119 protein-coding genes and 7 pseudogenes (1 of these 126 running past the window's edge) are annotated in these 230,686 nt (G+C 71.9%); 64 read left to right on the top strand and 62 right to left on the bottom strand.

Annotated features, from left to right (window positions below; translation table 11 throughout):
- The 4 genes from BLV72_RS35745 to BLV72_RS35730 form a co-directional block, all read right to left on the bottom strand.
- Positions 1-884, bottom strand: partial view of an ADP-ribosylglycohydrolase family protein gene (locus tag BLV72_RS35745; protein ID WP_093467584.1) — the 5' portion only. It extends 124 nt beyond the left edge of the window; only the first 884 of its 1,008 coding nucleotides appear in the window; it begins with the start codon at positions 882-884; its stop codon lies beyond the left edge, outside the window.
- A 73-nt stretch (positions 885-957) separates the two neighbouring features.
- A complete protein-coding gene (locus tag BLV72_RS35740) occupies positions 958-1,674 on the bottom strand; it encodes a GntR family transcriptional regulator (RefSeq protein ID WP_093467582.1) in 717 nt (238 codons plus the stop codon).
- Positions 1,675-1,792: 118 nt separating this feature from the next.
- The gene (locus BLV72_RS35735) at positions 1,793-2,356 is read right to left on the bottom strand and encodes a CGNR zinc finger domain-containing protein (RefSeq protein WP_093467580.1); all 564 of its coding nucleotides are present in this window, start codon (positions 2,354-2,356) and stop codon (positions 1,793-1,795) included.
- An 89-nt stretch (positions 2,357-2,445) separates the two neighbouring features.
- A complete protein-coding gene (locus BLV72_RS35730; RefSeq protein ID WP_093467579.1) occupies positions 2,446-3,180 on the bottom strand; it encodes an alpha/beta fold hydrolase in 735 nt (244 codons plus the stop codon).
- Between the two features lie 63 nt (positions 3,181-3,243).
- Here BLV72_RS35730 and BLV72_RS35725 point away from each other — a divergent pair, with 63 nt between their 5' ends.
- Complete coding sequence (locus tag BLV72_RS35725; protein ID WP_093467577.1) at positions 3,244-4,317, top strand: helix-turn-helix transcriptional regulator; 1,074 nt, start codon at positions 3,244-3,246, stop codon at positions 4,315-4,317.
- A 58-nt stretch (positions 4,318-4,375) separates the two neighbouring features.
- On the opposite strand, the gene BLV72_RS35720 is transcribed toward BLV72_RS35725, so the two are convergent.
- The 3 genes from BLV72_RS35720 to BLV72_RS35710 all read right to left on the bottom strand — a co-directional run bounded on the left by BLV72_RS35720 (position 4,376) and on the right by BLV72_RS35710 (position 6,592).
- A complete protein-coding gene (locus tag BLV72_RS35720; protein ID WP_244321173.1) occupies positions 4,376-5,395 on the bottom strand; it encodes a D-cysteine desulfhydrase family protein in 1,020 nt (339 codons plus the stop codon).
- 102 nt (positions 5,396-5,497) lie between these two features.
- Positions 5,498-6,196, bottom strand: a complete 699-nt coding sequence (locus tag BLV72_RS35715) for an SDR family oxidoreductase (protein WP_093467574.1) — start codon at positions 6,194-6,196, stop codon at positions 5,498-5,500.
- Between the two features lie 60 nt (positions 6,197-6,256).
- On the bottom strand, positions 6,257-6,592 hold the full coding sequence (locus BLV72_RS35710) for a winged helix-turn-helix transcriptional regulator (protein WP_244321172.1): 336 nt from the start codon (positions 6,590-6,592) through the stop codon (positions 6,257-6,259).
- A gap of 317 nt (positions 6,593-6,909) precedes the next feature.
- On the opposite strand from BLV72_RS35710, the gene BLV72_RS48260 reads away from it, so the two are divergent.
- Positions 6,910-7,086: a hypothetical protein gene (locus BLV72_RS48260; RefSeq protein WP_167746450.1), complete on the top strand. Its 177-nt coding sequence runs from the start codon at positions 6,910-6,912 to the stop codon at positions 7,084-7,086.
- A gap of 176 nt (positions 7,087-7,262) precedes the next feature.
- Here the strand turns inward: BLV72_RS48260 and BLV72_RS35705 are convergent, their stop codons facing one another.
- Positions 7,263-7,802 (bottom strand): winged helix-turn-helix transcriptional regulator, encoded by a 540-nt coding sequence (locus BLV72_RS35705; protein WP_093467573.1) that lies wholly within the window; start codon positions 7,800-7,802, stop codon positions 7,263-7,265.
- A 98-nt stretch (positions 7,803-7,900) separates the two neighbouring features.
- On the opposite strand from BLV72_RS35705, the gene BLV72_RS35700 reads away from it, so the two are divergent.
- Together BLV72_RS35700 and BLV72_RS35695 are read left to right on the top strand one after the other, a co-directional pair.
- On the top strand, positions 7,901-8,683 hold the full coding sequence (locus BLV72_RS35700; protein WP_093467571.1) for an SDR family oxidoreductase: 783 nt from the start codon (positions 7,901-7,903) through the stop codon (positions 8,681-8,683).
- 62 nt (positions 8,684-8,745) lie between these two features.
- Positions 8,746-9,102, top strand: a complete 357-nt coding sequence (locus BLV72_RS35695; protein WP_093467570.1) for a nuclear transport factor 2 family protein — start codon at positions 8,746-8,748, stop codon at positions 9,100-9,102.
- 45 nt (positions 9,103-9,147) lie between these two features.
- Here the strand turns inward: BLV72_RS35695 and BLV72_RS35690 are convergent, their stop codons facing one another.
- Positions 9,148-10,170, bottom strand: coding sequence for a 2-hydroxyacid dehydrogenase (locus BLV72_RS35690; RefSeq protein ID WP_244321171.1), 1,023 nt, complete (start codon positions 10,168-10,170; stop codon positions 9,148-9,150).
- A 350-nt stretch (positions 10,171-10,520) separates the two neighbouring features.
- Here BLV72_RS35690 and BLV72_RS35685 point away from each other — a divergent pair, with 350 nt between their 5' ends.
- From BLV72_RS35685 to BLV72_RS35660, 6 genes are all read left to right on the top strand, one after another.
- Entirely contained in the window at positions 10,521-12,011 is a 1,491-nt protein-coding gene (locus tag BLV72_RS35685) for an ABC transporter substrate-binding protein (RefSeq protein WP_244321170.1), read from the top strand.
- A gap of 183 nt (positions 12,012-12,194) precedes the next feature.
- Entirely contained in the window at positions 12,195-12,941 is a 747-nt protein-coding gene (locus BLV72_RS35680; RefSeq protein ID WP_244321169.1) for an ABC transporter permease, read from the top strand.
- 14 nt (positions 12,942-12,955) lie between these two features.
- Positions 12,956-13,924 (top strand): ABC transporter permease, encoded by a 969-nt coding sequence (locus tag BLV72_RS35675; protein ID WP_093467567.1) that lies wholly within the window; start codon positions 12,956-12,958, stop codon positions 13,922-13,924.
- Positions 13,921-14,934: an ABC transporter ATP-binding protein gene (locus BLV72_RS35670; RefSeq protein WP_093467565.1), complete on the top strand. Its 1,014-nt coding sequence runs from the start codon at positions 13,921-13,923 to the stop codon at positions 14,932-14,934. Before BLV72_RS35675 ends, BLV72_RS35670 begins: the two co-directional genes overlap by 4 nt.
- On the top strand, positions 14,927-15,991 hold the full coding sequence (locus BLV72_RS35665) for an ABC transporter ATP-binding protein (protein WP_093467564.1): 1,065 nt from the start codon (positions 14,927-14,929) through the stop codon (positions 15,989-15,991). Before BLV72_RS35670 ends, BLV72_RS35665 begins: the two co-directional genes overlap by 8 nt.
- A complete protein-coding gene (locus BLV72_RS35660; protein WP_093467562.1) occupies positions 15,988-16,704 on the top strand; it encodes a sulfite exporter TauE/SafE family protein in 717 nt (238 codons plus the stop codon). Before BLV72_RS35665 ends, BLV72_RS35660 begins: the two co-directional genes overlap by 4 nt.
- A 41-nt stretch (positions 16,705-16,745) precedes the next feature.
- Here the strand turns inward: BLV72_RS35660 and BLV72_RS35655 are convergent, their stop codons facing one another.
- The 3 genes from BLV72_RS35655 to BLV72_RS35645 all read right to left on the bottom strand — a co-directional run bounded on the left by BLV72_RS35655 (position 16,746) and on the right by BLV72_RS35645 (position 18,995).
- On the bottom strand, positions 16,746-17,066 hold the full coding sequence (locus BLV72_RS35655; RefSeq protein ID WP_093467561.1) for a hypothetical protein: 321 nt from the start codon (positions 17,064-17,066) through the stop codon (positions 16,746-16,748).
- Between the two features lie 54 nt (positions 17,067-17,120).
- Entirely contained in the window at positions 17,121-17,816 is a 696-nt protein-coding gene (locus BLV72_RS35650) for a DJ-1/PfpI family protein (protein ID WP_093467559.1), read from the bottom strand.
- Positions 17,817-17,963: 147 nt separating this feature from the next.
- On the bottom strand, positions 17,964-18,995 hold the full coding sequence (locus tag BLV72_RS35645; RefSeq protein ID WP_093467558.1) for a LacI family DNA-binding transcriptional regulator: 1,032 nt from the start codon (positions 18,993-18,995) through the stop codon (positions 17,964-17,966).
- Positions 18,996-19,105: 110 nt separating this feature from the next.
- Here BLV72_RS35645 and BLV72_RS35640 point away from each other — a divergent pair, with 110 nt between their 5' ends.
- The 4 genes from BLV72_RS35640 to BLV72_RS35625 all read left to right on the top strand — a co-directional run bounded on the left by BLV72_RS35640 (position 19,106) and on the right by BLV72_RS35625 (position 23,200).
- Complete coding sequence (locus tag BLV72_RS35640; protein WP_093467556.1) at positions 19,106-20,284, top strand: phytanoyl-CoA dioxygenase family protein; 1,179 nt, start codon at positions 19,106-19,108, stop codon at positions 20,282-20,284.
- A gap of 16 nt (positions 20,285-20,300) precedes the next feature.
- Positions 20,301-21,077, top strand: coding sequence for an SDR family oxidoreductase (locus BLV72_RS35635; RefSeq protein ID WP_093467555.1), 777 nt, complete (start codon positions 20,301-20,303; stop codon positions 21,075-21,077).
- A 99-nt stretch (positions 21,078-21,176) separates the two neighbouring features.
- Complete coding sequence (locus tag BLV72_RS35630) at positions 21,177-22,181, top strand: Gfo/Idh/MocA family protein (protein ID WP_093467553.1); 1,005 nt, start codon at positions 21,177-21,179, stop codon at positions 22,179-22,181.
- Positions 22,178-23,200 (top strand): Gfo/Idh/MocA family protein, encoded by a 1,023-nt coding sequence (locus tag BLV72_RS35625; RefSeq protein ID WP_093467552.1) that lies wholly within the window; start codon positions 22,178-22,180, stop codon positions 23,198-23,200. The genes BLV72_RS35630 and BLV72_RS35625 overlap by 4 nt, the downstream gene beginning before the upstream one ends.
- Before the next feature lie 66 nt (positions 23,201-23,266).
- Here BLV72_RS35625 and BLV72_RS35620 read toward each other — a convergent pair whose 3' ends face one another.
- Positions 23,267-23,878, bottom strand: coding sequence for a TetR/AcrR family transcriptional regulator (locus BLV72_RS35620; RefSeq protein WP_093467551.1), 612 nt, complete (start codon positions 23,876-23,878; stop codon positions 23,267-23,269).
- A 230-nt stretch (positions 23,879-24,108) separates the two neighbouring features.
- Here BLV72_RS35620 and BLV72_RS35615 point away from each other — a divergent pair, with 230 nt between their 5' ends.
- From BLV72_RS35615 to BLV72_RS35595, 5 genes and pseudogenes are all read left to right on the top strand, one after another.
- On the top strand, positions 24,109-24,666 hold the full coding sequence (locus tag BLV72_RS35615) for a 2Fe-2S iron-sulfur cluster-binding protein (protein ID WP_093470740.1): 558 nt from the start codon (positions 24,109-24,111) through the stop codon (positions 24,664-24,666).
- Positions 24,663-25,655 carry an FAD binding domain-containing protein gene (locus tag BLV72_RS35610; protein ID WP_093467549.1) on the top strand — a complete coding sequence of 331 codons (993 nt, stop codon included), beginning with the start codon at positions 24,663-24,665 and terminating at the stop codon, positions 25,653-25,655. Before BLV72_RS35615 ends, BLV72_RS35610 begins: the two co-directional genes overlap by 4 nt.
- A pseudogene (locus BLV72_RS35605) lies at positions 25,652-27,801 on the top strand (xanthine dehydrogenase family protein molybdopterin-binding subunit). The gene BLV72_RS35610 and the pseudogene BLV72_RS35605 overlap by 4 nt, the downstream one beginning before the upstream one ends.
- 195 nt (positions 27,802-27,996) lie before the next feature.
- Positions 27,997-28,530 (top strand): ferritin-like domain-containing protein, encoded by a 534-nt coding sequence (locus BLV72_RS35600; RefSeq protein ID WP_093467548.1) that lies wholly within the window; start codon positions 27,997-27,999, stop codon positions 28,528-28,530.
- Between the two features lie 20 nt (positions 28,531-28,550).
- Positions 28,551-29,255 carry a pentapeptide repeat-containing protein gene (locus tag BLV72_RS35595; protein WP_093467546.1) on the top strand — a complete coding sequence of 235 codons (705 nt, stop codon included), beginning with the start codon at positions 28,551-28,553 and terminating at the stop codon, positions 29,253-29,255.
- Here BLV72_RS35595 and BLV72_RS35590 read toward each other — a convergent pair.
- On the bottom strand, positions 29,213-29,557 hold the full coding sequence (locus tag BLV72_RS35590) for a hypothetical protein (RefSeq protein ID WP_093467545.1): 345 nt from the start codon (positions 29,555-29,557) through the stop codon (positions 29,213-29,215). The two genes, BLV72_RS35595 and BLV72_RS35590, sit on opposite strands and share 43 nt — an antisense overlap.
- Before the next feature lie 204 nt (positions 29,558-29,761).
- Here BLV72_RS35590 and BLV72_RS35585 point away from each other — a divergent pair, with 204 nt between their 5' ends.
- Entirely contained in the window at positions 29,762-30,628 is an 867-nt protein-coding gene (locus BLV72_RS35585) for an AraC family transcriptional regulator (RefSeq protein WP_093467543.1), read from the top strand.
- Between the two features lie 42 nt (positions 30,629-30,670).
- Here the strand turns inward: BLV72_RS35585 and BLV72_RS35580 are convergent, their stop codons facing one another.
- Entirely contained in the window at positions 30,671-32,104 is a 1,434-nt protein-coding gene (locus BLV72_RS35580) for an APC family permease (protein ID WP_093467542.1), read from the bottom strand.
- A pseudogene (locus BLV72_RS51620) lies at positions 32,098-32,902 on the bottom strand (carbon-nitrogen hydrolase family protein). The gene BLV72_RS35580 and the pseudogene BLV72_RS51620 overlap by 7 nt, the downstream one beginning before the upstream one ends.
- A 163-nt stretch (positions 32,903-33,065) precedes the next feature.
- On the opposite strand from BLV72_RS51620, the gene BLV72_RS35570 reads away from it, so the two are divergent.
- Positions 33,066-33,827, top strand: coding sequence for a FadR/GntR family transcriptional regulator (locus BLV72_RS35570; protein ID WP_093467540.1), 762 nt, complete (start codon positions 33,066-33,068; stop codon positions 33,825-33,827).
- A 57-nt stretch (positions 33,828-33,884) separates the two neighbouring features.
- On the opposite strand, the gene BLV72_RS35565 is transcribed toward BLV72_RS35570, so the two are convergent.
- Positions 33,885-35,426 carry a CoA transferase gene (locus BLV72_RS35565; RefSeq protein WP_093467539.1) on the bottom strand — a complete coding sequence of 514 codons (1,542 nt, stop codon included), beginning with the start codon at positions 35,424-35,426 and terminating at the stop codon, positions 33,885-33,887.
- Between the two features lie 246 nt (positions 35,427-35,672).
- Here BLV72_RS35565 and BLV72_RS35560 point away from each other — a divergent pair, with 246 nt between their 5' ends.
- Positions 35,673-36,302, top strand: a complete 630-nt coding sequence (locus tag BLV72_RS35560) for a TetR/AcrR family transcriptional regulator (protein WP_208905830.1) — start codon at positions 35,673-35,675, stop codon at positions 36,300-36,302.
- Positions 36,303-36,308: 6 nt separating this feature from the next.
- Here the strand turns inward: BLV72_RS35560 and BLV72_RS35555 are convergent, their stop codons facing one another.
- Together BLV72_RS35555 and BLV72_RS35550 are read right to left on the bottom strand one after the other, a co-directional pair.
- Positions 36,309-36,818 carry a DinB family protein gene (locus BLV72_RS35555; protein WP_093467537.1) on the bottom strand — a complete coding sequence of 170 codons (510 nt, stop codon included), beginning with the start codon at positions 36,816-36,818 and terminating at the stop codon, positions 36,309-36,311.
- 31 nt (positions 36,819-36,849) lie between these two features.
- Positions 36,850-37,539, bottom strand: a complete 690-nt coding sequence (locus BLV72_RS35550) for a class I SAM-dependent methyltransferase (protein ID WP_093467536.1) — start codon at positions 37,537-37,539, stop codon at positions 36,850-36,852.
- A gap of 145 nt (positions 37,540-37,684) precedes the next feature.
- Here BLV72_RS35550 and BLV72_RS35545 point away from each other — a divergent pair, with 145 nt between their 5' ends.
- From BLV72_RS35545 to BLV72_RS35530, 4 genes are all read left to right on the top strand, one after another.
- A complete protein-coding gene (locus BLV72_RS35545; RefSeq protein WP_093470738.1) occupies positions 37,685-38,272 on the top strand; it encodes a helix-turn-helix domain-containing protein in 588 nt (195 codons plus the stop codon).
- 291 nt (positions 38,273-38,563) lie between these two features.
- On the top strand, positions 38,564-39,844 hold the full coding sequence (locus tag BLV72_RS35540) for a YeeE/YedE family protein (protein WP_093467534.1): 1,281 nt from the start codon (positions 38,564-38,566) through the stop codon (positions 39,842-39,844).
- Positions 39,845-39,995: 151 nt separating this feature from the next.
- Entirely contained in the window at positions 39,996-41,426 is a 1,431-nt protein-coding gene (locus BLV72_RS35535) for a DUF3616 domain-containing protein (protein WP_093467533.1), read from the top strand.
- A gap of 229 nt (positions 41,427-41,655) precedes the next feature.
- Complete coding sequence (locus tag BLV72_RS35530) at positions 41,656-42,063, top strand: RidA family protein (protein WP_093467532.1); 408 nt, start codon at positions 41,656-41,658, stop codon at positions 42,061-42,063.
- Positions 42,064-42,127: 64 nt separating this feature from the next.
- On the opposite strand, the gene BLV72_RS35525 is transcribed toward BLV72_RS35530, so the two are convergent.
- The 16 genes and pseudogenes from BLV72_RS35525 to BLV72_RS35450 form a co-directional block, all read right to left on the bottom strand.
- Entirely contained in the window at positions 42,128-42,508 is a 381-nt protein-coding gene (locus BLV72_RS35525; protein ID WP_059145617.1) for a winged helix-turn-helix transcriptional regulator, read from the bottom strand.
- 82 nt (positions 42,509-42,590) lie between these two features.
- Positions 42,591-43,475 (bottom strand): alpha/beta fold hydrolase, encoded by an 885-nt coding sequence (locus BLV72_RS35520; protein WP_093467530.1) that lies wholly within the window; start codon positions 43,473-43,475, stop codon positions 42,591-42,593.
- A 105-nt stretch (positions 43,476-43,580) separates the two neighbouring features.
- Positions 43,581-44,189, bottom strand: coding sequence for a TetR/AcrR family transcriptional regulator (locus tag BLV72_RS35515; RefSeq protein ID WP_093467529.1), 609 nt, complete (start codon positions 44,187-44,189; stop codon positions 43,581-43,583).
- Between the two features lie 155 nt (positions 44,190-44,344).
- Positions 44,345-45,394 (bottom strand): ACP S-malonyltransferase, encoded by a 1,050-nt coding sequence (locus BLV72_RS35510; protein WP_093467527.1) that lies wholly within the window; start codon positions 45,392-45,394, stop codon positions 44,345-44,347.
- Positions 45,391-46,827, bottom strand: a complete 1,437-nt coding sequence (locus tag BLV72_RS35505) for a class I adenylate-forming enzyme family protein (RefSeq protein WP_093467526.1) — start codon at positions 46,825-46,827, stop codon at positions 45,391-45,393. The genes BLV72_RS35510 and BLV72_RS35505 overlap by 4 nt, the downstream gene beginning before the upstream one ends.
- A gap of 122 nt (positions 46,828-46,949) precedes the next feature.
- Positions 46,950-53,861: an SDR family NAD(P)-dependent oxidoreductase gene (locus BLV72_RS35500; RefSeq protein ID WP_425288458.1), complete on the bottom strand. Its 6,912-nt coding sequence runs from the start codon at positions 53,859-53,861 to the stop codon at positions 46,950-46,952.
- 139 nt (positions 53,862-54,000) lie between these two features.
- Positions 54,001-61,728: pseudogene (locus tag BLV72_RS48255) on the bottom strand (SDR family NAD(P)-dependent oxidoreductase); the annotation flags it as partial.
- A gap of 50 nt (positions 61,729-61,778) precedes the next feature.
- A complete protein-coding gene (locus BLV72_RS35490) occupies positions 61,779-72,149 on the bottom strand; it encodes a type I polyketide synthase (protein WP_093467521.1) in 10,371 nt (3,456 codons plus the stop codon).
- 57 nt (positions 72,150-72,206) lie between these two features.
- A pseudogene (locus tag BLV72_RS51190) lies at positions 72,207-81,823 on the bottom strand (type I polyketide synthase).
- A gap of 45 nt (positions 81,824-81,868) precedes the next feature.
- Positions 81,869-106,693 carry a type I polyketide synthase gene (locus tag BLV72_RS35480; RefSeq protein ID WP_093467520.1) on the bottom strand — a complete coding sequence of 8,275 codons (24,825 nt, stop codon included), beginning with the start codon at positions 106,691-106,693 and terminating at the stop codon, positions 81,869-81,871.
- A gap of 76 nt (positions 106,694-106,769) precedes the next feature.
- On the bottom strand, positions 106,770-121,013 hold the full coding sequence (locus BLV72_RS35475; protein ID WP_093467518.1) for a type I polyketide synthase: 14,244 nt from the start codon (positions 121,011-121,013) through the stop codon (positions 106,770-106,772).
- Positions 121,014-121,038: 25 nt separating this feature from the next.
- Entirely contained in the window at positions 121,039-131,169 is a 10,131-nt protein-coding gene (locus tag BLV72_RS35470) for a type I polyketide synthase (RefSeq protein ID WP_093467517.1), read from the bottom strand.
- Between the two features lie 82 nt (positions 131,170-131,251).
- A complete protein-coding gene (locus tag BLV72_RS35465; protein ID WP_425288549.1) occupies positions 131,252-141,625 on the bottom strand; it encodes a type I polyketide synthase in 10,374 nt (3,457 codons plus the stop codon).
- 91 nt (positions 141,626-141,716) lie between these two features.
- Entirely contained in the window at positions 141,717-153,560 is an 11,844-nt protein-coding gene (locus tag BLV72_RS35460; protein ID WP_093467514.1) for a type I polyketide synthase, read from the bottom strand.
- A gap of 256 nt (positions 153,561-153,816) precedes the next feature.
- Positions 153,817-154,023 carry a ferredoxin gene (locus BLV72_RS35455; RefSeq protein WP_093467512.1) on the bottom strand — a complete coding sequence of 69 codons (207 nt, stop codon included), beginning with the start codon at positions 154,021-154,023 and terminating at the stop codon, positions 153,817-153,819.
- A 79-nt stretch (positions 154,024-154,102) separates the two neighbouring features.
- Positions 154,103-155,197 carry a cytochrome P450 gene (locus tag BLV72_RS35450; RefSeq protein ID WP_244321167.1) on the bottom strand — a complete coding sequence of 365 codons (1,095 nt, stop codon included), beginning with the start codon at positions 155,195-155,197 and terminating at the stop codon, positions 154,103-154,105.
- A 472-nt stretch (positions 155,198-155,669) separates the two neighbouring features.
- On the opposite strand from BLV72_RS35450, the gene BLV72_RS50425 reads away from it, so the two are divergent.
- From BLV72_RS50425 to BLV72_RS35435, 4 genes are all read left to right on the top strand, one after another.
- Positions 155,670-155,933: a hypothetical protein gene (locus BLV72_RS50425; RefSeq protein ID WP_244321166.1), complete on the top strand. Its 264-nt coding sequence runs from the start codon at positions 155,670-155,672 to the stop codon at positions 155,931-155,933.
- Between the two features lie 335 nt (positions 155,934-156,268).
- Positions 156,269-156,727, top strand: a complete 459-nt coding sequence (locus BLV72_RS50420; protein WP_244321165.1) for a cytochrome P450 — start codon at positions 156,269-156,271, stop codon at positions 156,725-156,727.
- An 80-nt stretch (positions 156,728-156,807) separates the two neighbouring features.
- Entirely contained in the window at positions 156,808-157,479 is a 672-nt protein-coding gene (locus tag BLV72_RS35440) for a TetR/AcrR family transcriptional regulator (RefSeq protein WP_093467509.1), read from the top strand.
- 269 nt (positions 157,480-157,748) lie between these two features.
- Complete coding sequence (locus tag BLV72_RS35435; protein ID WP_425288454.1) at positions 157,749-158,516, top strand: hypothetical protein; 768 nt, start codon at positions 157,749-157,751, stop codon at positions 158,514-158,516.
- 33 nt (positions 158,517-158,549) lie between these two features.
- On the opposite strand, the gene BLV72_RS35430 is transcribed toward BLV72_RS35435, so the two are convergent.
- Positions 158,550-160,412 carry an ABC transporter ATP-binding protein gene (locus tag BLV72_RS35430; protein WP_093467508.1) on the bottom strand — a complete coding sequence of 621 codons (1,863 nt, stop codon included), beginning with the start codon at positions 160,410-160,412 and terminating at the stop codon, positions 158,550-158,552.
- Between the two features lie 135 nt (positions 160,413-160,547).
- On the opposite strand from BLV72_RS35430, the gene BLV72_RS35425 reads away from it, so the two are divergent.
- Positions 160,548-160,988 (top strand): MarR family winged helix-turn-helix transcriptional regulator, encoded by a 441-nt coding sequence (locus tag BLV72_RS35425; RefSeq protein WP_093467506.1) that lies wholly within the window; start codon positions 160,548-160,550, stop codon positions 160,986-160,988.
- 130 nt (positions 160,989-161,118) lie between these two features.
- On the opposite strand, the gene BLV72_RS35420 is transcribed toward BLV72_RS35425, so the two are convergent.
- Entirely contained in the window at positions 161,119-161,859 is a 741-nt protein-coding gene (locus BLV72_RS35420) for a L,D-transpeptidase family protein (RefSeq protein ID WP_093467505.1), read from the bottom strand.
- 154 nt (positions 161,860-162,013) lie between these two features.
- On the opposite strand from BLV72_RS35420, the gene BLV72_RS35415 reads away from it, so the two are divergent.
- Positions 162,014-163,918, top strand: a complete 1,905-nt coding sequence (locus BLV72_RS35415; RefSeq protein ID WP_093467503.1) for an ABC transporter transmembrane domain-containing protein — start codon at positions 162,014-162,016, stop codon at positions 163,916-163,918.
- A complete protein-coding gene (locus tag BLV72_RS35410; RefSeq protein ID WP_093467502.1) occupies positions 163,915-165,696 on the top strand; it encodes an ABC transporter ATP-binding protein in 1,782 nt (593 codons plus the stop codon). Before BLV72_RS35415 ends, BLV72_RS35410 begins: the two co-directional genes overlap by 4 nt.
- Before the next feature lie 47 nt (positions 165,697-165,743).
- Here the strand turns inward: BLV72_RS35410 and BLV72_RS35405 are convergent, their stop codons facing one another.
- The gene (locus BLV72_RS35405) at positions 165,744-166,535 is read right to left on the bottom strand and encodes a metal-dependent hydrolase (protein WP_093467500.1); all 792 of its coding nucleotides are present in this window, start codon (positions 166,533-166,535) and stop codon (positions 165,744-165,746) included.
- Positions 166,536-166,671: 136 nt separating this feature from the next.
- On the opposite strand from BLV72_RS35405, the gene BLV72_RS35400 reads away from it, so the two are divergent.
- The gene (locus tag BLV72_RS35400) at positions 166,672-169,200 is read left to right on the top strand and encodes a DEAD/DEAH box helicase (RefSeq protein ID WP_093467499.1); all 2,529 of its coding nucleotides are present in this window, start codon (positions 166,672-166,674) and stop codon (positions 169,198-169,200) included.
- 61 nt (positions 169,201-169,261) lie between these two features.
- Complete coding sequence (locus BLV72_RS35395; protein ID WP_093467497.1) at positions 169,262-170,176, top strand: acyl-CoA thioesterase; 915 nt, start codon at positions 169,262-169,264, stop codon at positions 170,174-170,176.
- Between the two features lie 30 nt (positions 170,177-170,206).
- Here the strand turns inward: BLV72_RS35395 and BLV72_RS35390 are convergent, their stop codons facing one another.
- Both BLV72_RS35390 and BLV72_RS35385 read right to left on the bottom strand, forming a co-directional pair.
- Positions 170,207-171,187 carry a DUF6397 family protein gene (locus BLV72_RS35390; protein ID WP_093467496.1) on the bottom strand — a complete coding sequence of 327 codons (981 nt, stop codon included), beginning with the start codon at positions 171,185-171,187 and terminating at the stop codon, positions 170,207-170,209.
- A 99-nt stretch (positions 171,188-171,286) separates the two neighbouring features.
- Positions 171,287-171,691: a roadblock/LC7 domain-containing protein gene (locus BLV72_RS35385; protein ID WP_014057270.1), complete on the bottom strand. Its 405-nt coding sequence runs from the start codon at positions 171,689-171,691 to the stop codon at positions 171,287-171,289.
- 119 nt (positions 171,692-171,810) lie between these two features.
- On the opposite strand from BLV72_RS35385, the gene BLV72_RS35380 reads away from it, so the two are divergent.
- Positions 171,811-172,239, top strand: a complete 429-nt coding sequence (locus tag BLV72_RS35380) for a PPOX class F420-dependent oxidoreductase (protein WP_093467494.1) — start codon at positions 171,811-171,813, stop codon at positions 172,237-172,239.
- A gap of 53 nt (positions 172,240-172,292) precedes the next feature.
- Here the strand turns inward: BLV72_RS35380 and BLV72_RS35375 are convergent, their stop codons facing one another.
- A complete protein-coding gene (locus BLV72_RS35375; RefSeq protein ID WP_093467493.1) occupies positions 172,293-173,486 on the bottom strand; it encodes a zinc-dependent alcohol dehydrogenase in 1,194 nt (397 codons plus the stop codon).
- Positions 173,455-173,973, bottom strand: coding sequence for a roadblock/LC7 domain-containing protein (locus BLV72_RS35370; RefSeq protein ID WP_093467491.1), 519 nt, complete (start codon positions 173,971-173,973; stop codon positions 173,455-173,457). Before BLV72_RS35370 ends, BLV72_RS35375 begins: the two co-directional genes overlap by 32 nt.
- Positions 173,974-174,214: 241 nt before the next feature.
- Between BLV72_RS35370 and BLV72_RS35365 the strand changes: the two genes are divergently transcribed.
- Positions 174,215-174,835, top strand: a complete 621-nt coding sequence (locus BLV72_RS35365) for a class I SAM-dependent methyltransferase (protein ID WP_208905828.1) — start codon at positions 174,215-174,217, stop codon at positions 174,833-174,835.
- 55 nt (positions 174,836-174,890) lie between these two features.
- Here BLV72_RS35365 and BLV72_RS35360 read toward each other — a convergent pair whose 3' ends face one another.
- Positions 174,891-175,658: an alpha/beta fold hydrolase gene (locus BLV72_RS35360; protein ID WP_093467490.1), complete on the bottom strand. Its 768-nt coding sequence runs from the start codon at positions 175,656-175,658 to the stop codon at positions 174,891-174,893.
- A gap of 113 nt (positions 175,659-175,771) precedes the next feature.
- Here BLV72_RS35360 and BLV72_RS35355 point away from each other — a divergent pair, with 113 nt between their 5' ends.
- Together BLV72_RS35355 and BLV72_RS35350 are read left to right on the top strand one after the other, a co-directional pair.
- Positions 175,772-176,308: a PadR family transcriptional regulator gene (locus tag BLV72_RS35355; RefSeq protein WP_093470736.1), complete on the top strand. Its 537-nt coding sequence runs from the start codon at positions 175,772-175,774 to the stop codon at positions 176,306-176,308.
- Positions 176,309-176,409: 101 nt separating this feature from the next.
- Positions 176,410-177,207, top strand: a complete 798-nt coding sequence (locus tag BLV72_RS35350) for a hypothetical protein (protein ID WP_093467488.1) — start codon at positions 176,410-176,412, stop codon at positions 177,205-177,207.
- 164 nt (positions 177,208-177,371) lie between these two features.
- On the opposite strand, the gene BLV72_RS35345 is transcribed toward BLV72_RS35350, so the two are convergent.
- On the bottom strand, positions 177,372-177,554 hold the full coding sequence (locus BLV72_RS35345) for a hypothetical protein (protein WP_014057263.1): 183 nt from the start codon (positions 177,552-177,554) through the stop codon (positions 177,372-177,374).
- Positions 177,555-177,696: 142 nt separating this feature from the next.
- On the opposite strand from BLV72_RS35345, the gene BLV72_RS35340 reads away from it, so the two are divergent.
- From BLV72_RS35340 to BLV72_RS35330, 3 genes are all read left to right on the top strand, one after another.
- Positions 177,697-180,636, top strand: coding sequence for a DEAD/DEAH box helicase (locus tag BLV72_RS35340; protein ID WP_093467487.1), 2,940 nt, complete (start codon positions 177,697-177,699; stop codon positions 180,634-180,636).
- Positions 180,633-181,907 carry an SWIM zinc finger family protein gene (locus tag BLV72_RS35335; RefSeq protein ID WP_093467485.1) on the top strand — a complete coding sequence of 425 codons (1,275 nt, stop codon included), beginning with the start codon at positions 180,633-180,635 and terminating at the stop codon, positions 181,905-181,907. The genes BLV72_RS35340 and BLV72_RS35335 overlap by 4 nt, the downstream gene beginning before the upstream one ends.
- A gap of 283 nt (positions 181,908-182,190) precedes the next feature.
- Positions 182,191-183,294 (top strand): pectinesterase family protein, encoded by a 1,104-nt coding sequence (locus BLV72_RS35330; protein ID WP_093467484.1) that lies wholly within the window; start codon positions 182,191-182,193, stop codon positions 183,292-183,294.
- A 54-nt stretch (positions 183,295-183,348) separates the two neighbouring features.
- On the opposite strand, the gene xylA is transcribed toward BLV72_RS35330, so the two are convergent.
- Positions 183,349-184,521, bottom strand: a complete 1,173-nt coding sequence (xylA, locus tag BLV72_RS35325) for a xylose isomerase (protein WP_093467482.1) — start codon at positions 184,519-184,521, stop codon at positions 183,349-183,351.
- 118 nt (positions 184,522-184,639) lie between these two features.
- Between xylA and xylB the strand changes: the two genes are divergently transcribed.
- Entirely contained in the window at positions 184,640-186,097 is a 1,458-nt protein-coding gene (xylB, locus tag BLV72_RS35320) for a xylulokinase (RefSeq protein WP_093467481.1), read from the top strand.
- A gap of 91 nt (positions 186,098-186,188) precedes the next feature.
- On the top strand, positions 186,189-187,454 hold the full coding sequence (locus BLV72_RS35315; RefSeq protein WP_093467479.1) for an ROK family transcriptional regulator: 1,266 nt from the start codon (positions 186,189-186,191) through the stop codon (positions 187,452-187,454).
- Here BLV72_RS35315 and BLV72_RS35310 read toward each other — a convergent pair.
- Positions 187,435-187,935 (bottom strand): GNAT family N-acetyltransferase, encoded by a 501-nt coding sequence (locus BLV72_RS35310; protein WP_093467478.1) that lies wholly within the window; start codon positions 187,933-187,935, stop codon positions 187,435-187,437. The genes BLV72_RS35315 and BLV72_RS35310 overlap by 20 nt on opposite strands.
- A gap of 53 nt (positions 187,936-187,988) precedes the next feature.
- Positions 187,989-188,906 carry a phosphatidylinositol-specific phospholipase C/glycerophosphodiester phosphodiesterase family protein gene (locus BLV72_RS35305; protein ID WP_093467476.1) on the bottom strand — a complete coding sequence of 306 codons (918 nt, stop codon included), beginning with the start codon at positions 188,904-188,906 and terminating at the stop codon, positions 187,989-187,991.
- A gap of 401 nt (positions 188,907-189,307) precedes the next feature.
- On the opposite strand from BLV72_RS35305, the gene BLV72_RS35300 reads away from it, so the two are divergent.
- Together BLV72_RS35300 and BLV72_RS35295 are read left to right on the top strand one after the other, a co-directional pair.
- The gene (locus tag BLV72_RS35300; protein ID WP_093467475.1) at positions 189,308-190,720 is read left to right on the top strand and encodes a family 2B encapsulin nanocompartment shell protein; all 1,413 of its coding nucleotides are present in this window, start codon (positions 189,308-189,310) and stop codon (positions 190,718-190,720) included.
- 71 nt (positions 190,721-190,791) lie between these two features.
- Positions 190,792-192,179, top strand: a pseudogene (locus tag BLV72_RS35295) (family 2B encapsulin nanocompartment shell protein).
- Between the two features lie 35 nt (positions 192,180-192,214).
- Here the strand turns inward: BLV72_RS35295 and BLV72_RS35290 are convergent.
- From BLV72_RS35290 to BLV72_RS35270, 5 genes are all read right to left on the bottom strand, one after another.
- Entirely contained in the window at positions 192,215-192,409 is a 195-nt protein-coding gene (locus BLV72_RS35290; RefSeq protein WP_020866016.1) for a hypothetical protein, read from the bottom strand.
- 161 nt (positions 192,410-192,570) lie between these two features.
- Positions 192,571-194,088 (bottom strand): GMC family oxidoreductase, encoded by a 1,518-nt coding sequence (locus BLV72_RS35285; protein ID WP_244321164.1) that lies wholly within the window; start codon positions 194,086-194,088, stop codon positions 192,571-192,573.
- Between the two features lie 126 nt (positions 194,089-194,214).
- Positions 194,215-195,354 (bottom strand): acyl-CoA dehydrogenase family protein, encoded by a 1,140-nt coding sequence (locus tag BLV72_RS35280; RefSeq protein ID WP_093467472.1) that lies wholly within the window; start codon positions 195,352-195,354, stop codon positions 194,215-194,217.
- The gene (locus tag BLV72_RS35275; protein WP_093467470.1) at positions 195,351-196,556 is read right to left on the bottom strand and encodes an acyl-CoA dehydrogenase family protein; all 1,206 of its coding nucleotides are present in this window, start codon (positions 196,554-196,556) and stop codon (positions 195,351-195,353) included. Before BLV72_RS35275 ends, BLV72_RS35280 begins: the two co-directional genes overlap by 4 nt.
- Positions 196,553-197,557 (bottom strand): NADPH:quinone oxidoreductase family protein, encoded by a 1,005-nt coding sequence (locus tag BLV72_RS35270; protein ID WP_208905827.1) that lies wholly within the window; start codon positions 197,555-197,557, stop codon positions 196,553-196,555. Before BLV72_RS35270 ends, BLV72_RS35275 begins: the two co-directional genes overlap by 4 nt.
- Before the next feature lie 251 nt (positions 197,558-197,808).
- On the opposite strand from BLV72_RS35270, the gene egtA reads away from it, so the two are divergent.
- The 5 genes from egtA to BLV72_RS35245 all read left to right on the top strand — a co-directional run bounded on the left by egtA (position 197,809) and on the right by BLV72_RS35245 (position 203,612).
- Positions 197,809-199,065 carry an ergothioneine biosynthesis glutamate--cysteine ligase EgtA gene (egtA, locus tag BLV72_RS35265; RefSeq protein ID WP_208905826.1) on the top strand — a complete coding sequence of 419 codons (1,257 nt, stop codon included), beginning with the start codon at positions 197,809-197,811 and terminating at the stop codon, positions 199,063-199,065.
- The gene (gene egtB, locus BLV72_RS35260) at positions 199,062-200,390 is read left to right on the top strand and encodes an ergothioneine biosynthesis protein EgtB (RefSeq protein WP_093467469.1); all 1,329 of its coding nucleotides are present in this window, start codon (positions 199,062-199,064) and stop codon (positions 200,388-200,390) included. The genes egtA and egtB overlap by 4 nt, the downstream gene beginning before the upstream one ends.
- Positions 200,390-201,145 (top strand): ergothioneine biosynthesis protein EgtC, encoded by a 756-nt coding sequence (gene egtC / locus BLV72_RS35255; protein ID WP_093467467.1) that lies wholly within the window; start codon positions 200,390-200,392, stop codon positions 201,143-201,145. Before egtB ends, egtC begins: the two co-directional genes overlap by 1 nt.
- Positions 201,142-202,107, top strand: coding sequence for an L-histidine N(alpha)-methyltransferase (egtD, locus tag BLV72_RS35250; protein WP_093467466.1), 966 nt, complete (start codon positions 201,142-201,144; stop codon positions 202,105-202,107). Before egtC ends, egtD begins: the two co-directional genes overlap by 4 nt.
- Before the next feature lie 266 nt (positions 202,108-202,373).
- Entirely contained in the window at positions 202,374-203,612 is a 1,239-nt protein-coding gene (locus BLV72_RS35245; RefSeq protein WP_093467464.1) for a transglycosylase family protein, read from the top strand.
- Here BLV72_RS35245 and BLV72_RS35240 read toward each other — a convergent pair.
- The gene (locus BLV72_RS35240; protein ID WP_093467463.1) at positions 203,602-205,224 is read right to left on the bottom strand and encodes a phytoene desaturase family protein; all 1,623 of its coding nucleotides are present in this window, start codon (positions 205,222-205,224) and stop codon (positions 203,602-203,604) included. The genes BLV72_RS35245 and BLV72_RS35240 overlap by 11 nt on opposite strands.
- 140 nt (positions 205,225-205,364) lie before the next feature.
- Between BLV72_RS35240 and BLV72_RS51615 the strand changes: the two genes are divergently transcribed.
- The 8 genes and pseudogenes from BLV72_RS51615 to BLV72_RS35210 all read left to right on the top strand — a co-directional run bounded on the left by BLV72_RS51615 (position 205,365) and on the right by BLV72_RS35210 (position 210,418).
- Positions 205,365-205,619 carry a hypothetical protein gene (locus tag BLV72_RS51615; protein WP_342030693.1) on the top strand — a complete coding sequence of 85 codons (255 nt, stop codon included), beginning with the start codon at positions 205,365-205,367 and terminating at the stop codon, positions 205,617-205,619.
- A gap of 77 nt (positions 205,620-205,696) precedes the next feature.
- Positions 205,697-205,999 (top strand): SGNH/GDSL hydrolase family protein, encoded by a 303-nt coding sequence (locus tag BLV72_RS35235; RefSeq protein ID WP_425288441.1) that lies wholly within the window; start codon positions 205,697-205,699, stop codon positions 205,997-205,999.
- Between the two features lie 68 nt (positions 206,000-206,067).
- Entirely contained in the window at positions 206,068-207,057 is a 990-nt protein-coding gene (locus BLV72_RS35230) for a patatin-like phospholipase family protein (RefSeq protein WP_093467461.1), read from the top strand.
- A 57-nt stretch (positions 207,058-207,114) separates the two neighbouring features.
- Positions 207,115-207,321, top strand: a pseudogene (locus BLV72_RS35225) (CoA-transferase); the annotation flags it as partial.
- The gene (locus BLV72_RS51185; protein ID WP_280143027.1) at positions 207,306-207,428 is read left to right on the top strand and encodes a hypothetical protein; all 123 of its coding nucleotides are present in this window, start codon (positions 207,306-207,308) and stop codon (positions 207,426-207,428) included. The pseudogene BLV72_RS35225 and the gene BLV72_RS51185, both read left to right, overlap by 16 nt.
- Positions 207,410-207,688 (top strand): annotated as a pseudogene (locus BLV72_RS35220) (nitronate monooxygenase); the annotation flags it as partial. The gene BLV72_RS51185 and the pseudogene BLV72_RS35220, both read left to right, overlap by 19 nt.
- A gap of 38 nt (positions 207,689-207,726) precedes the next feature.
- On the top strand, positions 207,727-209,229 hold the full coding sequence (locus tag BLV72_RS35215) for a glutamate synthase subunit beta (protein ID WP_093467460.1): 1,503 nt from the start codon (positions 207,727-207,729) through the stop codon (positions 209,227-209,229).
- A 190-nt stretch (positions 209,230-209,419) separates the two neighbouring features.
- The gene (locus BLV72_RS35210; protein ID WP_093467458.1) at positions 209,420-210,418 is read left to right on the top strand and encodes an MBL fold metallo-hydrolase; all 999 of its coding nucleotides are present in this window, start codon (positions 209,420-209,422) and stop codon (positions 210,416-210,418) included.
- A gap of 72 nt (positions 210,419-210,490) precedes the next feature.
- Here the strand turns inward: BLV72_RS35210 and BLV72_RS35205 are convergent, their stop codons facing one another.
- Entirely contained in the window at positions 210,491-213,148 is a 2,658-nt protein-coding gene (locus tag BLV72_RS35205) for a SpoIIE family protein phosphatase (protein WP_244321162.1), read from the bottom strand.
- 65 nt (positions 213,149-213,213) lie between these two features.
- Positions 213,214-214,614, bottom strand: coding sequence for a dihydrolipoyl dehydrogenase (lpdA, locus tag BLV72_RS35200; protein WP_093467457.1), 1,401 nt, complete (start codon positions 214,612-214,614; stop codon positions 213,214-213,216).
- A gap of 30 nt (positions 214,615-214,644) precedes the next feature.
- Here lpdA and BLV72_RS35195 point away from each other — a divergent pair, with 30 nt between their 5' ends.
- Positions 214,645-215,034 carry an RNA-binding S4 domain-containing protein gene (locus tag BLV72_RS35195; RefSeq protein ID WP_093467455.1) on the top strand — a complete coding sequence of 130 codons (390 nt, stop codon included), beginning with the start codon at positions 214,645-214,647 and terminating at the stop codon, positions 215,032-215,034.
- A gap of 26 nt (positions 215,035-215,060) precedes the next feature.
- Here the strand turns inward: BLV72_RS35195 and BLV72_RS35190 are convergent, their stop codons facing one another.
- The 3 genes from BLV72_RS35190 to BLV72_RS35180 form a co-directional block, all read right to left on the bottom strand.
- The gene (locus BLV72_RS35190) at positions 215,061-216,314 is read right to left on the bottom strand and encodes an NAD(P)/FAD-dependent oxidoreductase (RefSeq protein ID WP_093467454.1); all 1,254 of its coding nucleotides are present in this window, start codon (positions 216,312-216,314) and stop codon (positions 215,061-215,063) included.
- Positions 216,311-217,738: an NAD(P)/FAD-dependent oxidoreductase gene (locus BLV72_RS35185; RefSeq protein WP_093467452.1), complete on the bottom strand. Its 1,428-nt coding sequence runs from the start codon at positions 217,736-217,738 to the stop codon at positions 216,311-216,313. The genes BLV72_RS35190 and BLV72_RS35185 overlap by 4 nt, the downstream gene beginning before the upstream one ends.
- A 74-nt stretch (positions 217,739-217,812) precedes the next feature.
- Positions 217,813-219,309 carry an FGGY family carbohydrate kinase gene (locus BLV72_RS35180; RefSeq protein WP_093467451.1) on the bottom strand — a complete coding sequence of 499 codons (1,497 nt, stop codon included), beginning with the start codon at positions 219,307-219,309 and terminating at the stop codon, positions 217,813-217,815.
- 234 nt (positions 219,310-219,543) lie between these two features.
- Here BLV72_RS35180 and BLV72_RS35175 point away from each other — a divergent pair, with 234 nt between their 5' ends.
- Positions 219,544-220,551 carry a hypothetical protein gene (locus BLV72_RS35175; protein ID WP_093467449.1) on the top strand — a complete coding sequence of 336 codons (1,008 nt, stop codon included), beginning with the start codon at positions 219,544-219,546 and terminating at the stop codon, positions 220,549-220,551.
- A 116-nt stretch (positions 220,552-220,667) separates the two neighbouring features.
- Positions 220,668-222,188 (top strand): amino acid permease, encoded by a 1,521-nt coding sequence (locus BLV72_RS35170; protein WP_093467448.1) that lies wholly within the window; start codon positions 220,668-220,670, stop codon positions 222,186-222,188.
- A gap of 61 nt (positions 222,189-222,249) precedes the next feature.
- Here BLV72_RS35170 and BLV72_RS35165 read toward each other — a convergent pair whose 3' ends face one another.
- A complete protein-coding gene (locus tag BLV72_RS35165; RefSeq protein ID WP_093467446.1) occupies positions 222,250-223,503 on the bottom strand; it encodes an FAD-dependent oxidoreductase in 1,254 nt (417 codons plus the stop codon).
- A gap of 173 nt (positions 223,504-223,676) precedes the next feature.
- On the opposite strand from BLV72_RS35165, the gene BLV72_RS35160 reads away from it, so the two are divergent.
- A complete protein-coding gene (locus tag BLV72_RS35160) occupies positions 223,677-224,411 on the top strand; it encodes a peptidoglycan-binding domain-containing protein (RefSeq protein WP_244321161.1) in 735 nt (244 codons plus the stop codon).
- Between the two features lie 70 nt (positions 224,412-224,481).
- Here the strand turns inward: BLV72_RS35160 and BLV72_RS35155 are convergent, their stop codons facing one another.
- The 3 genes from BLV72_RS35155 to BLV72_RS35145 all read right to left on the bottom strand — a co-directional run bounded on the left by BLV72_RS35155 (position 224,482) and on the right by BLV72_RS35145 (position 228,795).
- The gene (locus BLV72_RS35155; RefSeq protein ID WP_093467445.1) at positions 224,482-225,861 is read right to left on the bottom strand and encodes a CAP domain-containing protein; all 1,380 of its coding nucleotides are present in this window, start codon (positions 225,859-225,861) and stop codon (positions 224,482-224,484) included.
- A gap of 112 nt (positions 225,862-225,973) precedes the next feature.
- Positions 225,974-227,446: an NAD-dependent succinate-semialdehyde dehydrogenase gene (locus BLV72_RS35150; protein ID WP_093467443.1), complete on the bottom strand. Its 1,473-nt coding sequence runs from the start codon at positions 227,444-227,446 to the stop codon at positions 225,974-225,976.
- An 89-nt stretch (positions 227,447-227,535) separates the two neighbouring features.
- Positions 227,536-228,795, bottom strand: coding sequence for an aspartate aminotransferase family protein (locus tag BLV72_RS35145; RefSeq protein ID WP_093467442.1), 1,260 nt, complete (start codon positions 228,793-228,795; stop codon positions 227,536-227,538).
- Between the two features lie 202 nt (positions 228,796-228,997).
- Between BLV72_RS35145 and BLV72_RS35140 the strand changes: the two genes are divergently transcribed.
- Complete coding sequence (locus BLV72_RS35140) at positions 228,998-230,683, top strand: PucR family transcriptional regulator (protein ID WP_093467440.1); 1,686 nt, start codon at positions 228,998-229,000, stop codon at positions 230,681-230,683.
- Positions 230,684-230,686 lie beyond the last annotated feature (3 nt).

Raw genomic sequence — 230,686 nt, 5'->3', positions numbered from 1 at the left:
CCGGCTATGGCGCCCGCGATGGCGCCGATGGTGTCGCAGTCACCGCCGAGGTTGGCCGCCAGCAGGCAGGCCCGCCACGGCTCGCCCTCGGCGAGGGACAGTACGGCGAAGGCGGCGGGGACCGACTCCTGGCTGGCGACGCTGGTGCCGACCAAGTCGCAGACGCGGTCCAGTGCCTGCCGCTCGGGCAGACCGCGGACCAGCTCCACGGCCCAGCCGATACGGGCGGCGATATCGGCGCCGGCGACCCAGTGGCCGCGCTCGGCCCCTGCCGCGGCCGCCGTGACCGCCGCGCCGAAGGCGTCCTCCAGATCGCCGCCGTCGATGCCACGGCTCACCGCCGCGGCCACGGCGGCGGCGGAGGCAACACCGATGGAGGTGTCATGGGTGACCTGGCACGCCTCCGCGACCCGGTCGAGGAAGGGCTCCAGCGGGGTGTCGGGGAAGGCGACGCCGACGGGGGTGATCCGCATCGCCGCGCCGTTGGTGGCACCGGCCTTGCCCGCCTCCTCCGGCGGCACACCGCGCGACACGGCCTCCAGGGCCGCCTTGGTGGAGGGGCCGAGCAGGTCGAAGGAGCCCTTGGCCTTCATGGCGCGCTCCCACTCCAGGAGCTCGTGCGCGAGCCGCAGCGGTTCGATCCGCCCGCCGGACCCGGTCAGCAGCCGGCCGACGATGACGGCCTGATCGGTGTCGTCGGTGACCGAACCGGCGGGCATTCCGGCGCTCACCGGGTTGTCTTCGGGGCCGGGCTCGAAACCGGTGACGGTGCCGAACCGGGCGACGATGGACGCCCGGGACATGATCTGGGTGGGCATGCCGAGGGCGTCGCCCATCGCCAGGCCGTAGAGGGCGCCGAGCGCGCGGTCGTGCTGGTGGTTCATGCGGGATTCCTGTCGGTGCGCGAAGGCGGTACGTCGGGGAGGGCGGGCGCCGCGTGGGGTCTCATCGGGGCTCTCATTGGGGCTGCTCGCCGAAGCCGAGGTGCAGTTGGAAGCGGGCGGGGTCCAGCAGGCTGGTCACCTGCTCGACGATCTGGCCATCGGCTCCGCGGCTGACCCGGCGGGTGTTGAGCCAGACCTCACCCTCCTGGCGGCGGAGCAGTCTCGCCTCGTCGGCGGCCAGTTGCCGTACGGAGGCCCACTCGTCCCCGTGGGTGGCGCGGATGCCGACCGCGGCGAGGGTCTTGGTCAGCGAGCCGTCGAGGAGCCCGCCGAGCGGAACGTCGGCCAGGGCCGGGGCCATCGGAACCCTGCTGCGCTCCAGCGCGACCGCGGTGCCCTCCGGCAGCACGCGCAACCGGTCCAGCGCCATGAACTCGACGCCCTCGATGCCCAGTTCCCCGGCCAGCCGGGCATCGCGCACCGCTTCGAGGCGGAGGACCTCGGTGGTGACCCGGGCGCCCTGGTCGGCCAGTGCCCTGGTCCAGCCCAGGCGGTTGTCCAGCAGGCCGCCGTCGAAGGTGACGAACGAGCCGACGCCCGCGTGGGTGGAGATCAGCCCTTGCTTGCTGAGCTCGTCCAGCGCCTGCCGAACGGTGGCCCTGCTGACCGCGAAGCGCCGGGTGAGCGCGTGTTCGCCGGGCAGCCTGCTGCCCGGCTCCAGGGCGCCGCTGTGAATCTCACGGGCCAGAACGCGGGCGATGCGCTGATGCTTGAGGACCTGTTTAGGCATGTCCGGTAGTTAGCCATACATGTCCAGTCCTGTCTAGAGTCGCAAGACATCCATTCTGTCGACGGTCGTCCGCCACGAGGCGGGCCGTGTGATCAGCGATGGGCAGGCGGGTTGCTCATCACCGCGCGGCAGGCTCCTGGGCCTGCCGCTTGCGGGCGCGGTACGCGGCCGCCTTGAGCTTGTTGCCACAGGGGTCCATGGCGCACCACTGCCGGCGCCCGCCTCGCGACCGGTCGATGTAGACACGGGTGCATTCGGGGTTGCCGCACTCCTTGAGCAGCGGCACATCCGGACCGCTGAGGAGCTCGACCGCATGCCGTGCCACCGTGGAGAGCGCTTCTTGCGATGTCGCGTCCGTCCGCCGCCCGCTCGCGGTGAGTTGCGGCGCCGCGGCAGGCTGGCGGGCCGTGTCATTCACCACGGCGAGTGCCTCGCTGTCGTAGGGCTCCCCCGCGACCCGGGCGGTGACCAGCTCGTAGACGGCCTCCCGTAGGGCCACCGCGCGCTCGACGTCGGCATGCTGACTGGCGGAGACGGTGTCGACGATTCCGGACTCCAGGTACCAGGCGTCCAGCCGGTCCGGTGACACGAACATCTCGAACCGCACCGAGCGGCGAGCGCGCAACGTCGCGGCGAAGTCGAGAGCGGGGTTCCCACACAGAAAGACATGCTCCAAATTCACGTCACCATCCTGACAGGTGATTTTGATCTTTCGCAAGCCTCGCCACGGGAGCCCGGCGTCGAGCCGCTCCAAGCGGTGAGTCGTGCCGGTCAGGCGGCGTCGTGCAGGATCGCCGCCAGCTCGCCGGGCCGGTCGAACATCGGCCAGTGCCAGCCGGGCAGCTCCCGATACGCCGAAGTCTCCGTCGCCATGTACCGGAAGGCCGGAACGGTGGCGATCCGCGCCCGGACCTGCTCCACCGAGAAGCCGCAGAGCACGTGCAGCCGCGGCAGCTTCTCCCACGCCTCGGTCAGCCGGACCGGCGTGGTGGCGGTGGCCCACGGCTGCGGCACCGACAGCCGCACCAGCCGTTCGAGCGTGCCGTCCGGCAGCCCGGACACCCCGGAGGCCAGCTGGTGCCACGGCGGTGGCGGCAGCTGCCGGCCGTGTCCCTCCTCGCGGACCAGCTCGGCGTTGCGCGTCCGCTCCTCCGGCGGGGCGAACTCCGCCTGGGACATCCCGTCCGGCAGCGGACCGCTGTCGATGAACACCATCCGCTTGATCCGGTCCGGCATCCGGTCCGCCACGTTCGGGACCACCACCGCACCGGCATAGCTGTGCCCGACCAGGACCACGTCGTGCAGGTCCTCGTAACGGATCAGGTTGAGCACATCGGTGATGTGCGTCTCCACATCGGTGTCGGGCCGGGCCAGGTGTGCCCGCTCGCCCATCCCGGTCAGGCTGAGCGGATGGACGTCGTGCCCACGGCCGCGCAGGTCGGCCGCCACGGGGCGCCAGGCCCAGGCCCCGAGCCAGAACCCGGGAAGAAGTACGTAGGTTGCCATGGCCCACACGCTAGGAGGGATACCGGACAGGAACCGCCCGGTATCCGCGCCATACTTCCGGACATGACCCGACCGACCGCCCGCGTGCTCGCCCTGCTGGAGATCCTGCAGGCCGGTGGCACCCGCACCGTCGCCGACCTGGCCGACCGGCTCGGTGTGGACGAGCGCACCGTACGGCGCTACATCGGCCACCTGATCGACCTGGACGTCCCGGTCCGTTCGGTACGCGGCCGCTACGGCGGCTACCGGCTCGCCCCCGGCTACCGGATGCCCCCGCTGATGCTCACCGACGAGGAGGCGCTGGCGGTGCTGCTCGGCCTGGTCGTCGGGCGCCGGGCCGGGCTGGTGACCACGTCCGTCGCGGCGGCGGAGAGCGCCGCCGCCAAGGTGCGCCGGGTGCTGCCCGAGGCGCTCGGCCGCCGGTTGGACGCGCTGCTGGCGACCGCCGACTTCACCGCCCCCGCCCGTCCCGTGGTCATCCCGGAGACGAGCGTGCTGCTGATGCTCGCGGAGGCCGCGCGGGACCGCCGGCCGGTCGCCGTCAGCTACACCGCGTGGAAGGGACGGCGCAGCGAACGCACCGTGCACCCGTACGGGATCGTCGCGCACTCCGGGCGCTGGTATGTGACGGGGGCGGACTCGGCCAGCGGCGAGGTACGCACGTTCCGGCTGGACCGAATCGAAACGGCGACGGTGCTGCCCGGGTCGTTCGAGGTGCCCGTGGGGTTCGATCCGGCCGCCCGGGTGCTGTCCGGGCTCGCCGGGGTGCCCTACCTGCACGAGGTGTCGCTGCGGGTCCAGGGCACGGCCGAGCAGGTCCGCCACCGGCTCCCGCCCGGGCTGGCCACGGTGCGGGAACTGCCCGCCGAGGAGACGGACCGTACATCCGGGGAGGGGGAAGGCGGCGGATGGGTGCGGGTCCAACTGCGCGCCGAGCGGCTGGAGTGGGTGCCCTCCGTGCTCGCCTGGCTGGATCTCCCGTTCGTGATCGAGTATCCGGACGCCCTGCGCGACCATGTGCGCGCCCTGGCCCACCGACTCGCCACCTGTGCCGACGTGGTCGCGGATGCCACGGAGGGTGCGGAGTCGGCCCGTTCGGCGGCCACTCCCCCGCCGCCACCCTCCGACGCGGAGTAGCACCGGCCCGCTTCAGCGGGGCACGGCCATCCAGGAGACCGGCCGGGGGCTGCGGCGCTCAGCCGCGGGGCCACCGTACGGCGGTGTCGGCCACGGCGGAACGCGCCCGCCGCAGCGTCTCGGTGTGCCCGAACAGACCGGGCAGACCGCCGGTGTGCAGGAAGACCGTGCGCTCCCCGGGGCGCACCTGGCCGTCGTGGACGGCCGCGATGAGACCGGCCAGGGCACGGCCGGTGTAGACGGGGTCGAGGACGATGCCTTCGGTGCGGGCCGCGGTGGTGATGGCGTCCATGACCGGTTCGGTGAGCGCGGAGTAGCCGGGACCGACCTGATCCAGGCGCAGCCGCAGGGACGTGGCCTCGGGCCGTCCGGCCAGCCCCTCGACCAGGTGGCCGACGGTGTGCCCGGGATCGGCGATGGCTCCGCAGTGCACGCCCAGCACCCGCTCGGCTCCGAGGGCGTGGACGAGACCGGCCATGGTGCCGCCCGATCCGACCGCCACGACCGCCGTGGCCAGGTCCGGGGCCTGTTGCAGGAGTTCCGTCCCGGCCTCTGCATAGCCCCTGGCGCCCAGCACACTGGATCCGCCGAACGGGATCACCGCGGGCCTGGCGCCTTCCTCGCGCAGCTCCCCGGCCACGTCCTCCACGGCCGCCGCGAGTTCGACCTCACTCACCTCCCCCGCCCATACGACGCGGGCGCCGAAGAGACCGTCGAGCACGATGTTGCCGGTCATTCCCTCGCTCGGCGCACCGGCGAGGACGAGGACCACGTCCATGCCCAGCCGTGCCCCGGCCGCGGCCGTCAGGCGGGCGTGGTTGCTCTGCGCGGCCCCGCTGGTCACGAGCGTGGTGGCGCCCTCGGCGCGGGCGGCCCCAGCCGTCCACTCCAGCTTGCGGACCTTGTTGCCCCCGCCGCCGAGCCCGATCAGATCGTCACGCTTGACCCACAGATCACCGGGCTCCAGCCCGATCGCACGGGCCAGCCGCGGCGCGGCCTCCAGCGGTGTGGGCCGACTCATCAGCTCGACGCGTGTGGTTTCCTGACCCGGCGTGGCTTCCTGACGCTCTTCTGACACGATCGCCGCCTTCGCTCGCTGCGCTGAGGGATATCTGGGTGGGAGAAACGGCCGTTGGACGGTCGCGGGACACGTGCGCCGACGCGCGGCCGGTGCGACACATCACCTACCGGGTTCGGCCTGAAGGGGTTGCGACAAGGCGGCCTTGGCCTGCCTGGTCTCGTCGTCGGCGAGAACCTCCCACCGGTCGTTCGCCAAGGCTTCCATGGTCTGTGCCGCCACATCGGCGGTAGTGATCTTAGGCGCGTCCACCCAGGAGCTGAGGTCCGTGTCCACGAAACCGGAATGGACCCCCACCACGAGCGTGCCCTGTTCCTGAAGTCCCTTGCGCAGCGCGTCCGTCAATGACCACTGCGCCGACTTGGAGGCCGCGTATCCGGGGAAGCCCGGCTGCCCGACCCAGGACGCCAGCGACAGCATGTTGACCAGCGCACCACCGCCGTTGCGGGCGAGGATCGGGGCGAACGCCCGGGAAACGGCCCAGGTGCCGAAGTAGTTGACCTCCATCGCCTGACGGGCGGCCGCGAAGTCGCCCTCCAGGAGCCCCGTGCCGGAGCCTCCGACGCCCGCGTTGTTGATCACGATGCTCACATCGTCCGCGACAGCAGCGGCCTCGGCGATCTGCTCCGGCTTGGTGACGTCCAGACGCAGCGGGGTGAGGCCCTGGTCAACCACGCCGGCCGGATCGCGGACACCGGCGTAGACCTTCGCCGCGCCGTGCTCGAGCAGCGCCCGGGCGAACGCACGGCCGATACCGCGATTGGCCCCCGTGACCAGGGCGACTGATCCTTTGATGTCCATCGTGTTCCCTCTTCCTCTGGCTATATAAAGAGAAGCTCGCTAGAAGCTCACCCGCGCGGCTCAGTCCTCTGACCCGCGATTGACCACAAAGGCCACGTCGGCACAGGGCACCTCACGGCCTTCCGCGTCGATGAACCCCACGCTCACGGCCTCGCCGGTGGAGCGTGTGCGCCGGAGAGACGAGGGGCCCGACGGGCGCGGGCGGTGGCGGTCGCCCCACTGCTGAAGCGCGGCCAGCACAAGGCGCAGTTCCTCCCCGGCCTGCGTCAGGTGGTAGCTCTGCCGATGCCTGCTGCCCGGCTCCTGATACGTCCGCGTCCGCAACACCCCGGCCTCGACGAGGAGCTTGAGCCGGGCGCTGAGCAGGTTCGGCGCGACACCGAGAGACGACTGCATCTCGGCGAATCGATGCCTGCCCCGAAGACTTCGCGCAGCACCAGCAGTGCCCAGCGCTCACCCAGAATCTGCAGGCTCCGCTCGATGGAACAGGCCGGCTCGTCATCGATGGGCCCTGAAATCTTCTTCCCGGACGACACCGCACACCTCCCGCCGGACATGACTCAATCCTCTGCTCATGAGCGTACAGCCTGGGTATAATTTAACTATCCAGATGCATCGGAATTGGAAGGAGAACAGGCCCTGTCACCTACTTGACCGGTGACGCATGCGGCTGCGACTATCGTTGGACCATCGAAACGACAAGGAACGATGCGATGTCGGATAAGCGGGAAGTGCCAGATGTCACGGAAGCGGCGCGCCGTGCCCGGTTCGGCAAGCTGCCGGAGCGGATCCGCCTGGAGGACACTGTGGAGGAGAGGGCGGCGATAGCGCCGGACCCCGCCAAGGACACGTACAACCCCGACGAGTGGCTCGTTCGCTACTGCCTGTGAGCCCAGTCGCTCGCACGAGGAAGGGTTCCCGTGCTGACAGCCAGAGTTTTGCGGGCGACCGCGGTGGCCGTGGTCATCGCGGCCACCGCGTTCGGTTGCTTCACCCAGGTCTTCTGATCCGCGTTTCGCTCCCCTCCGCCAGGTAGGGCCTCACCTCGGCGAGACGCCTGATCCGATCAGCCGGGCAGGTCCCCGTCGCGCGCCCCCCGGGCGTGCGCGGGACGCTGCCGTTCGAGTTCGACGTACCGGGCACGCATCGCGTCGCTGGCGGCCGGCCCCGCGGTGAACACGAAGGTCTCGCCGTCGTCGAGGCTTCGGCCGGTGCGCGCGTCCACCACAACGGGCTCCACCTCCTCACCGGTCCTGGCGTCGACCAGGATCATGGCGCGCTCCTCCGGCGCGAGGTGCTGATTGCCCCAGGCGGCCAGGGCGACGACCACGGGCCGCAGCGAACGGCCGCGTTCGGTCAGCACGTATTCATGGCGCACCGGGTTGGTCTGGTAGGGGCGCCGCTCCAGGAGGCCGTCCGCCACCAGGGCCTTCAGGCGCGTGGTGAGCATGCTGGTGGAGATGTTCAGGCTCTGCTGGAACTGATCGAAGCGCGTATAGCCGTCGAAGGCGTCGTGGAGGATCAGCAGCGTCCACCACTCCCCCACGTGCTGAACCGTGGTCGACAGCGGACACTCACGGTCCTCCAGCCTGATCCGGCTTGCCATCGCGACGCCCTCCCGAGTTACTGCTAAAGTGAAAGTTACTTGCTTCTATTTTAGCAGTCGCAAGGGATGCGCTCGCGTGCGTCCCGGAACGGACAGTCTTGCCCACCTTTTTCGATGACTCTCTCGCCGGCCGTCGCGCACTCGTCACCGGTGGCACCAAGGGCGCCGGAGCGGCGATCGCGGCCCGGTTGCGGACGGCCGGTGCGACCGTGCTGGTCACCGCCCGCTCCCAGCCCGAGGACGTCCCCGACGACGACTTCATCGGCGCGGACCTGACCACACCGGACGGCGCCGAACACGTCGTACGCGAGACGAATCGGCGCCTCGGCGGCATGGACATCCTGGTCCATACGCTCGGCGGCTCGGCCGCGCCCGCCGGCGGCTTCGAGGCGATGTCCGAGGAGATCTGGCAGCAGGAGCTCAACCACAACCTGCTCGCCGCCGTCCGCCTGGACCGCGCCCTGATCCCGGGCATGATCGAACGTGGCCGGGGTGCGGTGGTCCACGTCTCCTCGATCCAGCGCCGGATGCCACTGTGGAACGGCACGCTGGCCTACGCCTCCGCCAAGGCGGCTCTCAGCACCTACAGCAAGGGCCTGGCGAACCAAGTGGCACCGCTCGGTGTGCGGGTGAACACGGTCTCCCCCGGGTTCATCCAGACCAGTGCGGCGGACGCCCTCATCGACCGCATCGCCCAGAAGACCGGCGACCGGGAATCCGCTCTGGCATCACTCATGGATTCCCTCGGCGGCATCCCCCTCGGGCGCCCCAATCGCCCTGAAGAAGTCGCCGAACTCGTCGCCTTCCTCGTCTCCGACCGGGCCTCCGCCATCGTCGGCGCCGAACACGTCATCGACGGCGGCACAGTTCCCGCACTCTGAGCACCATTCCTTCCGGGAACGGCCCGGGAACCATCCCTCAGAAAACCATCAGCGAGGCAGCCATGACCGACGACACCACGCCCTTCGACCCCACCGATCTGCCCGACGTCGTCAAGCGGTATCTGACGGCACACAACGAGCACGACCTGCCCGCCGCCTCAGCCGCACTCACGCCGGACGCGACCGTCATCGACGACGGCCGCACCTACGAGGGGATCCCGGCCATCGAGCGGTGGCTGGACCGTGCCACCTCCGAGTACACCTACACCACCACGCTCATCGGGGCCGAGCACGACGGCCCGGACCGCTACACCGTCACCCAGCATCTCGAGGGTGACTTCCCCGGCGGCACCGTCGACCTTCACTATCGCTTCACCCTGGACCAGGGCCTGATCAGCCACCTCACCATCGCCCCCTGACACACCGCGCCGTGGCGGCACACGGTGCTTCAGCGGCCGTCCACGTCAGTCCGTCGGGCCACCGCCGCCGGGCGTGGCGGCCCGCACACCACCGGCGCGCACCACGTTGCGGAGGGGCTCCGCCTGGTCCAGGCGGTTGATGTTGGCCGCGATATCGGTGGCCCGGGCCGCGAACGTCTCCTCGGTGTGGCCCGAGTTGTGCGGTGTCATCACCACATGGGGCAGGGCGTGGAACGGCAGGCGGCTCGGCGCGTGCGGAGGCCCGGCCCACCACACGTCCAGGGCGGCGCCGGCGATGGTGCCGGCCGAGAGCGCCTCGTACAGCGCCTCCTCCTGGACGACCGGGCCACGGGCGACGTTGACGAGGAGGGACTGCGGGCCCATCGCGGCGAGTTCGCCCGGGCCGATCAGTCCGCGCGTCGCGGGGCTCAGCGGAACGGTGACCACGACGATGTCGGATTCCGCCAGCAGGTCCGGGAGCCGCTCCGGGCCACCCACCCAGTCGGGGCGCAGGCCCTCCGGCAGGGCGGCCGACGGATCGCGGCGCACCGCCCGCACACCGAGCCCGACCGCCTGGCACAGCCGGCCGATCTCCCTGCCCGTCTCGCCGAAGCCGATGACTCCGACACGGCGGCCCCGCAAGGTGTCCCCGAAGGGCAGCTCGGAGTCCACGGCGACGTTCCGCCACCGGCCGGCGCGCAGCTCCCGGTCGGCGGCGAGCACACGCCGGGACAGCATCAGCACGCACATCAGGACGTGTTCGGCGATCGACCTGCCGTGGTGGTGGGTGTTGGCCACGGTCACATCCGGCCCCAGCGCCTCCAGGGGGATGCCGTCGTAGCCCGCGCCGACGACATGGACGAGGCGGAGCCGGCCGGCTCGCCGCGCGTGGTCCTCGGTGAGCTGGGAGCCCACGTACACATCGACGGTGGCGATGGCTTCGGCGATCCGCGCCGGGTCCCAGTCGGAGGCGTCCAGCCACTCGTGCGGGCCCTCGATCCGCGCCCTCAGCCGCTCGGTGAACCTGCTCAGGATCCGGTGGTTGAGCATGATGCGCATACTGGCCATGACCGCCGTCCTCATATGTAGCCGCTGTCTTCATTTCTGCACAGCGCTGTTGAAGCTGTCAATGATTCCGCCGTCCCGACCACCACCCCTTCCACCTGGGCTTGTTGTCATATCCCTTGACGCCCCGGCGCCTCAGGTTTAGCTTCAGCGTCCACAAATACAGACCGGGTACGCAAGTGTAGACAGCCATGTCGACTGTCGTTCTCGGGCGGCAACCCGCCACCACCCTCGGAGATACGCCGACGATGAAGTCCTCCGTACCCTCCAGTCCGCCCCCGGAACGGGGCCGGGCCCATACAGTTCTCGCCCTTCTGGCCACGGGCACGATGCTGCTCACCAGCGCGTGCGCCGTGGCGAACAGTGACACGGCGGGTGATGCCGGCAGCGCGGACGGGCGCACCCTGCGGGTGGTCCTCACTCAGGAACCGCCGACGCTGGAACCCTGTGAGTCATCGCTGACCGCGACCGGTGTCGTCGTCCGCTCCAACATCACCGAACCGCTGGTGGAACGGGACCCCACCTCGGGCAAGCTGGAGCCGCTGCTGGCGACCGGCTGGCGGCAGACGAAGCCCACGACGTGGACCTTCGACATCCGCCCGGGGGTGACCTTCCAGAACGGCCAGCCGTTCACCGCGAAGGACGCCGCGTTCTCCATCGACCGCGCCGTCAACTCCGATCTCGCGTGCAATGTGGACGGCTATGTCTTCGGCGACGCGAAACTCGACGTACGCGCCGTCAGCCCCACCCGGCTGACCGTCACCACCGAGAAGACCGACCCCATCCTCCCGCTGCGGCTCAGCTTCGTGGAGATCGTGCCGCGCACCACCGACACCAAGGCCAAGGTGCGCATACCGATCGGGACCGGCCCCTACGCCGTCAAGTCGTGGCAGACCGGTGTCTCGATCTCCCTTGCCCGCAGCGCCGATTACTGGGGGAAGGCTCCGGCCTATCCCCGGGCCAGGTATGTCTGGCGGAGCGACGCGAGTGTCCGCGCGGCGATGATCGACAAGGGCGAGGCCGATATCGCGACGGCGCTGGACCACACCAGCGCCGACAAGGGCAACACCGTCGCCTACCCCAACAACGAGACGACCGCCCTGCGTCTGGACGGCCGTGAGGCGCCGCTCAACGACATCCGGGTGCGCAAGGCGATCGGCATGGCCGTCGACCGCAAGGGCATCATCGGCGCTCTTCTCGGCGGACTGGCCAAGCCCGCCGCGCAATTGGTCCCGCCCGGCGTGGTGGGCCACAACGACGACCTCGCCCCCGCCCCGTACCAGGAGGCCGCCGCCCGCGCGCTGGTGAAACAGGCGGCCGCCGACGGCGTCCCGGTACACCGGCGGATCACCCTCGTCGCACGCAACGGCATGTTCGCCGGAATCGCGGAAGTGACCGAGGCCCTGCAGTACGAGATGGCGCGGGTGGGGCTGAACGTGAGGATACGCATGGCGGACACCGCCACCCATCTTCAGTACCAGCTGCGTCCACTGCCCCGCGGTGTCGGGCCGGTGGCGCTGCTGATCATGCACGGCAACCAGGCCGGGGACGCGGCCTTCACCACGAGTCAGTACCTGCAGAGCGACGGCCCCCAGTCCACCTTCGGCACCAAGGACCTCGACCGGCGCATCGCCGCGGCGGACGCGCTCTCCGGCAAGGCCCGGCAGAAGGCGTTCGCCGATGTGCTCGCGTACCAGAACACGTCGGTTGTGCAGTACGCCTACCTGGCTCATATGCGCGGGCTGCTCGGACTGTCGCCGACGGTGCGGTACCGCCCGGACTCCGCCACCGGGGACGAGATGCGGCTCTCCGAAGTCAGTCCCGCGCCGGCGGGGAGGCACTGATATGACGTCCTTCCTGCGCAAGCGCATCGTCTCCAGCGCGATCCCGCTGGTGTTCGTGGTGCTGGGCGTGTTCTGCCTGGCCCGCCTGACCGGCAGCCCCGTCGACCTCTACCTCCCGCTCAGCGCCACCCCCAGCAGCGCGCGGAATTCTCCGCCGCCCACGGCTTCGACGACTCCATTCCGGTGCAGCTGTGGGACTACCTCAGCAATGCCGCACAGCTCGACTTCGGCACCTCGCTGCGCACCGGCGAGTCGGCCGGTGCGATGGTGCTCAAGGCGTTCCCCGTCACGCTCCAACTCGCCGGGATGACCATGCTCCTGGCGATCCTGGGGGCGTTGCTGGTCGGAAGCCTCGCCGCCTACCGGCCCAACTCGGTCATCGACCGGATCGCCGGTCTGCTGTCGATGACCGCGGCCAGCATCCCCGACTTCTGGTTCGCGATCATGGGTGTGCTGGTCTTCGGAGTGGGGCTGGGCTGGCTGCCGACCTCCGGCACCCTGGGCGGCCCCGAGATCTGGGTGCTGCCGATCGCCACCCTGCTGATCCGCCCCTTCGGCGTGCTGGTGCAGGTGGTGCGCGGCAGCATGGTCGGCGCGCTGTCCGCGCCCTATGTCAAGGTCGCGCGCAGTAAGGGAGCCGACCCCAAGCGCGTGGTGTTCGGGCACGCTCTGCGCAACTCCATCACGCCCGTGCTGACCGTCGCCGGGGATCTCACCGTCGGTCTCGTCAACGGGGCGGTGATCGTGGAAACGATCTTCGGCTGGCCCGGGATCGGCAAGCTCATGATCGACTCGATTCTGCAGCGCGACTTCGCGGTGTTGCAGGCCGCCGTTCTGATCACGGCGGTGACGATCTTCGCGCTGAACATCGTCATCGACGTCTGCCACGCCCTGATCGACCCCCGAGTGCGCCAGGCGGTGCCGGCGTGAGCGAAGGAGCCACCATGACCGAGCCCGCCGACCCCGCCGGCCGTCCCTCCGGCGAGGCCGCCCCGTCACCCACCCGACCGCCCCGCTGGTGGCTGCTGCTCGGCCGGGACCGGGGCGCGGCCGTCGCCGCCGTCGTCCTCGCCGCGGTGTTCCTGGTCGCGCTGTTCGGCCGGCTGTTCATCGGGGACCGAGCGGTGCGGCAGGACCTCCGCGCCTCGCTGCGGCCGCCCTCCCTCGACCACGGCTTCTACGGGCTGCTCGGCACCGATGTACTGGGACGCAGCGTGCTGGCCCGGCTGGTGGACGCCGCCGGGACGACGCTGTCCGTCGCGGTGCCCGCGGTGCTGTGCTCGCTGCTGATCGGCTCGGCACTGGGGCTGTGGGCCGGATACCACGGAGGGATGCGCGAGAACGTGGCGATGCGCGTCGCCGACGTGATCCTCAGCTTCCCGTCCCTGCTGATCGCGGTCGTCGTGCTGTACGTCTTCGCGCCCAGCGCGATGAACATCGTGCTGATCCTCGCCATCGCGCGGGTCCCGGTCTATCTGCGCACCGCCCGCGCGGAGTCGGCCGAGCTCAGGAGCCGGCTGTTCGTCGACGCGGCCCGGACCTTCGGCACCCCGAGCCGGAACATCATCTACCGGCACATCCTGCCGATCGCGCTGCCCACGCTGCTGACCGTGGCCACGCTCGACTTCTGCTTCGTCATGCTGACCGAGTCGTCCTTGAGTTTCCTCGGCATCGGCATCCAGCCCCCCGATGTGAGCTGGGGGCTGATGGTGGCCCAAGGGCGCCAGTACCTTCAGACGGCCTGGTGGATCGCCGTGCTGCCGGGCTTCGCGATCGTGCTCACCACGGTGTCGGCCACGGTGCTCGCCGCCTGGGTTCGCCTGGCCACCGACCCCGCCCAGCGCTGGCGGCTGACGCTGCCCCGGAAGCGGCGCGGCAACCGCGCCGCTGTTCCCTCGGAGATGATCGCGTGAAGCCCTCCACCCTGCCCGCACCCGCCGCGACCGGCGATCCCGCACTTGAGGTCGAGGGGCTCTGCGTCGATCTGCGGACCCCCTCCGGCACCCTCCGTGCCGTGAACGGCGTCGGCTTCAGCGTGCGCAAGGGGCGCACGCTGGCCCTGCTGGGCGAGTCCGGCTGCGGCAAGTCGATGACCGCGCTGTCCATCGTCGGGCTGCTCGACCCGACGGCCGAGGTGACGGGCGGATCCGTGCGGGTGTCCGGCACCGATGTGCTGCGGTTGGGCCAGGCGGGGCGCAGAAGGCTCGCCGGTCCCGTACTGTCGATCGTCTTCCAGGACGCGCTGACCGCGCTCAACCCCGTACAGCCGGTCGGCAGGCAACTCGCCGAGCCGTTCCGGATCCATCGCGGGCTGTCGCGGCGCGATGCCCGGGAGAAGGCGGTCGAGCTGATGACCCGCGTCGGAATCCCCGAGCCGCGGCTGCGGGCGCGTGCGTATCCGCATCAGTTCTCCGGCGGTATGCGCCAGCGGCTGCTGATCGCGATGGCCGTGGCGCTGGACCCCGATGTGCTGATCGCCGACGAGCCCACGACCGCGCTCGATGTGACCGTGCAGGCGCAGATCATGCGGCTGCTGCGGGATCTGCAGACCGAGCGGGACATGGCGCTCGTGCTGATCACCCACGATCTGGCAGTGGTCGCCCAGCGCGCGGACGATGTCGTGGTGATGTACGCGGGCCATGTGGTGGAGACCGGCCCGGTGGCGGAGGTCTTCTCCCGCCCCCGCCACCCGTACACCAAGGGATTGCTCGATTCGGTGCCCGAACACGCCGTCCGGGGCGGCCCGTTGCCCGCCGTGCCGGGGAGCCCGCCCGAGCTCAGTGCGGTCCCGTCCGGCTGTGTCTTCCAGGCCAGATGTCCGCTGGCCGAGGAGCGCTGCGCCCGGGAACGGCCTCGGCTGATGTCCGTCGGGGCCTCGCGTTCGGCCGCCTGCCACTTCTCCGAGGAGCTCGACCGTGCCTGAGACGCCCCTCACCGACACCACGGCCGCTGGCCCGCGGTCCGATGGCCAGGCCACTCCCCCGCCGCTGCTCGAAGTCCGCGGTGTGACCAAGTCGTTCGGCCATGGCCGTCGGCGCCTGACCGCGCTGGACGGAGTCGATGTGCGGGTCGAGCGCGGGGAGACCCTCGGACTGGTGGGCGAGTCCGGATGCGGCAAATCGACCCTGGCCAGAGTGGTGCTCGGTCTTGAGCGGCCGGACTCGGGGACGGTGCGCTTCAACGGCACCGATCCGTTCACCCTCAAGGGCAAGGAACTGCTGGCCTGGCGGCGCCGGGTGCAGATGGTGTTCCAGGACCCCTTCGCCTCGCTCAACGCCCGGATGTCCGCGGCCGATCTCATCGGCGAGCCGTGGCGCACCCACCGCGACATCGTGCCCACGGCACAGGCGCGGGAGCGACGGGTCCGTGAGCTGCTGTCGCTGGTCGGGCTGCGGGAGAGCGACGCCCACCGCTACCCGAACGAGTTCTCCGGCGGGCAGCGGCAGCGCATCGGCATCGCCCGCGCGCTGGCCCTCGACCCCGACCTCATCGTGTGCGACGAGCCCGTGTCCGCGCTGGACCTGTCGGTACAGGCCCAAGTGCTCAATGTCCTCTCCGAGCTGCGGGAACGGCTCGGTGTCTCCTACGTCTTCATCTCCCATGACCTGTCGGTGGTCCGGCATGTCTCCGACCGGGTGACGGTGATGTATCTGGGCAAGGTCATCGAACACGGCCCCACCGAGGAGGTCTTCGACCGCCCCCTGCATCCCTACACCGCCGCTCTGATGTCCGCCGCGCCCACACTCGACGTCTCCGGACAGGCCCAGGACGACGACGAGATCCAGCTCCGCGGGGAGATCCCCTCCCCGTACGACATCCCGTCGGGCTGCCGGTTCCGCACCCGCTGCTGGAAGAGCGAGGACCGGTGCGCCGAGCTCGCCCCTCCGGTCGTCACCCGCGACGCCACGGCGGACCCCGGGCGGGAGCCGCATGAGGGCCTGTGCCACTTCCCGCTGGGCACCGGGCCGACGGAAGCATGAGCCCGCCCGAGTTCACCCTGCTCTTCATCACGGTGGCGATCGGGGCGCTGCTCCAGGTCTCCATCGGCTTCGGGCTCGGCCTGCTGGCCGCCCCGGTGATCGCGATATTCGACCCCTCGCTCACCCCGGTGGTGGTCCTGCTGCTCGCCACCGGGGTCACGACCGCGGTCCTGGTGCTGGAGGGCGGCCACCTGGACCTGCGCGGCGCGGGGTGGGCGCTGGCCGGGCGGGTGCCGGGCGCGGTGGGCGGCGCGGCGCTGGTCGCCGTGCTGCCCGCCCGGCAACTCGCCCTCCTCGTCGCCGTGGTCGTCCTCGCGGGCGTCGCGGTGAGCCTGCGCGGCTTCGTGCCGGCGCCGCGACGGCGTTCGGTGCTGCTGGCCGGCCTGATGTCGGGGCTGATGGGCACGGCGACCTCCATCGGAGGGCCGCCGATGGCCATGGTCTGGCAGCGCCTGAGCGGGCCGCGGCTGCGCGCCACGATGAGCGGGTTCTTCCTGGCCGGTTCCGTGATGAGCCTGGCCATCCTGGCGGCGACCGGGGCGGTGCACACCTACAGCCTGTGGCACACCGCCCTGCTCGCCCCGGCCGCGGCGATCGGGGTGCTGCTCGCCCGCCCGCTGGCGAGCAGAATGGACATGCGGCGCACCAGGGGCGTCGCCATGGTGCTCGCGGTGGCGAGCGCGACCGTGCTGGTGATCCAGCAGTTCGTCTGAGCCGGGCCGCATGTCCGCTACTGCCCCGGACTCGGGGAGGCTCAGCCCTCCGCTGCCTCGGAGGCGGTCCGGCGCTCTCCGGTGACCTTGGAGGAGGGCAGCCGCCCGGCCTTGGAGGTACCGGTCATCGTCTCGCCGTCGACCGTCATCGTGAACGCGAGGTTCAGACGCATGGGCTTGGTGATGGCCTGACGCCAGGTGAGCTGGTCGCCCTCGAGCGCCACGTCGACCAGCGGGACCTCCTCCCCCGCGCCGCGGGCCGTACCGGTCAATGTGCCGTCCTCGTCGCGGAATTCGGCCACGGCCTTGATCCGGCCGATGGGGGTGGACATGGACAGATCCCAGATGCCTTCAACGGACATGGTGGTGTGCTTCCTTCACGTGGCTCGGAGCGGGTTGCGCTGGGGGCGGTGTGGTCACAGGGCGACGGGCGACGGCCCGTGGTGGCGCCAGGGGGTGCCGCGGCGCTCGTAGGCGAACAGCTCCTCGACGGCGTGGGCGATCCGCGGCCCCAGTTCGCGCTCCAGCAGATACAGGCCCAGATCGAGTCCGGAGGTGACACCGGCGCCGGTCACGAGGTCACCGTCGTCGACGACACGGGCCCTGACCGCGTTGACACCGGTGGCGTCCAGCATGTCCAGGCCCATGTGGTGGGTGGTGGCGTAGCGGCCCTCCAGCAGACCGGCCATGGCCAGGACGAGCGAGCCGCCGCACACCGTGGCGACGGTCGTCCCCGGACGGTCCATGGCCGCCTTCAGCAGCCCCGGCAGGCCGGTGTTCACGGCGCGGCCCAGAGTTACGGGAATGAATTCGTGCTCCCGCCACTCACCCGCGTCCGCGTCCGCGTCGAGATCGGGGACCTCGCCGGGTTCTCCGATCCGGCCGGCCGCACCGGGGACCACGACCAGGTCCGCCGTCGCGGGATCCAGGGCGGCCGTGGCGCGCAGCGGCACACCCCCGACCCCGCTCACCACCTCTCGCGGTCCCTCGGCGGACACCAACTCGGCGCGCAGCGCTCCCCCGGCAGCCATGCCACCGGCGACCAGCACTTCGTAGGGGGCGAGCACATCGAGGAGGTCGAAGCCGTCGAACAGAACGATCTGGGCGAGCATGAAATGATCCCTCACATGGGGTAATGGCCAGTCTGTCCGGCCCTGTTCCGACGCTATGCGTGGGCGAAGACGGCTCCCAGTGGCACGAGGGACATGGTTCAACGGGATATCGCCAAGCGGGGCCAAAGAGTGCCGATGGCGGGCGTCTCAGGCCACGTCGGGCGGCATGTTGTACGGCGTGACGACCTGGATGGGCGAGGGCAGGACGGTGCCGTCGTCGGGCAGGGCTCCGTGGGCCCGCATGATGATCTGGCAGGCGCGGCGCATGTCCTGGCGCAGGTCGTGGTGGAGCACCGCGGACAGCCGGCGCTCGCGCAGCAGCCGGGTGTTGTCGTGGTCGAGGTCGTGGGCGATGAACACCTCGTAGGCGCGGCCCAGTTCCCCGAAGGCGTGAATCGTGGCGGTGTTGCCGCCACCGATCGAGTAGACCGCCCGGATCTCCGGGTCCTGGCGCAGCGCCCGCAGGACCAGCTCCCGCTGGGTGGCGTCCAGACCGTCGCTGTCGGTGACCTCGACCAGCGTGCGCCCGGGATGGGCGTTGCGCAGGGCGCTGCGGAACCCCATCTCGCGTTCCTCCTCCCCGCGGAAGAAGCCACGGCTGATGGTGGTGAGCACATTGCCCGGGCGGTCGCCGAGCCACTGTCCTATGAGGTACGCGGCGGTGGCCCCGGCGGCACGGTTGTCGATGCCGACGTAGGACCGGCGCGCGCTGCCGGGCAGATCGGTCACCAGGGTCACGACCGGTATGCCCACGGCGGCCAGGCGGCCGACGGCGGCCGTGACCTCGGGGACGTCGGGCGCCTTCAGGACGATCCCCTGGGAGCCGCCGCGCGCGGCGACGCGGTCCAGGGTGGCGATCAGCTCCTCGACCGGACCGGTCTCGCGGAAGTGGAAGCGCGACCGCATGACCGCGGGGCGCAGCGCCGGCAGCTCCGCCTCCAGGGCGGCACGAACCGCCAGGGAGAAGCGCTCCGGCGCCTGCATCACGATGTCGATCATGAAGGTGCGGCCGCCGATGCGGACCTGGTCCCGCTGCCGGTCCAGGTCCTTGATCGCCTGGTGGACCTCCCGGGTGGTGCTCTCGCGCACGCCGCCCCGGTTGTTCAGCACCCGGTCCACGGTGGCCTCGCTCAGGCCCGCCTGCCGGGCGATCTCCCGGATCGGATACGGATGGGACATCGGCGCGCCTCCCTGAGGGGTTTTTGATGGACTGCTGAGGATTGCCCGATGCTCGGCTGATCACAACACTGACAGAAAGCCGCAGCCCACGGGAAGGATCGGAAAGCATCATGTCCCTCGTCGCTCCGAGGTCTCCTGCCTGGCTCAGTGAGGCCGACTGCACTCTCGACGCCTTCCGCGCCCTGGTCGAGCGGACCACCGACCCCGGCGACCACCCCGGCGCCGACGCCGTGGTGCGACACGTCCCCGTCTACGACGGCGACCGCCTGCGCGCCCGGGCCGCCACGGCGCCCGGCCGCCGGGAGGCGCAGGCGGAACTGGTGGACGCCCTGCTGGACGGCCCCGGCATCGTGGTGTTCAAAGGCGCCTTCCCCGACCCGTCGGTCCTCGACCGGGCCACCGAGGCGTTCACGACGCTGATCGAGGAGGAACGGGCGGCGGGCACCGCCCGCGGGGACCACTTCGCCAAGCCCGGCACCAACGACCGGGTCTGGAACGCGCTGGAGAAGCTGGCCCTGGGCGCACCGGAGGTCTTCGCCGACTACTACGCCAACGACCTCCTCGCCCTGGTGGCCACCGCCTGGCTGGGCCCCGGCTACCAGGTCACCTCACAGATCAACCAGGTCAACCCGGGCGGTGCGGCGCAGAGCGTGCACCGCGACTATCACCTCGGCTTCCTCTCCGAGGCGCGAGCCGCGGCCTATCCGGCCCATGTCCACCGGCTCTCCCCCGTGCTGACCCTGCAAGGCGCGGTCGCCCACTGCGCCATGCCCGTCGAGTCCGGCCCGACGCTGTACCTGCCGTACTCGCAACGGTACGAGCCCGGCTATCTGGCGTGGCGCCGCCCGGAGTTCATGGCCTACTTCGCCGAGCACCACGTCCAGTTGCCGCTGGAGGCGGGCGACGCGGTCTTCTTCAACCCCGCGCTCTTCCATGCTGCCGGGCACAATCGCTCCACGGACATCCGGCGGATGGCGAATCTGCTGCAGATCTCCTCCGCCTTCGGCCGCGCCATGGAGACCGTCGACCGTGCGGCGGTGGTCGACGCCGTCTTCCCCGTGCTGCGCCAGCGCAAGGCCGAAGGCGCCTCCGAGGACTGGCTGCACAACGTCGTCGCGGCCTGTGCCGAGGGCTACCCCTTCCCCACCAACCTCGACCTCGACCCGCCCGTCGGTGGCCTCGCCCCGGATTCCCAGGCCGACCTCGTCCGGCGCGCCCTGGAGCAGGACTGGACCCCGGACACCCTGCGCGCCCAGCTGCGGGCCGGCGCCGAGCGCCGCCAGAGCTGAAGGAGAGGGACCGCTCATGGGACTGCTGCAGGACAAGATCGTGATGGTCAACGGCGGCAGCCAGGGAGTCGGCGCCGGGATCGTCCGCGCCGCCGCCCGTGAAGGGGCCACGGTCGCCTTCACCGGACGCCGCCCCGACGTCGGCGAGCCGCTGGCCGGGGAACTCACCGCCCAGGGAGCCACCGTCTCCTTCGTCCGCGCCGACCTGGCCGATCCCGCGCAGGCACGGGGCAGCGTGGCGGGGGTGGTGGCGGCCCACGGCAGGATCGACTGCCTGGTCAACTCCGCCGGGCTCACCTCCCGCGGGACGCTGCTGGACACCACCCCCGAGCTCTTCGACGCGCATATCGCGATCAATCTGCGCGCCCCGTTCTTCGCCATGCAGGCAGCCGTCGCCGACATGGTGGCCAGAAAGGCGCCGGGCACCATCGTCAACATCATCTCCAACTGCGCACACGGCGGGTATCCGTTCCTGGCGCCGTACTCCGCCGCGAAGGCCGGGCTCGCGGGCCTGACCCGCAACGCCGCCCACGCGCACCGCTGGGACCGCGTCCGGATCAACGGCCTCAACATCGGCTGGACCGAGACCGAGGGCGAGGACGCGGTCCAGCGCGCCTTCCACGGCGCCGGCGACGACTGGCGCGAGGAGGCGGCCCGCGCCCAGCCGATGGGCAAGCTCGGCCAGGTCGACGAGATCGCCGATTTCGTCGTCCTCCTGCTCTCCGACCGCAGCGGCGTCGTCACCGGCTCGGTCATCGACTGGGACCAGATCGTCCTCGGCGGACTCGGCTGACCCGCCGCGCCGCACCGTCAAAGCCAGCACCGGCAAAAGCCGCGCTGACAAAGCCGCACCCACTCACAACCCGCACCGTCAGAAAGGGCACACCTCGCCATGCGTATCGGCATCATGGGCCTGGGCCGGATCGGCGCCTTCCACGCCGAGACCCTGTCCACGCTCGACGCGGTGGACTCCCTCGTGGTCACCGACCCGGTCGCCGCGGCCGCCACCACCGCCGCCGAGCGGTTCGGCGCCCGGGCGGTCGCCTCGCCGGAGGCCCTGCTCGCCGCCGGTGTGGACGGCGTCGTGATCGCCGCGGCGACCGACGCCCACCCCGAGCTCATCCTCGCCGCCGTAAGAGCGGGCGTACCGGTGTTCTGCGAGAAGCCGGTGGCGCGCGCGATCGAGGAGAGCCTCGACGTCCTCCGCACGGTGAAGGACAGCGGCGTGGAGGTCCACATCGGCTACAACCGGCGCTTCGACCCCGGGTATATGGCGGCGCGGAGGGCGGTGGTCAGCGGTGAGCTGGGGCCGCTGACCACCGTACGGTCCACCACCCTGGACCCCGAACCGCCCCCGGCCGCCTATGTGGCCGTCTCCGGCGGCATCTTCCGCGACTGCGCCGTGCACGACTTCGACACCGTCCGCTGGATCACCGGCCGCGAGGTCACCGAGGTCTACGCGACCGGCGCCAACCGCGGCGCCGACTACATCGCGGCCGCCGGAGACGTGGACACCGCCTCCTCCCTCCTCACCCTGGACGACGGCACCCTCGCCGTGGTCTCCAACACCCGCCACAATCCGCGCGGTTACGACGCCCGCCTGGAGCTCCACGGCATGACGGACAGCATCGCCGCGGGGCTGGAGGACAAGCTGCCGCTGCGCTCCGTCGAACCGGGCGCCACCTTTCCCGGCGGTACACCGCACCACTTCTTCATGGACCGCTTCGCCACCGCCTACCGGGCCGAGCTCACCGCCTTCACCGAAGTGGCGGCGGGGCTGCGGCCCTCCCCCTGCACCGTGGCCGACGCCGTCGAGGCCGGCTGGATCGCCGAGGCGTGCACGCTGTCCCTGCACGAGCACCGCCCCGTGAGCATGGAAGAGGTACGCAAGGCATGACGACAGCCGAACCGCTGCGCATCGGGATCCTGGGCGCCGCCCGGATTTCCGCGCTCTCCCTCGTCGGCCCCGCCCGTGCGGGTGGCCACCGCCTCGTCGCGGTGGCCACCCGCACCCGGAGCCGGGCCGATGCCTTCGCCGCCGAGCACGGTGTCGAGCGCGTCCTCGACTCCTACGCCGAGGTGATCGACGACCCCGAGGTTGAGGTCGTCTACAACCCGCTGGCCAACAGCCTGCACGGCCCGTGGAACCTCGCCGCCCTCGCCGCGGGCAAACACGTCCTGAGCGAGAAGCCCTCGGCGAGCAACACCGAGGAGGCCACCGAGGTGCGCGACGCCGCCGCCAAAGCGGGCACCGTCTTCATGGAGGGTTTCCACTACCTCTTCCACCCCGTCACCCGCCGCCTCCACGAACTGCTGGGCTCCGGGGAACTCGGGGAGCTGCGGCACGTCGAGACGATGGTCGCCATGCCCGCTCCGCCCGGGTCCGACCCCCGCTGGTCCCTCCCGCTGGCCGGGGGTGCCCTCATGGACCTGGGCTGCTACAGCCTGCACGCGCAGCGCACCCTCGCGCCCTGGGCCGGTGGTCCCCCGCATCTGGTCACCGCACGCGGCGGCGCGCGGCAGGGCGCACCGGATGTCGACGAGTGGCTGGACGCGGAACTGGCCTTCCCGAACGGCGCCACCGGATCCGCCCGCTGCCATATGGCGTACGGGGACGTGCGGATGAGCCTCCGGATCGTCGGCTCGCGGGGCGAGGCGACGGCCGTGAACTTCGTCCAGCCCCACCTGGACGACCGCGTCCTGGTGCGCACACCCGCGGCTGAGCGGACCGAGGAGCTGGGCAAGCGCTCGTCGTACACCTACCAGCTGGAGGCGTACGCCGCTCATCTGCGAAATGGCGCGCCGCTTCCGCTGGACGCGGAGGACGCGCTGACCACCATGTCCCTGATCGATGAGTGCTACCGTACCGCCGGGTTCCCGCCCCGGCCCCGCACCACGGCGCCCGCCTCGGGCTGAACCCGCGCGCACGGGGGCACGGTCGCCGGCGTACCCCCGCCGGTCGGCCTGTCCCCGGCCGCCGGCTCAGCTCTCCGTATCCGCCGTCGACCCCGGCCGGGCCGCCGCGGGCGCGCCCACGCGCAGTCCGTCCATGACCAGGTCCAGAAGCCGTCTGGCGCGCACCGGCCCCTGGTCATCGGGGCTGATCTGCCACAGACCGGAGATGGCGAGCAGGAAGTCGTCGGTGGTCACGTCCGGGCGGATCGTGCCGACCTCCTCGTTCGCCTTCAGCAGAAGCGCGACGGCCTCGGTCATCTGGCCGTGTCCCGGTTTCTTCTGGCCGCAGGTGGTGCTGAGGGCCTTGTGCAGCGCGTCGGCCAGACCGGCCTTGGCCATGGCGAACCGGGCGAGGTGCCCCATCCACTCCCGCAGCGCCTCATCCGGCGCGCGGGTACGGAGCAGCTCGGCCGCGATGTCCGCGACCTGCAGCATCTCGTGGCGGTAGATCTCCAGCACGAGGGCCTCGCGGCTGGGGAAGTTGCGGTACAGCGTCCCCTGCCCGACGCCCGCCTTCTTCGCGATGGTGCTCAGGGGGACATCGGCCGAACGGGTCAGCTCCGCCAGCGCCACTTCCAGGATGCGCTCGCGGTTGGCTTGCGCGTCCGAGCGCAGACGCGCGTCCTTCTCTACCCGCACTCGTCCTCCTTCCGGACACCGCCAAAGCGCCGACCTTGCCCACCGGACAGCTGTCCGCTAAGTTTCATGCACAGCGGACAAGTGTCCGCTTAGGTCCACCTTACCGGCTGAAACGGCCCGTGGGGATGGCCGGAACCGAGCGCCGACCGGCATTCTCACGCATTCCCACCCCCGGGACCTCTTCATTGGACGACTTCGACGCGCACGACATCCGCGAAAGAAGGCTGATCATGGCCCCATCGACGTCCAGCGTCATCACGCTGACCATCAACGGCGAGAAGTACACGCTGCCCGTCGACCACCGCACCACCCTGCTCGACGCCCTGCGTGAGCATCTCGATCTCACCGGGACCAAGAAGGGCTGCGACCAGGGCCAGTGCGGGGCCTGCACGGTACTGCTCGACGGCCGCCGGGCCGTCTCCTGCCTGCAGCTCGCGGTGGCAGCCGAGGGCCGCGACGTCACCACGATCGAGGGCGTGGCCGACGGCGACCGGCTGCATCCGGTGCAGCAGGCGTTCCTCGACCTCGACGGCTACCAGTGCGGCTACTGCACCCCGGGGCAGATCTGTTCCGCCCTCGCCGTGATCGAGGAACACGCGGCGGGCTGGCCGAGCGCCGTCACCGCCGACGTCCGCCCCGAAGCGGGGCCCCCACCACTGTCCGCCGATGAGATCCGGGAGCGGATGAGCGGCAACCTGTGCCGCTGCGGCGCCTATGTGTCGATCGTGCAGGCGGTCGCGCAGGCGGCCGAGGCGCAGGCGACCGGAACCGAGGAGGCCGTCGCATGAAGGAGTTCGGCTACCAGCGCGTCCTCGACGTCTCCGAGGCGATCGCCGTACTCGGCGCCGACCCCGACGCACGGTTCCTCGGCGGCGGCACCAATCTGGTCGATCTGATGAAGACCGGCATCGAGCGGCCGGGACGCCTCGTCGACGTCCGCGAACTGCCCCTGGACGGCATCGAGTCGACGCCGGACGGCGGTCTGCTCATCGGGGCCACCGTCACCAACAGCGATCTCGCCGCCCACCCCGAGGTACGGCGCCGCTACCCGGCCCTCGCCCAGGCCGTCCTGGCCGGTGCGTCCGGGCAGCTGCGCAACATGGCCACCGTCGGCGGGAACCTGCTCCAGCGCACCCGCTGCGGCTACTTCACCGATGTGGCGGGGCCCTGCAACAAGCGCCTCCCCGGCAGCGGCTGCCCGGCCATCGAGGGTGAGCACCACAACCACGCGATCCTCGGCGCCTCCGAGCACTGCGTGGCCACCCACCCCTCGGACATGGGGGTCGCGCTCGCCGCCTTCGACGCCGTCGTGCGGTACGAAACCGCCGACGGGCCGGGCGAGTTGCCGCTCGCGGACTTCTATCTGCCCGTGGGCGACACCCCGCACCTGGAGACGGCGCTGCCCTCCGGCGCGCTGATCACCGGCGTCACCCTGCCCCCGGCCCCGGTCGCCGCGCACTCCCGCTACCGCAAGGTGCGCGAGCGCGCGTCGTACGCCTTCGCGATCGGCTCGATCGCCGCCGCCCTCGACGTCCGGGACGGCGTCGTCCACGAGGTCCGCCTCGCCTTCGGAGCGGTCGCGTCCCGGCCGTGGCGGGCCCTGGAGGCCGAGCGGGCGCTGACCGGAGGCCCGGCGACCGCCGAGGCGTTCGCCGCCGCCGCGGACGCGGAGCTGGCCGCCGCCGAGGCACTGCCCCACAACGGATACAAGGTGCCGCTGATGCGCAACCTCGTCGTGGCCCTGCTGATCGAACTCGCCGAGGAGGCCGCCCGATGACGACGACGACCGGAACCACCACGACGACGGGGCCCTCGGCACCGCGCGCACCCGCGTCGAGGGCCGGGAAAAGGTCACCGGGGCGGCCCGCTACTCGGGCGACATCCCGCTGCCCGAACTCGCCCACGGCTGGTTGGTGTTGTCCACCATCGCCCGTGGCCGGATCCGCTCGGTCGAGGCCGACACCGTCCTCGCCATGCCCGGGGTCCTCGCGGTCCTCCACCATGAGAACGCCCCGCGCGTCAGCCTGGACTACATGGGCATGATCGGGCCGCCCGACCCGATCATCGGGGTCTTCCAGCACGACCGTGTCCCCTTCCGGGGCTGGCCGGTGGCGCTGGTCGTCGCCGAGCGGCCCGAGCAGGCCCGGGAGGCCGCGGAAGCGCTGGTGGTCCAGTACGACCAGGAGTCGCACGACATCGACTTCTTCGCCGGACACCCCGAGGTGTACACCCCCGGGGACTCGCCGTTCGGTGCGGCGGAGACGACGAAGGGCGACATCGAGGCCGAACTCGCCGCCTCCACGTTCGTCGTGGACGCCGAGTACACCACCCCGGAAGAGCACCACAACCCCATGGAGCCGCACGCGGCGACGGCCCACTGGGACGGCGGCCGGCTCGAGGTCCTCGACTCCAATCAGGGCACCGCGTACGTGGCCGGTGAGCTCGCGCAGATCTTCTCCCTCGACGCGGAGTCGGTGCGGGTGCGGTCCGAGCACGTCGGCGGCGGCTTCGGCTCCAAGACGGTCCGCCCGCACCAGGTGGCCGCCGCCATGGCCGCGACCGTCCTCGACCGTCCGGTCCGCGTCGTCATGACCCGCCGCCAGATGTTCTCGACGATCGGCTATCGCAGCCCCACCGCGCAGCGGGTCCGGCTCGGCGCCGACGCGTCGGGGCGGCTGCGCGCGCTCGACCACCGGTCCGAGTGCGTCACCTCGACCGTGCACGAGTTCATCGAGCGCAGCGCCACGGTGGGGCGCGTGATGTACGACGCCGACGCGCACCACACCAGCGACCGGGTCGTACGGCTCGATGTGCCGACCCCGACCTTCATGCGCGCACCCGGCGAGGCACCGGGCTCGTTCGCGCTGGAGTGCGCGCTCGACGAACTCGCCGAGGCGTCCGGCATCGACCCGATCGCGCTGCGCGTCCGCAATGAACCCGACCGGGGCCCCGTCTCCGGCCTGCCGTTCAGCAGCCGCAATCTGGTGGCCTGCTACGAGGAGGGCGCCCGCCGGTTCGGCTGGGCGGACCGGGATCCGCGTCCGGGGCTGCGCCGCGAGGGACGGTGGCTGCTCGGAACGGGTATGGCGGCGGCCAGCTTCCACTCCGGGGTCGGCCCGTCCACAGCGGGCGTGACGGCCGAGGCCGACGGCACCTTCACCGTGCGCATCAACGCGGCGGACATCGGGACCGGCGCCCGGACCGGCATCGCCCTGGTCGCCGCGGACGCGCTGGCAGTGGATCCGGACCGGGTCCGGGTGGTCATCGCGGACAGCGACCTCGGCCCGGCGATGATCGCCGGTGGCTCGATGGGCATGCGCTCATGGGCGTGGGCGGTGTCGATCGCTGTGCGCGAGCTGCGCGAGCGGCTGGCCCTGGGCGGCGACATCCCGCCCGAGGGAATCACCGCGCGGTCCGACACCTCCGAGGCGATCGGCGCCCTCTCGAAGAAGGAACGGCACTCCTTCGGGGCGCAGTTCGCCGAGGTGGCCGTGGACGTCACCAGCGGTGAGGTCCGGGTGCGGCGGATGCTCGGGATCTTCGCGGCGGGCCGGATCGTCAACCCGCTGACCGCGCGCAACCAGCTCGTCGGCGGGATGACCTGGGGCATTTCCATGGCCCTGCACGAGGAGGCGGTCCGGGACCGGGCCTCGGGCGGCCATGTCGGACCGGACCTCGCGGGCTATCACTTCGCCGCGAACGCCGATGTGCCGCTCATCGAGGCGGACTGGGTGGACGACCCGGACCCGGACGACCCGGTCGGTATCAAGGGCGTCGGTGAGATCGGCATCGTGGGAGCCGCGGCGGCCATCGCCAACGCGGTGTGGCATGCCACCGGCGTCCGCCACCGCAACCTGCCGATCCGCCCGGACCGGGTCCTGTCGGCGGGGACGAACGTGCCGGAGCCCGGCCACGGAGGTTGACCCCGCCCTCGAGTGATCGGCGCCGGCCGGCCTGTGGGCCCGGCCGGCGCCGAACTCTTGGCTGCCTTCATCGGCCGGATACCACCGATCGGCTGGCGCTGTGCGGCGATCCAGTCATCTTCACGCTCCGCCCGATGCCCTCCGGGCCCCCGCGGGGAACACTCGCCCAACCCGAGGAGAGCAGAGAGGGCACTGATGAGCGACGACTTCGTGCTGGACGTGACCAAGATCCGCGACGAGGCCCGCCGGAAGATGGAGGCGGGACCGGTGACGGACACCTACGGTCTGGACAAGGACCGGGTCATCGGCATCCTCAATGACGTCATCGCCACCGAGGTGGTGTGCTGGCTGCGCTACACCCGCCACGCCATCTCCGCCAGCGGGATCGACCGCGCCCAAGTCTCCTCGGAGTTCACCGAGCACGCGAAGGAGGAGATGCAGCACGCGCTGCGCGCCGCCGAACGCGTCTCCCAGCTCGGAGCCGACCCCGACTTCGACCCCGCCTCGCTGGCCCAGCGCGCCCACACCGACTACACCACACCGCCGGACAACGACCTGAAGGCGATGCTGGAGCACAATCTGCTCGCGGAGCGCATCGTGATCGCCAGCTATCAGGAGATCATTCGCTGGCTGGGCGAACACGACCCCACCACCCGCCGGCTGATGGAGTCGATCCTGGAGGAAGAGGAGGAGCATGCCGACGATCTGGTGGACCTGATCGGCGTCTGACAGCCGTGGCGGGTCGGCCCATGACCACGCGTTGGCCCCGTTCGCTCTCCTGCCTCATCGTGACCGTCCTGTCGTCGGCCCTGCTCGTCGGGTGCGGGGAGGACGAACACGGCCGGAGCTGCTCCGGCCGTCCGGGCAAGGACCTCTCCAGCCGCACCGTCTCCGGTGGCGACCTGTGGCAGAAGAAGTTGCGGTGCGTCAACCTCGAACGCTCCACACTGACCGGGCTGGTGTCCGAGGCCAACCTGCGGCGCGGCAATCTCTACGCGGCGCGGCTGGTCGGGGTGTCGCTGGAGAACGTCGATCTGCGGGGCGCCGACCTCCGGCGGGTGGACCTCGGCTCCGCCACCCTCTCGCAGGTCGACCTGCGCGGCGCCGATCTCAGCGGCGCGAGGCTCGACAGGGGTCTGCTCACCGACGTCAGCCTGGAGGGCGCACAGTTGGACGGCGTGGAGCTGCGGGCGGCGTCCCTCACCCATGTCGGCCTCAACGGAGCGGATCTGGCCGGCGCCGATCTGGCCGGCGCCACGGTGTCCGACTCCGATCTCCGCGGCGCACGGCTGCGGGATGCCGATATCTCGACGACGACCTGGGAGAACGTCCTGTGCTCGGACGGCTCGCGGTCGAGCGCACGGGATTCCTGCGCCGACCATCTGACCCGGGCCGAGTCCCGGGCGGCGGGTCAGTTCCCCGCGCTGTCGGCCGCCTTGCCGGATTCGCCCTGAGACGCCTTCTGCGCGACGCGGTGCGCCTGCTCGAGACCTGCCATGTAGGCGTCCAGATAGTCGGCGTCCGACAGCCGGGCGCACGGTCCGGGCACGGGGTGGGAGCGGACCGCTCCGCCCTTGTGGGCGGCGGCGCGGTCGGCGATGGCATCGACACAGCGCTGGGTGACCTCGGCCTTCTCGGCGGCGGCCGGGGTGCCGCTCGGGTTGCGCTTGTCGCCCGCGTCACCACCGCCGGAACAGCCGGTCAGCAGCAGGGTGATGGCGATGACGGCCGCGGCTTCGAGGGTACGGGTGCGCATATGTCTCCCAGGGGCGTCGATGGTGGGGTGCATCATGCGGCTCCGGGGCGGCCGGGTGGGAGAGCCGGGTCATCGTTGTGATGAAACGGTGACCGAACGGGCGTACAGGGCGATCCGGCGCACCCGACCGGAGCGGGCACAGGATGTCGGGTCCGGCAGGGTGCGGACTTCCTAACGTGAGGGGCGTCAGGGAAGGAGACCGAGGTGCTGGAGCGGCTGAACGAGGCCCTGGAACACATCGAGTCGCATCTCGATCAGCGGATCGAGACGGCCGAATTGGCGCGGATCGCGGTGACGTCGGAGTACCACTTCCGCCGGCTGTTCTCCGCGCTGGCGGGGATCCCGCTGTCGGAGTACATCCGGCGCAGGAGGCTCACCATCGCGGGGGCCGAGGTGCTCGCCGGGGAGCGGACGCTCCTGGAGATCGCGGTGCGCTACGGCTACGGCTCGGGCGAGGCGTTCGCGCGTGCGTTCCGGGCCATGCACGGTGTGGGGCCGGGCGACGCCCGGCGGGCAGGCGCCGTACTGCGCTCCCAACCACGGATGTCCTTCCGCCTCGTTGTCGAAGGGAGCAGCAGCATGCGATACCGGGTCGTGGAGAAGGAGCGATTCCATGTGGTCGGCAAGAAGGTCCGGGTCCCGCTCGTCCATGAGGGGGTCAATCCGCGGATCGCGGAGTTCATCCGAGGTATCGACCAGGAGACGATAGGGCGGATCACCGCCCTGTCCGATCAGCAGCCGGAGGGGATCCTGGGCGTGAGCGACAACCTCGACCCGAGCCGGGCGGAGGGCACCGAACTCGACTACTACCACGCGGTGGTGACCGGAGCCGCCGCGCCGGAGGACCTGGACGAGCTCGTCGTCCCGGCGGGGACCTGGGCGGTCTTCGAGAGCTCCGGGCCGTTCCCGCGGGCGCTCCAGCACCTGTGGCGGGACGTCTTCACCCAGTGGTTCCCGTCCAATCCCTACCGGAGCAGGCCGGGGCCGGAGATGCTGCGCACCCGGCTGTCGCAGGACGCGGCGCAGGCGGACGCGGAGTTGTGGATCCCCGTGGAGCGGACCGCGGTCTGATACTCCGCCCGGCCGTCACGACGGCCGGGCGGAGCCCGCATCTCACCTATGCCGCGAGCCCTGGGCCCCTCGGATCAGGCCGGCGATGAGCGCGAGGAAGGGGATGACGCCGAGGACGATGCTCACGCCCACGCCACCACCGGTGACGAGGGTGAAGTTGGAGAACACCAGCCACAGCGCGGTCAGCAGTCCGGCCACGGCCAGCAGCGGGGCGATCCGGGTCTGCCAGGGCCTGCCCGCGGAGAGCTGGGCGTTGCGCGCGAAGAAGACGACCACGGCGACGGATGTGATGAGCATGAGCAGGATCATGCCCACCGTGGCCAACCCCGCCATGGAGCCGAAGACGCCCACCAGCGGATCCAGTCCGATGGCGGCGCAGGCGACGACCAGGACCAGCGCGGTGACGGTCTGGACGACCGAGGAGACGGACGGCGAGTGGTGGCGCGGGTGGACGGCGCCCAGCCGTGCGGGGAGGAGGTCCTGGCGGGCGAGGGTGAAGGTGTAGCGGGCGATGACGTTGTGGAAGGACAGCACGCAGGCGAAGAGGCTGCTGAGCAGCAGTACCTGCATGACGTCCCGCAGCGCGGTGCCGACGTAGGCCTGGGCGGTGTCCATGAGCATGTTGCCCTGGCTGTCCAGGGTCTTCTGGGCCACGGCCGGGGCGTCATCGGTGCCCGCCGCCAGGACCAGCGCCCAGCAGGACAGCGTGTAGAAGGCGCCGATGATCAGGACGGCGAGGTAGGTGGCCCGGGGTATGGTCCGCTCCGGGTCACGGGCCTCGTCCCGGAAGACGGCGGTGGCCTCGAAGCCGATGAATCCGGTGATCGCGAACAGCACGGCCACGCCCAGCGGTCCGGAGAACGCCGCATGCGGGGTGAACGACTCGACGTTGACACCGTGGGCGCCGCCCCGGGCGAAGATCCCCGCGTCCAGGACCAGCACCACCACGATCTCCAGGACGAGTGCGACACCGAGGACCTTGGAGCTGAGGTCGATATGGCGGTAGCCGAGGAGGGCCACGATGCCCAGGGCCGCGAGTGCCCACACCCACCAGGGCAGGGTGGGACCGCCGAAGGTGTGCAGGACGTCGTTGACGGCCCAGCCCAGGTAGCCGTAGACGCCGACCTGGATCGCCGTGTACGCCACGAGCGCGACGGCGGCCGTGCCCACTCCGACGCGCTCCCCCAGGCCACGGGTGGCGTAGGCGTAGAAGGCGCCGGCCTGCGGAACGTGGGGCGTCATGGTGACGAAGCCGACCGCGAACACCAGCAGGACCATCGAGGCGAGGGCGAAGCCCACGGGGGCTCCGGCGCCGGGGCCACCGGCGATGGCGAGCGGGACATTGCCGCCGACCACCGTCAGGGGCGCGGCGGCGGCGATCACCATGAAGACGATGGCACCGGTGCCGAGCCGCCCCGACAGATTCGTGTGTGTCGGTTGCCGGGTGGATGTGTGCGCATCGGAGTCGGTCAGCATGACGGGTCCTTGGTGGCGCGGGCGGACGGGGTGAAGAGGTCTGGCCGGAGGTCGGCCAGGTACGGATTGGCCTTGCGCGCTTGCCGGACCGTGTGTGGTTCCACGGTCGCGAAGAGCAGCCGGTTGCCGTGTTCGACGCTGTCCAGCACGGTCGCGGACGGGCTCACGATGGAGCTGCGGCCGACGTAGCGCAGTGAACCCTCGTCGCCGTCATGGTTGACGTAGGCGATGTAGATCTGGTTTTCCCAGGCGCGCACCCTCAGCAGGTGCTCGGCGATGAACTCGTACGGTTGCATCTGGGCGGTCGGGACCGCGACGAGGTCCGCACCGGCCAGGGCGGCGGACCGCACGTTCTCGGGGAACTCCACGTCGTAGCAGATCAGCATCGCGATCCGGACGCCCGCGTAGTCGATGACGGGGGCGGGCAGGGCGCCCGGGGTGAAGTACCTGCGGTCGAGCTCGCCGAAGAGATGGTTCTTGCGGTGCCGGCCGAGGATCGCTCCGGCCGCGTCGATGAAGAAGGCGCTGTTGTAGTTAGGCGCCGGAGTCGTACTCGGGCGCTCCGAGGACGAGCGCGATGCCGTGGGAGGCGGCTATCTCGCGTGCCGGTGACAGCAGGTCGGTGCGGGCCAGGTCCCGGACGGCGTCGCCGATGTCGTAGCCGGTGACGAACAACTCGGTGGTGATCAGCAGTTCGGCGCCTTCGGCACGGGCCCGGCGGCACGCCGCGTCCAGTTCGTGGAGGTTGGCGTCGACGTCGCCGGGCGTTCCCGCCGTCTGCAGTCCGGAGATCTTCATCAGTGCCTTTGAAGTGGGCGTCCAGGGGTGAATGCGAGCCATAAAAACATGCTCACTTTGATCAGGTAAACCCCCGGAGGTCACGGTTCCGCAAAGCGGCGGCCCTCGTACGAAGGTCCTGGGAAGGCTGGGAGGCCACCTGAGCGGGCCCTACCCTGAGGGCATGGCGACCCAGGAACCGTCCGGCGCACCGAGCGCCCTGACCAGCAGCGCCCTCGCCGCGATCCGCCGCACCAGCGCCGTCGACACCGTTCGGGCCCGGATCTCCCTGGCGGTCGACCTGGGCCTGCTGGCACCCGGTGAGCGGCTGCCCAATGTGCAGGCCACGGCGGCGGCGCTCGGGGTCGGCGAGATCACCGTCCGCCGGGCCTTCGGCACCCTGGAGCGCGAAGGCGTGGTCGAGCGGCGCCCGGGGCGCACCGGCGGCACCTTCATCGCGGAGCGGCCCCGCCGCCGCACCGTGGCGCAGGTCGCCGCGTACCGGGAGGACAGCGAACGGGTCCACCGGCTGATCGACGAACGCATCGTGCTGGAGGCCGGTTTCGCGCATCTGGCAGCCGAGCGGCTCGACCGGACCGGGCTCGACCGGCTCGATCAGTGCATCCGGGAGATGGACGCGGCCGAGAGCTGGGCCGAGTTCCACGCGAGCGACCAGCGGTTCCATCTGGCCCTCGCCGAGGGCGCCGGGCTGTCCGCCGCCCTGGCGATGTACCAGCGGGTCACCGGGGAGCTGTACGCGTACTTCCTGCCGTACCCGATGGGCTACCTCCGCAGCAGCAACGAGCAGCACAGGGCCATCCGGGCCGCGCTCGGCGCGCGGGACGCCACCTTGGCGGCCGGTCTCCTCCGGGACCATGTCGTGGAGCTCCACCACTCGATGTACGTCGGCCTCGCGGATGCCGCCGAGCGGGGCGACGACGGCTGAGACCGGCGCCGCCCGCGCCGGGGGTCACCCCGGGCCGTGCGTCAGGCGACGGCCCGGTCAGCCACGGAGGATCTTGAGCATGGCGGACACATCGGGCCGCCGGGGCCGGGGCAGCCACGCGGGCTGGTCGGCGCCGCGCGGGGACAGGACGTTCATGTAGTGGTGCGGGGTCCGGGACAGGGTGACGTTCTCGGTGACGCCCTGGTAGATGCCGAGCGGGGTGAGCGAGGTGAACAACTGCGGGTCGACCAGCTCGTGGTCGCCGCCGGTGCCGACGGTCCGCCGCACATAGTCCCAGTCGAAGTAGCCCAGCGTGATGGCCCACATCGCGGCGCGGGTGAGGGAGACATGGACGCGGTAGCTGCCGCCCTCGACGGCCCGGCGGGCCAGTGCGGCCATCGCGCCGGTCGCGCCCAGCCAGGCGACCAGATAGTCGTTGATGATCGAGGTGGGCGGGAGCTTGGGGTCCGCCGGACTGCCCTCGGCGGCGACCATCCCCGTGACGGTGCCGGCCACCTGGTCGAAGCCGACGCGCGCGCCCCACGGACCCCCTTCGCCGAAGGCGCTGGCGGTGACGTGGATCAGACCGGGGCGCACCCGCGTGGCCTGGTCGGCGTCGACGCCCAGTTCGGTGAGGAGGCCGGGGCGGCGGTTGGCGTAGAAGATGTCGGCGCCCCGCAGGAGTTCGTACAGCTGCTCCCGTCCCGCCGGTTCACGGACCGGGAGGCGGGTGGAGCGGACCCCGACGTTGGCGGTGGCCAGCAGGGGATCCTGCTCCCACTCCATGACCCGCCACACGTTCAGCACATCGGCGCCGAGCGAGGCCAGGGAGCGGCCGATGCCGGCGCCGGCGATGACGTGGCCCATGCCGAGCGCGCGGATGCCGGACAGCGGATGGGTGCCCCAGGCGGGCAGCGGCTCGGGGTCGGAGTCGCCGATCTTCTCGATCTCGATCAGCGGGCGCGATGCCAGGTAGTCGAAAACCGGCTCGCCGGTGAACTCCTCGACGGTACGCACCTTGGCGAAGACGATCCCGTGCCGTTCGCCCAGCCGCTCCAGCTCGTCGGCGGTGTGCCGGGCGATCGCCTTGGCCAGCGCCGGGGGGTTGTCGGCGCAGTCCAGCACCTCCAGCATCTTCGACTTGATGCCGGGATAGATGTTCGCGGGGATGATGTGGCGGTCGTCCGCGGTCTTGTAGAAGCTCAGGTACGCGCCGACGAAGCGATCGGGGATATCGGCCGGATAGCCGTTGAGGGTCTCCCAGGTGAACTCCGACGCCGGTGCCAGGCGCCGGATGGCCTGGCCGAGGTCGACGGTGATGTCCTGGCCGGTACCGGTGCGCATCCGCCACAGCTTGGCGGCGACCACGGACTGCTGGACCAGCGCGACCGCCGCGGCGCCGCCGAGCCGGGTGGCGCTGGGCATCAGCGGGTCCTTCTTGAGGAAGGTGACCGTGCCGCCGCAGTCCTCGGGGCTCATGCCCAACGGGGCCAGGATGTCCCCAAGTTCGGCGTGCGGATCGAAGGCGTCGGTGGTGGCGCGCTCGCGCACCCCCTTGATCATCGCCTCGGCCAGCAGCTTCGGCTCGGTCGTCTCCATCGTGGAGTCTCCTGTTCGGGTGCGCGGTACCGGCCGGTTCGGCACGGGCCGCCCGGCGGGGTCGGCTCCGGGCGGGGCCTGTGGACCGCGACGTATCGCGCACGCGGGAGCTCCCGCACCGACACCGCACACTTCGTTGACGCGTGTCCACGAAGTGACCGTATGGCTATCGTGGAGACGCGTCAACGCCCCCTGGCCCGGCGCAGGTGAGAGCGGACCCGCGCGGACGGAAGGGACGTAGGCCCCGTGAGCCCCACCCGAGCGGCGAGCACCGACCCCAGGGCGGCCCGCGTGCGCGCCCAGCTCAAGGAGGCCGCGTTCGCGCTGGTGCACGAGCGGCGCGTGGCGGACATCTCCGTCGCCGACATCACCGGCCGCGCCGATGTCAGCAGACAGGTCTTCTACCAGCACTTCCGCGACCGCGACGACGCCGTGGCGGGCGCGGTCGGCGATGCCCTGCGCACGGCCGTGGGCACCGAGGGACCCGGCGGGGACGAAGCTGGTCCGATGGCCCCCGTCCACCGGCTCGTCGACTTCGCCGCCGAGCACGCGGAGCTGTACCACAACCTCTATCCCAGTGCCGCCTCCCAGCGGGCGGCCGACACCTTCCGCGACCTCGTGCGGCCCGCCTGCCGGCGGCTGGCCGAGCAGGTCATCGCGCACCGCGCGACCGGGGCGGGCGAGGGCCCCGCCGTCTCCGAGGCCGACGCGGCAGCCCTCACGGCCCTGCTCGTCGGCGGGATCTTCGAGGTCATCCGCCGCTGGACCGACCTCCGCCTCCAGTACCCCGACACCACCTCACCGGAGAGCGCACGCCGCATGCTGGACACCTGTCTGCGGCTGCTGGGCTGCGAGATCGGCCCTCCTCGGCGGTAGCCGGTGTCAGCGGCCGGTGGATCCGTCGATCTGCTCACGGAGGATGTCGGCGTGACCGGCGTGCCGGCCGGTCTCCTCGATCATGTGCACCAGGACCCAGCGCATCGACGGTGCCGACCCCCGGCGCGGGGCCCGCGGAGCGGGGAGAGCCAGATCGGGGCAGGTGTCGATGACCCGGTTCGCCCGCTCGACGGTTTCGCGGTAGTCGGCGAGCACGCCGTCGATGGTGTCCTGCGCGGACGGCCGCATGGTCGCGGGCCAGTCGCCGGCGTCCTCGCCGAGGAAGTAGAACCGCTCGACGAACGCCAGATGCTTGAGCAGTCCGAGAAGGCTGGTGCCCGAGGGCACTCCACCCGTTCGGACCTGCGGTTCCGGTACGCCCGCGACCTTGTCCGCGACCGAGTCCCGCAGATAGTCGAGGAAGCCCCGCAGGGTCGCCTTCTCATCGGGGCCGGTCGCCGGAGGGCCGGTTTCCTTCCTCCGGGTCCGGGATCGCCGGGCACTGCTTTCGTGCATCGAGTCGCTCCTCCGCGTCGTGACGTGTGGTTCAGGCGGTCATCCGGCGGTCGCGTCGCTGGACGAGCAGGACGTTGTCGATGACGGTGGCGCTCTCACCAGCGGGCCCGGTGGCCTGGCGGCCGGGCATGTCGGCCCGCAGCACGGACCACTGCGCGGGGTCGAGATCGAGTTCGGCGGCGATCTCGGTGGGCGTGGGGTAGTGGATGTCGGGGTCCTGGTTCCACGACCAGGGCGCGGTGGAGCCGTGGTCGACGATCAGCAGGAGACCGCCAGGGCGCAGCGCCCCCGCGGCGGTACGCAGGACTCGGCCGCGGGGCAGCGAGAACGGGGTGTGGAAGTACTGGGCGGAGACCAGATCGAACTGGCCGGCCGGGAAGCTGCCGGCCAGATCGTGCTGTTCGGTGGCGACCCGGTCCCCGAGGCCGAGATCGCGGGCGCGCTCCCGCACCCGTTCGACGGCCGTGGTGGAGATGTCCACGGCGGTGACATGCCAGCCCTGCTGGGCCAGCCAGATGGCGTCGCCGCCGGGGCCACAGCCCAGATCCAGGGCGGCGCCGGGGCGCAGCGGAGCGGCGGTCTCGGCGAGCAGCGGGTTGACATGCGCGTCCCAGCTGCGCCGGGTGCCGTAGTGCCGCTCCCAGAACTGCTCGGCGTCCGCGTCCGCCGTGCCCTGGTCCCCGGCGTGGCCAGTGGGTCGTTGACCTTGCGTGGAATCCATCTGAGTCGCCCTTCGTCGGCCCGGCGTGCCGAGCGTGATCCGATACGCGCCTTCGACGCCGGTGATGTACCGACAGCCTCGATGCCGCCCTTTCGCTCTTGCAAGAAAAGTTGCGGATCCGCATTATCGGGGGATGGACAACCGGATGGACAACCCGGACAACCCCGCGGAAGACGTGCTGGCCGGAGTGGGGCCGCGGCTGCGTGCCCTGCGCCGGGCGCGGAACGCCACACTGGCGGCGCTGGCGCACGAGACCGGCCTCACCGCGAGCACCCTGTCCCGTCTCGAGAACGGCAAGCTCCGCCCCACGCTGGAGCAGCTACTGCCCCTGGCCCGGGCGCACGGCGTCCCGCTCGACGATCTCGTCGCCGCGCCGCCCACCGGCGACCCGCGCATCCACCTGCGGCCGGTGCGGCGATCCGGGCTGGTGATGGTGCCGCTGACCAGGCGGGCCGGCGGTATCCAGGCGTACAAGGTCATCTATCCGCCCGCCGGCCGGTCACCCACGATGAAGCTGCAGACCCACGAGGGATACGAGTGGTTCTACGTCCTGGACGGACACGCCAGGTTTGTGCTCGGCGAGCGGGAGTTCCGGCTCGGCGCCGGCGAGGCGGCGGAGTTCGACACCCGCATACCGCACTGGATCGGCAGTGCCGACAGCCGGCCCGCGGAGGCGCTCACCCTGTTCGGCCCGCAGGGAGAGCGCGCACATCTGGCACCGGCCGGGCACTGACCGTTCGGGGATGGGATCCGTCTGTGGCCGACTCCACAGATCACATGGTGAGACCAGGGTCCAGTTTTTGAAATCCGGACCATATCCTCGTCCACATGTCCGCACCCGCCCATCCGCTGTGTCTCGCGCTGTTCGCGAACTCGGCGTGGTGCGTCGACGACGGCCTCTGTCGCCGCTGAGCCGGAACCGGCCGGTTTCCCCACCGCGCGCCGCCGCCCGGCGCCGCGCCGCCCGGCCGGGCCCGACCGCCCAGCGTGATGCCCCCCTTACGAACGTCTCCGGAGTCCGCACGTGACCACCGCCCCGCCCGCCGAGGCAGCGAAGACCGCCGCGCTGCTGTCCCCCTCACCCACCTCCGTGCCCCGGCCGGAGGCGCCCGCCGCGCCGCCGGTGCGCCGGGTGCCGCTCGCCGTGTCCGGGCTGCTCGGCGCAGCGCTGACCGCGTACGTATGGTCCGCCCACGGGGCCAAGCCCGGCGTTCTGCTGCTGCTCGGCCTCGCCCTGGGGATCGCCCTCTTCCACTCCCGCTTCGGCTTCACCTCCGCCTGGCGGCAGCTCGTCGCCGTCGGCAACGGCACCGGCCTGCGCGCCCACACTCTGCTGCTCGGCACCACGGCCACACTGTTCGCCCTGCTCATCGGCACCAAGACCGGGCTGTTCGGATCCGTACCGGCGCCCTCCGGCGGACCGCTCGGCTTCGGGCTGCTGATCGGCTCGTTCATCTTCGCCGTCGGCATGCAGCTCGGTGGGGCCTGCGCCTCCGGCACCCTCTTCGCGGTCGGCTCGGGACAGACGTCGATCGTGCTCACACTCGGCGGCTTCATCGGCGGCGCGACCCTGGCCGCCTGGCAGTTCGACCTGTGGAAGGACCTGCCGTCGCTGGAGCCGGTCGTCATGGCGGACCACATCGGCTGGTTCGGCTCCTGGGCGGTGACGATCGTCGTGCTCGCCGCCATCGTCCTGGTCAGCCGTCGCGTCCAGGCCCGCCGCAACCCGCCGCCGATCGGTGCGGTGCCCTCCGCGCGCGGTGCCGCCGCCCGTGTCCTGCGCGGCTCCTGGCCGCTGGCGGTCGGCGCCCTGGCGCTGGCCGTGCTGGGCGCCGGGGTGCTGCTCGTCTCGGGCGGCGCATGGGGCGTCACCAGTGCCTTCAGCCTGTGGGGCTCGGAGCTGGTGCGAGCGCTCGGCGGCCACCCGGAGAGCTGGAGCTGGTGGCAGCAGCCCGGAAACAAGGAGATGCTCGCCGGTCCGGTGCTCGCCGACAAGACCAGTCTCACCGACATCGGCATCATGATCGGCGCGGCGATCGCCGCGGCGCTCGGCGGCACCTGGACCCTGCACCGCGGCGTGCCGTGGCGGACGGCGACCGCGGCGGTGCTCGGCGGGGTGCTGATGGGCATCGGTGCCCGGCTCGCGGGCGGCTGCAACATCGGCGCCTACCTCGCGGGCATCGCCTCCGGCAGCCTGCACGGCTGGGTCTGGGGCGGCTTCGCCCTCCTCGGCACCTGGGCCGGGCTGAAGCTGCGGCCGCTCTTCGGGCTCGGGAACCCCAAGCCGGGCGACGGCGTCTGCTGACGGCGACGGCGTCTGCTGACGGCGACGGCCCCTGGGCCGGAAGTGGTGTGTGTTCGGGGGTTGTTCATGCACCCGCCATGTAAATGATCCATCGTCAGGGCGGTGTGCCGGTCCGCCGACCGGCCCCGCAGCTGACGAAGGGTTGCTCACGATGGTCCCGTTCCATGCCGCTCCCCCGCGCCGTACCCGCCGGGTCGTCCACGCCGCCGCGCTGGCGCTGGTGGCCGGCGCCACGACGCTGTCCGCACTCCCGGCCTCCGCGGTGGCCGGGAACGCGGACTACGGCACACCGACCATCAAACCGGCCACCTCGTACCTGTCCGGCGCCGTCGGAGCCACCGGCGACCCGACGGTGACCGTGAAGGTCGGCCAGAGCGGCGCCGACGCGGACGAGCTCGCCGTGTCCGCGACCGCGACCACCCACGGCTCGGTCGCCGAGACCGGGGACGTCACGGTGACCGGCACCGGCGCCACCCGCGAGGTGGCCGTCCGGGCGCGCGGCAAGGGCTACACCGACCTCACCCTCAAGGTGAACGGCCTCGGCGGCAAGAGCGCCACCGCCACCTGGCACTACGCGGCCTCCGGCGCCGTGGGCAACGCCACCGACACCCGCTATCTCACCGGCTCCAGCGACTCCTCCGCCGCCGTGGACGTCGGCGACGGCTATATGGTCGTCGCCGACGACGAGTCCAACGTCCTGCGCCTGTACCGCCGCGACTCCTCCGGCGCGCCGGTGCGCACCTGGGACGTCAGCTCCGACCTCGACGTCGACAAGGAGATCGACATCGAGGCCGCGGCCCGCGTCGGCGACACCATCTACTGGACCGGCTCGCTGGGCAACAACAAGGACGGCGAGCCGAAGGAGGACCGCTTCACCCTCTTCACCACCACCGTCTCCGGTTCGGGCGCCGACACCGAGCTCGAGGTCGGCGGCTCGTACCAGGGCCTGCGCGAGGACCTGGTGGACTGGGACAAGGCCAACGGCGACCGGCTCGGCTTCGCCAAGGGCACCGCGGACGGCCAGGTGCCCAAGCAGATCGACGGATTCAACGTCGAGGGCCTGGAGTTCGCGCCCGGCTCCGGCTCCACCGCATACCTCGGCTTCCGGGCGCCGCTGGTGCCGCCCGCCGACGGCGGCAAGGCGCTGCTGGTCCCGGTCACCAACGCCGACGAGCTGGCCCGGTCCGGCAGCGACAAGGCCACCCACGCCACCTTCGGCGATCCGATCACCCTCGACCTCGGGGGCCTGAGCGTGCGCGACATCCGCCGCAACGACAAGGGCCAGTACCTGATCGTGGCCGGCTCCTGGGCGGCCGAGGACAACAGCGCCCCGTACGCGCTCTACTCCTGGGACGGCGTCGCCGGACACCAGCCGGTCAAGCGGCTCGACCTGCCGACGGCCGACCCGGGCGGCTGGGAGATCGTGGTGGACGTGCCCGACCTCACGGGCCCCGGTGCCCGGGCCCAGGTCATCACCGACAGCGGCTCGGCCGATCTGTACGGGGACGGCACCGAGGCCAAGGACCTGGAGCACGAGGAGTGGAAGAAGTCCCGGTCGGTCAGCTTCCCGCTGAACCCCTGATCCGGTTGCCGGGCCGGCGTCCGGGCCGGCTTCCCGGTCGGTTGCGGAAGCGGTACGCGAGCTGCCCGGGCTCCTCGGTCACCAAAAGGTTCCCCAGTCACCGAAAAGTGCGTTCTTCCATGTCAGAGACCGCTCTCTTATGGTTTCCGAGTAACCAAGAGAGAGCGCCCGCTCTTGGGCTCCACGGAAGCGAGCCCGTGGGCTCCCCTGACGAGAAGGCAGGCAGCACATGGCCATCACCCTGGTGAACCCCGGCGGATTGCCGGAGATCGAGGTGTACCGGCAGGTGTCGATCGCGACCGGGTCGAGGCTGGTCCATATCGCCGGGCAGGTCGCCTGGGACGCCGATGGGGTCACGGTCGGCGAAGGCGACCTCGCCGCTCAGGTCGAGCGGTGCTACCTCAACATCGGCATCGCCCTGGCCGAGGTCGGCGGCTCCTTCGACGATGTGGCGAAACTGACCGTCTACGTCGTCGACTGGACGCCCGAAAAGATGCCGCTGTTCCTGGAGGGGGCCGCCCGGGCGGCCGCGAAGCTGGGCGTCACCCCGGTCCCGCCGGGGACGCTGCTGGGGGTCGCGGCGCTGGACGTCCCCGAGCATCTGGTCGAGATCGAAGCCACCGCGGTACTCGACTGACGTGGCCGCGTGGTGGCCCCGCAGGAGGCGGGGCCACCACGTGGCGCGAGTGTGAGCCCCCCGATCAGCCGTCGAAGCGGCGCCGGGAGTCCTCGATATGGCCGAGGTAGGTGTGGGTCCAGCCACACATGCCGTCGACCGTCGCGCGCAGGGCCCGGCCCGCCTCGGTGAGGGTGTACTCGACCCGGGGTGGCACGGTGGGGTGCACCTTCCGCTCGACCAGGCCGTTGCGCTCCAGCATGCGCAGGTTCTGGGTGAGCATCTTGTGGCTGATGCCCTCGACCTCGTTCCGCAACTCGCTGAAGCGCAGGGTGCGTTCGCCGAGGAACTCGATGATCAGGAACGCCCACTTGTTGGCGACATCCGCGAAGATCTCCCGCGCCAAGGAGTCCGCGCGCATCAGATCGGCGTCCTCGGGCGAGCCGGTGTACTGCTTGGTGCCCATGGGGCCACTCTCCTACAGGTCCCGAGTCACCACAAGAGAGCACGGAGGCGGAGGACCGGCCTCGGCGCGTCTTCGGTTCGGGTCATGTGAGCCGGTCGGCCAGGAACGGCAGCAGGACGTCGGCCACCTCGTCCGGCACCTCTTCGGCGAGGTCGTGTCCGGCCTGGAAGACATGGCCGGTGACGTCATGGGCGAGCAGCCGCATCTGGGTCTCGTTCCGCTCGCCGATGAACGCGTCGCCGCCGAGCGCCAGCACCGGGATGTCCAGCATCGCGCGCGCCGCTTGCCGGTTCTGTTCGGCGTCGACGAGCATCGCCCGATAGATCGCCAGCATCGAGCGGATACCGCCGGGCATGGAGTAGCAGCGTACGTACTCGTCGATCGCGTCGGCGGTGGCGGTGTCGGGGTAGCTGCGCTCGTCCTTGAGCATGTACGTGATGAGTTCGCGCTCATGCCCGGCGATCAGCATCTCGGGTACGTCCGGCTGGAAATAGAAGCCCAGATGCCACAGGAACATCCCGCCCGAGACGTTCTCGTGGGTCAGGGCGGTGTGGTCCTCGAAGCCGAAGCCGGGCAGCAGCGCCTCGGCGAACACCAGGGCCTCGACGTGCTCACGGTGCCGGGCGGCGAGCTGATAGGCGACCACCGCTCCCCAGTCCTCCCCCATGGCGGTGTAGGACTCATGCCCGAGGTGGGCCATGAGCGCGGCGATGTCGTCGCTCATGGTGGCGCAGTCGAATCCGTCCGCGGGACGGGCCGAGTCGCCCAGACCGCGGAGGTCCGGCACGACGACGGTATGCCGTGCCGTCAGCTTCGGGACCAGATGCCGCCAGTGATAGCCGGTCTTGGGCACTCCGTGCAGCAGTACCACCACCGGACCGGAGCCGGCCGTTCGGTAATGGAGCTTGGTGCCGTTGACGGCGGCGCGGCCGGTGCGGACGGGTTCTCCACGATGGTCGAAAAGCATGAGCCCTCCATGGGTTCGGGACTGATTAGTCTTGAATTAGGGCAAACACAAGACACCCAGAGATGCGGGTGTCTCAGGCGTCGACGCGGTCGCGGATCGCCGCTGTCAGTCGGTGACGGCGGCCGCCGGGGAGGTCAGCATCGCCATGACGGTGTCGACCGTGGTGGTGATGCGGTCGCGCTGACCCTCGCCCGCGCACGACAGCACCTTCAGGCCGCTGTTGAGCGAGGCCAGCATGGTCGCCGCCGAACTCGGATCGACACCGGGCGCCAGCTCGCCCTGCGCACGGGCTCTCAACAGCGCGCCGTACAGCGCGGTCTCGAGACGGCTTCGGTTGCCCTCCAGGCGCCGCGAGATCTCGGGGTCGGAATCCCCGTGCTCCACCGTGGCGTTGACCGCGAAGCAGCCCTGGGGCGTACCCGGTTTCGGGTCTGCCGCGCTGGTCTCCAGCAGATCCCGGACGGCATCCAGTGCGGACGCACGCGACGCCAGGATGTCGGCCGGGCTCGGCGCCGCGGCGCCGGAGAGAAAGCGGTCGAGCGCGGCCAGATACAGTCCGCGCTTGGACCCGAAGGTCCCGTACAGACTGGCCCGCGCGATTCCCAGCCCCTCCACCAGGTCGCTGGTGGACGTCCCCTCATAGCCATGGCGCCAGAACAGCCGCATCGCGGCGTCCAGCGCGACCTCGGGGTCGAATTCCTTCCTCCGTGCCATACCGGCACACTAACCTTTCGAGATCGATCAGTCAATTTGAAGGGGCGGCGGTGCCACGGACGACGACCGCCGACTGGGCGCTGCCCGAGGGCAGCGCCTCCATCAGACGGCGGACGACGATCCGGGGCCGGCCGTGGCCGGGGGCGGAACGGCCGTCACCGCCGCGCCCGGCGGGCACTCCTCTGACGGACGCGCGGGCGCATCGCCTTGCGGGCGTCGATGGCCAGGACCTCGAAGTTCTCCCCGGTGCTGTTCACCCGGCCGAAGAGGTTGTCCGGACCCGAGATGCAGACCTTGGTGATGCCCCGCTCCCGCATCGTCTCCACCATGTCGGGCCAGCGGATCGGGCAGTTGAAGGTGTCGAGCAGCATGGTGCGCACCCCCTCCGCGTCGGTCAGCAGCGCGCCGTTCTGGTCGGAGACGACCGGAAGCTCGGGGTCGGCCAGCTCGAAGCCGCCGAAGACCTCTTCCTCCGCCTTGCGGCGCAGGTCGCCGAAGGAGGGGGCGTGGACGGGCGGCCACATCGTGTACATGTTGTAGCCGCCGAGGTCGCCGATCCGCTTCTTGAACCGGTCGAGCACGGGCTCGCGCAGGGACACGAGGTAGAAACCCTGGTCGATATGGCCGGAGACATCGTGCCACTCCCCCTCGTCGTCCAGCTCGCCCAGCGCCTTGCGAAGGCTCTCCTCGGGGGTGTGGATCACGCAGTGGGTGACCGCTTCACGGTGCTCCTGCGCGAAGTACTCCTCCTCGCAGCGGGCCAGCTCGGCGGTGAGCCGCACGGTCTCCTCGAACGGCAGCGACCCCGCGTAGGTGACCGCGGCCCGCTGGCCGAAGCTCGGTCCGGCGCACAGCTCGGGCTTCTCTCCCAGCGTCTCCTCGGCCCAGTCGGCGAGGGAGAGACAGACGGTCAGGAAGGCGATCTGGGTGTGGGCGGCGTACTGCCCCTCCTCGTCGCCGTCCGACTGGCGGTACCGGTCGAAGACGGAGTAACCCACCACCTCGTCGGCGATCGCGAGCCGACGCCGGGCATGGGGATTGGTCAGCAGGAACTCGCCCACGTCGGTGAAGCGGAAGGGCCCCATCCCGGGGAAGACGAACGCCGTGCGGCCCGGCTGTGACTCCGTTGCCCGGGACTCGGTGGTCTGGGGCTCTGTCTCCTGGGCCGCTGCGGTCTGGGGCTCTGTCGCCTGTGGCTCTGTCATGCGTTCGCTCCGGGTGCCAGGTCGAGAGCCAGCTGCTCGAGTTGCCGCTTGTCGGGCTTGCCGTTGCGGTTCAGGGGGAACCGCTCCAGGACATGAATGCGGTTGGGGTGCTCGAAGGCGGGCAGCAGGGAGCTGATCGGCTCCCGCCAGAACCGCGACTCCCGCTGCTGCTCGTCCTCCACGAAGAAGACCAGCTGGCAACCGCGCTGCTCGTCGGGGACGGGCACGACCTTGACGAGACAGCCGCCCGCGGCCAGCTTGTGCTCGATGATCTCGGGGTAGAGCGTGTGGCCGTTGCGGTGCACCGCGGACTTCCGGCCGAGGACGAAGAGGTTGTCCCCGCTGTCGAGATAGCCGAAGTCGCCGGTGGGGTACCAGTCGGTCTTGGCCGGGTCGACGGGAGCCACCGTGCCGTCGTCCGCCAGGTATCCCTCCATCAGATCGGGCGAGTGGACCTGGATCTCCCCGACCTCGCCCGAGGGGAGGGCCGCGCCCTCGTCGTCCACGATCCGCAGCTTCAGGCCCTGTACCGCCCGCCCGCAGGCGACGACGTTGTCCTCGGTCGCGAAGGCCACGTTTCCGGCCTCGGTGCTGCCGTAGCTGTCCAGCAGGGGCAGTCCGAACTTCTTGACGTAGTCGCCGACCAGGCCGGGATCCAGCGGGGCCGCCCCGCTGCAGAACATGCGGACACCGGACAGCTCGTCCGCCAGGGCGGGCTTACGGCCGATCATGTTGAGCATGCTGCGGTAGCTGGCCGGGGTGGCGTCGACCACCGTCGCCCCGCAGGTGCCCGCCATGGTCATCGCCCGGTCCAGACGCCGGTAGGGCGCGATGACCAGTGAGCACTTGACCAGCCAGGCGATGAGCACCATGGACAGCCCGTACTGGTGGGAGAAGGGCAGCAGCGGCAGCAGCACGTCGTCGGAGTGGTGGCCCACCTGCTCGGCGTTGCGCTCCAGGTTCTTGAGGAACTTCGCCCCGGTCTTGACGACGCCCTTGGGCTCCCCGGTGGATCCGGAGGACCACATGATCAGGCCGTCGGGCAGCTCGCACCAGGTGTCGAAGGACAGCCGCCGCTCGGCGGGGTCCTGCTCCATGGCCGCCACGAGCAGCTCGTAGACGGTGACCCGGGCCGGGCCGCTCTCGGGCATCGGGGTGTCGTCGTCGACCACGCATATCTTGACGCCGGCCCGGTCACAGATGCGCTGTGTCGCCTCCGCCCGCTCCTGGTGGTCGACCATGACGATCGATGCGCCGACATGCATCAGGGCGAGGAGGGCCCCCACGTAACCGGCGGAGTTGCCCGCCTTCAGCATGACCCGGGTGCCGTCGCTGATACCACGCTCGCGGAGCGCGTCGGCGATGCCCAGGGCCCGCTGCTCGAACTCGGGAAGCGTGTGCACCGCTTCCGTCGTAAAGAGCTTTGCGGTCATCGGGTTTCACTGTGCCTTTCTTCTTCTTGAAGCTCTTGGGGGTGAGGAACACCCGCGGCGAGGGCGGACGTTGCCCGAGAGGGCGAGTCCCCCCGGAGGTCTGCGGGGGGACTCGGCCTTCATCAGGAGTCGAGATCTCCGAGCATCATGTCGATCAGGTCGTCGTCGTCCATCGCGTCGATGGAGTCCGTCTCCTTCTCCTCGGCGTCCTTCTCGGCCAGGTCCTTGCCGCTCGCCAGCTCCGTGAGCGTGTCCAGCAGACCGGCACGGCGCAGGCGCTCCAGCGGAATCGACGCCAGAACGGCACGGATCCTGGCCTCTTCCGGATCGACGTCCGGCTCGGCCGGGCTGTCCGTCGCCACCCGGCCACGCAGGTACTCGGCGAGCGCCGCCGGCGTGGGGTTGTCGAAGATCAGCGTGGAGGGGAGGCGGAGCCCGGTGGCCGAGTTCAGCCGGTTGCGGAACTCCACGCCCGCCAGTGAATCGAACCCGAGGTTCTGGAACGAGCGGTCGGGCTCGATGGACTGGGCGCCGCTGTGCCCCAGCACCATCGCCGCACTGCCGCGCACCAGGTCCAGCAGCGCACGGTCGAGTTCGGCTCCGGAGAGACCGGCGAGCTTCACCCGGGCCGATTCCGGAGCGGCCGCCTTGCCGTCGGCCGCCGCCTTGCTCCGCACCCGGACCACACCACGCAGCAGGTTGGGGATGTCGGCCTGGCCGCTGAGCGCCGAGGTCTCCAGCCGCATCGGCACCAGCAGGGCGTCCTCGCCCGTCCGGCCGGCGTCCAGCAGGCGCAGACCGCCCGCCATGGACAGGGCCGCCATTCCCTCACGCGCCATGCGCACCATGTCCGCCTGGCTGAGCGTGCCGGTCATGCCGCCGCCCTGCTCCCACGGACCCCAGGCCAGCGATACGGCGGGGAGGCCGAGGGAGCGCCGGTGTGCGGCGAGCGCGTCCAGGAACGCGTTGGCCGCGGCGTAGTTGCCCTGTCCCGGGCTGCCGAACACACCGGCGACGGACGAGAACATCACGAACTCCGCCAGGTCCAGATGGCGGGTCAGCTCGTGCAGATTCCACGCCGCGTCGACCTTCGGCTCGAAGACCGCGTCGATCCGCTTCGGCGACAGGGTGTCGATGACACCGTCGTCGAGTACGCCCGCCGCGTGCACGACCGCGGTCAGCGGGTGCTCGGCGGGCACCGCGGACAGCACTCGCTCCAGCGACGCGCGGTCGGCCACGTCGCAGGCCGCCAGCGTCACCGACGCGCCCGCCTCGGCCAGTTCGGCCTTGAGGTCGGCGGCGCCCGCGGCGTCCGGCCCGCGCCGGGAGACCAGCACCAGGTTGCGCACTCCGTACTCGGCCACCAGATGGCGCGCCACTTCGCTGCCCAGGCCGCCGGTGCCACCGGTCACCAGCACCGAACCCTCGGGGTTCAGGGTGTGGGACATGGTGAACACGTTCTTGCCGATGTGCCGGGCCTGGCTGATGTGCCGGATCGCGTCCGGGGCCCGGCGCACGTCCCACGCCGTCAGCGGGAGGGGGTGCAGCGCGCCGGTGTCGAAGAGGGCGACCAGTTCGACCAGCATCCGCTGGACCCAGTCGTAGTCGGCCACGACCAGGTCGTACGCCTCGTACTTCACCCCGGGGTGCTCGGCGGCGACGACCTCGGGGTCGCGCACGTCGATCTTGCCCATCTCCAGGAAGCGCCCGCCCCTGGGCATCAGCCGCAGGGAGGCGTCGACGAACTCGCGGGCGAGCGAGTCCAGGACCATGTCCATGCCCCGGCCGCCGGACGCCTCCATGAAGCGCCGCTCGAACTCCAGGTCACGCGACGAGGCGATGTGCTTCTCGTCGAATCCCATCGCCCGCAGGGTGTCCCACTTGCCGGGGCTGGCCGTGGCGTACACCTCGGCGCCGAGGTGGCGCGCGAGTTGCGTGGCCGCCATGCCCACACCACCGGTGGCGGTGTGTACGAGGATGGACTCGCCCGGCTGCAGCTTGCCGAGTTCCACCAGGCCGATGTAGGCCGTCAGGAAGACCACCGGCACCGACGCGCCCTGCGCGAACGTCCAGCCGCGCGGCATGGGGACGATTTGCCGCCGGTCGGCGATCGCGATGGGCCCGAACGATGCGTTGATCATGCCCATGACCCGGTCACCGGGTGCCAGGTCGGTGACTCCCGGACCGACCTCCAGAACCACACCGGCGCCCTCGCCGCCCATGGTGGCGTGGTCGTCGGGGTACATGCCGATGGCGATCAGCGCGTCCCGGAAGTTCAGACCGGCGGCGCGCACCGCGATCCGGACGTAGCCGGGAGCCAGCGGCGCCTCGGCCGACGGGTCGGGCTGCAGCGAGAGGTTGTCCAGCGTGCCTCCGCCGCTGGTGCCCAGCTTCCACGCCGAGGTGCCGGCGGGGGCCTCGAGCACCCGCCCGGCGGCGTTCCTGGCGAGCCGGGGAATCAGCCCCTGGCCCACCCGGAGCGCCACCTCGCGCTCGCCCGCCGCGATCGCGGCCGTCACCACCCCGGCGACCGCGGTGGCCGACTCGGCGTGGCGGTCGATGTCCACCAGCACGAGCCGGCCCGGGTTCTCCGTGGCCGCCGAGCGCACCAGTCCCCACACGGCGGCGTTGGACAGTCCGGCGACGCCCTCGCCCGGGCCGGTCGCGACCGCGTCGCCGGTCACCACCACCAGCCGGGACCCCTCGAACCGGTCCTCCGCCAGCCAGGACTGCACCAGGGCCAGCGCCCGGTGGGTCGACTTCCGTGCGGCGTCGGCGATGTCCTCGGTGTCCGGCGCGGCGCCGCACCAGGCCCAGACCACGTCCGGCAGCGCGACACCCTCGTCAATGGCGGCGAGGAGTTCGTCCGTCCCGGCGTACTCGGCGTACTCGACGCCGGAGGCGGCGAGCAGCTCGCCCGCCCGGGCCCGGTCGGCGCCGATGACCGCCGCGGACCCACCGTCCACGGTCAGGCTGCCGCCCCGCGCGGCGGGGAACACATCCCAGTTGGCCCGGAACAGCGTTCCGTCGCCGCCGGTGGAGCGCGGGCCCGACGCGAACCGCTCGGGCGCCACTTCCCGCACCACCAGCGACTCCACCGAGGCGACGGGCTCACCCGTGGCGTCGGTCACCAGCAGCGCGACCGTGTCCTTGCCCTGCGGGCGCAGCCGCACCCGCACCCGTCCGGCGCCCACCGCGTGCAGGGTCACCCCGGTGAAGGAGAACGGCAGCGTCACCCGCCCGCTCTCGCCGCCGAAGTCGCCCATCTCCATGGCGTGCAGGGCGGCGTCCAGCAGGGCGGGGTGCAGGCCGAAGCGTCCGGCGTCCTGGGCCGCCGAGTCCGGCAGCGCCACCTCGGCGAAGACATCGCCGTCCAGCCGCCAGACCGACTCCAGCCCCTGGAAGACCGGCCCGTATCCGTAACCGACCTGGGCCAGGCCCTCGTAGAAGCCCTCCATCGGCACCTGCTCGGCGCCCGGGACGGGCCACTGCAGCAGGCTGTCGGTGACCGCGGCGCCGCTGTCCGCCTCGAGGACGCCCTGGGCGTGGCGCACCCACTCCTCGCCCGGCTCGTCGCTGTCGGAGCGCGAGTACACGCCGAGCGGCCGTACCCCGGACTCGTCCGTGGGGCCGACCACCAGCTGGATCCGGACGCCGCCCTGCTCCGGCAGGAGCAGCGGCGTCTCGAGGGTGAGCTCACCGAGCCGTCCGGCCCCGGTCTCGGTGCCCGCGAGCAGGCCCAGTTCCACGAATCCGGTGCCGGGGAAGAGCACTCCGCCGGCCACGGCGTGGTCGGCGAGCCAGGGGTGCGTCTGCAGGGAGAGGCGCCCCGTCAGCACGGTGCGCTCGCCGTCGGCCAGTTCGGTGAGCCCGCCGAGCAGCGGGTGGTCCACTCTGCCGAGCCCGACGCTGCGGGCGTCGCCGGTCACGGCGCCGCCCGCCTCGAGCCAGTACCGCTTGTGCTGGAAGGCGTAGGTCGGCAGGCCGACCCGGCGGGCGCCGCGCCCGGCGTACACCGCGTTCCAGTCCACGCCGACACCGTTGGCGTACAGGGTGGCGACGGCCTCCGCCAGCGTCTGCGCCTCGGCGCGCCCGGACCGGGCCAGGGGCACGAACGCCGCGTCGGCGTCGATGGCGTCCAGGCAGTCCTGACCCATCGCGGTCAGCACGGCGTCGGGGCCGAGCTCCACACAGGTCGTCACTCCCTGGGCCGCGAGGGAGCGCATGCCGTCGTCGAAGCGGACGGCTTCGCGCACATGGCGGACCCAGTACTCGGCGGTGGCCAGTTCGCTGCCGGCCACATCGCCGGTGACGTTGGAGATGACCGGGATCGCCGGGGCCGAGTACGACAGGCAGTCGGCGAGCTGGCGGAACTCCTCCAGCATGGCGTCCATCCGGGGGGAGTGGAACGCGTGGCTCACCCGCAGCCGCTTGGTCTTGCGGCCCTGTGCCTCCCAGTGGCCGGCGAGTTCGAGCACCGCGTCCTCGTCGCCCGAGAGCACCACCGAGGTGGGACCGTTGAGCGCCGCCAGCGACACCTGGCTTTCGTGGCCCTTCAGGCTCTCCAGGACCTCCTGCTCGGACGCCTGGACGGCCACCATGGCGCCGCCCTCGGGCAGTTCCTGCATCAGCCGCCCACGGGCCGCCACCAGGGCGCACGCGTCCTCCAGGGACAGCACCCCGGCGACGTGTGCGGCCGCGATCTCGCCCACCGAGTGCCCCATCAGGAAGTCGGGGCGCACACCCCAGGACTCCAGCAGGCGGAACAGGGCAACCTCGAAGGCGAACAGCCCGGCCTGGGTGAACATCGTCTGGTTCAGCTCGTCACCGGACGCGCTCCCGGCGTCGGCGGCGTCGTCCTCGGGGCCGAACACCACGTCGAGCACGGAGGTGCCGAGGCGGACCTCCAGATAGTCGCACGCCTCGTCGAATACGTCGGCGAACAGCGGGTAGGTGTCGTAGAGTTCCCGGCCCATGCCCATCCGCTGGGCGCCCTGGCCGGTGAACAGGAACGCCACCCGCTGCGCCCTGGACCTGCCCAGCACCAGGCCAGGCGCGTCGGTGTCCTCGGCGAGCGCCGCGAGTCCCCGCAGCAGCCCGTCCCGGTCGGAGGCCACCACCACGGCCCGCTGCTCCAGTGCGGCACGCGTCACCGCGGACGACCATCCGACGTCGACCGGGTTCGCGTCGCGGTCGCGCACCACGTGCTCGCGCAGCCGCGCGGCCTGCGCCCGCAGCGCCTCCTCGCTTCTGGCGGACACCAGCCACGAGATGGGCTGGGACGCCGTCTCCTCGATGTCGGCGTCGTCGGTCTCGGAGACGGGCTCCTGCGGCGGGGCCTGCTCGATGATGGCGTGCGCGTTGGTGCCGCTCATGCCGAACGAGGAGATACCGGCACGGCGCGGCTGCCCGTTCTCCGGCCACGCGCGCTGCTCGGCGAGGAGCGCGACGCCGCCCGAGGACCAGTCCACATGCGGGGTCGGCACCTCCACGTGCAGCGTCTTGGGCATGATGCCGTGGCGCATGGCCATCACCATCTTGATGACGGCACCCGCACCGGCCGCCGCCTGGGTGTGGCCGATGTTCGACTTGAGGGACCCCAGCCAGACCGGCTGCCCCTTAGGCCGGCTCTCGCCGTAGGTGGCCATCAGCGCCTGCGCCTCGATGGGGTCACCGAGCGAGGTGCCGGTGCCGTGCGCCTCGATGACGTCGATCTGGTCCGCGGTCAGCTCGGCGTTGGCCAGTGCCTGCCGGATGACGCGCTGCTGGGAGCGCCCGTTGGGGGCGGTCAGACCGTTGGAGGCGCCGTCCTGGTTGACGGCGGTGCCACGCACGATGGCCAGCACCTCGTGGCCGTTGCGCCGGGCGTCCGAGAGCCGCTCCACCAGGAGGACGCCGACGCCCTCGGCCCACGACGTGCCGTCGGCCTCGGCGCCGAACGCCTTGCAGCGCCCGTTGGAGGAGAGTCCGCGCTGGCGGCTGAAGAGGATGAAGTCACCCGGGGTGGGCATGGTGGCGACACCTGTGGCGAGCGCCAGGTCGCACTCGCCCTGGCGCAGCGAGTGCGCCGCCTGGTGCAGGGAGACCAGCGACGAGGAGCACGCGGTGTCCACGGTCCACGCCGGGCCCTCGAAGCCGAAGGTGTAGGCGATGCGCCCGGAGGCGACACTGCCCGCGATGCCGGTCAGCGCATAGCCCTCGAGGCCGCTCTTGGTGCTCTGGAGGTGGGGCCCGTAGTCGTGGTGCTCCGCGCCGGTGAAGACGGCGGTCCGGCTGCCCCGCAGCTTGGTGACATCGATACCGGCCCGCTCGAAGACCTCCCAGCTCGTCTCCAGCAGCAGCCGCTGCTGCGGGTCCATGGCCAGCGCCTCGCGCGGCGATATGCCGAAGAACTCCGCGTCGAACTCGGGGGCGTCGTGGATGAACCCGCCCTCGGTGGCGTAGCTGGTGCCGGGCTGGTCCGGGTCCGGGCTGTACAGCGCCTCCAGGTCCCAGCCACGGTCGGTGGGGAACGGGGTGATGGCGTCCACGCCCTCGGAGACCACCTTCCACAGGTCCTCGGGGCTGTTGACGCCGCCGGGGAAGCGGCAGCTCATCCCGACGATCGCGATGGGGTCGTCCGAGCCCACGACGGCCCGCGCGGGAGCGGTGTCGTCCCCGGCGACGGGGAAGATCTTCCGGTGGAGGTGGTCCACCAGCTCACTGGGCGTCGGATAGTCATAGGCGAGCGACACATCGAGGGTGAGCCCGGTGGCGGCCACCAGCCCGCGGTGCAGATTGACCGCCGCGAGCGAGTCCAGCCCCAGGTCGAGGAACGAGCTCTCCGCGTCGAGGGTGCGCGGTGACTCGGACCGCAGCGCCGCGGCGACGTGTGCGTGTACCAGGTCGAACAGGACCCTGCGCTGTTCGAGGTCCGGCAGTTCCCTGAAGTCCGGTGCGAGTGAAGGAAGTTCGCCTGGGCTCTCGCCGCAATCCGGCCCAGCCTGGATTCCGGACTCGCCTGAGTCGCTGGACCCGCGCAACATGCTGCTCACCTATCTCCTGCTTTGTGGAAAAATCTTGTGGCAAAGCTGTGTGCCGCACTGAACGCGGCATGGGCGTGGGCGCCCGCCCGGCACTCATCGGTGCCGGGCGGGCGCGTGGCCGTTAGAGGTTGGCCACCCAGTCCTCGACGGCCTGGGCGGTGGTGTCCGCGTAGTTCTCCATCATGGTGAAGTGATTTCCGGGCACGTCGATGACGGTGTCGGCGGGCCAGTCGGCCTGCCATGTCTCCGCCGGCGCGTTCGGGTCCGCCGACACCTCCGACGCACGGAGGTGGAGGCTGGGGACCGAGATCTCCGGCGGCTTCCACCCCTCCATCAGATGGGCGTACCAGCCCATGGCGGACATGCGGACACCCTCCATGGAGACGACCTCTTCCCGCTCGTACATTTCGTCCAGCCAGGCGTCCGCGACCCCGCCGCCGAGCCTCGTGGTGTACGGAAGGTAGGTGTCCATCAGGACGACTCCCGCGGCCGGTGTGCCCTGGCTCTCGAGAGCGGCGGCCACCGAGTGAGCGAGCATTCCTCCGGCCGAGGAGCCGCACAGGACGATCGGGGCGCCCTCGGCGTACTCGGCGACGACCCGCGCCTGCAAGCGGAACAGCGCGTCCAGGTTGGCCGGCAGGCTCTCGCCCTCGACCGACCCCACGGTGTGAAGGGCCGCCACGTCCCGGTTGCCGCGGAACGGTGCGGCGAACCGCGCGTACTGGTGGACGCCGCCCAGCGCGACATGGGAGGCGAAGCACATCAGCCGGGGACGCCCAGGGCCCCGGGAGAGCCGCGCGGGCCTGATGTTCCCCTCGAAGTCGGCCGGGTCCTCGAAGGTCGGACGGAGCTTTGCCGCGCTCACCAGCAGCTCCATGCCGATGCTGGACTTGCCCTGCTGGGCTGCCAGCCGGTAGAGGGAGCCGAGGGTGTCGGGCGCGTTCCCCTGCGGTGCCGGGGACACGGGCTCGGCCACGGGCGCGGCGGCCACAGCGGCCGGAGCGGTCTGCTCCTGGACCTGGCCGACGGCGGGAGCGGACGCGATCTCGGCCGCGAGCCGGGGGCGCAGATGGGCCACCATCTCGCCCGGGCTCGGGTAGTCGAAGACGACCGTGGTGTTCAGCCTGAGGCCGGTGAGGGCGGCCAGCTGATTACGGAATTCGACCGCCGTAAGGGAGTTGAAGCCCATCTCCATGAACTCATGGCCGGTGTCGATGTCGTTGTGTGATGCGAACCCGAGCACCGCGGCGGCGACGGTACGCACCATTTCGAGAAGAGCCTCGTCCCTCTCGGCCTCCGACAACCCCGCCAGCCGTTGCCGCAGCTGGGTGGGCTGGTCCACCTCGGACTCGGCCGCCCGAGCCGCACGCCGGACGGGGGCCTCCGGGACGACGGGACGGAACACGGCGGGCAGCGCGGCGCCCTGGGCGCGCAGCGCGGCGACATCCAGCCGGGCGGGAATCACCACGGCCGTGCCGGAGGTGACCGAGGCGTCGAAGAGCTCCAGGCCCTCGTCGGAGGTGAGCGGCGCCAGACCGGTGCGCGCCACGTCGTTCCACGCCGCGTCCAGCCGCCGGACCTCGTACAGATCGCTCAGCAACGGGCTGGGCCGGCCCGCGGTGAACGCGGGAACGAACCGTTCCCAGTCCACGTTCACGACCGTCACCACACCGTGGTCGTCCGCTACGACGCGCTCCAGACCGGCCATCGCCGGCTGTGGCGCCAGCCGGGGCAGCCCACGCCGCTCCAAGTGATCGCCCTGGTCGTCCCCGGCCGCCATGCCGATCTCGGCCCAGGGACCCCAGACCACGGAGGTGCCGACGAGTCCCCGCCCGCGGCGGTCCTCCACCAGCGCGTCCAGATAGGCGTTGGCGGAGCTGTAGGCGGACAAGCCGCCACTGCCCCACAGACCGGAGATGGACGAGAAGACCACGAACGCGTCGAGCTCCCGGTCGCCCAGCAGCGCGTCCAGGTTGACGGCACCCGCCACCTTGCCCGACACGAGGGTGGCGGCATCCGCCAAGCCGGTCTCCAGCAGCGGCGTCCCGCCGGTGGCGCCCGCCACGTGGACGACCGCCGTCAGCGGATGCTCCTGCGGCACCGCGTCCAGCACCGCGGCCAGCTGCTCACGGTCGGCCACATCACAGGCCGCCACGGTCACCCGGGCGCCCAGCTTCTCCAGCTCCTCGCGCAATTCGGCCGCACCCGGCGCCTCTGGGCCCCGACGGCTGGTCAGCACCAGGTGCTCAGCGCCCTTGCGCACCAGCCAGCGGGCCACCTCACCGCCCAGCCCGCCCGTGCCACCGGTCACCAGCACCGTGCCGCGCGGGCGCCACGGTGTCCCCTGGGCAACGGGCGGAGCCGAGCGCACCAGACGGCGTACGAAGACACCGGAGCCGCGCACCGCGACCTGGTCCTCGCCACCGTCGGCGGACAGCACACCGGCCAGCCGCGCCGCACCGCGCTCGTCCAGCGCCTCGGGCAGATCGACCACACCGCCCCACAGCGGCGGCAGCTCCAGCGCGGCCACCCGGCCCAGCGCCGACACCATCGCCTGCAGCGGGCTGGTGAGCCGCTCCGAACCGTCCACCGAGACGGCCCCTCGCGTACCACTCCACAGCCGGGCCGGAATCCTCGCCTCGACCATGGCCCGCACCAGCACCAGGCTCAACGCGTAGCCGTTCGGCATGGCCGGGTGCCCCGGGCAGGGCTCCTCGTCCAGGGCCAGCAGCGAGAGCACACCGCCCAGTTCGGGCGCCTGCCCGGCCACCTCGCGCAGCCGCTCGGCGAGCACGCTCGCATCGAGGTCCCGCTCGTCCACCACGATCGAGACCACATCCGCGCCGTGCCGTTCGAGCCCGGCGACGACCTCCGAGACCAGCTCGTCCCCGGCGCGGGACGCCGGAACCACCACCGGCCAGGTCCCCGACAGCGACCTTTGGGCCGGGTCCGGGACCGGCTTCCACGACACCTGATAGCGCCAGTTGTCGATCATCTGCTGCTCGGACTGTGCCACATCGGCGTCCTGGGCCCACCGGCCCCACGCCAGCGAGACACCCGGCAGTCCCCGAGCGCGACGCCACGACGCGAGGCCGTCCAGGAACACGTTCGCCGCCGCGTAGTTGCTGCGTCCGGTCGCGCCGAGCAGACCCGCGGTCGAGGAGAACAGCACGAACGCCGACAGGTCCATCCCCGCGGTCAGCTCGTGCAGGTTCCAGGCCGCGTCCACCTTCGTCCGCAGCATCGCGCTCGCCCGCTCGCGTGTCAGCGAGGCGAACAGCCCGTCGTCGAGCATCTCGTCCGCATGCACCACGGCGCTCAGCGCGAATTCCTCGGGCAGTGCGGCCAGCACCGCGGCAAGCGCGTCACGGTCCGCGGCGTTGCACGTCGTGACCACCACCGTGGCGCCCGAGGCCTCCAATTCGGCCCGCAACGCGGCCGCGCCGTCCGTCTCCGCATCACGACGGGACAGCAGCACCAGCTTCTTGACACCGTGCCGGGCCACCAGGTGCCGGGCCACCAAACCGCCCCGAGCACTCGTGCCCTCGGTCACCAGCACGGCGCCCGAACCGAACACCTCCGACTCGGGCGCGTCACCCGTGGGCAGGGCGCGGGCCAGCCGTGGCACGCGGACCTCGCCCGAACGCACCACCACCTGCTCCTCACGAGTGGCCACCAGCCCCCCGAGCAGTCCCACCGCACGCTCGACATCATCCGTGTCGACCAGCACCACCCGTCCCGGGTGCTCGGACTGCGCCGACCGCACCAAACCCCATGCGGCCGCAGCCGACAGATCCCCCACACCGTCGCCGGTGTCAACGGCACCCTGGGTCAGCACCACCAGCGGGACGTCCGCGAACCGGTCGTCCGCCACCCATGACTGAACGGTCTCCAGCACCTCGGCGACCCGTGTGTGGACCTCGTCCACCACATCGGAGCCGCTCGAAGCGACCGGCAGTACCACCATGCCGGGCATGCTCGTGCCCGCCGCCACGGTGTCGCTGAGCGCCGCGGTGTCCGTGTACACGTCGGCGGGGTAGAAGCCCGCCGCCTCCAGTGCGTCGCCCACGCCGAGGCAGTCGTCGACCAGCACCGCCCACCAGCCGGGTGCCACGCCCTCGGCGGGCTTGGCCCCGTCCGCCGTCCACTCCATGCGGAACAACGCTTCACCGGCCGTCCGGCTCATGCTCTGCAACGCGGCGGCCTGCATGGGCCGGAAGAGGAGGGAATCCACGGTGGCCACCGGCCGGCCCGAGGAGTCGGCCATGGCCAGCGACACGGCCTGCCGCCCGTCCGGGACAACCCGGACCCGCAACGCCTGGGCACCGACGGCTTCCAGGGAGAAGCCCCGCCACGAGAACGGCATCAGATTGCCCGCGCTCGGCGCGTCGTCGCCACCGCGCAGCGCGTTGTTCGCGCCGATCGCCTGGAGGGCGCCGTCGAACAGGGCCGGATGCAGACCGAAGTACTTCGCCACGCCGAGCTGGTCCTCGGGCAGCTCGACGTCGGCGAACACCGCGTCGCCGCGCTTCCAGGCGCGCCGCAGCCCCCGGAACGCGGGACCGTAGTACAGCCCGTGCTCCTCGGCGTGCTCGTACCCGCCGGAGACGTCGACAGGCTTGGCGCCGGAGGGCGGCCACTTCGCGAAGTCGAAGGAGGCCGCCGGCGCGGGCGGGGTGAGCGCACCGTGAGCGTGCTGCACCCACGGCTGCTCGAGGTCGGCGCTGTCGTCGGCCGGCTCCAGTCGTGAGTACACGCTGACGTCGCGGCGGCCCGAGGCGTCGGCCTCCCCCACCTCGACCTGGATCTGCACCCCTCCGCGCTCGGGCATCGCCAACGGCGCCACCAGCACCAGCTCGTCGACCCGGCCGCATCCGACCTGGTCCCCCGCCTGTGCGGCCATCTCCGCGAAAGCCGTCCCGGGCACCAGCGCCACGCCTTGCACCGCGTGGTCGGCGAGCCAGGCGTGGGTGGCGATTGACAGCCGCCCGCTGAGCAGCACTCCGCCGCCGCCCGCCATCGAGATCGCGGCGCTCAGCATGGGGTGCGCCACCGCGCCGAGGCCCACCGATCCCACGTCGCCGCCGGCCGCCATCGCGTCCAGCCAATAGCGCTGACGCTGGAAGGCGTAGGTCGGCAGATCGACCCGGCGGGCACCACGTCCCGCGAACACCTTCGTCCAGTCGACACCGACGCCACTGACGTGAACCTCGGCGGCGGAGGTCAGGAACCGCTCAGTTCCGCCCTCATCACGCCGCAGGGTGCCCAGGACCACTGCCCGCGCCTCGGCGGCCTCCACCGTCTGCTGCACCGGCAGGGTCAGCACCGGATGCGGGCTCACCTCGATGAACACGCTGTGGCCCTCATCGAGCAGGGTGCGCGTCGTGGACTCCAGCTCGACGGTCTGCCGCAGGTTGCGGAACCAGTACTCCGCGTCCAGACCCGCCGTGTTCATCACCTCTCCGGACACCGTCGAATAGAACGGCACCTGCGAGGAACGCGGTGTGATGTCCGCCAGGACCTTCAGCAGCTCGTCGTGGATCGCCTCCACATGGGCGGAGTGCGAGGCGTAGTCCACCGGAACCCGGCGAACACGCACCTTCTCGCCCTCGAGCCGCGCCACCATCTCATCCAGCGCACCCGGATCGCCCGAGACCACGACGGAACCGGGGCCGTTGACCGCGGCCACCGAGATCGCACCGTCCCAGGGAGCGATGCGCTCCTTGACCTCATCCGCCGGCAGTCCGACCGACACCATGCCACCGCGACCGGCCAGACCGGCGGCGATCGCCTGCGACCGCAACGCCACCACCTTCGCGGCATCCTCCAGCGACAGCGCACCCGCGACACAGGCCGCCGCGATCTCACCCTGGCTGTGCCCCATCACGGCGTCCGGCTCCACGCCCACCGAGCGCCACAGCTTCGCCAGCGACACCATCACCGCGAACAACGCCGGCTGAACGACATCCACCCGGTCATAGCCGGGGGCGCCCTCGGTCCCGCGCAGCACCTCGGTCAGCGACCAGTCCACATGAGCCGACAGGGCCGCCTCACACTCGCCGATCGCCTCCGCGAACACCGGCGAGGACTCCAGCAGCCCCACCGCCATGCCCACCCACTGGGCACCCTGCCCCGGGAAGACGAAGGCGGTCCTGCGTCCCTTCGCCGCCTGTCCCCTGACCACGCCCGGGGTCACCTCGCCCTGGGCCACCGCGCGCAGGCCGCGCAGCAGACTCTCGCGGTCCTCGCCGATCACCGCCGCGCGGTGCTCGAACGCCGACCGGGACGCCGCCAGGGAGTAGCCGATGTCCGCCACCGATGCCGTCGCGAGTTCGTCGTCCTCGGCGGAGCCCTGAGCTGTCAGACGGGCGTACAGCCGCTCGGCCTGCGCCCGCAGCGCGGCCTCGCCCTTGCCCGAGAGCAGCCAGGGCACGACGGCGGAGGCGACCGGGTGGGGAGCCTCGGCCCCGGAACCGTCCGACTCCGGCTCCTCGGCCTCGGTGGCCTGCTCGATGATGGTGTGCGCGTTGGTCCCGCTGATCGCGAAGGAGGAGATCGCCGCCCGGCGGGGCCGGCCCGTCTCCGGCCAGGGCCGGGCCTCGGTCAGCAGCTCCACGGCCCCCGCCGACCAGTCCACATGCGGGGTCGGCTCGTCCACGTGCAGCGTCTTGGGCAGGATGCCGTGCCGCATGGCCATCACCATCTTGATGATCCCCGCGACACCCGCCGCCGCCTGCGCGTGGCCGATGTTGGACTTGATGGATCCCAGCCACAGCGGCCGGTCCTCCGGCCGGTCCTGGCCGTAGGAGGCGATCAGCGCCTGCGCCTCGATCGGGTCACCGAGTGAGGTGCCGGTGCCGTGCGCCTCCACGATGTCGACATCGTCCGGGGTGAGTCCCGCGTTGTCGAGCGCCTGACGGATCACCCTGCGCTGCGAGGGGCCGTTGGGGGCCGTCAGACCGTTGCTGGCCCCGTCCTGGTTCACCGCGGAGCCGCGCACCACTGCCAGCACGGGGTGGCCGTGGCGGCGGGCGTCGGACAACCGCTCCACGAGCAGCACGCCGACGCCCTCGGACCAGTTGGTGCCGTCCGCGGCCGCCGCGAAGGGCTTGCAGCGGCCGTCGGACGCGAGTCCCCGCTGACGGCTGAACTCGGTGAACGTTCCGGGGCCGGCCATCACGGTGATGCCGCCGGCCAGGGCGAAGTCGCACTCGCCCTGGCGGAGCGCCTGTGCGGCCAGATGCAGCGTCACCAGGGAGGACGAACACGCCGTGTCCACCGTCACCGCGGGGCCTTCGAGACCGAGGACGTAGGAGATCCGGCCGGAGGTGACCGCGGGCGTCTGCCCCGTCATCAGATGGCCTTCGACCTCTTCGGCCTCGATGGGGCCGGCCGCGCCGTATCCCTGGAACGCGGCGCCCATGAACACGCCGCCGGTGGTGCCCTTGACGGACTGCGGGTCGATGCCGGCCCGCTCCAGGACCTCCCAGGACGCCTCCAGCAGCAGCCGCTGCTGGGGGTCCATCGCCAGCGCCTCACGCGGGGAGATCCCGAAGAACACCGGGTCGAACATCGCGGCGTCGTGCAGGAACCCGCCCTCGTTCACATAGCTCGTGCCCTGACTGTCGGGGTCCGGGTTGTACACCTCCTCGTGCCAGCCGCGGTCCTTCGGAAACGGCGAGAGCCCGTCGGCGCCGTCGGCGACCATGCGCCACAGGTCCTCAGGAGAGCTGACCCCGCCGGGGAAGCGGCAGCTCATCGCGACGATCGCGATCGGCTCCCGGTTCTTCTCCTCCACCTCCCGAAGGCGCAGACGGGTGCGGTGCAGATCGGTCGTCACCTTGTTGAGGTAGTCGCGGAGCTTGGTCTCGCTCACTGGTTTGCCGTCACTTTCTCTACAGTCAGGGTCAGACGCTGGACAACGGTTCAGGACAGCCCGAGCTCGTTGTCGATGAAGTCGAACAGCTCGTCGTTGGAGGACGATCCGATCCGTTCGGCCACCTCCGCGGTGGCGTCGGCGTCATCGGAAGCCTCGCCCAGCTTCTCCAGGAGCTCCTTCAGCCGCTCGGCCACCTTCGTGCGGGTCTCACCGTCGTCCATCACGCTGGAGAGCAGGGGCCCCAGCTTGTCCAGCTCGGCGAAGACCATGGGCTCCCCCGTGCCGCCGTCCGGCAGAAGCTCCTCCTGCAGGTGCTCCACCAGCGCCGTGGGCGTCGGGTGGTCGAAGACCAGCACTGCCGACAGCCGCAGCCCGGTCTCCGCGTTGAGCCGGTTGCGCAGCTCCACCGTGGTCAGCGAGTCGAATCCCATGTCCTTGAAGGCCATGTCGGGCTCGACCGTCTCCGGCGAGCCATGGCCGAGGACCGTCGCCACCTGCACCCGCACCAGGTCCAGCAGGGCCCGGTACTGGTCGGCCGCGGAGAGACCGGCCAGGCGATCCCGCAGCGACCCGGTGCCGGTCTGCGCGGTCTCCGCCGCCGTGACCCGGCGCCGGGGGACCCGCACCAGGCCGCGCAGCAGAGCGGGCACCTCGCCGGTGCGGGCCTGGACGCGCAGGGCGGCGAGGTCCACATGGGTCGGCACGAGCACGGTCTCATCGGTCCCGAGCGCGTCGTCGAACAGCGCGAGGCCCTCCTCCGAGCTGAGCGCGTTCAGCCCGGCCCGCGCGATGCGCTGGAGGTCCGCCTCGCCGAGATCCCCGGTCATCTCGCTGCGCTGCTCCCACATGCCCCAGGCCAGGGAGACCGCGGGCAGGCCGAGCGCGCGGCGCTGGTGCGCCAGGGCGTCCAGGAAGGCGTTCGCCGCGGCGTAGTTGGCCTGGCCGCCACCACCGAAGTTGGAGGAGGCCGAGGAGAACACCACGAAGGCGGAGAGGTCGAGGCCGCGGGTCAGCTCGTGCAGATGCAGCGCCGCGTCCACCTTCGGACGCAACACCTTGTCCACCCGCTCCGGCGTCAGCGACTCCACCACACCGTCATCCAGCACACCCGCCGCATGCACCACGGCCGACAGCGGATGCTCCGACCCGATCCCGGCCAGCAAACTCTCCACCGACGCCCGATCAGCCACATCACAGGCCACAGCCCGGGCCTGCGCACCGAGCCCGGCCAGCTCCGCCACCAACTCCGCCGCCCCCGGCGCCTCCACGCCACGACGACTCGTCAGCACCAGAGACCGCACACCGTGCTCCACCACCAGATGACGGGCCAACAGCGCTCCCAGACCACCCGTACCACCCGTGATCAGCACCGTGCCCCGGCCGTCGAACGGCGTGGCCTTGGGCTCGGGCCGGTCCTCGGCCGGGGCCACCCGGGCGAGGCGCGCCGCGAGCACCCGTCCGTCGCGCACGGCCACCTGCGGCTCCCCGGCGGTCAGCGCCGTCCGCAGCACCGAGGACACCTCGCCGTGCTCCTGCGAGTCCAGGTCCACCAGGAGGAACTTCCCGGGGTGCTCGGTCTGCGCGGAGCGCAGCAGGCCCCATACGGCGGCCTCGGCCGGAGTGCGCACCTCTTCGGAGGACTGGGCACCCATCGCGCCGCGGGTCACGAACACCAGGTAGGAGTGGTCGAACCGGTCGTCGGTGACCCATGTCCGCACCAGTTCCAGCGCGCGGTAGGTGGTGCCGCGCACCCGTCCCGCCAGGTCCGCGCCGTCGTCGATGCCGACCGCCTCCGCGGCGCCCGCCACCATGACGACGTCCGGCGCCGTGGCCCCGGAGTCGATCGCCTCGCGCAGCGCGGCCAGATCCGCGTACGACGCCACGTCGGCACCCTCGGCCGCGAAGCTGGAGAGCACCCCCAGGTCGTCGGCGCCCAGCACGGCCCAGGTGCCTTCGGAGGCGGGGGCCGGAGCGCCGACGGGGACGGGGGTCCAGTCCAGCCGGAAGAGCGAGTCATGCCCGGCCGCCGGGGAACCGGCCGACTGGATCTGACCCTCCGCGACCAGCCGCATCACCAGGGAGTCGGCGGTGGCCACGGCGCGGCCGCTGGTGTCGGCCACCGCGAGGCCGATCGAGTCGGGCCCCCGCGAGCTCAGGCGCACCCTCAGTTCCGAGGCGCCCGTGGCCCGCAGCGACACGCCGGTCCAGGAGAACGGAAGCCTGGCGAGGCCCGCCTCCTCCTGGGGTACGAACATGACGGCCTGAATCGCCGCATCCAGCAGGGCGGGGTGCAATCCGAACTTACCGGCGTCCGAGGCGTTCTCCTCCGGCAGGCGCACCTCGGCGAAGACCTCGTCGCCACGGATCCACACCGACCGCAGCCCCTGGAAGACCGGGCCGTAGGCGAAGCCACCCGCCGCCATCCGGTCGTAGACGTCCTCGATCTCGATCCGCTCCGCGCCCTCCGGGGGCCATACGGCGAGGCCGGCCTGCCCGGTCTCGTCCGGCGCGCCGCTCTGGACGAGCAGGCCGGAGGCGTGCTGGACCCACGGCTGCTCCATGGTGGGGTCTTCCGGCCGGGAGTACACGTTCAGCGTGCGCGCGCCGTTCTCGTCCGGTCCGCCCACCGCCAGTTGGAGGTGCACCGCGCCCCGCTCGGGCAGCGGCAGCGGCGCCGTGAGGGTCAGCTCCTCGACCCGGTCGCATCCCACCTGGTCGGCGGCGTGCAGGGCCAGTTCGAGGAAGGCGGTGCCGGGCAGCAGGATGGTGTCCTGGACCATGTGGTCGACCAGCCACGGATGCGTCTGCGGCGAAAGGCGGCCGGTGAACAGGAAGCCGTCCGCGTCGGGCAGTTCGACGGCGGCGCCCAGCAGCGGATGCGTCGGCGGGACGAGTCCCACCGCGGTGACATCGCTGGCGAACGACGACAGGGCCTCCAGCCAGTAGCGCTCCCGCTGGAAGGCGTAGGTGGGCAGCTCGACCGTCCGGGCGCCGCGTCCGGCGAAGACCCGTTCCCAGTCCACTCCGACGCCGCCCACGTGGAGCTCGGCCAGCGCCGTCGTCAGCGCCCGCGTCTCGGGGCGGTCCTTGCGCAGCACCGGCACCAGGACCGGCTCGGTGGTCCCCTCGGTCCGGTCCGCCACGCAGTCCCGCGCCATCGCGGTGAGCACGCCATCGGGACCGACCTCGACGAACCTGGACACGCCCTGTGCCTCGAGCGCCCGCACGCCGTCCGCGAACCGCACGGCCTCCCGCACATGCCGCACCCAGTACTCCGGCGAGCACATCTCGTCCGTGTCGGCCGGCTGACCCGTCACATTGGAGACCAGGGCGATGGCCGGCGGGGCGAACGACAGCTCTTCGACGACCTTGCGGAAGTCACCGAGCATCGCGTCCATACGGGGCGAGTGGAACGCATGGCTGACCCGCAGGCTGCGGGTCTTGCGGCCCTGCGCCGACCACTGTCCGGCGATCTCCAGCGCGGGCGCCTCGTCGCCCGCGATGACCACGGCGGTCGGGCCGTTGACGGCGGCGATGCTCACCTCGGCCTCACGACCGGCGAGCGAACCGGCGATCTCCTCCTCCGACGCCTGGATGGCGACCATCGCCCCACCCTCGGGCAGCGCCTGCATCAAACGGCCACGGGCGGCCACCAGCGTGCACGCGTCCTCCAGCGAGAACACCCCCGCCACATGCGCGGCCGCGATCTCACCGATGGAGTGACCGATCACCACATCCGGGGCAACCCCCCACGCCGACAGCAGCCGGAACAACGCCACCTCGATGGCGAACAGCGCGGGCTGGGTGAACGCCGTCTGATCCAGCAGCGCGGCATCCGCACTCCCCTCCGCCGCGAACACCACCTCCCGCAACGGACGGTCCAGCAGACCGTCCAGATGCGCGCACACCTCGTCCCACGCGTCGGCGAACACCGGGAACGCCTCGTACAACTCCCGGCCCATACCCAGGCGCTGCGCACCCTGGCCCGAGAACAGGAACGCCGTCTTGCCGGCCGCCCCCGCCACGCCGCGTACGACGCCGGGCGCCGCCTCGCCCTTCTCGAGGGCCTCGAGACCACGCAGCATGTCCGCGCGGTCCTCGCCGACCACGGCGGCCCGGTGGTCGAAGAGCGATCGGGCCGTCGCCAAGGAATAGCCGACGTCCACAGCGGGCATGGACTCTTCGGTGGCGGTGGCGAGTTGGGCACGCAGCCGTTCGGCCTGGCCCCGCAGGGCGGCGTCGGTCCGGCCGGACAGGATCCACGGCACCGGGGCCGTGGTGGAGTCCGGGGCCTCCGCTGCCCGCGGCGCCTTGGGCTCGTCGTCGGCCGGCGCCTGCTCGATGATGGTGTGCGCGTTGGTACCGCTCACGCCGAAGGCGGATACCGCCGCCCTGCGCGGATGGTCCCGCTCCGGCCAGGGCATCGCCTCGGTCAGCAGTTCGAGGTCGCCCGCCGACCAGTCCACGTGCGGCGATACCTCGTCCACGTGCAACGTCTTGGGAAGGGTGCCTTCGCGCATGGCCATCACCATCTTGATGACCCCGGCGACACCGGCGGCGGCCTGCGTATGACCGATGTTCGACTTGATGGCCCCCAGCAGCAACGGCTCACCTTCGGGACGTCCCTGTCCGTAGGTGGCCAGCAGCGCCTGCGCCTCGATCGGGTCGCCGAGGGGAGTGCCGGTGCCATGGGCCTCGACCACGTCCACATCGGCGGAGACCAGCCGGGCACTGGCCAGCGTCTGCTCGATGAGCCGCTGCTGGGACGGGCCGTTGGGCGCCGTCAGGCCGTTGGAGGCGCCGTCCTGGTTGATGGACGAGCCCCGGATGACGGCCAGCACCTTGTGGCCGTTGCGCTGCGCGTCCGACAGCCGCTCCACCAGGAGCATGCCCACGCCCTCGGACCAGCCGGTGCCGTCGGCATCCGCCGAGAACGCCTTGCACCGCCCGTCGAACGACAGCACGCGCTGGGCACTGAACTCGATGAACGTACCCGGGGTGGCCATGATGGTCACACCACCGGCCAGCGCCACGGATGCCTCGCCCTGGCGCAGCGACTGGCAGGCCAGGTGCAGGGCGACCAGCGACGAGGAACACGCGGTGTCCACCGTCACGGCCGGGCCCTCGAAGCCGAAGGTGTAGGAGATGCGGCCGGACGAGACGCTGGGGGCGCTGCCGAGTCCGAGATAGCCCTCCACTCCTTCGGTGTCGCTCAGGATGCGCGAACCGTAGTCGTGGTAGTTGGAGCCGACGAAGACTCCGGTCTGGCTGCCGCGCAGCGCCACGGGGTCGATACCGGCACGCTCGAACGCCTCCCAGGACGTCTCGAGCAGCAGGCGCTGCTGCGGGTCGATCGCCATCGCCTCACGCGGCGAGATCCCGAAGAACGAGGGGTCGAAGTGGCCCACCTCGTCGAGGAAACCGCCGGCCTGGACGTAGCTGGTGCCGGACTTCTCGGGGTCCGGGTCGTAGAGACCGTCGATGTCCCAGCCGCGGTCATCGGGGAACCGGGAGATCACGTCCCCCTCGGCCATCAGCAGCTCCCACAGCTCCTCGGGGCTGCGCACCCCGCCGGGGAACCGGCAGCTCATGCCGATGATGGCGATCGGCTCATCGGTGGCGATGGGCCTGTCGGGCCCGTCCGATCCCTTGGCCGCGGCAGCGGGGCCGCCCTCGGTGACCGGCTGGTCGCCGAACATCTCCGTGTACAGGTACCGGGCCAGAACCGTGGCGGTCGGGTAGTCGAAGACACAGGTGACCGGCAGGCGGAGGCCGGTGACCACGCCGAGGCGGTTGCGCAGCTCGACGGCGGTCAGCGAGTCGAAGCCGAGGTCACGGAAGGCACGCTCGGCCTCCACCGCGTCCGCACTGTCGTAGCCGAGGACGTCGGCGGCCTGGTTGCGCACCAGCTCCAGGAGGAGCTTGGGCTGCTCGGCGGGGGACAGCTTCGCCATCTCCCGGCGCAGCTCGGAAACGGCGTCGTCGCCGTCGCCGGTGTCCGCGCCGGCGGCGGCAGCGGGACGGTTCAGCTCGGGCAGCTCACGGAAGAGCGCGCTCGGACGTGAACCGACGAACTCCGGCTGGAAGCGATCCCAGTCGATCTCGGCGATGACCATGAAGGCCTCGTCCAGTTCAAGGGCCTGCTGCATGCCGGAGATCGCCAGCTCGGGCACCATTCCGACCATGCCGGAACGGTCCATCCGCTCGCCGACCTCACCGGATCCGAGGCCGCCTCCGGCCCAGGCACCCCAGGCGATGGAGGTGGCCGCAAGGCCGTCCGCACGCCGCTGCAACGCCAGCGCGTCGAGGTAGGCGTTACCCGCCGCGTAGCTGCCCTGACCCGGGCCGCCCAGCGTGCCCGCACCGGAGGAGAACAGCACGAACGCCGACAGGTCCATCCCGGCGGTCAGCTCATGCAGATTCCGCGTGGCGTCCACCTTCGGACGCAGCACCCCGGCCGCCCGGCGCACGGTGAGGGCGTCCACCACGCCGTCGTCCAGCACACCGGCCGTATGCACCACGGCGGTCAGCGGGAACTCCTGCGGGATCGCGTCCAGCACCGCGGCCAGCGCCGCACGGTCCGCGGCGTCACACGCCGCCACCGTCACCCGGGCACCGAGCCCTTCCAGCTCCGCCTTCAACTCGGCGGCGCCCTCGGCCTCCATGCCACTGCGGCTGGTCAGCACGAGGTGCTCGGTGCCCGTACGCGCCAGCCAGCGGGCGACATGGCCACCCAGCGCACCCGTACCACCGGTCACCAGCGCCGAACCACGGCCCTGCCAGGAGCCCCGGTTCTCCGCGTCGTCGGCCGCCGAGGCCCGCACCATGCGCTTGGCGAACACACCGGAGCCACGCACCGCGACCTGGTCCTCGCCCTCCGTGCCCGCCAGCACTCCGGCCAGCCGGGCCACCGCACGGGCGTCCATGGTCTCGGGCAGATCGACCGCGCCGCCCCAGCGCTGGGGGTACTCGACCCCCACGATCCGCCCGAGGCCCCACACCATCGCCTGCGCCGGGCTCACCAGCCGGTCGGAGCGCCCCACCGACACCGCACCCCGGGTGCCACACCACAGCGGGGCCACCACACCGGCGTCGCCCAGCCCCTGGACCAGCGCCACCGTCGCCGCCAGCCCGGCCGGCACCACACCGAACGTCGTATGCCCCGACTCGTCCAGCCCGAGCAGCGAGAACACGCCCGCCACGCCCGAAGGCTCCACCCCGGCCTCGTCGAGCGCCCCACGCAGCCGCTCCGCGACCGACCAGCGGTCGTTGCCCTTTTCCTCCAGCACCACCCGGACGATGTCGGCGCCGCTCGTCTCCAGTCCGTTCACCGTGGCGGTCACGAGAGCGTCATCGGCGTGCGACGCGGGAAGGACGACCACCCACGTGCCCGAGAGGGCCGCCTCGGTGGCGGCCGCCAGCGGCTTCCAGACCACCTTGTAGCGCCAGCTGTCCACTGTGTTCTGCTCACGCCGCTGACGGCGCCAGGACGACAGCGCCGGAAGCAACGCCGTCAACGACGACTGCTGCTCCTCGTCCTCCACCTCCAGGGTGCGGACCAGCGCCTCCAGGTCCTCGCGCTCCACCGCCTCCCAGAAGCGCGCGTCCACCGCGTCCGCGGCGAGACCGTCGGCGGTGGCCTGCAGCTCCGCGGCCGACACCTCCAGCCAGTACCGCTGACGCCGGAAGGCGTAGGTCGGCAGCTCGACCCGGCGGGCGCCACGGCCCTCGAGCAGGGCGGCCCAATCCACCGTGACGCCACGCACGAACACCTCGGCGGCGGAGGTCAGGAACCGCTCCAGACCACCCTCGTCGCGCCGCAGCGTGCCGACGACCACCGCCTGGGCCTCGGCGGCCTCCACCGTCTGCTGCACCGGCAGGGTGAGCACCGGGTGCGGGCTCGCCTCGATGAACACGGTGTGACCGTCATTCAGCAACGTGCGGGTGGTGGCTTCCAGCTCAACCGTCTGCCGCAGGTTGCGGTACCAGTACTCGGCGTCCAGACCGGCGGTGTCCACCAGCTCACCGAGCACCGTCGAGTAGAACGGCACCTCGGAGGAACGGGGCTGGATGTCCGCCAGGACCTTCAGCAGCTCCTCGTGGATCGCCTCCACATGAGCGGAGTGCGAGGCGTAGTCCACCGGAACCCGGCGAACACGCACCTCCTCACCCTCGAGCTGCGCCACCATCTCATCCAGCGCCCCCGGGTCACCGGAGACCACGACCGAGCCGGGGCCGTTGACCGCGGCGACGGATATCCCGCCGTCCCAGGCGGCGATGCGCTCCTTGACCTGGTCGACCGGCAGCCCGACCGACACCATGCCACCACGACCGGCCAGACCGGCGGCGATCGCCTGCGACCGCAAGGTCACCACCTTGGCGGCGTCCTCCAGCGAGAGCGCACCCGCCACACACGCCGCGGCGATCTCGCCCTGGCTGTGACCCATCACCGCGTCGGGTCGCACGCCCACCGAACGCCACAGCTTCGCCAGCGACACCATCACCGCGAACAGCACCGGCTGGACCACGTCCACCCGATCGAAGTCGGGAGCGCCCTCGGCGCCACGCAGCACATCCGTCAGCGACCAATCCACATGAGCCGACAACGCCGACTCACACTCACCGATCGCCTCCGCGAACACCGGCGAGGACTCCAACAGCCCCACCGCCATGCCCACCCACTGCGCACCCTGACCCGGGAACACGAACACCGAGCGGCCGGCGTCGCCGGTCCTCCCCCGCACCACTCCGTTGGACGCGGTGGCGTCCTCGGCGACCGCCTCCAGACGCTGGAGGAGTTCCTCACGGTCGGCCCCGGTCACCACGGCGCGGTGCTCGAACGCGGACCTGGTCGTGGCCAGCGAGAGAGCCACGTCCGCCATGCCCAACTCCGGGCGCTCCGTGAGGAACTCCCGCAGTCGTCCGGCCTGTGCCTGCAGAGCCTCCGCGCTACGGCCCGCCACGACCCACGCCACCGGACCGTCGACGGCCCCGGCCCCGGCCTCGGCGGCGTCGGCCGGCTCGGCCTCCGGAGCCTGCTCCAGGATGGTGTGCGCGTTGGTGCCGCTCATGCCGAACGAGGAGACGGCGGCGCGGCGCGGGTGGTCCCGGTCCGGCCACGGGGTCGACTCGTGCAGCAGCGAGACGGCGCCGCCGGTCCAGTCGATGTGCGGCGAGGGCTCGTCCGCGTGGAGCGTCTTGGGCAGCACGCCCTCGACCATGGCCATCACCATCTTGATGACGCCCGCGACACCGGCGGCGGCCTGCGTATGGCCGATGTTGGACTTGATGCCGCCCAGCCAGAGCGGCTGGTCCGCGGGCCGGTCCTGGCCGTACGTCGCCATCAGCGCCTGCGCCTCGATCGGGTCACCCAAGGTGGTGCCCGTACCGTGCGCCTCCACGGCGTCCACATCGGTGACCGACAGCCGGGCGCTGCTCAGCGCCTGCCGGATGACCCGCTGCTGCGATATGCCGTTGGGCGCCGTCAGACCGTTGGACGCGCCGTCCTGGTTGATCGCCGAACCCCGGACGATGGCCAGCACCTTGTGGCCGTTGCGCTGCGCGTCCGACAGCCGCTCCACGAGCAGCATGCCGACGCCCTCGCCCCAGCCGGTGCCATCCGCCGCCGCCCCGAACGGCTTGCAGCGGCCGTCCGCCGCCAGGCCGCGCTGCCGGCTGAACTGGACGAACGCCGCCGGGGTGGACATCACCGTGATGCCACCGGCCAGCGCGAGCGTGCACTCGCGCTGGCGCAGTGCCTGAACGGCCAGGTGCAGGGCCACGAGCGACGATGAGCACGCCGTGTCCACGGAGAGCGCGGGGCCCTCGAGGCCCATGGTGTAGGAGATCCGGCCGGAGACGATGCTCGCCGCGTTGCCGGTGCCGGAGTGGCCCTCGACATCCTCCGTGCTCTCGGCGGCGCCGAGCGTGAGCATGGAGTAGTCCTGGCCGTTGGTTCCGACGAACACGCCGGTCCGGCTGCCCCGCAGGGACATCGGGTCGATGCCCGCCCGCTCGAAGGCCTCCCACGACGTCTCCAGCAGCAGTCGCTGCTGCGGGTCCATCGACAGCGCCTCGCGCGGCGAGATCCCGAAGAACGCCGGATCGAATTGGTCGGCGTTCTCCAGGAAGCCGCCCTCGGTCGTATAGCTGGTGCCGGGACGGTCCGGGTCCTCGTCGTAGAGGGCGTCGATGTCCCAACCACGGTCCATGGGGAATGCCGAAATCGCGTCGGTGCCGTCCGCCACCAAGCGCCACAGGTCCTCCGGAGAGTTCACCCCTCCGGGGAACCGGCAGCTCATGGCGACGATCGCGATCGGTTCCTGGTCCGCCGACTCGGCCTCGAGCAGGCGCTGGCGAGTCTGCTGGAGATCCGCGGTCACCCGCTTGAGATAGTCGAGAAGCTTCTCTTCGTTCATTGTTATGTCACCCATGGAAGTAGTAAGGGACGACGCTCGGGAACCGACCGCGCCAGCTCAGGAGATCCCAAGCTCCTTGTCGATGAAGTCGAAGATCTCGTCCGACGTCGCCGACTGAATCTTGTCCGAGACCGCCTTCTTGCCGGAGTTGCCCGAATCCTGTTCCGCCTCTCCCCACTTGAGGAGGAGCGTCTGCAGACGCGTCGTGATCCTGGGCCGGTCCACGTCGTCGGCGGAGATCGTGGCCATCGCCGCTTCGATCCGGTCCAGCTCGCCGAGGATCGGTGCGGCCGCCGAGATCCCGTCCTGGACGACGTCGGTGCGCAGCCGGCGGGCGAGCGCGACGGGCGTCGGGTGGTCGAAGACGATCGTCGCGGGCAGGCGCAGGCCCGTCGCCGCGTCCAGCCGGTTGCGCAGTTCGACGGCGGTCAGCGAGTCGAAGCCGAGCTCACGGAAGGCCCGCTGGGACTCGACCGACTCCACCGACGGGAAGCCCAGCACCATCGCCACCTGCGTGGTGACCAGGTCGAGCAGCGCTCGTTCCTGCTCCGCCTCCGACATTCCGGCGAGCCGCTCGCGCAGTTCGGAGCCACCGGTCTCGAACTGCGCCGCGGTGCCACCGCCGATCGCGGCTTCCAGGATCCGGCGCGCCTCGGGCACCTCGTCCAGCAGCCGGCTGCCCCGAACGGCGACGTAGGAGGGCACGAAGCGCTCCCAGTCGAGGTCGGCGATGGCCAGGTGCGTCTCCCGCAGGTCGAGGGCCTGCTGGAGGGCCTTGACCGCCAGCTCCGGGGTCATCGGGGCCATACCGCCGCGCCGCAGCCGCTCCTCCAGCGCCCCGTCGACCGCCATGCCGCCCTCGGCCCACGGGCCCCAGGCGACCGAGGTGGCCGCCAGTCCCTGGGCCCGGCGCTGCTGCGCCAGGGCGTCGAGGTAGGCGTTGGCCGCCGCGTAACTGCCCTGCCCGGCGCCGCCGATGGCTCCGGCGAGCGAGGAGAACAGCACGAACGCGGACAGGTCGAGGCCCTCGGTCAGCTCGTGCAGATTGCGGGCCCCGTCCACCTTGGGACGCAGCACGCCCGCGACCCGCTCCACCGACATCGAGTCCAGGACACCGTCGTCCAGGACACCCGCCGCGTGCACGACGGCGTTCAGCGGATACCGCTCGGGATGGCGGCCAGTACGGCGGCCAGGGCGTCGCGGTCGGCGGCGTCACATGCCGCGATGGTCACTTCGGCGCCCAACGCGGCCAGTTCGTCACGCAGTTCGGCGGCCCCGTCGGCTTCCAGGCCACGGCGGCTGGTGAGCACCAGGTGCTCGGCGCCGGCGCGTGCCAGCCACCGGGCCACCTGGCTGCCCACTCCCCCGGTGCCGCCGGTCACCAGCACCGAGCCCCGCGCGTTCCACGGCTGAGCCGTGGTCTGCGGGGCGGCGGCCCGCGCCAGACGCCGGGTGAACACGCCGGAGGTGCGCACCGCCACCTGGTCCTCGAACTCGCCCGCGCCGCCGCCCAGCACACCGGCCAGCCGGTTCGCGGCCCGCTCGTCCAGCGTCTCCGGGAGGTCGACCAGACCGCCCCAGAGCCGGGGGTGCTCCAGACCGGCGACCCGGCCGAGGCCCCACATCTGCGCCTGGGCGGCGCTGCGCAGGGTCTCGGATCCGGTCACCGAGACGGCGCCTCGCGTGGCCACCCACAGCGGGGCCTCGACTCCGGCGTCCACGAGTGCCTGCAGGGCCAGAAGGTTCAGCGCGAGTCCTCGCGGCACGACCGCGTGGTCGGGGCCGGGCTTCTCGTCCAGGGCCAGCAGGGAGAGGACCCCGCCGACGGTCCCGTCCGACGCGCCCTCGGCCGCCGCGCGCAACAGCTCGGCGACCGCCGCGCGGTCGATGTCCACTGCGCCGTCGAGCACGATCCGCGCCACCTGCGCGCCCTGCCGCTCGAGCGTGTTCACCGCGGAGGTGACCAGCTCGTCGTCGGCGTGCGAGTCGGGAACCATGACCATCCAGGTCCCGGTCAGCGCCCGCTCCGAGAGCTCGGACACCGGGGTCCACGCGATCTCGTAGCGCCAGCCGTCGACCGTGGAGCGCTCACGATGGCCCTTGCGGTAGGACGACAAGGCGGGCAGCACCTCGGTCAGCGAGGCGTTTCCGTCCACGTGCAGCGCGGTGGTCAGCGCCTCGAGATCCTCACGCTCGACCGCGTCCCAGAACTGGGAGTCGACCGAGTCCACCGAGGCGGAGCCGGCGGAGGCATCGCTCTCGGCGTCCTCCAGCCAGTAGCGCTGCCGCTGGAACGCGTACGTCGGCAGCTCGACCCGCCGGACGTCCTGCCCGGCGAACAGGGCCTCCCAGTCGACGGTGGTGCCGTGGACGTGGAGTTCGGCGAGCGCCGTGGTCAGCGACTGGGCCTCGGGGCGGTCCTTGCGCAGCGCCGGCACCACGACGGGGGCCGAAGCCTCCTCCGCCGTCAGGCATTCGCGCGCCATCGCCGAGAGCACACCGTCGGGGCCCACCTCGAAGAACCTGGTCGCGCCCGCGGTTTCGAGGGAGCGCATCCCGTCCAGGAAGCGCACCGACTCCCGGACGTGCCGCACCCAGTACTCCGGCGAGCACACCTCGTCCGCACCCGCCGACTTGCCCGACACGTTGGAGATCAGGGCAAGGGAGGGCGGGGCGAACGACAGCCCCTCGACGACCTTGCGGAAGTCACCGAGCATCGCGTCCATGCGCGGCGAGTGGAACGCGTGACTGACCCGCAGGCGGCGGGTCTTGCGGCCCTGCTCCGCCCACTGTTCCGCGATCTCCAGCGCCGCTTCCTCGTCGCCCGCGATGACCACGGCGTTCGGGCCGTTGACGGCGGCGATGCTCACCTCGGTCTCACGACCGGCGAGCGACGGAGCGACCTCCTCCTCCGACACCTCGACGGCGACCATGGCGCCGCCCTCGGGCAGCGCCTGCATCAGGCGGCCGCGAGCGGCCACCAGCGTGCAGGCATCCGCCAAGGAGAAGACTCCCGCAACGTGCGCGGCGGCGATCTCACCGATGGAGTGACCGATCACCACATCCGGCGCCACACCCCACGCCGACAGCAGCCGGAACAACGCCACCTCGACCGCGAACAACGCCGGTTGGGTGAACGCCGTCTGATCCAGCAGCTCGGCGTCCGCACTCCCCTCCGCCGCGAACATCACATCCTTCAGCGGACGGTCCAGCAGCATGTCCAGATGCGCACACACCTCGTCCAGGGCAAGGGCGAACACCGGGAACGCCTCGTACAACTCCCGGCCCATACCCAGGCGCTGCGCACCCTGGCCCGAGAAGAGGAACGCCGTGATTCCCGTGGGAGTGGCGACCGAGCGCACGACCCCGGGGGTCTCCTCACCGGTGGCGACGGCTTCGAGCCCGCGCAGCAGCTCCGCGCGGTCGGTGCCCGTCAGCACGGCACGGTGTTCGAACACCGACCGGGTGGCGACCAGGGAGTAGCCCACGTCCTTCAGGCTCAGCTCCGGCCGTGCGGTCAGATGCGCCCGCAGCCGCCGCGCCTGGGCGCGCAACCCGTCCGCGCTCCGGGCGGAGAGCGTCCAGGGAGCCGCGCCACGGTCGTCGGGAGCCGTCACCTCGGCCGGTCGCTCGTCTTCGGCGTCCGTCGGGGCCTGCTCGATGATGGTGTGCACATTGGTGCCGCTGACACCGAACGCGGAGACACCGGCCCGGCGCAGCTGCCCCGTCTCCGGCCACGCCGTGGCCTCGGTCAGCAGGCGCACCTCGCCCGCCGACCAGTCCACCTGCGGCGACGGCTCGTCCACGTGCAGCGTCTTCGGCAGCACACCGTGCCGCATCGCCATGACCATCTTGATGACACCGGCGAGTCCGGACGCGGCCTGTGTGTGCCCGATGTTCGACTTCAGCGCGCCCAGCCACAGCGGGCGGCCCTCCGGACGCTCCTGGCCGTAGGTGGCCAGCAGCGCCTGCGCCTCGATCGGGTCGCCCAGCGAGGTACCCGTACCGTGCGCCTCCACCGCGTCCACCTCGGCGGCCGACACCCCGGCGCTGGCCAGCGCCTGGCGGATCACCCGCTGCTGCGACGGACCGTTCGGCGCCGTCAGACCGTTCGACGCGCCGTCCTGGTTCACGGCGGAGCCCCGCACGATGCCCAGTACCTGGTGACCGTTGCGCCGGGCGTCCGAAAGTCGCTCCACGAGCAGCACGTTGGCGCCCTCGGACCAGCCGGTACCGTCCGCCGCGGCCGCGAACGGCTTGCAGCGGCCATCGGGCGCGAGACCGCCCTGCCGGCTGAACTCGACGAACGCCATCGGGGTCGCCATCACCGTCACGCCGCCGACCAGCGCCATGGAGCATTCGCCCTGGCGCAGCGACTGGCAGGCCAGATGCAGGGCCACCAGCGACGACGAGCAGGCCGTGTCCACCGTGACGGCGGGGCCTTCCAAGCCGTAGGTGTAGGCGAGGCGGCCCGAGACGACGCTGCCGGCGTTGCCCGTCAGCAGATGGCCCTCGACGTCCTCGGGCACCGTCGTCAGGTTGGTGCCGTATCCGGAGCCCGAGAAGCCGACGAACACACCGACCTGGCGGCCCCGCACGGACGTGGGGTTGATGCCCGCCCGCTCGAACGCCTCCCAGGAGGTCTCCAGCAGCAGCCGCTGCTGCGGGTCGGTCGCCAGCGCCTCACGGGGCGAGATCCCGAAGAAGCCGGGGTCGAACTCGCTCACGTCATAGAGGAATCCGCCCTCACGGGCGTAGAACGTGCCCGGCCGGTCCGGGTCCGGGTCGTACATGCCCGACAGGTCCCAGCCGCGGTCGGACGGGAACGACGAGATGGCGTCACCGCCGCCCTCGACCAACTGCCACAGGTCCTCCGGGCTCCGCACCCCACCGGGGAAGCGGCAGCTCATGGAGACGATCGCGATGGGGTCGTCGTCCGCACCGGCGACGGCGGAGGCACCGGACCCGGCGGTGAGCGCCGGGGACGACGCGCCGAGCACCTCGGTGCGCAGATGCGCCGCCAGCGTCGAGGCGCTGGGGTAGTCGAAGACCAGCGTGGCGGGAAGGCTGAGACCGGTCTCGGCGGCCAGCCGGTTGCGCAGGTCGACCGCGGTCAGCGAGTCGAAGCCCAGATCGCGGAAGGCCCGGTTCGGCTCGACCGTCTCCGCGGAGGCGTAGCCGAGCACGGAGGCGGCGTGCTTGCGCACCAGATCGAGCAGCGCCCGGTCCCGCTCGCCCTCGGTGAGCGGCTTCAGCCGCTCACGCAGCTGCGCCCCGGCGGCGTCGGAGCTCTCGCCGTCGCCCCCCTTGGCCTCCAGCCGCTGGACCTCCTCGAGGTCGCTCAGGAACGGGCTGGGCCGGACCGCGGTGAACGAGGGGGCGAACCGCTCCCAGTCCACGTCCACGACCGTCACCACACCGTCGTCACCGGCCACCGCGCGTTCCAGAGCGGCGATGGCCAACTCGGGTGCCATCGCGGGCAGTCCGCGCCGCGCCAGCTGCTCCCCCGCGTCGTCCCGGGTCGCCATGCCGCCCTCGGCCCACGGGCCCCAGGAGACGGCGGTGCCCGCGAGACCCCGCGCACGGCGCTGCTCCACCAGCGCGTCCAGGAAGGCGTTTCCGGAGCCGTAGACGCCCTGGCTGCCGCCGCCCCAGATACCGGAGATGGACGAGAAGACCACAAACGCGTCGAGCTCACGGTCGCCGAGCAGCTCATCCAGGTTGACGGCGCCCGCCACCTTGCCCGACACCACCCTCGCCGCGTCCGCGAGCTCCGTCTCCACCAGGGAGGCCGCGATCGTGACGCCTGCCGCGTGCACTACTCCGGTCAGCGGCAGGTGCTCCGGCACGGCGTCCAGGACGGCGGCGAGCGCGTCGCGGTCCGCCGCGTCGCACGCGGCCACCGTCACCTCGGCGCCCATGCCCTCCAGCTCCGCCTTCAACTCGGCGGCGCCTTCGGCCTCGAGACCGCGGCGGCTGGTCAGCACCAGGTGCTCGGCACCGCTGCGGACCAGCCAGCGGGCCACCTGGCCGCCGAGCCCGCCCGTGCCACCGGTCACCAGCACCGTGCCGCGCGCCTGCCACGAGGTCCCCTCGTCGGCGGCCGCGGCCGAGCGCACCAGACGGCGTACGAAGGCACCGGAGCCGCGCACCGCGACCTGGTCCTCGCCGCCCTCGGCGGACAGCACACCGGACAGCCGCGCCGCACCGCGCTCGTCCAGGGACTCGGGCAGATCCACCAGACCGCCCCACAGCGGCGGCAGCTCCAGCCCGGCCACCCGGCCCAAGGCCCAGACCATCGCCTGCGTCGGGCTGGTGAGCCGGTCCGAACGCCCCACCGACACCGCGCCGCGCGTACCGCACCACAGCCGGGCCGGAATCTCGGCCCCGACCATGGCCCGCACCAGCACCAGGCTCAACGCGTAGCCGCCCGACAGCGCCGGGTACCCCGGGCAGGGCTCCTCGTCCAGGGCCAGCAGCGACAGCACACCGCCCAGCTCGGGTGCGTCGGCGGCCACCTCACGCAGCCGCTCCGCGAGCACGTCCGCGTCGAGGTCCCGCTCGTCCACCACGATCGAGACCACATCCGCGCCGTGCCGTTCGAGCCCGGCGACGACCTCCGAGACCAGCTCGTCCCCGGCGCGGGACGCCGGAACGACCACGGGCCAGGTCCCCGACAGCGAGCTGTCGGGGATCTCGGAGAGCGGCTTCCATGACACCCGGTAGCGCCAGCCGTCGATCGTGGACTGGTCACGGTTGTTGCGGTGGTACGCGGACAGGGCGGGCAGCACCGCGCTCAGCGGCGCCTCGCTGTCGACCGCCAACGTCCCCGCCAGCGACTCCAGGTCCTGGCGCTCCACCACGTCCCAGAACCGCGCGTCGACGGAGCCGGTGACCTCGGCCGCGCTTCCGCCGGGCGGCAGGCCGAATCCATCGAGCCAGTAGCGTTCGCGCTGGAAGACGTAGGTCGGCAGCTCGACCCGGCGGCCTCCACGGCCCTCCAGCGCGGTGGCCCAGTCGACCTTGGTGCCGCGCGCGAACACCTCGGCGGCGGAGGTCAGGAACCGCTCCAGGCCGCCCTCGTCGCGCCGCAGCGTGCCGGCGACCACGGCCTGTGCCTCGGCGGCCTCCACGGTCTGCTGAACGGGCAGGGTGAGCACGGGATGCGGGCTCACCTCGATGAAGGTGGCGTGTCCCTTGCCGAGCAGGGTGCGGGTGGTGGCCTCCAGCTCGACGGTCTGCCGCAGGTTGCGGTACCAGTACTCGGCGTTCAGACCTGCGGTGTCCACCAGCTCGCCGGTCACGGTCGAGTAGAACGGCACCTCGGAGGAACGGGGCTGGATGTCCGCCAGGACCTTCAGCAGCTCCTCGTGGATCGCCTCCACATGGGCGGAGTGGGAGGCGTAGTCCACCGGAACCCGGCGGACGCGGATCTCCTCCCCCTCCAGCCGCGCCACCATCTCGTCCAGCGCACCCGGGTCACCCGACACCACGACGGATCCCGGGCCGTTGACCGCGGCCACCGAGATCGCACCGTCCCAGGCGGCGATCCGCTCCTTGGCCTCGTCCGCGGGCAGTCCGACCGACACCATGCCACCACGGCCCGCAAGGCCCGCCGCGATGGCCTGCGACCGCAGCGCCACCACCTTCGCGGCGTCCTCCAGCGAGAGCGCACCCGCGACGCAAGCCGCGGCGATCTCGCCCTGGCTGTGACCCATCACCGCGTCGGGTCGCACGCCCACCGAACCCCACAGCTTCGCCAGCGACACCATCACCGCGAACAGCACCGGCTGGACCACGTCCACCCGGTCGAATCCGGGAGCGCCCTCGGCGCCACGCAGCACCTCGGTCAGCGACCAGTCCACATGAGCCGACAGCGCCGTCTCACACTCACCGATCGCCTCGGCGAACACCGGCGAACTTTCGAGCAAGTCCACCGCCATGCCCATCCACTGGGCACCCTGGCCGGGGAACACGAACACCGAGCGGCCGCGGACATCGGCCACACCGCGCGTCACACCCGAGGCGATCTCATCGCCGGCCAACGCGTCCAGCCGCGCCAGGAGTTCCTCACGGTCGGCGCCCGTCACCACGCCACGGTGCTCGAACACCGACCGCGACGAGATCAGCGAGTACGCCACATCGGCCGCACCCAGCTCCGGGCGCTCCGCCACGAACTCCCGCAGCCGGCCCGCCTGGGCCCGCAGGCCGGCCGGGCTACGGCCGGACACCACCCAGGCCACCGGACCGTCGGCGACCTCGGCCCGGGTCTCCTCGGCCACCTCGGCCTCCGGAGCCTGCTCCAGGATCGCGTGCGCGTTCGTCCCGCTGATGCCGAACGAGGACACACCGGCCCGTCGAGGCTGCTCGGTCTCGGGCCAGGGGGTCGACTCGTTCAGCAGCCGGATGTCGCCCTCGGTCCAGTCCACCTGGCTGGAGGGCTCGTCCGCGTGGAGCGTCTTGGGCAGCATGCCGTTCCGCAGGGCCATCACCATCTTGATGACCCCGCCGACACCGGCGGCCGCCTGGGAGTGGCCGATGTTGGACTTCAGCGAGCCCAGCCACAGCGGCTTGTTCTCCGGCCGCTCCTTGCCGTAGGTGGCCATCAGGGCCTGTGCCTCGATGGGGTCACCCAGCGACGTGCCCGTGCCGTGTGCCTCGACCGCGTCCACGTCGGCCGGTGTCAGGCCCGCGTTCTTGAGCGCCTGGCGGATCACCCGGCGCTGCGAGGGGCCGTTGGGTGCCGTCAGACCGTTGGACGCACCGTCCTGGTTGATCGCCGAGCCGCGGATGACGGCCAGCACCGGGTGGCCGTTGCGCCGGGCGTCCGAGAGCCGCTCCAGGAGGAGCAGGCCCACGCCCTCGGCCCAGCCCGTGCCGTCGGCGCCCGCGCCGAACGCCTTGCACCGGCCGTCGGGCGCGAGCCCGCCCTGCCGGCTGAACTCGACGAACATGCTGGGGGTGAACATGACGGCGACGCCGCCCGCCAGGGCCAGCGAGCACTCCTCCTGACGGAGCGCCTGGCAGGCCCAGTGCAGGGCGACCAGCGACGACGAGCACGCGGTGTCCACCGTCACGGCCGGGCCCTCGAGCCCCAGGGTGTAGGCCACCCGCCCGGACACCACGGAGGTGGCGTTGCCCGCGAGCAGCAGCCCCTCCACGTCTTCGGGCATCTCGCTCACTCCGGCGCCGTAGCCGGAGGGCGACGCGCCGACGAACACACCGGCCTGGCTGCCCCGGACCGACGCCGGGTCGATTCCGGCGCGCTCGAAGGCCTCCCAGGCGGTTTCCAGCAGCAGCCGCTGCTGGGGGTCGGTGGCGAGCGCCTCCCGCGGGCTCATGGAGAAGAAGCCGGGGTCGAAGTCGCCGGGGGCCTCCAGGAACCCGCCCTCGCGGACGGAGAAGGTACCGGACCGCTCCGAGTCCGGGTCGAAGAAGCCATCGACGTCCCAGCCCCGGTCAGGAGGGAACTCGCTGATGGCGTCGCCGCCCTCGGCGACGAGCCGCCACAGCTCCTCCGGAGTCTTCACACCGCCGGGGTACCGGCAGCTCATCGCCACAATGGCGATGGGCTCCCGGTCCCGCTCCTCCACCTGTCGAAGTTGCCGACGAGCCTGACGCAGGTCAGCCGTCACCTTCTTGAGGTAGTCAAGGAGTTTTTCGTCTTCCGCCACTATGCCCAGCCCCTTGAAACACTCTGTGAGTTCCAGCTCGCCACGTCAGGAGGTTCCGAATTCGTCGTCGATGAGTTTGAAGATCTCGTCGGCGGTGGCCGATTCGATCTCGCTGTCGTCGTCCATCTCGTCGTCCAGCGCCGTCGCGGCGCCGGACACCTGCCCGGTTCCGCCGGCCGACCACTTGGCCACCAGGCCCTGGAGCCGCGCCATGACCTTGTCGCGCGTCTCGCCGTCGGAGTCGAGCGCCGACAGGGTGGATTCCAGGCGGTCGAGTTCTCCGAAGACGGGCTCGGTCGCGGGCCCGTCGGCGGGGGTGACCTCTTCGCGCAGGAATCGTCCCAGCGACGCCGGGGTCGGGTAGTCGAACACCAGGGTCGCCGGCAGCCGCGTTCCGGTGATCGCGTTGAGACGGTTGCGCAGTTCGACGGCCGACAGGGAGTCGAAGCCCAGGTCCTTGAACGCGTGTCCCGGCTCGATCGCCTGTCCCGACGCATAGCCGAGGACGATGGCCACCTGGTCGCACACCAGGTCCACCAGGATGCGCTCGCGCTCCGCTTCGGACTTCCCGGCCAGGTGCTGCCTGAGCTCGCCGGCCGGGTCGGCCCCGGTGCTGGTGGCGGCCGACTCCGCGGTCCTGCGCGCGGGGCCTCGCACCAGTCCGCGCAGCAGCGCGGGTACCGGCTCGCCCACCGAGGACATGTCCATCGTCATGGGCACCAGGACGGCACCGTCGAGATCGCGGGTCGCGTCGAACAGTGCGAGCCCGGCCTCGGGGGTGAGGGCGACCATACCGGTCCTGGTCATGCGGGTGACGTCGGCGTCGGCCAGCTCGGTGGTCATGCCGCCGTCCTGCGTCCACGGGCCCCAGACGAGCGAGGCGGCCGGGAGTCCCGCGGCCCTGCGGTGCTGGGCCAGGGCGTCCATGAAGGCGTTGCCCGCAGCGTAGTTGGCCTGGCCGGCGCCGCCGAAGGTACCGGAGACGGAGGAGAACAGGATGAAGGCCGAGAGGTCGAGGCCGCGGGTCAGCTCGTGCAGATGCAGCGCCGCGTCCACCTTCGGACGCAACACCTTGTCCACCCGCTCCGGCGTCAGCGACTCCACCACACCGTCATCCAGCACACCCGCCGCATGCACCACAGCCGACAGCGGATGCTCCGACCCGATCCCGGCCAGCAGACTCTCCACCGACGCCCGATCGGCCACATCACAGGCCACAGCCCGGGCCTGCGCACCGAGCCCGGCCAGCTCCGCCACCAACTCCGCCGCACCCGGCGCCTCCACGCCACGACGACTCGTCAGCACCAGAGACCGCACACCGTGCTCCACCACCAGATGACGGGCCAACAGCGCGCCCAGACCACCCGTACCACCCGTGATCAGCACCGTGCCCAGGCCGTCCAGCGTCCTCGGGATCGTCAGCGCCACCTTGCCGGTGTGGCGGGCCTGGCTGATGAAGCGGAAGGCGTCGGGTGCCCTGCGGACATCCCAGGTGCGCACCGGAAGCGGTCGCAGCACTCCGCTCTCGAACAGGGAGATCAGGACACTCCACATCTCGTGGATGCGGTCGGCTCCCGCCTCCATCAGGTCGAACGCCTGGTAGGAGACACCGGTGTACTCAGCGGCCACCTCGTCCGGGACCCTGATGTCGGTCTTGCCCATCTCCAGGAACCGGCCGCCGCGCGGCAGCAGTCGCAGACCCGCGTCCACGAACTCCCGGGCCAGCGAGTCGAGCACCACGTCCATGCCGCGTCCGCCGGTCGCGTCGAGGAAGCGCTTCTCGAAGTCCAGCGTCCGCGACGACGCAATGTGCTCGTCGTCCAGGCCGAGTGCCCGCAGGGTGTCCCACTTGCCCTCGCTCGCGGTACCGAACACCTCGGCCCCGAGGTGCCGTGCCAGCTGGAGCGTGGCCATGCCCACACCACCGGCCGCCGAGTGCACCAGCACCGACTGACCGGCCTCGAGACCCGCCAGGTCCACCATGGCGTAGTAGGCCGTCAGGAACACGATGGGCGTGGAGGCCGCCTGCTCGAACGTCCAGCTCTCCGGAACCCGGGCGACCACGCGCCGGTCGGTGATGGCGACGGGGCCGAACGACCCGCCGAAGATGCCCATCACCGCGTCGCCGGGCGCGAGGTCCGTCACCGCGGAGCCGACCTCGGTCACCACACCGGCGCCCTCGCCACCGAGCGGTCCGGCCTCGCCGGGGTACATCCCCAGGGCGTTGAGCACATCGCGGAAGTTCAGGCCCGCGGCGCGCAGCGCCACCCTGATCTCGGTCGCACCCAGTTCCTCCGTCACATCGGGGCTGGGCAGCAGCGCCAGGTTCTCCAAGGTCCCCTTGGCGTGCATGTCCAGCCGCCATTCCCGGACCCCCACGGGCGGCAGCAGCGCGGTGCCCGAGGAGACCCGGGCCATGCGCTGGCCGAGCACCGTGCCCTCGCGGACCACGGCCTGCGGCTCGTCGCCGGCGAGCACCGTGGACAGTGCCGCCTTGGACGCCTCGGTGGGCTCCTGTGGGTCCAGGTCCACCAGGACGAAGCAGTTCGGGTTCTCCGACTGCGCGGACCGCACCATGCCCCAGAGGGGGGCGTGGATCATGTCCGGGGTCTCGTCGCGGTCCTCGGGCGCCATGGCGCCCGAGGTCACGAAGACCAGTCGGGAGGAGGCGAACCGGCGGTCGCCGAGCCAGCCTTGGATCATGCCCAGCGTGTGGTGCGTCACCGCGTGGATGGCGTCCGCGGGCTCCAGGCCCTGCTTGGCCTTGCTCTTGCCCTTGCCCTTCGCCTTGCTCTTGGGCGTGCCCTGCGCCGCCGGGTCGTCGAGACCGGGTGCGTAGGACACCAGCACGGCCTCCGGGGCAGCGGCCCCACCGTCGATCGCGGCGCCCAGTGCCTCGAGATCGGCGTAGGCGGTCACCTCGGCTCCGGCGATCTCGCCGGCGGCCAGTCCGTAGGGGTCGGTGCCCACCACGGCCCACTGTGCCGTTGCCACCTCGGCCGGGGCGATGGCCGGGACGGGGGTCCAGTCCAGCGTGAACAGCGAGTCGCGGAACGCCGCGGTCCTGGCCGCGTCGATGTGTTCCACGGACACCGGGCGCAGCACCAGGGATTCGATCGACGCCACGGGGCGGCCGGTTCCGTCGGCCACCGTGAGGGAGATCGAGTCGGGTCCGAGCTTGCTGAGCCGCACCCGCAGCGTGGACGCGCCACCGGCGTGGAGCGACACCCCGCTCCAGGAGAACGGGAGCCGGGAGAGGCCGACGTCCTCCAGGGCGACGAACGTCACCGCTTGCACGGCGGCGTCCAGCAGGGCCGGGTGGAGGCCGAAGTCGACCGCGTCCGACGCGTGCTCCCCGAGGCTGACCTCGACGTAGACGTCGTCGCCCGAGCGCCAGGCGGCCCGCAGGCCCTGGAACACCGGGCCGTAGGCGAACCCGGTGGCGGCGAAGCGCTCGTAGAAGTCGTCGATCTCCAGGGCTTCGGTGCCCTCGGGGGGCCAGACGCCGAAGTCGAACGACGGCTCGGGTCCGGCCGGGGCGAGCGCACCACTCGCGTGCTGCGTCCACGGCTGGTCCGAGGTCGCGTCGGCCGGGCGGGAGTACAGGCTGAGCGAGCGGTGACCCGTCTCGTCGGCGTCACCCACCCACAGCTGCACCTGGACCGGCTCGTTCTCGGGCAGGACCATCGGGGTCGCCAGGGTGACCTCTTCCACCCGGCCGCATCCGACCTGGTCGGCGGCGCGAATGGCCAGTTCGAGGAATCCGGTCCCGGGGAACAGGGCCGCGCCCCCGATCGCGTGGTCGGCGAGCCACGGCTGGCTCTGCACCGACAGCCTGCTGGTGAACAGGAATCCGTCGCTGCCCGCGAGTTCGACTCCGGCACCCAGCAGCGGGTGGTTGGGGGAGCTGAGCCCGATGGAGGCGACGTCGCCGGTCATGGCGCCGGGGGCCTTGGGCCAGTAGCGCTGCCGCTGGAAGGCGTAGGTGGGCAGTTCCACCCGCCGGACGTCGCGTCCGGCGAACGCCGTCGACCAGTCCACGGTGGTGCCGTGGACGTGGAGTTCGGCCAGCGCCGTGGTCAGCGACTGGGTTTCCGGGCGGTTCTTGCGCAGAGCGGGGACGAGGGTGAAGGCGGCAACGCCCGCGTCCTCGTCGGACGCCAGGCAGTCCTGGGCCATCGCGGTGAGCACACCGTCGGGACCCACTTCCAGGAACGAGGTGACCCCGAGCTTCTCCAGGGCCCGTACCCCGTCCGCGAAGCGCACCGCCTCCCGCACATGCCGCACCCAGTACTCCGGGGAGCACACTTCGGCCGCACCCGCCGGCTTGCCGGTGAGGTTGGAGACCAAGGAGATCGACGGTGCCTGGAAGGACAGGCCCGTGACGACGTCTCGGAAGTCGTCCAGCATCGCGTCCATGCGCGGCGAGTGGAACGCGTGGCTGACCGTCAGCCGGCGGGTCTTACGACCCTGCCGCTCCCACTCTCCGGCGATCTCCAGCGCCGCGGCCTCATCGCCCGCGATCACCACGGCCGTCGGGCCGTTGACCGCGGCGATGCTCAGCTCGGCCTCACGGCCGACCAGCGAACCGGCGATCTCCTCCTCCGAGGCCTGTACCGCCACCATGGCGCCGCCCTCGGGCAGCGCCTGCATCAGACGGCCACGCGCCACGATGAGCGCGCACGCGTCCGCCAGCGAGAGCACCCCGGCCACCTGCGCGGCGGCGACCTCTCCCACCGAGTGGCCGATCAGCACATCCGCGGTGACTCCCCAGTGCTCCAGCAGCCGGAAGAGCGCCACCTCGATGGCGAACAGCGCGGGCTGGGTGAAGGCCGTCTGATCGAGCAGCGCGGCGTCCGCGCTGTCCTCGGCGGCGAACATCACCTCCTGCAGCGGCCGGTCGAGCAGCACATCGAGATGCGCGCACACCTCGTCCAGCGCACGGGCGAACACCGGGAAGCCGTCGTACAGCTCCCGTCCCATGCCCAGGCGCTGCGCGCCCTGGCCCGAGAACAGGAACGCCGTCTTGCCGGCGGTGCCCACCGATCCCTGGACGACTCCGGGAGCCGTGGCGCCCGAGGCGATGGCCTCGAGACCGCTCAGCAGCCCGTCCCGGTCGCCGCTCAGGAGCACGGCGCGGTGGTCGAAGGCGGACCGGGTGGTCGCCAGCGAATAGCCCACGTCGTCGAGGTCGAGCTCGGGGCGGGCCGCCACGTAGTCGTGCAGGTTCCTCGCCTGGGCGCGCAGCGCCTCGGCACCCTTGCCGTTGACCGTCCAGGGAAGCGTGTCCGAACCGGCCGGCGGAGCGTCCGTACGGACCCGCTCCACCGTCTCCGGCTCCTCCGGCTCCGGGGCCTGCTCGATGATGGTGTGGGCGTTGGTGCCGCTGATGCCGAACGAGGAGATGCCCGCCCGGCGCGGCTCGCCGTTCTCCGGCCACGGGGTCGGCGCGGTCAGCAGCCGGACCTCGCCCGCCGTCCAGTCCACATGCGGCGTCGGCTCGTCGACATGGAGCGTCTGCGGCAGCACGCCCTCACGCATGGCCATCACCATCTTGATGATTCCCGCGACACCGGCGGCCGCCTGCGTGTGCCCGATGTTCGACTTGATGGAGCCCAGCCACAGCGGCTCGTTCTCCGGCCGCCCCTGGCCGTAGGTGGCCAGCAGCGCCTGCGCCTCGATCGGGTCACCGAGCCGGGTGCCGGTGCCGTGCGCCTCGACCGCCTGCACCTGGTGGGCGGCGAGGTCGGCGCTGGCCAGCGCCTGGCGGATCACCCGCTGCTGCGACGGCCCGTTGGGCGCCGTCAGGCCGTTGGACGCGCCGTCCTGGTTGACGGCGGAGCCGCGCACGATCGCCATCACCGGGTGACCGTTGCGCCGCGCGTCCGACAGCCGCTCGAGCAGCAGCATGCCGACGCCCTCGGCCCAGCCCGTGCCGTCGGCCGATGCCGCGAACGCCTTGCACCGTCCGTCCGTCGACAGCCCCTTCTGGCGGCTGAAGTCCACGAACGAGCCCGGGCTGGACATGATCGTGACACCGCCGGCCAGCGCGAGGGAGGACTCTCCCTGGCGCAGCGACTGCACGGCCATGTGCAGCGCCACCAGCGAGGAGGAGCACGCCGTGTCCACCGTGACGGCCGGTCCTTCGAGGCCGAAGGTGTAGGAGATACGGCCCGATACGACGCTGCCCGAGTTGCCGGTTCCGAGATAGCCCTCCGGTCCGCCCGGGGCGGCCAGCAGCAGGCCGATGTAGTCCTGGCCGTTGCTGCCCGCGAAGACGCCGGTCCGGCTTCCCTTGAGCGACATGGGGTCGATGCCCGCCCGCTCGATCGCCTCCCAGGAGGTCTCCAGCAGCAGCCGCTGCTGCGGGTCGATGGTCAGCGCCTCGCGGGGGGCGATGCCGAAGAACACCGGGTCGAATTCGTCGGCGTCGTAGACGAAGCCGCCGCCGCTCGCGTAGCTGGTGCCCGTGTTCTCCGGGTCCGGGTCGTAGAGGTCGTCGAGGTCCCAGCCACGGTTGGTCGGGTAGGCGCTGATCACGTCGCTGCCCTCGGAGACCAGTCGCCACAGGTCCTCGGGAGTGCGCACGCCACCGGGGAAGCGGCAGCTCATCGACACGATCGCGATCGGATCGTCGTCCACGACGGTGCCCGTCGCCACCGGCAGGTCGTCCACCGGCGCGGGGTCGGTGCCCTGCACCTCACCCAGGATGAACCGGGCGAGCACGGTGGGTGTCGGGTAGTCGAAGGCCACGGTGACCGGCAGGTTCACACCGGCGGCCGTGCTGAGGCCGTTGCGCAGCTCCACCGCGGTCAGCGAGTCGAACCCGATGTCCCTGAAGGCCCGGTCCGGCTCCACCGCGTCGGCGCTCGGGTACCCGATCACCTCGGCGGCCTGGGACCTGACGAGGTCGAGCACCTCCGCCTCGCGTTCGACGGCCGACAGCCCCTCGAGGCGCTCGGCCAGCCCGGAGAGCGCCGCGCCCAGCTCGGCCTCCGCCGCCTCCAGGGCCTGCCGCACCTCCGGCAGCTCGTTCAGCAGCGGACGCGGCCGGGCCGAGGCGAAGCCGGGGGCGTAGCGCTCCCAGTCCACGTCGGCGACGGTGACGTCGACCTCGTCGTGATCGAGCGCCTGCTGAAGGGCGTCGACGGCGAGTTCGGGCACCAGCGGCGGCATACCGCGCCGCTTCAGCTGGGCCGAGGTGGCGTCGTCGACCAGACCGCCGCCGCCCCAGGCACCCCACGCCACCGAGGTCGCGGCCAGCCCCTGGGCCCGGCGCTGCTGCGCCAGGGCGTCGAGGAAGGCGTTCGCGGCGGCGTAGCTGCCCTGACCGGCGCCACCGACGGTTCCGGCGTAGGAGGAGAAGAGGATGAACGCGGACAGATCCAGGTCCTGGGTCAGCTCGTGGAGGTTCACCACGGCGTCCACCTTGGGCCGGAAGACACCCTGCGTCCTGGGGACGGTGAGAGTGTCGATGAGGCCGTCGTCCAGCACACCGGCCGCGTGCACCACCGCGGTCAGCGGGTACTCCGCGGGCAGCCCGTCGAGGAGCTCCCGCAACGCGCCACGGTCGGCGGCGTCACAGGCCGCGACGGTGACCCGCACGCCGAGAGCGGTCAGCTCGTCCCGCAGCTCGGCCGCGCCGGGGGCGTCCGGGCCGCGGCGGCTCGTGAGCACCAGGTGCTCGGCGCCGCCACGGGCGAGCCAGCGGGCGAGGCGGCCACCGAGGGCACCGGTACCACCGGTGATCAGGACACTGCCGCCGGCCTGCCAGGTACGGGCCGGCCGAGCGTCGCCCAAGGGTGCCCGGACGAGCCGCCGGCCGAAGATCCCGGAGGCGCGCACCGCGACCTGGTCCTCGTCACCGGAGCGCCCGATCAGGCCGACCAGACGGTTCAGCACCCGGTCGTCGATCGCGTCCGGCGACTCGGGGAGGTCGACGAGACCGCCCCACCGCTGTGCGTACTCCAGGCCGACCACCCGGCCCAGACCCCACACCAGGGACTGCTTGACGCTGCCGACCCGGTCGGAGCGGCCCACGGACACGGCTCCGGTGGTGGCGAGCCAGAGCGGCACATCGATGTCGATGTCGCTCAGCGCCTGGACCAGGGTCACGGTGCCGGCGAAGCCGCGCGGAACGCCCGGGTGTTCGGCGAGTGCCTCCTCGTCGAGCGCGAGCAGGGAGAGCACTCCGTCGATCGCGAGCGTCCCCTCCTGCTCGGAGCCGTCCTCGGAGGGTGTGCGGGGTGCCGCGTCCCGGAGGAGTTCGGTCAGCGACGACCGCTCCGGCTCCGACTCGTCCAGGTCGACCCGCACCATGCGGGCACCGTGGCGCTCCACGTCCCGCTCGATGCGCTCCGCCAGTTCACGGGCGCTGTCGACCGGCGGGACGACGACCATCCAGGTACCGGTGATCGGGGCGCCCCGCTCCTGCTCGGAGCCGGACGACGGCTGGTCGATCAGGGGCTTCCAGTTGATCCGGTAGCGCCAGTTGTCGACGGTCGAGCGGTCACGCCTGCCGCGCCGGTACGACGACAGGGCGGGCAGCACCGCGCTCAGCGGCGCCTCCCCGTCGAGCTCCAGCGTCTGCGCCAGTCCTTCGAGGTCCTCGCGCTCGACGGCCTCCCAGAACCGGGCGTCCACCGCGTCGGCCTCGGACACCGGGGCGTTGCCGAACCCGGCGTCGTCGGAAGGCTGCGGCCAGTACCGCTGCCGCTGGAAGGCGTAGGTGGGCAGGTCGACCTGACGGGCGCCCCGTCCGGCGAACACCTTCGGCCAGTCGACACCGGCCCCATTGACATGCAACTCGGCGATCGAGGTCAGGAACCGCTCCAGACCACCCTCGTCGCGCCGCAGGGTGCCGACGACCACCGCCTGGGCCCCGGCGGCCTCCACGGTCTGCTGCACCGGAAGGGTCAGCACCGGGTGCGGGCTGACCTCGATGAACACGTCATGCCCGCTGCCGAGCAGGGTGCGGGTGGTGGCCTCGAGCTCAACCGTCTGCCGCAGATTGCGGTACCAGTACTCGGCATCCAGACCGGCGGTGTCCACCAGCTCACCGAGCACCGTCGAATAGAACGGCACCTCCGAGGAACGGGGCTGGATGTCCGCCAGAACATTCAGCAACTCGTCGTGGATCGCCTCCACATGGGCCGAGTGCGAGGCGTAGTCCACCGGAACCCGGCGGACCCGGATCTCCTCACCCTCGAGCTGCGCCACCATCTCATCCAGCGCACCCGGGTCACCCGACACCACGACGGAACCGGGGCCGTTGACCGCCGCGACGGATATCCCGCCGCTCCAAGCGGCGATGCGCTCCTTGACCTGGTCGACCGGCAGTCCGACCGACACCATGCCACCACGACCGGCCAGACCGGCGGCGATCGCCTGCGACCGCAACGCCACCACCTTGGCGGCGTCCTCCAGCGAGAGGGCACCCGCCACACACGCCGCGGCGATCTCGCCCTGGCTGTGGCCCATCACGGCATCCGGCTCGACACCGACCGAACGCCACAGCTTCGCCAGCGACACCATCACGGCGAACAACACGGGCTGAACGACGTCCACCCGATCGAAGTCGGGAGCGCCCTCGGCGCCGCGCAGCACCTCGGTCAGCGACCAGTCCACATGAGCCGACAGAGCCGTCTCGCACTCACCGATCGCCTCGGCGAACACCGGCGAGCTCTCGAGCAGCCCCACCGCCATGCCCATCCACTGCGCGCCCTGGCCGGGGAACACGAACACCGAACGGCCAGTTGCCTCGGCGGCGCTCGCGCGGACCACACCCGGTGCCTTCGCACCCTGGGCCACCGCGTCCAGGCGCTCCAGAAGCTCCTCGCGGCCGGTCCCGGTCACCGCGGCCCGGTACTGGAACGCGGACCTGGTCGTCGCCAGGGAGAGCGCCACATCGGCCGTACGAAGCTCCGGGCGCTCGGCCACGAACTCCCGCAGCGTGGCCGCCTGGGCCTGCAGCGCATCGCTGCTCTTGCCCGCCAGGACCCACGCCACCGGGCCATCGACAACCTCGGCCTCGGCGCTCTCGGCCGCCTCGATCTCCGGAGCCTGCTCCAGGATGGTGTGCACATTGGTGCCGCTCATGCCGAACGCCGACACACCCGCGCGCCGCGGATGCCCGGTCTCGGGCCACGGCCTGGCCTCGGCCAGCAGCTCGACGTCGCCCTCCGTCCAGTCCACGTGCGGCGAGGGCTCGTCGAGGTGCAGCGTCTTGGGCAGCACGCCGTGCCGCATCGCCATCACCATCTTGATGACGCCGCCCACGCCCGCGGCAGCCTGCGAGTGGCCGATGTTCGACTTGATGGCACCCAGCATCAGCGGCTGGCCCTCGGGACGCTCCTGGCCGTAGGTGGCCAACAGCGCCTGCGCCTCGATCGGGTCGCCCAGCGAGGTACCCGTGCCGTGCGCCTCCACCGCGTCCACCTCGGCGGCCGACAGGCGGGCGTTCGCCAGCGCCTGCCGGATGACCCGCTGCTGCGAGGGGCCGTTCGGCGCCGTCAGACCGTTGGACGCACCGTCCTGGTTCACCGCGGAGCCGCGCACCACGGCGAGGATGGGGTGTCCGTTGCGGCGGGCGTCCGACAGCCGCTCGAGGACGAGCATGCCGACGCCTTCGGCCCAGCTGGCGCCGTCCGCGGCGGCCGAGAAGGGCTTGCTGCGTCCGTCGGAGGCGAGCGCACGCTGCCGGCTGAACTCGACCAGCGACATCGGGGTGGACATCACCGTCACACCGCCCGCCAGCGCCAGCGAGCACTCGCCCTGGCGCAGCGCCTGCCATGCGAGATGCAGGGCGACCAGCGACGACGAGCACGCGGTGTCCACCGTCATGGCGGGCCCCTCGAGGCCCATGGTGTAGGAGATACGGCCCGAGAGCACGCTCGGCGAGACACCGGTGCCGACGAGACCCTCGACCGCTTCCTGGGATCCGGCGAGGACACCGCCGTAGTCCTGGTAGGTCACGCCCGCGAAGACGCCGGTCTGGCTGCCCTTCGCCGAGAGCGGGTCGATACCGGCCCGCTCCAGCGCCTCCCACGAGGTTTCCAGCAGCAGACGGTGCTGCGGGTCCATCGCGATCGCCTCACGCGGCGAAATCCCGAAGAACGCCGGGTCGAACTGGCTGGCGCCGTGCAGGAAGCCACCTTCCTGCGTGTAGCACTTGCCGGGCTCGTCCGGGTCCGGGTCGTAGAGGTTCTCCACGTCCCAGCCGCGGTCCGTCGGGAAGGGCGAGATGCCGTCCCGGCCCTGGGCGACGAGGTCCCACAGATCCTCCGGGGTGGCCACCCCTCCGGGATAGCGGCAGCTCATCCCCACGATCACGATCGGCTCGTCGCTGTCCGCCACCGCGACCGGCACCGGCTGCCGGGCCCCGGTCAGCGCGCCGAGGACCTCGGCGCGGGCGAACTTCGCCAGTTCGACGGGGGTCGGGTAGTCGAACACGGCGGTCGCGGGGAGGCGCAGGCCGATGGCCTTGCTCACCCGGTTGCGGAACTCGACGGCGGTCAGCGAGCTGAAGCCGAGGTCCTTGAACGCCTGTGAGCCCTGGACCTGGTCGGCGGAATCGTGTCCGAGCACCGCCGCGACATGTGTGCGGACCACATCGAGCAGCACACGGTCCTGCTCGGGCTCGGAGAGTCCGGCCAGCCGCTCCCGCAGCGCGGCGAGCGGCCCGGACCCGGACTCGGGTCCGCTCCGCTGGGCGGTGCGCCGTGCGGTCCTGCGTCGACGGGCAGGCATGGCGGTGGTCTCCTCCACGGGGGGTTCGGTGGCCACGGGGGATTCGGTGGCCGTCGGTGCGTCGGTGCTCGCCTCGGGCGAGACGGCGGGCTCCGGCAGGGTCTCGGTCGTCTCCGGCGCCGGGAGCTCCGGCTGGTCCGTGGCGACCTGGCGCAGCGTCAGCGTGTCGGCGGAGACCACGGCGTCGCCGGCTCCGTCGACCGCGGCCAGGGAGAGGGTCTCCGGGCCCGTGCGGGCGAGCCGGACACGCAGCTCGGAGGCACCGGACGCGTACAGCGACACGCCGGCCAGGCTGAACAGGATGCGGCCGCGCCCCACCCCGTCCAGCACTCCGAGGCCGAGCGGCTGCAACGCCGCGTCCAGCAGGGCCGGGTGCAGCCCGAACCGCTCGGCTTCCGCGACGGACTCCTCGGCCAGGCTGATCTCGGCGAACACCTCGTCATCGCGCTGCCACACCGCTCGCAGGCCACGGAAGGAGGGTCCGTAGACGAGGCCGCTTTCGGCGAGCAGCTCGTACAGGCCGTCCACCTCGACGCGCTCGGCGCCGGGCGGGGGCCATGCGGCGGAGGCGAAGCGCACCGCTCCTTCGGCGGTCGCGATGTCCTCCGGCTCCGGGGCGAGCACACCGCTGGCGTGGCAGATCCACTCGTCCTCGTCCTCGTCGACCGGCTCGGCGACGCGCGAGTACATCTCCAGCGAACGGGTGCCGAACTCGTCCTCCTCGCCGAGGACGAGCTGAATCTGGACTCCGTTCCCTCGGGGAAGGACCAGCGGCGCCTGGCTGACGAGCTCTTCCACATGGCCGAGGCCGACCTCGTCACCGGCACGAATCGCCAGTTCCACGAGGGCCGTGGTGGCCAGGACCGCCTCGCCGCTCAGGACATGGTCCGCCAGCCAGGGCTGGGTGTGCAGCGAGAGCGTTCCGGTGAAGACCAGGCTGTCGGTGCCCGCGAGGGGGACGGCTCCACCCAGCAGCGGGTGGTCGGCGGGGTCGAGGCCGAAGGCGGCGGCGTCTCCCGCCGCGGTGCCGGCCTCCAGCCAGTAACGCTGGTGCTGGAACGCGTAGGTGGGCAGGTCCACGCGGCGGGCGCCGCGTCCGGCGAAGAAGGCCCGCCAGTCGACGGTTTCGCCGTGGACGTGTGTTTCGGCGAGGGCCGTGACGAGCGCCTGCGTCTCGGGACGGTCCTTGCGCACCACCGGGACCAGCAGGGGGGCCGGTGTGTCCTCGGCGGCGATGTCGTCGACCGGTTCGGTCAGGCAGTCCTGGGCCATCGCGGACAGCACGCCGTCGGGGCCCACCTCGATGTAGGTGGTGACGCCCTGGGCTTCGAGGGTCCGCACCCCGTTGAGGAAGCGGACGGTCTCGCGCACATGCCGCACCCAGTACTCCGGCGAGCACACCTCTTCGGCGCCGGCCTGCTCACCCGTGACGTTCGAGATGAACGCGGTGGACGGGCCGTGGTAGGTGAGCGTCTCCGCGACCGCGCGGAAGCCGTCCAGCATCGCGTCCATGTGCGGGGAGTGGAAGGCGTGGCTGACCCGCAGGCGGCGGGTCTTGCGGCCCTGCTCCGCCCACTGTCCGGCGATCTCCAGTGCCGCTTCCTCGTCACCGGCGATGACCACGGCGTTCGGGCCGTTGACCGCGGCCATGCTCAGCTCGGCCTCACGACCGGCCAGCGAACCGGCGATCTCCTCCTCCGAGGCCTCGATCGCGACCATCGCCCCACCCTCGGGCAGCGTCTGCATCAGGCGGCCGCGGGCGGCCACCAGCGTGCAGGCGTCCTCCAGCGAGAACACTCCCGCCACATGTGCGGCGGCGATCTCGCCGATGGAGTGGCCGATCAGCACATCCGGGGTGACACCGAAGTGCTCCAGCAGCCGGAACAGCGCCACCTCGATGGCGAAGAGCGCGGGCTGGGTGAACGCCGTCTGATCCAGCAGCGCGGCATCCGCACTGCCCTCGGCCGCGAACATCACCTCACGCAGCGGACGGTCCAGCACCACATCCAGGTGCGCACACACCTCGTCCAGCGCACGGGCGAACACCGGGAACGCCTCGTACAACTCCCGCCCCATGCCCAGACGCTGCGCACCCTGGCCGGTGAACAGGAACGCGGTCTTTCCGGCCTTGGCCGCCTGCCCCTGGACGATGCCGGGGGCGTCGTCGCCGGCGGCGACGGTCTCCAGGCCGCGCAGCAGCGTCTCGCGTTCGGTGCCCAGCAGCACCGCACGGTGCTCGAACACCGATCGCGTGGCGACCAGCGATTCGGCGATGTCCAGTACGCCGGACTCGGCCGCTTCGGAGAGGTGGGCGCGCAGCCGTTCGGCCTGGGCCCGGAGGGCTTCCGGGCTCCGGGCGGAGAGCACCCAGGGGGCCATGCCGTGGTCGTCGGCGGGGGTCTGGACGGGCTCCGTCTCGTCCTGGACCGGGGCCTGTTCGATGATGGTGTGCGCGTTGGTACCGCTCACACCGAAGGCGGAGATACCCGCCCGGCGCGGCTGACCGGTCTCGGGCCACGCGGCCGCCTCGGTCAGCAGCCGCACCTCGCCCGCCGACCAGTCCACCTCGCGCGACGGCTCATCCACATGCAGCGTCCGCGGCAACACCCCGTGCCGCATGGCCATCACCATCTTGATGACACCGGCCACACCGGCCGCGGCCTGCGTGTGACCGATGTTCGACTTGATCGATCCCAGCCAGAGCGGCAGGTCCTCCGGGCGCTCCTGGCCGTAGGTGGCCAGCAGCGCCTGCGCCTCGATCGGGTCACCCAGCGTCGTTCCGGTGCCGTGTGCCTCGATCACCTGGACGTCGGCCGACGACAGCCGGGCGTTGGCGAGGGCCTGGCGGATCACCCGCTGCTGCGAGGGGCCGTTCGGCGCCGTCAGGCCGTTGCTCGCACCGTCCTGGTTGACGGCGGAGCCGCGCACGATCGCCAGCACCTGGTGGCCGTTGCGCTGTGCGTCGGACAGCCGCTCCACGAGCAGCATGCCCACACCCTCGGACCAGCCGGTGCCGTCCGCGGCGTCCGCGAACGGCTTGCACCGGCCGTCGGGGGCGAGCCCGCGCTGGCGGCTGAACTCCACGAAGGCGGCGGGGCTGGTCATCACGGTGACGCCACCGGCGAGCGCCATGGAGCACTCGCCCTGGCGCACCGCCTGCGCGGCCTGGTGCAGGGCGACCAGCGACGACGAGCACGCCGTGTCCACCGTCAGCGCGGGTCCCTCAAGACCGAAGGTGTAGGAGATACGGCCCGACACGACCGAAGTGGCGCTGCCGGTCAGCATCTGCCCTTCGAGCCCCTCGGGGATCTCGTGCAGCCCCGTGCCGTAACCGGAGGTCGCGGCTCCGACATAGACACCGATCTGGCTGCCGCGCATGGACGCCGGGTCGATACCGGCCCGCTCGAACGCCTCCCACGAGGTCTCCAGCAGCAGCCGCTGCTGCGGGTCCATGGCGAGCGCCTCGCGCGGCGAGATCCCGAAGAACGCCGCGTCGAACTCGCTCGCCCCGTCGAGGAAGCCGCCCTCGCGGGCGTAGAACGTGCCCGACCGCTCCGGGTCGGGGTCGTACATCCCCTCGACATCCCATCCACGGTCGGAGGGGAAGTCCGTGATGGCGTCCGTACCGGCCGCCACGAGGTTCCACAGCTCCTCCGGGCTGCGCACACCGCCCGGGAAGCGGCAACTCATCCCGACGATCGCGATCGGATCGTCATCGGCCGGGACCGCCACCGCCGACGGCGCGGCCACCGCGTCCCGCGTTCCCAGCACCTCGGCACGCAGATGGCCGGCCAGCACCGTGGCGCTCGGGTAGTCGAAGACCAGCGTGGCCGGCAGCACCAGCCCGGTCTCCGCGTTCAGCCGGTTACGGAACTCAACGGCCGTCAGCGAGTCGAAGCCCAGCTCCTTGAACGCCCGGCCGGGCTCGACCGCCTCCGCACCCGCGAAGCCGAGGACGGCCGCCGCGTGGGCACGCACCAGGTCGAGCAGGGTCCGGTCGATCTCGGCCTCGGTGAGCCCCGCCAGGCGCTCCCGCAGTGCCGAACCGGTACCGGCGCCTTCGGCGCTGCCGGCGTTCGCCAGCGCCCGCTGGACCTCCGGCAGATCGCCGAGGAGCGGGCTCGGCCGCCCGATCGTGAACGCGGGGGCGAATCGCTCCCAGTCCACATCGGCGACCGTGAGCACACCGTCGTCACCCGCGACCGCTCCCTGCAGCGCGGCGATCGCCAGGCCGGGCACCATCGCGGGCAGACCGCGGCGCGCCAGATGGTCGGCCTCGTCCCCGGCCGCCATGCCGCCCTCGGCCCAGGGGCCCCAGGCCACGGCGGTACCGGCGAGGCCCCGGGCACGGCGGTCCTCCACCAGCGCGTCCAGGTAGGCGTTGGCCGCACCGTAGGCGGCCTGGCCGCCACTGCCCCACACACCGGCGATCGAGGAGAAGACCACGAACGCGTCCAGCTCCCGGTCGCCCAGCAGCTCGTCCAGATTGACGGCACCGGCCACCTTGCCGGAGACCACGGCGGCGGCGTCGGCCAGCCCGGTCTCGGCCAGCGGCCCGGCCCCGTTGGCGCCCGCCGCGTGCACCACGGCCGTCAGCGGATGCTCCTGCGGCACCGCGTCCAGCACCGCGGCCAGCTGCTCGCGGTCGGCCACATCGCAGGCCGCCACGGTCACCCGGGCGCCCAGCGCCTCGAGCTCCTCGCGCAGCTCGGGCGCGCCCGGCGCCTCGAGACCGCGACGGCTCGTCAGCACCAAGTGCTCGGCGCCGTTGCGCACCAGCCAGCGGGCCACCTGCCCGCCCAGCGCGCCCGTGCCACCGGTCACCAGCACCGTGCCACGCGCCCGCCATGTCGTCCCGTCGGCGACGGGCGCGGCGGACCGGGTCAGACGGCGTGCGAACACGCCGGAGCCGCGTACCGCCACCTGGTCCTCGACGACCTCGGCCGCCTCGGCGGCCAGCACACCGGCCAGCCGCGCGATCGCACGCTCGTCCAGTGACTCGGGCAGGTCGACCAGACCGCCCCACAGCTGCGGCAGCTCCAGCGCGGCCACCCGGCCGAGCGCCCACACCATCGCCTGCTTCGGGTGGCTGAGGCTGTCGGAGCGGCCCACCGACACGGCGCCCCGCGTACCGCACCACAGCGGAGCCTCGATACCGGCGTCGGCCATGGCCCGCACCAGTGTCAGCGTCAGGGCGAGACCACCGGGGAGCGCGGAGTGTCCTGGGCAGGGCTCCTCGTCCAGGGCGAGCAGCGACAACACGCCGCCCAGCGCGGGCGCGTCGGCGGCCGCCTCACGCAGCCGCTCCCCGAGCACCTCGGCGTCGAGGTGCCGCTCGTCGGCCACCAGCGACACCACGCCCGCGCCATGCCGCTCGAGCCCGGAGAGAACCCCCGTCACCAGCTCGTCCTCGGCACGGGACGCCGGAACCACGACCAGCCACGTGCCCGACAGCGACCCATCGGCCACGTCGGGGACCGGCCTCCAGGCCACCCGGTAGCGCCAGTTGTCGATCGTGGACTGGTCACGCCGGTTGCGGTGGTACGTGGACAGGGCGGGCAGCACCGCGCTCAGCGGCGTCTCGCCGTCGACGTCGAGCGTCTCGGCGAGCGCTTCGAGATCCTCGCGCTCGACCGCTTCCCAGAACCGCGCGTCCACCGAGTCGACGGCGCTCGACGCGCCCAAGCCGTTCAGGGAGATGGACACCTCGGGCCAGAACCGCTCGCGCTGGAAGGCGTACGTCGGCAGCTCCACCATCCGCGCACCGCGCCCGGCGACCACGGACTCCCACTCCACCGAGGCTCCGTGGACGTGGAGCTCGGCCAGCGCCATCGTCAGCGCCTGGGCCTCGGGACGGTCCTTGCGCAGCACCGGCACCACGGCCGAGGCCGCGGTCTGGTCCTCCGTCAGGCAGTCCCGCGCCATCGCGGACAGTACGCCGTCGGGGCCCACCTCCAGGAACCTGGTGACGCCCTGGGCGGTGAGTGCCCGCATGCCGTCCGCGAACCGCACCGCCTCCCGGACGTGGCGCACCCAGTACTCCGGCGAGCACACCTCGTCGCGGCTCGCCGCCTCGCCCGTCACATTGGAGACCAGGGCGATGGACGGTGCCTGGAAGGACAGGCCGGCGACGACGTCACGGAAGTCGTCCAGCATCGCGTCCATGCGCGGCGAGTGGAACGCGTGGCTGACCGTCAGCCGACGGGTCTTACGACCCTGCTCCGCCCACTGCCCCGCGATCTCCAGCGCCGCGGCCTCATCACCCGCGATCACCACGGCCGTCGGACCGTTGACCGCGGCAATGCTCACCTCGGCCTCACGACCGGCCAGCGACGGAGCGATCTCCTCCTCCGACGCCTGGATGGCGACCATCGCCCCACCCTCGGGCAACGCCTGCATCAAACGGCCACGAGCGGCCACCAGCGTGCACGCGTCCTCCAGCGAGAACACCCCCGCCACATGCGCGGCCGCGATCTCGCCGATGGAGTGACCGATCACCACATCCGGGGTGACACCGAAGTGCTCCAGCAACCGGAACAGCGCCACCTCGATGGCGAACAGCGCCGGCTGAGTGAACGCCGTCTGATCCAGCAGCGCGGCCTCCGCACTCCCCTCCGCCGCGAACACCACCTCCCGCAACGGACGGTCCAGCGCCACATCCAGATGCGCACACACCTCGTCCAGCGCACGGGCGAACACCGGGAACGCCTCGTACAACTCCCGCCCCATACCAAGACGCTGCGCACCCTGCCCCGAGAACAGGAAGGCCGACTTTCCAGCGGTTACGGCCTCTCCCTGGACGACTCCCGAGGCGATTCCGCCCTGCGCGAGAGCCTGCAGGCCGCGCAGAAGGGTCTCCCGGTCCTCACCCACCAGCACGGCACGGTGCTCGAACACCGACCTGGACGCCAAGGTGTGCCCGACGTCGAGCACGCCGACGTCTTCCCGAGCCGCCACATGCTCGTACAGCCGCTCGGCCTGCGCCCGCAGTGCCTCCCGGTTCTTCCCGGAGACCAGCCACGGCACCACGGCCGCCGACACCGGCGCCTCGGGGGCCGCCTCCGAGGCCGCGGCCTCTTCCAGGTCAGGAGCCTGCTCGAGGATGGTGTGGGCGTTGGTTCCGCTCAGTCCGAACGAGGAGACACCGGCCCGGCGCGGCCGGCCCGTCTCCGGCCACGCGGTGGCCTCGGTCAGCAGCCGCACCTCACCGGCCGACCAGTCCACCTCCCGCGACGGCTCGCCGACGTGCAGCGTCTGCGGCAGCACGCCCTCGCGCATCGCCAGCACCATCTTGATGACACCGGCCACACCGGCCGCGGCCTGCGTGTGACCGATGTTGGACTTGATGGCGCCCAGCCACAGCGGGCGGCCGTCCGGCCGCTCCTGGCCGTAGGTGGCCAGCACGGCCTGCGCCTCGATCGGGTCACCCAGCGTCGTACCGGTGCCGTGTGCCTCGACCGCGTCCACCTCGGCGGCCGACAGTCCGGCGCTGGCCAGGGCCTGGCGGATGACCCGCTGCTGCGACGGCCCGTTCGGCGCCGTCAGACCGTTGGACGCACCGTCCTGGTTGATCGCGCTGCCCCGCACCACCGCCAGTACCGGATGGCCGTTCCTCCGCGCGTCCGACAGCCGCTCCACCAGCAGCATGCCCACACCCTCGGACCAGCCGGTGCCGTCCGCGCCCTCCGCGAACGGCTTGCACCGACCGTCGGGCGCCAGACCACGCTGACGGCTGAACTCCACGAAGGCGCCCGGGGTGGACATCACCGACACCCCACCGGCGAGCGCCAGATCGCACTCGCCCTGGCGCAGCGCCTGCGCCGCGAGATGCAGCGCCACGAGCGACGACGAACACGCCGTGTCCACCGTCATCGCCGGCCCCTCGAGACCGAAGGTGTACGAGATACGCCCGGACACCACACTGGCCGCGCTGCCCGTTCCCACATGGCCACCGAAGTCCTCGGGGGCGTCGAGCATGATCGTGGAGTAGTCCTGGCCGTTGGTGCCGACGAACACACCGGTCCGGGTGCCCCGCAGCGCGGCCGGCTTGACGCCCGCGTACTCGAACGCCTCCCAGGACGTCTCCAGCAGCAGCCGCTGCTGCGGGTCCATGGCGACCGCCTCGCGCGGCGAGATGCCGAAGAACACCGGGTCGAACTGGGGTGCTCCGTAGAGGAAGCCGCCCTCACGGGCGTAGAAGGTGCCCGGGTGCTCGGGGTCCGGGTGGTACATCCCCTCGACGTCCCAGCCACGGTCTCCGGGGAACCCGGCGATGCCGTCGCCGCCCTCGGCCAGGAGGCGCCACAGGTCCTGCGGGGTCTCGACACCTCCGGGGAAGCGGCAGCTCATCGCCACGATCGCGATGGGGTCGTCGTCATCCGCGGGCACACGAGGCGACACCGCGTCGGTGGCCGCCTCGGTGTGGGCTCCGCCGAGCTCCTGCCGCAGATGGCCGGCGAGCACCTCGGCGGTCGGGTAGTCGAAGACGAGGGTCGACGGCAGGCGCAGACCGGTGGCCAGGTCGAGCCGGTTGCGCAGCTCGATGGCCGTGAGGGAGTCGAACCCGAGGTCCCGGAAAGCACGGCCGGGCTCGACGGCGTCCGCCGAGAAGTGGCCGAGCGCCGAGGCCGCGTGGGTGCGGATGAGGTCCAGGAGGACGGCTCGCTGTTCGGCGCCCGAGAGTCCGGCCAGTTGTTCCCGCAGACCGGATCCCGGCTCTGTCCGGGCGGTGGCACCGCCCGAGGCGGCCAGGAGTTCCCGCGCTTCGGGGATGTCGCTCACGAGGGCGCTGGGGCCCGCGCTCAGCATCGAGGCCATACCGGCCCAGTCGATGTCGGCCACGACCAGCGCGGGCTCGTCCTGGCCGATGGCCCAGCGCAGCGTGTCCACGGCCAGCGAGGGGGTCATGGGGGGCAGCGGCCCGCCACGCATCCGCTCCCCGGCACGGCCGCTCGCGGCCATGCCGCTCCCGGCCCACGGGCCCCAGGCGACCGCGGTGGCCGCCAGGCCCTGGGCGCGGCGCTGCTGCGCCAGCGCGTCCAAGTAGGCGTTGGCCGCCGCGTAGGCGGCCTGGCCCGCGCCGCCGACGACGCCGGCGAAGGAGGAGAACAGCACGAACGCGTCGAGCGACAGTCCTTCGGTCAGCTCGTGCAGATGCCGGGCGCCCTCCACCTTCGCGGTCAGGGTCCCGGCGAGCTGGTCGACGGTCAGGCCGTCGAGCACACCGTCGTCCAGGATGCCCGCCGCGTGCACGACGGCGCTCAGCGGATACCGCTCGGGGATGGCGGCCAGCACCGCGGCGAGGGCGTCCCGGTCGGCGGCGTCGCAGGCCGCGACGGTCACCTCGGCGCCCAGTTCTTCGAGTTCCGCCTTGAGCTCAACAGCGCCTTCGGCCGCGGGGCCGCGACGGCTGGTCAGCACCACGTGTTCGGCGCCCTCGCGCACGGCCCAGCGCGCCACATGCGCGCCCAGGGCACCGGTGCCACCGGTCACCAGCACCGAGCCCCGAGGCCGCCACGCGCGCTCCGCCGACTCGTTTCCGGCGGTGACGCGGGACAGGCGCCGGGCGTACGCTCCGGAGCCGCGCACCGCTACCTGGTCCTCGCCGCCTTCGGCGGACAGCGTCCAGAGCAGCCGCGCGGCGGCGCGCTCGTCCAGCGCCTCGGGCAGATCGACGAGGCCGCCCCAGATCCGCGGGTGCTCCATGGCCGCCACCCGGCCAAGGCCCCATATTTCGGCTTGGGTTGTGCTCATGAGCTGGTCGGAACGGCCCACCGAGACGGCACCGCGGGTGCCGCACCACAGACGGGCTTCGATGTCCGCCTCGGCCAGGGCCCGCACCAGCATCAGCGTCAGCGCGAGTCCGCGGGAGACCACCGGGTGCTCGGTGCAGGGCCGCTCGTCCACACCTACCAGAGACAGCACACCGCCGATCCCGGGCAGACCGGTGGCGATCTCACGCAGCCGCTCGGCCAGTACGCCCGGGGCGAGGTCGTCCTCGTCCGCCACGACGCGCACGACCTCGGCACCGTGCCGCTGGAGTGCGGTGGACACCGACTCGGCGAACGCGTCATCGACGCCCGAGGCGGGCAGGACCACGAGCCAGGTCCCCGACAGCGTGGCCGCGGGGTTCTCCGAGACGGGCTTCCACGAGACGCGGTACCGCCAGCCGTCGACCGTGGCCCGATCGCGCTGCTGCCGGCGGTACGACGACAGGGCGGGCAGCAACTCGCCCAGCGAGCCGCCGTCGACGTCCAGCGCCTTCGCCAGCGCGCCCAGGTCCTCGCGTTCCACCGCGTCCCAGAACCGCGCGTCCACGGTGTCCGCGGCGGCGGAGCCACCCGACGCTGCGCTCGTACTTTCCAGCCAGTAACGCTGCCGCTGGAACGGGTAGGTCGGCAGCTCCACCGTGCGGGCGCCCCGCCCGGCGAAGACCGTTTCCCAGTCCACCGCCACACCGTGGACGTGGGCTTCGGTCAGCGCGGCCATCAGAGCCTGGGCGTCAGGGCGCTCCTTGCGCAGGACCGGCACCACGACCGGGGCCGAAACCGCCTCTCCGGTCAGGCACTCCCGCGCCATCGCCGAGAGCACACCGTCGGGGCCCACCTCCAGGTAGGCGGTGACGCCCTGGGCCTCCAGGGAGCGAACACCGTCGGCGAAGCGCACGGCCTCCCTGACATGCCGCACCCAGTACTCCGGCGAGCAGACCTCGTCGGCCCCGACCGGCTCTCCCGTGACATTGGAGACCAGCGCCAGGCTGGGGGCCTGGAAGGACAGCCCGCGCACGACCTTGCGGAAGTCGTCCAGCATCGCGTCCATGCGCGGCGAGTGGAACGCGTGGCTGACCCGCAGCCGGCTCGTCTTGCGCCCTTGTTCCGACCAGTGGGCGGCGATCTCCAGCGCCGCTTCCTCGTCACCGGCGATGACCACGGCGTTCGGGCCGTTGACGGCGGCGATGCTCAGCTCGGCCTCACGGCCGGCCAGCGAACCGGCGATCTCCTCCTCCGAGGCCTGTACCGCCACCATGGCGCCGCCCTCGGGCAGCGCCTGCATCAGACGGCCACGCGCCGCGATCAGCGTGCACGCGTCCACCAGCGAGAGCACCCCGGCCACATGCGCTGCCGTGATCTCACCGATGGAGTGGCCGATCAGCACATCCGGGGTGACACCGAAGTGCTCCAGCAGCCGGAACAGCGCCACCTCGATGGCGAACAGCGCGGGCTGGGTGAACGCCGTCTGATCCAGCAGCGCGGCCTCCGCGCTCCCCTCCGCCGCGAACACCACCTCCCGCAACGGACGGTCCAGCAGCAGGTCGAGCCGCGCACACACCTCGTCCAGCGCACGGGCGAACACCGGGAACGCCTCGTACAACTCCCGGCCCATGCCCAGGCGCTGCGCACCCTGGCCCGAGAACAGGAAAGCCGTCTTGACCACCGTTCCGGCCACGCCCTGGACCACGCCAGGAGCGGCTTCGCCGGTGGCGACCGCCTCGAGCCCGCGGAGGAGTTCCGCACGATGCGCGCCCGACACCACCGCACGGTGTTCGAACGTCGACCGTGCGGCAGCCAGGGAGTGGCCGACGTCCAGGGGACTCAGCTCGGTCCGCTCGAGCAGGAACGCGCTGAGCCGTGCGGCCTGGGCCCGCAGAGCGTCCGCGCCACGAGCCGACAGCAGCCACGTGGCCACACTGCTGTCCTGGTCGGAGACCGAGTTCGGCTCGGCCTCGTCCTCGTCGACCGGCGGGGCCTGCTCGATGATGGTGTGCGCGTTGGTGCCACTCACACCGAAGGCGGAGACACCGGCCCGGCGCGGCTGACCGGTCTCGGGCCACTCGGTGGCCTCCGTCAGCAGCCGCACCTCACCCGCCGACCAGTCCACCTGCCGCGAGGGCTCATCCACATGCAGCGTCCGCGGCAACACGCCGTGCCGCATCGCCATGACCATCTTGATGATCCCGCCGACACCGGCGGCGGCCTGGGTGTGCCCGATGTTCGACTTCAGCGCGCCCAGCCACAGCGGGCGGCCCTCCGGACGCTCCTGGCCGTAGGTGGCCAGCAGCGCCTGCGCCTCGATCGGGTCGCCCAGCGAGGTACCGGTCCCGTGGGCCTCCACCACGTCCACATCGGCCGGCGTCAGCCGGGCGCTGGTCAGCGCGTCCCGGATGACCCGCTGCTGAGACGGGCCGTTCGGCGCCGTCAGACCATTGGACGCGCCGTCCTGGTTGACGGCGGAGCCGCGCACGACGGCCAGCACCGGGTGGCCGTTCTTCCGCGCGTCCGACAGCCGCTCCACCAGCAGCATGCCGACGCCCTCGGACCAGCCCGTGCCATCCGCGGAGTCCGCGAACGGCTTGCACCGGCCATCGGGCGCCAGACCGCGCTGACGGCTGAATTCCACAAAGGCGCTCGGGGTCGACATCACCGTCACACCACCGGCCAGCGCCAGGTCACATTCGCCCTGACGCAGCGCCTGTACCGCGAGATGGAGCGCCACCAGCGAAGAGGAACACGCCGTGTCCACCGTCACCGCGGGTCCTTCGAGACCGAAGGTGTACGCGATACGGCCCGAGACGACGGAAGCCGACGTGCCCGTCAGCAAATGGCCTTCGATTTCCTCCGGGAATTCGTCGACGTCCGCCCCGTAGCCGGAGGTCGAGGCGCCCACGAAGACACCGCCCCGACGGCCCTTCACCGACCCCGGAGCGATGCCCGCACGCTCGAATGCCTCCCATGAGGTCTCCAGCAGCAGCCGCTGCTGCGGGTCCATGGCAAGCGCCTCACGCGGCGAGATCCCGAAGAAGCCGGCGTCGAACTCGCCCGCGTCGTGCAGGAAACCGCCCTCGCGGGAATAGAAGGTGCCCGAGTGGTCGGGGTCCGGGTCATACATCCCGTCCACGTCCCACCCGCGGTTGGACGGGAAGTCGGAAATGGCGTCGCTACCGCCGGCCACCAGTTGCCACAGGTCCTCCGGGCTCCCCACCCCACCCGGAAAACGGCAGCTCATCGCCACGATCGCGATGGGGTCGGTCTCTCCTGCCTCCAACTCACGCAGGCGCTGACGCGCCTGGTGCAGATCAGCCGTCACCCGCTTGAGATAGTCCCGGAGCCTATCTTCGTTCACCATGGAAACCTTGCCTATAACGAGTCAAAGAAGACTGAAGAATGGAAGGGCCGGAGAGAGATGTGCCCCGGGACCGCACTTAACTGAGCTCATTTTCGATGAAATCGAAGAGATCGTCATCGGATGCCGCGTCAAGCCGCTGCGTGACGCTTTCAGCGTTCTCCGCTCCGGCTTCACCGCCGTTCAACTTGGCGAGAAGCACTTGGAGTCGGGTCGCGATGGCCGACCGCTCGGCATTGTCCGGCTCAGCCGTGGAGAGTGTTGCCTCAAGTCGTTCCAGATCCGCGATCAGCGGAGTGGAGGATGTCCCTTCGTCGGGGAGGACACCCGCTCGCACATGTTCTGCGAGTGCCCTTGAGTTCGGATAGTCGAAGACCAGCGTGGTGGACAGCCGCAGCCCGGTATCCGCGTTGAGTCGGTTGCGGAATTCTACCGCTGTGAGCGAGTCAAAGCCCAATTCCTTGAACGCCCGGTCCGACTCCACGCCTTCCATTCCCGAGAAACCGAGAACCGCGGCCGCGTGACTGCGCACCAGATCCAGCACGGCGCGCTCCCGCTCGCCGGGGGCCAGTGCGGAGAGCCGTTCCCGCAACCGCGATCCGGCCTCCGCGTGGCTCTCTTCGGCGGCACGGGCCTGTTCCAGAGCAGATACGACCTCAGGCAGCTCGCCGATGAGCGGGCTCGGCCGCCCCATCGTGAACGCGGGGGCGAACCGGTCCCAGTCCATGTCCGCGACCGTCACCACACCGTCGTCACCCGCGATCGCGCCCTGCAAGGCGGCGATCGCCAGGTCGGGCGCCATGCTGATCAGGCCGCGACGCGCGAGCTGTTCGCCTTCGCTTCCGGCCGCCATCCCGCTTTCGGCCCAGGGGCCCCAAGCCACGGCCGTACCGGCGAGACCCCGCGCACGGCGGTCCTCCACCAAAGCGTCCAGGTAGGCGTTGGCGGCACTGTACGCGGCCTGGCCGCCACTGCCCCACACACCGGCGATCGACGAGAACACCACGAACGCGTCAAGCTCCCGGTCACCCAGCAGCTCATCCAGATACGCGGCGCCCGCGGCCTTTCCGGACACCACCGCCGCGGCATCCTCCAGACTCATCTCCGCAAGCTCGGCCGCCTGCTCAACACCCGCCGCATGGAACACCGCACTGAGCGGAAACTCCTCCGGAACGGCATCCAGCACGGCGGCCACCTGCGCACGATCGGCCACATCACACGCCGCCACGGTCACCCGGGCACCCAGCGCCTCCAACTCCTCGCGCAGCTCCGCCGCCCCCGGCGCCTCGGCACCGCGACGGCTGGTCAGCACCACATGCTCGGCACCACTGCGCACCACCCAGCGCGCCACCCGACCGCCCAGCGCGCCCGTGCCGCCCGTCACCAGCACCGTGCCACGCGCCCGCCACGGCCGCTCCGCCCCCTCGCCCGCGTCAGCCCGCACCAGACGCCTGGCAAACACACCCGAACCACGCACCGCGACCTGATCCTCACCATCCCCGGCCGCCAACACACCCACCAACCGCGCCGCACCACGCTCATCCAGCACCTCAGGCAGATCGACCAGACCACCCCACACCGCGGAGTGCTCCAACCCCACCACCCGGCCCATACCCCACACCTGCGACTGCACAGCACCAGCCAGAGCATCCCAACGCCCCACCGACACCGCACCACGCGTACCGCACCACAACCGAGCCGGAACCTCCGCCTCAACCATCGCCTGCGCCAGCGTCAACGTGGCGGCAAAGCCACCGGAGAGCGCCGGGTGCCCCGGGCAAGGCCCCTCATCCAGGGCGAGCAGCGACAGCACACCACCCAGCTCAGGCAACTCCGCGACCGCCTCACGCAGCCGCCCCGCCAACACCTTCGCGTCCAAGTCGCGCTCATCCACCACCAGCGAGACCACACCCGCACCATGCCGCCCCAGCCCCGCGGCAACCCCCGCCACCAGCTCATCCTCGGCACGCGACGCCGGAACCACCACCAGCCACGACCCCGACAACGACCCCTCGGCCACCTCCGGAACCGGCTTCCACGACACCCGATAACGCCAGCCATCGATCATCGACCGGTCACGGCTGCTGCGGTGATACGCCGACAGAGCCGGCAGCACCTGACTCAGCGGGGCCTCGCCGTCGATGTCGAGCGCCTGGGCCAGCGCTTGGAGATCCTCGCGCTCGACCGCCTCCCAGAACCGCGCGTCCACCGAGTCCACGGCCGCCGCGTCCCGGCCCCCCAGGGCCATGGACACCTCGGGCCAGAACCGCTCGCGCTGGAAGGCATACGTCGGCAGCTCGACCTGTCGTGCGCCACGACCGGCGAAGACCGACTCCCAGTCCAACGAGACACCGCTGACGTGGAGTTCGGCCAGCGCCGTCGTCAACGCCCGGGTCTCGGAACGGTCCTTGCGCAGCACGGGAACGAGAACCGTGCCGGGGGTGTCATCCGTCCCTTCCGCCAGGCAATCCTGGGCCATCGCCGTGAGCACACCATCGGGACCCACCTCAAGGAACCTGGTCACACCCAACGCCTTAAGCGCACGTACCCCATCCGCGAACCGCACCGCCTCACGCACATGCCTCACCCAGTAATCGGGTGAGCACACCTCTGTCTCGGAAACCGGCCCACCAGTGACATTGGACACCAGCGTCATGGTCGGCGGCTCGAAGGCGAGCTCGCGGACCACCTGGCCGAACGCGTCCAACATAGTGTCCATAAGGCAAGAGTGAAACGCATGAGAGACCCGCAAACCCTTAGTCTTTCGACCCCTCGCCTCCCAGACACCCGCGACTTCCTGGACCGCGTGTGCATGGCCCGAGACCACCACGGCCGACGGACCGTTGACCGCGGCGATGCTCATCTCGTGCTCACGGCCGGAGAGTGAGCCGGCGACCTCCTCTTCGGTCGCCTGGATGGCCACCATGGCGCCACCCTCGGGCAGCGCCTGCATCAAACGGCCCCGGGCGGCGATCAGCGTGCACGCGTCCTCCAGTGAGAACACCCCGGCAACGTGCGCGGCGGCGACCTCGCCGATGGAGTGGCCGATCAGCACATCCGGGGTGATGCCCCAGTGCTCCAGCAGCCGGAACAGCGCCACCTCGATGGCGAACAGCGCGGGCTGGGTGAACGCCGTCTGATCCAGCAGCGCGGCATCCGCACTGCCCTCGGCCGCGAACATCACCTCCCGCAGCGGACGGTCCAGCACCACATCCAGATGCGCACACACCTCGTCCAGCGCACGGGCGAACACCGGGAACGCCTCGTACAACTCCCGCCCCATGCCCAGACGCTGCGCCCCCTGACCCGAGAACAAGAACGCCGTCCTGCCACCCGTCACGGCCTGTCCCTGGATGACTCCCGATCCGATTCCGCCCTGAGCCATCTCCTCGAGACCGCGCAGCAGGGCCTCGCGGTCCTCGCCGACCAGTACGGCCCGGTGCTCGAACACCGAGCGAGTCGCCAGCGAGTACCCGACGTCCAGCGTGTCGAGGTCGGCCCGGGCCGCCACATGCGCGTGCAGTCGCCCGGCCTGTGCCCGCAGCGCCTCCCGGCTCTTCCCGGAGACCAGCCACGGCACCACGGCCGCCGACTCGACCGTGCCGGGGGCCACGGTGTCCGAGCCCACGGGCTCCTCCACAGCGGGGGCCTGCTCGATGATGGTGTGCGCGTTGGTTCCGCTCAGCCCGAACGAGGAGATGCCGGCCCGGCGCGGCCGGTCCGTCTCCGGCCACGCGGTGGCCTCCGTCAGCAGCCGTACCTCGCCCGCCGACCAGTCCACCTGCCGCGACGGCTCGTCCACATGCAGCACCTTCGGCAGCACACCGTGCCGCATCGCCATCACCATCTTGATGACACCGGCCACACCGGCCGCCGCCTGCGTATGGCCGATGTTCGACTTGATGGCGCCCAGCCACAGCGGACTTCCCTCCGGCCGGCCCTGCCCGTAGGTGGCCAGCAGCGCCTGCGCCTCGATCGGGTCGCCCAGCGAGGTACCCGTGCCGTGCGCCTCCACCGCGTCCACTTCGGACGCCGACAGCCCGGCACTCGCCAGCGCCTGGCGGATCACCCGCTGCTGCGACGGACCGTTCGGCGCCGTCAGACCGTTCGACGCACCGTCCTGGTTGATGGCCGAGCCGCGGACCACGGCCAGCACCGGGTGACCGTTACGGCGGGCGTCCGACAGCCGCTCCACGAGCAGCATGCCGACGCCCTCGCCCCAGCCCGTGCCATCCGCCCCGTCGGAGAACGGCTTGCACCGACCGTCGGAAGCGAGTCCGCGCTGACGGCTGAACTCGACGAAGGCGCCCGGGGTCGACATCACCGACACACCACCGGCCAGCGCAAGGTCGCACTCGCCCTGACGCAGCGCCTGCATGGCCATGTGCAGCGCCACCAGCGACGACGAACACGCCGTGTCCACCGTCACCGCGGGCCCCTCGAGACCGAAGGTGTAGGAAATACGCCCCGACACCACACTGGCCGCGCTGCCCGTGCCCAGGTGGCCCTCGAGGTCACCTTGCGCGTCCGCCCACAGCCCCGTGTAGTCCTGGCCGTTCGTTCCGACGAACACACCCGCCCGGGCGCCCCTCAGCGCCTCCGGAGCGATACCGGCTCGCTCGAACGCCTCCCACGATGTCTCCAGCAGCAGCCGCTGCTGCGGGTCCATGGAGAGCGCCTCGCGCGGCGAGATCCCGAAGAACCCCGCGTCGAAGTCCGGGGCGCCGTAGAGGAAGCCGCCCTCGCGTGCGTAGGACGTACCGAGCCGCTCGGGGTCGGGGTCGTACAGCCCGTCGAGGTCCCAACCGCGGTCGGCGGGGAACCCGGCGATGGCGTCACCGCCCTCGGCGACCAGCCGCCACAGTTCCTCCGGTGTGTGGACATCCCCGGGGAAGTGGCAGCTCATCGCGACGATCGCGATCGGGTCATGGGCCACGGCAGCGGCCGTCGGCTCGACGGCGGCCACGGCCGGCTGGGCAGTGCCGAATGCCTCGGCGTCCAGGTAGTCGGCCAGTTCGGCGGCGCTCGGATAGTCGAAGACCAGCGTGGCCGGGAGGCGCAGCCCCGTCGCGATGTCCAGCCGGTTGCGCAGCTCGACCGCCGTGAGGGAGTCGAACCCGAGATCGCGGAAGGCCCGGCCGGGCTCGACGGACTCCGCCGACGCATGGCCGAGTACGGCGGCCGCGTGTCCCCGTACCAGTTCCAGCACGGCCTGGTTCCGCTCGGCCGCCGACAGCCCGGCGAGCTTCTCGGCGAAGGTGGCCGCTTCCGCCTCGGCACCGCCGTTGACCGCGGTCAGGTGCCTGAGTGCTTCGGGGATGTCACTGATGAGAGCGCCGCCGCCGGACGCGGCATGCGCCGAGGCCAGGCGCTCCCAGTCGACGTCGGCCACGACAAGCGAAGCCTCGTCATGGCCGACCGCCCAGCCGAGTGCCGCCACGGCCAGCGCCGGGTCCATCGCGGCCACCACACCACCGCGTACCCGTTCCCCGGCACGGCCCTCCACGGCCATACCGGCCTCGGCCCACGGCCCCCAGGCGACCGCCGTGCCGGCGAGTCCGGCACCGCGCCGCAGCACCGCGAGCGCGTCCAGGTAGGCGTTCGCCGCGGCGTAGGCCCCCTGTCCGGCACCGCCGACGACACCGGCGAACGAAGAGAACAGCACGAAGGCGTCGAGATCCAGATGTGCGGTCAGCTCGTGCAGCTGCCTCGCGCCCGCCACCTTCGCGCCGAGCACCCCGGCGACCCGGTCGACGGACAGACCGTCCAGCACACCGTCGTCCAGCACACCGGCCGCGTGCACCACGCCGCGCAGGGGGAACCGCTCGGGGACCCCCGCCAGCACCTCGGCGAGCGCTTCGCGATCCGCGACATCACAGGCGACCACCGAGACCAGCGCACCCATGCCCTCGAGTTCGGCCTTGAGCTGGGGCGCACCGTCGGCCGCCAGGCCGCGGCGGCTGGTGAGGACGACGTGCTCGGCGCCCTCGGCCACCGCCCAACGGGCCACATGCGCGCCGAGCGCCCCCGTACCGCCGGTCACCAGCACCGAGCCGCTCGGCCGCCAGGCTTCGCCGCCCGACGACACGACACGCCCCAAGCGCCGGACAAACACTCCGGAGCCCCGCACCGCCGCCTGGTCCTCGCCGCCCTCGGCGGACAGCACACCGGCCAGCCGCCCCACGGCGCGCTCGTCGAGCACCTCGGGCAGATCCACCAGGCCACCCCAGATCCGGGGGTGCTCCAGGGCCGCGACCCGGCCGAGGCCCCACGCCTCCGCCTGGACCGGGCTGGTGAGCCGGTCCGAACGCCCCACCGAGACCGCGCCCCGCGACGCGCACCACAGCCGAACGCCCACCTCCAGCCCCGCCAGGGCCTGCACCAACCGCAGGGTCAGCGCGAGGCCCGCCGCGACCACCGGCTCCCCGGCGCACGGCTCCTCGTCCAGGGCGAGCAGCGACATCACGCCGACCTCGGACTCGCCGTCGAGTGCGCCGAGCAGCGCCTGGGCCAGCCCGTCGGTGTCCGTGTCCGCGGCCACCGCCACCGGCACCACCCGGGCGCCGTGCTTCTCGAACCCCTGGCGGATCGACGTGGCGACCTCGCCTTCCGCCAGTCCGGCGGGCACCACCAGCAGCCAGGTCCCCGAGAGAGAGGCGGCGGCCACGTCCGGGGCCGGCTTCCAGGACACGCGGTAACGCCAGCCGTCGACCGTGGCCCGGTCACGCTGCTGCCGACGGTAGGACGACAGCGCGGGCATCAGCTCGCCGAGCGGGCCCTTGCCGTCGACGTCCAGCGCCTCGGCCAGCGCCTCCAGATCCTCCCGCTCAACGGCTTCCCAGAACCGGGCGTCCACGCTGTCGGCAGCGGCCGAACCGCCTGTCGCCCCGCCCGTGTCCTCCAGCCAGTAGCGCTGTCGCTGGAAGGCATAGGTGGGCAGCTCGACCTTCCGCGCGCCGCGTCCGGTGAAGAGCTGTTCCCAGTCGACGGTGGTGCCGTGGACGTGGAGTTCGGCCAGCGCCGTCGTCAGCGCCTGGGCCTCGGGGCGGTCCTTGCGCAGCACCGGCACGACGACCGCGGCCGATGCCTCCCGCGCCGTCAGGCACTCCCGCGCCATCGCCGAGAGCACACCGTCGGGGCCCACCTCCAGGAAGGTGGTCACGCCCTGCGCCTCCAGTGCCCGTGCGCCGTCCGCGAACCGCACGGCCGCACGCACATGCCTCACCCAGTACTCCGGCGAGCACACCTCATCGGCTCCCGCCGGCTTACCCGTCACGTTGGAGACCAGCGCGATGGCCGGCGGGGCGAACGACAGCCCCTCGACGACCTTGCGGAAGTCACCGAGCATCGCGTCCATGCGCGGCGAGTGGAACGCGTGACTGACCCGCAGGCGGCGGGTCTTGCGGCCCTGCTCCGCCCACTGTTCCGCGATCTCCAGCGCCGCTTCCTCGTCACCGGCGATGACCACGGCGTTCGGGCCGTTGACGGCGGCGATGCTCACCTCGGTCTCACGACCGGCGAGCGACGGAGCGACCTCCTCCTCCGACACCTCGACGGCGACCATGGCGCCGCCCTCGGGCAGCGCCTGCATCAAACGGCCACGGGCGGCCACCAGCGTGCACGCGTCCTCCAAAGAGAAGACTCCCGCAACGTGCGCGGCGGCGATCTCACCGATGGAGTGACCGATCACCACATCCGGCGCCACACCCCACGCCGACAGCAGCCGGAACAACGCCACCTCGACCGCGAACAACGCGGGCTGGGTGAACGCCGTCTGATCCAGCAGCTCGGCGTCCGCACTCCCCTCCGCCGCGAACATCACATCCTTCAGCGGACGGTCCAGCAGCATGTCCAGATGCGCACACACCTCGTCCAGGGCAAGGGCGAACACCGGGAACGCCTCGTACAACTCCCGGCCCATACCCAGGCGCTGCGCACCCTGGCCCGAGAACAAGAACGCCGTCGAACCCGAAGTACGCGCGACGGACCGCATCACTCCCGGGGCAGCCTCACCGGCCGCGACGGCCTCGAGCCCGCGCAGCAGCTCCGCACGGTCCGCGGCCGTGACCACCGCACGGTGTTCGAGGGCCGAGCGCGTCGCCACCAAGGAGTAAGCCACATCCAGCGTGCCCAGTTCGGTGTGCGCCATCAGATGCGACCGCAGCCGCTCGGCCTGGGCGCGCAGGGCTTCCGGGCTCCGGCCGGAGAGCGCCCAGGGAAGGACGCCATGGTCCTCGGCGGGGTCCTCGTCCGGCACCGCCTGGTCGTACACCGGGGCCTGCTCGATGATGGTGTGCGCGTTCGTACCGCTCACACCGAAGGCGGAGATACCCGCCCGGCGCGGCTGACCGGTCTCGGGCCACTCGGTGGCCTCCGTCAGCAGCCGCACCTCACCCGCCGACCAGTCCACCTGCCGCGACGGCTCGTCCACGTGCAGCACCTTCGGCAGTACACCGTGGCGCATCGCCATGACCATCTTGATGATCCCGCCGACACCGGCGGCGGCCTGGGTGTGCCCGATGTTCGACTTCAGCGCGCCCAGCCACAGCGGGCGGCCGTCCAGCCGCTCCTGGCCGTAGGTCGCGAGCAGTGCCTGCGCCTCGATCGGGTCGCCCAGCGTCGTACCGGTGCCGTGTGCCTCCACCGTGTCCACCTCGGCGGCCGACAGGCGGGCGTTCGCCAGCGCCTGCCGGATGACCCGCTGCTGCGAGGGGCCGTTCGGCGCCGTCAGACCGTTGGACGCACCGTCCTGGTTCACCGCGGAGCCCCGCACGATCGCCAGCACCTGGTGGCCGTTGCGCTCGGCGTCGGACAGCCGCTCCACGAGCAGCATGCCCACACCCTCGGACCAGCCCGTACCATCCGCGGCGTCCGCGAACGGCTTGCACCGGCCGTCGGGGGCGAGCCCGCGCTGACGGCTGAACTCCACAAAGGCCGCCGGCGTGGCCAGCACGGTCACACCGCCGGCGAGCGCCATGGAGCACTCGCCCTGACGCAACGACTGCGCGGCCTGGTGCAGGGCGACCAGCGACGACGAACACGCCGAGTCCACCGTCAAGGCGGGTCCCTCGAGGCCCAAGGTGTAGGAGATTCGACCGGACACGACCGAGGTCGCGTTGCCGGTCAATATCTGCCCTTCCAGGTCCTCCGCCGACTCGTTGGCACCGGCCCCGTAGCCCGAGGTGGCAGCGCCCACGAACACGCCGATCTGATTGCCGCGCACGGACGTGGGAGCGATACCGGCGCGCTCGAACGCCTCCCAGGACGTCTCCAGCAGCAGCCGCTGCTGGGGATCGATGGCGAGTGCCTCGCGCGGCGAGATGCCGAAGAACGCCGCGTCGAACTCGCCCGCGTCGTGCAGGAAACCGCCCTCGCGCGAGTAGAACGTGCCCGAGTGGTCGGGGTCCGGGTGGTACATCCCGTCCACGTCCCATCCACGGTTGGACGGGAAGTCGGAGATCGCGTCGCCACCGCCGGCCACGAGGTTCCACAGATCCTCCGGGCTGCGCACACCCCCCGGGAAGCGGCAACTCATCCCGACGATCGCGATCGGATCGTCGTCGACCGGGGCCGCCACCGCCACCGGCGCGGCCACCGCGCCTCGTGTCCCGAGCACCTCGGCACGCAGATGGTCCGCCAGGATCGACGCATTCGGGTAGTCGAAGACCAGCGTCGTCGGCAGCTCCAGCCCGGTCTCCGCCACCAGCCGGTTACGGAACTCCACGGCCGTGAGCGATTCGAAACCGAGCTCCTTGAACGCGCGCTCGGGCTCGACCGTCTCCCCACCGGTGAATCCGAGGACCGCGGCCACATGGCCCCGTACCAGGTTGAGCAGGGTCCGGTCGATCTCGGCCTCGGTCAGCCCCGCCAGCCGCTCCCGCAGACCCGCCGCGGCTTCCGACTGGCCGGACCCGCCCCCGGATCGGAGCACCTTTTCGACCTCGGGGAGGTCGCCGATGAGCGGGCTCGGCCGCTCCAAGGTGAACGCGGGGGCGAACCGCTCCCAGTCCATGTCGGCGACCGTCACCACGCCGTCGTCGCCCGCGAGCGCGCCCCGCAGTGCGGCAAGGGCCAGCTCCGGAGCCATGACGAGCAGGCCGCGGCGGGCGAGCTCGCGCTCCATCCCCTCCGATGTCGCCATGCCGCTTTCGGCCCAGGGACCCCAGGCAACGGCCGTACCGGCGAGACCCCGCGCACGGCGGTCCTCCACCAAAGCGTCCAGGTAGGCGTTGGCGGCACTGTACGCGGCCTGGCCGCCACTGCCCCACACACCGGCGATCGACGAGAACACCACGAACGCGTCCAGCTCCCGGTCACCCAGCAGCTCATCCAGATACGCGGCGCCCGCGGCCTTTCCGGACACCACCGCCGCGGCATCCTCCAGACTCATCTCCGCAAGCTCGGCCGCCTGCTCAACACCCGCCGCATGGAACACCGCACTGAGCGGAAACTCCTCCGGAACGGCATCCAGCACAGCGGCCACCTGCGCACGATCGGCCACATCACACGCCGCCACGGTCACCCGGGCACCCAGTGCCTCCAGCTCCTCGCGCAGCTCCGCCGCCCCCGGCGCCTCGGCACCGCGACGGCTGGTCAGCACCACATGCTCGGCACCACTGCGGGCCAGCCAGCGGGCCACCCGACCGCCCAGCGCGCCGGTGCCACCGGTGACCAGCACCGTGCCGCGCGCCCGCCACGGCCGCTCCGCTCCCTCGCCCGCGTCAGCCCGCACCAGACGCCTGGCAAACACACCCGAACCACGCACCGCGACCTGATCCTCACCATCCCCGGCCGCCAACACACCCACCAACCGCGCCGCACCACGCTCATCCAGCACCTCAGGCAGATCGACCAGACCACCCCACACCGCGGAGTGCTCCAACCCCACCACCCGGCCCATACCCCACACCTGCGACTGCACAGCACCGGCCAGAGCATCCCAACGCCCCACCGACACCGCACCACGCGTACCGCACCACAACCGAGCCGGAACCTCCGCCTCAACCATCGCCTGCGCCAGCGTCAACGTGGCGGCAAAGCCACCGGAGAGCGCCGGGTGCCCCGGGCAAGGCTCCTCATCCAGGGCGAGCAGCGACAGCACACCACCCAGCTCAGGCAACTCCGCGACCGCCTCACGCAGCCGCCCCGCCAACACCTTCGCGTCCAAGTCGCGCTCATCCACCACCAGCGAGACCACACCCGCACCATGCCGCCCCAGCCCCGCGGCAACCCCCGCCACCAGCTCATCCTCGGCACGCGACGCCGGAACCACCACCAGCCACGACCCCGACAACGACCCCTCGGCCACCTCCGGAACCGGCTTCCACGACACCCGATAACGCCAGCCATCAATCGTCGACCGGTCACGGCTGCTGCGGTGATACGCCGACAGCGCCGGCAGCACCGCACGCAACGACGCCTCGTCGTCGAAGTCCAGCTCCTTCGCGAGCGATTCGAGATCCTCACGCTCCACGGCCTGCCAGAACCGCGCATCCACCTCGCGACGGATTCCGGCATCGGCACCGGCCGCATCGACGGACTTCTCGACCCAGTAGCGCCGGCGCTGGAAGGCATAGGTCGGCAGGTCGATCCTGCGCGCCTCGAGACCGTCGAAGACCGAGGCCCAATCGACAGCGGAGCCGTGAACGTGCAGCCGTGCCAGCGCGGTGGTCAGGGCCACGGCCTCCGAGCGGTCCTTGCGCAGCACCGGCACGATCACGGGCGCCGAGGCAGGCTCGCCCCGTTCCGTCAGGGAGTCCTGCGTCATCGCCGAGAGCACACCGTCGGGGCCCACCTCCAGGAAGGTGGTCACGCCCTGTCCCTCGAGCGCCCGCACCCCGTCCAGGAAGCGCACGGCTTCCCGCACGTGGCGCACCCAGTACTCCGGCGAGCACACCTCGGCCTCCGAGGCCATCCTGCCGGTGACGTTGGAGACGAGGTCGATGGCGGGCGGGGCGAACGACAGCCCCTCGACGACCTTGCGGAAGTCGTCCAGCATCGCGTCCATACGCGGCGAGTGGAACGCGTGGCTGACCGTCAGCCGACGGGTCTTACGACCCTGCTCCGCCCACTGCCCCGCGATCTCCAGCGCCGCGGCCTCATCACCCGCGATCACCACGGCCGTCGGACCGTTGACCGCGGCAATGCTCACCTCGGCCTCACGACCGGCCAGCGACGGAGCAATCTCCTCCTCCGACGCCTGGATGGCGACCATCGCCCCACCCTCGGGCAACGCCTGCATCAAACGGCCACGAGCGGCCACCAGCGTGCACGCATCCTCCAGCGAGAACACCCCCGCCACATGCGCGGCCGCGATCTCACCGATGGAGTGACCGATCACCACATCCGGGGTGACACCGAAGTGCTCCAGCAACCGGAACAGCGCCACCTCGATGGCGAACAGCGCCGGCTGAGTGAACGCCGTCTGATCCAGCAGCGCGGCCTCCGCACTCCCCTCCGCCGCGAACACCACCTCACCCAACGGACGGTCCAGCACCACATCCAGATGCGCACACACCTCGTCCAGCGCACGCGCGAACACCGGGAACGCCTCGTACAACTCCCGCCCCATACCAAGACGCTGCGCACCCTGCCCCGAGAACAAGAACGCGAGAGTGTCCTCGATCCGGGTCGTGCCCTGGACCACCTGAGCCGCGTTCTCGCCGGTGGACAGGGCCTCCAGGCCACGCAGGAGCTCGTCCCGGTCCCCGGCGACCAGGGCCGCGCGGTGGTCGAAAGCCGAACGGGTCGTGGCGAGGGAGAAGCCGACGTCCGCCGGTGTCAGCTCCGAGTGGGCACTCAGGTGGGCGTGGAGTTGGCCCGCCTGGGCGGCGAGCGCGTCAGCGCTCTTGGCGGACACCAGCCAGGGCAGGACAGCGGGCCGCTTTGCCCCGTCCGCCTTGGGAGCGATCGCCTCGGGCTGCCCATCACGGTCGGCTTCCGGGGCCTGCTCGATGATGGTGTGCGCGTTGGTACCACTCACCCCGAACGAGGAGATACCGGCCCGGCGCGGCCGGTCCGTCTCCGGCCACGCGGTGGCCTCCGTCAGCAGCCGTACCTCACCCGCCGACCAGTCCACCTGCCGCGACGGCTCATCCACATGCAGCGTCCGCGGCAACACCCCGTGCCGCATCGCCATCACCATCTTGATGACACCGGCCACACCCGCCGCCGCCTGCGTATGGCCGATGTTCGACTTGATGGCCCCCAGCCACAGCGGGCTGTCCGCCGACCGCTCCTGGCCATACGTCGCCAGCAGTGCCTGCGCCTCGATCGGGTCACCCAATGTGGTACCCGTACCGTGCGCCTCCACCGCGTCCACCTCGGACGCCGACAGCCCGGCACTCGCCAGCGCCTGACGGATCACCCGCTGCTGCGCCGGACCGTTCGGCGCCGTCAGACCATTGGACGCACCGTCCTGGTTGATGGCGCTGCCCCGCACCACCGCCAGCACCGGATGGCCGTTCTTCCGCGCGTCCGACAGCCGCTCCACCAGCAGCATGCCCACACCCTCGGCCCAGCCCGTACCGTCCGCGGCGTCCGCGAACGGCTTGCACCGGCCATCGGCCGCCAGACCGCGCTGACGGCTGAACTCCACGAACGACCCCGGCGACGCCATCACCGACACACCACCGGCCAGTGCCAGCTCGCACTCGCCCTGACGCAGCGCCTGCATGGCCATGTGCAGCGCCACCAGCGACGACGAACACGCCGTGTCCACCGTCACCGCGGGCCCCTCGAGACCGAAGGTGTAGGAAATACGCCCCGACACCACACTGGCCGCGCCACCGGTCAGATACCCCTCAAGTTCACCCCCCACCTCATAGAGATGAGTCGAGTAGTCCTGACCGTTGGTACCGACGAAAACCCCGACCGGCCTGCCGCGCAGGGACACGGGGTCGATCCCGGTTCGCTCGAACGCCTCCCATGACGCCTCCAGCACCAGCCGCTGCTGCGGATCGGTCGCCACGGCCTCACGGGGAGAAATTCCGAAGAACTGCGGGTCGAATTGGTCGGCATCGTAGATGAAGCCACCCTCTCGGGTGTAGCTCGTCCCAGGATTGTCCGGGTCCGGGTGGTAAAGCCCCTCGAGGTCCCAGCCGCGATTGGTCGGGAATCCGGAGATGGCGTCGACACCATCCGCGACGAGTCGCCACAGGTGCTCCGGGGTGCTTACGCCCCCGGGAAAGCGACAGCTCATTCCCACAATGGCGATGGGCTCCCGCGACGCCGCCATGAGGCGCTGGTTCTGTAGCTTGAGGCGGTCGTTTTCCCGCAGAGAAGCGCGCAGCGCTTCGACAACTCTTTCGGAGGACGTAGCCATCAGTAGCTCCACACTTCCACGAACATCAAAGGTCTGCGCCGCCCAGTGCCCTCTGGACGAGGTCGTCGACATCCATCTCGTCGACAGCGCTGTTCATTTCTTCTTGGGGCACCGGCTCAGAACCGCTCTCCGAGATGTGGGCGAGTTCCAGCAGGGCGTCCATCAGTCCGGCCTCACGGAAACGCGCGAGCGGAATTGAGGCCAAGGCCTCTCGAATTCGGTCTTCTTCGGGGTCGTTCTGGTCAGCGCCACTGGCCTGCGGAAACATATTCGTCTCCAAATGCTCGGCCAGTACGGTGAGGTTCGGGAAGTCGAACGCCAACGTGGTCGGCAACTCCAGGCCGGTGATCGCGCCCAGACGGTTGCGGAGCTGTACGGCCGTCAGCGAGTCGAAGCCGAGCTCCCGGAACGACCGATCGCTCTCGATGGCGTCGGGGGTCGCATGCACCAGGACCGCGGCGACGTGCTGCCGGACCAGCTTGCGCAGGGAACGCTGACGCTTCGCCGAGGACAGCCCCTCCAGACTCGCGCGCAGCTCCGCCGCGGCCGATTCGGCCGGCTCAGGGTCAGCGGACGCCGACGCCACGTTCGACCGCCGCGGCTTCGTCAGCTCGCTCAGCATGGGGGTCGGCCGGGTTCCACCGAGCTCTTCGCCGAGGCGGTCCCATGCGGCGTCGGCCACAAGGACGAAGGTCTCGTCCACGTCGAGCGCGCGCTGGAGCGCGGAGATCGCCAAGTCGGGGTCCATCGGGGCCACGCCGCCGCGCGCCATGTGCGCTTCGAGGTCACCGTCGATGACCATGCCGCTGCCGGCCCAGGCACCCCAGGCGATGGAGACCGCCGGAAGCCCGTCCGCCCGCCGCTGGGCCGCCAGCGCGTCCAGGAACGCGTTGCCCGCCGCGTAGCTCCCCTGCCCCGGACCGCCTGTCGTGCCCGCCGCCGAGGAGAACAGCACGAACGCCGACAGATCCATCCCCGAGGTCAGCTCATGCAGATTCCGCGCCGCGTCCACCTTCGGACGCAACACCCCGGCCGCCCGCTCCACCGTCAGGGCGTCGATCACACCGTCGTCCAGCACACCCGCCGAATGGACCACGGCGGTCAGCGGGAACTGTGACGGAATCGCGTCCAACACCCCGGCCAGCTCCGCACGGTCGGCCGTGTCACACGCCGCCACCGTCACCCGGGCACCGAGCTCCTCCAGCTCCGCCTTCAACTCGGCGGCGCCCTCGGCCTCCATCCCACGACGGCTGGTCAGCACCAGATGCTCGGCGCCCGTACGCGCCAGCCACCGCGCCACATGGCCGCCCAGCGCACCCGTACCACCGGTCACCAGCACCGAACCACCCGGCCGCCAGCCATCCGTGGCCGTGCTGTCAGGCACCGAGGCCCGCACCAGCCGCTTGACGAAGACCCCCGAACCACGCACCGCCACCTGGTCCTCGGACTCCGCACCGGTCAGCACTCCGGCCAGCCGGGCCACCGCACGACTGTCGATGGTCTCGGGCAGGTCCACGACACCGCCCCAGCGCTGGGGATACTCCACTCCCACGATCCGCCCCAGCCCCCAGACCATCGCCTGTGTCGGGCTCATCAGCCGGTCGGAACGTCCCACCGACACCGCACCCCGCGTCCCGCACCACAGCGGAGCCACCACACCGGCGTCACCCAGCCCCTGGACCAGCGCCACCGTCGCCGCCAGCCCGGCCGGGACCACCTCGAACGACCCGTGCGCCGACTCATCCAGCCCGAGCAGCGAGAACACACCCGCCACCTCCGACGGATCCATCCCCGTCTCGTCAAGCGCCCCACGCAGCCGCTCCGTCATCACCTCACGGCCATCGGCCGCGTCGACGACCACGCGCACCACATACGCGCCGCGCCCGGCCAAACCATCCACCACGGAGGCGAGCAAGGCGTCGTCACCACAGACCTTGGGAACGGCGACCAGCCACGTGCCGGTGAGCGTGGCCTCAGCGGCGGACTCCACCGACTTCCAGACCACGCTGTGGCGCCAGCCGTCCACCGTGCTCCGCTCACGCCACTGACGGCGCCACGACGACAGCGCCGGAAGCAACGCGGTCAGGGACGACTGCTGCTCCGCGTCGTCCACCTCCAGGGTGCGGACCAGCGCCTCCAGGTCCTCGCGCTCGACGGCCTCCCAGAACCGGGCGTCCACCGCGTCCGCGCCCAGCCCCTCACCGCCGACGGGCACCTCACCGACCGGCGCGTCCAGCCAGTACCGCTGGCGCTGGAAGGCGTAGGTGGGCAGGTCGACCCGACGGGCGCCCCGTCCGGCGAACGCCGTCGGCCAGTCGACGCCGACCCCGCTGACATGCAGCTCGGCGGCGGAGGTCAGGAACTGCTCAGGTCCACCCTCATCACGCCGCAGCGTGCCGACGACCACGGCCCTCGCCCCGGCGGCCTCCACGGTCTGCTGCAACGGCAGCATGAGGACGGGATGCGGGCTCGCCTCGATGAATACGCCGTGCCCGCTGTCGAGCAGGGTGCGGGTGGTGGCCTCCAGCTCAACCGTCTGCCGCAGATTGCGGTACCAGTACTCGGCGTCCAGACCGGCGGTGTCCACCAGCTCACCGAGCACCGTCGAGTAGAACGGCACCTCCGAGGAACGCGGCGCGATATCCGCCAGAACATTCAGCAACTCGTCGTGGATCGCCTCCACATGGGCCGAGTGTGAGGCGTAGTCCACCGGAACCCGGCGGACCCGGATCTCCTCACCCTCGAGCTGCGCGACCATCTCATCGAGCGCCCCCGGGTCACCGGAGACCACGACCGAGCCGGGGCCGTTGACCGCGGCGACGGATATCCCGCCGTCCCAGGCGGCGATGCGCTCCTTGACCTGGTCGACCGGCAGCCCGACCGACACCATGCCACCACGACCGGCCAGACCCACCGCGATGGCCTGCGACCGCAACGCCACCACCTTCGCGGCATCCTCCAGCGACAGCGCACCCGCGACACAGGCCGCCGCGATCTCACCCTGGCTGTGCCCCATCACGGCATCCGGCTCCACACCGACCGAACGCCACAGCTTCGCCAACGACACCATCACCGCGAACAACACCGGCTGAACGACATCCACCCGGTCAAAACCAGGAGCGCCCTCGGCGCCACGCAGCACATCCGTCAGCGACCAATCCACATGAGCCGACAACGCCGACTCACACTCACCGATCGCCTCCGCGAACACCGGCGAGGACTCCAACAGCCCCACCGCCATGCCCACCCACTGCGCACCCTGCCCCGGGAACACGAACACCGAGCGCCCCCGCACATCCGCCACACCACGCGTCACACCAGGGGCAGCCTCGTCCGCGGCCAACGCGCCCAGCCGCGCCAGGAGCGCCTCACGATCAGCACCCGTCACCACCCCACGGTGCTCAAACGGGGACCTGGTCGTCGCCAGCGACAGCGCCACATCCGAAACGCCCAGCTCCGGGCGGGCCGCCACGAACTCCCGCAACCGCCCGGCCTGTGCCTGCAGACCGGCCACGCTGCGGCCCGACACCACCCAGGCCACCGGGCCCTCGGCGACCTCGGCGTCGGCGACCTCGGCCGCCTCGTCCTCCGGAGCCTGCTCCAGAATGGTGTGCGCGTTCGTCCCGCTCACACCGAACGACGACACGGCGGCCCGACGCGGATGTCCGGTCTCCGGCCACTGGGCGGCCTCGGTCAGCAGTCGCACGTCACCCGCCGACCAATCCACCTCCTTCGACGGCTCATCGATGTGCAGCGTCTTCGGCACCACTCCGTGCCGCATCGCCATCACCATCTTGATCACGCCGGCCACACCGGCAGCGGCCTGGGTATGACCGAGGTTCGACTTCAACGCGCCCAGCAGCAGCGGCTGCCCCTCGGGCCGCCCTTGCCCGTACGTCGCCAGCACTGCCTGTGCCTCGATCGGGTCACCGAGCGGCGTGCCGGTCCCGTGCGCCTCCACGACGTCCACGTCGGCCGCCGGCAGGTGAGCACTCGCCAGCGCCTGGCGGATCACGCGCTGCTGCGAGGGGCCGTTCGGGGCCGTCAGGCCGTTGCTCGCGCCGTCCTGGTTGACGGCCGAGCCACGGACCACCGCCAGCACCGGGTGGCCATGGCGCCGGGCGTCCGACAGGCGTTCCAGGAGCAGCATGCCCGCACCCTCGGACCAGCCCGTGCCGTCCGCCGCTTCCGCGAACGGCTTGCATCGGCCGTCGGGAGAGAGTCCCCGCTGCCGGCTGAACTCGACGAACACATTCGGCGACGACATCACCGTGACACCGCCGGCCAGTGCCAGGTCGCACTCGCCCTGGCGCAGCGCCTGGGCCGCCAGGTGCAGCGCCACCAGCGAGGAGGAGCACGCGGTGTCCACCGTCACCGCCGGCCCCTCGAGACCGAAGGTGTACGAGATGCGGCCGGACGCGACACTGCCCGCGCTGCCGGTGCCGAGGGAGCCCTCGAAGCCCTCCGGGGGGTTCCCCTGCAGACGAGTGGCGTAGTCGTTGTACATGACGCCGACGAAGACGCCGGAGCGGCTGCCCCGGTTGGCCACGGGATCGATGCCCGCCCGCTCGAACGCCTCCCACGACGTCTCCAGCAGCAGTCGCTGCTGCGGGTCCATCGACAGCGCCTCACGCGGCGAGATCCCGAAGAACGCCGGGTCGAACTGGTCGGCGTCATGGAGGAATCCGCTGTTGCGTACGTAGTACGTGCCCTCCCGGTCGGGGTCCGGGTCGTACATCCCGTCGAGGTCCCAGCCACGGTTGGACGGGAACTCGGACACCGCGTCCGTGCCGGACATCACCAGCTGCCACAGTTCCTCCGGGGTCCGGACCCCGCCCGGGAGACGGCAGCTCATGCTCACGATCACGATGGGGTCGCTGTCCACCGGTGTGCCCGCCGCGGCCACCACGCCCGCGCCCGCCGAGGTGGTGGCGCCGTCGGTGCCCAGGATTTCGTCGCGCAGGTGGCCGACGAGTGCCATCGGGGTCGGATAGTCGAAAACCAGCGTGGCGGACAGTCGCAGGCCGGTCTCGGCGGTGAGCCGGTTCCTCAGATCGACGGCCATCAGTGAGTCGAAGCCGAGTTCCTTGAAGGGCTGCCGCGTGTTCACCGTTTCGGGGGTGGCGTGCCCGAGGGCGGCCGCGGTCTGAACGCGGATCAGCTCCAACAGCGTCTCGTCCTGCGATGTCCGCGGCAGCCCCGCGAGGCGGCGGCGCAGTTCGTCGGGAAGACTTCCGCTCTGCTCCGAGCGCGCGGTACGGCGTGTCGTCACGTTGGGCACGACGTTGCGGAACACGGCGGGGAGTTCGGCGCCCTGCGCACGCAGCGTGGGGATGTCCAGCCGCAGCGGCACCGGCACGCTTTCGTCCGACGCCAGCGCGGCATCGAACAGTTCGAGCCCCTCCTCGGAGGAGAGCGGCACCAGACCCGAACGCGACACCCTGCGCAGGTCGTCCTCGCCGAGGTGTCCGGTCATGCCGCTGGCCTCGGCCCATAGACTCCACGCCATCGACACGCCCGGCAGCCCCTGGGCCCGGCGCCAGGACGCCAGACCGTCCAGGAACACATTCGCCGCCGCGTAGTTGCTCTGCCCCGCGCCGCCCAGCACACCGGTGGCCGAGGAGAACAGCACGAACGCCGACAGGTCCGTCCCCGCCGTCAGCTCATGCAGATTCCACGCCGCGTCCACCTTCGCCCGCAACACCGGCTCGACCCGCTCACGGGTCAGCGACGTCAGCAAACCGTCATCGAGCACACCCGCCGCATGCACCACACCACTCAGACCAAAGCCCTCCGGCAACCCCGACAACACCCCGGCCAGAGCCGCACGGTCCGCGGCATCACACGCCGCGATCACCACCTCGGCACCGGCGGCCTCCAACCCGGCCCGCAACTCGACCGCACCCTCGGCCTCCGCACCACGACGGGACAGCAACACCAGCTTCCCGACACCATGCCGGGCCACCAGATGCCGCGCCACCACACCACCCAGAACACCCGTACCACCCGTCACCAGCACCGCACCCGAGCCAAACCCGCCCGACTCCGGAACCTCGCCCGAGGGCAGCACCCGGCCCAGACGCGGCACCCGCACCGCGCCCGACCGCACCACCAGCTGCTCCTCACCCCGAGCCAGCAGCCCGGGAAGAAGACCATCGACGCCATCCAGCTCATCGGTGTCCACCAGCACCAGACGCCCGGGGTTCTCCGCCTGCGCGGACCGCACCAAACCCCACACCGCGGCCCCCGCCAGATCCGTCACACCAGCGCCGTCACCCACGTCGACAGCGCCCCGGGTCACCACCACCAACCGGCCGTCAGCGGACCCCTGATCGGCCACCCACGACCTCACCCGGTCGAAGGCCGCAAGCACCTCCCCATACACCTCACCCACCACGTCCGCGCCGCTGGCAAGCACGCGCAGGACCTCAGCCTCCGGCACGGGCTCCGCCCGATCCACCGCAGGCGCGGGCACCCATTCCAGCCGGAACAGCGCATCCCGGGCCGCCCCGCCCGCAACCCTCAGTTGACCGGCCTCGACCGGCCGCAACGTCAAGGAGTCCACCGACGCCACCACACGCCCGGACTCGTCCCCGACCACCACCGACACCGCACCCGAGTTGCCCTGGGTCGCCGGAGCCAGCCTCACCCGCAGCGAGGACGCGCCGACCGCCCCGAGCGAGAATCCTCGCCACGAGAACGGCAGCAGACTGCCCGAACCATCCGCGAGAGCCTCGCTCACACCCATCGCGTGCAACGCCGCGTCGAACAGCGCCGGGTGCAAGCCGAACTGACCTGCCCGGTCCCGCTCCGCCTCCGGGAGCGACACCTCGGCGAACACCTCGTCGCCACGGCGCCAGGCACGCTTCAGCCCCTGGAAGACCGGGCCGTACTCCAACCCGTTCTCCGCGGCCCGCACATAATGCTCCGAAACCTCCGCGACCTGAGCCGCCGCCGGAGGCCACACCCCGAAGTCAAAAAGGGTCTCGCCGGCGGCTTGGACCGGCGCGAGGGCCCCGCGGGCATGGCACACCCACGCCGCGGTCTCTCCCTCCGTTTCGTCCCGCGAGAACACACTCACCTCGCGGTAGCAGGAGGCATCCGCCTCTCCCACCTCGACCTGAAGGCGCACCCCGCCCTTCTCGGGCACGATCAGCGGTGCTTCCAGGATCAGTTCCTCGACCCGGCCACAGCCGACCTGGTCGCCCGCCTGCACCGCCAACTCCACGAACGCCGTTCCCGGCAGCAGCACGACCCCGTGCACGGCATGATCCGCCAGCCAGCCATGCGTGGCCAACGACAGCCGTCCGCTCAGCAGCACCCCGCCGCCGCTCGCCAGCGACACCACCGCACCCAGCAACGGATGGCCCAGCGAACCCAGCCCGACCGAACCCACATCGCCCACACCCGCGGGGGCTTCGAGCCAGTAACGGTCGCGCTGGAAGGCATAGGTCGGCAGCCCGACCCGCCGACCACCGCGCTCCTTCAGCGCGGCGGCCCAATCCACCTGGACGCCATGCGTGAACAGCTCGGCGGCAGAGGTCAGGAATCGCTGGAGTCCACCGTCGTCACGCCGCAGCGTGCCGAGAACCACGGCCTCCGCCTCAGCGGCCTCGACGGTCTGCTGCACCGGCAGCCGCAGCACGGGGTGGGGGCTCACCTCGACGAACGCCGCATGCCCGTCGGCGATCAGCCTGCGGGTGGTGGTCTCCAGCTCGACGGTCTGCCGCAGGTTCCGGTACCAGTACTCCGCGTCCAGACCGGCCGTGTCCATGGGCTCACCGGTCACCGTGGAGTAGAACGGCACCTCCGAGGAGCGCGGCGAGATGTCCGCCAGGACCTTCAGCAGCTCCTCACGGACCTCCTCCACCAGGACGGAGTGCGACGCGTAGTCGATGGCGACCCGGCGGACCCGGACCTCCTCGCCGTCGAACGCCGCGAACAGCTCGTCCAGCGCCTTCGCGTCACCCGCCACCACCACCGAACCCGGCCCGTTGACCGCGGCCACGGACACGGCGCCGTTCCAAGCGGCGATCCGCTCCCGCACCTGGTCGATCGGCAGTCCGATCGATACCAGTCCACCACGGCCGGCCAGTCCCGCCGCGATCACGCGCGATCGCAGCGCCACCACCTTGGCCGCGTCCTCCAGCGAGAGCGCACCCGCCACGCACGCGGCGGCGATCTCGCCCTGGCTGTGCCCCATCACCGCGTCCGGCAGCACACCCACCGAACGCCACAGCCTCGCCAGGGACACCATGACCGCGAAGAGCACGGGCTGAACGACGTCCTCCCGGTCATAGCCGGGGGCACCGTCGGCGCCGCGCAACACCTCGGCCAGCGACCAGTCCACATGAGGCGCCAACGCGGCCTCACACTCGGCCATCGCCTCCGCGAACACGGGCGAGGACTCCATCAGCCCGACCGCCATGCCCACCCACTGCGCACCCTGACCGGGGAACACGAAAACGGAGCGGCCGGGAGTCGCGCTTTCGCCCACCACCACGCCCGGATGAGCGGATTTCTCCGCCACCGCGCCGAGGCCCGCCAGCAATTCCTGCCGGTCGCTGCCCACCACCACCGCTCGGTGCTCCAGCACCGACCGAGTCGTCACCAACGACAGTGCGACGTCGGCCGCACCGTACTCCGGGCGCTCCGCCACGAAGTCCCGCAGCCGTCCGGCCTGCGCCCGCAATCCCTCGGCACCGCGCCCGGATACCACCCAGGCCACCGGACCGTCGACGCCCTCGGTCCCGGCGGCCTCGACCGCCTCGGCCTCGGGGGCCTGCTCCAGGATCACATGTGCGTTCGTCCCGCTCACGCCGAACGAGGACACGCCAACCCTGCGCGGCTCCCCCGTCGCCGGCCACGGGGTCGGCTCGGTCAGCAGTGACACCGCCCCCGCCGACCAGTCCACATGCTCCGACGGCTCTTCCACGTGCAGGGTCTTCGGCAGCACACCGTGCCGCATGGCCATCACCATCTTGATGACGCCACCCACACCGGCGGCCGCCTGCGTGTGCCCCATGTTCGACTTCAACGAGCCCAGCCACAACGGCCGGTCCGCCCCGGGGCGCTCCTTGCCGTAGGTGGCCAGCAGCGCCTGCGCCTCGATCGGGTCGCCCAGCGTCGTACCCGTGCCGTGTGCCTCCACCGCGTCCACCTCGGACGCCGACAGGCCCGCGTTCCGCAGTGCGTCGCGGATCACCCGCTGTTGCGAGGGACCGTTCGGCGCGGTCAACCGGCTGCTCGCGCCGTCCTGGTTGACGGCGGCGCCCCGGACCACGGCCAGCACCTGGTGTCCGTTGCGCCGCGCGTCGGACAGCCGCTCCAGCAGCAGCACACCGGCGCCCTCGGCCCATGAGGTGCCGTCGGCCGCGTTCGAGAACGACTTGCAGCGTCCGTCCACGGCGAGTCCGCGCAGTCGGCTGAACTCGATGAACACCTCTGGAGTCGCCATCATGGCCACGCCGCCGGCCAGCGCCAGCGAGCAGTCGCCCTTGCGGAGCGCCTGCATGGCCAGGTGGAGCGCCACGAGCGACGAGGAGCACGCGGTGTCCACGGTCACCGCGGGGCCCTCGAAGCCGAAGGTGTAGGAGATGCGGCCGGACGCGATGCTTCCGGCGCTGCCGTTGCCCAGGTGGCCTTCGAGACCCTCCGGTATCGAGTGGATGCGGGAGCCGTAGTCGTTGTACATCACACCGACGAATACGCCGGTGCGGCTGCCGCGCATGGACGCCGGAGCGATGCCCGCCCGCTCCAGCGCCTCCCACGAGGTCTCCAGCAGCAGCCGCTGCTGCGGATCGGTCGCCAGCGCCTCGCGCGGACTCATGCCGAAGAACGAGGCGTCGAAGCCGTTCGCGTCGTGCAGGAACCCGCCCTCACGCGTGTAGCTCTTGCCCGGCTTCTCCGGGTCCGGGTCGTACAGGTCCTCGTCCCATCCCCGGTCCACGGGGAAGGCGGAGACGGCGTCGGTACCCGAGGCGACCAGTTCCCACAGGTCTTCCGGCGTCTCGACCCCACCGGGATACCTGCACCCCATGCCGACGATCGCGATGGGTTCCCGGTCCCTGTCCTTGAGCTCCCTCAGCTCTTCACGGGTCTCGTGCAGGCTGGCCGTGGCGCGCTTGAGGTAGTCGCGCAGTTTGGTCTCACTCACCGCTTCTTGTCACTCCTCTGAGAACCCCGGACAGGGGTGGAAAGCCTTCGGCCGGCGACTTCTGGGGACGGGGGCGTCCACGTCACGAGAGCTCCTCGTCGAGGAAGTCAAAGATCTCGTCGTCGGTCGCCGACTCGAACCTGTCGGCGGCAGCGACCCCACCGTTCGTTGTCTGTGTCTGCTGCGCGCCCAGCTTCGCCAGGACCTGCTGCAGGCGTGCGGTGAGGCGTTCCCTGGCGGCCTCGTCCGCCACCACCTCGGCGAAGGAGCTCTCCAGCTTCTCCAGCTCCGACAGGACCGGCAGCACCACCGATCCGTCCGTCTCTCCGTCGACGAGCTCTTCGGCCAGGTACCCGGCCAGCGCCCTGGAGGTCGTGTAGTCGAAGAGCAGCGTGGCGGGCAGCCGAAGGCCGGTCACCGTGCCCAGCTGGTTGCGCAGTCCGACCGCGGTCAGCGAGTCGAAGCCGAGGTCGAGGAAGCCGCGGTCCGGGGCGATCATGCGGGGGTTGTCGTGGCCCAGTGCCATGGCCGCGTGCTCGGTCACCAGCTCGAGGAGCGCCTGCTGCCGCGCGGCCGCGTCCAGCGAGCCGATACGACGACGCAGTTCGGCGGAGCCGGCGCCGGAACCGCCCGTGGACGTCCTCGCGGGGCCGCGGCGGGCGGTGGTCCGGATGATTCCCCGCAGCAGGGCCGGGATCGGCCCGTCCTGGGCTCGCCACGCCGAGGCGTCGAGCCGTGCCGGGACCAGGGTGGCCGCGTCGATGCCGCACGAGGTGTCGAACAGGGCCAGGGCCTCCGCGGACGCCATGGGGACCACGCCGTCCCGGGCGATGCGCCGCCTGTTGGCCTCGTCCAGCTTGCCGGTCATGCCGCTGCGCTCCTCCCACAGCCCCCAGGCGAGTGACTGGGCGGGAAGGCCCTCGGCCCGGCGCCGGTACGCGAACGCGTCCAGGAAGGCGTTGGCGGCGGCGTAGTTGGCCTGGCCCGGGCCGCCGAGCGTCCCGGAGAGCGAGGAGAAGAGCACGAACGCGGACAGGTCGAGGCCGGTGGTCAGCTCGTGCAGGTTGAGCACCGCGTCGACCTTGGGCCGCAGCACGCGGTCGACGCGCTCGGGAGTGAGTGCCTCGACGACGCCGTCGTCCAGTACGCCGGCGGTGTGCACCACGGCGGTGAGCGGGTGCTCGTCCGGCAGGGAGGCCAGGAGTGCTGCGAGGGCGTCGCGGTCGGCGGTGTCGCAGGCGGCGACCGTGGCGTGGGCGCCGAGATCCGTCAGCTCCGTGCGCAGGTCGGCCGCGCCGTCCGCGGCGAGGCCGCGGCGGCTGGCCAGCACGAGGTTGCGCACACCGTGCTCGCCGACGAGGTGCCGGGCGACCAGGCCCCCGAGGCCGGAGGCGGCTCCGGTGACCAGGACGGTGCCCTGCGGGTCCCAGGTGATGCCGGTCGTGGCCGTGTCCTGCTCGTCGCCGCGCGCCGGGACCCGGGCCAGCCTGCCGGCCAGGACCGTGCCGTCGCGGACCACGATCTGCGGCTCATCGGTGGTGAGCGCCGCCGGGAGGATCCGGCGTGAGCCGTCCTGGTCGTCCAGGTCGGCCAGGACGAACCGGTCGGGGTTCTCGGACTGGGCCGAGCGCACCAGGCCCCAGACGGCCGCGGCGGCGGGGTCGGCCACGTCGGTGTCCTCGCCGGCGGCGAGGGCTCCCCGGGTGAGGAACACCAGCCGGGAGGCGCCGAAGCGATCGTCGGCCAGCCAGCTCTTGAGCAGGTCGAGGGCGTGGTGGCCGGCTTCCCGTACCGCCTCCCCCAGGTCCTGCGTCCGGTGGGTGCCGGACTCGGTGGAGGCCAGGACGACGTCGGGCGCGGTGACGCCCGCGTCGATGGCCTGGGCCAGGGCCGCGAGGTCCGGGTAGGTGTCCACGGTGCCATCGGCCGATCCGAGGACACCGGCGACCTCGGCCCGGTCGGGTCCGACGAGGGCCCAGCGCCCGGCCGCCACGCCGTTCGGCTCCGGGGCGCGGGAGGTGTCCACGGGCACCCACTCGACCTGGTACAGCGACTCGTACGGCTGGGCGGAGTTCACCTGCTCCGGGGCCACGGGCCGCAGGACGAGGGAGTCGACCGTGACGACGAGTGCGCCGGAGGTGTCGGTGGCGTGCAGGGAGACGGTGTCCCCGCCGGCGCTCGCGAGCCGTACGCGCAGCGCGGACGCGCCACCGGCGTGGAGGGTCACCCCGTTCCACGAGAACGGAAGGGTGCTGCCGTCGGTGCCGGTGGGGTTGAACGCGACGGTGTGCAGCGAGGCGTCGAGCAGCGCCGGGTGCAGGCCGTACCGCGCGGCCTCGGCCTCCTGGGTCTCGGGCAGGTCGATCTCGGCGAAGATCTCGTCACCGCGGCGCCAGGCGGCTCGCAGCCCCTGGAAGGCCGGACCGTAGGCGAAGCCCACGTCGATGAAGCGGTCGTAGAGACCGTCCACGTCGATCGGCTTCGCCTCCGCGGGCGGCCATACGGCGAAGTCGGCGGCCACGGACTCCGCTGCCGTGGTGGAGGGGTCCCTGGTGAGCAGGCCGGTCGTGTGGCGTGTCCAGGGGTCGTCCGGCTGGGCGTCCTCGGACCTGGAGTACAGGTTGAGCGAACGGGCTCCGGACTCATCCGGCTCGCCCACGGTGAGCTGGATCTGGGCCGCGCCCCGTACGGGCAGGATCAGCGGCGTCTCGATGGTCAGCTCTTCCAGCCGCTCGTAGCCCACCTGCTCCGCCGCGCGCAGGGCCACTTCCACGAAGGCCGTGCCCGGGAAGAGCACCGTCTCCGCGAAGACGTGGTCGGCCAGCCACGGCTGAGTGGCGACGGACAGACGGCCGGTGAACAGGTAGGTGTCGGTGTCGGCCAGGGCGACGGCGGCGCCGAGGAGCGGATGGTCGGGCGAGTCCAGCCCCGCCGAGGTCACATCCCCGCCGGTGGCCGGCGCCGTCTCGAGCCAGTAGCGCTGCCGCTGGAAGGCGTAGGTGGGCAGCTCCACCCGCCGGGCGCCACGCCCGGCGAACACCGCGTCCCACTTCACCGTGGTGCCGTGGACGTGGAGTTCGGCCAGCGCCATGGTCAGCGACTGGATCTCGGGCCGGTCCTTGCGCAGCACGGACACGAGGGAGGGAGCGAGCCCGCCGTCGGACTCCTCAGCCGTCAGGCAGTCCTGGGCCATCGCGGTGAGCACACCATCGGGGCCCACCTCCACGAACGAGGTGACACCCAGCTTCTCCAGGGTCCGTACCCCGTCCGCGAACCGCACCGCCTCCCGCACATGGCGCACCCAGTACTCCGGCGAGCACACCTCATCGGTGTCCGCCGCTGTGCCGGTGACGTTGGAGACCAGGGAGAGGGTCGGCGGAGCGAACGACAGGCCCTCGACGACCTTGCGGAAGTCGCCGAGCACCCCGTCCATGCGCGGGGAGTGGAAGGCGTGGCTGACGCGCAGCCGGCGCGTCTTACGGCCCTCTCGCTCCCACTGTCCGGCGATCTCCAGCACCGCGGCCTCGTCGCCCGCGATGACCACGGCGGTCGGGCCGTTGATGGCGGCGATGCTCACCTCGGCCTCACGACCGGCCAGCGACGCCGCGATCTCCTCCTCGGGCGCCTGGACGGCCACCATCGCGCCGCCCTCGGGCATGGACTGCATCAGCCGGCCACGGGCGGCCACCAGCGCGCACGCGTCCTCCAGCGAGAACACTCCCGCCACATGTGCGGCGGCGATCTCGCCGATGGAGTGGCCGATCAGCACATCCGGGGTGATGCCCCAGTGCTCCAGCAGCCGGAACAGCGCCACCTCGATGGCGAAGAGCGCGGGCTGGGTGAACGCCGTCTGGTTCAGCAGCTCGGCATCCGCGCTGCCCTCGGCCGCGAACATCACCTCGGTGAGGGGACGGTCGAGCAGCACATCGAGATGCGCGCACACCTCGTCCAGCGCCTGGGCGAACACCGGGAAGGCGTCGTACAGCTCCCGTCCCATGCCCAGGCGCTGCGCACCCTGGCCCGAGAACAGGAACGCCGTCTTGTGCTCGGCCCGCGCCACGCCCTGGATCAGCGTGGCCGCGTTCCTGCCCTCCGCCAGCGCGTCGAGTCCGGACCGGAACTGGGCCGGCTCCTCGGCGACCACAACCGCGCGGTAGGGCAGGGCGGAACGGGTCGTCGCCAGCGAATAGCCGATGTCGGCGAGGTCGTCGGTGTGCGCGGTGGCCACACCCTCGAACTCGCGCAGCCGCGCGGCCTGAGCGCTCAGCGCGTCGGGGCTTCCGCCGGAGAGCAGCCAGGGAACCACCGTGATGCCGGCCGGGGCACCGGCGGCCTCGCCGCCGGTCTCCTGCGACGGTGTCTCCGCGACGTCGGCCGCCTCGATGATGGTGTGCGCGTTGGTGCCGCTGATCCCGAAGGACGACACGGCCGCCCGGCGCGGGCGGTCCGTCTCCGGCCACGGGGTCGCCTCGGTCAGGAGGGACACCGCGCCGCTGGTCCAGTCGACGTGCGGCGAGGGCTCGTCCGCGTGGAGCGTCTTGGGCAGCACGCCCTCACGCATGGCCATCACCATCTTGATGACCCCGGCCACACCGGCCGCCGCCTGGGTGTGCCCGATGTTCGACTTGATGGAGCCCAGCCACAGCGGCTCGTCCTCCGGCCGCCCCTGGCCGTAGGTGGCCAGCAGCGCCTGCGCCTCGATCGGGTCACCGAGCGAGGTGCCCGTGCCATGGGCTTCCACCGCGTCCACATCGGCGGCCGACAGGCCCGCGCTCTCCAGCGCCTTGCCGATCACCCGCTGCTGCGACGGCCCGTTGGGCGCCGTCAGACCGTTGGACGCGCCGTCCTGGTTGATCGCCGAACCCCGGACGACGGCCAGCACCTGGTGGCCGTTGCGCCGGGCGTCCGACAGCCGCTCCACCAGCAGCAGGCCCACGCCCTCGGACCAGCCGGTGCCATCGGCCTCGGCGGAGAACGCCTTGCACCGTCCGTCCGGCGACAGCACCCGCTGGGAGCTGAACTCGACGAACGTGCCCGGTGTGGCCATGATCGTCACACCGCCGGCCAGCGCCATGTCGCACTCGCCCTGGCGCAGCGACTGCGCGGCCAGGTGCAGGGCGACCAGCGACGAGGAGCACGCGGTGTCCACCGTCACGGCCGGGCCCTCGAAACCGAAGGTGTAGGAGAGGCGGCCGGAGGCGACGCTCGACGCGCTGCCGAGTCCGAGATAGCCCTGCACACCGTCCGGCGCGCTGATGGCCCGGCCGCTGTAGTCCTGGTAGTTCGAGCCGATGAAGACGCCCGCCTGGCTGCCGCGCAACGCCGCCGGGTCGATGCCGGCGCGCTCGAACGCCTCCCAGGACGTCTCCAGCAGCAGCCGCTGCTGCGGGTCCATGGCCAGGGCCTCGCGCGGGTTGATCCCGAAGAAGTCCGGGTCGAAGTCGGTGATGTTGTCGAGGAATCCGCCGGTGAGGGCGTAGGTCTTGCCCGGCTTGTCGGGGTCGGGGTCGTACAGCCCCTCGAGGTCCCAGCCACGGTCGTCGGGGAATCCGGAGATCGTGTCGACTCCGGCGTTCACCACGTCCCAGAGCTGCTCGGGGGTCCGCACACCGCCGGGGAACCGGCAGCTCATCGCCACGATCGCGATGGGCTCGTCGAACGAGTCCGATCGGGTCGGCGTCGTCTCGGCGGAGCCGCCTTCCTCGGTGCCGAACATCTCGCCGTGCAGGAACCGTGCCAGCACGGTGGGCGTGGGGTAGTCGAAGACCAGGCTGACGGGCAGCCGCAGCCCGGTCGCCGCGCCGATCCGGTTGCGCAGTTCAACGGCGGTCAGCGAGTCGAAGCCGAGGTCACGGAAGGCACGGTCCGACGCGACCGCGTCCGCGCTGTCGTGCGCGAGGACGTCGGCGGCCTGGGCCCGCACCAGGTCCCGCAGCGCTCCTTCGCGCTTCTCCCGGGGCATGGCTTCCAGCCGGTCGTGGAGTTCCGCCCGCTCGGGGGCGGCACTGCCCGCCGTGAGCTGCTGCCCCGTGGCCGCGCTCGGCACGTTCCGCAGCCGGCGGAAGAGGGGAGTGTCGGCGGAGTCCGCCGCGAAGCGTGCCCAGTCGATGTCCGCGACCGCGAGGAACGTCTCGTCGTGGTCCAGTGCCTGCTGCAGCGCCGAAATCGCCAGCTCGGGGGGCATGGCCAGGATCCCCGATCGGCTCATCTGCTCGCCGACCTCGTCCGTGACGAGGCCGCCTCCGGCCCAGGCGCCCCAGGCGATGGACGTGGCCGGAAGGCCGTCCGCACGCCGCTGGGCCGCCAGCGCGTCCAGGAACGCGTTGCCCGCGGCGTAACTGCCCTGCCCCGGATTGCCCAACGTGGCCGCCGCCGAGGAGAACAGCACGAACGCCGACAGGTCCATCCCGGCGGTCAGCTCATGCAGATTCCGGGTGGCGTCCACCTTCGGACGCAGCACCCCGGCCGCCCGCTCCACCGTCAGGGCGTCCACCACACCGTCGTCCAGCACACCGGCCGTATGCACCACGGCGGTCAGCGGGAACTCCTGCGGAATCGCGTCCAGCACCGCGGCCAGCTCCGCACGGTCCGCGGCGTCACACGCCGCCACCGTCACCCGGGCGCCCAGGGTCTCCAGCTCCGCCTTCAACTCGGCGGCGCCCTCGGCCTCCATGCCACTGCGGCTCGTCAGCACCAGATGCTCGGCGCCCGTACGCGCCAGCCACCGCGCCACATGGCCGCCCAGCGCACCCGTACCACCGGTCACCAGCACCGAACCACTCGGCCGCCAGCCATCCGCGGTCGTGGCATCAGGCGCGGAGGCCCGCGCCAGCCGCTTGGCGAAGACGCCGGACCCGCGCACCGCGACCTGGTCCTCGCCCTCCGCGCCCGCGAGCACTCCGGCCAGCCGGGCGACCGCGCGGGTGTCCATGGTCTCGGGCAGGTCCACGACGCCGCCCCAGCGCTGGGGGTACTCCGCCTCCAGAGTCCGGCCCAGGCCCCACACCATGGACTGCACCGGGCTCACCAGCCGGTCGGAGCGGCCCACCGACACCGCACCCCGGGTGCCGCACCACAGCGGAGCCACCACATCCGCGTCGCCCAGCGCCTGAACCAGCGCCACCGTCGCCGCCAGCCCGGCCGGGACCACCGCGAAGGACTCATGCGCCGACTCGTCCAGCCCCAGCAGCGAGAACACACCCGCCACGGCCGACGGCTCCACGCCATCGAGGGCCCCGCGCAGCCGCTCCGCAATCACCTCACGGTCATCCGCTGCCCCGACAGCCACCCGAACCACATGCGCACCGCGCCCGGCCAGTCCGTCCAGCACGGTGGCGACCGAAGCGTCGTCACCGCAGGCTTCCGGAACGGCCACGAGCCAGGTGCCCGAGAGCGTGGTCTCGGACGCGGAGGCCAGTGGCTTCCAGACCGCCTGGTAACGCCAGCCGTCCACCTTGTTCTGCTCACGCCGCTGACGGCGCCAGGACGACAGCGCCGGAAGCAACGCCGTCAACGACGACTGCTGCTCCTCGTCCTCCACCTCCAGGGTGCGGACCAGCGCCTCCAGATCCTCGCGCTCCACCGCCTCCCAGAAGCGCACATCCACCGCATCCGCGCTCAAGCCGCCACCGGCGGCTGCCACCTCGGCAGCCGAGGTGGCGTCCAGCCAGTACCGCTGGCGCTGGAAGGCGTAGGTGGGCAGCTCGACGGGGCGGGCACCGGTCCCGGCGAACACCGTCCGCCAGTCCACGGCGATACCGCCGACGTGGGCCGCGGCCAGGGAGGTCAGGAACCGCTCCGGACCGCCTTCGTCACGGCGCAGCGAGCCGACGGCCGCCACGGGGGTGCCGTGGTCCTCGGCCGTCTGCTCGATGCCCACCGTCAGCACCGGATGGGCGCTGGCCTCCACGAACGTCTGGAAGCCTTCGTCCAGGAGCACCCGTACGGTCTCGTCGAAACGCACGGTCCCGCGCAGATTGCGGTACCAGTACCCGGCGTCCATCTCCGTGGTGTCCAGCACCCCGCCGGTCACCGTCGAGTAGAAGGGCACCGAGGAGGATCGCGGAGCGATCCCGGCCAGAGTGCGCCGGATCTCCTCTTCCAGGCTCTCGACGTGGGCGGAGTGCGAGGCGTAGTCCACCGGGATACGGCGCGCCCGGACCTCCTCCGCCTCACACGCCGTCAGCAGCTCCTCCAGCGCGTCGGCGTCACCGGAGACCACGACCGCCGAGGGCCCGTTCACCGCCGCCACCGACAGCCGCTCACCCCACGCCTCAAGGCGCTCCCGCACCGAGTCCACGGGCAGCGACACCGACACCATGCCCCCGCGCCCGGACAGCACGGGCAGCGCCTGACTGCGCAGGGCCACCACCTTCGCGGCGTCCTCCAGCGACAACGCACCCGCCACACACGCCGCCGCGATCTCACCCTGCGAATGACCGATCACGGCGGCGGGCTCGACACCGTAGGAGCGCCACAGCTCCGCCAGCGACACCATCACCGCCCACAGCACCGGCTGGACCACATCCACCCGCTCCAAGGCGGCCGCGGCACCCTCACCACCGCGCAACACCTCCACCAGCGACCAGTCCACGAACGGCGCCAACGCCGCCGCACACTCCTCGATCCGCCGGGCGAACACCGGCGAGGCGTCCAGCAGCCCCGCCGCCATCCCCACCCACTGCGAACCCTGACCGGGAAAGACGAACACAACCCCGGCACTGCGCCTGGCGACACCTTCGACCAGCCCCGAAGCGCCGCCGCCCGCGAGATGGTCAGTCAGAGCCCGGACGGCCTGCGCACGATCCTGGGCCAGCACCACCGCACGATGGTCAAAAGCGGTCCGGGTCGTGGCAAGCGACAGTCCGATGTCCCCGGCCGCCATCTCCGGATGCTGTTCCACATGGTCCAACAGGCGCCGGGCCTGGGCGCGCAGCGCCGCCTCGGACTTGCTCGACAACAGCCAGGGGATAAGCGGCAGCGCCGTCCGGGGTGCCTCCTCGGCCACCTCGGGGCCGGAGGCCGCCTCGGTGGCGTCGTCACTCGTCACGTCAGAGGCGGCGGACGGTGCCGGCGCCTGCTCGATGATGGCGTGGGCGTTGGTCCCGCTGATGCCGAAGGAGGACACCCCGGCCCGGCGCGGCTCCTCGCCCTCGGGCCACGCGGTGGCCTCGGTGAGAAGCTCGACCGTGCCCGTCGACCAGTCCACATGCGGCGACGGCTCGTCGATGTGCAAGGTGCGCGGCAGCACACCATGCCGCATCGCCAGCACCATCTTCATCACACCGGCCACGCCGGCGGCCGCCTGTGTATGGCCGATGTTGGACTTGACCGACCCCAGCAGCAGCGGATCACCCGCGGTGCGCTCACGGCCATAGGTGGCCAGCAGCGCCTGCGCCTCGATCGGATCGCCCAGCTTGGTACCCGTTCCGTGCGCCTCCACGGCGTCGACCTGCCCGGCCGTGAGCCCGGCGTTGGCCAGCGCCTGGCGGATCACCCGCTGCTGCGACGGGCCGTTGGGGGCGGACAGCGCACTGCTCGCGCCATCCTGGTTCGTCGCCGTCCCCCGGACAACCGCCAGCACCGGATGCCCATTTCGCCGCGCGTCGGAGAGCCGCTCCAGGAACAGCATCCCGGCACCCTCGGCGGCCCCGAAACCATCGGCCGCCGCCGAGAAGGGCTTGCAGCGGCCGTCCAGTGCGAGCCCGCGCTGCCGGCTGAAACCGACGAACGTACCCGGCGTGGCCATCACGCTCACACCACCGGCCAGGGCGAAGGAGCACTCCCCCTGACGCAGCGCCTGCACGGCAAGATGCAGAGCGACCAGCGACGACGAGCACGCGGTGTCCACCGTCACCGCCGGGCCCTCCAGCCCGAGCGTGTAGGCCACCCGCCCGGACACCACGCTGATCGCGCTGCCGGTCACCAGATGGCCCTCGACACCATCCGGCGCCTCATGCACCCGCGGCCCGTAGTCAGGGGCCACCGCCCCGAAGAAGACCCCGGACCGGCTGCCCCGCAGCGAGACCGGGTCGATACCCGCCCGCTCGATGGCCTCCCACGACGTCTCCAGCAGCAACCGCTGCTGCGGATCCATCGCCATCGCCTCACGCGGCGAGATCCCGAAGAAGTCGGCATCGAAGTCGCCGATGTCGTACAGGAATCCCCCCTCACGCGTATAGGAGGTACCCGACCGGTCAGGATCCGCGTCATAGAGCGAGTCGAGGTCCCAGCCACGGTCCTCGGGGAACGGCGTGATGGCGTCCTCGGCGCCGCTCAGCAACTGCCAGAACTCCTCGGGAGAACCCACCCCGCCGGGGAAACGGCAACTCATCCCGACAATCGCGATCGGCTCACGGGCCGCCGACTCCACATCCTGCAGACGCTGCCGCGCCTGGTGCAGATCAGCCGTCACCCGCCGGAGGTAGCCGAGCAGCTTTTCTTGTTCCGACATCAGAACCTCTCGGGGTCGCGCTTCGGGAGCGGGGTGGTCGGCGGGCAGGTGGTGTGGGTTCGTGGGTGCGCCGTGGTGGCGGCCGCTGGTCGGATCACGACGTCCCGAACTCCTGGTCGATGAAGGCGAAGAGCTCGTCGGCCTCCGCCGTCTCCAGATGTTCGGCGACATCCTGGGCATCGCCGGAATCGGTGGCCGGGCCGTCCGGCGCCGGGCCGCCACGGCCGCCGTCCCAGTGGGACAGAAGACGCTTCAACCGGCCCGCGACCATCGCCCGGGTGTCCTCATCGGCCGCCGCGCCCGTGCCGAGCAACGCCGCTTCCAGCCGGTCGAGTTCGGCGGCCACGTCCGATGGGTCGTCCGCCGCCACGGGGGCGATCTCCACGTTCAGCTGTGCGGCCAGCGCGGCGGGGGTCGGGTAGTCGAAGATGAGCGTCGCGGGCAGCCGCAGCCCGGTGGCCGCGTTCAGCCGGTTGCGCAGCTCGACCGCGGTGAGCGAGTCGAAGCCCAGCTCCAGGAAGCCACGATCGGTGTCCACCGCCGACGCCGACCCGTGCCCGAGGACGGTGGCGGCGTGTTCCTGGACCAGACGCAGCAGCGTCCGCTGCCGCTCCCCCTGGCCGAGCCCGGCAAGACGCCGCGCCAGCGGCGCCTCCTGCGCACCGGACTCGTCCTGGGCCGAGGCACGCCGGGACACGACGGGCCGTCGTACGAGTCCGTCGAGCAAGGGGGGCACGGGGGTGGTGTCGGCGGTGGCCGCCAAGTGGCCGAGGTCGAGCCGCGCGGGCACCACCAGGCCCTCGGCCAGCCGCCCGGCCGTGTCGAACAGCCGCAGCCCCTCCTCGGAGGAGAACGGCACCAGTCCGCCGCGCGTCATCCGCGACAGGTCCGCCTCGGCGAGGTGTCCGGTCATCCCGCTGCGCTCGGCCCACATGCCCCAGGCCAGCGACACTCCCGGCAGACCCATCGCCCGGCGCCGCTGGGCCAGTCCGTCCAGGAAGGTGTTGGCGGCGGCGTAGTTGGCCTGGCCCGCGGACCCCAGAACACCGGCGGCCGAGGAGAACAGGGCGAACATGGCCACATCGAAACGGCGCGTCAGCTCATGCAGATGCCACGCCCCGTCGACCTTGGCGCGCAGCACCGCGTCCAGCCGCTCCGGGGTCAGCGAGGTGACCGTGCCGTCGTCCAGGAGGCCCGCGGCATGGACCACGCCGGTCAGCCCGTGCCCGTCATCGGGCAGCCCCGCCAGCAGATCGGCCAGCGCGTCGCGGTCGGCGACATCGCAGGCGGCAACGTCGACCGAGGCCCCCAGGGCCGTCAGCTCCGTCTCGAGCGCTGCAATGCTCTCGGCAGCGCGGCCACGCCGGCTGACCAGCAGCAGCCGGCGTATCCCGTGCTCGGCCACCAGATGCCGCGCGACCAGCCCGCCCAGGACACCTCCGGCACCGGTGATCAGCACCGTGCCTTCCGGGTCCAGCGTGGCCGGCACACTCAGCACCAGCTTGCCCACATGGCGGGCCTGGCTCATGAACCGGAACGCCTCGGGGGACCTGCGCACATCCCACACCCGGGTGGGCAGCGGCCGCAGGTCACCTCGCTCGAACAGGGCCACGATCTCGGCGAGCATGTCCCCGATGCGCTCGGGGCCCGCCTCCGCCAGGTCGAACGCCCGGTACAGCACGCCCGGATGCGCCGCCGCCACCTCATCGGCCGACCGCACATCCGTCTTGCCCATCTCGATGAACCGCCCGCCCTCGCCGAGCAGCCGCAGCGACGCGTCCACGAACTCACCGGCCAGGGAGTCCAGGACCACATCCACACCACGACCGCCCGAGGCGGCCTTGAACCGCTCCTCGAACTCCAGCGTCCGCGACGAGGAGATATGCGCCTCGTCCAGCCCGAGACCGCGCAGGACATCCCACTTGGCCTCACTCGCGGTCGCGAACACCTCGCAGTCCCAGGCCCGCGCCAACTGCACCGCCGCGATCCCCACACCACCGGCGGCGGCATGCACCAGCAGCGACTCACCACGCCGGAGGCCCGCCAGCTCCCGCAACGCGTACAGAGCCGTCACGAACACGACCGGGACGGAGGCGGCCTCGGTGAAGGACCAGCCGTCCGGAATCCGCACCAGGGTGCGGTGATCCACGACGGTCAGCGGCCCGAAACCGCCCTCCCACAGCCCCATCACGCGGTCGCCGACGGCGAGGGAGGTCACCCCGGGACCGGCGGCCACGACGACACCGGCGCCCTCGCCGCCCATCAGCGCCTCACCCGGGTACATGCCCAGGGAGATCAGGACATCGCGGAAGTTCAGGCCCGTGGCACGCACCGCGACCCGCACCTCGTGCTCGCCGAGTTCCGCGGTGGCCTCCGTGGCGGTGGCCAGCGCCAGCCCCTCCAGCGTGCCCGCGCCGGACGCCTCCAGCCGCCACGCCTCCGTACCGACCGGCGGTGTCAGCACACCCGTCGCGGCACCGGACGCCAGACGCGGCACCAGCATCTCGGCACCGCGCACCGCCAGCTGCGGCTCCCCGGTGGACACCGCCTGGTGCACCAGGGCCAGCGACTCCTCGCCGCCGTCCACATCCAGCAGGACGAACCGCTCCGGGTTCTCGGCCTGCGCCGACCGCACCAGCCCCCATACCGGGGCCGCCGCCAGGTCACGCGGGTCCACGCCGTCCTCGGTCGCCATCGCACCGCGGGTCACGAGCACCAGCCGCGCCTCGGCGAACCGGTCCTCCGTCAGCCACGCCCGCACCATGTCCAGGGTCTGGTGGGCCACCGCCCGCGTCGCCGGAACGACGTCCTCACCGGGGGCGGAGGAGACAGTCACGAACACCAGGTTCGGCAGCGGAGCACCCGACCCCACATGCGCCGCGAGAGCAGCCAGGTCGGCGTGCTCCTCCACCGACCCATCGGCCGCCTTCAACGCCCGGGCCAGGCCGAAGACATCGGGCCCGGCCACGGCACACCGGTCCGTCTCGGGGACCGGGGCGCTGGTGGACGCCGCGACCCACTCCACCCGGTACAGCGACTCGGTGTCCTCGGCGGACGACGCGAGCTGCGCTTCCGACACCGGCCGGGTGACCAGCGCCTCCGCCGATGCCACCGGCGTACCGGCGGCATCCGCGACCAGCACCGACATCCCATCGGCGCCCGTGCGGGCCAGCCGTACCCGCAGAGAGGTAGCGCCGGTGGCGTACAGCGACACACCGCTCCACACGAACGGCAGCCGAATCCCGCCCGAGCTCCCCTCGCCCTCCGCGGCAGCGGACACCAGCCAGGCGTGCAGCGCCGTGTCGAGCAGCGCGGGATGCAGCCCGAACCGGGCCGCCTCCGCCCGCGACTCCTCCGGCAGCGCCACCTCCGCGAAGACCTCATCGCCCCTGCGCCAGACGGCACGCAGCCCCCGGAACACCGGACCGTACGCCAGCCCGGTGGCCGCCACGTCCTCGTAGAAGCCCGCGGTCTCGACCGCCTCCGCGCCCGCCGGCGGCCATGCGCTCAGGTCCATCGGACCCGCCGCCCCATCGGCGACGGACGCCACGGCCAGCACGCCCTTCGCATGGCACGTCCACGGCGCGTCCGGGCCATCGCCACGACGGGAGTACACACTGAGCTCGCGCCCCCCGCCCTGCCCGGGGCCACTCACCACCAGCTGCACCTGGACCGCCCCCTCCTCGGGCAGTACCAAAGGCGCCTCCAGCGTCAGCTCCTCCAACCGGTCACAACCCACCGCGTCACCGGCCCGCGACGCCAACTCGACAAACGCCGTACCCGGCAGAATGACCCGACCCAGCACCGCATGGTCGGCCAGCCAGGGATGCGTACGCAGCGACAGCCGACCGGTGAGCAAGAACCCATCGGAGTCGGGCAGCGGCACCGCAGCACCCAGCAGCGGATGCCCCGCCGCGTCCAGCCCCGCCGACGACACATCACCGGCGCCGTCCGCCTCGGGATCCAGCCAGAAGCGCGCGCGCTGGAAGGCATACGTCGGCAGATCGACGCGCCTGGCCGCCGTACCGGCGAAGAGACCCGCCCAGTCGACGGAGGCTCCGCCGACATACGCCTCGGCCAGGGAGGTCATAAACCGCTGCAGGCCACCTTCGTCACGGCGCAACGAACCGACAGCAGTCACCCGGGCGCCATGGTCCTCCGCGGTCTGCTCCACCCCCATCGTCAGGACAGGGTGAGCGCTGGCCTCGATGAACACCTGGAAGCCATCGGTCAGCAGGACACGGACGGTCTCGTCGAAGCGCACGGTCTGCCGCAGATTGCGGTACCAGTACCCGGCGTCCATCTCCGTGGTGTCCAGCACCCCGCCGGTCACCGTCGAATAGAACGGCACCGACGACGCGCGGGGGGCGATTCCCGCGAGGATCTGCCGAAGCTCGTCCTCGATGGCCTCGACATGCGCGCAGTGGGAGGCGTAGTCCACGGGTACGCGCCGCGCCCGGATCCCGTCGCCCTCGCATACGCCCATCAGCTCGTCCAACGCGTCGGCGTCCCCGGAGACCACGACCGCCGAGGGCCCGTTCACCGCCGCCACCGACAGCCGCTCACCCCACGCCTCGAGCCGCTCCCGCACCGAGTCCACGGGCAGCGACACCGACACCATGCCCCCGCGCCCGGACAGCGCCCGCAGCGCCTGGCTCCGCAACGCCACCACCTTCGCGGCATCCTCCAGCGACAACGCACCCGCCACACACGCCGCCGCGATCTCACCCTGGGAGTGACCGATGACCGCCGCGGGCTCCACACCGTACGAACGCCACAGCTCCGCCAGCGACACCATCACCGCCCACAGCACCGGCTGCACCACATCCACCCGCTCCAGCGCCTCCGCGGCACCCTCACCGCCGCGCAACACCTCCGCGAGCGGCCAGTCCACGTACGGCGCCAACGCCGCCGCACACTCACCGATCCGCTCCGCGAACACCGGGGAAGTCTCCAGCAGCCCTGCCGCCATCCCCACCCACTGCGACCCCTGACCGGGGAAGACGAGCACCGCCTGGTCACGAGCGCCGGCTGTCCCCCGCACCACACCGGGTGCCGCATTCCCCTCGGCCAACGCCCCCAGGCCGTTCAGGAGGCCGTCGCCGTCGCCCGCCAGCACCACCGCGCGGTGTTCGAACACACTGCGCGTGGTCGCCAACGACAGCCCGATATCGGCGGGCGAGACCTCTCGGCGCTCACGCACCTGCGTCAGCAGCCGCTCCGCCTGTGCCTCGACCGCGCTGTCCGACCGTCCGGAGATCACCCACGGTGTGATCTCCGGCAGTTCCGCGGCCGGGACCTCGTCCTCGGCGGCAGGGCTGGAAGCGTCGTCCGGCGGAGCCTGTTCCAGCACGGCGTGGGCATTGGTGCCACTCATCCCGAAGGAGGAGACTCCGGCGCGCCGCGGCCGTCCCGTCTCCGGCCAGGGCATGGCGTCCGTCAGCAGGCTCACGCCGCCCGCGGACCAGTCCACATGCGGCGACGGCTCATCGATGTGCAGCGACTTCGGCAGTGCGCCGTGCCGCATCGCCATCACCATCTTGATGACACCGGCCACACCGGCGGCCGCCTGCGCATGGCCGATGTTCGACTTCACCGAGCCGAGCCACAGCGGCTGGTCCGCGGGCCGGTCCTGGCCGTAGGTGGCCAGCACGGCCTGGGCCTCGATGGGATCGCCCAGCTTGGTGCCGGTGCCATGTGCCTCGACCGCGTCCACCTCGGTGGCCGACAGCCGGGCGTTCGCCAGCGCGGCGCGGATCACCCGCTGCTGAGACGGGCCGTTCGGGGCGGTCAGGCCGTTGGACGCACCGTCCTGGTTGGTCGCCGTACCCCGGACGAGGGCCAGCACCTCGTGCCCGTTGCGCTGGGCGTCCGACAGCCGCTCCACGAGCAGCAGCCCGACGCCCTCGGCGAATCCGAAGCCGTCGGCGCCATCGCTGAACGCCTTGCACTTGCCGTCCACGGACAGCGCGCGCTGACGGCTGAAGTCCACCAGCCCGACCTGTGTGGACATCACGGTCGCACCACCGGCCAGCGCCATGTCGCACTCACCCTGGCGCAGCGCCTGGACCGCCAGGTGCAGCGCGACCAGCGAGGAGGAGCACGCGGTGTCCACCGTCACGGCAGGGCCCTCGAGGCCCAACGTGTAGGAGACACGGCCCGAGGCCACGCTGCCCGCGCTGCCGATGCCGAGGTAGCCCTCGATGCCTTCGGGAGAGTGCCCCTGCAGACGGGTGCCGTAGTCGTTGTACACAACGCCGACGAAGACACCGGTCCGGCTCCCCCGCGCCGTCTCGGGAGCGATACCGGCCCGCTCGAACGCCTCCCACGACGTCTCCAGCAGCAGCCGCTGCTGCGGGTCCATGGACAGCGCCTCACGCGGCGAGATCCCGAAGAACTCCGGGTCGAACTGGTCCGCCTCGTGGAGGAAGCCACCGTTGCGGGCGTAGTACGTGCCCTCATGCGAGGGGTCCGGGTCGTACGTCGACTCGAGGTCCCAGCCACGGTTGGACGGGAGCGACGACGTGGCATCGGTGCCCGCCATCACCAGCTGCCACAGCTCCTCCGGGGTCTGCACACCACCGGGGAAGCGGCAGCTCATGGCCACGATCGCGATCGGGTCGTCGTCGGTGCCGGACGGGACGCCGGACGGTCCGCCCGGCGCCGCGGTGGCCGTGGCCTGGGAGCCGAGGATCTCCGAGCGCAGATAGCCCGCCAGTACCGTCGGGTTCGGGTAGTCGAAGACGAGTGTCGCCGGGAGGCGCAGACCTGTTTCCGCGCTGAGACGGTTCCGCAGTTCCACGGCGGTGAGCGAGTCGAAGCCCAGTTCCTTGAAGGGCCGTCCCACCTCGACGGTGTCCGTCTTGGCATGCCCGAGGGCGGCGGCCACCTGGACCCGGATCAGCTCTTGGAGCAGGAACTGCTCCTGCTCCGCTTCGGACATGCTGAGCAGTCGCCGGCGCAGCCGGGCGGCAACGTCGTCCACGTCCGTGTCTCCGGCCCCCGCGGCACGCCGGACGGTCATCCCCGGTACGACGTTACGGAAGAGGGCGGGGAGTTCGGCGCCCTGCGCACGCAGCGCCGGAATGTCCAGCCGGAAGAGAACGGGTACCACCGCGTCCGACACCAGAGCGGCGTCGAAGAGCTCGAGGCCGTCGTCCGTGGCCAGTGGCACCACGCCCGAACGGGATATCCGCTGGATGTCGTCCTCGCCGAGGTGTCCGGTCATACCGCTGGCCTCGGCCCATAGACCCCACGCCATCGACACACCCGGCAGCCGCTGGGCCCGGCGCCAGGACGCCAGACCGTCCAGGAACACATTCGCCGCCGCGTAGTTGCTCTGCCCCGCGCCGCCCAGCACACCGGTGGCCGAGGAGAACAGCACGAACGCCGACAGATCCATCCCCGCCGTCAGCTCATGCAGATTCCACGCCGCGTCCACCTTCGCCCGCAACACCGGCTCGACCCGCTCACGGGTCAGCGACGTCAGCAAACCGTCATCGAGCACACCCGCCGCATGCACCACACCACTCAGACCAAAGCCCTCCGGCAACCCCGACAACACCCCGGCCAGAGCCGCACGGTCCGCGGCATCACACGCCGCGATCACCACCTCGGCACCGGCGGCCTCCAACCCGGCCCGCAACTCGACCGCACCCTCGGCCTCCGCACCACGACGGGACAGCAACACCAGCTTCCCGACACCATGCCGGGCCACCAGATGCCGCGCCACCACACCACCCAGAACACCCGTACCACCCGTCACCAGCACCGCACCCGAGCCAAACCCGCCCGACTCCGGAACCTCGCCCGAGGGCAGCACCCGGCCCAGACGCGGCACCCGCACCGCCCCCGACCGCACCACCAGCTGCTCCTCACCCCGAGCCAGCAGCCCGGGAAGAAGACCATCGACGCCATCCAGCTCATCGGTGTCCACCAGCACCAGACGCCCGGGGTTCTCCGCCTGCGCGGACCGCACCAAACCCCACACCGCGGCCCCCGCCAGATCCGTCACACCAGCGCCGTCACCCACGTCGACAGCGCCCCGGGTCACCACCACCAACCGGTCACCCGCACGGTCCTCATCCGCAATCCACCCCTGCGCCCGCTCCAAGACCTCGAGCACACGCCCGTACGCCTCACCCACCACATCCGCACCATCGGAGACCACCCGCATCACCTCTGTCCGCGGCGTGGCCTCACCTCCCGCCACGACGGCCCCGGGCGCGTCCACCCACTCGACCCGGAACAGCGCCTCCCGCGCCGCCCCACCCGCGGCCTTCAGCTGATCCGCGTCAACCGGGCGCAACACCAGCGACTCGACCGACGCCACCACCCGCCCGGACTCATCGCCCACCAGCACCGACACCGCATCCGACCCGGCACCCGCCGACGCCAGCCGGACCCGCAGCGATGTCGCACCCACCGCCTCCAGGGCAAACCCGCGCCACGAGAACGGCAGCCGACTCCCCGAACCACCCGCCAGGCTCTCGCTCACACCCATCGCGTGCAACGCCGCGTCGAACAGCGCCGGGTGCAGACCGAACTGACCCGCCCGGTCCCGCTCCGCCTCCGGGAGCTCGACCTCCGCGAACACCTCCCCCTCACGCCGCCACGCATGCTTCAGCCCCTGGAAGACCGGGCCGTACTCCAACCCGTTCTCCGCGGCCCGCACATACTCAGCCGACACATCGACCGGCTCGGCCCCCGCCGGAGGCCACACACCGAAGTCGAACTGTGTGCCGGAGACGGGCGCGGCCGAACCGACCACACCATGGGCATGCCGCACCCATGCGGCGCCCTCGCCCTCCGCTTCCTCCCGTGAGAACACACTCACCTCACGGAAACCGGAAGCGTCCGCCTCCCCCACCTCGACCTGAAGGTGTACGCCACCCTTCTCGGGCACGATCAGGGGCGCTTCCAGGACCAGTTCCTCGACGCGCCCCGCCCCGACCTGATCGCCCGCCGATACCACCAACTCGACGAAGGCCGTCCCCGGGAGCAACATCACCCCGTGCACGGCGTGATCCGCCAGCCACCCGTGCGTGGCCAACGACAGCCGCCCGCTCAGCAACACCCCGCCGCCGCTCGCCAACGACACCACGGCACCCAGCAACGGATGCCCCAGCGAGCCCAGCCCGACCGAACCCACATCGCCCACACCCGCGGGAGCGTCGAGCCAGAAGCGCTCGTGCTGGAAGGCGTAGGTCGGCAGCTCCACGCGGCGGGCGCCATGTCCCGCGAACACCTTCCGCCAGTCGACGCTCGCTCCGCTGACATGCAGTTCGGCGGCGGAGGTCAGGAACCGCTCAGGTCCACCCTCATCACGCCGCAGGGTGCCCAGGACCACTGCCCGCGCCTCGGCGGCCTCCACCGTCTGCTGCACCGGCAGGGTCAGCACCGGATGCGGGCTCACCTCGATGAACACGCTGTGGCCCTCATCGAGCAGCGTGCGCGTCGTGGACTCCAACTCGACCGTCTGCCGCAGATTCCGGTACCAGTACTCCGCGTCCAGACCGGCGGTGTCCACCAGCTCACCGGAGACCGTCGAATAGAACGGCACCTCCGAGGAACGGGGTGTGATGTCCGCCAGAACCTTCAGCAACTCCTCGCGGATCCCCTCCACATGGGCCGAGTGCGAGGCGTAGTCCACCGGAACCCGGCGAACACGCACCTCCTCACCCTCCAGCTCCGTAACCATCTCATCGAGCGCCCCCGGATCACCGGACACCACAACCGACCCGGGGCCATTGACCGCCGCCACCGAGATCGCGCCACCCCACCGGGCGAGACGCTCCTTCACCTGGTCGACCGGCAGCCCGACCGACACCATGCCACCACGACCGGCCAGACCCACCGCGATCGCCTGCGACCGCAACGCCACCACCTTCGCGGCATCCTCCAGCGACAGCGCACCGGCCACACACGCCGCGGCGATCTCACCCTGGCTGTGCCCCATCACCGCATCCGGCTCCACACCCACCGAACGCCACAACTTCGCCAACGACACCATCACCGCGAACAACACCGGCTGAACGACATCCACCCGGTCAAAACCGGGAGCACCCTCAACCTCACGCAGTACATCCGTCAGCGACCAGTCCACATGAGCCGACAACGCCGACTCACACTCACCGATCGCCTCCGCGAACACCGGCGAGGACTCCAACAGCCCCACCGCCATACCCGCCCACTGCGCACCCTGACCCGGGAACACAAACACGGAACGACCAGGTGTTTCGGCGTCCTTTCCCCAGACCACACCGGGGAGCTTCGCGCCCTCGGCCACCGCCTCCAGGCGCTCGAGGAGTTCCTCACGGCTGGTCCCGGTCACCACGGCGCGCTGCTCGAAGGCGAACCTCGTCGTCGCCAGGGAGAGCGCCACATCGGCGGCGCCCAGCTCCGGACGCTCCGCCACGAACTCCCGCAACCGCCCGGCCTGCACCCGCAACGCGGTGTCGGTCTTGCCCGACACCACCCATGCCACCGGACCCGCGAGGCCACCGTCAGCAGGCTCCTCGGCGACCTCCGCCTCGGTCTCGCCCTCCGGGGCCTGCTCCAGGATCACATGCGCGTTGGTCCCGCTCACGCCGAACGAGGACACGCCCACCCTGCGCGGCTCCCCGGTCTCCGGCCACGGCCTCGCCTCGGTCAACAGCTCGACCTGGCCCTCGGACCAGTCCACATGGCTCGACGGAGCGTCGACATGCAGCGTCTTCGGCAGGACGCCGTGCCGCATCGCCATCACCATCTTGATGACGCCGGCCACACCTGCGGCGGCCTGCGTATGACCGAGGTTCGACTTCAGCGAGCCGAGCCACAACGGCCGGCCCTCGGGTCGGTCCTGCCCATACGTCGCCAGCAGCGCCTGCGCCTCGATCGGGTCGCCCAGCGTCGTACCCGTACCGTGCGCCTCGACCACGTCAATCTGACTGGGGGTCAGCTCACAGTTTTCCAGGGCCTGCCGGATCACGCGGCGCTGCGACGGGCCGTTGGGGGCCGTCAGGCCGTTGCTCGCGCCGTCCTGGTTCACGGCGGAGCCGCGTACCACCGCGAGTATCCGGTGCCCGTTGCGCCGCGCGTCGGACAGCCGCTCCACCAGCAGCACACCGATGCCCTCGGACCACGTGGTGCCGTCGGCTCCGTCGGCGAACGCCTTGCACCGGCCGTCGGCGGCCAGTCCGCGCTGGCGGCTGAAGGTGACGAAGCCCTTGGGGCTCACCATGACGGTCGCACCGCCGACCAGCGCCATGGAGCACTCACCCTGACGCAGCGCCTGCGCCGCCAGGTGCAGCGCGACCAGCGCCGATGAGCAGGCGGTGTCCACGGTCAGCGCGGGACCTTCGAAGCCGAAGGTGTAGGAGACACGGCCCGAGGCGATGCTGGTGGTGGCGCCGTTGTGGAGGTACGGCTCGATCTCGTCCGGTATCTGCGCGGCCTCGGACGCGTAAGTGGTATGCATGGCACCGGTGAAGACACCCGTCTGGCTGCCACGCAGTGACGCGGGGTCGATGCCCGCCCGTTCGAACACCTCCCATGAGGTCTCCAGCAACAGCCGCTGCTGGGGGTCCATGGCGAGGGCCTCGCGGGGTGAGATGCCGAAAAACGCGGAGTCGAATTGGTCCGCGTCGTGGAGGAAGCCGCCTTCGCGTACGTAACTGGTACCCGGACGCTCCGGGTCCGGGTCGTAGATCCCTTCCACGTCCCAGCCGCGGTTTGTCGGGAAGGGTGAGATCGCATCCGCTCCATCGGCGACCAGACGCCACAGTGCCTCGGGGGAATTCACTCCGCCCGGAAATCGGCAGGCCATACCGATGATGGCAAGGGGCTCGGTTGCCGAACTGATCAGCTGGCGGTTCTGACGCTTGAGCCGCTCGATTTCCTTGAACGACTTGCGCAGCGCTTCAACAGCTTTGTTCTGGTTGGATGCAGCAGGCATCGGAAACTCCACACTTAACGCGTCGTTCGCTGGAGAGCGCAACGGCCCTGAGATTTTTCAAAACACGCCTTGCCAGACGGACACCGGCCACATTAGCCCCGCACCCGTAAGGGAAACCCTAGAAACCCGCGCAGGCTCGGTTAACGCTCCCGGGCATGTTCGCGGGATTTGATTTCACCAATGTTTCACCGGCCGTGTGTCGCGTGCCACCGTGCGTTCTCCGCCGCTGTTCGCGCTCCGGTTCGACCCGTCTTTTTCACGCGCCCGGGTCTTCTTCGATGCGGATCGCACCGGTTGGGCAACGGGATACGACCTCGCGCAGGGTGTCCAGCCGTCCGGCGTCGGGCTGTGCTTCGAGCAGAACGACGGAGCCGTCCTCGTCGCTCTGGTCGAACAGGTCAGGCGCGATCAGCGCGCACTGGCCCGCCGCACAGCACACCTCACGGTCGGCGGTGATCCTCATCGGGTCTCAGTCCTACCTTGTCGTTCGGGATGATGAGCCGGCCACTCGCGGAGTGACCGGCTCAGGAATCCGGGCTCGTTCAGTCGTCCCAGGTGACGGGAAGCGACCTGGGGCCGTAGTGCACGAAGTCATCACGCATCGGGATCTCATCGCCCGGGACCGTCAGCCGCAGCGTGGGGAACCTGTCGAACAGGGCCTCGTAGCCGACGCGCAGGATCGTGCGGGCGAGATGCTGGCCGAGACACTGGTGCACACCGTGGCCGAGCGCCAGGTGCCCATGGTCCGTACGGCCGATGTCGAGCTGGTCAGGGTTGTTGTAGCGCTCGGGGTCGCGGTTGACGGCGGGGAGGGCGACGGTGACCACTTCGCCCTTCTTGATGGCCTGGCCGGCGAACTCGACATCTTCGAGCGCCCACCGGCTGGCCCCGAGGTGGGAGATGGTGAGGAAGCGCAGGAGCTCCTCGACGGCACCCGCCATGAGCTCCGGGTCCTCGCGGAGCCTGGCCAGCTGATCGGGGTGCTCGAGCAGCGTGAAGACGCCCATGGCCAGCATGTTGCCCGTGGTGTCGAAGGCCCCGGTGATCAGCGTGGCGGCCATGCCCATGAGCTCCTGCTCGTTGAGCTGCCCGCCGCGGATCAGGTCACCGAGGAGGTCGTCCCGGGGGTCGTCCATCCTGGTCGGCACGAAGCGGGACAGGAATCCGCTCATCCCGGACACGGCGGCGAGCGCCTCGGGGACGGTGCAGGAGAGGCGTCCGAGCGTCTCCACGTGCCGCTGAAGGGTCTTCCGCTCCGATTCGGGGACGCCGATCATCTCGCACATCACCCGGGAGGGAACGGATTCGGTGAATACCTCGACCAGATCGGCACCCGGCCCGGCCTTTTCCAGATCGTCGAGTTGTTCGTGCACGATTCGCTCGATCATGGGGGCGAGCTGACGCGTACGACGGACCGTGAAAAAGCCGGTGACCAGCTTGCGATACTGGCTGTGGACCGGGTCGTCCGTCTTCGCGAAGGCGCCGGGGTCGGCCGGGCGGCCGTCGTACTGCAGCTCCGTGGGAACCGGAGAGATTATCCCCTCCTGGCGCGCGCTGAAGCTTTTATGAGTGAGGAGTTCCTTCGCTTCGGCGTGCCGCGTGATGAGCCACCCGGGCGACCCATCAGGGTAACTCATGCGCGTTATCCGCTCCTGCTCGCGCAGGGGAGTGTAGCCGTCCGGAGGATCGAAGGGGCAGCTCCGCTGGGTGGGCATTGACACAGTGGGGTGCGGGGCGTCGACCAAGACTCCTCCATCGATTTCACATCCATGCATCGAGGTCGTCGGCGGCTACACCGGCTGGCTCGATGTCGATGCTAGCTTCGTCGTCGACCCGACAGCGCACCGAAAGGCCCCCGCAGACAACGTCTGCAAATTTCCTTAGACAAAGGCGAAAGCTGTTGACCCCGTCCGGGTCGGTGAACTCACCGCGTCGGCCGCCACGTCTGAGCGTGCGGCCCGACCGCCCTCTACCCCCCTTCCCCGAGTGTGCCCGGTCCAACCACAACCGACCCGGGTCGAATGTCGGCCATCCCTCCTAAGGCGATTGTCTTAATAAGAGGACCGCCTTACGGTGATCAAAGGTCTCCGACACTGGAGGAGTCCCCCCATGACGGAAGCCATCCCCGACTACCCCTTCGAGCAGCCGAACGCGCTGGAGCCCCCGCGGGAGGGGGCCGAGACGCGGGCCACGTGCCCCGTGGCACACGTACGGACGCCCAGTGGGGACGTGGTCGGTCTGCTGACCGGGTACGAGGAGGTCCGTGGACTGCTGACCGACCCGCGGTTCAGCCGCAATCCGGACCGCAAGGGCGCCGCCCGCATGTCGACCACCGAGGACCGGGGGGACGTTCAGCCGGCCCTCCCAGGGTGACGCGGACATCAAGGAGGGACCGGGGCACCGGAGGTGGCGGCGGCTGCTCAGCCGCGCGTTCACGGTGAGGAAGATGGAAGCGTGGCGCCCGCGTATCCAGGAGATGGCGGATGAGTTGGTGGGCGCCATGGTGGCCGAGGGGTCACCCGCGGATCTCCGCGCGGCGGTGGCACTCCCCCTTCCCGTGCGGGTCATCTGCGCGCCGCTGGGCGCGCCGAGCGAGGACCATGACAAGTTCGCGCGCTGGTCGGAGACGCTGCTGACGCTGACGCGCTACACCCAGGCCGAAGTGGACGAGGCGCAGGCGGAGTTCCACCCCGAACATGATCCTCAAGATGACGGCGATGTTGCTGTCGCAACGGGAGCGCTACGAAACCCCGCTCGCCGATCCCGGGCTGATGCCGGGAGTGGTGGAGGAGGCCCTGCGGCTGGACGCTCTCGGCGGGGTGGGCATCCCCCGGTTCATCACCGAGGACACGGAGGTCAGCGGGGTGCCGGTGGGCGCCGGGAGCACCCTGCTCGTCAATCTGCACGCGGCCAACCGGGACGAGCGCAAGTTCCCCGACCCCGACCGGTTCGATCCGCGCCAGGAGAACAGCGCCCAGCACGTAGGCTTCGGTGCCGGACCGCATGTCTGCGTCGGTCAGACGCTGGCCCGGGTGGAGCTCCAGGTGTGCCTGGCCACCTTCATCAGGCACCTGCCCGAACTGCGGCTGCGGGACGCCCCGGAAGACCTCCGCATGCGCGAGGGGATCTCGGCGGGCGGCTTCGAGAACCTGTGGGGCACCTGGTGACGGTCCGCGGCGGCGCGGTGGGCGAGCGGCGCCGTGCGTGCGTGCGGGGCATGCCCGACCGGTGCCGTTAGCCTGACGGGATGACTCCTCCGGGCCCGGCCGCCCCGCCCTCTCCGCGCTCCGCGCTCGCGCGGGACAAACTGATGCGCACCGCCGAACGGCTCTACGCCGAGCGCGGGTTCGCGAACGTATCGGTCCGGCAGCTCAGCGAGGCGGCCGGCCAGCGCAACAACTCAGCGGTGCAGTACCACTTCGAGAGCCGGGACAAGCTCATCGAGACGATCCTGTCGCACCACACCCGACTCGTCGAGAAACACCGCATCGTGGTGGTGGAGGCGCTGCGCGAGCGGGAGACCGTGTCCCTGGAGGAGCACTACAGCTGCCTGATCCTGCCGAACGTCGAGAACCACATCGAAGCGGGCACTCCCACATGGTGTGCCCGCTTCCTCGCGCAGGCCCTCGTCGAGCCCGCGCTGCGCGACTACGTCCTTCAGGACCATCTGGACACGCCGTCGCTGCGCCTGCTGGACGAGATAGGTGCCATCCGCCGGGACGGCATCCGCCCGGAACTGCGCGCCCGGCACGGCACGATGGTGCGCCAGCTCTCCGTGCACGCCTTCGCCGAGCTGGAGTACGACCTGGCGAACGGGCGCATCGACCCGGCCACGGCGGAGGAATCCTGGCGGGTGCTCGGCCAGGATCTGATCAAGGCGCTGTGCGGACTCACCACCGGCCTGCTCGGCCCCCGGTGACCATGGGGCTTCCCCAAGCCCTTGGAGACGCCGTGAAAACACGGGGGTGACGGCCTCGTCACGCCCGTGCTGCCACCCTTCGTGCGGGAGTGTCAGCGGGACGCCACGTTCCTGTGGGCACCGACATGCGTGGGAGGTTCCGTCCGATGCCACCGCCGAAGGCTCTCGCGCAGCGGCCCCGGGTGTCGAAGACGGTGCCTGTCCCCACCCAGGATCGGCCGGAAGTACACGGCCCCGCACGGCCCCGGTTCCCTCCGTCCAACGCGGCGGTGACGGCCGCCTTGTCCGGTGGACGCGGACCGGCGGCGCTGCCGCCCTCGCCCGCCCGGTTGCCTCCCGCCGGGCAGGACCTCGTCGGCAATGGCACGGTAGCTTCGGCACGCCGTACCGAGCCCGGCCCTCGGCAGCCGCCCACGGCCGGACCGGCACCGGCGGAGGCGGCGGAGGCGACCCCCGCCGCCTCGGGCGCCGCGCCGGAGACGACAGCACGGCCCGGCCCGGGCGCGGGTCCGAAGTTCGTGACGCTGAAGAAGGACGTACGGCGCAAGAAGCGCTCGGTCGCGAGCTCGCACCCACCCCCGAGGACGGAGGCCGGGGCCGCGCAGGACGCCGCCCGGTTGCCCAAGGACGACGAAGAGGCACAGGGCAAGGCCGCCAACGCCGAGAAGATGAACGAGGCCAAACCGAAGGACTTCGACAAGGACGCGTTCATTAGGGCGGTCGAGAAGGCGATCGCCGAGAAGGCGCCGAAGAACCTCGACGAGGCCGACAAGTTCGCCGACTCCGGCAAGGCCGATGAGGTCCGCGCGGAGGTGCACGGCAAGGCCGACGACGGCAAGACGGACTCGGCCGAGCGGATCAGCCGCGTCCTGCTCGACGAGCTGGGTCTCGAGCCGTCCCCGACGCTCAGAAACCTGGTACCACCTGGGGGTGGTACCCCAGAGCGCCCGGCGCGCCGGATCGTCTCCCGCCCGGCGAGCGATGCCCCGGCACAGGACACGGACACCTCGGCCCCGGCGGGCACCGTGCCCGCGTAACGGGCGCGGTGCGCGGACCAGCGGACCAGCGGACTAGACGGCAGGGACCACCGGCGCCAGGTGGGTGTCGCGCCGCACCAGCGCGGCGTAGCGCCCGTCCTTGGCCAGCAGCTCCTCATGGGTGCCCCGCTCGGCGACTCGGCCGCCGTCGAGGACGACGATCTGGTCGGCGTCGCGCACGGTGGAGAGCCGGTGGGCGATGGTGATCGTGGTGCGACCGGCCGAGAGGGCGTCGATGGCCTGCTGAACGGCCTGCTCGGTGCGGGTGTCCAGGGCGCTGGTGGCCTCGTCGAGGATGAGGACGGGCGGATCGCGCAGAATCGTGCGGGCTATGGCCAGACGCTGCTTCTCCCCGCCGGAGAAGCGATAGCCGCGCTCACCCACGAGGGTGTCATAGCCGTCGGGGAGGGAGGCGATGTGGTCGTGGATCTGGGCGGCCTCGGCCGCCGCCACGATCTCCTCATCGGTCGCGTCGGGCTTGGCGAAGCGCAGGTTCTCGGCGATGGAGGCGTGGAAGAGGTAGGTCTCCTGGGAGACGACGCCGACGGCCCGGGCGAGGCTGTCGAAGTCGAGGTCGCGGACGTCCGCCCCGTCGAGCAGCACCCGCCCGCCGGTCACGTCGTAGAGCCGGGGCACCAGATAGCTGAGGGTCGTCTTGCCCGAACCGGTCGGCCCGACAACTGCCAGGCTGCCGCCCGCGGGAACGGTCAGATCGATGCCGCGCAGGGTGCCCTTCGATGAGCCGTCCTTCGTGTTCTTCGACGGGCCGTCCTTCGATGCGCCGGGGGCCGTGCCCTCGTAGTCGAAGTCGACGCCGTCGAAGCGGACTTCACCGCGCACCTTCTCCAGCCGCACCGGATCGGCGGGCTCGGTGATGTCGATCGGCAGGTCGAGGTATTCGAAGATGCGGGCGAACAGGGCCAGGGAGCTCTGCACCTGCACACCGGTGGACAGCAGGCTGACCGTGGGCCGGAGCAGCCCTTGCTGGAGGGAGACGAAGGCGACGAGCGTGCCGATGGAGACGGCCGGGCCACCGGCCTGGAGGGCGAGTCCCGCGGCCCAGTAGATCAGCGCGGGCATGGCGGCCATGACGATACCGATGGTGGACATCCGCCAGCGGCCGGCCATGTTGGAGCGCACTTCCAGGCCCACGAGACGCTCGGACTCCTCGGCGAACTGCCGGGTGAGCGACTCGGACCGGCCCATGCTGCGGCCGAGCAGGATTCCGCTCACCGACAGCGACTCGGTGACCATCGCGGACATGGCCGCCATCTGCTTCTGGCGCTGCGAGGTGATCTTCTTGCGCTCGGCGCCGACACGACGGCTGATCCAGACGAACACCGGCAGCAGGAGCAGCGAGACGATGGTCAGCCGCCAGTCGAGCGCGAGCATCGCGACGACGGTGGCGACCACACTGGTGAGGTTGGAGACCAGCGAGGTCGCGGTGGAGGTGACGGTGGCCTGCATACCGCCGATGTCATTGGCGATACGGGACTGCACCTCGCCGGTGCGGGTGCGGGTGAAGAAGGCGAGCGGCATGCGCTGCAGCCGGTCGTAGACGGCGGTGCGCAGATCGTGCATGACCCGCTGGCCGACGGTGGTGGAGATCAGGGTCTGCAGAACGCCGAAGACGCTGTTGACGACGGCCGCGGCGATCATGCCGAGGGCGAGCAGGGTGAGCAGCCCGGTGCGGCCGTCGGGGATGGCGGTGTCGAGGATCTCCCGGAGCAGGAACGGGGTGGCGACCGAGACCAGCGCGGAGGCGGCGACCAGCAGGCCGACCACGGTGAGACGGCCGCGGTAGGGACGGAAGAGCCGGAGGATGCGCCGCACTTGGGCGGGCCGCTCGGGCTCCTGGGCGGACGGGGTCCAGGACGGTGGTGTGTCGGGGTGCATGGGCTCCTTCAGGAGTCTGGGAGGCCGCCGCGCGTGACGGCATGGTCGAGCCGTGATCGCGGCGGCGCGGACTTTGAGAGCATAGCTCATTGTTACCTATACTCACAATGAACCGGGTCCTGATAAACTGCGATCATGCCCACCCCCGAGACATCCGGCCTCGTCGCGGAGCAGCTGCTGCGCCTGACCCGCAGACTGCATCGCGCCCAGAGGCGCCATATGGAGCCACTGGGCATCACCCCCGCCCAGTCCCGCCTGCTGCGCACCGTGTCCCACAGCGACCAGCCGCCGCGGATGGCGGACCTGGCGCAGCGCCTCGAGGTGGTCCCGCGCGCCGTGACGACGCTGGTGGACGCCCTGGAGGCGCATGGCTCGGTGCGTCGGATACCGGATCCGTCCAACCGCCGGGTGGTGCGCATCGAACTCACCGACACCGGGCGGGCGACGCTGCGCGCGCTGCGCGAGGCGCGCCGAGCCGCCGCGGAGGACATCCTGGCACCGCTCAGCGATCAGCAGCGCGACGCGCTGGGCGATCTGCTGAACACCCTCTCCGGCACCCCGGACCACCGCTGCTGAGGTCGCGGCGGAAGAGCGGCTGCTGTGGTGAAAGCGCAGCTGGACGCGGGGGAAGAGCGGTGCGACGCCGTATCACAGCGCGACCCACTTCCCCTACGCCCGGACGGCCTTCAAGCCGTACTCGCCGCGCTCAGGCGGCCAGATGCGCCTTGTCCCCCATGACCACCACCGGGTGCAGCTTGGGGTCGAGGTTCTTCAGCAGATACTCCATACCGGACTTGGAGAGGCTGACACAGGCCGAGGTGCCGCTGCCGTGATCCATGTGCAGCCAGATGCTGCCGCCCTTGCTCTGCCCTTCGGGCCGGGTCTGGTCGAGCGGTGAGGCGCCCTTGACGCGGTTGTAGTCGATGGCGATGACGTAGTTGAAGTCCGTCCAGTGGGACTTGGGCCAGTAGTGGGGCGCCGCGAAGGAGCCGGAGGCGGTGTACGGCAGCCGGGCGCCGGGGTCGGGCAGCACCCCGCCCGCGTCGCTGAGCGTGTAGACCCCGACCGGGCTGCGCTTGTCGCCCTCATGATGGCTCGTCGTCCAGCCGCGCTTGCCGTTGTGCGCCGTCCAACTGCGGGTCCGCTCCCACGCCTTGCCCTGCTTGGTATAGAGGACCACGGTCGCGTCCGCGGAGTTCACCCCTTTGCCGTAGACCGCCACGACTTGACGGGACTGGTCCGGGATCCGGGACTGGAGCTTGTCCCCCACATCAGGGATACGCGTGGGATCCGGCGTGGGCGCCCCGCCGCGCAGCGCTTGTTTGCCCGGGTTTCCGCCCTTGTCACCGCCGCCGTCCCCGCCGCCGTTGCCGCAGGCGGTGAGAAGGACAAGGGCCGCGGCGGCCGCGGCCGCCGCGCGCATGGACATCGTGCCGGAGATTCGCATGTCCCCATGGTCCCACCTGCGTAGGACAGTGCCGTATGCGGGATTGGCGTGTTCCGGCCGCTGCGGGGAAAACCAGTTGAATTCCGCACCGTGGGAACGTCAACCTTTCACGTCTCCTACCAGCCCTCCTCAGCCCGCCCGACCTTGGGACGTCATGCACATTCGCGATCTTCCGTATCCCGACCCCGGCCGACCCGACGTACGGTCAGGTCCGCGGTTTCTCTTCTGGCTGGGCAGGAATCAGTTGGGCGGGCAGGTCAAGGCGGCCCTCTGGGGTCTGGTGCACATGGCCGCGCTGGTGTCCTTCCCCATCGCCATCGGCTTCGGTGTGCAGGCGGTCGTGGACCGCTCCGGCTCCCGGCTGGCGATGGCCGGAGCGCTGATGGTGGGGCTCACCGTGCTCACCGCGCTGGGGGACGCCATGCTGCACCGCGCGGCGGTCACCAACTGGATCACGGCGGCGGCACGGGTGCAGCAGCTGCTGGCCCGCAAGGCGGTGGAGCTGGGCTCCGCCCTCACCCGGAAGGTGGCGGCCGGCGAGGTCGTCGCCGTCTCCACGGGCGACGTCGAGAAGATCGGCTGGTTTGTGGAGGCCCTGTCCCGGTTCACGGCCGCCGCGATCACCACCGTCGCGGTCTGTGTGGCCCTGGTTCTCTACCAGCCGGCGCTGGGAGTGGTGGTGGCGGTCGGGGTGCCCGCGCTGGCCCTGGCCGTACTGCCGCTGCTGCCGCGCGCGGCACGCCGGGCCGATGAGCAGCGGGAGAAGGCGGGCCGGGCGACCGAGCTGGCCTCGGACACCGTGGCCGGGCTGCGGGTGCTGCGGGGCATCGGCGGGGAGGAGCTGTTCCTGGGCCGCTACCGGCATGCCTCGCAGGAGGTGCGGGTCGCGGCGGTGCGCAGCGCGCGGATGTGGGCGCTGATCGCGGCCGTGCAGGTCGCGCTGCCGGGGCTGCTGCTGATCGGTGTCGTCTGGTACGGGGCGTCGCTGGCCCGCGACGGACGGATCGAGGTGGGTGAGCTGGTCACCGTGTACAGCGCGGTGACCTTTCTGCTCTTCCCGCTGCGGCACTTCGAGGAGATCGCCATGGCGTACTCCTTCTCCCGGCCCTCGGCGCGGCGCGCGGCCCGGGTGCTGGCGCTGCACCGCTCCTCCCCGGGCAGCGAGGGCGCGGTCGCCGTGGAGGGCGGCGAGCGGGGGGAGGCGCAGGAGGCCATCGCGCCGCTCGGCGGGGATCTGTACGACCCGGCGAGCGGGATGCTGGCGCCCAGCGGGCTGCTGACCGCGGTGGTGTGCGGCGACCCGGACGCGGCAGGGCGGCTGGCCGACCGGCTCGGCGGACATCCCACCCACGACGGCCCGGGCGACGGGGGCCAGGCCGGGGCACCGTCGGCGCTGCTGGGCGGGGTCGCCCTGGACGAGGTGCCGCTGACCACGGCGCGCGCCGCGGTGCTGGTGCAGGACAAGGATCCGGTGCTGCTGTCGGGGGCGCTCGCCGAGCTGCTGGACGTGCCGAGGTCCGGCGAGGTCTCGGCGGAGAAGGCGCTCGAGGCGGCCCAGTGCGGCGATGTGCTGGACGCGCTGGCGCAGGCGTCGGCCGCCGAGGCGGACGACGCCGGCCCCATGCGCACCCGGATCACCGAGCGCGGCCGCTCCCTGTCGGGTGGCCAGCGGCAGCGGCTGGCACTGGCCCGCTCGCTGGTGACCGATCCGGAGGTGCTGGTGCTGGACGAGCCGACCTCGGCGGTGGACTCGCACACCGAGGCGCGGATCGCCGACGGGGTGCGGCGGCTGCGGGCGGGCCGGACGACCATCGTGCTCACCTCCAGCCCGCTGCTGCTGGACCGGGCCGACCGGGTGGTGTTCGTGCCCGACGGCGCGGCGGCGGGGGTGGGCACCCACCGTGAGCTGCTGGGCACCGATCCCGCGTATCGCGCGGTCGTCACCCGCGAGACGGAGGACGAGGCCACCGCGCGGAGGGCCGGGCGAGGCACCGGGCCGGCCGGACACGACCTGAAGGACATCGGGCGGATCGAGGAACAGATCGAGGAGTCGGCATGATCGGCGTGGCACCGCCCGGCTATGACCCGGCCGCACCGGAGTCGGCGACGACGCTGCCGGTCGGCACACCCATCACCGTGCGGGCCTATGTGCGTGAGCTGCTGCGGCGGCATCGGGCCGCGTTCACCGTGCTGATGGTCGTGAACGCGACCGCGGTGATCGCCTCCATGGTCGGCCCCCAACTGCTGGGGGGCCTGGTCGAGGACCTCTCCCAGGGCAAGGAGGACCTCCACATCGGCCGCATCGTGGCGCTGTTCACGGTGGCGCTGGTGGTGCAGACCGTGTTCGTCCGGATGGTGCGGCTGCGCGGCGCGGTGCTGGGCGAGGAAATGCTGGCGGATCTGCGGGAGGACTTTCTCGTACGGTCGGTGGGTCTGCCGCCGGGGGTGCTCGAGCGGGCCGGGACCGGGGATCTGCTGTCCCGGATCACCACCGATATCGACCGGCTGGCGAACGCGATGCGCGAGGCCGTGCCGCAGCTGGCCATCGGCGTGGTGTGGACCGGGCTGCTGCTCGGCGCGCTGACCCTGACCGCTCCCCCACTGGGGCTCGCGGTGCTGGTGGCGCTTCCGGTGCTGGTGATCGGCTGTCGCTGGTACTACCGCCGCGCGCCGAGCGCCTACCGCTCGGAGGCGGCCGGCTATGCGGCGGTGTCCGCCTCCCTGACCGAGAGCGTGGACGCCGGGCGGACCATCGAGGCCCACCGGCTGGGCGACCGGCGGATCGCCCAGTCCGAGCTGCGTATCAAGCAGTGGACGGCGTGGGAACGCTACACGCTCTGGCTGCGCTCGGTGCTCTTCCCGGTGATCAATGTCAGCTACACGCTGATCACCGGTTCGGTGCTGATGATCGGCGGCGTGTGTGTGATGCGGGGCTGGATGTCGATCGGCGATCTGACCACCGGGGCGCTGCTGTCGCAGATGCTGGTCGAGCCGATCGGGCTGATCCTGCGCTGGTACGACGAGCTGCAGGTCGCGCAGGTGTCGCTGGCCCGGCTGGTCGGGGTGCGGGAGATCGAGGAGGGCCCCGCCGACGAGGGGGTGGTTCCCGGCGGCCGGGAGGTGCGGGCCGATGAGGTGCGGTTCGGCTACCACGAGGGCAGCGATGTGCTGCACGAGGTGTCCATGAAGGTGCCCCCGGGGACGCGGCTGGCGCTGGTGGGCCCGTCCGGGGCGGGGAAGTCCACCCTGGGGCGGCTGCTGGCCGGGATCTATTCCCCGCGCACCGGCCGGGTGACATTGGGCGGGGCGGAGCTGGCGCGGATGCCGGCCGAGCGGGTCCGTGAGCATGTGGCCCTGGTCAACCAGGAGCACCATGTCTTCGTGGGCTCGCTGCGTGACAATCTGCTGCTGGCCCGCGCCGTCGCCACGGACGCCGAGCTGTGGGCGGCGCTGGGCGCGGTGGACGCCGACGGCTGGGCCCGCGCGCTGGACGAGGGCCTGGACACCGAGGTCGGATCGGGCGGTCTCGCGCTCACCCCCGCACAGGCGCAGCAGATCGCGCTGGCCCGGCTGGTGCTCGCCGATCCCCATACGCTGGTGCTGGACGAGGCCACCTCGCTGCTGGACCCGCGGGCGGCGCGCCATCTGGAGCGCTCGCTGGGGCGGGTGCTGGAGGGCAGGACCGTGGTGGCGATCGCCCACCGGCTGCACACCGCGCATGACGCGGATGTGATCGCCGTGGTCGAGAGCGGCCGGATCACCGAGCTGGGCAGCCATGACGAACTCGTCGCGGCGGACGGGGCCTACGCCGCGCTGTGGCGCTCCTGGCATCAGTGAGGAGGGTGGCCGCGCCCCGGCGCGGCCGCCCTCGTCCCGTCCGGGGGTCAGATGACGCCGAGGGCGGCCAGTCCACCCATGCCGCCGAGCAGCATGAAGACCGGCATCAGCACCTTCAACTCGACCCAGCTGCCGGCCCGGAAACGCATGCCCTTGGGCGGGCCGAGCGCGTACCAGCGCTTGCGGCCGATCGGGATGGGCCACAGGATCGGGCAGCCGGAGACGGTGAGCGCGTCCCCAATGTCGTGGACCAGGGCGCCGAGCACGATCGGCAGGCCGAGCCAGAGGTACTCCTGGCCCGGTGCGCTGAACAGCCAGTCCGAGCCGTTGCCCGGCTGGTGCAGCACATCGGCGAGGATCCAGGCGCTGGCCGCGCCGAGCAGCCATACCAGGACATCGCTGGAGACCCGGGCCGCGCGCCACAGCAGCCCCTCGACGGCCAGCACCATATGCACGAAGAGGATGCCCAGCACCGCCCAGCGCCCGCCGACCAGGGCGAGCGCCGAGGCTCCGGCGCCGATCAGCACCGCCCATACCCAGGTGTGGGTGAGGGTGCGGTGGCCGCCCGAGCGGCGCGGGTCGCCCTGCTTCCTGGTCGCCTTGTAGACGGAGTACGAGAGCTTGTCGATCACCTCGCACAGTCCCTTTGAGATGGGCCCGAAGGCGCGCGATATGGTCGCCGCCTTGTGGTCGAGGTCGGGGGCGAGCGCCGCTCCCGCGCAGATCAGCGCGCCGGCGACCAGCACCGGCCAGGGCATCGAGTGGCCGGCCGCCGCGGCTGCCGCCCCCACCCCCAGCCAGGCCGCCGCTCCGGACAGCGAATGCGCCGGTCCCATCATGGTCGTACCCCGCCCCTGTTCTTTCCCGCTTCCACGCGGGAGTTGACTGCTTCGGCCCGGCACAGCCTAGCGGCGGGCGATCTTCGTCCGCACAGCCGGTTCCCGTCCCGGCGGGGAAACCAGGCAGTATAGGTGCGTGACTCTTATCGATCAGCTGCCGAGCAACGCCGACCCCGACGCACTTTTCGAGGCGTTCTCCACCTGGGTCGAGGAGCGGGGCATCTCGCTCTACCCCGCCCAGGAGGAAGCGCTGATCGAGGTGGTGTCCGGGGCGAATGTCATCCTGTCCACCCCCACCGGATCGGGCAAGAGCCTGGTGGCGGCGGGCGCCCACTTCGCCGCGCTCGCCCGGGACCAGGTCACCTTCTACACCGCGCCGATCAAGGCCCTGGTATCGGAGAAGTTCTTCGAGCTGTGCAAGCTCTTCGGCACCGAGAACGTCGGGATGCTGACCGGAGACGCGTCGGTCAACGCGGACGCGCCGGTCATCTGCTGTACGGCCGAGGTGCTGGCGTCCATCGCCCTGCGGGACGGCAAGGACGCCGATATCGGCCAGGTGGTGATGGACGAGTTCCACTTCTATGCGGAGCCGGACCGGGGCTGGGCGTGGCAGATCCCTCTGCTGGAGCTGCCGCAGGCACAGTTCATCCTGATGTCGGCGACGCTCGGTGATGTGAGCCGGTTCGAGGGGGATCTGACCCGGCGCACCGGGCGGCCCACCGCGGTCGTGCGGTCCGCGACCCGGCCGGTGCCGCTGAGCTACGAATACCGGACGACGCCGCTGACCGAAACGCTGACCGAGCTGCTGGAGACCCAGCAGGCGCCGGTCTACATCGTGCACTTCACACAGGCGGCGGCGGTCGAGCGGGCCCAGGCGCTGATGAGCATCAATATGTGCTCGCGCGCCGAGAAGGACGAGATCGCCTCGCTGATCGGCAATTTCCGGTTCACCACCAAGTTCGGCCAGAACCTGTCCCGTTACGTCCGGCACGGGATCGGCGTGCACCATGCGGGCATGCTGCCCAAGTACCGGCGGCTGGTGGAGAAGCTGGCGCAGGCCGGGCTGCTCAAGGTCATCTGCGGTACGGACACCCTCGGCGTGGGCGTCAATGTGCCCATCCGCACCGTCCTGTTCACCGCGCTGACCAAGTACGACGGTCAGCGGGTGCGGACGCTGCGGGCCCGGGAGTTCCACCAGATCGCGGGCCGGGCCGGCCGGGCCGGCTTCGACACCGCGGGCTTTGTGGTGGCCCAGGCGCCCGAGCACGTCGTCGAGAACGAGAAGGCGCTCGCGAAGGCCGGGGACGATCCGAAGAAGCGCCGCAAGGTGGTCCGCAAGAAGGCGCCGGAGGGCTTCGTCAACTGGGGCCAGAACACCTTCGAGAAGCTCATCGCCTCCGAACCCGAGCCGCTCACCTCCCGGTTCCGGGTCACCCACGCGATGCTGCTGTCGGTCATCGCCCGGCCCGGCAACGCCTTCGAGGGGATGCGCCGCCTGCTGGAGGACAACCACGAGCCGCGCAAGAACCAGCTGCGGCACATCCGCCGGGCGATCGCGATCTATCGGTCGCTGCTGGACGGCGGGGTGGTCGAGCGGGTGGAACCACAGGGCGCCGACGGTGCGGACGGGGGCGCCCCGATCGTCCGGCTGACGGTGGATCTGCAGCAGGACTTCGCGCTCAACCAGCCGCTGTCCACCTTCGCGCTGGCCGCCTTCGAGCTGCTGGACCCCGAATCGCCCTCCTACGCCCTGGACATGGTCTCGGTCGTCGAGTCGACGCTGGACGATCCCCGGCAGATCCTGGCGGCGCAGCAGAACAAGGCGCGCGGTGAGGCGGTCGCCGCGATGAAGGCGGACGGCGTCGAGTACGAGGAGCGCATGGAGCGGCTCCAGGACATCTCCTACCCCAAGCCGCTGGAGGAGTTGCTCTTCCACGCGTACGGGCTCTACCGCAAGAGCCATCCCTGGGTCGGCGACCATCCGCTGTCGCCCAAGTCGGTGATCCGCGACATGTACGAACGGGCGATGACCTTCACCGAGTTCACCTCGTTCTACGACCTGGCGCGGACCGAGGGCATTGTGCTGCGCTACCTGGCCAGCTCCTACAAGGCCCTGGACCACACCGTGCCGGACGACCTGAAGTCCGACGATTTCCAGGACATCGTCGCCTGGCTCGGCGAAATGGTGCGGCAGGTCGACTCCAGCCTCCTGGATGAGTGGGAGCAGCTGGCCAACCCGGAGGACGAGTCGGCGGAGGAAGCGCAGGAGCGCGCCGACCAGGTCAGGCCGGTCACCGCGAACGCCCGCGCCTTCCGCGTGCTGGTGCGCAACGCGATGTTCCGCCGGGTGGAGCTGGCCGCTTTGGACAAGGTCGCCGAGCTCGGGGAGATGGACGCCGACTCCGGCTGGGACGAGGACGCCTGGGCGGAGGCGATGGACGGGTACTGGGAGGAGTACGAGGAGCTCGGCACCGGACCGCAGGCCCGCGGGCCGAAGCTGCTGCTGATCGAGGAGGACCCCGAGCACGGCCTGTGGCGGGTGCGGCAGACCTTCGACGACCCGAACGGCGACCACGACTGGGGCATCTCGGCGGAGGTCGATCTCGCCGCCTCCGACGAGGAGGGCCGGGCGGTGGTCCGGCTCACCGACGTGGGCCAACTGTAGCCTCCTGAACGCGGTCCACGCCGAGGACCGGCCCGGACCCCTCAGTGAAGGAGCACCACCGATGACCAATCCCGCCGAGCGCCTGGTCGATCTGCTCGATCTGGAACGGATCGAGCAGGACATCTTCCGCGGCCTCAGCCCCGATGAGTCGCTGCAGCGGGTGTTCGGCGGGCAGGTGGCGGGCCAGGCACTGGTGGCCGCCGGGCGGACCACCGACGGGCTGCGTCCGGTGCACTCGCTGCACGCGTACTTCCTGCGCCCGGGGCGGCCGGGCGTGCCCATCGTGTACCAGGTGGAGCGGATCCGGGACGGGCGCTCCTTCACCACCCGCCGGGTCGTCGCCATCCAGCAGGGTCGCACGATCTTCAATCTGACGGCCTCCTTTCATTCTGCTGAGCCGGGTATCGAGCAGCAGCTGCCGATGCCCGAGGTGCCCGGCCCGGAGGGTCTGCCGACCCTCGCCGACGAGGTCCGCTCCCATCTGGGAGCGCTCCCCGAGGCGTTCGCCCGCATGGAGCGCCGACAGCCCTTCGACGTCCGCTATGTGGAGCGGCTGCGCTGGACGGACGAGGAGCTCAAGGGCGTGGAGCCGCGCAGCGCCGTATGGATGCGCGCGGTGGGGCCGCTCGGGGACGACCCGCTGGTGCACACCTGCGCGCTCACCTATGCGAGCGACATGATGCTGCTGGACGCGGTGCGGATGCCGGTCGAGCCGCTGTGGGGCCCACGGGGCTTCGACATGGCCTCGCTGGATCACGCCATGTGGTTCCACCGGCCGTTCCGCACGGATGAGTGGTTTCTCTACGACCAGGAGTCGCCCGTGGCCACGGGCGGCCGGGGACTGGCGCGCGGCCGGATCTACGACCGTGCGGGCCGGCTGCTGGTGTCGGTGGTGCAGGAGGGGCTGTTCCGCCCGCTGCGGCCCGCCGAAAGTGCTGCTGAAGGAGCCGGCGGAGAAGCCGCCGACGGCGGCTGAGCGCCCCGGGGGTGTATGCCGCGCCCAGTCTCATCGCCTGCCGACCAGCTTCTGCCACAGGCTCCGCGGGCGTCCCGGAACCCGGGTGCGGTCCTCGATCGGCCGCTCCGCCCCGGCGTCCGGGCGCGGCGCCGGCCGGGCCCGGCGGGCATCGCCCAGTGAGGAAGCGAGGGCGGCCCGATAGCGCCCAATCTCCCGTGGGTCGTCGGCCGTGACCACCGCGTCGATGACATCCCGGACCGCGCCGGCCTCGGGGCGCATCCGGACAAGCGCGGGGCGGAGCTGCCGCAGATGTGCCCGCTCGTACGGATCGGCCACGGCCGAGGCCAGTTCGACGGAGCCGAGCACCGAGGCCAGGACCGCGGCCCGCTCCCAGGGGTCCTCGGTCTGGTCGAGCAACTGGCCGATCCGGCGGCCACGCCATTTCGCGGCCCGCCAGTCCTCCCCGGCGGCCAATGCGGCGCTCAGCCCCGGCGGGGTGCGACCGCTCAGCAACTCCGGCTGCCGGATGGCGAACTCGGTCAGCTCCGACGCCAGATAGAGCCATACGACGGCCCGATAGCGATTGACATAGAACCGGACGGGGGCGAAGAAACCCCCGCGCGCGAGACGGGTCAGCCTGCCCTGGCTGATACCGAGCAGCTTCGCGCCCTCCGCCGTGCCGACCACGCGCAGGCGGACGATGAGCGCCTCCGGGAAGCCCTCGGCGGCGGTCACCCGCCTCAACTCCTCGCACGCCACCCGCCGGCCCAGGCCGGTGGTGACGGTGCGCACCTCTCCCAGCTGCACGGCCAGCTCGAACTCTCGCGATGTGAGCCCCAGCGCCCGGGCCGCCGCGCCGAATCCGACGCTCTCGCCCGCTCCGCCCGGCTCCGCCGGCCCGCCAGGGTCTTCCGGCCCGCGAGGGTCTTCCGGCCCGCTCGCCTGCCCCGGTACGCCCGGCTCGCCGAGCCACTCCAGGCCCCACGGCCCCTTGCTCTCCCGCAGTTCCTGATCCATCCGCACTGCCATGACGACGTCCTCCCCCGCACTGCCTCAATCACTGACAGTGACGACGATAGCCGCGAAGCAAGACGGCCGGTCAGGCCTGTGGATAACTTCCGCGCGGCATCAGCCGGGTGTGCCGGTCTCCTGCCTGGCCTCGACTCCCAGGTGCTCCCCCACCCGGTTGACCAGCAGCGCCATCTCGTAGGCGACCTGCCCCACATCGGAGTCCGGCCCGGTGAGCACACACAGACAGCTGCCGTCCCCGGCCGCGGTGACGAAGAGGACGCCCTCGTCGAATTCGACCATCGTCTGCCGCACTCGGCCCGTCCGGAAGTGGTGACCGGACCCCTTGGCGAGACTGTGCAGTCCCGAGGCCACCGCGGCCAGGTGCTCGGCGTCCTGGCGCACCAGTGTGGAACTCGCCCCCGTCACCAACCCGTCGTTGGACAGCACCAGCGCATGCCGTATCTCCGCGATCCGCTCGGTCAGGTCGTCCAGTAACCAGTCGAGCCCCTTGTTCACTGCCATATTCGATTCCTCCCCGATTCCCCTTCAGCTGCGTGCCAGCCTTTCTCACTGCCGCCGTCTGGGCAACCCGCCCCGCCCGGCACCCCACGGTTGTGCGCTGATTGACGCAGGATGGGGACATGGCACAGAACATGACCAAGGATCAGTGGCAGAAGTTCCTCATGGAGGGCACCCGTACCGCGAAGCTGTCGACGGTGCGGGCCGACGGAAGCGCGCACATCGCCCCCGTGTGGTTCCTGCTGGACGGCGACGACCTTCTCTTCAACACAGGTCAGGAGACGGTCAAGGGACGCAACTTGGCCCGGGACGGCCGGGTCGCCATCTGCGTGGACGACGACAGGCCGCCGTTCGCCTTCGTCACGCTGCGGGGTCAGGCCGAACTCATCGACGATCTGCAGCAGGTCCGCGACTGGGCGACCCGGATCGCCGCCCGTTATATGGGCGAGAGCCGGGCGAAGGAGTTCGGCGACCGCAACGGAGTGCCGGGCGAGCTGCTGGTCAGGGTGCGCATCGACAAGGTACTCGCGCTCGCCGGAGTCGCCGACTAGCGAGATTCGACCGAAATCCATTCCTTCATGACGCACCCCCGCCCATCCGACGTTTACGGGCGCATGAGGACCTTTATCGCACCGTCCTCCTTGTGCTGGAACATCTCATAGGCGCGGGGTGCCTCCTCCATGGGCATGCGATGGGTGGCGAACCCGTCGACGCCCAGCGGGTCGTCGTCCGTCAGCAACGGGAAGATGTCGTCGGCCCAGCGCCGCACGTTCGCCTGGCCCATCCGCAGCTGGATCTGCTTGTCGAACATGGTCATCAGCGGCAGCGGATCGGCCATGCCGCCGTACACCCCGCTGAGGGAGATCGTTCCACCGCGCCGCACCAGTGCGATGGCCAGCCGCAGCGCCGCCAGCCGGTCGACCCCGGCCTTCTCCGTGAGCTTGGCGGCCCAGTCCCGCGGCAGGAAGCCCGTGACCCGCTGGGCGGTCCGGCCGAGCGGGCTGCCATGGGCCTCCGCTCCCACCGCGTCGATGACCGCGTCCGGTCCGCGGCCGCTGGTGGTCGAGAGGATGGCCTCGACCAGGTCCTCCTGACGGGAGAAGTCATCGAGGTCATGGACCTCGACGCCGTCGGCGCGCGCTCGGCGCAGCCGTTCGGGGACGAGGTCCACTCCGATGACCCGGTCGGCCATTCCCCGGACCTTCGCCACCCGGCAGGCCATGATTCCGATGGGGCCCAGTCCCAGGACCGCGAGCGTGCCACCGCGCGGGATCTCCGCGTACTCGACGGCCTGCCATGCCGTGGGCAGCACGTCGGACAGATAGACGTAGCGGTCGTCCTGGACTCCTTCGGGCACCTTGATCGGGCCGTACTGGGCCTGCGGCACCCGCAGATACTCCGCCTGGCCGCCGGCCACCGCGCCGTAGAGCTTGGTGAAGCCGAAGAGCTCCGCGCCCGTGCCGTGCTCGACGACCTGGGTGGTCTCGCACTGCGTCGGCAGACCGGAGCGGCACATCCAGCAGTGTCCGCAGGCGATCTGGAACGGGACCACCACGCGGTCGCCGGGGCTGATGTGCGTCACCTCGGGACCGGTCTCCTCCACGATGCCCATCGGCTCGTGGCCGAGGATGTCGCCGGGGGTCATGAAGGGCGTGAGCACCTCGTACAGATGCAGATCGGAGCCGCAGAGTCCGGTGGTGGTGATCCGGACGACCGCGTCCGTCGGCTCCTTGATGATCGGGTCCGGCACTGTCTCGACCCGCACATCATGTCGGCCCTGCCAGGTCACCGCTCGCATCGCCGCATCCCTTCGCCGTGGTCGTCGGCATGGTCTTCCGGGGCCCGCTACGGGTACCCCGGCGGATCCGGGCGAAGCGCCGGCGGGACCACGGCCCGCGCCGCCGGTCCACCAAGTCCACGAGCCGGGATGTCTCCGCGGCGACCACGGACGGCTCGGCGCCCGCGGCGCTCAGCACGGCCAGACACGCGCCGTCCGCCAGCGCCGCGACGAAGAGGAGTCCCGCCGCCATCTCGATCATCGTTCGCCGAGGCGGGCCGCCGCGCCCCCGGCGCCCCGCGCTCGCGGCGACGCGGTGGAATCCGGAGGCGACGGCGGCCAGGTGCTCGGCCTCGTGGCGGGAGAGCCCACGGGACGCGCTGACGGTCGCCCCGTCCCGGGAGAGCACCACGGCATGGCGTACGCCTCCGGCCCCGGCCACCAGATCGTCCAGGATCCGGTCGAGATCGGCCATGGAGCGTGCGGCGGCGCTGCGGGGCTTGGTCATGGGCGGTCTCCCTCGGTCGGGATGCGCCGCGCCGGGCGGCGCTCCGGGTGTCCCCTGAGCCAGGGACGCTAGACCCGGCGGGGGCGCACATTGGGGGCGCATTACGGAACCTGTTGAAATTTGACAGAGTCAGATGCCAGAGCGATCGGCCAGCGTCCGAATCTGCCCTCGATACGGGCGTAGGCTGCTTGTTCACCGCATCGCTTCACCGTTCGTATCCAAGGTGTCCCGAGGAGTTCCCGTGCCGCATGAGCCCTCCCGCGGAAACAGCGCGGCCGACGTGAGGGACTTCTTCACTCCCCGGGCGGCCGACTGGGACAGCCGCTTCCCGGACGACGGCCCCGCCTACGCCGCCGCCGTCGCCGACCTCGGGCCGCGACCCGGGGACGCGGTCCTCGACGCGGGGTGCGGGACGGGGCGCGCGCTGCCCGCGCTGCGCGCCGCGGTCGGTCCCGAGGGAACCGTCCTCGGCGTGGACCTCACGCCCGCCATGCTGGATGCCGCCGTACGCGAGGGCCGGGACGGCTTCGCGGGCCTCGCCCTCGCCGATGTGGCGCGGCTGCCGCTGCGCGACGACTGCCTCGACGCGGTGTTCGCCGCCGGGCTGATCTCCCATCTCACCGAGCCCGGGCCGGGCTTGCGGGAGCTGGCCCGGGTGGTGCGCCCCGGCGGGCGGCTCGCGCTGTTCCATCCGGTGGGGCGGGCCGCTCTCGCCGCCCGCCACGGCCGCCCCCTCACCCCCGACGACCTGCGGGCGGAGCCCCAGCTGCGGCCGTTGCTGGCGGGCGCCGGCTGGCGCCTGGAGTCCTACGCCGACGAGGACGCGCGCTTTCTGGCGCTCGCCGTCCGCGAAGTCGACTAGACGGGACGGAACGGCCGACCGGATTGGATCGGATCGGTCAGCCGGATCGTTCCGGTCAGGGCTGATCCGCGATCGCCGCCGCGAAGCCGGGGGCGTTGTCGAACATCACGTTGTGCCCCGCTCCGGGCACGGTGCGGACCATCACTCCGGCCGCCGTCAGCTCCTCGCGCCCGGTGAGCTCGTCGCCGTGCCCGCCGACGAGATACATGCGGGGGATCTCCAGGCCGAGGAGCATCGCCCGCATGGTCGGCCGGGTGCCGCGGGCCAGCGCACACGCGCTGCGGTGCAGGGCGGTCGGGTCGGCGAGCCGCATCGTCGCCCGCCACACCGGCCCGACCCGCTCCAGGGTCTCCTCGAATCCGCCGCCGCGTACGAACGCGTCCTCCGTGTAGGTGGCGATCCGGCTGCTGCCCGCCGTCAGCGGCGGATCCGGATCCAGATTGGCCTCGGTGAGCACCAGGCGGGACACCAGCTCCGGGCGGCGCACCGCCAGCACGATGGCGACCGATCCGCCCATGCTGTGCCCGATGACCTCCGCGCCCCGCACCCCGGCCGCGTCGAGGGCCGCGGCCAGTGCGTCGGCGTGGTCCTCCAGCGTGTAGCCGAAATCGGCGGGGCGGTCGCTGATCCCATGGCCGGGCAGATCCACGAAGAGCGACCGACGGCCCGCGAGGGCCGGGACGGCGCCTATATGGGCGTTATAGACGGCCGACATCGCGCCGAGCCCATGGACATATACCCGCGGCGGACCGCCGTCCCCGGCCCCGGCCGTGCCGGTCCATCTGATGAGGGCCCCCTCCGGGCCGAATGAAGCGTGCTGCATGGCCTGACTCCCGCCTCACGGATCGCGTCGGACACCCGACCCTACCTCGGCAATACATCGGAGTCGATGTATTACGTCTGCGAGGTACAGCGGTCATGCGGCACAATGCGGCCATGCTCGAACTCGCCATCCTGGGCTTCCTCCACGACGTCCCCCTGCACGGTTACGAGCTGCGCAAGCGCATCGCCGCCCTGACCGGACATGTGAAACCCGTGGCCGAGAGCACCCTCTATCCGGCGATCAAGCGGCTGGAGAAGGCCGGGCTGCTGGCCCGCCGGACCCAGCCCGGCGCGGGGGCGGCACCGCGGCACGTCCTCACGCTGACCGCCGAGGGACATGCGGAGCTGCGCCGCCGCCTCGCGCATCCGGCGGACATCGACATCACCGACGAGAACCGCTGGTTCACCCTGCTGGCGTTCCTGCGGCATCTCGACGACCCGTCGGCACAGGCGGAGCTGCTGGAGCGCCGGATGGCGTTTCTGCGGCAGCCGTCGAGCTTTTTCTACGAGGGCGACCGGCCGCTGCGGGCCGAAGAGGTGGAGGACCCCTTCCGGCGTGGCATCCTCACCATCGCCCGGGCCACCAGCCAGGCCGAACTGTCCTGGCTGCGGCGCACGCTCGACACACTCCGGGCGGCGACCGACGACTGAGGGCCGACCGCGACCCGTGTCTCGACTCCATGGCTACTGGGTGGTTAAGGTGCGCGACGACGGATCGCCCTTCGGATCCGCATGCGCAAGAGGAGGCTGCCGTGCCCGCCACGGAGGAGTCAGGCGACGAGGCACTGTATGTGCTGACCGCGGTGCTGCTGACACCCGCTCAATTCCCGAGCGTGCTCGGTGACGACTATCCCGAGGCATGTGCCGTGCTCGGGCTGGAGCCGTACGAGACCGGCTACGGACTGGTGCTGGGGCAGGACGGCGGCGGCGCCCGCTGGACGGTGGTCACCGACGATGTGTCACTCGTGGCGTGCGCCATCGCGACCTGGGACTGCGGTATGGAGTACGCCCTGGCCATCGACGACCGGACGGTGGTCGCCTCCCTTCCCGGCTGGCCGCTCGCGGTGGCCGTGGCCGCCCCGGGCGTTCCGGCTCCCCATGACCCCGCTCCCGGTGCCGAGCTGGGGGCGGACGCCTCCCGGGCGCCGCTGACGCCACCGGACTCCGAGCGGTGGGGCCCGGCCCAGCGGCGGCTCGGCGCCGATGAGATCGCGCTCCAGTGGGCGATCTGGCGTGAGCAGGTCGACAGCGATGTGACGTTCGTGGCCCCGGGCGAGAAACCGCACGGGGGCGTACGGCGAGTGCTGGAGGAGGCGCGCGGCTATCTGGCCTCGCCCCCGCCGGCGGGCCGGATCCGTTCGGCGTTCGCCTCCGGCGACGCGCGGACGCTCCGGGCCGACGGCCCGGGCTGGAGCATGGTGGCCCGGACCGACGACATCGCCTTCGTGCTGCTGGACGACGCTCCGGGCGAGGTGCTGCCGGTCGGCCGTGGCCCCGAGCTGCCGGAGCTGCTGACGGCCCTGGACAAGCTGGCCATGCGACCCCACTGAGAGCGCGAGCTCACCGAGACACCGCTCCCCCAGCCGGCCGGGCCCCGAACGGGGTCGCGGGCGGTCCGCGATCGGTACTGCACGGTCACTCCCGGCTGCGCGCCGCCCGTGGCCCCGAGCCCGGCCGGCCGCCTTCCGCGGCCGCGCTCGGCGGCCCGGCTGCTTCAGCGACCCAGCTGCTTACGGGAGACCCTGTGCAGCCTGCGGCGCTGGGAGGAGTCGAGCAGCAGATAGGCCGCCGCCGGCACCCCCACGATCACCAGCAGCGCCGCCCAGAAGGGCAACACCCAGAGCAGGATCACACCTGCCACCACACCACCGGTGGCGACCTTCGCGCGTGTGGACATTTCACCCGCCTCCTTCACGGCCCATAGCCGCACTCACTCCACACAACGGACACCGACGGCACCCGGTTCCTCCTCGCGCCGTCATCCTGTACCCTCGGGCGGCCCGGACTCCACTAGTCAAATTTGAGGAACGCTCAGCGCTGTGACCCCACCCTCCGCGGCAACACCCTCCGACGTCGCCGAACTCTCCCGCTGCACCGCGGTCTTCCTTCCCGGTGACCCGGCACGCACCGGCCGGATCGCCTTCTGGCGGCCGGACGGCTCGCCCCCTTCCGGTCCGGCCACCGGCTCCGCCGAGGAGCTGACGGTCGCCGTCCCGGTGGACGGCGCCGACGACGGCTCCACCGGTCCCGCCCCCACCGGCCCTGATGTCCGGACACGGACCGTACGGGCGCTCGTGCTGCCCCTGGGCGAGGCGCTGCCGGTGCTCACCCGGGCCCGGGCGCGGGCCGCACAGGCCGGTCCGGGGCAGTGCGACCCGGCCACGGCCTTCTGGGGCGCCGCCGCCGTACTCGCCCTCCAACTCGCGGCCCGCGGAAAGCTGCTGCCCGGGCTCACCGCCACCGACCACGACGCCTGGCGCGTCGGCCCGCTCACCCCCGACGACCTGACACGGGTGCGCGAACTGGCCGCCGCCATGCCGCCCAGCGCGCACGCGACGCCGCTGCCCGCCTCCGGTCCGGTGCTGCTGCCCGAGCCCGAGCGGCATCTGCGCGCCTTCCTGGACGGGGTGGCGGACGGCCTGCCGCGCTCGCCCGCCGCGGCGCCGGCCGCGGGCGGCCCCGCCTTCGCCGCCACCGCGCCACGGCGGCTGCCCGAACAGCGTGCCTGGGCCGCAGACGTGGCCGCCGGACATGACGCGGGGGTGCGGCTCTCGGTCCGTATCGAGCTGCTGCACGGCGGCGGTGGGAACGGTAAGGCGGACAGGCCGCACTTCCGTGCCGTCCTCCAGCTGCACAGCCTCACCGACCCGGCGCTGGTCGCGGACGCCGCCGAGGTCTGGGCGGGCACCTCGCCCGTCATCCCGGCCCTCGGTCCGCGCGCCCGTATGGACGCGCTGCTGACCCTGCGGCGGGCGGCCCGTGCCTGGGCGCCGCTCGCCCCGCTGCTGTCGGCCGCCGTGCCCGACGCCCTGGATCTCGCCGACGAGGAGGTCGCCGAGCTGCTCGGCCCGGCCGCCGGGGCACTGGACGCCGCCGGGGTCCAGGTGCACTGGCCCAGGGAACTGGCCCGCGGGCTCACCGCACGTGCCGTCATCGGCCCGGACGGCGACGACGAGGCTCAGGACGATGCCGGGCCCCGGTTCCCCGCCTTCCTCTCGGCCGACGCGCTGCTGCGCTTCAGCTGGCGGTTCGCCGTGGGCGACCAGGAGCTCACCCGCGCCGAGCTGGACCAGCTCGCCGAGGCCAGCCGGCCGGTGGTGCGGTTGCGCGACCAATGGGTCCTCCTCGACCCCGAGGCGGCGCGCCGGATCCGCGACCGGCAGGACCGCAAGCTCACCCCCGCCGACGCCCTCGGTGCCGTCCTTACCGGTCGCGCGGAGGCCGACGGCACCGAGGTGGAGGTGCGGCCCACCGGCTGGCTGGAGGCCCTGCGGGACCATCTCGCCGACCCCGAGGGGGCCGTCGGCGCACAGCTGCCGCCCGTGTCCCAGCCGACCGCTCTGGCCGCCACACTGCGCGACTATCAGCTACGCGGCCTGGACTGGCTGGTCCGGATGACCTCGATCGGCCTCGGCGGCTGTCTCGCCGACGACATGGGGCTCGGCAAGACCATCACCCTGATCGCCCTCCATCTGCACCGCCGATCCCTCCCCGAGGCCTCCGGGCCCACTCTGGTGGTCTGCCCCACCTCGCTGATGGGCAATTGGCGGCGCGAGATCGAGAGGTTCGCGCCGGGCACCCCGGTGCGCCGTTTCCACGGCCCCGCGCGCAGCCTGGACGGCCTCGCGGACGGCGAGTTCGTCCTCACCACCTACGGCACGATGCGGCTGGACGCACAGCGGCTGGCCGAGGCCGGGCCGTGGGGCATGGTCGTCGCGGACGAGGCGCAGCATGTGAAGAACCCGTTCTCGGCGACGGCGCGGCAGTTGCGCACCATCGGCGCGCAGGCCCGCGTGGCGCTCTCCGGAACCCCCATCGAGAACAACCTCTCCGAGCTGTGGGCGATCCTCGACTGGACCACACCGGGGGTGCTGGGCACCCACGGTGCGTTCCGCAGGCGCTACGCCCAGGCCGTGGAGAGCGGAAGCGACCCCGAGGCCGCCGGGCGGCTGGCGAAACTGGTCCGCCCCTTTCTGCTCCGACGCCGCAAGTCCGACCCCGGAATCGCCCCCGAGCTGCCGCCGAAGACCGAGACGGACCGGGCCGTCGCGCTCACCAAGGAGCAGGCCGGGCTCTACGAGGCGGTGGTGCGCGAGGTCCTCGCCGAGATCTCCGGCACCGGCGGTCTCGTCCGGCGCGGGCTCATCGTCAAGCTCCTCACCGGTTTGAAGCAGATCTGCAATCACCCGGCGCAGTATCTGAAGGAGGACCGGCCCGTGATCCCCGGGCGCTCCGGCAAGCTGGAGCTGCTGGACGAGTTGCTGGACACCATCCTGGCCGAGGGCGCGAGCGTCCTGGTCTTCACCCAGTACGTCCAGATGGCGCGCATCCTCGAGGGGCACCTGGCCACGCGCGGGGTACCGGCCCAGCTGCTGCACGGCGGTACGCCGGTGGCGCGGCGCGAGGAGATGGTGCGGAGCTTCCAGGACGGCGAGGTCCCGGTGTTCCTGCTGTCGCTGAAGGCGGCGGGCACCGGGCTCAACCTCACCCGGGCCGGGCATGTCGTGCACTACGACCGCTGGTGGAACCCGGCCGTCGAGGCCCAGGCCACCGACCGCGCGTACCGCATCGGCCAGACCCAGCCGGTGCAGGTCCACCGCATCATCGCGGAGGGGACCGTGGAGGATCGCATCGCCGCGATGCTGACGCGCAAGCAGGAGCTGGCGGACGCCGTGCTCGGCTCCGGCGAGGGCGCGCTGACCGAGTTGACCGACGCCGAGCTGGCAGAGCTCGTGGAGCTGCGGGGGACCGAACGATGAGCCGTGCCGAGGTCGAGCGCACCTTCGCCGCCCTGCCGCCCGTCCGCGGCCGCGGCTTCGCCGGCACCTGGTGGGGCCGGGCGTGGCTGAAGGCACTGGAGGACACGGCGCTGGACGGAGAGCAGCTGAGGCGCGGCCGCAAGCAGGCGCGCGAGGGCGCGGTGGGCGCGGTGTGCGTACGTCCGGGCCGGGTCACCGGCGTGGTCCGGGACCGCGACCGGACGCCTTACCGATCCGATGTGCTGCTGCGGGAGTTCACCGAGGCGGAGTGGGACCGGCTGCTGGAGGTCGTCGCGGATCGCTCGGGCCATATCGCCGCCCTGCTGGACCGCGATATGCCCCCGCAGCTTGCCGAGGACGCGGCGGCCGTGGGCGTCGAACTGCTGCCGGGGATAGGCGATCTGGAGCCGGAGTGCGGTTGCGAGGCGTGGGACCACTGCCCGCACACCGCCGCGCTCTGCTACCAGCTGGCCCGGCTGCTGGACGAGGATCCGTATCTGCTGCTCCTGATGCGCGGACGCGGGGAGCGGGAGCTGCTGGACGAGCTCCAGGTGCGCAGCGCGGCGCGGGCCGCCCCGCACCTCCCGCGGGCGGCGGAGGACGCTCCCCCGGCGCCGGAAGGTGTACCGGCCCGGGAGGCGTTCGCCGCGCCCGGTCCGCCGCCGCTGCCCGCACCGCCGCCCGCCGTCACGGCGCCCGGCCGTCCCCCGGCGCTGGCGGGCGGCACGGACCCGGCCGAGGGGCTGGACGTCGCCGCACTGGAGTTCCTGGCTGCGGACGCCGCCGTACGCGCCCAGCGGCTGCTGGCCGAGGCCCTCTCGCCCGGCCACGCTTCCTCCCCGATCCCGGCCACGCTGACGGTGTGGCAGGACACGGTGCGGCTGACCGCCGCCGGTCCCCCGGCGCCGATCGCCGCCCGGCTGGCGGCCGGCTGCGGGCGTGACCGCACCGATCTGGCGCGGGCCGTCCGTGCCTGGGAGCACGGCGGGGCCGCCGCGCTCACCGTTCTGGAGGAGGAGTGGGTGCCGGACGCGGCAGCCCTCGCGCGTGCCCGCGTCCAGCTCGCCGCCGCCTGGGAGGAGGACGAGCAGGCGCCCGAACTGCGTGCCGCGGGGAACCGCTGGACCGTGGTGGGCGCCGATCTCCAGGTGCGCTACGGACGCGATGGCCGCTGGTGGCCGTATCGCAAGGAACGCGGCCGCTGGTGGCCGGCGGGCCCGGCCGGACACGATCCGGCGGCGGCGCTGGCGATGCCCGGCGCCGACGGCTGACGCGGCGCACGGCCGGTGGCCGCATCCGTCCGCCACCGGCCACGGGCCGCGTCGTCCGCGTCGCCTCCAAGAGAGGAGCGCGCCCCGCCCGCCGACCCAGCGCGGGGGCGGCCTCGGGGTTGCCCCCTCCAGGCCGCCGTCCCGTGGCCGGTGAGGGCGGACGGGGCCGGTGGCAGATCCGGCCGGGCCGAAGGGGGCGGGGCGGCAACCTTTGGGTGGGCCGTGGAGACCGTAAGGGCGTCAACCCCCCTCGGCACGTCTCCACGGGACGGAGTCACCGACCATGACCCTCAGCCCACGGCGCCCCCGGCGGCGCCGCCCCGCTCCGCTCATCGGCTCCCTGGCCCTGGCCACGGGTGTCGGGCTCGTCGCCGCCCCCGCCGCCGGCTGGCTCGGCGACGGTGCCCGGGCCCATGCGGCCACGCCCCCGGCCGCGGCGGCCACCATCGTGGTGGCCAAGGACGGCAGCGGTAACTACACCACCGTGCAGGCGGCCGTCGACGCGGTGCCGGCCAACAACCCGTCCGCCGTCACCATCTCCGTCAAGCCCGGTACGTACCGCGAGACGGTGAAGGTCCCGGCCAACAAGCCGCATATCCGGCTGGTGGGCACGACGAGCGGCAAGAACGATGTGACGATCGTCTACAACAACGCCTCCGGCACCCCCAAGCCCGGCGGAGGCACCTACGGCACCAGCGGCAGTGCGACCGTCGCCGTCGAGGCCGATGACTTCCAGGCCCGCAATCTGCAGTTCGTGAACGACTTCAACGAGGCCAACAGCTCCATCACCGACAAACAGGCGGTCGCGCTGCGCACCGCGGGCGACCGGATCGTCCTGGACAACATCGGGGCGGTCGGGGACCAGGACACCCTGCTGCTGGACTCGGCGAGCAAGTCCACGGTGGGCCGGGTGTACATCAACAACGCCTGGATCCAGGGGAACGTCGACTTCATCTTCGGCCGTGCCTCCGCCGTCATCAACAAGTCGGCGATCCGGCTCGCCAAGCGCTACGACGGCAGCTCCGGCGGCTATGTCGCGGCGCCCTCGACGGCGGCCGGAAAGAAGGGCTTCCTGTTCATCAACAGCAACGTCACCGGGGATGTCGGCAGCCGGTCGTTCTACCTCGGCCGCCCGTGGCACGCCGGCGGCGACGCCAGCCTCGATCCGCAGGCGATCGTCCGCAATACGGATCTGTCAGCGGCGATCAAGACCACTCCGTGGACGGACATGAGTGGCTTCTCCTGGAAGGACGACCGCTTCGGAGAGTACAAGAACACCGGCGCCGGTTCCGGTGCGGCGAGCACCGACCGGCCGCAGCTGACCGACGCCCAGGCCGCGGACTACGAGATCGCCGACTGGCTCGGCGGCTGGCAGCCGTCGGCCTGACGATGAGCCCCGGCCGCCGGTCCCGTCGGGGGCGGGACCGGCGGCCGGACGCGGTCAGCCGCGCGCGGCGAGCAGATGGTCCATGGCGAGCTGGTCCAGGCGTTCGAAGGCCATACCGCGCTCGGCGGCCGCCTCGACGTCGAAGTCCTCGAAGGCGGTGCGGTCCGCGAGCAGCGCCGCGGGGGTCTCGCCCGCCTGAAGGGTCGGCTCGGCCAGCTGGTCCAGGCGCGAGGCGCGCAGCGCCTCCTGGACCTCGGGGTCGGCGCGGAAGGCGGCCGCCCGGTCCTTGAGGATGAGGTAGTTGCGCATGCAGCCCGCCGCCGAGGCCCAGACGCCCGAGATGTCCTCGGTGCGCGGGGGCTTGAAGTCGAAGTGGCGCGGTCCCTCGTAGCCGCCCGTCTCCAGCAGGTCGACCAGCCAGAAGGCGGCCCGCAGATCGCCCGCGCCGAACCGCAGGTCCTGGTCGTACTTGATGCCGTTCTGGCCGTTGAGGTCGATGTGGAAGAGCTTGCCCGCCCACAGTGCCTGGGCGATGCCGTGCGGGAAGTTCAGCCCGGCCATCTGCTCATGGCCGACCTCCGGATTGACGCCGTACAGCTCGGGCCGCTCCAGCCGCTCGATGAAGGCCAGCGCGTGGCCGACGGTCGGCAGCAGGATGTCGCCGCGCGGCTCGTTGGGCTTGGGCTCGATGGCGAAGCGCAGATCGTAGCCCTGCTCGGTGACGTAGGTGCCGAGCAGGTCGAACGCCTCCTTCATCCGGTCGAGCGCGGCGCGCACGTCCTTGGCGCCGCCGGACTCCGCGCCCTCGCGGCCGCCCCAGGCCACGTAGGTCTTGGCGCCCAATTCGGCGGCGAGGTCGATGTTGCGCATGGTCTTGCGCAGCGCGTAGCGGCGCACATCGCGATCGTTGGCGGTGAAGGCGCCGTCCTTGAAGACGGGATGCGTGAAGAGGTTGGTGGTGGCCATGGGCACGCTCATCCCGGTGGCGTCCAGGGCCTGCCGGAAGCGCTTGATATGCGATTCGCGCTCGGTCGCCGAGGCCCCGAAAGGGATGAGGTCGTCGTCGTGGAAGGTGACGCCGTACGCGCCGAGTTCGGCGAGCCGGGTCACGGACTCCACGGGGTCGAGCGCTGGGCGGGTGGCGTCCCCGAACGGGTCCCGGCCCTGCCAGCCGACCGTCCACAGTCCGAAGGTGAACCTGTCCTCGGGGGTGGGGTTGTAGCTCATCACGGCTCCCTCGCCTATTTCGTCATGGCGCTTTACAAATTAGTATGCGCGAGCATTCCGGGGAAGCCCCGTTCCACCCGCACACCGCACGACCCATGGACGCAAGGGAGAGCGCGAGATGGCAGCAGCAGCCGTGCCCGTGCCGCAAGGACCACTCGTCGTCGGCGTGGACAGCTCCACGCAATCGACCAAGGCGCTCGTCGTCGACTCCGCGACCGGTGCGGTCGTCGCCCGGGGACAGGCCCCGCACACCGTCGGTGGCGGCAGCGACGGCACCGGTAAGGAGTCCGTCCCGGAGCAGTGGTGGGAGGCGCTGACCGAGGCGCTGCGGCAATGCGGCAATCCGGCCCGGGAGGCGGCCGCGGTCTCCGTGGGCGGCCAGCAGCACGGCCTGGTCACCCTCGACGCCTCGGGCCGCTCGGTGCGGCCGGCGCTGCTGTGGAACGATGTGCGCTCCGCGCCGCAGCGCGACCGGCTCATCGAGGAGCTGGGCGGCCCGAAGGCATGGGCGGAGCGGGTCGGCAGCGTGCCCGCGCCCGCCTTCACCGTCACCAAGTGGGCCTGGCTCATGGAGAACGAGCCGGAGGCGGCCCGCGCCACCGCGGCCGTCCGGCTCCCCCACGACTACCTCACCGAGCGGCTCACCGGCTATGGGACCACCGACCGGGGCGACGCCTCGGGCACCGGCTGGTGGTCCTCGGCCACCGAGTCCTACGACGAGGAGATCCTGGACCGGGCCGGGCTCTCCCCCGAGCTGCTGCCGCGCGTGCTGCGCCACGGCGAGGCCGCCGGGACCGTACGGGAGCTGCCCGATCTGCCGCTGCCCACCGGCGCCCTGGTGGCCACCGGCACGGGCGACAACATGGCGGCCGCCCTGGGGCTCGGCCTGCGCCCGGGGCAGCCGGTCCTCAGCCTGGGCACCTCCGGCACCGTCTACGCGGTCTCGGCCCACCGGCCCGCCGACCCCAGCGGGGTGGTCGCGGGATTCGCCGACACACGGGACGCCTGGCTGCCGCTGGCGTGCACGCTCAACTGCACGCTCGCGGTGGACCGGATCGCGGCGCTGCTGGGCCGCGACCGGGAGGCGGTGGAGCCGGGCGGCTCGGCCGTGCTGCTGCCGTTCCTCGACGGCGAGCGCACCCCTCATCTGCCGCACGCCTCGGGGCTGCTGCACGGTCTGCGCCACGACACCACACCGGGGCAGGTGCTCCAGGCCGCCTACGACGGGGCCGTCTTCGCCCTGCTCACCGCGCTGGACCAGGTGCTGGACGCGGACGCGGCGCCCGACGCCCCACTGTTGCTCATAGGAGGTGGCGCCAAGGGCACGGCATGGCGGGAGACGGTCCGGCGGCTGAGCGGACGCCCGGTACAGGTGCCCCGGGCCGAGGAGCTGGTCGCCCTCGGGGCCGCCGCGCAGGCCGCGGGGCTGGTGCTGGGCGAGGACCCGGCCGCGGTGGCACGGCGCTGGGCGACCGCCGAAGGCCCGTCCTACGGTCCGGTGCCCCGCGACGAGGCGGCGCTGGAGCGGCTCTCCCGGGTGCTGGCGGACGCGGAGGGCCTGCTGCGCCACGCGTGAACGCCGTACGGACTCGGCCGTACGGACCGGTGTCGTACCGGCCCGGCACAATGAGCGGATCGGGCGATCGGACGAGAGGAGGCGCATTCAGGTGGCAGCGCCACTGCCCAACACCCAGCAGGCGATGCGCCGGCGCAATCTCTCCCTCGTGCTGCACGCCGTGGCCGCCCACGGCCCGCTGTCCCGTGCGTCGGTGGCGGCCCGCGTGGGGCTCACCCGGGCCGCCGTCTCCACGCTCGTCGACGAGCTGATCCGGGATGGGCTGCTGGTCGAGCTGGGTCCCTCCCGGCCCGGTACGGTCGGCCGCCCCGGCAGCGCCCTGCAGCTCAATGAGCGCGGTCCGGCCGGACTGGGCGCGGAGATCGGGGTGGACCATCTCGCGGTGTGCGCGGTGGACCTCGCCGGGCGGGTGCGGGCCCGCACCGAGATAGCCTCGGCGAACCGCGACCGTTCACCGGCCCCGGTGCTCACCCAGCTCTCCTCCCTGGTCCGGCAGGTCGCGGCGGAGGCGGAGCTGGCCGGGCTGCGGCCGGTGGGGCTCTCGGTGGCGGTGCCCGGTCTGGTGGCGCGGGACTCCTCGCTGGTCGTCCGCGCCCCCAACCTGGGCTGGGAGGGGGTGGACATCGGCCCCGAGCTGCGCACGGCGCTGCCCGGTCTGCCGGTCACCGTCGACAACGAGGCGAATCTGAGCGCGCTCGCCGAGCTGTGGCGGGGCGGCCACGACCCCGCGCCCCGGGATTTCATCCATGTCTCGGCCGAGATCGGCATCGGCGCCGCGGTCGTGCTGGAGGGACAACTGCTGCGCGGCACCCACGGTTTCGCGGGCGAGCTGGGCCATGTGCCGGTGCGTCCCGAGGGGCCCGAGTGCGCCTGCGGCGGGCGCGGCTGTCTGGAGCAGTACGCGGGCGAGGAGGCGGTGCTGCGGGCGAGCGGCCTGTCCCCCGAGGAGGCAGCGGCCCAGCACCCGGGCCCCGGCGGCCGTATCACCGTGCTGGCCGTAAGGGCGGCGAGCGGCGACCAGCGGGTGCGGCGCGCGCTGCGCGGCGCGGGCTCGGCGCTCGGGATCGCCCTCGCGGGCGCGGTGAACCTCCTGGACCCGGAAAAGGTGGTGCTCGGCGGCGCGCTGACGCCGCTGGCGCCCTGGCTGCTGCCCGCCCTGGAGCGGGAGTTGGGACGCCGGCTCACCGACCCGGCCCGTCCGGGCAGCGGGGCGGTGACCGTCTCCCGGCTCGGCCCGGACGGTCCCCTGCTGGGCGCGGCCAACTCGGTGGTGCAGGCGGTCCTCGACGATCCGGCGGGGTTCCGGGACCCGGCCGGAGCCGGTGAGCCTGCCGGGATCAGAGGAAGCGATGCATGATGTGCAGCCCCACATAGCCCTTCGTGGGGTGGTCGAACGCCTTGGGGACGGTGCCGATGACCTTAAAGCCCAGTGAGCGCCACAGCGCCACCGCCTGGGTGTTGCTCTCCACCACGGCGTTGAACTGCATCGCCTTGTAGCCCTCGGCGCGCGCCCACTCCAGGACATGCTCCCCCAGGGCCCGGCCCACACCGCGCCCGCCGTGCTCGGGCGCCACCATGAAACTGGCCCCCGCGATATGCGCGCCGGGTCCCATGTGGTTGGGGTTCATCTTGGCCGAGCCCAGGACCGTGCCGTCGAGGTCGGTGGCGACGACGGTACGGCTCGGGGGGCTCGGCATCCAGATGTCGCGGGCCCCGTCCTCGTCCAGGTCGCGAGGGTAGGTGTAGGTCTCACCCGCGGCCACGATGCGGCGCAGGAAGGCCCAGATGGCGGGCCAGTCCTCGGCGGTGGCGGTCCTGATCAGCATGCGGGCCAGCATGGCGGTGCGGGCGACGGCGCGCGAGGGATTTTCCCGCCGCCGCCCGCGAGGCGTCAGCGGGCCGCGCGCAGGAACGCCTCCAGCCCCGCCAGGTCGTCGGTGTTGAGGTAGTCCACATCGGCGGCCAGGAGCTCACGCCACAGGGCGTCGCGCTCCGGGCCGGCCACGTCCGGGGTGGCCCAGAAGCGCACGGTCTGCCGGGCGGCGTGCGCGGAGGCGACGAGGCGGTGCAGCGTCTCGCGCTCTGCCCGCGGCATCGGACCGGTCCCCGTCCAGGTGAAGGTCTTGGTCCAGTCGGCGCTGATGAGCGGGATGAAGGAGGCGGGCACGCCCGAGCCGAGATCCTCAAGCCGTCCGTCGTAGAAGGCGTGGCGCACCTTCTCGGCCTCCATGGGGGCCCGTGCGCCGCGGTCGCCCGAGATGACGGCCGTCACCGCGCCGCGGCGCACCCGGCCGTCCACCCCGCCGTAGGCGGCGCTGAACAGGGGACCGTAGTGGCGCAGCCGCTTGGCCAACTCCAGGTAGGTGGCCTCCCCGGCGGTCTTGAGGTCGATCAGCAACTGCAGCGACAGGTCGTGGCCGCGGTAGACCCGGCCGCCGTTGGCCTTCACCCGCCGGGCCAGCGGGTCGAGGTAGAGCGACTCCAGGGTGCGGGTGGGGTCGAGGTCGGTGGCGTCGTGCGCGACCAGCAACTCGCCCTCGACCAGCCAGATGTCGGCCTCGACGCTGCCGAAGCCGTGGGAGAGCGCGTCGAGGAGCGGACGCGGGTGCTCGTAGTCGTTGTGGGCGTGGGCTCTGGCCAGCGGCCGCTTGCCCTTCGAGAGGTCCTTCGAGCTGTGCTTCGAACCGTCCTTCGAGACGGACGTGGTGCCGAACGAGCTGGCCGTGCTGGCGAACGCGGGTGCGGCCGCGCCGCCCGCCAGAGCGGCTCCGAGGGTGACGACAAAGGCACGGCGTGTACGGCGGACCATGGGGCCTCCCGGCTCTCGTCCCGGCGTGGTGCCGGATACGCAGGATGGACGCCAGTGAGTATCGGGCGGCCGTGGGCCCAAAGGGCAGTGTTGCGCGAAGAGTTCCACGGGTGGTCCCCGGCCATTTCCTCACCGTTCCCGGGGTGCCGAGGCGATGGCCGCGGCGCCCGCCCGCGGCGGGCGCGCGACAGGAGAGCGAGGGCCGGGCGAACGGGCGGGGTCGCGGAGGCCGTCGGCCCGCGGCGCGCATTCGGAGTGTTTACCCGTCCGCGGCCGTCGGCATAACCATCACCCAGCCACTCTTTTGAGTGAATGCACCACCCAAATTCCGCTGCTAGCTTGGCAGTTGCTCGAGCGGAATTTGTCCTCAAGGTCCGTACAGGGATGGGTGAGCATACACGATGACGACGTCCGTTGAACCGGGTTCCGGTACCGGAAATTCGCAGCCGCAGTTGAGTCTCGGCACGGCGGCCGCGCGGAATCTGGCGACGACGACCAAATCCGTTCCGCAAATGCAGGGCCTCAGCTCCCGGTGGCTGCTGCGCATGCTGCCGTGGGTGCAGGTTCCGGGCGGTTCCTATCGTGTGAACCGCCGGGCGTCCCATACGCTCGGCGACGGCCGGGTGGAGTTCACCACCACCGGGTCCGAGGTGCGGGTCATCCCGGTCGAGCTGCGCGAACTGCCGCTGCTGCGCGGTTTCGAGGACGCCTCGGTGCTCGGGGCCCTGGCGGACCGCTTCACCCAGCGGGAATTCGCACCGGGCGATGTGCTGGTCGAGGCCGGGCGCCCGGCCGATGAGCTTCTCCTCATCGCCCATGGCAAGGTCGACAAATTGACCGAGGGCGCGTTCGACGAACCCGCGGTGGTCGGCTCGGCCGCCGGCGGCGACCACATCGGGGAGCCGGAGCTGACCGCTGCCGAGGCGGGCACCTGGGGCATCACCGTGAAGGCCGTGACCTCCTGCACGGTGCTGGCCCTGCCCCGGCAGGAGTTCGAGGAGCAGCTGGATCGCTCACCCCAGCTGCGGGCGCATGTGGAGGGGGTGCGCTCGGCGCCGGAGGCCGAGCAGAACGAGCACGGGGAGGCGGCCATCGCGCTGGCCTCGGGGCATTCGGGCGAGCCGGTCCTGCCGGGCACCTTCGCGGAGTACGAGCTGGCGCCGCGCGAGTACGAGCTGAGCGTGGCCCAGACCGTGCTGCGCGTCCACACCCGCGTCGCCGACCTCTACAACGAGCCCATGAACCAGGTCGAGCAGCAACTCCGCCTCACCATCGAGGCCCTGCGCGAACGCCAGGAACACGAGCTCGTCAACAACCCCGAGATCGGCCTGCTGCACAACGCCGACCTCTCGCAGCGCATCCACACCCGCAGCGGACCGCCCACCCCCGACGACCTCGACGCGCTGCTGGCCACCGTCTGGAAGGACCCGGGGCTGATCCTGGCGCATCCGCGCGCCATCGCGGCGATCGGCCGGGAGTTCAACGCCCGTGGCATCTCCCCGCAGCCCACGGAGGTCAACGGCCATGCGATGCCGGCCTGGCGCGGCGTGCCCATCTTCCCGTGCAACAAGATTCCGGTGTCCCGGGCCGGGGTGACCTCGATTCTCGTCCTGCGCACCGGCGAGGAGAACCAGGGGGTCATCGGACTGCACCGCACCGGAATTCCCGACGAATACCAGCCGAGCCTCTCGGTGCGGTTCATGGGAATCAGCGAGCAGGCCATCATCTCGTATCTCGTCAGCGCCTACTATTCCGCGGCCGTGCTCGTCCCCGACGCGCTCGGAATTCTGGAGAACGTGGAAATCGGGCTCTGACGCCCGCCCGACCGGGCCCGTGGCCTTCGCATACCTTCCCGAAGATCTACCGAAATGGGTGATGAGCACTTATGACCACTTCCGTGGAGTCCGGTGAGCAGCCGCTGAGTCTGGGCACGGCCGCCGCACGGAATCTGGCGACCACCACCAAGTCCGTTCCGCAGATGCAGGCCATCTCCTCCCGGTGGCTGCTGCGCGTCCTCCCCTGGGTGCACGTGTCGGCCGGTACGTACCGGGTGAACCGCCGACTGACGTACACGGTCGGAGACGGTCGGGTGGAGTTCATCAGCACCGGATCGCAGGTGCGGGTCATCCCGCCGGAGCTGGGCGAGCTGCCGACGCTGCGCGGCTTCGGGGACACCGCCGTTCTGGAATCGCTGGCCGACGGATGCGTCCAGCGCGAGTACGCGCCCGGGATGTGCTGGTGGAGGCGGGCCGCCCGGCCGACCAGGTGTTCCTGATCGCCCACGGCAAGGTCCGCCAGGTCGCCCCCGGCGCCTATGACGAGGGCACCACGCTGGCGCTGCTGGCCGACGGGGAGTACTTCGGCGACGCGGTGCTGACCGGTCCTGAGCACACCTGGGAGTTCACCGTCCGGGCCGTCACCCGGACCACGGTGCTCACCCTCCCCCGCCGCGTCGTCCAGGAGGCGGCCGACCGCTCCGATGCGCTGCGCGACCATCTCCAGGGGCTTTCGGAGCGGTCCACGCCCGCTCAGAACCGGCGCGGTGAGGCCGATATCGCCGTCGCGTCCGGCCACGCGGGCGAGCCGGTCCTGCCGGGCACGTTCGTGGACTACGAGCTGGCGCCGCGCGAGTACGAGCTGAGCGTGGCCCAGACCGTGCTGCGCGTCCACACCCGCGTCGCCGACCTCTACAACGAGCCCATGAACCAGGTCGAGCAGCAACTCCGCCTCACCATCGAGGCCCTGCGCGAACGCCAGGAACACGAGCTCGTCAACAACCGCGAATTCGGCCTGCTGCACAACGCCGACCTCTCGCAGCGCATCCACACCCGCAGCGGACCGCCCACCCCCGACGACCTCGATGAGCTGCTGGCACGGCGCCGCAAGACCCAGTATTTGCTGGCGCATCCGCGCACCATCGCCGCCTTCGGGCGTGAGTGCAGCGACCGTGGTCTGTATCCGCAGGGCATCGAGGTGGCCGGGGTCGCGGTGCGGGCGTGGCGCGGGGTTCCGCTGCTGCCCTGCAACAAGATCCCGATCAGCGAGTCCGGCACCAGCTCCATCCTGGCGATGCGCACCGGGGAGGAGAGCCAGGGGGTCATCGGTCTGCATCAGACCGGTATCCCGGACGAGTACGAGCCCAGTCTGAACGTCCGGTTCATGGGCATCAGCGAGCAGGCCGTGACGTCCTATCTGGTCTCCGCCTACTACTCGGCCGCGATTCTGGTGCCCGACGCGGTCGGTGTGCTGGAGGACGTCGAGATCGGCCGCTGAGCCCGGCCGAAGAGGCCGGTCGCCGCGGGCGTGGGTCAGGGACGGACGCTGCTGACCACGTCCGCGGTGGCGGCGAGCCCCTCGGAGATGGTGGGCGCCACGCTGCTGCTCGCCAGGTAGAAGCCCAGCGTCACACAGACCAGCGCATGCGAGATGCGCAATCCGCCGCTGCGGAGGAAGACCACCGTCAGGATCAGAAGCAGCAGGACCACGGAGATGGAAATGGCCATGGGGAGCCTCCTCGGCCACGGAGCATCGGAATCCGGCCGTCAGTGTGGCCCAGAATCGCCCCTGCACCGCCGTCGGCTGGTGCTCCATACGGGTGCCGATCTGCTGTGCGGTTACTCCCCGGCGATCGCCCCTCGGTGGTGAGCGGGTGTGGCGAGCCGTCTCAGGCGTCGGCGCGGATCAGCTCGGCGGCCATCTCGCCGATCATGACGCAGGCCGCGTTGGTGTTGGCCGAGACGATCGACGGCATGATCGATCCGTCGGCGATCCGCAGCCCCTCGACGCCCCGGACGCGCAGCCGGGGGTCCACCACCGATTCCTCGTCCCCGCCCATCCGGCAGGTGCCGACGTGGTGGAAGTAGGTGCCGGCGTTCTCGCGGACGAAGTCGGCCAGGCCGTCCCGGTCGCTCACACCGGGGCCGGGCAGCAGTTCGCGCGGCTGCCACGCCGCGAACGCGTCGGTGGCGGCCAGTGACCGGGCCAGTTCGACTCCCTGGACCAGGATGGCAAGATCCCTCGCGTCGCTGAGATAGCCGGGGTCGATCAGCGGCCGGTCCTCGGGGTCCGCGCCGGAGAGCCGGACCGTGCCCCGGCTGTGGGGCTGCATCGCGGCGGCCGTCAGGGTGAAGGTGTTCCGCGGGAACGGCAGCAGCCTCGGGTGAAAGGGGATGTGAAAGAGGAACACCTCGAGGTCGGGGCGGGGCAGCCCGGGGTCGGTCCGGGTGAACAGGGCCGCCTCGGCGGTGGTCACAGGGGGCGGCGGCAGCGGGGTGCCCGCCTCGTGGACCAGCCCGACCAGGGGGTGGTCCTGCAGATTGGCCCCCACCTGCGGGGCGTCCACCAGCACCGGGACGCCCACCTCGCGCAGATGGCCGGCCGGGCCGATCCCGGAGAGCATCAGCAGCTTGGGTGAGTCGATCGAACCGGCGCACACGATGACCTCGCGGGCCGCGCGCACCCGCCGCGCCACTCCGCCGGAGCCGGCGTATTCGACGCCGACGCAGCGGGTGCCCTCGAAGAGCAGCCGGTGTGCGTGGGCCTCGGTGCGGACGGTGAGGTGGGCCCGGTCCATCGCCGGGTCGAGATAGGCGACCGCCGTGCTCTGGCGGCGCCCCTCGTGGATCGTCCACTCATGGCGTCCGGCGCCGTCGCTCTCCGCCCCGTTGAAGTCGTCGTTGAAGGGATGGCCGAGTTCCTTGGCGGCGTCGAGGAAGGCGGCGGACAGCGGGTTGGGCGTGTCGGCCCGGCTGAGCCGCAGCGGGCCGCCGGTGCCGCGGAAGTGGGGGTCACCGCCCTCGGTGTGCTCGATGGCGCGGAAGGTCTCCAGCACCGACGCGGCGTCCCAGCCGGTGCAGCCGTCGGCGGCCCATGCGTCGAAGGTGCCGAGGTGGCCGCGGACATAGGTCATCACATTGATGCTGCTGGAGCCGCCGAGCACCTTGCCGCGCGCGGCGGCCTGCGGATGCCCCGCCAGGCCCGGCTGCGGGACGGTGGTGTAGCCCCAGTCGTGCTCACCGCCGATGAGGGTGAACCACGCGGTGGGGTCGTGGATCTGCTCGGCCGCGTCGTCCTTCCCGGCCTCGAGCAGCAGCACCCTCGTGTCCGGGATTTCCGTCAACCGGGCCGCGACCACCGCGCCGGCCGAGCCCGCGCCCACCACGATGTAGTCGAAGTCGCTCATCATGTGCCCCTGTTCCGGCCTCGCCCGACGTGCCGCACGACCGTTCGCCACCAGAGCGCCGAACAGCTGTGCGGCACTCTAGTGGCGTGATCGCGGAACGGGGGCGGGTTCGCCGGATCCGGCCGGTCAGCCGGTGGGGGCCGCCAGATCCACCAGCCCGGCGAGCGCCTGCCGGTGGCGACCGGGGGTGCCCAGCGCGATCTCAGCGCTCTTGGCCCGCTTGAGATACAGATGCGCCGGGTGCTCCCAGGTCATGCCGATACCACCGTGCAGCTGGACGCACTCCTCGGCCGCGCGCACCGCCACCTCGGCGCAGTGCGCCTGGGCCACGGCCACCGCGACCGGTGTGTCCGGGCTGTCCGTGGCCAGCGCGTCGGCCGCGTACCGGGCGGTGGCGCGCGCCGAGACCAGCTCCAGCCACAGCGCGGCCATCCGGTGCTTGAGCGCCTGGAACGAGCCGACGGGGCGCCCGAACTGATGGCGCTCCTTGGTGTGGCGGACGGTCTCGGTCAGACACCATTCGGCCACGCCCAGCTGCTCGGAGGCGAGCAGCCCGGCCCCGGTCAGCAGCGCCCGACCGATGGCCGCCGCGGCCCGGTCGGGCCCGGCCAGCCGGCGGGCCGGGGCGCCGGTGAGGGTCACCGCGGCGAGCGGGCGGGTGAGGTCGAGCGAGGTGAGGGGTTCGACGGTGACGCTGGTCTCGGCGGTCTCCACGGCGTACAGCCCGTATCCGTCCGCGCCGGTGGCGGGGACGAGGAGGACATCGGCGCCCGCCGCGCCCGCGACACTGGAGACCTGGCCGCTGAGCGTTCCGTCGCCGTCGGCCCGTACGGTCGCGGCGGGCGGGCCGGGCACACCGGCCATGGTGGACAGCGGCACCGCGAGGGCGCCGACCGTGCGGCCCTCGGCGAGCGCGCCGAGCAGCCGGGCCACCGGCTCCTGGTCGGTGTCGCAGCCGAGCAGGGCACCGACGGCGAGGACGGCGCTGGTGAGGTAGGGCACGGGGGCGACGGCGCGGCCGAGCTCCTCCATGACGACGGCCGCCTCGCGCGCGGTGGCGCCCTGGCCGCCGAGCTTGTCGGGCACCAGCAGCCCGGCGGTGCCCATCTCGGCGCCGAGCGCGCCCCACAGCGCGACGTCGTGGGCCCGGCCGCTCTCGGCCTCGGAGAGCACGGTGGCGGGCGGGCAGCGGTCGGTGAGCAGCGACCGTACGGCCGCGCGCAGATCGTCCTCCGCCTCGGAGTAGAGCAGGTCCGGGGTGCTCATCGGGGCAGGTCCTTCCACGGGACGTCCTTGTCGGTCCGCGGCTCGGGCGGCAGGCCCAGGACGCGTTCGGCGATGATGTTGAGCAGCACCTCCGAGGTGCCGCCCTCGATGGAGTTGCCCTTGGCACGCAGATAGCGGTAGCCGGCCTCGCGTCCGGTGAAGTCCACCAGTTCGGGGCGGCGCAGCGTCCAGTCGTCGTAGCCCAGCCCCTCCTCGCCCAGCAGCTCGACCTCCAGCGCGCTGATGTGCTGGTTGAGGCGGGCGAAGGCGAGTTTCATGGCCGAGCCCTCGGGGCCGGGCTGGCCGACCGCGAGTTGCTGGCGCAGCCGTTCGCCCGCGAGCCGGGCCGCCTCGGATTCCATCCACAGCCGCAGCAGCCGCTGGTGGAGGTCGTGGGTGCGCAGTTCGGGCCGCTCGCGCCAGGTGTCGGCGACCAGGCCGATCATGCCGCCCTCGCGGGGGACGCGGCCGCCGCCGATGGCGACCCGCTCGTTCATCAGGGTGGTCTGGGCGACGCGCCAGCCCTCGCCGATCTCGCCGAGCCGCCGGCTGTCGGGGATCCGGACGCCGGTGAGGAAGACCTCGTTGAACTCCGCCTCGCCGGTGATCTGGCGCAGCGGCCGGACCTCGACCCCGGGGTCGGTCATATCGCAGATGAAGTAGCTGATCCCGCGGTGCTTGGGCTGGTCGGGGTCGGTACGGGCGATGAGGATGGCCCAGCGGGCGATATGGGCGCTGGAGGTCCAGACCTTCTGTCCGTCGACCACCCAGTCGTCGCCGTCGCGCACGGCGCGGGTGGCCAGGGCCGCGAGGTCGGATCCGGCGCCGGGCTCGCTGAACAGCTGGCACCACACCTCCTCACCGGTCCACAGCGGACGCAGCAGCCGCTGCCGCTGCTCATCGGTGCCGAAGCCGAGGATGGTGGGGGCGGCCATGCCCAGGCCGATGCCGATGCGGCGGGGGTCGTTGTCGGGAGCGCCGGCGGCCGCCAGCTCGGTGTCGACGACGGCTTGCAGGGAACGCGGGGCGTCCAGGCCGCCGAGTCCGGCCGGGTAGTGCACCCAGGCGAGTCCGGCGTCGAAGCGGGCGCGCAGGAAGTCCAGGGGGTCGGTGGTGGCGGGAGGATGGGCGTCCAGGAGGTCGCGGACGCGGCGGCGCAGTTCGTCGGCGTCCACAGTGGGGTGCTGCCCGGCGGCGCTCATCGGGCGCCTCCGGCGGACTGCCCGGGGACGACCACCACACGGCCGGTGGTCACGCCGTCGGCCACGCGCTGCACGGCGTCGGCCGCGCCCTCCAGCGGTACGCGCTCGCTGACCAGCGGCTTGACGGTGCCCTGTGCGGCGAGCTTGGTCAGCTCCTCGTGGCAGGCGCGGACCGCGGCCGGGTCGTGGGTGTTGTACAGGCCCCAGTGGAGGCCGAGGATGGCGTAGTTCTTGACCAGGGCGTGGTTGAGGGCGGCCTGGGGGACGACGCCGCTGGCGAAGCCGACGACCACGATGCGGCCCTCGAAGGCGACGCATTTGACGGACTTGACGAAGGCGTCGCCGCCGACCGGGTCATAGACGACGTCCGCGCCGCGTCCGTCGGTGGCCTCCTTGACGGCCGCCACGATGTCATCGGCGCGCCGGTCCAGGACGAGGTCGCAGCCGAGCTCGCGGGCGACCCGGGCCTTGTCGTCGCCGCCGACGACCCCGATCACGGTCGCCCCGGCCGCCTTGCCGAGCTGGACGGCGGCGGTGCCGACCCCGCCCGCGGCGGCGTGCACCAGAAGCGTCTCGCCGGACTGGAGGCGGGCCCTGCGGTGCAGGCCGAACCAGCCGGTCTGGTAGCCGATGTGCAGCGCCGCGGCCTCGGCGTCGTCCAGGGCGTCGGGCGCGGGCAGCGCGGCCGCCGCCTCCACGGGCACCAGCTCGGCGAAGCCGCCCGCGGGGAGCGTGGGCGTGGCCAGGACGCGGGAGCCCACCTCGCCCTCGGCGCCCTCGCCGACGGCGACGACCTCGCCGCACACCTCGACGCCGGGGGTGAACGGCAGGGGCGGCCGCACCTGGTACTGGCCGCGGCACAGCAGGGCGTCGGGGAAGTTGACGTTGACGGCCCGGACCCGCAGCAGCAGCTGTCCCGGCCCCGCCTGGGGATCGGGCACATCGTCGAGGCGCATCACCGCACCCGGCTCGCCATTGTCGTGCACTCGCCATGCCTGCATCCGGTGGCCTCCACAAACGGATCGTCGGGACGCGGTACCCGCGCCGGGCGCACATACTAACCAGTCGGTACGACGAGGGGAACCGTCGCCGCCCGTCAGCCATCCTGCCCTGCCCACCCGGCGGCGGATGAACTCTTGTGCAACTCTGGAGGCACCCTTGAGCCCGGTGCGTCTGCAGGTAAAGGTGGACGGCGACATATCGGCTCGTTTCGCGGCGAGCCGTTGCCGGAACGGGAACGGGAGAAACGACAGTGCCCGACGACAAGGCGATCAGCGAGGCCGAGATGGAGGCCCGGCTGCACGGCATCTGCTTCAAGACAGGGCCGCCGCGCCGCATCGGAGTCGAGCTCGAATGGCTCCTGTACGACCCGCACATCCCCGCACGACCCATCGAGGCGGCCCGGCTCGAAGCCGCGGTCACCGCCCTGCGCGGACTGCCGCTGCGGTCCGCCATCACCTTCGAACCCGGCGGCCAGGTGGAGCTCAGCTCCCTCCCGGCCGACTCCCTCACCGCGTGTGTGGAGTCCGCCGCCGCCGATCTGGTCCTCGTACGTTCCCTCCTCTCCGGGCTCGGCCTCGACCTGGCCGGCCATGGCCACGACCCCTGGCGCCCGCCGAGACGGTTCCTCACCACGCCCCGGTACGAGTGCATGGAGACCTACTTCGACCGCCGGGGACCGGCCGGGCGCTCCATGATGTGCAGCACCGCCTCCGTGCAGGTCTGCGTGGACGCCGGGCACGAGGAGCCCGGACCGCTCGGCATGGCACGGCGCTGGCGGCTCGCCCATCTGCTGGGCGCGGTGCTGACCGCCGCGTTCGCCAACTCGCCCCTGCGCCAGGGCCGCCCCACGGGCTACCGCTCCACCCGGCAGGCGGTGTGGACGGCGATGGAGCCCGGCCGCACCCACGCCCCGCCCGACGGCGGGGATCCCCGAACGGCCTGGGCCCACTATGTGCTGGACGCACCCGTGATGGCCATCCGGGACGAGAAGGCGCCCTGGGCGGTGCCGTCCGGAGTGACCTTCCGCCAGTGGGCCCGGACGGGCCTGCCCCGGCCTCCCACCCTCGACGATCTCGACTTCCACGCCTCCACGCTCTTTCCCCCCGTCCGCCCGCGCGGCCATCTCGAACTGCGCATGATCGACGCGCAGAGCGGTGAGGACGGCTGGATCGTCCCCCTCGCCGTCACGGTCGCCCTCTTCGACGATCCGCAGGCTGCTGAAACGGTTTACCGGGTGGTGAAGCCGCTCGCCGAGACGGCGGGCGCGCGCCCCGCACCGGGCAATCGGCTGTGGCGGGCCGCGGCTCGTCACGGTCTGGCCGACCCCGAGCTGCGCGCCGCCGCCGTCAGCTGCTTCGCCACGGCGCTGGAGGCGCTGCCCCGCATCGGCGCCTCCCCCGCCATCGTCGCCGCCGTCGCCGGCTTCACCGACCGCTATGTGGCCCGCGGCCGATGTCCCGCCGACGATCTGCTCGCTCCTCTCACCGGTAAGGAGGGACGGCCATGACCGCCCCCGACTCGGACCTCACCATCGATCCCGAGGCGCTGCGCCGGCGCGCCGAGCTGGCACTGCGCACCGCGCGCGACCGCACCCACGCCCTCACCACATGCGTGGACGAGCCCGACCTCACCGCCCAGCACTCCCCCTTGATGTCCCCGCTGGTCTGGGATCTGGCGCATATCGGCAACCAGGAGGAGCAGTGGCTGCTGCGCGCGGTCGGCGGACGTGACGCCCTGCGCCCCGAGATCGACTCGATCTACGACGCCTTCGAGCATCCGCGCGCCGAGCGGCCCTCCCTGCCGCTGCTGGCACCCGCGGAGGCCCGCGGCTATGTCCACGAGGTGCGCGGCCGGGTGCTGGACATCCTGGAGCGGATCGAGCTGCGCGGCGCCCCGCTGATCGACGCGGGTTTCGCCTTCGGCATGATCGCGCAGCATGAGCAGCAGCACGACGAGACGATGCTCATCACCCACCAGCTGCGCCGCGGACCCGCCGCGCTCACCGCCCCGCCGCCGCCCGACACGGCGGACGCCGCGGCGCTGCCCGAGGAGGTGCTGATCCCGGGCGGTCCGTTCACCATGGGCACCTCGACCGAGCCCTGGGCGCTGGACAACGAGCGGCCCGCGCACCGCCGGCTGGTCCCGGCCTTCCACATCGACACCACACCGGTGACCAACGGCGCCTACGAGCGGTTCATAGCGGAGGGCGGCTACGGCGAGCGGCGCTGGTGGACGGCCGAGGGCTGGGCGTACATCCAGGAACACGGCCTCGCCGCCCCGCTGTTCTGGCGGCGCGAGGGCGGGCAGTGGCTGCGCCGCCGGTTCGGGGTGACCGAACCGGTGCCGCCCCAGGAGCCGGTGGTGCATGTGAGCTGGTACGAGGCGGACGCCTACGCCCGCTGGGCGGGGCGGCGGCTGCCGACCGAGGAGGAGTGGGAGAAGGCCGCCCGCCACGACCCGGACAGCGGCCGGTCCCGGCGCTATCCGTGGGGCGACGCCGACCCGGCCCCCGACCAGGCCAACCTCGGCCAGCGCCATCTGCGGCCGGCACCGGCCGGAAGCTATCCGAAGGGCGCCTCCCCGCTGGGGGTGCGGCAGCTCATCGGCGATGTGTGGGAGTGGACCTCGAGCGACTTCCTGCCCTACCCGGGGTTCCGTGCCTTCCCGTACCGCGAGTACTCGGAAGTCTTCTTCGGCCCGGCGCACAAGGTGCTGCGCGGCGGTTCCTTCGCGGTGGACGAGGTCGTCTGCCGGGGCACGTTCCGCAACTGGGACCTGCCGGTCCGCCGCCAGATCTTCTCGGGTTTCCGCACCGCGCGGGACGCGTCCTGATGTGCAGGCATCTGGCGTATCTCGGGCCGCGGACCCCCATCGGCGAGGTGGTCATGGCGCCCGAGCACAGCCTGTTCCGGCAGTCGTGGGCGCCGCGGCGGCAGGCGCACGGCACGGTCAACGCCGACGGGTTCGGCGTCGGCTGGTACGCGTCGGGTGACCCGGTGCCCGCGCGCTACCGCCGCGCCGGGCCCATCTGGGGCGATCTGTCCTTCGCCGACCTGGCCCGTGTGGTGCGGACCGGGGCACTGATGGCCGCCGTAAGGGACGCCACCGAGGCGAGTGCCGACGGTGAGGCGGGCGCCTCGCCGTTCGCCGCCGGGACCTGGCTGTTCAGCCACAACGGAGCACTCCGCGACTGGCCGCACGCGGTCGCGGACCTCGCCGCCTCCCTGCCGCCCGCGGATCTGCTCGGCCTGGAGGCGCGGTGCGACTCGGCGTTCGTCTGGGCGCTGGTGCTGCGCCGACTGCGGCTGGGCCACGAGCCGCCGGAGGCGCTGGCCGAGGCCGTCGATCAACTCGCCGGGGCGTCCCCCGACTCACGGCTCAACCTGCTGCTCATGGACGGGGAGACCATCGCCGCCACCGCCTGGGGCGACACCCTGTGGTACCTGGCCGAACCGGACCGGGGCGTGGTGGTGGCTTCCGAGCCGTACGACCAGGACCCCGGCTGGACGGAGGTCCCCGACCGCACCCTGCTCACCGCCACCCGCACCGATGTACTGCTCACCGCCCTTAAGGAGGCTTCCCGTTGAGCCCCTTCACCGTCACCCGCACCCTGCCCGCCGATGCCACCGCGGCCGCGCTGCGCGCCGATGTGGCCGACGGGCTGACCAGCACCCCCAAACAGCTTCCGCCCAAGTGGTTCTACGACGCCCGGGGAAGCGCGCTCTTCGAAGAGATCACCCGGCTGCCGGAGTACTACCCGACCCGTGCCGAGCGGGAGATCCTCATCGCCCGCGCGGCGGAGATCGCCGACGCCACCGGGGCCCGCACCCTGGTCGAACTGGGCTCCGGCTCCTCCGAGAAGACCCGCCATCTGATCCGGGCGCTGCCGGATCTGCGCGTCTACGTCCCCGTCGACGTGAGCGAGAGCGCACTGGAACTGGCCGGGGAGGCGCTGCTGGCCGAGCATCCACGGCTGACGGTGCACGCGCTGGTCGCCGACTTCATGAACGGGCTCGCGCTGCCCGACGACACTCCGGGTCCACGGCTGCTGGCCTTCCTCGGCGGCACGATCGGCAATCTGCTGCCGGCCGAGCGGGCCGCGTTCTTCGCCTCGGTGAGCGACTTGCTCGCGCCCGGCGACGCGCTGCTGGTCGGCACCGACCTGGTCAAGGACGAGGCCACGCTGGTCTCCGCCTATGACGACGCCCAGGGGGTCACCGCGGCGTTCAACAAGAACGTGCTGGCGGTGCTCAACCGCGAACTGGGCGCCGATTTCGAGCCCTCCGACTTCGACCACGTGGCGGCATGGAACGCCGAGGAGGAGTGGATCGAGATGCGGCTGAGGGCCCGTAAGGACCTCACGGCGAAGATCCCCGCCATGGATCTCGCGGTCCATTTCGCGGCCGGGGAGGAGGTCCGTACGGAGGTGTCCAGCAAGTTCCGGGAGGAGAAGGTGCGGGACGAACTGGCCGCCGCGGGGATGGACTCGCGGCGCTGGTGGACCGACGCGCAGGGCCGCTTCGCGGTGTCGCTGGCCGTCCGCCGCTGACCCTTCGGCAGATCACCGCACTCCGCCGCCCGGGGCCCCGGCCCCGGGCGGCGGCTCGTTCACGGGTGAGCCCGTCACCCTGCGTTCCGGTCGAACCACCGACAGAAATAGTGTGATGCACATCACATAAGCGGAAGAGGGTCGCAGCACAGCGCGCTGTGGCCCTCTTTCTGGGCGATCCCCCTCTTGTTGTGGCCAAATCGGCCCCCTTATCTTTGGCCCGCCCGGCAGCGCGCCGCACCCGGCAGCACGAGAAGGAGCCGTCCATGCCCTTACGGGGACGCCACCGCCGTTACAAGCCCAACCGCATCTCCCGTGCCTCACTGAGTGTCACGGCAGGCGGCGCCGGAATCGCCCTTCCGCTCATCGGCGCCGCGGGCGCGTCCGCGGCCTCGGGCGAGACCTGGGACAAGGTCGCCCAGTGCGAGTCCACCGACAACTGGGACATCAACACCGGCAACGGCTTCTACGGCGGGCTGCAGTTCACGCAGAGCACATGGGAGGCGTACGGCGGCACCGCCTACGCGGGACGGGCCGATCTGGCCACCAAGGACCAGCAGATCGCGATCGCCGAGAAGGTGCTCGACGGCCAGGGTCCCGGCGCCTGGCCGGTGTGCTCGGGGAAGGCCGGGCTGACGCGGGGCGAGGCGGCGCCGCAGAGTGCGCCGAAGATCGTCAAGACGTCCGCCGCCCCGGTCAAGAAGGCACAGCGGGCCGAGAAGGCCCAGCAGGCGGCGGCGAGCAAGCCCACCCCCACCAGCCTCCCGGGGCACAACTCCACGAAGTCCGGCCGCTATGTGGTCGTCAGCGGCGACTCGCTGTCCGGTATCGCCGACTCCCACGATGTCACCGGCGGCTGGGAGGCGCTCTACGAGAGCAACCGCGAGGCGATCGGCGGCGATCCGGATCTGATCTACCCCGGTCAGAAGCTCTCCCTGACGGGTGGTAAGGCCACCGCCAAGCCCAAGGCGGAACCCGAGCACCACCCCAAGGCCAAGCCCGAGCCCAAGCCGAAGCCCAAGGCGAAGCCCGCGCCGCGCCCGAAGGCCGAGAAGCCCCACAGCAGCCGGGAGCAGAACACCAAGCGCGTCGCCTCCTCGGGCTTCACCGCCCCGGTCAGCGGCGTCAACCCGAGCACCGCCTACCGGGCGGCCGGCTCCAGCTGGTCGAGCGGCTATCACACGGGCGTGGACTTCCCCGTCGGCATCGGCACCTCGGTGAAGGCCGTGGGCACGGGCCATGTGGTCTCGGCGGGCTGGGGCGACGCATACGGCTATCAGGTGGTCATCCGGCATCCGGACGGCAAGTACAGCCAGTACGCCCATCTCTCGCAGCTGTCGGTGCGGGCCGGGCAGAGCGTCAACGGCGGCCAGCAGATCGGCCGTTCCGGATCGACGGGCAACGCCACCGGACCGCATCTCCACTTCGAGATCCGCACCGGCCCCGGCTACGGCTCGGACGTCAATCCGCTCGCCTATCTGCGGTCACACGGCGTCAGCCTCTGATCCGGCGCCCGGCTGAGAGCCGGGGCAGGCGGGCGAATCGGGCCCCTGTGGTGAGCGTGGTGGCCACCATGTGCCCGGAGACACCGCCCAGCCCCGGCCCCGGGTGAGTGGACGCGCCGATGTGCCAGAGCCCGCGGATATCGGTCGCATGCCGTCCGGGGGAGGGCAGCGGGCGCCAGAGAAAGCTCTGGTCGAGCTCGACGGAACCACCGTAAGGGTCGCCGTCGACCGCGTTGGGGTTCCGGCGGGTGAGGTCCGGGGGCGCGATGACATCGACGGCGAGGACCTTGCCGGGCAGATCCGGGGCGTGCCGGGCGATCCGGTTGAGGACCCGGTCGGCATAACCCTGGGCCAGCTCCGGGGTCCAGCCCTGAGCGGTGTCCAGTTCACCGGCCGAGTCTCCGCGCGGGGTGAACGGCACCTCCTGCAACTGCAGCCACAGCGCGGCGGCGCCGGGCGGCACCCGGCTGGAATCCAGGACGTACTGCTGCCCGACGACCACCGTCGGCCTCCGGGGCAGCAGCCCCGCCTCGGCCTCGGCGCAGGCGATACCGGTGCTGCCGGACCCGTCGGAGAGATGCACGATCGGGATCGTGTTCAGACGCGGGTCGCGCCAGCCCAGCGGCTGGGACAGCGCCACATGGATCTGCATCGCGGCGCGGCCGTAGCGGAATCGCCGCGCCTCGTCCCGCAGTTCGGACCTGACCGCGCCCTGCGGGAGGAGGGTGCCGTACAGGGCGGTGGGGGTCACCGAGGCGAGGACGGCGCGGCGGGCGCGGAAGACCCGGCCACCGGACGCCACTCCCACGGCACGCCCCTGCTCGACGAGGATGCGGTCGGCCCGGGTGCCGGTCTCCACCCGTACGCCCGTCGTCGTCAGCAGCGATGTGAAGGCATCCAGGAACCGGCCCGCGCCCCCGGCCACCACCGGCACCCCGACGCCATGCAGGCCGGCGGCCAGCAACGTCATCAAGAACGCGCCCGACGCGTGGTCCGGCGACAGCCCCGCATGCAGCAGCCATGGGGCGAAGAGATGGTCCACCTCGTCCCCGCGGAACTCCGTGCGCGTGTAGCCGCGACCGCTGGTGGCCACCGAGCGCACCCACCGCTCCACCCCCCGTCGCCCGCCGCCGCGGAGCAGCGCGGCCGCGGGGCGGAAGACGGCCGGCGAGCGGAGCTCACCGCTCATCAGGCCGCCGATCGCCACCATGTTGTCGCCCAGCCGGCCGAGCGCGGCCAGATACGCGGCCCTGTCCTCGTCGTGCGCGAAATCCTCGGCGGTGCGCCGCGGATCGCGGTGGGCCAGGGTGACCCGGCCGTCGTCGGCCACGCTGGCGGTGACCCACTCTTCGGTGTTGCGGTACTCCAGCCCATGGCGGTGCAGCAGTTCCCCGAGACGTGCGTACGCCGGGCCGGAGACGAACAGCGGATGCCATGAGGAGTAGGTGTCGTGGAGATAGCCGGGCAGGGTGCGCTCCTCGGTGGCGATGAACCCGCCGATGTTCGGCTCGCGTTCCACCAGGACGACGGACCATCCGGCCAGGGCAAGCTCCGCCGCGGCGACAAGGCCGTTGACACCGGACCCGACGATGACGGCGTCTGCCTCGGCCATCCGGTGTTCCTCCTGCCGTCCGTCACACCATAGGGCTCGTATGCCCGGATTCAGCAGGATATGCGAAGAACGCGGGGCGGGCCGGAGGCCGCAGGGCGGTGTCGCCAAAGGGGTGTCACAGGGGGGCCAGACTCGCGCTCATGCAGACCCACCCCGTCCGCGCCCCAGCTCGACATCCGCCACGACGATCCCGGCTGCGCTACCGGGGTGCGGTGTCGCTGCAGCGCGGCCCCGGGTGGACCGTCCCCTGGCGACTGCCGCGCGAAGAGGCGGCGCCGTACCTCCCCGAGGGCGGGCTGGGCCGGGCCGCGATGCCGTCCGGGGTGCGGGTGAGCTGCGCACCGACAGCGCCTCGCTCGTCTGCCGCTACCAGGCCGATCCCGCGCCCAGGCTGAACGGGCCCGAGGAGCGGGCGCTCGTCGGCTTTGTGCGCACGGTGCGCGAGGGTCGCCCCACGACCCCGTTCGCCGTGATGTCCACGATCACCGCAGCCGAGCGGGAGGAGGTGCCGGGCCCTTCGGGGATGACGATGCGTGAGTGCCGGGCGCACATACGCCGGGCCGTGACCCTGCTGCGCGACCACGGCGACACGCGGCTGCAGTACCTCCACGGCCCCGAGGTGTTCGGCCCCGCCTGTACGCGGCTGATGCTGGAGCCCGAGGGCGCGGACCGCCTGCATCCCGCGGCCGCCGGCCGTCCGGCCCTCGCCTCGCGCTTCACCACCCTGCCGCACCGGGCCCGCTGTGTGCCGATACTGATGACCGCGGCGCAGTAGCGGCTACGACGGCGATTCGACAGCCGCCCCTTCGCCCGCGGCCCGCATCGCCCCCAAGGAGAAGAGACGTGACGGAGCAGTCCCAGCAAGGCCTCGACCGCCACCGGCTGATGAAGGTGCTCGCCGACCGGACGGAGGCCGGCAGCCTGCCCGGGGCGCGTACGGACGGATACCGGGTGGTGCTGGCGATCGAGGGCGGCGGGATGCGCGGCACACTGTCGGCCGGTATGGCGCTGGCCCTGCACGAGCTGGGGCTGCTGAACGCGTTCGACGCGGTGTACGGGGCCTCGGCGGGGGCCATCTCGGCGGCCTGGCTGGTCAGTTCGCGGCCGGAGGGCCTGCGCGGCTGGGCCGACCCCCGGTTCGCCAGTGCGCTCATCAGGAAGCGCAATCTGCTGCGCGGGCGCCCCATGGTCGATATCGAGACCCTGATCGAAGAGGTCTACATCCGTCAATTCCCGCTCGACTACGCCTCGGTGCTCGCCGCACCCATCGCCCTGCATCCGCTGGCCACGGATCTCGAGACCGGCCAACCGGCGGATCTGCATGAAGAGTTGACGGACGAGGTCACCCTCCGTCTGGCACTGCGGGCGAGCGCCGCGCTGCCGGTGCTGGCCGGAGGCCCCGTCACCCTCGGCGGGCGCCGCTTCTACGACGCCGGTCTGGCCGAGTCGATCCCGTTCCGCCAGGCGCTGCGGGACGGCGCCACCCACGTCCTCGTCCTCCGCAGCAGGCCGCCGGTCGAGGCCCCCGCGCTCCGGGCCACCCCGTCGATGGGGTCCCGGCTCGTCGCCGCGGTTGCCTTCCGCCAGTACACCCCTCAGTTTCGCGCCGCCTTCCTGAACCGGCCCGCCCGGCTGGCCGACGACGACCGGCTGCTGGCGGCCTACGACACCGACGCCGCCGAAGCGCCCACCGACCCCGCGGTGCTGTCCGTCCGTCCCGATGCCGCGGCACCGTCCATCAGCCGCCTGGAAACGGACAGCGCTCTGCTGGAGGAGGCTCTCGAGGCGGGCCGCCGGGTCACGGCCCAGTTCGCCCCGGCGGCCCGCTCCTGAGCGGGGTGGCGGGCCTCCCCCGGCGCCTCCCCAATGCGTGGTCCTCGACTTCGCGCGCCCGACCGCACCCTGCGGGCGCGCTCGCTACATCCGGGGGTGACCGCCGAGGCGGTGCGGCAGGCCACCGGCTTCCCCCTCGACATCGCCGACGACGTCCCGTACAGCCGGGAGCCGATCCCCGCCGAGCTGCGGCTGATCCGGGAGGTCATCGACCCGGAGGGGGCCCGCGAGCCGGAGGTGCCGTCCTGGTGGACACCTCACTGACCAGGCTCGTCGGGGTGCGCCACCCGCTCGTCCAGACGGGCATGGAGTGGCCGGGCCCCGGCTGGCGTCGGCCATGGACGGGCTCCTGCGGCGAACTGATCGACTGAGCCGGCCGCTGATGGTGCCCGACGGGCTGGCCATGCGGCACGGGAAGGACCTCACCTGGAGCCAGGTCCTGCTGGCCGCCACCACCGATGCTGCTGACGGCGTCGATGGTGGACGGCCGCACCGACACGGGAGCGATGGCCTCCGGACAGATGGCCGGGGTGATCGCGGATCTGCCCGCTGCGCGGATCTGGTGGATCGGATCATGGCCGAGGCCGCCACGACCCTGGATCGGCTGACCGGCGGTCGTACAGTGGGGTGAAAGCGGCCAGACCATGACACGGGTAGTGGGAGGTCATCATGGCCGATCCCAAGGGTTTCCTCACCACACCCCGTCGTCTTCCGCCCCGCCGTCCGGTGGACGAGCGGGTACGGGACTGGAACGAGGTCCAGGCCCCCGGCGCCCTGCTGCCCATCATCAACGCCCAGGCGGACCGGTGCATGGACTGCGGCATCCCGTTCTGCCACGAGGGCTGTCCGCTGGGGAACCTCATCCCGGAGTGGAACGACCTGGTCTCCCGTGACGACTGGCTGCGTGCGAGCGAGCGGCTGCACGCGACCAACAACTTTCCCGAGTTCACCGGCCGGCTGTGCCCGGCCCCCTGCGAGAGCGCCTGTGTGCTGGCCATCAACCAGCCGGCGGTCACCATCAAGAACGTCGAGGTGGCCATCGCCGACCGGGCCTGGGAGAGCGGATATGTGACCCCCAAACCACCGGAGCGGCTGTCCGGCCGGACCGTCGCCGTCATCGGCTCGGGGCCCGCGGGCCTGGCCGCGGCCCAGCAGCTCACCCGCGCGGGACACACCGTGGCGGTGTACGAGCGCGACGACCGGGTGGGCGGGCTGCTCCGCTACGGCATCCCCGAGTTCAAGATGGAGAAGCGCCAGCTGGACCGGCGGCTGGGGCAGATGCGGGCGGAGGGCACCAAGTTCCGTTCCGGCGTGGACGTCGGCACCGATCTGGACGCCGCCGAGCTCAGGGCGCGCTACGACGCGCTCGTGATAGCGGTGGGGGCCCGGGCCTGGCGCGAACTCCCCGTACCGGGAAGGGAGTTGGCCGGAATCCATCAGGCGATGGAGTATCTGCCGATGGCCAACCGGGTGCGCGAGGGCGACTACGCCCGGCCGCCGATCACCGCCGAGGGCAAGCATGTGGTCATCATCGGCGGCGGGGACACCGGCGCGGACTGCCTGGGCACCGTGCTGCGGCAGGGCGCCGCCTCCGTGACCCAGCTGGACATCCACCCCCGGCCCGGCGACGAACGGGCCGACGGCGAGCCCTGGCCCACCTACCCCAAGATCTACCGGCTGTCCGCCGCCCATGAGGAGGCCATGGAGCTGGCGGCCTCGCCGGAGGCGGACGTGGACGCGCGGGTCTTCTCCGCGACCACCGTCCGCTTCGAGGGGACGGCACCGGACGCGCAGCGGCCGCACGGCGGCGTCCGCGCGCTGCGCCTGATCGGGGCCCGGGCCGACGGACAGCCCGGACCGGACGCGGAGCGGGTGCTTCCGGCGGATCTGGTGCTGCTGGCCCTCGGCTTCCGTGGCCCGGAGCGGGACAGCGGGCTGTTCGGCCAGCTCGGGCTGGAGTTCGACGAGCGCGGCGCCGTCGCACGCGACGCGTCCTTCGCCACCGGCGCGGACGGGGTGTTCGTGGCGGGCGACGCGGGCCGTGGCCAGTCGCTGATCGTCTGGGCGATCGCCGAGGGCCGCTCCGCCGCGGCCGCCGTGGACCGCTATCTCGCGGGCTCCACGACGCTCCCGGCCCCGGTCGGGCCGGCCGACCGCCCGATGACGGCCTGACGGGGCGGCACTCCGGTGGCCGACACCAGTGGCCGACACCGGTGGCCGGACGCCTGCGCACACGGACACCGGCACACGGACACCCGCACCCCGGGTACGGACGCACCCTGGACACCGACGCGCCCGGACACCGGCGCCCGGAGGGCGGGCCGCCCGCCGCGGGCGCGCGGCGCGGGAATAGTGTGCGTCCATGATCTCGCAATCGCCCCTCCTCACCGTGGCCGACGGTGTGCACATCTGGTCCCCCACCCCCAGCGCCGGATGGGGTCTGGCCAACTGCGGTCTGATCGTCTCGCCCGACGGCGCCGCCGCCTGGATCGACACCCCCTACGACCGGCGGATGGCCGGTGACTTCCTGGAGCGCAGCCGAGCCCTGCTGCCCGGCGGGAGCCGGATCGAGCGGGTGATCGTCACCCATGCCAACGGCGACCACCTGTGGGGCGCGGAGGTCGTACCGGACGCGGAGATCGTCGCCACCCGCGAGGCGCTCGGCCATATCGAGTACGAGCCCTCGCCGCAGCAGCTCCACGCCCTGGTGCACGGCAGCGACCCGGCCACTCCGCTCGGCTGGTATCTCCAGCGGCACTTCGGGCGGTTCGACTGGTCCGGCACCGAGGTGGTCGAGCCGACCCTCACCTTCGTGGGCGAACTCGACCTGCGCGTGGGCGAGGTGCCGGTGCGGCTGTTCAGTCTGCCGTCCGCGCATACCACGGGCGATCTGGTGGCGTATCTGCCGCGGCAGAAGGTGGCGTTCACCGGCGATGTCATCTTCGCCTCCGGCCCCCAGGACCCGGGCGACCACGCGGTGCACTGGGCGGGCCCCCTGGACCATGTGATCTCCGCGTGCGAGCGGGTGCTCGCGACCGGGGCCGAGGTGATCGTCCCCGGCCATGGGCCGGTCCTCGACCGGGAGGGGGTCCGCGGCCACATCGGCTATCTGGAGCATCTGCGGGACCGCACCCGGGAGCTGCACACGGCAGGGGTACCGGCCCTGGAGGCCGCCCGCACCCTGATCGCCGAGAACACCTATCCGGCGCTGGGCCTGCCCGAGCGGCTGGTGATCACGGTGGGTTCGGAGTACCGGCATCTGAACGGCACGGAGGAGGCGGCGGATCTGGTGGCCACCATGGCCGACCTCGCCCAGGTGGCATGGGAGCGGCGCGAGGGCGCGGCGACGGCCTCGGCCTGACCGCGCCCCCGGCGGCACTCCCGTGAGGGGAGCCGCGGAGGGCTGCCGGGGCCCGGTCCGTACGGGCCGGTGTCAGCGCGGGGCGCGTTCCGCGGCCGGCAGATCCTGCTCGGTCCAGATGATCTTGCCGTTCTTGGTGTAGCGGGTGCCCCAGCGCTGGACCATCTGGGCGACGAGGAACAGTCCGCGTCCGCCCTCGTCGGTGATGGCCGCCCGGCGCAGATGCGGTGCGGTGGTGCTGCCGTCGGCGACCTCGCAGATCAGCGCCCGGTTGTGCATCAGGCGCAGCCGCACGGGGCCGACGGCGTGCCGGATGGCGTTGCCGAGCAGTTCGCTGACCACCAGCTCGGTGGTGAAGGCGGCCTCCTCCAGGTTCCAGTCGGCCAGGGTGCGGGCGACGGCCGCCCGCATCCGGGCCACGACCTCGGGGTCCGACGGCAGCTCCCAGGAGGCCACGCGGCGCTCGTCCAGGGCGGTGGTACGGGCGATGAGCAGGCAGACGTCGTCGGTCCGGCGCGGCGACAGCAGGGCGGCCATCACGGCGTCGCAGGCCCGCTCCGGGTCGGGGTCGGCGTCGGTGAGGGCGTCACGCAACTGGTCGAGTCCGGTCACCAGGTCCCGTTCGCGGTCCCGGACCAGCCCATCGGTGTAGAGGACGAGGCGGCTGCCCTCGGGCAGTTGCGTCTCGGTCACCTCGTAGAGCCGGCCGCCGAGTCCCAGCGGCGGTCCGGCGGGCAGGTCGAGGAAGGTCGCGGAGCCGTCGGGGTGGACCAGGGCCGGGGGCGGATGACCGGCCCGCGCCAGGGTGCAGTGCCGGGAGACCGGGTCGTAGACCGCGTACAGACAGGTGGCCCCGGCCGCCCCGACGCCGCCGTTCACGGCGGTCTCCTCCCGGTCGACCTGGTCGACCACGTCGTCGAGCCGGGCGAGCAGCTCATCGGGGGGAAGGTCCACGACGGAGAAGTTGAGCACCGCGGTGCGCAAGCGGCCCATGGTCGCGGCGGCGTGCAGTCCGTGGCCGACGACATCGCCGACGACGAGGGCGACCCGGGCCCCCGACAGGGGGATGACGTCGAACCAGTCGCCTCGCACCCCGCCGGGGGCGGGCAGATAGCGCTGGGCGGCGACGACGGCCTGCTGCTCGGGGCGGCCGCGCGGCAGCAGGCTCTCCTGGAGGGCCAGTGTGGTGGCGTGCTCGCGCGCGTAGCGGCGGGCGTTGTCGATGGCGACGGCCGCCTGGCCGGCCAGCTCCTCGGCGAAGGACCGGTCCTCCTCGTCGAACGGCGGGGCGTCGCCCGAGCGCCAGAACGCCACCTGGCCCAGCCGGACGCCGCGCCCGCTGAGCGGCACGGTCAGCAGCGAGCGGATGCCGTACGCCACCAGCCAGCCCAGCCGCTCGGGCTCCTGTGGCGTCCAGTCGGGGTAGGACGACGGCTGCTCCAGGGCGATCACCCGCGCCTGGCCGGTGCCACCGGCCCGCTGGGTGATGGGGAAGGCGGAGACGCGCTCGCCGACACGGCGCAGCGGGGGGTCCTGCCGGATGCCGCTGAAGGCGGCCCGGCGCAGCGGCGAGTCCCGGTCGCCCGGCTCCTCGCCGCGCAGGACGGCCTCGTGCAGATCGACGGTGGTGTAGTCGGCGAAGCGCGGCACGGCGACCCGGGACAGTTCCTGGGCGGTCCCTTCCATGTCGAGGCTGCTGCCCACCCGGACACCGGCCTCGTACAGCAGCCGGAGGCGTGCGTAGGCCCGGTCGGCCTTGTCCGTCAGGGCGCGCAGCTCGGTGGTGTCCCGCAGGGTGGCCACGCTGCCCCAGGGCGCTCCGTCCCGCTCCGCCGGGCGCTGGTTGACCGCCAGCAGCCGGTCCTCGACCTGATGCACCGCGTCGGTGGCCGCACGGCCGGAGGCGAGCAGTCCGGCGAGCTCCGGGGGCAGGCCGATGTCGGTGATCTGCCGTCCGTGCGCGTCGGGCGTAAGACCCAGCAGACGCAGCGCCTCGTCGTTGGCGAGCAGCAGCCGCCCCTCGTCGTCGACGATCAGCACCCCCTCTTTGACGCTGCGCAGCACGGCGTCGTGGTGTTCGTACATCCTGGTGATCTCGGCCGGGCCGAGCCGGTGGGTCTGGCGCCGCAGCCGCCGGGCCACGAGCGCCGCACCGCCCCCGCCCAGGACGAGGGCGCACGCCGTGGAGGCGTAGATCATCGGCAGTTGGCGGCCGACCGTCCGGCCCACGGAGGGGATGGAGACCCCGGCGTTGACGATGCCGATCACCCGGCCCCGGGCGTCGGTGACCGGCACGGCGGCACGGATCGAGGGGGCCGAGCGGGTGATGCCCGGGAGCCTGTCGGTGAAGGTCCGGCCCGCCGTGGCCGGATAGAGGTTGCGGTCGATGTGCCTGCCGAGCAGCTTCGGATCGGGATGGGTCCAGCGGATGCCCCCGGGGGAGGTCACCACGATGTAGTCGACGTCGGTCCGGTGCCGGACCTTCTCGACATAGGGCTGGAGGGTCATCGAGGGGTTGCGGGACTCCAGCGCCCGCTGGACGCCGGGGGCGAGGGCGACGGTCCGCGCGACGGTCAGGGCCCTGGCCCGGGCCTGGCTGTCCCCGCTGCCGCGGGCCTGGAGGACCAGCGTGGCACCCGCGGCGAGCACCAGGAGCGTCACGATGATCAGCATCAGGGCGCATACCTGCCCGCCGACACTGCGCGAGCCCAGCGCCGAGCGCACCTTCACATGCTCTGTCTAGCGCATATCCCCGGGTCGCACACCCGGTGGCGGCCGGGGCGGGGCATCGGCGGTCACAGATTGATCATGTGTCCGGCGAGCCCGTGGACGGCCTCCTTCACCGCCTCGCTGAGGGTCGGATGGGCGTGGATGTTGCGGGCCACCTCGTGCACGGTCAGATCCCACTGCTGGGCGAGGGTGAGCTCGGGCAACAGCTCGGTGACCTCGGGGCCGATGAGATGGCCGCCCAGCAGCTCGCCGTGGCGGCCGTCGCTGATGAGCTTCACGAAGCCGACGGGGTCACCGAGGCCCTGGGCCTTCCCGTTGGCGGTGAACGGGAACTTCGCCACCCGGACGTCGAAGCCGCGCTCCCGCGCCTGGGCCTCGGTCCAGCCGAAGCTGGCGATCTGCGGCTGGCAGAAGGTGGCGCGCGGGATCATCACATAGTCGAGCTCCATGGTCTCGGCCCCGGCGATGGTCTCCGCCGCGAGGATGCCCATGGCCTCGGCGGCGTGCGCCAGCATCAGCTTGGCGGTGACGTCGCCGATGGCGAAGATGTGCGGCACATTGGTGCGGCAGAGGCCGTCCACGTCGATGGCGCCCCGCTCGGTCAGCCGGACGCCGGTGTGCTCCAGCCCGTATCCGTCCACCCGCGGCCGGAACCCGATGGCCTGCAGCACCCGGGCGGCCTGCAGGGTCTGCCGCTGGCCGCCGGTGGTCACCATGACCTTGACCGCGGGACCCGAGTCGTTGATCGCCTCCACCCGGGTGGAGGTCAGGATGTTCATGCCGAGCCTGCGGAAGCGGCGGGTGAGTTCGGCGGAGACCTCCTCGTCTTCCAGGGGCACGATCCGGTCCATGAACTCCACCAGCGTCACCTGCACCCCGTAGCTGTGCATGATGTACGCGAACTCCACGCCGATGGCGCCCGCGCCCGCGATCAGGACGCTGCCGGGCAGGGCGGGGGCGAGGATCTGCTCCTCGTAGGTCACCACCCGCTCGCTGAGGGAGGTGCCGGGCAGCAGATTGGTGATCGAGCCCGTGGAGATGACGCAGTGGTCGAAGGTGACCGTCTCCGTGTCACCGTCGGAGAGGGTGACCCGCAGTTCGTGGGGCCCGGTGAAGGTGCCCCGACCGTCGTACTGGGTGATCTTGTTCTTCTTCATCAGATAGTGGACGCCCTTGACCCGTCCGTCGGCCACCTTGCGGCTGCGCTCGAACGCGTCGCGGTAGTCCACGGTCACATCGCCGTTCACCCGGATGCCGAAGTTCTCGGCCTCATGGATGAACAGATGGGCCAGCTCGGCGTTGCGCAGCAGGGCCTTGGACGGGATGCAGCCCACGTTGAGGCAGACGCCGCCCCAGTAGCGTTCCTCGACGACGGCCGTGGTCAGGCCCAGCTGGGCGGCGCGGATCGCGGCCACATAGCCACCCGGCCCGGCTCCCAGAACCACCACGTCGAAATGTGCGCTCATGCGTCGCACCTTAGACATTAGAGTCGGGGTATGGCTTCAGACGAGGGGTCCGTACGGGTGGACAGCTGGATCTGGTCCGTGCGGCTGACGAAGACGCGCTCGATGGCGTCCTCGGCCTGCCGCGCGGGGCACGTCCGGGTCAACGGCGAGCGCGTCAAGCCCGCGCACCCGGTGCGGCCCGGTGACGAGGTGCGGCTGCGCCATGCGGGGCGCGACCGGGTCGTGGTCGTCTCGCGCATCGTGCGCAAGCGGGTCGGCGCGCCGGTGGCCGCGGAGTGCTTCGTCGACAACAGCCCGCCTCCGCCGCCGCGCGAGCACGCGGTGCCGATCGGGCTGCGCGACCGCGGGGCGGGCCGCCCGACCAAGCGCGACCGGCGCGAGATGGAGCGGCTGCGCGGTACGCCCGGCGACATCGGCTGAGAGCCGGTCAGTCCACCGTGATCCGGTCAGTCCACGGTGATCCGTACGGGGCCGCCGTGTGCGTCGGCCCCGGTGGTCCAGTCGGCGGGTACGTGGAACGGCCGGCCCGGCGCCACGGTGCGGGGAAGGCGCCCGCGGTGCAGCGTCCGGCCGTCCTGGGCGACGGTGAGCACCGGCCGGGTCAGGAACCGCGTGGTGCGCAGGGTGAACCGGCCGCGCAGCGGTCGGGGCCCGTCCGGGGCGATCCGGTTGGGTGAGACCCACAGCAGCGGCGCCTCGACCCGCACGGGCAGCGCCCCCGGGGTCCACGGCCGGCCGGCGAGATGGCGCAGCACGGGCCCGGCGGCCAACCGGCCGTCGAGGGCGGCGATATCGGCGGTCTCGACGGGGTGCAGCAGATTGCCCACGGCGAAGACCCCGGGTTCGCCGGTGCGGAACTCGGCGTCGGCCGCGGGGCCGCGGGTGCCGGGGTCGAGGGCGATTCCGGCGCTTCTGGCCAGCTCGTGGTCGGGGACCCAGTCGCCGGTGAACACCACGGTGTCGCAGGCGACGGCGGCCGTCCTGCCGTCCCGGTGCCGCAGCCGCACGCTCTCCAGCCGCCCCCGGCCGGTCAGTTCGGCCACGGTGGCGTCGGTGACCAGTGGAAAGCCATAGCGCAGCCGGGTGGCGAGGTGGCGTGCCGGGTGGGTCTGGTGGCGGGGCTGGTCGGTGACCATGGCGGCGACCTCGGCCCCGGCCCGGCGCAAGGTGGTCACCGCGGAATAGCCGACGCGTTCCGCGCCGACGATGACGGCGCGTCGGCCGACGTGCTGATGGTGCAGATGGACGGCCTGCTGCAGCTGTCCGGTGGTGAGGACACCGGCCGGCCGGGTGCCGGGCACCAACCGGGCGCTGCGCGGGCGTTCCCGGGCGCCGGTGGCCAGGACGACGGCCGTCGCGGTGATCCGCTCCAGGCCCGTCGGGCCGGTGATGTCCACGGTCCTCGGCGCCGCCCAGCCGGTGGCCGTGACCGAGGTGCGCAGCACAACTCCGGCGCGGACGGCCGCGGCGATGTGGTGGCGGGCGTAGTCGGGGCCGGTCATCACCCGGCGCAGATCGCGCAGTCCGAATCCGGTGTGGTGGCAGTGGCGGGGAACGCCGCCCGCGTACTGTTCGCGGTCGAGGACCTCGACCCGGTCCACCCCGGCGGCGGCCAGCCGCGCGGCGAGCGCGAGGCCGGCCGGTCCGGCCCCGATGACCAGCACGTCAACGGTGCGGTGGGTGCGGTCGGTGGGGGTCATCGCCGGGCCTCCGTCCGGTCCTGGGCCGCGGTGGCCGCGTCGAACTGGGCGCGCACCGCGGCGCCGCAGAAGAATCCCTGGCAGCGCCCGCCGAGGGCCCGGGTGCGGCGCCGGAGGCCCTCCAGCGAGCCCGGGGGCACGGTGGCGGTCAGCGCGTCGCGGATCTCGCCCCGGGTGACGCGTTCGCAGTGGCAGACCACGGTGCCGTACGCGGGGTCGGCGGCGATGAGATCGGCGCGCTGGTAGGGGCGCGGGAACGCCTCGCCGATGGTGGGCATCCGCACGGGCTCGATCTCCCGCTCGGGCCCGGCCTCGAGACCGCACTCGGCGAGGAGCTCGGCCACATGCGCGGCGATCGCCATCGAGGCGGTGAGTCCGGTGGACCGGATGCCGCCCACGGCGACATACCGCCGTCCGGGGTCGGCGTGGATCTGGTAGTCGCCGTGCTCGGTGGCGGCGCGCAGTCCGGCGTAGACCGCGGTGACCTCCTCCGCCAGCAGCTCGGGCATGATGCGCGCGCCCTTCTCCCGGAGCGAGGCCAGTCCGTCCGCCGACGATCCGGTGGCGGTCTTGTCGCCGAGGTCCTCGGCGGTGGGACCGAGCATCACATTGCCGTACACGGTCGGCGCCACCAGCACACCCTTGCCGAGCGCGGTGGGCACCGGCAGCAGGATGTGGTCCACCAGGCCACGGGCGAACTTGTCGAAGACGATCAGCTGGCCGCGGCGCGGGGTCACGGTGAACTCCTCGTGGCCCAGCCGCCGGTTGATCTCGTCCGAGTACAGCCCCGCGGCGTTGACGAGGTGACGGGTGCGCAGCACCCCGCGCGGGGTGGCGATCTCGTGGTGGTCCTCGCCGGTGGTGATGGCCCCGGCCGGGCAGTTCAGATGCAGGGCGACGCCCGCGCGCACCGCCTGGGTGGCGTAGGCGAGCGTCGTCGTCCAGGGGCAGATGATGCTCTCGCCGGGGACTTCGAGCGCGCCGAGGGCGCCCGGTCCCAGATGGGGTTCGCGGGCGTAGACCGCGTCCGCGTCGAGGATGCTCGTCTCGTCGTAGCCGTTGCGCACGGCCTTCTCGGCGAGGGACGGCAGTGCGGTGAGCTGTTCGGCGTCCCAGGCGACGAGGAGTGCGCCGAGCGGTTCGAGCGGGATGCCCGTCTCGGCGGCGTAGGCGGTCAGCCGCTGGTAGCCCTCGCGCACCAGGCGGGCCTCCAGGGTGCCCGGGGTGGCGTCGAAACCGGTGTGCAGAATCGCGGTGTTGGCCTTGGAGGTGCCGTTCCCGACGTCGTCGGACGCCTCGACGAGGGCGATCCGCAGCCGGTGGCGGGCCAGTTCGCGGGCGATGGCGGTGCCGACCACCCCGGCGCCGATGATGGCCACGTCGTAGACCTCGCAGGGGAGGTCACCCGTGGTCGTAACGGTCATTGTGGTCCCTTGCTCGATGGTGCGAACAACTCCTGGCGCGCGGCGGTCCTGGGCGGGTGTCCTCGGCGGGGTCCTCAGTCGTGGGCGGCGGACGTCGGCGCCTGGTCCAGCAGCGCGGCCACGGCCGAGCGGAAACCGGCCAGGCGCTCGGCGGCCCGCTCCGCGCTGATCCGGGGTTCGTAGACGGCCGCGGGCTCCCAGGCCGGGACCGCCTCCCCGACCGCCAGGTCCGGGTCGAGCCCCAGCCGCGCGGCGGCGCCCACGCCCAGCGCCGTGACATCCGGCAATGCCGATACCTCCACCGGCCGCTGCAGCAGATCGGCCTGGGTCTGCATCAGCAACGCCGAGCGGGTCAGCCCCCCGTCGACGCGCAGGACGGTCAGCGGCGCGCCCAGGTCGGAGGCGGCCGCCTCGGCGATCTCCACCACCTGGGCGGCGATGCCCTCGCACAGGGCGCGCACCAGATGCCCGGCGGTGGTGTCCAGGCCGAGCCCGGTCAGCGAGCCCTTGAGGTCGCCGCGCCACCACGGCGCCGCGAGCCCGGCGAGCGCCGGTACGAAGGTGACTCCCCCGGTGTCGGACACGGTCCGCCCGACCGGGTCGAGGTCCTGGGGTCCTTGGATCACCCCCAGGTCGCTGAGCCAGCGCACCGCGGAGGCGGCGGTGTACACCTGCCCGTCCAGGCAGTAGCTGGTGCGCCCACCGAGCCGCCAGGCCACGCAGGAGACCAGGCCATGGGGGCCGCGCCGAGGCCGGTCCCCGGTGTTGGCGAGGAGGAAGGCGCCGGTGCCGTAGGTGCACTTGGCGGTGCCCGGCTCGGTCACCCGCTGCGCCAGCAGGGCGGCCTGCTGGTCGACGAGGAGCCCGGTGAGCGGGACTTCGCCGCCGAAGGCCGTGGTGGTGCCGACGGGCCCGGCGGCATCGACGACGCGCGGCAGCCGTTCGGCGGACAGCCCGTAGATGTCCAGCGCCTTCGCGGACCAGGCGACCCGGTCGAGGTCGAGCAGCCCGGTGCGCCCCGCAGTGGCGGCGTCGGTGACGAAGGCGCCGGTGAGCCGGTGAATCAGCCAGGCGTCGCTGGTGGTGACCACGCCCTCGTCGGTCAGATGGCGCCGGATCCACGCCATCTTGGGCGCCGCGAAGTACGGATCGAGCGGCAGTCCGGTGAGTTCGCGCAGGGTCTCGGCGTGCGGCGCGAGTTGTTGGCACACCGTCCGCGCCCGCCGGTCCTGCCAGACCAGGGCGTCGGTCAGCGGGTTGCCCGTGACGGGGTCCCAGGCCAGCACGGTCTCGCCCTGGTTGGCCAGCCCGACCGCCACGACCGGTTCCCCCGCGGCGGCCAGAGCCTGGCGTCCGGCCTCAAGGACCGAGGTGAGCAAAGCGGCCGGATCGACCTCGACCAGTCCGCCGGGCAGATAGCGGGGGCGCACGGAGACCTCGGCGGAGCCGATCACCCCGCGCTCGGGACACAGCACCAACGCCTTGGTGCCCGAGGTGCCTTGGTCGACGGCGAGGACCGGGCCGGTCGCGGGGTCGGCCGGGGTGCGGTGGCGACGCTCTGCAGGCAGCATGTCCGGTTCTTCGCTCGGGACGGGTGGATCGCTTCGGCTCGGCGGGGCGGTGCGCGGGGATCTTGCCGGAAAGCCTGGTGCAGGCGCGGGGCGGGCGTCAAGACGGCCGATCCGGGCACGCCCGTGGTCCCCCGTGCCCGAGCCGCCGCGGCGGGACTATAGGATCCGTGCAACCATCCCCCAGGTCCCTCGTTTTCCGCGTCCGGTACGTCAGCTCCGTACGAAAGTCATCCGATGCCCGAGGAAGAGTTCCGCCCCGTGTACCACCCCGCGGGGTATGACGGCGGACTGCGCATCGCGCTGCAGGATCTGCGCACCGGACGCTGGATATCGATGCGCAATCTGCTGGCGGAGACTCCCACGTGGGCGCTGTGGACCCAGCGGACCCAGGTGCTGGCCACGGCCGCCGCCGGATCCAATGTGGTAGACGCGTGGCGGGCCGAGGAGCCGCAGAGCGTGGCGGCGCTGGTGATGGGCGCCCGGGTGGGGGTGGAACGCGCGGTGCGCGCCCACCGCGAGGGGCATCCCCGCACCCGGGAGCTGTGGCGGGAGGCGTGGCAGTCCTGCCAGTTGGCCGCGCACCACTCCCCGGCGGATCCGGTGCCCTGGGTGTGTCTGCTGGCCCTGGCGCAGCTGGACAAGGAGCAGCGGCAGGAGGAGCACCGGGTACCCCCGCCCGGTCCGCTGCTGTTCCCCGGGCCCTGGGGGCTGCTGGCGGAGGCCGACCGGCGCGATCCGTACAACCGCGAGGCGTACCACCGGATGCTGCAGTTCGTGTACGCCCGGCGGGCCGGAGGTTCGCTGGCCGAGGCGGTCAACTTCGTGCAGTGGGTGTCCTCGGGCGCGCCCGGGGAGTCCGCGCTGCAGGTGCTGCCGCTGTATGTGCACGTCGAGCGGTACCGCGAGGAGCGGGGCTACGAGAAGGCGCTCGACCTGCACTGGGCCACGGAGGACGCCATCCGGGACGCCCAGAAGGCGCTGCACGGCTGGTTCGACCACGCGGATCTCGCGACGAGTTCACTGCTGGATCTCAACCATCTGGCGCACGCCCTGTGGGGCGCGCTGCGATTCTCCGACGCGGCCCGCGTCTTCGAGGCGCTGGGACCGTACTTCACCCCGCTCCCCTGGGCCTACCGCACCCCCGACCCCACCGACCGCGCCGTCGCTGAAGAAATGTTTCTTCGCGCCCGGGTCCGCTCGCTGGCCGGCGCCCGCGGGCCAAGACCCGGGGTCAGCGGCTGAGCCGGAGTCCTCCCCGGCATGCCCGACCACCGCTCCCCCCAACTGCCCGTCCGCCAGATCGATTTCCCCACCTGTACCACCACCCTCGCCCGCCCCAGCATTCGGGAGGTACATTCATGTCCACGGCATGGTCGAGTTCGGGTCCCGCTCCCCAACGGGATGACGAACAGCGGCTGCGTGAGCTCGGCTATCAACCCGTACTGGCCCGCCGCATGGGCGGGTTCGGCAATTTCGCCATCAGTTTCTCGGTCATCTCCATTCTCTCCGGCTGCATGACGCTGTACGGCTTCGGGCTGGACACCGGAGGCCCCGCGGTCATGATGTGGGGCTGGGCCGGAGTGGGGCTCTTCGTCCTGTGCGTCGGGCTCGCCCTGGCCGAGGTGACCAGCGCCTATCCCACCTCGGGAGCGCTGTACTACATGGCCGACCGGCTGGGCGGCCGGACCTGGGGCTGGTACACCGGCTGGCTCAATCTGCTGGGGCTGCTCGGGGCCATCGCCGGAATCGACTACGGCGCCGCCCTGTTCACCGGCGCGCTCTTCAACCTCCAGTGGGGATTCGATCCCACACCGGAATCGACCATGGTCATCTTCGTCTGCATTCTGCTGGTGCACGCGGCGCTGAATCTGTTCGGGGTGCGGCTGGTGAGCGTGCTCAACTCGGTGAGCGTGTGGTGGCATCTGGCGGGCGTCGCCATCATCGTCGGCGCGCTGGCCATCGTGCCCTCCCACCACCAGTCGCCCGAGTTCGTCTTCACCGAATTCGTCAATGACACCGGCTGGTCGAATCCGCTGTACGTGGGCGCGATCGGACTGCTGCTCGCCCAGTACACCTTCTCCGGCTACGACGCCTCCGCGCATCTGTCCGAGGAGACCTCCAACGCCTCCGTCTTCGCCGCCCGGGGGATCGTCCGCGCCATCTGGGTGTCCTGGGTGGCCGGATTCGTGCTGCTGGCCGGGCTCACCTTCGCCATCCAGGACTACGCCGGTACGCAGAAGAGCGCCACCGGAGTGCCCCCGGCGCAGATCCTGATCGACGCCCTGGGGACGAGCGGTGCCACCGCGATGCTGCTCATCGTCATCGTGGCACAGCTGTTCTGCGGGAACGCGGAGGTGGCGGCGGCCAGCCGGATGGTGTTCGCCTTCAGCCGGGACGGCGCGCTGCCCGGCTCACGGCTGTGGCAGCGGGTCAGCTCCCGCACCCAGACGCCGGTGCACGCGGTCTGGCTGTCGGTGGCGGTCGCGTGTGTGCTGGCCCTGCCGTCCCTGTACTCCGAGACGGCCTACGGCGCGGTGACCGCCATCAACGTCATCGGGATCACCCCCGCCTACGCCATCCCCATCTTCCTGCGGCTGCGCGCCGGGGACCGGTTCCAGCGGGGACCGTGGCACCTGGGCCGCTGGAGTAAACCGGTGGGCTGGATCGCGGTGGTGTGGGTGGCCGTGGTGACGGTGCTGTTCTGTCTGCCGCAGTCCAGTCCGGTGACGGCCGACTCGATGAACTACGCCTCGATCGCCCTGGCCGTGGTGCTGCTGCTGGCCACGATCTGGTGGTTCGTGGCCCGCCGCTCGTACAACACGCCCTCCGCGTACGGCACGGCGCGCGAACAGGCGGAGATCGCCGAGGGCATCGTCTGAAGATGGCTGTCCGGAACCGGGGTGCGGAGGGATTCCGCGCCCCGGTTCCGCGCGATCGGACTCATCGGGAACGGCGCAGCGAGGCGGCCGGGGGCCGCTCGCGGCCGGCGCCGTAGGCGAGGAAGTACGCGGGCCCCCGCTTCAGCCAGGGCGCCTTGGTGAGCACCTGGGCCAGCCGCAGCGGCTGACCCGCGATGCCCGGTGAACGCCCCTGCAGCAGCGGCTCGATGACCCGTGCGTGGGCGATCCGCTGCAGTAGCTGCGTCCCGGCGGCGGTCGGCCACCGGCGGCGCTGGACGGCGCGTACGTCGGCGAGGCCCACGGTGCCCTTCCGCAGCGGCTCGGCGAGATGGCGGGCGGCGGCGACCGCGTCCCCGACGGCGAGGTTGATGCCGATCCCGAACACGGGCGACATCGCGTGGGCCGCGTCCCCGATGCACAGCAGTCCGGGGCGGTGCCAGCGGCGGAGCCGGTCCATCCGGACGTCCAGCAGCTTGACGTCGTCCCAGGACCGCGGGCGGGGTTCGCGGTCGGCCACGACCTGCCGTATCCATGGCGTGGCCTCGGCGAACGAGGCGAGGAACTGATCGAGGCCCTGGGCGCGCCAGGCGTCGTCGGCCCCCTTGGGGATCAGGGCGGCGCACTGCCAGTAGTCCCCGCGGTCGATCATGGCCGTGAGATAGCGGTCACCGGCATTGCCCACCAGCCCCTGCGGGTCACGCTCCTCGCGTGGCAGCCGGAACCACCAGACGTCCATCGGACAGGGGAACTCCCGCAGCCCCAGCTCGGGCAGGGCGCGGGCGAGCGACCCCCGGCCGTCGCAGGCCACGGTGAGGGTGGCGCGCAGCTCGCCGGCGGAGCCGGCGACGCGGTCGCGGTAGCGCACTCCGGTGACCCGTCCGCGCTCCATGAGGAAGGAGGTCACCTCGGTGTTCATCCGCAGCTGGAAGGTGGGCTCCCGCTTGGCCTCGTTCGCCAGCAGATCGAGCAGATCCCACTGCGGCACCATCGCGACGTAGTTGTACTTCCCCCGCAGCGAGCTGATCTCGCCGACCGTGAACAGATCGCCGTCCCGTCCGATGGGCAGCCGGATGGAGCGCACATGCCGCTGCGGCAGGGCCGCGAACCGGTCGGCGAGGCCCAGGTCGTCCAGGAGCCGCAGCGTGCTGGGATGGACCGTGTCGCCGCGGAAGTCGCGCAGGAAGTCCCCGTGTTTCTCCAGGACGGTGACCTCCACCCCGGCCCGGGCCAGCAGCAGTCCGAGGACCATCCCGGCGGGCCCGCCGCCCACCACACAGCATGTGGTCCGCTCCATCTCACGGCTCCCTTCGACGTCCCCGAGGCCATGGGCACCCTCTCAGGAGGAATTACCCCCTGACGGCACGCCACACCGGGGCCGCGCGTGGGCCCGATCACGATCGGCTTGAATTCTGCCGGGCCCGCGTCCGTATCCCCGCGTGATGGTGTGGGGCGCATAAGGAGGTCTGTATGGCAGCCGAACCCGATCCGGACCGGCCGGGCGGGCGCGAGGTGCTCGAGCCGACCGCGATCTTCCGTGCGACGCCGGAGTACGACGACGACCCGGAGGGGCCGGTCGAGGGGTGGATGGAGGAGCTCGACCTCTTCCGGCCGCCGGGCACCGAACTTCCCCCCGAGGCGCCGCCCATGGCGGATGCGGACACCCAGGAGATCACGGGCGGTCCGGCCGCGGCCGACGCCTGGCCGGTTCAGGGGGCACCGGCCGAGCCGCGCCGTCCGGCCGAGCCGCCCGCCCCGGCCGGGCGGCGCTACCCCAGGGCCGCCCTGCTGGTGCTGGCCGGAATCGGCGCGGGGGTCGCCCTCTCGCTGGTGGTGATGGTGCCCCGGGACTCGGCGTCCGGTGCGGCCGAGGGCGGCGCCTCGGCCACGCCGACGGCGCCCGCGACCTCCGCCGCGCCCGGGACGCCGAGCGCGCCCGCCTCGCAGCCGCCGGACGGCGCGTTACCGCCGCCGGGCGATCCGGGCGATGTGCTGACCCTCGGGGACACCGGCCCTGAGGTGACCGAGCTCCAGAAGCGGCTGCTGCGGATTCCGAACGTGTATCAGGACGGGCCGGTCAACGGGCAGTACGACCAGACCCTCGCCCAGGCGGTCTCCCGGTTCCAGGTGTGGTACGGGATCCGGGGCGACGCGAACGGGGTGTACGGGTCCGCCACGCGGCAGCAGTTGGAGTCCCGCACCTGACCCTTCCGCCGTCGGCCGGGGGAACCGTCGACCGGCGTACCGTCGACCGGAGTACCGCCGACCGAGGTCGTCAGACGGCGCCGAAGACCTGGGTCCAGTACGTGCCCGCGCGGCTGCCGGCGGCGTGGCCGACGCCGATATGGGTGAAGTCGGGCTTCAGGATGTTGGCGCGATGGCCCGGACTGTTCATCCAGCCGCGCACCACCTCCGCCGGGGAGCGCTGGCCGCACGCGATGTTCTCGCCGATGCCGCGGTGCGTGGCCCCGGCGGCTCGCGCCCGGTCCCAGGGCTGATGTCCTTCGGGGCCGGTGTGGGAGTAGAAGTCGCGGGCCACCATGTCGTCACTGTGCGCCTGCGCGGCCGCCGTCAGCCGCGGGTCCGGGGCGAGCGGTGCCAGCCGGGCGGCGGCGCGCTCCGCGTTGGTGCGGGCGATGACCTCGGAGACGAGGCGCAGCAGTCCGTCCGGGGTGAACGGCCGGGCCCATACCGCCGTCCAGTAGACATCCCCGGTGGTGGGGCCGTCGGCCCGGCCGATCCCCAGATGGACGAGGGCCGGATCGTGGAACGGGCCCCGGCTCGCGTCGCCTTCGAGGCAGTAGTCCACGAACTCCAGCGGGGTGCGCGGCCCGGAGACGATGTGCTCGGCGATGGTCAGCGGGGTGTATCCGTGCGCGGCGATCCGGTGGAAGAGCGCTATGCCGTCCGGGGTCTCCAGCGCCAGCGCGCCGTGGGCGGCCATGGCCCGGGCGTGCGCCTCGGCGGCGGCGGTCAGCCGTCCGTCGAGGGCCACGGGGGCGGCCCCGGCCCGTGCCCGCGCCGCGTTCACCACCTCCAGGGCATGCCGTGAGGCCCCGTCGGCGGGCGGATAGGAAGGAGGCGCGGGTGCGGCCCGGACGGAGGGCGCGGTCCCGGCCCGAGTGGTCGGCGGGGGCATGGGCCGGGTGGCCGGCCCGGGCGGAGGCTGGGCGCCGTCGTCGGCGACATCCACGCCGAAATCCCGCGCCACACCGGCCAGTCCGTCGGCGTACCCCTGACCGATCGCCCGCACCTTCCATCCGCCGCCGCGACGGTAGATCTCGGCGAGCAGCAGCACCGTCTCCGCCGAGGGGCGCGGCGGGGCGAACCGGGCCAGCCGCGCTCCCCACTCGTCCAGGACGCTCAGCACGGGCGCAGGCAGCCGCCCGAGCGGAGTGCCCGGGTCGGCGGGGCTGATGACGAGGGTGACCCGGGCGGCGCCGGGCCGCAGTCCCCGGGGCCGCAGGGTGACGGTGTCGCCGTCCAGCCGGGCGCCGGGCGCGGTGGGCTGGTTGAAGAAGACGAAGTCACCGTCACCCGCGACCTTGCCGTCCTCGCCGGTGATCAGCGCGGACAGGTCGAACGGGCCCGGCACCCGGATGGTCAGCGCGCCGTCGGGCAGCGCCTGGTTCCCGCCGGGCACCAACTCGCCCATGTCCGCTCCTCACCGCCGCGTTCATGGAGGCAACGCGTCATGAAGGCAACGGCCGGGCGCGCTCGGCGGTTCCGGCGTGTGCTTCCGGCGGTCCCGGCGGTGGGGGCGGTCGTCAGGCCGGCACCGCGACGTACTTGTACTCCAGGAACTCGTCGATGCCGACGCGCCCGCCCTCGCGTCCGAGCCCGGACTGTTTGACGCCGCCGAACGGGGCCGCGGGGTTGGAGACCAGACCGGTGTTGAGGCCGACCATGCCGACCTCGAGCCGCTCGCTCACCCGCAGCGACCGGCTGAGGTCCTGAGTGAACACATAGCCCACCAGGCCCCATTCGGTGCTGTTGGCGGTGGCGACGACCTCGTCCTCGTCGTCGAAGGTGAGAACGGCCGCGACCGGTCCGAAGATCTCGGTCCCCATCATCCGGCTGGCCGGGGAGACGCCGGTGAGCACCGTGGGCGGGTAGAAGCAGCCGGGGCCCTCGGGGGTGCTGCCGCCGACCAGGACCTCGGCGCCGCGCGCCACGGCGTCCGCGACCAGCTCCTCGACCTTGGTACGGCCGGCCTGGTCGATCAGCGGCCCGACGTCGACACCGGCCCGGCTGCCGGGGCCGACCTCCAGCGCGCCCATGCGGCGGGCGAGCCGGTCGGCGAACTCGGCCGCGACGGAGGAGTGGACGAAGAACCGGTTGGCCGCCGTGCACGCCTCGCCCATGTTGCGCATCTTGGCGGTCATGGCGCCCTCGACCGCGACGTCGAGGTCGGCGTCCTCGAAGACGATGAAGGGGGCGTTGCCGCCGAGCTCCATGGAGGTGCGGACCACCGCGGGCGCGCACTGGGCGAGCAGGGTGCGGCCGACCTGGGTGGAGCCGGTGAAGGAGAGCTTGCGGACGTGTCCGCCGGTCAGCAGGGGCTCCACGACCTCGCCCGCGCGGGAGGTGGTGACCACGTTGACCACCCCGGCCGGAAGCCCCGCCTCCGCCAGGATGCCGGCCAGCGCGAGGCTGGACAGCGGGGTCTGCGGGGCGGGCTTGAGCACCATGGTGCAGCCCGCCGCGATGGCCGGGCCGATCTTGCGGGTGCCCATGGCCAGCGGGAAGTTCCACGGCGTGACGAGCAGACAGGGGCCGACCGGGCGGCGCATCAGCAGCATGCGGTTCCTGCCGTCCGGCAGTGTGGAGAACCCGCCCTCGATGCGCACGGCCTCTTCCGAGAACCAGCGGAAGAACTCCGCGGCGTAGGCCGCCTCGCCCCGCGCCTCGGCCAGCGGCTTGCCCATCTCGGCCGTCATCAGCGCGGCGAGCGCGTCGGCCCGCTCCATGATCAGCTCATAGGCGCGGCGCAGGATCTCGCTGCGCGCGCGGGGCGCGGTGGCCGCCCACTTCTCCTGGGCGTCCTCGGCGGCGGCCAGGGCGCGCTGCCCGTCGGCGGGGGAGGCGTCGGCGACCTCGCACAGCACCTCACCGGTGGCCGGGTCGTCGACCGGCATGGTCTGACCGCCGGCCGCGTCGGACCACGACCCGGCGATGTAGAGCTGCTTGGGCACCGCCGCGAGGACCTCGGCGGCCGAGGGGTACGAGGGGGTGGACATAGGGGCAATCTCCTTCGTGACCGCCGCCGGTCCGAGGGGTTCGGACCGGCGGGCGGATCGGGCTCCCGTTGGGCGATGTGCGGTGCGCGTCAGGAGTCCGCTGTTCCGGCGCTGACGGCGGCGGACCAGGCGCGCAGACCCTCGTCGATCGCCGCTTCGTCGACGACGAGGGCGGGGATCATCCGGACCACATGGTTCCAGGCCCCGCACAGGAGCAGCAACAGGCCCTCGTCCACTGCGGCGCGCTGCACCCGGGCCGCGGTCGCCGGGTCCGGCTCCCCGTCCTCGGTGACGAACTCGCTGGCCAGCATGAGGCCGAGGCCGCGCACATCGCCGATGGCCGGGGTCTTGGCGGCCACGTCCTCCAGACCGCTGCGCAGCCGCGCCCCCATGGCCTCGGCGTTGGCCACCAGGTTCTCCTCGCGTACCACGTCGAGGGTGGCGGCGGCGGCCGCGCAGGCCACGGCATTGGCGCCGTAGGTGCCGCCCTGGGAGCCGGGCCATGCCTTGCTCATCAGCTCCTCGGAGGCGGCGATGCCGGACAGCGGGAAGCCGCTGGCCAGTCCCTTGGCGGTAACCAGGATGTCCGGGCGGATACCGAAGTGGTCATGGCCCCAGAACCGTCCGGTGCGGCCCACCCCGGTCTGCACCTCGTCGAGGATCAGCAGGAAGCCATGGCGGTCGGCTCGCTCCCGCAGGCCCTGCAGGAAGCCCTCGGTGGCGGGCACGTAGCCGCCCTCGCCGAGCACCGGTTCGACGATGATCGCGGCGGTGTCGTCGGGCGGGGAGATGGTCTGCAGGACGTAGTCCAGCTCCCGCAGGGCGAACCGGGTCGCGGTCTCCTCGTCCCAGCCGTACCGGTAGGCCGTGGGGAACGGGGTCACCACCACGCCGCTCATCAGGGGCGAGAAGCCGGAGCGGAAACAGGTGCCGGAGGTGGTCATGGAGGCGGCGGCCACGGTGCGGCCGTGGAATCCGCCGTGGCAGACCAGGACGTTGGGCCGGCCGGTGGCCTGGCGGGCGAGGCGCAGGGCCGATTCGACGGCCTCGCTGCCGGAGTTGGAGAAGAACAGACTGTCGAGGCCGGTGGGAAGCACCTCGCCCAGCTTCTCGACCAGCCGCCGCAGCGGTGGGTGCATGACGGTCGTGTACTGGCCGTGGATGAGCGTGCCCACCTGCTCCTGCGCGGCGGCGACGACCCGCGGATGGCAGTGTCCGGTGCTGGTGACGCCGATGCCCGCGGTGAAGTCGAGGTATCGCCGCCCGTCCTCGCCGTCGATGTAGGCGCCCTCTCCTCGGACGGCGACCACCGGAGTGGCCTGACGGAGCTGCGGCGACAGATTGGTCATGTTCTCTCCCACACGCACAGGTCGGCGATGCGCTCGGACACTTCGAGGGTGAGGGGGCGAACCCGGTCAGGACAATGATCACTGTGTCGCGGGGTGGTGATCGGTATGGACGATCTGTCAACGAGCTCCCACACAGATCTTGTCAAGACTCCGGGCGGGCTCATGGTTGCGCTCGGCGCGGGGGCTTGCCAGAGTGAGCGGCATGAACGGCTCCGGCGGCACCGCGTACGACGCCGCAGGACGGCCGCCGTCCCGCCCCACCGGGCCCCCGCGGGTCCCCGGCCGTTCCCCGCTCAGCCTCGCCGACGTGCTGCGGCTTCCGGTGCTGGCCGCCGGGGTGCCGGAGGTGGTGTCCGGCCATGGGCAGCTCTCCCGGCCGGTCCGCTGGGTTCATGTCACCGAACTGCTCGACCCGGCGTCCTTCCTCAAGGGCGGGGAGCTGGTGCTGACCACCGGGATGCCACTGCCCGAGGACCCGGCGCTGGTCCGCCGGTATGTCGACGAGCTCGCGGACATCGGCGCCGCCGGGCTGGTCATCGAGCTGGTGCGGCGCTACCACCGGCCGCCGTCGGAGCTGGTACGGGCCTGTCTGGCGCGGGACTTCCCGCTCGTCCTGCTCTCCCGGACCGTGAACTTCGTGGAGGTCACCCAGGTGCTCCACTCCCTGATCGTCGGCAGTCAGGTGGAGAGCCTGCGCCGGGCCCAGGACGTCCACGACACCTTCACCGCGCTGACCCTGCGGGGCGCCGGGCCCGAGGAGGTGGTGGACATGGCGGCCGAGATGAGCGGGCATCCGGTGGTGCTGGAGAACCTGGTGCACCAGGCGGTGATCTGCGGTTCGCCGGGGCGCGGCGTGGAGGGGGCGCTGACCGGCTGGGAGCGGCGCTCACGCGCCACGCCCTCGCCCGACCGGACCGGGCTGAGCGGTCCGGAGGACTGGCTGGTGACCGCGGTGGAGTACCGGGGCGAGCGGTGGGGGCGGCTGCTGATGCTCCCGGACGGGGCCGGGCACTCGGCGGTCGGCCCCGAGGACGCGATGGTCCTGGAGCGCACCGCCACGGCCCTGACCATCGCCCGGCTCACCCGTCACACCCGCTGGGAGCGGCGGGCCCAGCGCACGCTGCTGCTGGACCTGGTGGAGCAGCGCTGCCGTTCGACGGGGGAGGCCCGGGCCAGGGCCGAGGCGCTGGGCGTGCCGGTCGCGGGCCGGAGGCTGATGGTGGTGCTGGTCAGCCCCGGCCCCGGCGCCGGGGAGACCACCGAGTTGGAGGACCGGCTGACCGACGAGCTGGGGGCGGCCGGGGCCGCCGTGCTGGTCGGCGCTGTGCCCGGTGACCACATAGGGGTTCTGCTGGCCCTGCCCGCCGCCACGCCCTGGCGGCCGCTGGTGGAGCGGCTGAGCCGGTCGGTGCGCGAATCCCGTCCGGATGCCGTGATCAGCGTCGGCTCGGAGGTGTCGGAGCTGGCGCAGACCGCCCGGTCGTTCCAGCAGGCGGCGCGGGTCGCGGACGCCGCCGTTCCGGGGACGCCGGACAAGGCGTTCCACGAGCTGTCCGATATCGGGCTGCGGCAGTTGCTGTACGCGCTGCGCGGCGATGTGCGGCTCCAGGAGTTCGTGGAGCGGCAGTTGGGACGGCTGGTGGACTACGACGAGCGGCACGGCACCGATCTGCTGCCGGTGCTGCACACCTTCCTGGACGCGGCGGGCAACAAGACGGTGGCCGCCAAGCGTGCGAACCTGTCCCGCCAGGCGTTCTACCAGCGGCTGCATTCCATAGAGCGGGTGCTCGGCTGCGATCTGGAGTCGGGTGAGCAGCGCACCCAACTCCATGTGGCGCTCACCGCCTTCCGTCTGTTGCGGCTGTCCCGGGGCCCCGCCCCGTCCTGACAT

Origin of the sequence: Streptomyces melanosporofaciens, from assembly GCF_900105695.1 — a bacterium.
GTDB lineage: Bacteria > Actinomycetota > Actinomycetes > Streptomycetales > Streptomycetaceae > Streptomyces > Streptomyces antimycoticus.
Note: the sequence above shows the minus strand (reverse complement) of the source record. Positions and strands in the feature narration are given on the sequence as shown.

Bases quoted from the DNA above. Each gene is read 5' to 3' on its own strand.
- BLV72_RS35740 (WP_093467582.1), bottom strand. From the start codon at position 1,674: ATGCCTAAACAGGTCCTCAAGCATCAGCGCATCGCCCGCGTTCTGGCC.
- BLV72_RS35730 (WP_093467579.1), bottom strand. From the start codon at position 3,180: ATGGCAACCTACGTACTTCTTCCCGGGTTCTGGCTCGGGGCCTGGGCC.
- BLV72_RS35725 (WP_093467577.1), top strand. From the start codon at position 3,244: ATGACCCGACCGACCGCCCGCGTGCTCGCCCTGCTGGAGATCCTGCAG.
- BLV72_RS35715 (WP_093467574.1), bottom strand. From the start codon at position 6,196: ATGGACATCAAAGGATCAGTCGCCCTGGTCACGGGGGCCAATCGCGGT.
- BLV72_RS35710 (WP_244321172.1), bottom strand. From the start codon at position 6,592: ATGCAGTCGTCTCTCGGTGTCGCGCCGAACCTGCTCAGCGCCCGGCTC.
- BLV72_RS48260 (WP_167746450.1), top strand. From the start codon at position 6,910: ATGTCGGATAAGCGGGAAGTGCCAGATGTCACGGAAGCGGCGCGCCGT.
- BLV72_RS35705 (WP_093467573.1), bottom strand. From the start codon at position 7,802: ATGGCAAGCCGGATCAGGCTGGAGGACCGTGAGTGTCCGCTGTCGACC.
- BLV72_RS35695 (WP_093467570.1), top strand. From the start codon at position 8,746: ATGACCGACGACACCACGCCCTTCGACCCCACCGATCTGCCCGACGTC.
- BLV72_RS35690 (WP_244321171.1), bottom strand. From the start codon at position 10,170: ATGGCCAGTATGCGCATCATGCTCAACCACCGGATCCTGAGCAGGTTC.
- BLV72_RS35675 (WP_093467567.1), top strand. From the start codon at position 12,956: ATGACCGAGCCCGCCGACCCCGCCGGCCGTCCCTCCGGCGAGGCCGCC.
- BLV72_RS35660 (WP_093467562.1), top strand. From the start codon at position 15,988: ATGAGCCCGCCCGAGTTCACCCTGCTCTTCATCACGGTGGCGATCGGG.
- BLV72_RS35655 (WP_093467561.1), bottom strand. From the start codon at position 17,066: ATGTCCGTTGAAGGCATCTGGGATCTGTCCATGTCCACCCCCATCGGC.
- BLV72_RS35650 (WP_093467559.1), bottom strand. From the start codon at position 17,816: ATGCTCGCCCAGATCGTTCTGTTCGACGGCTTCGACCTCCTCGATGTG.
- BLV72_RS35645 (WP_093467558.1), bottom strand. From the start codon at position 18,995: ATGTCCCATCCGTATCCGATCCGGGAGATCGCCCGGCAGGCGGGCCTG.
- BLV72_RS35640 (WP_093467556.1), top strand. From the start codon at position 19,106: ATGTCCCTCGTCGCTCCGAGGTCTCCTGCCTGGCTCAGTGAGGCCGAC.
- BLV72_RS35635 (WP_093467555.1), top strand. From the start codon at position 20,301: ATGGGACTGCTGCAGGACAAGATCGTGATGGTCAACGGCGGCAGCCAG.
- BLV72_RS35630 (WP_093467553.1), top strand. From the start codon at position 21,177: ATGCGTATCGGCATCATGGGCCTGGGCCGGATCGGCGCCTTCCACGCC.
- BLV72_RS35625 (WP_093467552.1), top strand. From the start codon at position 22,178: ATGACGACAGCCGAACCGCTGCGCATCGGGATCCTGGGCGCCGCCCGG.
- BLV72_RS35615 (WP_093470740.1), top strand. From the start codon at position 24,109: ATGGCCCCATCGACGTCCAGCGTCATCACGCTGACCATCAACGGCGAG.
- BLV72_RS35610 (WP_093467549.1), top strand. From the start codon at position 24,663: ATGAAGGAGTTCGGCTACCAGCGCGTCCTCGACGTCTCCGAGGCGATC.
- BLV72_RS35600 (WP_093467548.1), top strand. From the start codon at position 27,997: ATGAGCGACGACTTCGTGCTGGACGTGACCAAGATCCGCGACGAGGCC.
- BLV72_RS35595 (WP_093467546.1), top strand. From the start codon at position 28,551: ATGACCACGCGTTGGCCCCGTTCGCTCTCCTGCCTCATCGTGACCGTC.
- BLV72_RS35590 (WP_093467545.1), bottom strand. From the start codon at position 29,557: ATGCGCACCCGTACCCTCGAAGCCGCGGCCGTCATCGCCATCACCCTG.
- BLV72_RS35580 (WP_093467542.1), bottom strand. From the start codon at position 32,104: ATGCTGACCGACTCCGATGCGCACACATCCACCCGGCAACCGACACAC.
- BLV72_RS35570 (WP_093467540.1), top strand. From the start codon at position 33,066: ATGGCGACCCAGGAACCGTCCGGCGCACCGAGCGCCCTGACCAGCAGC.
- BLV72_RS35565 (WP_093467539.1), bottom strand. From the start codon at position 35,426: ATGGAGACGACCGAGCCGAAGCTGCTGGCCGAGGCGATGATCAAGGGG.
- BLV72_RS35555 (WP_093467537.1), bottom strand. From the start codon at position 36,818: ATGCACGAAAGCAGTGCCCGGCGATCCCGGACCCGGAGGAAGGAAACC.
- BLV72_RS35550 (WP_093467536.1), bottom strand. From the start codon at position 37,539: ATGGATTCCACGCAAGGTCAACGACCCACTGGCCACGCCGGGGACCAG.
- BLV72_RS35545 (WP_093470738.1), top strand. From the start codon at position 37,685: ATGGACAACCCGGACAACCCCGCGGAAGACGTGCTGGCCGGAGTGGGG.
- BLV72_RS35535 (WP_093467533.1), top strand. From the start codon at position 39,996: ATGGTCCCGTTCCATGCCGCTCCCCCGCGCCGTACCCGCCGGGTCGTC.
- BLV72_RS35530 (WP_093467532.1), top strand. From the start codon at position 41,656: ATGGCCATCACCCTGGTGAACCCCGGCGGATTGCCGGAGATCGAGGTG.
- BLV72_RS35525 (WP_059145617.1), bottom strand. From the start codon at position 42,508: ATGGGCACCAAGCAGTACACCGGCTCGCCCGAGGACGCCGATCTGATG.
- BLV72_RS35520 (WP_093467530.1), bottom strand. From the start codon at position 43,475: ATGCTTTTCGACCATCGTGGAGAACCCGTCCGCACCGGCCGCGCCGCC.
- BLV72_RS35515 (WP_093467529.1), bottom strand. From the start codon at position 44,189: ATGGCACGGAGGAAGGAATTCGACCCCGAGGTCGCGCTGGACGCCGCG.
- BLV72_RS35510 (WP_093467527.1), bottom strand. From the start codon at position 45,394: ATGACAGAGCCACAGGCGACAGAGCCCCAGACCGCAGCGGCCCAGGAG.
- BLV72_RS35505 (WP_093467526.1), bottom strand. From the start codon at position 46,827: ATGACCGCAAAGCTCTTTACGACGGAAGCGGTGCACACGCTTCCCGAG.
- BLV72_RS35490 (WP_093467521.1), bottom strand. From the start codon at position 72,149: ATGAACGAAGAGAAGCTTCTCGACTATCTCAAGCGGGTGACCGCGGAT.
- BLV72_RS35480 (WP_093467520.1), bottom strand. From the start codon at position 106,693: ATGGTGAACGAAGATAGGCTCCGGGACTATCTCAAGCGGGTGACGGCT.
- BLV72_RS35475 (WP_093467518.1), bottom strand. From the start codon at position 121,013: ATGGCTACGTCCTCCGAAAGAGTTGTCGAAGCGCTGCGCGCTTCTCTG.
- BLV72_RS35460 (WP_093467514.1), bottom strand. From the start codon at position 153,560: ATGCCTGCTGCATCCAACCAGAACAAAGCTGTTGAAGCGCTGCGCAAG.
- BLV72_RS35455 (WP_093467512.1), bottom strand. From the start codon at position 154,023: ATGAGGATCACCGCCGACCGTGAGGTGTGCTGTGCGGCGGGCCAGTGC.
- BLV72_RS35450 (WP_244321167.1), bottom strand. From the start codon at position 155,197: ATGAGTTACCCTGATGGGTCGCCCGGGTGGCTCATCACGCGGCACGCC.
- BLV72_RS50425 (WP_244321166.1), top strand. From the start codon at position 155,670: ATGACGGAAGCCATCCCCGACTACCCCTTCGAGCAGCCGAACGCGCTG.
- BLV72_RS50420 (WP_244321165.1), top strand. From the start codon at position 156,269: ATGACGGCGATGTTGCTGTCGCAACGGGAGCGCTACGAAACCCCGCTC.
- BLV72_RS35440 (WP_093467509.1), top strand. From the start codon at position 156,808: ATGACTCCTCCGGGCCCGGCCGCCCCGCCCTCTCCGCGCTCCGCGCTC.
- BLV72_RS35430 (WP_093467508.1), bottom strand. From the start codon at position 160,412: ATGCACCCCGACACACCACCGTCCTGGACCCCGTCCGCCCAGGAGCCC.
- BLV72_RS35425 (WP_093467506.1), top strand. From the start codon at position 160,548: ATGCCCACCCCCGAGACATCCGGCCTCGTCGCGGAGCAGCTGCTGCGC.
- BLV72_RS35420 (WP_093467505.1), bottom strand. From the start codon at position 161,859: ATGCGAATCTCCGGCACGATGTCCATGCGCGCGGCGGCCGCGGCCGCC.
- BLV72_RS35415 (WP_093467503.1), top strand. From the start codon at position 162,014: ATGCACATTCGCGATCTTCCGTATCCCGACCCCGGCCGACCCGACGTA.
- BLV72_RS35410 (WP_093467502.1), top strand. From the start codon at position 163,915: ATGATCGGCGTGGCACCGCCCGGCTATGACCCGGCCGCACCGGAGTCG.
- BLV72_RS35405 (WP_093467500.1), bottom strand. From the start codon at position 166,535: ATGATGGGACCGGCGCATTCGCTGTCCGGAGCGGCGGCCTGGCTGGGG.
- BLV72_RS35395 (WP_093467497.1), top strand. From the start codon at position 169,262: ATGACCAATCCCGCCGAGCGCCTGGTCGATCTGCTCGATCTGGAACGG.
- BLV72_RS35390 (WP_093467496.1), bottom strand. From the start codon at position 171,187: ATGGCAGTGCGGATGGATCAGGAACTGCGGGAGAGCAAGGGGCCGTGG.
- BLV72_RS35385 (WP_014057270.1), bottom strand. From the start codon at position 171,691: ATGGCAGTGAACAAGGGGCTCGACTGGTTACTGGACGACCTGACCGAG.
- BLV72_RS35380 (WP_093467494.1), top strand. From the start codon at position 171,811: ATGGCACAGAACATGACCAAGGATCAGTGGCAGAAGTTCCTCATGGAG.
- BLV72_RS35375 (WP_093467493.1), bottom strand. From the start codon at position 173,486: ATGCGAGCGGTGACCTGGCAGGGCCGACATGATGTGCGGGTCGAGACA.
- BLV72_RS35370 (WP_093467491.1), bottom strand. From the start codon at position 173,973: ATGACCAAGCCCCGCAGCGCCGCCGCACGCTCCATGGCCGATCTCGAC.
- BLV72_RS35360 (WP_093467490.1), bottom strand. From the start codon at position 175,658: ATGCAGCACGCTTCATTCGGCCCGGAGGGGGCCCTCATCAGATGGACC.
- BLV72_RS35355 (WP_093470736.1), top strand. From the start codon at position 175,772: ATGCTCGAACTCGCCATCCTGGGCTTCCTCCACGACGTCCCCCTGCAC.
- BLV72_RS35345 (WP_014057263.1), bottom strand. From the start codon at position 177,554: ATGTCCACACGCGCGAAGGTCGCCACCGGTGGTGTGGTGGCAGGTGTG.
- BLV72_RS35335 (WP_093467485.1), top strand. From the start codon at position 180,633: ATGAGCCGTGCCGAGGTCGAGCGCACCTTCGCCGCCCTGCCGCCCGTC.
- BLV72_RS35330 (WP_093467484.1), top strand. From the start codon at position 182,191: ATGACCCTCAGCCCACGGCGCCCCCGGCGGCGCCGCCCCGCTCCGCTC.
- xylA (WP_093467482.1), bottom strand. From the start codon at position 184,521: ATGAGCTACAACCCCACCCCCGAGGACAGGTTCACCTTCGGACTGTGG.
- xylB (WP_093467481.1), top strand. From the start codon at position 184,640: ATGGCAGCAGCAGCCGTGCCCGTGCCGCAAGGACCACTCGTCGTCGGC.
- BLV72_RS35310 (WP_093467478.1), bottom strand. From the start codon at position 187,935: ATGCTGGCCCGCATGCTGATCAGGACCGCCACCGCCGAGGACTGGCCC.
- BLV72_RS35305 (WP_093467476.1), bottom strand. From the start codon at position 188,906: ATGGTCCGCCGTACACGCCGTGCCTTTGTCGTCACCCTCGGAGCCGCT.
- BLV72_RS35300 (WP_093467475.1), top strand. From the start codon at position 189,308: ATGACGACGTCCGTTGAACCGGGTTCCGGTACCGGAAATTCGCAGCCG.
- BLV72_RS35290 (WP_020866016.1), bottom strand. From the start codon at position 192,409: ATGGCCATTTCCATCTCCGTGGTCCTGCTGCTTCTGATCCTGACGGTG.
- BLV72_RS35285 (WP_244321164.1), bottom strand. From the start codon at position 194,088: ATGAGCGACTTCGACTACATCGTGGTGGGCGCGGGCTCGGCCGGCGCG.
- BLV72_RS35280 (WP_093467472.1), bottom strand. From the start codon at position 195,354: ATGAGCACCCCGGACCTGCTCTACTCCGAGGCGGAGGACGATCTGCGC.
- BLV72_RS35275 (WP_093467470.1), bottom strand. From the start codon at position 196,556: ATGAGCGCCGCCGGGCAGCACCCCACTGTGGACGCCGACGAACTGCGC.
- BLV72_RS35270 (WP_208905827.1), bottom strand. From the start codon at position 197,557: ATGCAGGCATGGCGAGTGCACGACAATGGCGAGCCGGGTGCGGTGATG.
- egtB (WP_093467469.1), top strand. From the start codon at position 199,062: ATGACCGCCCCCGACTCGGACCTCACCATCGATCCCGAGGCGCTGCGC.
- egtC (WP_093467467.1), top strand. From the start codon at position 200,390: ATGTGCAGGCATCTGGCGTATCTCGGGCCGCGGACCCCCATCGGCGAG.
- BLV72_RS35245 (WP_093467464.1), top strand. From the start codon at position 202,374: ATGCCCTTACGGGGACGCCACCGCCGTTACAAGCCCAACCGCATCTCC.
- BLV72_RS35240 (WP_093467463.1), bottom strand. From the start codon at position 205,224: ATGGCCGAGGCAGACGCCGTCATCGTCGGGTCCGGTGTCAACGGCCTT.
- BLV72_RS51615 (WP_342030693.1), top strand. From the start codon at position 205,365: ATGCAGACCCACCCCGTCCGCGCCCCAGCTCGACATCCGCCACGACGA.
- BLV72_RS35235 (WP_425288441.1), top strand. From the start codon at position 205,697: ATGTCCACGATCACCGCAGCCGAGCGGGAGGAGGTGCCGGGCCCTTCG.
- BLV72_RS35215 (WP_093467460.1), top strand. From the start codon at position 207,727: ATGGCCGATCCCAAGGGTTTCCTCACCACACCCCGTCGTCTTCCGCCC.
- BLV72_RS35210 (WP_093467458.1), top strand. From the start codon at position 209,420: ATGATCTCGCAATCGCCCCTCCTCACCGTGGCCGACGGTGTGCACATC.
- lpdA (WP_093467457.1), bottom strand. From the start codon at position 214,614: ATGAGCGCACATTTCGACGTGGTGGTTCTGGGAGCCGGGCCGGGTGGC.
- BLV72_RS35195 (WP_093467455.1), top strand. From the start codon at position 214,645: ATGGCTTCAGACGAGGGGTCCGTACGGGTGGACAGCTGGATCTGGTCC.
- BLV72_RS35190 (WP_093467454.1), bottom strand. From the start codon at position 216,314: ATGACCCCCACCGACCGCACCCACCGCACCGTTGACGTGCTGGTCATC.
- BLV72_RS35185 (WP_093467452.1), bottom strand. From the start codon at position 217,738: ATGACCGTTACGACCACGGGTGACCTCCCCTGCGAGGTCTACGACGTG.
- BLV72_RS35180 (WP_093467451.1), bottom strand. From the start codon at position 219,309: ATGCTGCCTGCAGAGCGTCGCCACCGCACCCCGGCCGACCCCGCGACC.
- BLV72_RS35175 (WP_093467449.1), top strand. From the start codon at position 219,544: ATGCCCGAGGAAGAGTTCCGCCCCGTGTACCACCCCGCGGGGTATGAC.
- BLV72_RS35170 (WP_093467448.1), top strand. From the start codon at position 220,668: ATGTCCACGGCATGGTCGAGTTCGGGTCCCGCTCCCCAACGGGATGAC.
- BLV72_RS35165 (WP_093467446.1), bottom strand. From the start codon at position 223,503: ATGGAGCGGACCACATGCTGTGTGGTGGGCGGCGGGCCCGCCGGGATG.
- BLV72_RS35160 (WP_244321161.1), top strand. From the start codon at position 223,677: ATGGCAGCCGAACCCGATCCGGACCGGCCGGGCGGGCGCGAGGTGCTC.
- BLV72_RS35155 (WP_093467445.1), bottom strand. From the start codon at position 225,861: ATGGGCGAGTTGGTGCCCGGCGGGAACCAGGCGCTGCCCGACGGCGCG.
- BLV72_RS35150 (WP_093467443.1), bottom strand. From the start codon at position 227,446: ATGTCCACCCCCTCGTACCCCTCGGCCGCCGAGGTCCTCGCGGCGGTG.
- BLV72_RS35145 (WP_093467442.1), bottom strand. From the start codon at position 228,795: ATGACCAATCTGTCGCCGCAGCTCCGTCAGGCCACTCCGGTGGTCGCC.
- BLV72_RS35140 (WP_093467440.1), top strand. From the start codon at position 228,998: ATGAACGGCTCCGGCGGCACCGCGTACGACGCCGCAGGACGGCCGCCG.